The organism is Acidisoma silvae (assembly GCF_020618775.1).
GTDB classification, from domain to species: domain Bacteria; phylum Pseudomonadota; class Alphaproteobacteria; order Acetobacterales; family Acetobacteraceae; genus Acidisoma; species Acidisoma silvae.
The window spans coordinates 1-230,686 of sequence record NZ_JAESVB010000002.1 but is presented as its reverse complement, the minus strand read 5'-3'; the positions used below and the strand labels follow the sequence as shown (position 1 = coordinate 230,686).

Annotated in this window: 194 protein-coding genes, 1 other RNA gene and 3 pseudogenes (1 of these 198 cut by a window edge); 116 read left to right on the top strand and 82 right to left on the bottom strand. The window is 64.1% G+C overall.

Annotated elements, in window-relative coordinates; genetic code table 11:
• On the top strand, window positions 1–497 hold the 3' end of the coding sequence (gene metZ / locus ASILVAE211_RS05620; protein WP_227320319.1) for an O-succinylhomoserine sulfhydrylase. Its footprint begins 706 nt before the window's first position; only the last 497 of its 1,203 coding nucleotides appear in the window; its start codon lies beyond the left edge, outside the window; the stop codon is at window positions 495–497.
• Window positions 497–991 carry a GNAT family N-acetyltransferase gene (locus ASILVAE211_RS05615; protein ID WP_227320318.1) on the top strand — a complete coding sequence of 165 codons (495 nt, stop codon included), beginning with the start codon at window positions 497–499 and terminating at the stop codon, window positions 989–991. The genes metZ and ASILVAE211_RS05615 overlap by 1 nt, the downstream gene beginning before the upstream one ends.
• Here the strand turns inward: ASILVAE211_RS05615 and ASILVAE211_RS05610 are convergent.
• Entirely contained in the window at window positions 988–1,623 is a 636-nt protein-coding gene (locus ASILVAE211_RS05610) for an HD domain-containing protein (protein ID WP_227320317.1), read from the bottom strand. The two genes, ASILVAE211_RS05615 and ASILVAE211_RS05610, sit on opposite strands and share 4 nt — an antisense overlap.
• A 125-nt stretch (window positions 1,624–1,748) precedes the next feature.
• On the opposite strand from ASILVAE211_RS05610, the gene ASILVAE211_RS26300 reads away from it, so the two are divergent.
• On the top strand, window positions 1,749–2,552 hold the full coding sequence (locus ASILVAE211_RS26300; protein ID WP_227320316.1) for a Stf0 family sulfotransferase: 804 nt from the start codon (window positions 1,749–1,751) through the stop codon (window positions 2,550–2,552).
• A gap of 8 nt (window positions 2,553–2,560) precedes the next feature.
• On the opposite strand, the gene rodA is transcribed toward ASILVAE211_RS26300, so the two are convergent.
• From rodA to ASILVAE211_RS05580, 5 genes are all read right to left on the bottom strand, one after another.
• Entirely contained in the window at window positions 2,561–3,700 is a 1,140-nt protein-coding gene (gene rodA, locus ASILVAE211_RS05600; protein WP_227320315.1) for a rod shape-determining protein RodA, read from the bottom strand.
• 10 nt (window positions 3,701–3,710) lie between these two features.
• Window positions 3,711–5,579, bottom strand: a complete 1,869-nt coding sequence (gene mrdA, locus ASILVAE211_RS05595; protein WP_227320314.1) for a penicillin-binding protein 2 — start codon at window positions 5,577–5,579, stop codon at window positions 3,711–3,713.
• A 55-nt stretch (window positions 5,580–5,634) separates the two neighbouring features.
• A complete protein-coding gene (locus ASILVAE211_RS05590) occupies window positions 5,635–6,180 on the bottom strand; it encodes a hypothetical protein (protein ID WP_227320313.1) in 546 nt (181 codons plus the stop codon).
• 3 nt (window positions 6,181–6,183) lie between these two features.
• Window positions 6,184–7,086, bottom strand: a complete 903-nt coding sequence (mreC, locus tag ASILVAE211_RS05585; RefSeq protein ID WP_227320312.1) for a rod shape-determining protein MreC — start codon at window positions 7,084–7,086, stop codon at window positions 6,184–6,186.
• A gap of 156 nt (window positions 7,087–7,242) precedes the next feature.
• Complete coding sequence (locus tag ASILVAE211_RS05580) at window positions 7,243–8,286, bottom strand: rod shape-determining protein (RefSeq protein ID WP_227320311.1); 1,044 nt, start codon at window positions 8,284–8,286, stop codon at window positions 7,243–7,245.
• 200 nt (window positions 8,287–8,486) lie between these two features.
• Between ASILVAE211_RS05580 and scpB the strand changes: the two genes are divergently transcribed.
• The 8 genes and pseudogenes from scpB to ASILVAE211_RS05540 all read left to right on the top strand — a co-directional run.
• Window positions 8,487–9,158: an SMC-Scp complex subunit ScpB gene (gene scpB / locus ASILVAE211_RS05575; protein ID WP_227320310.1), complete on the top strand. Its 672-nt coding sequence runs from the start codon at window positions 8,487–8,489 to the stop codon at window positions 9,156–9,158.
• 61 nt (window positions 9,159–9,219) lie between these two features.
• Window positions 9,220–9,729: a Sec-independent protein translocase family protein gene (locus ASILVAE211_RS05570; protein WP_227320309.1), complete on the top strand. Its 510-nt coding sequence runs from the start codon at window positions 9,220–9,222 to the stop codon at window positions 9,727–9,729.
• A 72-nt stretch (window positions 9,730–9,801) separates the two neighbouring features.
• Window positions 9,802–10,551, top strand: coding sequence for a twin-arginine translocase subunit TatC (tatC, locus tag ASILVAE211_RS05565; RefSeq protein ID WP_227320753.1), 750 nt, complete (start codon window positions 9,802–9,804; stop codon window positions 10,549–10,551).
• A 46-nt stretch (window positions 10,552–10,597) separates the two neighbouring features.
• Window positions 10,598–11,875 carry a serine--tRNA ligase gene (gene serS / locus ASILVAE211_RS05560; protein ID WP_227320308.1) on the top strand — a complete coding sequence of 426 codons (1,278 nt, stop codon included), beginning with the start codon at window positions 10,598–10,600 and terminating at the stop codon, window positions 11,873–11,875.
• Between the two features lie 139 nt (window positions 11,876–12,014).
• Window positions 12,015–12,215, top strand: a pseudogene (locus ASILVAE211_RS05555) (DDE-type integrase/transposase/recombinase); the annotation flags it as partial.
• Between the two features lie 89 nt (window positions 12,216–12,304).
• Window positions 12,305–12,496, top strand: a complete 192-nt coding sequence (locus ASILVAE211_RS26295) for a type II toxin-antitoxin system RelE/ParE family toxin (protein ID WP_319799536.1) — start codon at window positions 12,305–12,307, stop codon at window positions 12,494–12,496.
• Between the two features lie 106 nt (window positions 12,497–12,602).
• Window positions 12,603–12,896: an addiction module antidote protein gene (locus tag ASILVAE211_RS05545; protein WP_227320307.1), complete on the top strand. Its 294-nt coding sequence runs from the start codon at window positions 12,603–12,605 to the stop codon at window positions 12,894–12,896.
• 134 nt (window positions 12,897–13,030) lie between these two features.
• Window positions 13,031–13,144 (top strand): annotated as a pseudogene (locus ASILVAE211_RS05540) (DDE-type integrase/transposase/recombinase); the annotation flags it as partial.
• 38 nt (window positions 13,145–13,182) lie between these two features.
• On the opposite strand, the gene ASILVAE211_RS05535 reads toward ASILVAE211_RS05540, so the two are convergent.
• From ASILVAE211_RS05535 to ASILVAE211_RS05525, 3 genes are all read right to left on the bottom strand, one after another.
• Window positions 13,183–14,490: an autotransporter strand-loop-strand O-heptosyltransferase gene (locus tag ASILVAE211_RS05535; RefSeq protein WP_227320306.1), complete on the bottom strand. Its 1,308-nt coding sequence runs from the start codon at window positions 14,488–14,490 to the stop codon at window positions 13,183–13,185.
• Window positions 14,491–14,561: 71 nt separating this feature from the next.
• Entirely contained in the window at window positions 14,562–15,359 is a 798-nt protein-coding gene (locus tag ASILVAE211_RS05530; protein ID WP_227320305.1) for a sulfite exporter TauE/SafE family protein, read from the bottom strand.
• A gap of 76 nt (window positions 15,360–15,435) precedes the next feature.
• Window positions 15,436–17,163, bottom strand: coding sequence for an HAD hydrolase family protein (locus tag ASILVAE211_RS05525; protein ID WP_227320304.1), 1,728 nt, complete (start codon window positions 17,161–17,163; stop codon window positions 15,436–15,438).
• 164 nt (window positions 17,164–17,327) lie between these two features.
• On the opposite strand from ASILVAE211_RS05525, the gene ASILVAE211_RS05520 reads away from it, so the two are divergent.
• Entirely contained in the window at window positions 17,328–17,744 is a 417-nt protein-coding gene (locus ASILVAE211_RS05520; RefSeq protein ID WP_227320303.1) for a hypothetical protein, read from the top strand.
• A gap of 3 nt (window positions 17,745–17,747) precedes the next feature.
• On the opposite strand, the gene glnT is transcribed toward ASILVAE211_RS05520, so the two are convergent.
• The 8 genes from glnT to ASILVAE211_RS05480 form a co-directional block, all read right to left on the bottom strand.
• On the bottom strand, window positions 17,748–19,109 hold the full coding sequence (glnT, locus tag ASILVAE211_RS05515; protein WP_227320302.1) for a type III glutamate--ammonia ligase: 1,362 nt from the start codon (window positions 19,107–19,109) through the stop codon (window positions 17,748–17,750).
• Window positions 19,110–19,146: 37 nt separating this feature from the next.
• On the bottom strand, window positions 19,147–19,914 hold the full coding sequence (locus tag ASILVAE211_RS05510) for a creatininase family protein (RefSeq protein ID WP_227320301.1): 768 nt from the start codon (window positions 19,912–19,914) through the stop codon (window positions 19,147–19,149).
• A gap of 8 nt (window positions 19,915–19,922) precedes the next feature.
• Complete coding sequence (locus ASILVAE211_RS05505) at window positions 19,923–20,906, bottom strand: aldo/keto reductase (protein WP_227320300.1); 984 nt, start codon at window positions 20,904–20,906, stop codon at window positions 19,923–19,925.
• A gap of 5 nt (window positions 20,907–20,911) precedes the next feature.
• Window positions 20,912–22,081: an aromatic ring-hydroxylating oxygenase subunit alpha gene (locus ASILVAE211_RS05500; RefSeq protein ID WP_227320299.1), complete on the bottom strand. Its 1,170-nt coding sequence runs from the start codon at window positions 22,079–22,081 to the stop codon at window positions 20,912–20,914.
• Window positions 22,082–22,105: 24 nt separating this feature from the next.
• Window positions 22,106–23,191 carry an LLM class flavin-dependent oxidoreductase gene (locus ASILVAE211_RS05495; RefSeq protein WP_227320298.1) on the bottom strand — a complete coding sequence of 362 codons (1,086 nt, stop codon included), beginning with the start codon at window positions 23,189–23,191 and terminating at the stop codon, window positions 22,106–22,108.
• Window positions 23,192–23,194: 3 nt separating this feature from the next.
• Window positions 23,195–24,097 carry an amino acid ABC transporter permease gene (locus ASILVAE211_RS05490; protein ID WP_227320297.1) on the bottom strand — a complete coding sequence of 301 codons (903 nt, stop codon included), beginning with the start codon at window positions 24,095–24,097 and terminating at the stop codon, window positions 23,195–23,197.
• Between the two features lie 39 nt (window positions 24,098–24,136).
• The gene (locus ASILVAE211_RS05485; RefSeq protein WP_227320296.1) at window positions 24,137–25,030 is read right to left on the bottom strand and encodes an ABC transporter substrate-binding protein; all 894 of its coding nucleotides are present in this window, start codon (window positions 25,028–25,030) and stop codon (window positions 24,137–24,139) included.
• Window positions 25,031–25,215: 185 nt separating this feature from the next.
• A complete protein-coding gene (locus ASILVAE211_RS05480) occupies window positions 25,216–25,986 on the bottom strand; it encodes an amino acid ABC transporter ATP-binding protein (protein WP_227320295.1) in 771 nt (256 codons plus the stop codon).
• A gap of 76 nt (window positions 25,987–26,062) precedes the next feature.
• Between ASILVAE211_RS05480 and ASILVAE211_RS05475 the strand changes: the two genes are divergently transcribed.
• Complete coding sequence (locus ASILVAE211_RS05475; RefSeq protein ID WP_227320294.1) at window positions 26,063–26,854, top strand: SDR family NAD(P)-dependent oxidoreductase; 792 nt, start codon at window positions 26,063–26,065, stop codon at window positions 26,852–26,854.
• Here ASILVAE211_RS05475 and ASILVAE211_RS05470 read toward each other — a convergent pair.
• Complete coding sequence (locus tag ASILVAE211_RS05470) at window positions 26,851–28,479, bottom strand: FAD-dependent oxidoreductase (protein ID WP_227320293.1); 1,629 nt, start codon at window positions 28,477–28,479, stop codon at window positions 26,851–26,853. The two genes, ASILVAE211_RS05475 and ASILVAE211_RS05470, sit on opposite strands and share 4 nt — an antisense overlap.
• 94 nt (window positions 28,480–28,573) lie before the next feature.
• Between ASILVAE211_RS05470 and ASILVAE211_RS05465 the strand changes: the two genes are divergently transcribed.
• Together ASILVAE211_RS05465 and ASILVAE211_RS05460 are read left to right on the top strand one after the other, a co-directional pair.
• The gene (locus ASILVAE211_RS05465) at window positions 28,574–29,275 is read left to right on the top strand and encodes a TetR/AcrR family transcriptional regulator (protein ID WP_227320292.1); all 702 of its coding nucleotides are present in this window, start codon (window positions 28,574–28,576) and stop codon (window positions 29,273–29,275) included.
• A 46-nt stretch (window positions 29,276–29,321) separates the two neighbouring features.
• Window positions 29,322–29,786 carry a VOC family protein gene (locus tag ASILVAE211_RS05460; protein WP_227320291.1) on the top strand — a complete coding sequence of 155 codons (465 nt, stop codon included), beginning with the start codon at window positions 29,322–29,324 and terminating at the stop codon, window positions 29,784–29,786.
• 21 nt (window positions 29,787–29,807) lie between these two features.
• Here the strand turns inward: ASILVAE211_RS05460 and ASILVAE211_RS05455 are convergent, their stop codons facing one another.
• Both ASILVAE211_RS05455 and ASILVAE211_RS05450 read right to left on the bottom strand, forming a co-directional pair.
• Window positions 29,808–30,611 (bottom strand): ABC transporter permease, encoded by an 804-nt coding sequence (locus tag ASILVAE211_RS05455; RefSeq protein WP_227320290.1) that lies wholly within the window; start codon window positions 30,609–30,611, stop codon window positions 29,808–29,810.
• Entirely contained in the window at window positions 30,611–31,207 is a 597-nt protein-coding gene (locus ASILVAE211_RS05450; protein WP_227320289.1) for an ABC transporter ATP-binding protein, read from the bottom strand. Before ASILVAE211_RS05450 ends, ASILVAE211_RS05455 begins: the two co-directional genes overlap by 1 nt.
• Window positions 31,208–31,363: 156 nt before the next feature.
• On the opposite strand from ASILVAE211_RS05450, the gene ASILVAE211_RS05445 reads away from it, so the two are divergent.
• Window positions 31,364–32,065: an SDR family NAD(P)-dependent oxidoreductase gene (locus ASILVAE211_RS05445; RefSeq protein WP_227320288.1), complete on the top strand. Its 702-nt coding sequence runs from the start codon at window positions 31,364–31,366 to the stop codon at window positions 32,063–32,065.
• A gap of 106 nt (window positions 32,066–32,171) precedes the next feature.
• Entirely contained in the window at window positions 32,172–32,834 is a 663-nt protein-coding gene (locus ASILVAE211_RS05440; protein ID WP_227320287.1) for a TetR/AcrR family transcriptional regulator, read from the top strand.
• A gap of 35 nt (window positions 32,835–32,869) precedes the next feature.
• Here ASILVAE211_RS05440 and ASILVAE211_RS05435 read toward each other — a convergent pair whose 3' ends face one another.
• Window positions 32,870–33,370, bottom strand: a complete 501-nt coding sequence (locus ASILVAE211_RS05435) for a DUF1003 domain-containing protein (protein WP_227320286.1) — start codon at window positions 33,368–33,370, stop codon at window positions 32,870–32,872.
• Between the two features lie 304 nt (window positions 33,371–33,674).
• Between ASILVAE211_RS05435 and ASILVAE211_RS05430 the strand changes: the two genes are divergently transcribed.
• The 3 genes from ASILVAE211_RS05430 to ASILVAE211_RS05420 all read left to right on the top strand — a co-directional run bounded on the left by ASILVAE211_RS05430 (window position 33,675) and on the right by ASILVAE211_RS05420 (window position 37,991).
• Complete coding sequence (locus ASILVAE211_RS05430) at window positions 33,675–36,023, top strand: Hint domain-containing protein (RefSeq protein ID WP_227320285.1); 2,349 nt, start codon at window positions 33,675–33,677, stop codon at window positions 36,021–36,023.
• 274 nt (window positions 36,024–36,297) lie between these two features.
• The gene (locus tag ASILVAE211_RS05425) at window positions 36,298–37,224 is read left to right on the top strand and encodes an ABC transporter ATP-binding protein (RefSeq protein WP_227320284.1); all 927 of its coding nucleotides are present in this window, start codon (window positions 36,298–36,300) and stop codon (window positions 37,222–37,224) included.
• Window positions 37,221–37,991, top strand: coding sequence for an ABC transporter permease (locus ASILVAE211_RS05420; RefSeq protein ID WP_227320283.1), 771 nt, complete (start codon window positions 37,221–37,223; stop codon window positions 37,989–37,991). The genes ASILVAE211_RS05425 and ASILVAE211_RS05420 overlap by 4 nt, the downstream gene beginning before the upstream one ends.
• On the opposite strand, the gene ASILVAE211_RS05415 is transcribed toward ASILVAE211_RS05420, so the two are convergent.
• The 4 genes from ASILVAE211_RS05415 to ASILVAE211_RS05400 form a co-directional block, all read right to left on the bottom strand.
• On the bottom strand, window positions 37,981–38,577 hold the full coding sequence (locus ASILVAE211_RS05415) for an SCO family protein (RefSeq protein ID WP_227320282.1): 597 nt from the start codon (window positions 38,575–38,577) through the stop codon (window positions 37,981–37,983). The two genes, ASILVAE211_RS05420 and ASILVAE211_RS05415, sit on opposite strands and share 11 nt — an antisense overlap.
• On the bottom strand, window positions 38,577–39,491 hold the full coding sequence (locus tag ASILVAE211_RS26290) for a CopD family protein (RefSeq protein ID WP_227320281.1): 915 nt from the start codon (window positions 39,489–39,491) through the stop codon (window positions 38,577–38,579). Before ASILVAE211_RS26290 ends, ASILVAE211_RS05415 begins: the two co-directional genes overlap by 1 nt.
• A gap of 19 nt (window positions 39,492–39,510) precedes the next feature.
• The gene (locus tag ASILVAE211_RS05405; protein WP_227320280.1) at window positions 39,511–39,873 is read right to left on the bottom strand and encodes a copper resistance CopC family protein; all 363 of its coding nucleotides are present in this window, start codon (window positions 39,871–39,873) and stop codon (window positions 39,511–39,513) included.
• Between the two features lie 81 nt (window positions 39,874–39,954).
• Complete coding sequence (locus ASILVAE211_RS05400) at window positions 39,955–40,362, bottom strand: hypothetical protein (RefSeq protein WP_227320279.1); 408 nt, start codon at window positions 40,360–40,362, stop codon at window positions 39,955–39,957.
• Between the two features lie 130 nt (window positions 40,363–40,492).
• Here ASILVAE211_RS05400 and ASILVAE211_RS05395 point away from each other — a divergent pair, with 130 nt between their 5' ends.
• Entirely contained in the window at window positions 40,493–41,539 is a 1,047-nt protein-coding gene (locus ASILVAE211_RS05395; RefSeq protein ID WP_227320278.1) for a HoxN/HupN/NixA family nickel/cobalt transporter, read from the top strand.
• Between the two features lie 9 nt (window positions 41,540–41,548).
• Here the strand turns inward: ASILVAE211_RS05395 and ASILVAE211_RS05390 are convergent, their stop codons facing one another.
• From ASILVAE211_RS05390 to ASILVAE211_RS05335, 12 genes are all read right to left on the bottom strand, one after another.
• A complete protein-coding gene (locus ASILVAE211_RS05390) occupies window positions 41,549–43,156 on the bottom strand; it encodes a PucR family transcriptional regulator (RefSeq protein ID WP_227320277.1) in 1,608 nt (535 codons plus the stop codon).
• A 9-nt stretch (window positions 43,157–43,165) separates the two neighbouring features.
• Window positions 43,166–44,557 carry an LLM class flavin-dependent oxidoreductase gene (locus ASILVAE211_RS05385; protein WP_227320276.1) on the bottom strand — a complete coding sequence of 464 codons (1,392 nt, stop codon included), beginning with the start codon at window positions 44,555–44,557 and terminating at the stop codon, window positions 43,166–43,168.
• A 40-nt stretch (window positions 44,558–44,597) separates the two neighbouring features.
• Window positions 44,598–45,407 (bottom strand): ABC transporter permease subunit, encoded by an 810-nt coding sequence (locus ASILVAE211_RS05380; protein WP_227320275.1) that lies wholly within the window; start codon window positions 45,405–45,407, stop codon window positions 44,598–44,600.
• Window positions 45,404–46,324, bottom strand: coding sequence for an ABC transporter permease (locus ASILVAE211_RS05375; protein WP_227320274.1), 921 nt, complete (start codon window positions 46,322–46,324; stop codon window positions 45,404–45,406). Before ASILVAE211_RS05375 ends, ASILVAE211_RS05380 begins: the two co-directional genes overlap by 4 nt.
• A 2-nt stretch (window positions 46,325–46,326) precedes the next feature.
• A complete protein-coding gene (locus ASILVAE211_RS05370; protein WP_227320273.1) occupies window positions 46,327–47,463 on the bottom strand; it encodes an ABC transporter ATP-binding protein in 1,137 nt (378 codons plus the stop codon).
• Window positions 47,464–47,472: 9 nt separating this feature from the next.
• A complete protein-coding gene (locus ASILVAE211_RS05365; protein ID WP_227320272.1) occupies window positions 47,473–48,585 on the bottom strand; it encodes an extracellular solute-binding protein in 1,113 nt (370 codons plus the stop codon).
• An 81-nt stretch (window positions 48,586–48,666) separates the two neighbouring features.
• Window positions 48,667–49,917 carry a saccharopine dehydrogenase family protein gene (locus tag ASILVAE211_RS05360; protein WP_227320271.1) on the bottom strand — a complete coding sequence of 417 codons (1,251 nt, stop codon included), beginning with the start codon at window positions 49,915–49,917 and terminating at the stop codon, window positions 48,667–48,669.
• A 13-nt stretch (window positions 49,918–49,930) separates the two neighbouring features.
• Window positions 49,931–51,010, bottom strand: coding sequence for a Zn-dependent alcohol dehydrogenase (locus tag ASILVAE211_RS05355; RefSeq protein ID WP_227320270.1), 1,080 nt, complete (start codon window positions 51,008–51,010; stop codon window positions 49,931–49,933).
• A 127-nt stretch (window positions 51,011–51,137) separates the two neighbouring features.
• Window positions 51,138–53,777, bottom strand: a complete 2,640-nt coding sequence (gene tssH, locus ASILVAE211_RS05350) for a type VI secretion system ATPase TssH (RefSeq protein ID WP_227320269.1) — start codon at window positions 53,775–53,777, stop codon at window positions 51,138–51,140.
• Between the two features lie 236 nt (window positions 53,778–54,013).
• On the bottom strand, window positions 54,014–55,735 hold the full coding sequence (locus ASILVAE211_RS05345; protein WP_227320268.1) for an IlvD/Edd family dehydratase: 1,722 nt from the start codon (window positions 55,733–55,735) through the stop codon (window positions 54,014–54,016).
• A 13-nt stretch (window positions 55,736–55,748) separates the two neighbouring features.
• Entirely contained in the window at window positions 55,749–56,546 is a 798-nt protein-coding gene (locus ASILVAE211_RS05340; RefSeq protein ID WP_227320267.1) for a carbohydrate ABC transporter permease, read from the bottom strand.
• A 27-nt stretch (window positions 56,547–56,573) separates the two neighbouring features.
• Window positions 56,574–57,344: an SDR family NAD(P)-dependent oxidoreductase gene (locus tag ASILVAE211_RS05335; protein ID WP_227320266.1), complete on the bottom strand. Its 771-nt coding sequence runs from the start codon at window positions 57,342–57,344 to the stop codon at window positions 56,574–56,576.
• Window positions 57,345–57,505: 161 nt separating this feature from the next.
• On the opposite strand from ASILVAE211_RS05335, the gene ASILVAE211_RS05330 reads away from it, so the two are divergent.
• Genes ASILVAE211_RS05330 through ASILVAE211_RS05315 form a run of 4 tightly spaced genes read left to right on the top strand, consistent with a single transcriptional unit; the run spans window position 57,506 to window position 61,199 of the window.
• Window positions 57,506–58,810 carry an ABC transporter substrate-binding protein gene (locus ASILVAE211_RS05330; protein WP_227320265.1) on the top strand — a complete coding sequence of 435 codons (1,305 nt, stop codon included), beginning with the start codon at window positions 57,506–57,508 and terminating at the stop codon, window positions 58,808–58,810.
• A gap of 40 nt (window positions 58,811–58,850) precedes the next feature.
• Entirely contained in the window at window positions 58,851–59,768 is a 918-nt protein-coding gene (locus tag ASILVAE211_RS05325) for a carbohydrate ABC transporter permease (RefSeq protein ID WP_227320264.1), read from the top strand.
• The gene (locus ASILVAE211_RS05320) at window positions 59,765–60,532 is read left to right on the top strand and encodes a FadR/GntR family transcriptional regulator (RefSeq protein WP_227320263.1); all 768 of its coding nucleotides are present in this window, start codon (window positions 59,765–59,767) and stop codon (window positions 60,530–60,532) included. Before ASILVAE211_RS05325 ends, ASILVAE211_RS05320 begins: the two co-directional genes overlap by 4 nt.
• A 4-nt stretch (window positions 60,533–60,536) precedes the next feature.
• A complete protein-coding gene (locus tag ASILVAE211_RS05315; RefSeq protein ID WP_227320262.1) occupies window positions 60,537–61,199 on the top strand; it encodes an RraA family protein in 663 nt (220 codons plus the stop codon).
• A gap of 10 nt (window positions 61,200–61,209) precedes the next feature.
• On the opposite strand, the gene ASILVAE211_RS05310 is transcribed toward ASILVAE211_RS05315, so the two are convergent.
• Window positions 61,210–62,157 carry an AraC family transcriptional regulator gene (locus ASILVAE211_RS05310; protein ID WP_227320261.1) on the bottom strand — a complete coding sequence of 316 codons (948 nt, stop codon included), beginning with the start codon at window positions 62,155–62,157 and terminating at the stop codon, window positions 61,210–61,212.
• Between the two features lie 138 nt (window positions 62,158–62,295).
• Between ASILVAE211_RS05310 and ASILVAE211_RS05305 the strand changes: the two genes are divergently transcribed.
• Together ASILVAE211_RS05305 and ASILVAE211_RS05300 are read left to right on the top strand one after the other, a co-directional pair.
• Entirely contained in the window at window positions 62,296–63,351 is a 1,056-nt protein-coding gene (locus ASILVAE211_RS05305) for a patatin-like phospholipase family protein (protein ID WP_227320260.1), read from the top strand.
• 21 nt (window positions 63,352–63,372) lie between these two features.
• Entirely contained in the window at window positions 63,373–69,570 is a 6,198-nt protein-coding gene (locus ASILVAE211_RS05300; protein ID WP_227320259.1) for an autotransporter outer membrane beta-barrel domain-containing protein, read from the top strand.
• A gap of 15 nt (window positions 69,571–69,585) precedes the next feature.
• On the opposite strand, the gene ASILVAE211_RS05295 is transcribed toward ASILVAE211_RS05300, so the two are convergent.
• The 7 genes from ASILVAE211_RS05295 to mutM form a co-directional block, all read right to left on the bottom strand.
• Window positions 69,586–70,242 carry a DsbA family oxidoreductase gene (locus ASILVAE211_RS05295; RefSeq protein ID WP_227320258.1) on the bottom strand — a complete coding sequence of 219 codons (657 nt, stop codon included), beginning with the start codon at window positions 70,240–70,242 and terminating at the stop codon, window positions 69,586–69,588.
• Window positions 70,243–70,408: 166 nt separating this feature from the next.
• On the bottom strand, window positions 70,409–72,862 hold the full coding sequence (gyrB, locus tag ASILVAE211_RS05290) for a DNA topoisomerase (ATP-hydrolyzing) subunit B (RefSeq protein WP_227320257.1): 2,454 nt from the start codon (window positions 72,860–72,862) through the stop codon (window positions 70,409–70,411).
• Window positions 72,863–72,899: 37 nt separating this feature from the next.
• Window positions 72,900–74,093 (bottom strand): DNA replication/repair protein RecF, encoded by a 1,194-nt coding sequence (gene recF / locus ASILVAE211_RS05285; protein WP_227320256.1) that lies wholly within the window; start codon window positions 74,091–74,093, stop codon window positions 72,900–72,902.
• Entirely contained in the window at window positions 74,086–75,213 is a 1,128-nt protein-coding gene (gene dnaN / locus ASILVAE211_RS05280) for a DNA polymerase III subunit beta (RefSeq protein ID WP_227320255.1), read from the bottom strand. The genes recF and dnaN overlap by 8 nt, the downstream gene beginning before the upstream one ends.
• Before the next feature lie 128 nt (window positions 75,214–75,341).
• Complete coding sequence (dnaA, locus tag ASILVAE211_RS05275) at window positions 75,342–76,829, bottom strand: chromosomal replication initiator protein DnaA (protein WP_227320254.1); 1,488 nt, start codon at window positions 76,827–76,829, stop codon at window positions 75,342–75,344.
• A 408-nt stretch (window positions 76,830–77,237) separates the two neighbouring features.
• Window positions 77,238–77,504, bottom strand: a complete 267-nt coding sequence (gene rpsT / locus ASILVAE211_RS05270; protein ID WP_227320253.1) for a 30S ribosomal protein S20 — start codon at window positions 77,502–77,504, stop codon at window positions 77,238–77,240.
• 192 nt (window positions 77,505–77,696) lie between these two features.
• Window positions 77,697–78,542 (bottom strand): bifunctional DNA-formamidopyrimidine glycosylase/DNA-(apurinic or apyrimidinic site) lyase, encoded by an 846-nt coding sequence (mutM, locus tag ASILVAE211_RS05265; RefSeq protein WP_227320252.1) that lies wholly within the window; start codon window positions 78,540–78,542, stop codon window positions 77,697–77,699.
• Window positions 78,543–78,571: 29 nt separating this feature from the next.
• Between mutM and ASILVAE211_RS05260 the strand changes: the two genes are divergently transcribed.
• From ASILVAE211_RS05260 to ASILVAE211_RS05095, 34 genes are all read left to right on the top strand, one after another.
• Window positions 78,572–79,339, top strand: coding sequence for a class I SAM-dependent methyltransferase (locus ASILVAE211_RS05260; RefSeq protein WP_227320251.1), 768 nt, complete (start codon window positions 78,572–78,574; stop codon window positions 79,337–79,339).
• Window positions 79,336–80,553: a bifunctional phosphopantothenoylcysteine decarboxylase/phosphopantothenate--cysteine ligase CoaBC gene (gene coaBC, locus ASILVAE211_RS05255; RefSeq protein WP_406566018.1), complete on the top strand. Its 1,218-nt coding sequence runs from the start codon at window positions 79,336–79,338 to the stop codon at window positions 80,551–80,553. Before ASILVAE211_RS05260 ends, coaBC begins: the two co-directional genes overlap by 4 nt.
• The gene (gene dut, locus ASILVAE211_RS05250; protein WP_227320249.1) at window positions 80,550–80,999 is read left to right on the top strand and encodes a dUTP diphosphatase; all 450 of its coding nucleotides are present in this window, start codon (window positions 80,550–80,552) and stop codon (window positions 80,997–80,999) included. Before coaBC ends, dut begins: the two co-directional genes overlap by 4 nt.
• Before the next feature lie 180 nt (window positions 81,000–81,179).
• On the top strand, window positions 81,180–82,898 hold the full coding sequence (locus ASILVAE211_RS05245) for an ABC transporter permease (protein ID WP_227320248.1): 1,719 nt from the start codon (window positions 81,180–81,182) through the stop codon (window positions 82,896–82,898).
• Between the two features lie 22 nt (window positions 82,899–82,920).
• Window positions 82,921–84,270: an ABC transporter ATP-binding protein gene (locus ASILVAE211_RS05240; protein ID WP_406566017.1), complete on the top strand. Its 1,350-nt coding sequence runs from the start codon at window positions 82,921–82,923 to the stop codon at window positions 84,268–84,270.
• A gap of 280 nt (window positions 84,271–84,550) precedes the next feature.
• On the top strand, window positions 84,551–85,720 hold the full coding sequence (locus ASILVAE211_RS05235) for a pyridoxal phosphate-dependent aminotransferase (protein ID WP_227320246.1): 1,170 nt from the start codon (window positions 84,551–84,553) through the stop codon (window positions 85,718–85,720).
• Window positions 85,721–85,730: 10 nt separating this feature from the next.
• Window positions 85,731–86,432 carry a hypothetical protein gene (locus ASILVAE211_RS05230; protein ID WP_227320245.1) on the top strand — a complete coding sequence of 234 codons (702 nt, stop codon included), beginning with the start codon at window positions 85,731–85,733 and terminating at the stop codon, window positions 86,430–86,432.
• On the top strand, window positions 86,432–87,145 hold the full coding sequence (locus ASILVAE211_RS05225; protein WP_227320244.1) for a ribonuclease HII: 714 nt from the start codon (window positions 86,432–86,434) through the stop codon (window positions 87,143–87,145). The genes ASILVAE211_RS05230 and ASILVAE211_RS05225 overlap by 1 nt, the downstream gene beginning before the upstream one ends.
• Before the next feature lie 67 nt (window positions 87,146–87,212).
• Entirely contained in the window at window positions 87,213–88,292 is a 1,080-nt protein-coding gene (locus ASILVAE211_RS05220) for a site-specific DNA-methyltransferase (protein ID WP_227320243.1), read from the top strand.
• Window positions 88,289–88,999 carry an N-acetylmuramoyl-L-alanine amidase gene (locus ASILVAE211_RS05215; RefSeq protein ID WP_227320242.1) on the top strand — a complete coding sequence of 237 codons (711 nt, stop codon included), beginning with the start codon at window positions 88,289–88,291 and terminating at the stop codon, window positions 88,997–88,999. The genes ASILVAE211_RS05220 and ASILVAE211_RS05215 overlap by 4 nt, the downstream gene beginning before the upstream one ends.
• 33 nt (window positions 89,000–89,032) lie before the next feature.
• An RNA gene (gene rnpB / locus ASILVAE211_RS05210) (RNase P RNA component class A) lies at window positions 89,033–89,448 on the top strand.
• A 357-nt stretch (window positions 89,449–89,805) separates the two neighbouring features.
• A complete protein-coding gene (mraZ, locus tag ASILVAE211_RS05205; RefSeq protein WP_227320241.1) occupies window positions 89,806–90,306 on the top strand; it encodes a division/cell wall cluster transcriptional repressor MraZ in 501 nt (166 codons plus the stop codon).
• On the top strand, window positions 90,303–91,262 hold the full coding sequence (gene rsmH / locus ASILVAE211_RS05200; RefSeq protein ID WP_406566016.1) for a 16S rRNA (cytosine(1402)-N(4))-methyltransferase RsmH: 960 nt from the start codon (window positions 90,303–90,305) through the stop codon (window positions 91,260–91,262). The genes mraZ and rsmH overlap by 4 nt, the downstream gene beginning before the upstream one ends.
• Window positions 91,259–92,185, top strand: coding sequence for a cell division protein FtsL (gene ftsL, locus ASILVAE211_RS05195; RefSeq protein ID WP_227320239.1), 927 nt, complete (start codon window positions 91,259–91,261; stop codon window positions 92,183–92,185). The genes rsmH and ftsL overlap by 4 nt, the downstream gene beginning before the upstream one ends.
• Window positions 92,186–92,196: 11 nt before the next feature.
• On the top strand, window positions 92,197–94,197 hold the full coding sequence (locus ASILVAE211_RS05190) for a peptidoglycan D,D-transpeptidase FtsI family protein (RefSeq protein ID WP_227320238.1): 2,001 nt from the start codon (window positions 92,197–92,199) through the stop codon (window positions 94,195–94,197).
• Window positions 94,184–95,683, top strand: a complete 1,500-nt coding sequence (locus ASILVAE211_RS05185; RefSeq protein ID WP_227320237.1) for a UDP-N-acetylmuramoyl-L-alanyl-D-glutamate--2,6-diaminopimelate ligase — start codon at window positions 94,184–94,186, stop codon at window positions 95,681–95,683. The genes ASILVAE211_RS05190 and ASILVAE211_RS05185 overlap by 14 nt, the downstream gene beginning before the upstream one ends.
• Window positions 95,680–97,068 (top strand): UDP-N-acetylmuramoyl-tripeptide--D-alanyl-D-alanine ligase, encoded by a 1,389-nt coding sequence (locus tag ASILVAE211_RS05180; RefSeq protein WP_227320236.1) that lies wholly within the window; start codon window positions 95,680–95,682, stop codon window positions 97,066–97,068. The genes ASILVAE211_RS05185 and ASILVAE211_RS05180 overlap by 4 nt, the downstream gene beginning before the upstream one ends.
• Window positions 97,068–98,156, top strand: coding sequence for a phospho-N-acetylmuramoyl-pentapeptide-transferase (mraY, locus tag ASILVAE211_RS05175; protein ID WP_227320235.1), 1,089 nt, complete (start codon window positions 97,068–97,070; stop codon window positions 98,154–98,156). Before ASILVAE211_RS05180 ends, mraY begins: the two co-directional genes overlap by 1 nt.
• Window positions 98,153–99,484 carry a UDP-N-acetylmuramoyl-L-alanine--D-glutamate ligase gene (murD, locus tag ASILVAE211_RS05170; RefSeq protein WP_227320234.1) on the top strand — a complete coding sequence of 444 codons (1,332 nt, stop codon included), beginning with the start codon at window positions 98,153–98,155 and terminating at the stop codon, window positions 99,482–99,484. Before mraY ends, murD begins: the two co-directional genes overlap by 4 nt.
• Window positions 99,484–100,605 carry an FtsW/RodA/SpoVE family cell cycle protein gene (locus tag ASILVAE211_RS05165; protein WP_227320233.1) on the top strand — a complete coding sequence of 374 codons (1,122 nt, stop codon included), beginning with the start codon at window positions 99,484–99,486 and terminating at the stop codon, window positions 100,603–100,605. The genes murD and ASILVAE211_RS05165 overlap by 1 nt, the downstream gene beginning before the upstream one ends.
• Window positions 100,602–101,723, top strand: a complete 1,122-nt coding sequence (gene murG, locus ASILVAE211_RS05160) for an undecaprenyldiphospho-muramoylpentapeptide beta-N-acetylglucosaminyltransferase (RefSeq protein WP_227320232.1) — start codon at window positions 100,602–100,604, stop codon at window positions 101,721–101,723. The genes ASILVAE211_RS05165 and murG overlap by 4 nt, the downstream gene beginning before the upstream one ends.
• On the top strand, window positions 101,720–103,171 hold the full coding sequence (gene murC, locus ASILVAE211_RS05155; RefSeq protein ID WP_227320231.1) for a UDP-N-acetylmuramate--L-alanine ligase: 1,452 nt from the start codon (window positions 101,720–101,722) through the stop codon (window positions 103,169–103,171). The genes murG and murC overlap by 4 nt, the downstream gene beginning before the upstream one ends.
• Window positions 103,172–103,179: 8 nt before the next feature.
• Window positions 103,180–104,109 carry a UDP-N-acetylmuramate dehydrogenase gene (gene murB / locus ASILVAE211_RS05150; RefSeq protein ID WP_227320230.1) on the top strand — a complete coding sequence of 310 codons (930 nt, stop codon included), beginning with the start codon at window positions 103,180–103,182 and terminating at the stop codon, window positions 104,107–104,109.
• Window positions 104,106–105,023: a D-alanine--D-alanine ligase gene (locus ASILVAE211_RS05145; protein WP_227320229.1), complete on the top strand. Its 918-nt coding sequence runs from the start codon at window positions 104,106–104,108 to the stop codon at window positions 105,021–105,023. The genes murB and ASILVAE211_RS05145 overlap by 4 nt, the downstream gene beginning before the upstream one ends.
• Window positions 105,011–105,958: a cell division protein FtsQ/DivIB gene (locus ASILVAE211_RS05140; protein ID WP_227320228.1), complete on the top strand. Its 948-nt coding sequence runs from the start codon at window positions 105,011–105,013 to the stop codon at window positions 105,956–105,958. Before ASILVAE211_RS05145 ends, ASILVAE211_RS05140 begins: the two co-directional genes overlap by 13 nt.
• Window positions 105,959–105,971: 13 nt before the next feature.
• Window positions 105,972–107,267 (top strand): cell division protein FtsA, encoded by a 1,296-nt coding sequence (gene ftsA / locus ASILVAE211_RS05135; RefSeq protein WP_406566015.1) that lies wholly within the window; start codon window positions 105,972–105,974, stop codon window positions 107,265–107,267.
• Between the two features lie 100 nt (window positions 107,268–107,367).
• Window positions 107,368–108,927 (top strand): cell division protein FtsZ, encoded by a 1,560-nt coding sequence (gene ftsZ, locus ASILVAE211_RS05130; RefSeq protein WP_227320227.1) that lies wholly within the window; start codon window positions 107,368–107,370, stop codon window positions 108,925–108,927.
• A gap of 96 nt (window positions 108,928–109,023) precedes the next feature.
• The gene (locus ASILVAE211_RS05125) at window positions 109,024–110,172 is read left to right on the top strand and encodes an MFS transporter (protein WP_227320751.1); all 1,149 of its coding nucleotides are present in this window, start codon (window positions 109,024–109,026) and stop codon (window positions 110,170–110,172) included.
• Between the two features lie 130 nt (window positions 110,173–110,302).
• Entirely contained in the window at window positions 110,303–112,441 is a 2,139-nt protein-coding gene (gene glgX / locus ASILVAE211_RS05120; protein ID WP_227320226.1) for a glycogen debranching protein GlgX, read from the top strand.
• Window positions 112,438–114,228 carry a malto-oligosyltrehalose trehalohydrolase gene (treZ, locus tag ASILVAE211_RS05115; protein WP_227320225.1) on the top strand — a complete coding sequence of 597 codons (1,791 nt, stop codon included), beginning with the start codon at window positions 112,438–112,440 and terminating at the stop codon, window positions 114,226–114,228. The genes glgX (ASILVAE211_RS05120) and treZ overlap by 4 nt, the downstream gene beginning before the upstream one ends.
• 118 nt (window positions 114,229–114,346) lie before the next feature.
• Complete coding sequence (locus tag ASILVAE211_RS05110) at window positions 114,347–114,718, top strand: response regulator (RefSeq protein ID WP_227320224.1); 372 nt, start codon at window positions 114,347–114,349, stop codon at window positions 114,716–114,718.
• 236 nt (window positions 114,719–114,954) lie between these two features.
• Complete coding sequence (locus ASILVAE211_RS05105; RefSeq protein ID WP_227320223.1) at window positions 114,955–116,121, top strand: efflux RND transporter periplasmic adaptor subunit; 1,167 nt, start codon at window positions 114,955–114,957, stop codon at window positions 116,119–116,121.
• Window positions 116,122–116,193: 72 nt separating this feature from the next.
• Complete coding sequence (locus ASILVAE211_RS05100; RefSeq protein WP_227320222.1) at window positions 116,194–119,331, top strand: efflux RND transporter permease subunit; 3,138 nt, start codon at window positions 116,194–116,196, stop codon at window positions 119,329–119,331.
• Between the two features lie 86 nt (window positions 119,332–119,417).
• Complete coding sequence (locus tag ASILVAE211_RS05095) at window positions 119,418–120,701, top strand: phthiocerol/phthiodiolone dimycocerosyl transferase family protein (protein WP_227320221.1); 1,284 nt, start codon at window positions 119,418–119,420, stop codon at window positions 120,699–120,701.
• A gap of 63 nt (window positions 120,702–120,764) precedes the next feature.
• Here the strand turns inward: ASILVAE211_RS05095 and ASILVAE211_RS05090 are convergent, their stop codons facing one another.
• The 3 genes from ASILVAE211_RS05090 to ASILVAE211_RS05080 all read right to left on the bottom strand — a co-directional run bounded on the left by ASILVAE211_RS05090 (window position 120,765) and on the right by ASILVAE211_RS05080 (window position 124,375).
• Window positions 120,765–121,187: a GlcG/HbpS family heme-binding protein gene (locus ASILVAE211_RS05090; RefSeq protein ID WP_227320220.1), complete on the bottom strand. Its 423-nt coding sequence runs from the start codon at window positions 121,185–121,187 to the stop codon at window positions 120,765–120,767.
• Between the two features lie 110 nt (window positions 121,188–121,297).
• Window positions 121,298–123,331 (bottom strand): transketolase, encoded by a 2,034-nt coding sequence (tkt, locus tag ASILVAE211_RS05085; RefSeq protein WP_227320219.1) that lies wholly within the window; start codon window positions 123,329–123,331, stop codon window positions 121,298–121,300.
• A gap of 369 nt (window positions 123,332–123,700) precedes the next feature.
• Complete coding sequence (locus ASILVAE211_RS05080) at window positions 123,701–124,375, bottom strand: septal ring lytic transglycosylase RlpA family protein (RefSeq protein ID WP_227320218.1); 675 nt, start codon at window positions 124,373–124,375, stop codon at window positions 123,701–123,703.
• 535 nt (window positions 124,376–124,910) lie between these two features.
• Between ASILVAE211_RS05080 and ASILVAE211_RS05075 the strand changes: the two genes are divergently transcribed.
• From ASILVAE211_RS05075 to phnF, 10 genes are all read left to right on the top strand, one after another.
• Window positions 124,911–126,173 (top strand): glutamate-5-semialdehyde dehydrogenase, encoded by a 1,263-nt coding sequence (locus ASILVAE211_RS05075; protein ID WP_227320217.1) that lies wholly within the window; start codon window positions 124,911–124,913, stop codon window positions 126,171–126,173.
• Window positions 126,174–126,184: 11 nt separating this feature from the next.
• Window positions 126,185–126,865, top strand: a complete 681-nt coding sequence (locus ASILVAE211_RS05070) for a nicotinate-nucleotide adenylyltransferase (RefSeq protein WP_227320216.1) — start codon at window positions 126,185–126,187, stop codon at window positions 126,863–126,865.
• A 116-nt stretch (window positions 126,866–126,981) separates the two neighbouring features.
• The gene (gene rsfS, locus ASILVAE211_RS05065) at window positions 126,982–127,371 is read left to right on the top strand and encodes a ribosome silencing factor (RefSeq protein WP_227320750.1); all 390 of its coding nucleotides are present in this window, start codon (window positions 126,982–126,984) and stop codon (window positions 127,369–127,371) included.
• Between the two features lie 19 nt (window positions 127,372–127,390).
• Window positions 127,391–127,846: a 23S rRNA (pseudouridine(1915)-N(3))-methyltransferase RlmH gene (locus tag ASILVAE211_RS05060; protein ID WP_227320749.1), complete on the top strand. Its 456-nt coding sequence runs from the start codon at window positions 127,391–127,393 to the stop codon at window positions 127,844–127,846.
• Between the two features lie 37 nt (window positions 127,847–127,883).
• A complete protein-coding gene (gpmI, locus tag ASILVAE211_RS05055) occupies window positions 127,884–129,434 on the top strand; it encodes a 2,3-bisphosphoglycerate-independent phosphoglycerate mutase (protein WP_227320215.1) in 1,551 nt (516 codons plus the stop codon).
• Window positions 129,412–130,674 carry a murein hydrolase activator EnvC family protein gene (locus tag ASILVAE211_RS05050; protein ID WP_227320214.1) on the top strand — a complete coding sequence of 421 codons (1,263 nt, stop codon included), beginning with the start codon at window positions 129,412–129,414 and terminating at the stop codon, window positions 130,672–130,674. The genes gpmI and ASILVAE211_RS05050 overlap by 23 nt, the downstream gene beginning before the upstream one ends.
• Window positions 130,675–130,800: 126 nt before the next feature.
• Complete coding sequence (locus ASILVAE211_RS05045) at window positions 130,801–132,186, top strand: S41 family peptidase (RefSeq protein ID WP_227320213.1); 1,386 nt, start codon at window positions 130,801–130,803, stop codon at window positions 132,184–132,186.
• A gap of 23 nt (window positions 132,187–132,209) precedes the next feature.
• Window positions 132,210–132,704: an RNA pyrophosphohydrolase gene (locus ASILVAE211_RS05040; protein WP_227320212.1), complete on the top strand. Its 495-nt coding sequence runs from the start codon at window positions 132,210–132,212 to the stop codon at window positions 132,702–132,704.
• A gap of 29 nt (window positions 132,705–132,733) precedes the next feature.
• Entirely contained in the window at window positions 132,734–133,399 is a 666-nt protein-coding gene (locus tag ASILVAE211_RS05035) for a dienelactone hydrolase family protein (protein ID WP_227320211.1), read from the top strand.
• Between the two features lie 105 nt (window positions 133,400–133,504).
• Entirely contained in the window at window positions 133,505–134,221 is a 717-nt protein-coding gene (phnF, locus tag ASILVAE211_RS05030; RefSeq protein ID WP_227320210.1) for a phosphonate metabolism transcriptional regulator PhnF, read from the top strand.
• A 122-nt stretch (window positions 134,222–134,343) separates the two neighbouring features.
• On the opposite strand, the gene ASILVAE211_RS05025 is transcribed toward phnF, so the two are convergent.
• On the bottom strand, window positions 134,344–138,111 hold the full coding sequence (locus ASILVAE211_RS05025; protein WP_227320209.1) for a hydantoinase B/oxoprolinase family protein: 3,768 nt from the start codon (window positions 138,109–138,111) through the stop codon (window positions 134,344–134,346).
• Between the two features lie 150 nt (window positions 138,112–138,261).
• Here ASILVAE211_RS05025 and cysD point away from each other — a divergent pair, with 150 nt between their 5' ends.
• The 13 genes from cysD (at window position 138,262) to ASILVAE211_RS04955 (ending at window position 156,717) form a co-directional block, all read left to right on the top strand.
• Window positions 138,262–139,392: a sulfate adenylyltransferase subunit CysD gene (gene cysD / locus ASILVAE211_RS05015; protein WP_456304486.1), complete on the top strand. Its 1,131-nt coding sequence runs from the start codon at window positions 138,262–138,264 to the stop codon at window positions 139,390–139,392.
• Entirely contained in the window at window positions 139,392–141,302 is a 1,911-nt protein-coding gene (gene cysN, locus ASILVAE211_RS05010; RefSeq protein ID WP_227320208.1) for a sulfate adenylyltransferase subunit CysN, read from the top strand. Before cysD ends, cysN begins: the two co-directional genes overlap by 1 nt.
• Window positions 141,299–142,105, top strand: a complete 807-nt coding sequence (gene cysQ / locus ASILVAE211_RS05005; RefSeq protein ID WP_227320207.1) for a 3'(2'),5'-bisphosphate nucleotidase CysQ — start codon at window positions 141,299–141,301, stop codon at window positions 142,103–142,105. Before cysN ends, cysQ begins: the two co-directional genes overlap by 4 nt.
• A 345-nt stretch (window positions 142,106–142,450) precedes the next feature.
• Entirely contained in the window at window positions 142,451–145,837 is a 3,387-nt protein-coding gene (locus tag ASILVAE211_RS05000) for a Hint domain-containing protein (protein WP_227320206.1), read from the top strand.
• Between the two features lie 166 nt (window positions 145,838–146,003).
• Window positions 146,004–146,474, top strand: a complete 471-nt coding sequence (locus tag ASILVAE211_RS04995) for a (2Fe-2S)-binding protein (RefSeq protein WP_227320205.1) — start codon at window positions 146,004–146,006, stop codon at window positions 146,472–146,474.
• Window positions 146,471–150,016, top strand: coding sequence for a molybdopterin cofactor-binding domain-containing protein (locus ASILVAE211_RS04990; protein ID WP_227320204.1), 3,546 nt, complete (start codon window positions 146,471–146,473; stop codon window positions 150,014–150,016). Before ASILVAE211_RS04995 ends, ASILVAE211_RS04990 begins: the two co-directional genes overlap by 4 nt.
• Before the next feature lie 14 nt (window positions 150,017–150,030).
• Complete coding sequence (locus tag ASILVAE211_RS04985; RefSeq protein ID WP_227320203.1) at window positions 150,031–151,488, top strand: 6-hydroxynicotinate reductase; 1,458 nt, start codon at window positions 150,031–150,033, stop codon at window positions 151,486–151,488.
• Window positions 151,488–152,366 carry a UPF0280 family protein gene (locus tag ASILVAE211_RS04980; RefSeq protein WP_227320202.1) on the top strand — a complete coding sequence of 293 codons (879 nt, stop codon included), beginning with the start codon at window positions 151,488–151,490 and terminating at the stop codon, window positions 152,364–152,366. The genes ASILVAE211_RS04985 and ASILVAE211_RS04980 overlap by 1 nt, the downstream gene beginning before the upstream one ends.
• Entirely contained in the window at window positions 152,359–152,943 is a 585-nt protein-coding gene (locus ASILVAE211_RS04975; RefSeq protein WP_227320201.1) for an amino acid synthesis family protein, read from the top strand. The genes ASILVAE211_RS04980 and ASILVAE211_RS04975 overlap by 8 nt, the downstream gene beginning before the upstream one ends.
• Window positions 152,940–153,524 (top strand): amino acid synthesis family protein, encoded by a 585-nt coding sequence (locus tag ASILVAE211_RS04970; protein ID WP_227320200.1) that lies wholly within the window; start codon window positions 152,940–152,942, stop codon window positions 153,522–153,524. The genes ASILVAE211_RS04975 and ASILVAE211_RS04970 overlap by 4 nt, the downstream gene beginning before the upstream one ends.
• Window position 153,525: 1 nt before the next feature.
• Window positions 153,526–153,957, top strand: a complete 432-nt coding sequence (locus ASILVAE211_RS04965; protein ID WP_227320199.1) for a MarR family winged helix-turn-helix transcriptional regulator — start codon at window positions 153,526–153,528, stop codon at window positions 153,955–153,957.
• A 137-nt stretch (window positions 153,958–154,094) separates the two neighbouring features.
• Window positions 154,095–155,549: a phospholipase D-like domain-containing protein gene (locus ASILVAE211_RS04960; RefSeq protein ID WP_227320198.1), complete on the top strand. Its 1,455-nt coding sequence runs from the start codon at window positions 154,095–154,097 to the stop codon at window positions 155,547–155,549.
• Between the two features lie 160 nt (window positions 155,550–155,709).
• Window positions 155,710–156,717, top strand: a complete 1,008-nt coding sequence (locus tag ASILVAE211_RS04955) for an IS30 family transposase (protein WP_227320197.1) — start codon at window positions 155,710–155,712, stop codon at window positions 156,715–156,717.
• Window positions 156,718–156,746: 29 nt separating this feature from the next.
• Here ASILVAE211_RS04955 and ASILVAE211_RS04950 read toward each other — a convergent pair whose 3' ends face one another.
• A complete protein-coding gene (locus ASILVAE211_RS04950; protein WP_227320196.1) occupies window positions 156,747–157,916 on the bottom strand; it encodes a fumarylacetoacetate hydrolase family protein in 1,170 nt (389 codons plus the stop codon).
• Between the two features lie 325 nt (window positions 157,917–158,241).
• On the opposite strand from ASILVAE211_RS04950, the gene ASILVAE211_RS04945 reads away from it, so the two are divergent.
• The 4 genes from ASILVAE211_RS04945 to ASILVAE211_RS04930 are packed head-to-tail and all read left to right on the top strand — an operon-like array spanning window position 158,242 to window position 162,836.
• Window positions 158,242–159,264: a substrate-binding domain-containing protein gene (locus ASILVAE211_RS04945; protein WP_227320195.1), complete on the top strand. Its 1,023-nt coding sequence runs from the start codon at window positions 158,242–158,244 to the stop codon at window positions 159,262–159,264.
• A gap of 59 nt (window positions 159,265–159,323) precedes the next feature.
• A complete protein-coding gene (locus ASILVAE211_RS04940; RefSeq protein WP_227320194.1) occupies window positions 159,324–160,808 on the top strand; it encodes a sugar ABC transporter ATP-binding protein in 1,485 nt (494 codons plus the stop codon).
• Complete coding sequence (locus ASILVAE211_RS04935; RefSeq protein WP_227320193.1) at window positions 160,801–161,799, top strand: ABC transporter permease; 999 nt, start codon at window positions 160,801–160,803, stop codon at window positions 161,797–161,799. The genes ASILVAE211_RS04940 and ASILVAE211_RS04935 overlap by 8 nt, the downstream gene beginning before the upstream one ends.
• A complete protein-coding gene (locus tag ASILVAE211_RS04930) occupies window positions 161,796–162,836 on the top strand; it encodes an ABC transporter permease (protein ID WP_227320192.1) in 1,041 nt (346 codons plus the stop codon). Before ASILVAE211_RS04935 ends, ASILVAE211_RS04930 begins: the two co-directional genes overlap by 4 nt.
• A gap of 139 nt (window positions 162,837–162,975) precedes the next feature.
• On the opposite strand, the gene glgA (ASILVAE211_RS04925) is transcribed toward ASILVAE211_RS04930, so the two are convergent.
• From glgA (ASILVAE211_RS04925) to treY, 6 genes are all read right to left on the bottom strand, one after another.
• Window positions 162,976–164,427 carry a glycogen synthase GlgA gene (gene glgA, locus ASILVAE211_RS04925; protein ID WP_227320191.1) on the bottom strand — a complete coding sequence of 484 codons (1,452 nt, stop codon included), beginning with the start codon at window positions 164,425–164,427 and terminating at the stop codon, window positions 162,976–162,978.
• Window positions 164,424–165,692: a glucose-1-phosphate adenylyltransferase gene (gene glgC / locus ASILVAE211_RS04920; RefSeq protein WP_227320190.1), complete on the bottom strand. Its 1,269-nt coding sequence runs from the start codon at window positions 165,690–165,692 to the stop codon at window positions 164,424–164,426. Before glgC ends, glgA (ASILVAE211_RS04925) begins: the two co-directional genes overlap by 4 nt.
• A gap of 92 nt (window positions 165,693–165,784) precedes the next feature.
• Window positions 165,785–166,378, bottom strand: a complete 594-nt coding sequence (locus ASILVAE211_RS04915; RefSeq protein WP_227320189.1) for a lipocalin family protein — start codon at window positions 166,376–166,378, stop codon at window positions 165,785–165,787.
• A complete protein-coding gene (locus ASILVAE211_RS04910) occupies window positions 166,378–167,409 on the bottom strand; it encodes a sugar-binding transcriptional regulator (protein ID WP_227320188.1) in 1,032 nt (343 codons plus the stop codon). Before ASILVAE211_RS04910 ends, ASILVAE211_RS04915 begins: the two co-directional genes overlap by 1 nt.
• 166 nt (window positions 167,410–167,575) lie before the next feature.
• On the bottom strand, window positions 167,576–169,057 hold the full coding sequence (locus tag ASILVAE211_RS04905) for an NAD(P)-binding domain-containing protein (protein ID WP_227320747.1): 1,482 nt from the start codon (window positions 169,055–169,057) through the stop codon (window positions 167,576–167,578).
• A gap of 95 nt (window positions 169,058–169,152) precedes the next feature.
• Entirely contained in the window at window positions 169,153–171,714 is a 2,562-nt protein-coding gene (gene treY, locus ASILVAE211_RS04900) for a malto-oligosyltrehalose synthase (RefSeq protein WP_227320187.1), read from the bottom strand.
• Window positions 171,715–172,075: 361 nt separating this feature from the next.
• On the opposite strand from treY, the gene ASILVAE211_RS04895 reads away from it, so the two are divergent.
• The 5 genes from ASILVAE211_RS04895 (at window position 172,076) to ASILVAE211_RS04875 (ending at window position 183,791) form a co-directional block, all read left to right on the top strand.
• A complete protein-coding gene (locus ASILVAE211_RS04895) occupies window positions 172,076–174,589 on the top strand; it encodes a glycogen/starch/alpha-glucan phosphorylase (protein ID WP_456304485.1) in 2,514 nt (837 codons plus the stop codon).
• Window positions 174,590–174,598: 9 nt separating this feature from the next.
• The gene (gene glgB, locus ASILVAE211_RS04890; RefSeq protein WP_456304484.1) at window positions 174,599–176,836 is read left to right on the top strand and encodes a 1,4-alpha-glucan branching protein GlgB; all 2,238 of its coding nucleotides are present in this window, start codon (window positions 174,599–174,601) and stop codon (window positions 176,834–176,836) included.
• A gap of 36 nt (window positions 176,837–176,872) precedes the next feature.
• The gene (gene glgA, locus ASILVAE211_RS04885) at window positions 176,873–178,360 is read left to right on the top strand and encodes a glycogen synthase GlgA (protein WP_227320186.1); all 1,488 of its coding nucleotides are present in this window, start codon (window positions 176,873–176,875) and stop codon (window positions 178,358–178,360) included.
• The gene (glgX, locus tag ASILVAE211_RS04880; RefSeq protein WP_227320185.1) at window positions 178,357–182,634 is read left to right on the top strand and encodes a glycogen debranching protein GlgX; all 4,278 of its coding nucleotides are present in this window, start codon (window positions 178,357–178,359) and stop codon (window positions 182,632–182,634) included. Before glgA (ASILVAE211_RS04885) ends, glgX (ASILVAE211_RS04880) begins: the two co-directional genes overlap by 4 nt.
• An 89-nt stretch (window positions 182,635–182,723) precedes the next feature.
• Window positions 182,724–183,791 (top strand): lipid A deacylase LpxR family protein, encoded by a 1,068-nt coding sequence (locus tag ASILVAE211_RS04875; protein ID WP_406566014.1) that lies wholly within the window; start codon window positions 182,724–182,726, stop codon window positions 183,789–183,791.
• 16 nt (window positions 183,792–183,807) lie between these two features.
• Here ASILVAE211_RS04875 and ASILVAE211_RS04870 read toward each other — a convergent pair whose 3' ends face one another.
• A complete protein-coding gene (locus ASILVAE211_RS04870; RefSeq protein WP_227320183.1) occupies window positions 183,808–184,461 on the bottom strand; it encodes a uracil-DNA glycosylase in 654 nt (217 codons plus the stop codon).
• Between the two features lie 145 nt (window positions 184,462–184,606).
• Between ASILVAE211_RS04870 and folK the strand changes: the two genes are divergently transcribed.
• The 4 genes from folK to acpS all read left to right on the top strand — a co-directional run bounded on the left by folK (window position 184,607) and on the right by acpS (window position 188,364).
• Window positions 184,607–185,155, top strand: coding sequence for a 2-amino-4-hydroxy-6-hydroxymethyldihydropteridine diphosphokinase (folK, locus tag ASILVAE211_RS04865; RefSeq protein WP_227320182.1), 549 nt, complete (start codon window positions 184,607–184,609; stop codon window positions 185,153–185,155).
• Between the two features lie 69 nt (window positions 185,156–185,224).
• Window positions 185,225–185,620 (top strand): DNA-directed RNA polymerase subunit omega, encoded by a 396-nt coding sequence (gene rpoZ, locus ASILVAE211_RS04860; RefSeq protein WP_227320181.1) that lies wholly within the window; start codon window positions 185,225–185,227, stop codon window positions 185,618–185,620.
• 6 nt (window positions 185,621–185,626) lie between these two features.
• Window positions 185,627–187,951, top strand: a complete 2,325-nt coding sequence (locus tag ASILVAE211_RS04855; protein WP_227320180.1) for a RelA/SpoT family protein — start codon at window positions 185,627–185,629, stop codon at window positions 187,949–187,951.
• Entirely contained in the window at window positions 187,951–188,364 is a 414-nt protein-coding gene (gene acpS, locus ASILVAE211_RS04850; RefSeq protein WP_227320179.1) for a holo-ACP synthase, read from the top strand. Before ASILVAE211_RS04855 ends, acpS begins: the two co-directional genes overlap by 1 nt.
• A gap of 88 nt (window positions 188,365–188,452) precedes the next feature.
• On the opposite strand, the gene ASILVAE211_RS04845 is transcribed toward acpS, so the two are convergent.
• On the bottom strand, window positions 188,453–189,376 hold the full coding sequence (locus ASILVAE211_RS04845) for a LysR family transcriptional regulator (RefSeq protein ID WP_227320178.1): 924 nt from the start codon (window positions 189,374–189,376) through the stop codon (window positions 188,453–188,455).
• Between the two features lie 91 nt (window positions 189,377–189,467).
• Between ASILVAE211_RS04845 and ASILVAE211_RS04840 the strand changes: the two genes are divergently transcribed.
• Both ASILVAE211_RS04840 and ASILVAE211_RS04835 read left to right on the top strand, forming a co-directional pair.
• Window positions 189,468–190,592, top strand: coding sequence for an alkene reductase (locus ASILVAE211_RS04840; RefSeq protein ID WP_227320177.1), 1,125 nt, complete (start codon window positions 189,468–189,470; stop codon window positions 190,590–190,592).
• Window positions 190,585–191,055 (top strand): nuclear transport factor 2 family protein, encoded by a 471-nt coding sequence (locus tag ASILVAE211_RS04835; RefSeq protein WP_227320176.1) that lies wholly within the window; start codon window positions 190,585–190,587, stop codon window positions 191,053–191,055. Before ASILVAE211_RS04840 ends, ASILVAE211_RS04835 begins: the two co-directional genes overlap by 8 nt.
• Before the next feature lie 132 nt (window positions 191,056–191,187).
• Here the strand turns inward: ASILVAE211_RS04835 and ASILVAE211_RS04830 are convergent, their stop codons facing one another.
• The gene (locus ASILVAE211_RS04830; protein ID WP_227320175.1) at window positions 191,188–191,676 is read right to left on the bottom strand and encodes a DUF1203 domain-containing protein; all 489 of its coding nucleotides are present in this window, start codon (window positions 191,674–191,676) and stop codon (window positions 191,188–191,190) included.
• A 134-nt stretch (window positions 191,677–191,810) separates the two neighbouring features.
• Here ASILVAE211_RS04830 and ASILVAE211_RS04825 point away from each other — a divergent pair, with 134 nt between their 5' ends.
• From ASILVAE211_RS04825 to ASILVAE211_RS04810, 4 genes are all read left to right on the top strand, one after another.
• Window positions 191,811–192,725 (top strand): helix-turn-helix domain-containing protein, encoded by a 915-nt coding sequence (locus ASILVAE211_RS04825; RefSeq protein ID WP_227320174.1) that lies wholly within the window; start codon window positions 191,811–191,813, stop codon window positions 192,723–192,725.
• 64 nt (window positions 192,726–192,789) lie between these two features.
• Window positions 192,790–193,977, top strand: a complete 1,188-nt coding sequence (locus tag ASILVAE211_RS04820; RefSeq protein ID WP_227320173.1) for an MFS transporter — start codon at window positions 192,790–192,792, stop codon at window positions 193,975–193,977.
• 33 nt (window positions 193,978–194,010) lie between these two features.
• A complete protein-coding gene (locus tag ASILVAE211_RS04815; protein ID WP_227320172.1) occupies window positions 194,011–194,976 on the top strand; it encodes an acetylxylan esterase in 966 nt (321 codons plus the stop codon).
• A gap of 44 nt (window positions 194,977–195,020) precedes the next feature.
• Complete coding sequence (locus tag ASILVAE211_RS04810; protein ID WP_227320171.1) at window positions 195,021–195,701, top strand: esterase family protein; 681 nt, start codon at window positions 195,021–195,023, stop codon at window positions 195,699–195,701.
• 6 nt (window positions 195,702–195,707) lie between these two features.
• Here ASILVAE211_RS04810 and ASILVAE211_RS04805 read toward each other — a convergent pair whose 3' ends face one another.
• Window positions 195,708–197,183, bottom strand: a complete 1,476-nt coding sequence (locus ASILVAE211_RS04805; RefSeq protein ID WP_227320170.1) for an FAD-dependent monooxygenase — start codon at window positions 197,181–197,183, stop codon at window positions 195,708–195,710.
• 278 nt (window positions 197,184–197,461) lie between these two features.
• Between ASILVAE211_RS04805 and ASILVAE211_RS04800 the strand changes: the two genes are divergently transcribed.
• Entirely contained in the window at window positions 197,462–199,159 is a 1,698-nt protein-coding gene (locus ASILVAE211_RS04800; RefSeq protein ID WP_227320169.1) for a thiamine pyrophosphate-binding protein, read from the top strand.
• Window positions 199,160–199,171: 12 nt separating this feature from the next.
• Here ASILVAE211_RS04800 and ASILVAE211_RS26445 read toward each other — a convergent pair whose 3' ends face one another.
• The 15 genes from ASILVAE211_RS26445 to purQ form a co-directional block, all read right to left on the bottom strand.
• Window positions 199,172–199,420, bottom strand: a complete 249-nt coding sequence (locus ASILVAE211_RS26445; protein ID WP_406566027.1) for a type II toxin-antitoxin system RelE/ParE family toxin — start codon at window positions 199,418–199,420, stop codon at window positions 199,172–199,174.
• Window positions 199,421–199,461: 41 nt separating this feature from the next.
• Window positions 199,462–199,749, bottom strand: coding sequence for a ribbon-helix-helix domain-containing protein (locus ASILVAE211_RS04790; protein ID WP_227320168.1), 288 nt, complete (start codon window positions 199,747–199,749; stop codon window positions 199,462–199,464).
• A 61-nt stretch (window positions 199,750–199,810) separates the two neighbouring features.
• On the bottom strand, window positions 199,811–200,497 hold the full coding sequence (locus ASILVAE211_RS04785; protein ID WP_227320167.1) for an SIMPL domain-containing protein: 687 nt from the start codon (window positions 200,495–200,497) through the stop codon (window positions 199,811–199,813).
• A 42-nt stretch (window positions 200,498–200,539) separates the two neighbouring features.
• Window positions 200,540–201,973, bottom strand: a complete 1,434-nt coding sequence (locus ASILVAE211_RS04780) for an amidase (RefSeq protein ID WP_227320166.1) — start codon at window positions 201,971–201,973, stop codon at window positions 200,540–200,542.
• Window positions 201,970–202,383: a VOC family protein gene (locus tag ASILVAE211_RS04775; protein ID WP_227320165.1), complete on the bottom strand. Its 414-nt coding sequence runs from the start codon at window positions 202,381–202,383 to the stop codon at window positions 201,970–201,972. The genes ASILVAE211_RS04780 and ASILVAE211_RS04775 overlap by 4 nt, the downstream gene beginning before the upstream one ends.
• A gap of 34 nt (window positions 202,384–202,417) precedes the next feature.
• The gene (gene kdsA, locus ASILVAE211_RS04770; protein WP_227320164.1) at window positions 202,418–203,245 is read right to left on the bottom strand and encodes a 3-deoxy-8-phosphooctulonate synthase; all 828 of its coding nucleotides are present in this window, start codon (window positions 203,243–203,245) and stop codon (window positions 202,418–202,420) included.
• On the bottom strand, window positions 203,245–204,876 hold the full coding sequence (locus ASILVAE211_RS04765; protein WP_227320163.1) for a CTP synthase: 1,632 nt from the start codon (window positions 204,874–204,876) through the stop codon (window positions 203,245–203,247). The genes kdsA and ASILVAE211_RS04765 overlap by 1 nt, the downstream gene beginning before the upstream one ends.
• Window positions 204,877–204,965: 89 nt before the next feature.
• Window positions 204,966–205,316: a preprotein translocase subunit SecG gene (gene secG, locus ASILVAE211_RS04760; protein ID WP_227320162.1), complete on the bottom strand. Its 351-nt coding sequence runs from the start codon at window positions 205,314–205,316 to the stop codon at window positions 204,966–204,968.
• A gap of 200 nt (window positions 205,317–205,516) precedes the next feature.
• Window positions 205,517–205,930, bottom strand: coding sequence for an RNA polymerase-binding protein DksA (gene dksA, locus ASILVAE211_RS04755; RefSeq protein ID WP_227320743.1), 414 nt, complete (start codon window positions 205,928–205,930; stop codon window positions 205,517–205,519).
• Window positions 205,931–206,090: 160 nt separating this feature from the next.
• Window positions 206,091–207,041 (bottom strand): carbohydrate kinase family protein, encoded by a 951-nt coding sequence (locus ASILVAE211_RS04750; protein WP_227320161.1) that lies wholly within the window; start codon window positions 207,039–207,041, stop codon window positions 206,091–206,093.
• 72 nt (window positions 207,042–207,113) lie between these two features.
• Window positions 207,114–208,034 (bottom strand): glycosyltransferase family 2 protein, encoded by a 921-nt coding sequence (locus ASILVAE211_RS04740; RefSeq protein WP_264478715.1) that lies wholly within the window; start codon window positions 208,032–208,034, stop codon window positions 207,114–207,116.
• A gap of 15 nt (window positions 208,035–208,049) precedes the next feature.
• Window positions 208,050–208,391 (bottom strand): Grx4 family monothiol glutaredoxin, encoded by a 342-nt coding sequence (gene grxD / locus ASILVAE211_RS04735; RefSeq protein ID WP_227320160.1) that lies wholly within the window; start codon window positions 208,389–208,391, stop codon window positions 208,050–208,052.
• Between the two features lie 10 nt (window positions 208,392–208,401).
• Window positions 208,402–208,635 (bottom strand): BolA family protein, encoded by a 234-nt coding sequence (locus ASILVAE211_RS04730; protein WP_227320159.1) that lies wholly within the window; start codon window positions 208,633–208,635, stop codon window positions 208,402–208,404.
• Between the two features lie 37 nt (window positions 208,636–208,672).
• Window positions 208,673–210,862 carry a phosphoribosylformylglycinamidine synthase subunit PurL gene (gene purL, locus ASILVAE211_RS04725; protein ID WP_227320158.1) on the bottom strand — a complete coding sequence of 730 codons (2,190 nt, stop codon included), beginning with the start codon at window positions 210,860–210,862 and terminating at the stop codon, window positions 208,673–208,675.
• Complete coding sequence (gene purQ, locus ASILVAE211_RS04720; RefSeq protein WP_227320742.1) at window positions 210,859–211,554, bottom strand: phosphoribosylformylglycinamidine synthase subunit PurQ; 696 nt, start codon at window positions 211,552–211,554, stop codon at window positions 210,859–210,861. Before purQ ends, purL begins: the two co-directional genes overlap by 4 nt.
• A gap of 174 nt (window positions 211,555–211,728) precedes the next feature.
• On the opposite strand from purQ, the gene ASILVAE211_RS04715 reads away from it, so the two are divergent.
• Both ASILVAE211_RS04715 and ASILVAE211_RS04710 read left to right on the top strand, forming a co-directional pair.
• On the top strand, window positions 211,729–212,037 hold the full coding sequence (locus tag ASILVAE211_RS04715; protein ID WP_227320157.1) for a hypothetical protein: 309 nt from the start codon (window positions 211,729–211,731) through the stop codon (window positions 212,035–212,037).
• A gap of 6 nt (window positions 212,038–212,043) precedes the next feature.
• Window positions 212,044–212,343 carry a hypothetical protein gene (locus tag ASILVAE211_RS04710; protein WP_227320156.1) on the top strand — a complete coding sequence of 100 codons (300 nt, stop codon included), beginning with the start codon at window positions 212,044–212,046 and terminating at the stop codon, window positions 212,341–212,343.
• Between the two features lie 33 nt (window positions 212,344–212,376).
• Here ASILVAE211_RS04710 and purS read toward each other — a convergent pair whose 3' ends face one another.
• From purS to tpiA, 3 genes are all read right to left on the bottom strand, one after another.
• A complete protein-coding gene (purS, locus tag ASILVAE211_RS04705; protein WP_227320155.1) occupies window positions 212,377–212,616 on the bottom strand; it encodes a phosphoribosylformylglycinamidine synthase subunit PurS in 240 nt (79 codons plus the stop codon).
• Window positions 212,613–213,377 (bottom strand): phosphoribosylaminoimidazolesuccinocarboxamide synthase, encoded by a 765-nt coding sequence (gene purC, locus ASILVAE211_RS04700; protein ID WP_227320154.1) that lies wholly within the window; start codon window positions 213,375–213,377, stop codon window positions 212,613–212,615. Before purC ends, purS begins: the two co-directional genes overlap by 4 nt.
• Before the next feature lie 160 nt (window positions 213,378–213,537).
• Entirely contained in the window at window positions 213,538–214,263 is a 726-nt protein-coding gene (gene tpiA, locus ASILVAE211_RS04695) for a triose-phosphate isomerase (RefSeq protein WP_227320153.1), read from the bottom strand.
• Window positions 214,264–214,343: 80 nt separating this feature from the next.
• On the opposite strand from tpiA, the gene ASILVAE211_RS04690 reads away from it, so the two are divergent.
• The 6 genes from ASILVAE211_RS04690 to ASILVAE211_RS04665 all read left to right on the top strand — a co-directional run bounded on the left by ASILVAE211_RS04690 (window position 214,344) and on the right by ASILVAE211_RS04665 (window position 222,606).
• Entirely contained in the window at window positions 214,344–216,290 is a 1,947-nt protein-coding gene (locus tag ASILVAE211_RS04690; RefSeq protein ID WP_227320152.1) for a SurA N-terminal domain-containing protein, read from the top strand.
• A gap of 31 nt (window positions 216,291–216,321) precedes the next feature.
• The gene (gene trpE / locus ASILVAE211_RS04685; RefSeq protein WP_227320151.1) at window positions 216,322–217,836 is read left to right on the top strand and encodes an anthranilate synthase component I; all 1,515 of its coding nucleotides are present in this window, start codon (window positions 216,322–216,324) and stop codon (window positions 217,834–217,836) included.
• Window positions 217,837–218,016: 180 nt separating this feature from the next.
• Window positions 218,017–218,844 (top strand): transglutaminase-like domain-containing protein, encoded by an 828-nt coding sequence (locus ASILVAE211_RS04680; protein WP_227320150.1) that lies wholly within the window; start codon window positions 218,017–218,019, stop codon window positions 218,842–218,844.
• A gap of 69 nt (window positions 218,845–218,913) precedes the next feature.
• Complete coding sequence (locus tag ASILVAE211_RS04675) at window positions 218,914–220,020, top strand: GlxA family transcriptional regulator (RefSeq protein WP_227320149.1); 1,107 nt, start codon at window positions 218,914–218,916, stop codon at window positions 220,018–220,020.
• Between the two features lie 169 nt (window positions 220,021–220,189).
• The gene (locus tag ASILVAE211_RS04670) at window positions 220,190–221,467 is read left to right on the top strand and encodes an aromatic ring-hydroxylating oxygenase subunit alpha (protein WP_227320148.1); all 1,278 of its coding nucleotides are present in this window, start codon (window positions 220,190–220,192) and stop codon (window positions 221,465–221,467) included.
• A complete protein-coding gene (locus ASILVAE211_RS04665; protein ID WP_227320147.1) occupies window positions 221,467–222,606 on the top strand; it encodes a hybrid-cluster NAD(P)-dependent oxidoreductase in 1,140 nt (379 codons plus the stop codon). Before ASILVAE211_RS04670 ends, ASILVAE211_RS04665 begins: the two co-directional genes overlap by 1 nt.
• Window positions 222,607–222,609: 3 nt before the next feature.
• On the opposite strand, the gene ASILVAE211_RS04660 is transcribed toward ASILVAE211_RS04665, so the two are convergent.
• On the bottom strand, window positions 222,610–223,737 hold the full coding sequence (locus tag ASILVAE211_RS04660; protein WP_227320146.1) for a citrate synthase: 1,128 nt from the start codon (window positions 223,735–223,737) through the stop codon (window positions 222,610–222,612).
• A 79-nt stretch (window positions 223,738–223,816) separates the two neighbouring features.
• On the opposite strand from ASILVAE211_RS04660, the gene ASILVAE211_RS04655 reads away from it, so the two are divergent.
• The 3 genes from ASILVAE211_RS04655 to ASILVAE211_RS04645 all read left to right on the top strand — a co-directional run bounded on the left by ASILVAE211_RS04655 (window position 223,817) and on the right by ASILVAE211_RS04645 (window position 226,371).
• Window positions 223,817–224,905 (top strand): citrate synthase/methylcitrate synthase, encoded by a 1,089-nt coding sequence (locus ASILVAE211_RS04655; RefSeq protein WP_227320145.1) that lies wholly within the window; start codon window positions 223,817–223,819, stop codon window positions 224,903–224,905.
• 88 nt (window positions 224,906–224,993) lie between these two features.
• Window positions 224,994–225,947 (top strand): AEC family transporter, encoded by a 954-nt coding sequence (locus tag ASILVAE211_RS04650; protein ID WP_227320144.1) that lies wholly within the window; start codon window positions 224,994–224,996, stop codon window positions 225,945–225,947.
• Window positions 225,948–226,062: 115 nt separating this feature from the next.
• Window positions 226,063–226,371 carry a hypothetical protein gene (locus ASILVAE211_RS04645; RefSeq protein ID WP_227320143.1) on the top strand — a complete coding sequence of 103 codons (309 nt, stop codon included), beginning with the start codon at window positions 226,063–226,065 and terminating at the stop codon, window positions 226,369–226,371.
• A gap of 236 nt (window positions 226,372–226,607) precedes the next feature.
• Here ASILVAE211_RS04645 and ASILVAE211_RS04640 read toward each other — a convergent pair whose 3' ends face one another.
• From ASILVAE211_RS04640 to ASILVAE211_RS04630, 3 genes and pseudogenes are all read right to left on the bottom strand, one after another.
• Window positions 226,608–226,805: a hypothetical protein gene (locus ASILVAE211_RS04640; protein ID WP_227320142.1), complete on the bottom strand. Its 198-nt coding sequence runs from the start codon at window positions 226,803–226,805 to the stop codon at window positions 226,608–226,610.
• Window positions 226,806–227,131: 326 nt separating this feature from the next.
• A pseudogene (locus ASILVAE211_RS04635) lies at window positions 227,132–228,295 on the bottom strand (autotransporter strand-loop-strand O-heptosyltransferase).
• A gap of 4 nt (window positions 228,296–228,299) precedes the next feature.
• Window positions 228,300–229,598, bottom strand: coding sequence for an autotransporter strand-loop-strand O-heptosyltransferase (locus tag ASILVAE211_RS04630; protein WP_227320141.1), 1,299 nt, complete (start codon window positions 229,596–229,598; stop codon window positions 228,300–228,302).
• Between the two features lie 436 nt (window positions 229,599–230,034).
• On the opposite strand from ASILVAE211_RS04630, the gene ASILVAE211_RS04625 reads away from it, so the two are divergent.
• The gene (locus ASILVAE211_RS04625; RefSeq protein WP_227320140.1) at window positions 230,035–230,562 is read left to right on the top strand and encodes a hypothetical protein; all 528 of its coding nucleotides are present in this window, start codon (window positions 230,035–230,037) and stop codon (window positions 230,560–230,562) included.
• The last annotated feature ends 124 nt before the right edge of the window (window positions 230,563–230,686 follow it).

The window sequence follows — 230,686 nt, the reverse complement described above, 5'->3', positions numbered from 1 at the left end:
CCTTTACCCGCAATACCGGCCCGGCCATCTCGCCGTTCAATGCCTGGCTGTTGCTGAAGGGGCTGGAAACGCTGACGCTCCGCGTCGATGCCTCCTGCCGCGCGGCCGAGCAGGTCGCCCGCTTCCTGGAAGCGCATCCCAAAGTCGCCCGCACCTGCTACCCGACGCTGGAAAGCCATCCCCAGCGGGAATTGGCGATGCGCCAGATGAGCGCGGGCGGCACGCTCGTCACCTTCGATCTCGGCTCGAAGGAAGCGGCCTTCGCCATGCTGAACCGGCTGGCGCTGATTTCGATCTCCAACAATCTGGGCGATTCGAAATCCCTCATCACCCATCCGGCTACGACGACGCATATGCGTGTCGATGCCGCCGAACGGGCGAAGCTCGGTATCACGGCCGGCGTCGTGCGCCTGTCGATCGGTCTGGAAGATCCGGCCGATCTGATCGACGACCTGACCCAGGCCCTAGAGGGGGCGCTGGGTGCGGTGGCAGCCTAATGGCCGAAGGCCTGATCATCCGGCCCGCTGCCGCATCCGACCAGGATGCGGTCTGGGCTATCATCGGGCCGATCATCGCGGCGGGGGAGACCTATGCGCTTCCCCGCGACTGGTCGCGTGAGCAGGCGCTCGCCTACTGGTTTCTGCCGGTACATGCGGTTTTCGTGGCAGAGCTAGCGGGCGAGGTCCTGGGCAGTTTCTACCTCCAGGCCAATCAGCAGGGTGGTGGGGCGCATGTCGCCAATGCCGGCTTCGCGACGGCTGGCCAAGCCACTGGCCGGGGCATCGCCCGCGCCATGGGGCATTTTGCTTTGGCGGAGGCCAAGGCACGAGGGTTCCGTGCCATGCAGTTCAATTTCGTCATCAGCACCAATGCGGCGGCGGTCCATCTCTGGACCAGTCTCGGCTTCGAGACGCTGTGCCGACTGCCGGGCGCTTTCGCCCATCCGGCGGTCGGCCATGTCGATGCCCTGCTGATGTTCCGGCGGCTTTAAGCCGCAGGTGTCGGTGCCGGTTTCAGCCAGCCATTGGCGACCGCGTCCGCAAAAACGGTCTCGGCGGCAGCCCATAGCGTGGGCGAGCCGAGGGCGATGCGCTGGGTCAGCGACTTTTCCATTTCGATATTGAAGTCGGGGCGCACGTTCCAGGTGCCGCCGCCGACGACATGATTGAGCAGGATCGGCTGCAGGCGGTCGCAGGCTTTGGCGAAACGCGCATCCGCGCTCTCGGCCGTCTCGAACTCATCCCACATGGCGCGAAAGGCTTGCCCCTGTTCGGACGGCAGCATGCCGAACAGAATATCGGCAGCTGCCTGTTCGCGCTCGGCCTGGCCGGTATCGGTCAGCGTCAGATGCAGCGGCGTATCCCCGGCTTCGATTTCGACCAGATCATGCAAAATCAGCATCTGAACGACCCGCCAGATATCCACGGGCTCGATCGCGTATTCCGACAGAACCATGGCGAACAACGCCAGGTGCCAGGAATGTTCGGCCGTGTTTTCCCGTCTTGATCCATCAGCGATGTGGTTCAGACGAATGACGCCCTTCAGCCGGTCGGCCTCAAGCAGAAAGCGCATTTGATCGGCCAAACGGCCGCCGATCTGATCCAGCCAGGCGGATGATTTCAAGCGATTGGTCCTTTCAGAAGATTGACCCCTAACGCCTAATGCTTTGGGTCAGGTTGCTTAGTAAATTTTCGTTAAGACCTGAGAGAGAAACTGGCCATGCATTGCGACACGAGGAAGTTTTGTAAGTGCAGCAGGGGACGTCATTGATGACTAAGCTTGCCCGCATGATCGTGCCGGAGTCCTTGCAAAATGTGCATCGCTATCATCGCGATGTCCTGCCAGCGCTTTTTGGTGAAAACCCGCCTGTCGAGCAAATCTATCCCGCGGTGCAATTCGTGTTCCTCTGCTTCACGAATCGCTGCGGGTCGAACTTCCTGGCTCAGCTTATGGCGGCAAACGGCAAGCTCAATCTGCCCGAAGAAGTCTATAACGCGGATACGATCGCCCCACATGTGCGGGAATGCGGGCTGCGCTCATTCCCAGCCTATATGAATTTTCTTTGCGATCGTCTGAAGCGGGGCGAGCGGTTCGCCTCCAAAATCGGACTCGAGCAATTGCTCATGCTTACAGAAACAGGGGTCTTGGATCAGATTGCCGATCGCAGCCATTTCCTGCTGCTGGAGCGGCAGGATCATCTGGCGCAGGCGATTTCGATGCTGGTGGCGATCCAGAACCAGCAATGGACCTCGTTGCAGACCGCGCGGATGCCGGACGAGGCGCTGGTCTATAGTCGTGCGATCATCGATGAGCAGATAGCGGAAATCCAGACGCAGAATTTCGGCTTCTATCGCTTTTTTGCGACCAACAACATCGTCCCCAAACACCTGACCTATGAGGCGCTGACCAAGGCGCCGCAGGCCCACCTGACGGATATCGGTGCCTGGCTGGGCATCAGGGGGATGCTCGCCGCAACGGCCTCACTCAGCATCCGCCGGCAGGAAACGCCCGTGAAGCTGGCTTGGCGCGAACGCTACGAAGCGGGGCTGTAACCCGGCCCTCAATGATCGCTTTCGGGAAATTCGACGTCCCGGTGGACGTGAACGGACATCAGGATGCCGAAGGCGATCATCGCCGTGATCAGCACCGAGCCACCATAGGAAATCAGCGGCAGCGGCACACCGCCCACGGGAATCGCCCCCATGACCATGGCAATATTGACGAAGACATACAGAAACAGATCGACGCTGATGCCAAGTGCCACCAGCCTCCCGAATTGATGGCGACATCGGAGCGCGATGAGCATGCTGCCGAGCACAATCAGCAGCAGCAGCCCCAAGACGCATAGACTGCCGACCAGGCCGAATTGTTCGGCGATCAGGTCAAAGATGAAGTCGGTCTGCTTTTCGGGCAGGAAATCCAGATTGCTCTGGCTGCCGTTCAGGAAGCCCCGGCCCCACATGCCGCCCGAACCCAGCGCGATCTTGGACTGTAGAATATTGTAGCCGGTGCCGAGCGGGTCGCGTTCGGGATGCATGAAGGTCAGGATGCGCTGGCGCTGATAGTCGTGCAGATGGTGATACGCGACCGGGAGAGCCGCGCCGAAGGCCGCGATGACGATGACGAATTTCCACCAGCGCACGCCGGCCGCCACCAGAATGGCGGTGCCGATTGTGCCGGTGATGACGGCGGTGCCGAGGTTCGGCTCTTTCAGGATCAGCCCCACCGGCAGAAGAATGGCCAGAACCGGCACCGCCAGAAAGGTGATGCGTCCCACCTGTTCATAGCTTGCCTTCTGAAACCAGCGCCCCAGGGCCAGCGCCAGGAAGATTTTCATCAGCTCGCTCGGCTGCAACTGAAAACCGCCGATCGCGATCCAGCGCTGCGCGCCCTTGCCGACATGGCCGAATTTGGCGACCACCAGCAGCAATACGATCCCCAGCGCATAAAGCCACCAGGAATAGCGGGAGATGATGCGGATATCCGTCATCGCGATCGCGACCATGATGACAAGGCCGATGCAGAAGCGAACGAGCTGCTTCTGGGCATAGGGTTCAGGCGACCCGCCGGCCGCTGAATACAGCGCCACATAGCCGACCGCCGCAAGGCACAGGATCAGCAGCACGAAAAACCAGTTCGTCTGCCAGACCTTGCCGGCAACGCCCAGCGAGCCTTCGCGCCACAGACGCCGTTCCATCATGACCGATGTCTCACGAGCTTTGCAGGGGCGGGGCGGGCGGCGGGTTCAGGGGCTTGTCGCGTCCCGCCGGGTCCAGCGTCAATGCATCCATCATGATGTCGCGCGCCACCGGCCCGGCAGCATCTGCGCCGGCATTGCCGTGCTCGACAACGACGGCGACCGCATAACGCGGTGCGTCGAAAGGCGCGAAGCCGATGAACAGAGCATGCGGGCGCAAGGCCCAGGGCAGGTTCATGGAGTTGAAGCCATGCTCGCGCTGGGCGCGGCTGACCCGGATCACCTGCGCACTCCCCGTTTTGCCGGCCATCTGAACGCCCGGCATGGGCAGTTTGGCGATCTTTCCCGTGCCGTCCGGCGCATTGATGACTTCGAACATGCCCTGACGGACCAGATTGAAGTAGTGGTTCGGCATGCTCATTTCCGGCCAGTCGTCGGCCGCTGCCCCGGTTTGCAGCACGCCGTCGCGGTGGCGCGCCACATGCGGCTGCACCGCCCGGCCGGTTGCGACGCGAGAACACAGGGTCGCGAGCGACAGGGGCGTCGCCAGAATATAGCCCTGGCCGATGCCGCTGACGACCGTATCGCCCAGCGGCCAGCCTTTATGCTGCCGGGCGCGCCATTCCTTGGTCGGCATGAAGCCGCTGGCGACATTGGTCAGGTCCATGCCGATATCGGTGCCGATACCGAAGCGGCGGGCATAGGCGGCGATGGTGTCGATGCCGGTGCGCAGCGCCACTTGGTAAAAGAAACAGTCGCAGCTGTTCTTCAGCGCCGTCGTCACGTTCTGCATGCCGTGGCCCCAACTGCGCCAGCAGTAGAAGCGCGCATTACCGAGGTCGAAATGGCCGGCGCAATTCAGCATCTCGTCCGGGCCGAGCGCGCCGGAACTCAGCCCCGCCATGGCGACCGCCGGCTTGAAGGTGGAGCCCGGCGGATAGACGCCGGCGGCGGCCTTGTTCACCAAAGGCTTGCGCGGGTCGTTCATCCAGCTCTGCCATTGCGTATTGCTGACGCCGCTATCGAACAGGCTGGGATCGAAGCTGGGCTGGCTGACCATGGCCAGCACTTCGCCGTTGCGCGGGTCCATGACGACGGCGCTGGCGCTGAGACCCGCCAGATGGTTCGCCGTCGCCTGCTGCAAGGCGGTGTCGATGGACAGGCCGATATCCGTGCCCGGCGTGCCTTCCTGCCGGTCAAGCTCGCGAATGACGCGGCCAACGGCATTGACCTCAAGCTGCTGCGCGCCGGCATGGCCGCGCAGGGCGATGTCATTGAAGCCTTCGACACCGGTGCGGCCGACGCGCATGCCGGGCATGGCCAAGGTCGGGTCGGATTTCAGATCGGCATCGTGCGGGGGCGCCACATAGCCCACGACATGGGACAGCAGTTCGGATTGCGGATAGATGCGGGTCGAGCCGACATCGATCAGCACGCCGGGCAGATTGGGTGCGTTCACCTCGATCAGCGCCATCTGATCCCAGGTCAGGAAGTCCTGCAGCATCACCGGCACGTAGCGCTGGTGGGTATGCAATTCGCGGGTGATGCGGCTGCGCTCGCTGTCCGACAGCGGCACCAGTTTGGAAAAAGCATCCAGGACCGAGCTGGTATCATTGGTCTGCTCGACCATCAGCAAAGCACGCCAGTTTTGGCGATTGTTAGCCAGCGCCGCCCCGAAGCGATCGAAAACGCGGCCGCGCGACGCCGGCAGAAGACGGACGCTGACGGAATTGCCGCGCGCCATGGCGGTGTATTTTTCACCGTCCACCACCTGCATCTTGTACAGCTTGGCGCCCAGAATACCGAAGACGGCGATCTGGCCGCCGGCGACGAGCAGCGCCCGGCGGGTGAAGATCCCGCTCCGCATGATTTCCTTCTTCATGCGCGCCTCATATCAGGACGCGGCCCGATGTGACGTGTCTCTTTCGTAAGGCACATCAGACCCGCTCCGGTGCGGCGATGGTGCGATGCGCCTGGCTGAAGCCCATGGCGAGCAGCGGGTAGAGGCCGGCCGTCAGCAGAAACTGCGCAAGCGTGGCGATGGGTGGGTAGATCACCCAGCTCATCAGGCAGGCGAGAGCCCATTGCATGAGCGCCGCGACAGCGGCGACCGCGACGAAAACCAGCCAGACGAACAAAAAACCCTTCTGCGGCAGATACCGGCGGCTGCGCACGACCAAAAGCTGCGTTAGCAGTAAAACCAGCACATTGGTACCCAGCGGCATCTCGCCCAACAGATCCGCCAGCACGCCCAGGATGAAGGTCAGAGGCGGCGGCAATGATGCTGGGCGGAACAGTGACCAGAAGAAAACAGCGGCGAGCGTGAAGGCAGACATCAGCTGCGCCTGGCCCGGCAGGCCGAAGGGGGCGGCCAGCAGGATGATGCCGACAATCGTCGTCGCCGCCGGAAAGCCATGCCGGGCGGCGCGATCCAGGCGCTGGCCCCAGCTCCGCCGTGGCCGGATACCTGGCGTTTTATCCACGAACTAGTGGGCCTTTACAGGCGCGCCCTTGGCGGCGGCGGGAGGCTGCTGCTGCATCAACTTCCGTCCCGGCGGCGCGTCCGGTGCTTCGACCCCGGTATCGTCGTAGTCGAACAGGCGAACGATGGAGAGATGGTCGAGATCCGCCACCGGATAGACCTGCGGCACATGATCGGCATTGTAATGCACGGTACCGAGCGGCAGGCCGGCGGGAAAGGCGCCGACGGCGGCACTCGTCATGACGCGCTCGCCCTCGACCGGCGCCGAGCCTTCCGGCCAGTAGCGCAGCACGGGTAGCGCACCATTGGTGCCTTCCATGATGGCATGGGCGCCACCGCTTTCCATCGTCACCGGCACGCGGCTGTTGATATCGGTGATGAGAAGGACGCGGGCACTGCGGCTGCCGACCTCGGTCACCCGCCCGACGACGCCACGATCATCCATCGCGATTTCGCCCAGAACCACCTTATGCGGCGGCGTCACGGCCAGCAGGACGGAGCGCGCATAGACGCCGCCGGTATCGGCGACCACCGGGGCCGTGGTGAAGGCCGGGGCGGCGGGCGGCATCCAGTTCAGCTGCGCCTTGAATTCCTGGTTCTGCGCTTCCAAAGCGAGGGCCGCCGCCTGCCAGCGGCGCAGCTTCTCGTTCTCGATGCGAAGCCGGGCGTTTTCGGCGCGAATGTCCCAGATCCCCACGATATCCGCGCTTGTCCCGCGCACCTCGGCCAAAGGTTCGGCCATAACCGCGTAGATCGGGGACAGCAGATCGGCCAGGGCAACCCGAACCTCCACCGCCAGCACGGCATCGGCCTTGCCGATCAGCATTAGGCCGAAAGCTGCCGCGATCAGAACCGGCAGAGACAGTTTTTCCAGCGCCTGGCGGACAGGAATAGACAGCCTTATCACCGCGTCTGGGTCTCCGAGACTGAGGATGCGAGCAAGACCGCGCCTATACGCGCCGCGGGTCCGAGAATCGACTCAAACCTTTGACACAAGATGACGGGTCTGTCCCGCCATGGACGGGGCCCGCCTCCGATACTGAGGAGGCAGGCCCCGCTTTGGTCAATACATCGAGGTGAGGACGTTCTGCAGGCGCTTCATTTCTTCAAGCGCGCGCCCGGTGCCGAGCGCCACGCATTGCAGCGGCTCTTCCGCCACCACGACCGGCAGGCCGGTCTCATCGCGCAGCACCTGATCCAAGCGGTGCAGCAAAGCGCCGCCACCGGTCAGCACAATGCCCTTGTCGACGATATCGGCGGCCAGTTCCGGCGGCGTGTTTTCCAGCGCGACCTTCACGGCTTCGACGATGGCGCTCACCGGTTCGGTCAGGCTTTCGGCGATCTGGCGCTGGCTCACCATCACTTCGCGCGGCACGCCATGCATCAGGTCGCGGCCCTTCACTTCACGCCAGGGGCCGTCGATGCCGGGCGCATCCGTCATGGCGGCGCCGATATCCATCTTGATGCGCTCGGCCGTGCTCTCGCCGATCAGCAGGTTATGGTGGCGGCGGATATAGCTGATGATCGCCTCATCCAGCTTGTCGCCGCCGGTGCGGACGCTGCGAGCATAGACGATGCCGCCCAAGGAGATGACGGCGACTTCCGTGGTGCCGCCGCCGATATCGACGACCATGCTGCCGGAAGGCTCGGTCACCGGCAGGCCGGCGCCGATGGCGGCCGCCATCGGCTCCTCGATCAGCAGAACCTTGCGGGCGCCGGCGCTCTCGGCGCTTTCCTGAATGGCGCGGCGCTCGACGGCGGTGGATCCGGAGGGCACGCAGACGATGATGAGCGGGCTCGCGAAGCCGCGGCGATGATGCACCTTGCGGATGAAATGCTTGATCATCTCTTCGGCCACTTCGAAATCGGCGATCACGCCGTCACGCATGGGGCGGATGGCAGAGATGTTGCCCGGGGTGCGCCCCAGCATGTTCTTGGCTTCCTCGCCGACCGCCAGAACCTGCTTCTTGCCGCGCACATCGGCGATGGCCACCACCGAGGGTTCGTTCAGCACGATTCCGCGCCCTTTGACATAGACCAGGGTATTGGCCGTCCCGAGGTCGATCGCCATGTCGGCGGACATCATTCCGAGGATGCGAGAAAACATATAGAGAGAACCTTCCACGCCGCAGCAACGCGCGCGGGCTTACCTGCGTGCCCAAGCCTTCACAAGGGGGTAGAAAAGCATCTCTTGCTCCCTCAAGGGATTTTAAGGTGGAGTGAGACTGGCGCGAGCGGGATCCATCGGCTAGCTAGCCGCCCCGCCTGGCCTTCCTCGCCAGTCCCGTGACCTTTGACCGGAAGACGATGACGGTATCCGACGACAGCCTCCGCCTGGCGGAAGCCCTGATTTTTGCATCGGCCACGCCGATCTCCCCTCAAATACTGAGGCCGCTTCTGCCTGAGGAAGAGGCGGTGGCGGATGTCGTCGCCGCCCTGAAGGAACGCTATGCCGGGCGCGGCGTGGAACTGGTCGACGTCGCGGGCGGCTTACAGTTCCGCACCGCGCCTGACCTGGCCCCCCGCTTGACGCGGGTCATCGAGGTGCCGCGCCGCCTGCCGCGTGTGGCGATGGAGACGCTGGCCATCATCGCCTATCGCCAGCCGGTGACGCGCGGCGAGATCGAGGAGGTGCGCGGCACCGCGCTGTCCCAGAACACGCTGGACGCCCTGCTGGAAGCCGAGCTGATCGCCCCGCGCGGCCGCAGGGAAAGCCCCGGCCGCCCGACACTGTGGGGGACGACGCCGAACTTCCTGACCAAATTCGGCCTGAAGGCGCTGTCGGACCTGCCGCGGCGGGAAGATCTCATCAATGATTCAGCCATCTTCGGCGGCTCGCCCACGCTGCCTTCTGCCGGACAACCGGCGATGAGCGGCGAGGATGAGGCCAGCGAAGCGGACGACCGGCAGGACGACGATGCGGAAACTGAGGGCGTGATCCCTCCGGCGACAGAGGAAGACGCGCCGGCGCAGGGCTGAGGCGGAGTTTCCCATTGGGAAACTTCCTGCTAGCAGTCGGGCGGGGGAGCATTCGCCAGCCATGTTCGATTTTCTGTCCTGGGCCCATATCGCCGTCATTGCCGCGGCCGCGCTGATTTTCATCGGCCCGAAAGACATGCCCGTCGCGATCCGCTCGATCACCGGCATGATCAAGAAGGCTCGCAAGATGGCGGGCGAATTCCAGGGCCAGATGGATGATCTGGTCAAGGAAGCGAACCTGCACGAAGTCCGAGACAGCATCGCGGAACTGCGGGGCGGGCTGGATGTCCGCAAGCAGATCGGCAAGATGATCGACCCCGATCGCACCATCCGCTCGGCTTTTGAAAACCCGATGACGGGGTCCGCCACGGGCAGCGTCATGACGGGGATGGATCGCACCGGTGTCGAGGCGGTCGAGGTCGGCGCCTTCCCGGAATATACCATCGAACGGCCCGAGGATCTGGAGCCGGCGGTGGCCGAAGCCGGGCCGATGCGGCCGTCCTTCGTGCCGCCCACCATTGGCCTCACGGGTCAGCGCCCGGCCTTCATACCGCCGGGCATCCGCCGCTAACGGCATCAACCTGTAGAGAGATTGAGGCAGCCTGACGTGGCGCGTGAAAACGACGTAATCGACGACAAGCCGATGCCGCTGCTGGAGCATCTGGCGGAACTGCGCCGCCGCCTGCTGTGGTCGGCTGCCGGCCTGCTGATCGCTTTCCTGGCCTGCTACCACTTCTCGTTCCAGATCTATTCCTTCATCGCCCATCCGCTGGTGGCGGTGATGAAGAGCCGGGGCGAAGAGCCGACGCTCATCTACACGCAACTCTACGAAGCCTTTTTCACCTATATCAAGGTCTCGCTCTACGCGGCCGTTTTCGTCGCCTTTCCGCTGATTTCGACCCAGGTCTGGCTGTTCATCGCCCCCGGCCTCTATCGCAGCGAGAAGAAGGCTCTATTGCCCTTCATCGTCGCAACTCCGGTTCTGTTCCTGGCCGGAGCCGCGCTCGCCTATTACGTGATCTTCCCGACGGCCTTCCGCTTCTTCCTCAGCTTCCAGACGCCGACCGCCCACCCGGCCGCTGACGGCATGCAGATTGAGCTGATGGCGCGCGTCTCGGATTATCTTGGACTTGTCATGAAGCTGGTCTTCGCCTTCGGCGTGGCCTTCGAGCTGCCGGTGGCGCTGACGCTGATGGGCAAGGTCGGCATCCTGCGCTCCAAGACGCTTAAGAAGTTCCGGCGCTATGCCTATGTCGGCTGTTTCGTCATCGCCGCCGTGCTGACGCCGCCGGATGTGCTGACGCAGACCGGCCTCGCGGTGCCGCTGATCATTCTCTACGAAATCTCCATCCTCTGCGTCCGGCTGGTCGAGCCGAAACTCGACGAGGAATAAGCGCGGGGCGTCCCGCGCACGACTTGCAAGACTGAAAGCCTGAGCCATGCATGACATCCGCGCCATCCGCGCCGAACCGCAAGCTTTCGACGCCGCCATGGCGCGCCGGGGATTTGCGCCGCAAAGCGAAGCGATCTTGGCTCTGGATGCCGGCCGTCGCGCGGCCCTGTCCGATCTGCAAGCGGCACAGGCGCGGCGCAACGAATTGTCGCGCGATATCGGCAAGGCCAAGCGCGAGAAGCTGGATACCGCCGCGCTTGAGCAGGAAGCGGTAGCGCTGCGCGGACAGATGGAGCAATTGCAAGCCCAGGCCGACGATGCCGATCTTCAGATCAAATCCGTGCTCGAAGCCCTGCCCAATATCCTGGACGCGGCAGTGCCGGACGGCCGGGACGAGAGCGCGAATGTCGTGCTCAAAACCTGGGGGCAGGTGCCGGCGTTTGACTTCACGCCGCGCCAGCATTTCGAGCTGGGCGAGGCCCTGGGGCTGATGGATTTCGCGGGTGCCGCCAAGCTGGCCGGGGCGCGTTTCACCGTGCTGCGCGGCGCTTTGGCGCGGCTGGAACGCGCGCTCGGCCAGTTCATGATCGATCTGCACACGCTCGAGCATGGCTATGAGGAAATGGCGGTGCCGACGCTGGTGAACGACGCCGCGGTCTACGGCACCGGGCAGCTGCCCAAATTCTCGGAAGACCTGTTCCGCACTACGGACGGCCGCTGGCTGATCCCGACCGCCGAAGTGCCGCTGACCAATATGGCGGCGGCCGAGATCACGCCGGAGGCGAAGCTGCCCTGGCGCATGACCTCCCTGACCGATTGCTTCCGCAGCGAGGCGGGCTCGGCCGGACGCGATACGCGCGGCATGCTGCGCCAGCATCAGTTCCGCAAGGTGGAGATGGTCTCCATCACCCACCCCGATCACAGCGATGCCGAGCATGAGCGCATGACGCGCTGTGCCGAGACGGTGCTGGAGCGGCTGGAACTGCCCCACCGCCGCCTGCTTCTCTGCACGGGCGATACCGGTTTCGGTTCGGCCCGCACGCATGACCTGGAAGTTTGGCTGCCCGGCCAGCAGGCCTGGCGGGAAATCAGCTCCTGTTCGAATATGCGGGACTTCCAGGCGCGGCGGATGAATGCGCGCTTCCGCGCGGCGGCGGACAATAAGACGCTGGCTTTCGCCCATACGCTCAACGGGTCCGGCCTCGCGGTTGGCCGCACGCTGATCGCGGTGATGGAGGCCTATCAGCAGGCGGATGGTTCCATCCGCGTGCCGGACGCGCTGCGTCCCTATCTGCCCGGTCTGGACGTCATCGCAGCGGGCTGACGGCTGCCCACCTTATCGTCGTGCGCGAGCTTTGTTGCAAACCTGGCCGCGGTGCGTCGAGATGGGTGGCGCGAGGGTAGAAGCGGCCGGGCCAAGTCGGACTTCAAAGGGCGTCACTTCGAGGGCGAGATCGTGCGGGCCGCGTTCGACGAGCTGGCGCGTCGATGAGACATACGTGAAGGTCCGAGGTCAGTGGGCCTAGCTCTACAGGGCCCTCGACAAGCACGGGGATACCATCGACTTCTACCGCTCGCCGACGCGCAACACGGCGGCGGCCAAGCGCTTCCTCGACAAGGCGCTGCGCGGCTTGAAGGACTGGGAAAAGCCCAGTGTCATCAACCCCCGCCTTCGTGCCCTCGACCAACCTTTGTAACAGAGCCGCCGAAAATGGCGCTGCGCGATCGTAGTTTTTAGACTACAGTCGCAGATATGATCGAGCTAAAGCAAACCGAGACCTTCGCCAAATGGGAAGGCCGCCTAAGCGACAAGCGGGCTAAGACCCTGATTGCGGCGCGGCTGGCCCGCCCGGCGCGCGGATTGCCGGGTGACGTGGAACCGGTAGGGGAGGGGGTCAGCGAACTGCGCATCCACTACGGCCCCGGTTTCCGGGTCTATTTCTAACAACGCGGTTCTGTCCTGATCGTGCTGCTCTGTGGCGGAGACAAGAAAACCCAGGCCCACGACATCGCAACCGCTAAGAAACTCGCCAAAGAATGGAGTGATACCGATGGCTGAAAAACTGACGACTTACGATCCAGCAGCGGCCTTGGTCGATGATGAGGAAATTGCCGCCTTCATGGCTGATGCCTTCGAGAGCGGAGATGCCAGCTACATTGCGCATGCACTTGGCATTGTCGCGCGGGCGAAGGGCATGACCCAGATTGCCAGTCAGACCGGCCTATCCCGCGAACAGCTCTATCGCTCGTTCAGCGAGGCAGGCAATCCAACGCTCAAGACCACGCTTTCAGTCATGAAAGCCCTGGGCCTTGACCTGACGGCCAAGGCCCATCCCGCGCAATGACCTAACGCTTGGCGCTTTCTACGGATCTGTTGCAAACCTGATCGCGGTGCGTCGAGATGGGTGGCGCGAGGGTAGAAGCGGCCGGGCCAAGTCGGACTTCAAAGGGCGTCACTTCGAGGGCGAGATCGTGCGGGCCGCGTTCGACGAGCTGGCGCGTCGATGAGACCTACGTGAAGGTCCGAGGTCAGTGGGCCTACCTCTACAGGGCCCTCGACAAGCACGGGGATACCATCGACTTCCAACAGAGCCGATCCGCGCAATAAATGCGCGGATGACTGGGACAGCGTTACGCCGCGGCCGCCAGCGCCGGCACCGATTTCAAGGCATTGATGACCTGGGTGCTGGTGATCAGCTTGGTGCATTCGAACTGCCGGTCCGTGCCCTTGTGGCGCGGGCAGAACAGGAAATCCGCGTGATCGAAGCGATGGCGGATATCGTTCCAGCAGCTGTTGCAGGTATGCCAGTTAATGATGCGATAGGGCGTGTCGAATTCGTTCGTCGGATGGGTGAAGCCGCTGATCATCACCACCGGGCAACCGGCGGCCCAGGCCAGCCATGACAGGCCCGAGGACAGGCCGATGAAGGCGGCGGCATGGCGCAGCCAGCGTGCGCGCTCGGCCAGCGGGCGGTCGCCCGTCTGATCCTCGGCGCCATGCGGGATATGGTTCCACATGATGCCCGCGCCCGCGACCGCCTTCTGGTCGATGCAGATGACGCGGTAGCCCTGCGATTTCAGGAAGGCGATGACCTCGTGCCAGCCGTGCGGGTTGTTCCACTGCTTGCACTGGGTCGAGGCCTGCACCGCGATGCAGACGTAGGGTTCCGGGATCGGGCGGCTTTCGTCCGGCAAAGTCAGGCGCGGGGCCTCTTCGGTCGGGTCCACGCCCAGAATGTAGCCGGCCGTGCGGTGCAGGCCGACATGGCGGAAATCGGTCGGCTGCCACTCGAATGTGGCGTCGTCGAAGAAGAGACCCAGGCAATAGGTGGCATAGGCCTGTTCCGCCAGTTTCTGCTCCTTCACCTCCTCATGTGTCACCAGACGCAGGCCCGGATAGGCTTTCTCGAACAGGGGAATGATCAGTTTGGACATCGCGCAGGTCACGCGCGCGCCCGTCACGGCGGCGAAGCGAGCCGCATAGGGAAACCAGCCCATGGTGTCGCCCAGCGTGCCGATCGGGAAATGGATAAGCACATCGCGGCCACGCACGTCATATTCATGCGTCAGGACCGGCGTTGCCTTGCCATCGGCGTCGATATCCCAGACGTCGATGCCGAAGCGCACATAGAAGCGCTTGGAGGAGCGGATCGACGCGCCCTTGTTGTCGCTCTGGAACAGGATATTGCCGGTATCGAGGTCGCGCAGCCGCACGCGCCAGTTGCCTTCCTCACGCGCTGGCAGAACCACGCGCGCGCCCTGGTTGATATCGAATCGGATGCCTTGCGGGCCGATCTGCGTTGGCAGTTCTGCCGGCGGCGGAAAGCTGCTTTTCGCGGGTTCCGTCGGCTTCGCAGCGGGCGCTGGCGCGCTGGGCTGCGCTTCCGGCGAGACCGGCTTTTCCGCCGATTCGTCGATGCTGTGCAGGCTGCCGTCCATCGCCATATCCTGACCTAGAGAGTGCGGCGTTCCTAAATCGGAAGGCACAGGGCATCAAGGGGCGGATGGCCTCAGCCCGTCAGCATCTTGATACCGACCAGGATGAGTACCACGCTGAGTGCCGGCTTGAGATAGGCCTCTTTCGCGTAGCGCGCGCAAAGGCTGCCGATGACGATGCCCGGAATCGAGCCGATCAGCAGGGATCCGAGCAAGGGAAAGTTCACGGCGCCCAGATACCAATGGCCCATGCCAGCTATCAGGGTCAGCGGCACGGCATGGGCGATGTCGGAGCCCACGATCCGGACAACGGGCAGGCGCGGATACAGGAACAGCAGGGCGATCGTCCCCAGCGCTCCGGCCCCGACCGAGGAGATGGACACCACGACGCCGACCACGAAGCCGACCAGAATGGTCAGGCTGACCGACTGGTGCATTCCGTAATCCGGATTGCGCCGTATCGCGAAACCCAGAACCCAGTCTTTCGCCAGCAGGGACAAGGCGCTCAGCAGCAGGGCGATGCCCAGAACCAGGGAAATGGCCGAGGTGACGGCGTGGCTGGTGGTGCCGAAATGGGCGATGGTCAGCAGCGTCAGCACGGTCGCCGGCATCGACCCGATGGCCAGCAGCCCAACGATCCGCCAATCGACCGACCGTCCGGCATTGTGGATCGAAGTGCCGACCGTCTTGGTTGCGGCAGCAAAGAGCAGGTCGGTGCCGACGGCGGTGGAAGGGTGGAAACCGAACAGCAGCACCAGCAGCGGCGTCATGAGGGAGCCGCCGCCCACGCCCGTCAGTCCGACCAGCACGCCCACCAGCAGTCCCGACACGATATAGGCCGGGGAAAACAGGCCGGCATGCGCAATCGTCATTCAGAAAAACCTCTACCACTCGCCTGCGGGCGTTAGCGGAATAGGCAGGTCGAGGGAATAGAGGAAGGGCCTGCCGCTAAGGGCGGGTCGCGACGACGCGCTCGCACGGGGCGGCATAGCGCCGCCAGATCGCCCGCTTGATCAGCCGGCGGCTGTCCTGGGCGGACAGGCGCTCATCCTGCGCGATCCGGCTTGCCTCGGCACTGAGCGTCTCGTCACGGATGACGTCGTGGAACCAGCGGGCATAATCGCCGGCATGCAGATGATGCAGCCAGATGGTGTCATCGACCTGTTCACCGAGTTCGATGAAGTCGTAAAGATTATGCGCCGGTCGATTTAGCCGCCCGGTGAGGTCACGAAAATAAAAGCTGTGCCAGGCACCGACATCGCCTGTCGCATATTTGCCGATATGGCGATGGTGCGGCTGATGCGGCGGGAAGGGCTGCACCACTATCGGCCTGTCCCCGCTTTTCGGCTGCCATAGCAGCAGCGTGCCGGGCGGGGGGTGCGGCAGATCAGGCGGCAGGGCATGGCCGGTGATCTCGGCGAAGCGCGCCAGGAATTGCGCTGGATTGCTGCCGAAGGCGAGCACCGTCTCGATCGTCCGCAGCACTGCCACATCGAGCGATTCCGGAACCATCGTGACGAAGATCGCGCCGGGCGCGCCGCGCGGCATATCCCCCCGGCCGGGCGTGCCGCCTGCCGGCACCATTTCATGCGCCTCGTCCAGAACCAGCCAGTGCGGCCGGCCGGTCGTCTCCCGCAGACCGGCCGTTTCGGTGATCAACTGGTCGAACAGCCGCCGCCTTTCGCTCAAGGTCAGTGCCTGTGAATTGACGACGAGATTGACCTGGGCCTCCTGCTGCAGCGTCAGGGCATCGTGAATATTGGGCGCGGTCGCGGCACTGCCGACACAGACCGCGTGCTGCAACTCGTAATAGTCGCCTTCCGGGTCCATGACGCAGAAGCTGAGCCCCTGTGCCAGCATCTGTTCGGTGAGCGTGGTCGCGAGCGTCGATTTGCCGGAGCCGGAGGGACCGACGAGCAGAACATGGCCCGCCGCCGGGCTGAGATAGGCCGCCTGTCCGGCGTCGTCGGTACCGATGGCGATGCCGTGTTTCCTAAGCGGAGCTAGGCGCGCGTCCTCCGCCTCGATCCGCGCCATCAGCTCCACGACGCCGGCCCCGTGATCCTGAGTGAGCTGGATATCCACAGTCTCTTTCAGCGGCGGCAGGGCATTGGAAACGGCGGCGGCGCAGCCGCACATGGCGAGGAAGGCGTGGTCATTCTCGGCATCGCCGACGCCCGCGACGTTTTTCGGCGACAGGCGCAGTTCGGCCAGTGCCTCCGTCAGTCCGGACGCCTTGGAGACGCCGGGCGGCAATACCATCACCGCGCCCTTGTTGAAGGCGATCCGCAACTCCAGCCCGTGGTCGCGGATGGCCGCCAATACCTTCGCTTCCTGCGGCTCCCAGGTAGCGACGACGCAGCGGCCGACGGACAGCGGTGTCACACCCAGTTGGCGCAGCCGTTCGACGAAACCGGCCGGCGGGGGCGGCGCCAGCAGGCGTTCCTGGCCCGTCGCCGGGTCGTAGAGCAGCGCCCCGTTCTCGGCGACGATATGGTCGAAGACCGACAGGTCCGGCAGGGCCGCTTTCAGGTCGGGAATTTGCCGGCCTGTGACCAGGATGACGCGCCGGCCGGATGCCTGGAAGCGACGCAGGCCAGCCAGTGTTTCCGCCGCGAGAACGCCGTCATGGGCCAGCGTTCCATCATAATCGGCGGCGAGGGCCAGGAAATACATGGAGCCTATCCTCTGCCTTGGCAGGTCTTTTCATCCATGTTCGATGATGTGTTCGCGGTCCGCATTGACCGGGATCAAAAGACAGCGTTGCGTTCCCGCCGTCAAAAGCGGGAGCCTTGGCGATGATAAGGCAGGCGATGAGAGTTTGGGCCGGATGTTTGACAGTGATCGGCCTGGCATCGGCGGCGCCCTTGGCCCAGGCCGGCGGCACAAAAACGGAAGTCTGGAGCGGGGCCTATCATTGTGCCCAGGGGGCGACGGGCCTGACGCTGACCCTGCTGGTGCAGCCGGACGGCGGCACCGTCGGCCTGTTCGAATTCTATCCCGTCTCGGCCAATCCGGCCGTGCCGACAGGGTGTTTCGACATGGCGGGGATGATGGACCGCAACCACCATCTGGTGCTGGCGCCCGGCGCGTGGCGGCGGCGACCCGACAATTATGTCACCGTCGGCCTGACCGGGGACGAGACCGCCGGCGATCATCTGGTCGGCACGATCCAGGGACCGGGCTGCACCACCTTCGCGCTAACACGGCAGACGACGCCGACGCAGCCCTCGGCCTGCGCCAGCGTCACCTCATAGGTATCAGAACATCGAGCTGTAGCGCTCGGTTTCCCAGGCGCTGACGGTCAGGTGGTATTCTTCCCATTCCGCCGTCTTGTATTTGATGAACTCATCGCGGAGTTCGCGGCCCAGCGCCTTTTCCACCAAGGGGTCTTCCGCGAAGGCGGCGACCGCTTCCTGCAAGGTCTGCGGCAGGAAGTCGATGCCACGCTCGCTCCGTTCGGCCTCGCTCATGGCATAGAGATTGTCTTCGTTCGGCGCGCCGGGGTCCAGCTTTTCGCGCACGCCTTCCAAACCTGCGGCCAGAACCAGGGCTGCCGCCAGATAGGGGTTCACCGCGCCATCGGCATTGCGGCTTTCGCAGCGCCCGCCACCGGCCGGCACGCGCACGGAATTGGTGCGGTTGTTCGATCCATAGGAATTGAAGACCGGTGCCCAGGAGTAGTAGCTCATGGCACCACGGCGAACGAGGCGCTTATAGCTGTTGACCGTCGGCGCGAAGGCGGCACACAGAGCGCGGCCATGCTTCAGAATGCCGGCAATGAAGTGATAGCCGATCTCGGTCAGGCCGAGGCCGCGCGGGTCATCCTTCGGATCGCATTTGAAGACATTGGCGCCGCTGACGAGATCGAACAGCGACATGTTGAAATGCGCGCCATTGCCGGTCTTGTCGGCGAAGGGCTTCGGCATCATCGTCGCCACCAGGCCTTCTTCCTTGGCATAGTGCTTGGCCATGAAACGGAAGAAGGTGAGGCGGTCGCAGGTCGTCAGCGCATCGGCGTAGTTGAAGTCGAATTCGAACTGGCCGTTGGCGTCTTCATGATCGAAGGAATAGAGATCCCAGCCGAGATCGTTGATGCTGGTCGCCATCTTGTCGAGCCAGGAGAAGTTATCCACGAAACCCTGCACGTCGTAGCACGGCTTTGTCAGCTTGTCGTTCGCATGGGGCACCGACAGGCTGCCGTCTTCATTCTGGCGCAGCAGGAAAATTTCGCATTCAACGCCGAGATTGAAACCGAAGCCCATCTCATTCGCCTGCGCGATCATGTTCTTCAGCGCCACGCGCGTGTTGAGCGGATAGGGCTTGCCTTGAAACTCGTTATCCGCCGGCATCCAGGCGATCTTGGGTTCCCAGGGCAGCTGGATGATATGGTTAAGGTCGGGGACGGATGTCAGCTCATCGTCGTTCGGCGCTTGGCCGAGACCATCCAGCGCATAGCCGGTATAGCGTTCAGAGCCATGGGCCATGTGTTCCAGATGGCTCAGCGGCACGACCTTGGCCTTCTGCACGCCGTGGATATCGACATAGGCGCCGATGCAGTATTTCACGCCGCGTTCGGCCAGATCGGCCTGTATCTTCGCGATGGTCTCAGAGGAGGTCATGCAGGAAAACCTTTATAGGGTCTATGGATTGCGGCGGTCAGACTGTGACCGCCGGGGTAGCGTAGGGTTGGTCAAGCGGCGGCATCTCGGTCATGCCGCGTGTCACGATGGCGGCCAGATCTTCGACCATCCAGGAGAAGAGTTCGGCACCCGCTGCCGCCGTCGCCGTGCTGGGGCGGCCTGTCACGCCATTGGCGCTGGTGCGGTTGACGGGATGGGAAAAGACAAGGCCCGCTGTGCGATCTTCGTCATCGGCTGCGGCCAGAAGATCAGGGCGAACAAGTTCTGGCGCGGCATGCAGCATGAGCGCTGTCTCAGCCTCATTCGCATGCCAGTCCTCGGCATCCTTGAAATGAGCGGTCCGCACGCGGTCACTCATCAAGGCGGAATTGATCAGCGCCACCATCAGATCATCGTATTCCGCGCGCAGCAGTTCCAAAGCGCAACGCAAGGGCGCGGCATTGGTGACATGGCAATTGACGATGAACAGGCGCCGCACGCCGCTGGCATAGGCCCATTGCCCGGTCTGCTGCACGACATCGATCAGCGTGCGCGGATCGAGCGCGATGGTGCCGGGCCAGCGCTTGCTATGGCCGAGCGAGCAGCCATAGGGCAGCGTCGGCAGCATCGGCGCGCCCGTCGACTTCGCCACCGCTGCGCAGAGCTTGTCGGCAAGCACGAAATCCATGCCGCAGCCCATATGGGGGCCGTGCTGCTCCACGGCGCCGATAGGCAGAATGGCTGTGCCATTCACGCCCTTCAGATCGCCGGGCAGCTCCGCCCAAGTCCGCTCGCTCCACAACATCGTCTGCGTCACATGCCAAGAATGGGATGCGGCACGTAGGGCGCTTCCAGCTGCGCCACTTCCTCGGCCGTCAGCGTGAGCGAGACGGCGGCTGCCGCATCGACCAGCTGTTCCGGCTTGGTCGCGCCCACAACCGGAGAAGCCACGGCAGGCTTTTGCAGCAGCCAGGCGAGCGCCACCTGCGCCATCGGCACGCCGCGCGCTTTGGCAACCGCCTCCACCGCGTCCACTACCAGGCGGTCGGCTTCCTCGGTCTTGGTATAGAGCATCTTACTGTAATTGTCCGACGCCCCTCGGCCTGTCTCGGCCTGCGCCGCCCAGGGCCGCGTCACGCGGCCGCGCGCCAGCGGGCTCCACGGCGTCATGCCGATGCCTTCTTCCACGCAGAGCGACATCATCTCGCGCTCTTCCTCACGATACATGAGGTTCATGTGGTTCTGCATGGAGATGAATTTGGTCCAGCCGATCTTCTCTGCCGTGTAAAGGCATTTCGCGAATTGCCAGGCCAGCATGGAGGAGGCGCCGATATACAGCGCCTTGCCTGCCTTCACCACGTCATGCATGGCTTCCAGCGTTTCTTCCATCGGCGTCTCAGGGTCCAGGCGATGGATCTGGTAGAGATCGACATAATCCATGCCCAGCCGCATCAGGCTGGCATCGATCTCGGCCATGATCGCCTTGCGCGAGGTGCCGCGCCCGTTCGCGTCCGGGCGCATGCGGTTGAAGACCTTGGTGCCGATCACGACCTCGTCGCGCTTGGCATAGCGCTTGATCGCGCGACCCAGAACTTCCTCGCTGGCACCATTGTTATAGGCATTGGCCGTATCGAAGAAATTGATGCCGAGCTCGATGGCCTGCCGGAAGAAAGGCTGGGACTGTTCTTCGTTCAAAATCCAGGCGTGAGACCCACGCGCCGGATCGGAATAGGTCATGCAGCCAAGCTGGATGCGTGAAACCTTGAGGCCGGAACGGCCGAGGCGGATATAGTCCATGATTGTCAGTCCCGCACGCGGTCGCGCACGAAATCGGCCAGCTGCCAAACCACCTTTTCCAGATGGCTGAGGCGGCCGGGGCGCGCGAGGTGAGAGGTCGCGCCGATCTGCTGCATGTCGTTCACGTCCAGGTCTTCCTGGGCGATACGGTCACCGATGGCGCGGGCCTTCTTCACGATCTCCTCGAATTCCGGCAGTTCCTTGGTCGCGCGCGGCACCAGCACATTGCGGCGCCACAGGGTCTTCTGCGGCCCGACCGGGATGAGGCCGGTGACGCTGATGCGGTTCGGCGTGATGCCATACAGCGTCATCGGATAGACGAGCGCCAGGCTGTCCAGGCGCAGTTCTTCATCCGTCAGGTTGCGGAAGGGCGGCAGGCCGTTAGCATAGGCTTCCTCGGTCTTCGCGTCCGGGCGCAGCGGCTCCCAGGCGATGGTCCAGCCGGGGCGGCTGTCATCGACATAGGTGAGGCGGCCAGGATGCATCGGCTCGACCGTGTCACGATGCGCACCGATATGGTGGTAGCATTCCATGAAGGTCTCGACGGCGATCTTCCAGTTGAAATCGCAGGCGTAATCCACCTGCCAGCCGACGACGAGATCATCCATCTCGTATTTCGCCATCAGCGCGGAGAAGTCGGACAGCTTGTCCTTGATCGAATAGGCCTTGTCATCGAAATTGATGTAGATGACGCCGTCGACGATTTCGCTGCGAATTTCGGGCAGCTTGCAGTTCTTGGTGTCGAAGCCGTTGACCTGATCCATCAGCGGTGCGCCCAGCAACTGGCCGTCCAGCGCATAGCCCCATTTGTGGAAGGGGCAGGAGAAGACGCGCGTATTGCCCGAGCCTTCGGCGATCGGCGCCCAGCGATGCAGGCAGATGCGCGACAGAACGCGAATGCGGTCCTGCGCGCGGACCACGACCAGCAATTCGCCCAGAATATCGACCGAGAAATAGTCGCCGACATTGGGAATCTGCGAGACATGGCCGACGCAGAGCCAATCCTTCTTGAAGATCTTTTCGACCTCGTAGTCGAAGAACGCCTGGCTGGTATAGGCTTCGCGCGGCAGGGTCTCGGAATCTTCCAGTTTCTGGTGCGAGCCGGCGAGCACGCCTTTAAGGACGGTTTCAAGATCCGGTTCAGGGGCTTTGAAGCCCCGCATGTCGAGCGCCATGATGATCGTCTCCGAATACGGTTCTTAGGAAAAAGCTGGCGCGAGCGATTTCGCTGCCAGTTGGTCCAGGGGGCCGAGCGCTGCTTCCACGAGCGGGATGACCTCGGCGCCGAAACGCTCCAGCGAGCGCGCGGCGCGCTGGATGGGCATATCGCCGAACTGGAAGAAGCAATTGTAGTGAACGGGGTTCAGGGCGCGGATTTCCGCGATCAGACGCTCGGCCACATAAGGGGCGTCGCCGATGATGAGATTGTCGCGGAAGACGTCGAGGCCAGGCTCGTTTTCCAGCGGCGGCGCGTCGAGATGCGCGCCGGCGAGGTCCAGATTAGGGTGACGCAGGGCCGCGACCATGCGAGCGACGAAGCGCGCGCGCTCGGCGGCTTCCAGCGCTTCCGATGCGCTGTCGGTGACATGGATATATTGCTGCACGCCGAAGGGCATTGGCCGGTCGCCGAAGCCTGCTTTCGCCCAATTGGCCTGCGCATGGGCGTGCATGGCGGGTAGCGCCGGGGAGCCGCGCCAGCCGGCGGTGACGAAGGGAACGGCGCCGAGCGGCACCAGCTTCGCCAGCACGCGTGGGTCGAGACTGGTAAGATACAGCGGCGGCAGTGGCGTCTGCTGCGGGCGCAGCGCAAAAACCGAAGGCGGGATAGTGATGAATTCGCCCTGAAATTCCGCGCGCCCAGTGGTCAGCGCCTGTTCCACGATATCCCAGTATTCCAGGAAGATATCGGTCTTGCGCGCGACATCGGCGCCGAGCCGGTCGAATTCATAGGCCTGGTAGCCGCTGCCGACACCTAGCACCAGACGGCCGCCGCTGAGCTGGTCGACCATGGCGATTTCCTGGGCGACGCGCATGGGATGGTACAGCGGCAGCACGACGACGGCGGCGCCGACCTTGATGCGATGGGTCAGGGCCGCGAAATGCGCCGCCATCATCAAGGGGGATGGGCTCACCGAATAATTCGTAAAATGATGTTCCGCGAACCAGGCGACGTCGAAGCCGATCTCTTCGGCCAAGCGGATCATGATGCGCGTATCGTCGATGACGCCAGCGACACCGTTCGGATTGTCGCGGATCGACATCAGGTTGAAGAGGCCGAACTTCATGGTCTAACGGCTCCGGCGGATATGGCCGCGGCTGAAGCGGTGCTCGATGCGGCTCTGCACCGTGCTCAACAAGCTCGTCACGCCCAGGTACCAGATACAGGCGACAAGCAGCAGCGGGATGGTTTGAAAGGTGCGCGAATAGATGGTCTGCGCGGAATAGAGCAGATCGGACAGCGCGATGACGCTGACGATCGACGTCGTCTTCAGCATGCCGATGGTCTCGTTGCCCGTGGGCGGCACGATGAAGCGCATGGCCTGCGGCAAGATGATGCGGCGCATGGCGGTGATTCGCTTCATGCCCAGCGCACGGGCGGCTTCGGCCTGCCCGCCGTCGACGGACATGATGCCGGCGCGCACGATCTCGGCCATATAGGCGGCTTCGTTGAGGCCGAGGCCGAGAATGGCGGCGGTATAGGGCGTGATGAGATCGTTGACCGATCCATGCAGAAGATGCGGCGCCAGGAAAGGAATGCCGATCGCATAATTCGGGTAAAGCGCGGCCAGATTGTACCAGAAGATCAGCTGCACCAGCACTGGCGTGCCGCGAAAGAACCACAGGAAAAACTGGGCGGCGGAACTGATGATGGGATTGTCGGAAATGCGCATCACGGCGACGATAACGCCGAGAACGACGCCCAGCAGCATGGCGATGGCGGTCAGCCATAGTGTCGTCAGCAGGCCCATCAGAATGATGTCGGCGAAGATATAGTGGCCGACGACAGTCCATTGAAAGTTGGGATTGATGATGACGGAGCGCAGAACCACAGCCGCGATCACGGCAATCACCGCGATGACAACCCAACGGCCGGGATGCCGTGCCGGCACCACCACGAAGTCCGGCGCCGGGGCGGGGACAGGGCGGATGGGCGTGGCGGTCTCGGCCGAGGGGGTGTCTGTATCGGTCACGGTTGCGGCTATGCTTTGCTTCGTCTCAGGCTTGGCGGATCAGGGAACGGGCGTCGGCAGCGGCTGCACGGTCGCCTGATTGATCATCGGGTTCGGCAGTTCCAGCAGCTTCAAGTCCCACTTCTCCATGATCTTGTCATAGGTGCCGTCGGCCTGGATGGCTTTCAGGCCGGCCAGCGTCGCTTCCGCCAGCTGCTTTTGATCCGGACGCACAACCATGCCTGTATACAGTTTCGGGATCAGGTCATTGGTGTAGATCTTGATCGGCTTCGGCGCGTGCTTCTGAATATCAGCAGCGGCGGCGGCATCGCTCATCACGAAATCGACGCGGCCGGAATAGAGCGCCAGCAGCACGGCATCGGCGGAGGGATAATTGTAGATGGTCAGGCCCGGCTTGCCGCTCTTCTTGCAGCGCGTGGTGATGGCGGTCAGCACGTCATTGAAATCGGTGCCGGCCTGAGCCGCGGTCTTCAACCCGCACAGCGTCGCCGTGTCGTCGCTGATGGTCGTATTGCTGGCCAGGGCGTAGATGGCCGAGGTGCCATAGGAATTGTCGATGAACGTGACCTGCTTCTCGCGCTCGGCGCTGTCGGAGATGCATTCCATCGCCATCGGGTAGCGGCCGCTCTGCACGCCGGGGATCAGCCCGTCGAAATCGGTGGAGACGGCGTGGATCTTGACGCCGAGCTTGGCGCCGATGGCGTTCCACATATCCGGCTCATAGCCGATCATGGTCTTGTTGTCGTCGGCGAAGGATTCGCAGGGCGGGTAATGGGCGTCGGTCGCAATGGTCAGCACGCCGGCCTTGCGGACGTCGTCCGGCAGCATGGCGTTCAGCTTGCTGTCCTGGGCGAAGGCGGCGTGCTGAGCGACGATCGCCGAGGCGGCGAGCGCCGCAGGCATAAGAATGAAACGAGCAAACTTCGATATCATCGGGGATGAAGGCCTTCTCTGATGCGCAGTCTGTGGAAGGGATCGCTTAGCTCGATTGGCAAGTTAGGGTTCACGTTCACGAAGGTCAAAAGTTTAAGTGAGCGATTAATTAAAAAAATTCATTCGTTGCGCACCCACTGCCCAAGATTCGTTCAGCCAGGCAGAAGATGCACCTTTCGTGATCATCACGCCTTCAGCACCTTCGACAGAAATGCTCTGGTGCGCGGGTGGCGCGGTGCCGTGAACAGCCGTTCCGGCGTGCCGTGTTCCACCACCACGCCTTCATCCATGAAGGCGATGGTCTTGCCCACTTCGCGGGCAAAGCCCATCTCGTGCGTCACCACGATCATGGTCATGCCGTCGCGGGCAAGATCCCTCATGACATCAAGCACTTCGCCGACCAGTTCGGGGTCCAGCGCGCTGGTCGGCTCATCGAACAGCATCAGTTCCGGCCGCATGGCCAGCGCGCGGGCAATGGCCACGCGCTGCTGCTGGCCGCCGGAAAGTTCGGCCGGATAGGCATCCACCCGATGCGACAGGCCGACGCGGGCCAGCAGGCTGCGCGCGTGTTCCATCGCCTCCTGCCGCTTCTCGCCCTTCACCACGATCGGCGCTTCGATGACATTCTCCAACGCCGTCTTATGCGCAAACAGATTGAAGCGCTGAAACACCATGCCGATCTTTTCGCGCTTGGCGGCAATCTCATTCTCGCGCAGCTCATGCAGCTTGTTGCCCTGCTGGCGGTAGCCGATGAAATCGCCGCCCACCGTCAGCGTGCCGCCGTCGATCTTCTCCAAATGATTGATACAGCGCAGGAAAGTCGATTTTCCGGAGCCGGAGGGGCCGATCAGACAGGCGACTTCGCCTTGCTGCACGGTGAAGTCGACGCCGCGCAGAACCTCCACATTGCCATATCGCTTGATGACTTGCCGTGCCTCGACGAGAGGATTGGACATCGGTTGGTCTCCTTCCTGCTTAGGCTTACGCGACCGGCGCCCTGTGGCGCCGTTCAGATGATGAGAGGATAAGGTTGTGGCGAATGATCAGATCATGGCCGGGCGTGTCGCCCTGATAACCGGCGGCGGCAAGGGCATCGGCCGCGCCATCACGCTGGAACTGGCGCGTGCCGGCTCGGATGTCGCGGTGCTGGCGGCGCGCGATCTGGCCCAGGCTGAAACGGTGGCGGCGGAGGCCCGTGCCTTGGGCGTGCGCGCAATGGCATTGGTGGCTGATATCGCCGATGACGATTCGATCACCGCTGCGGTCGCATCCGTCGCGGCGGAACTCGGCGGTCTGGATGTGGTCGTGAATAATGCCGGCGCCAGTGCGCGCGCCAGGCTGCTCGATCTGGCGGCCGAGGATTGGGACCGCGTCTTCGCCATCAATGCGCGCGGCGCCTTTCTGGTCGGCCGCGCGGCGGCGCGGCAGATGATCACCCAAAATCAACATAATGGGGGCAAAGGCTGCGCCATCATCAATATCGCCGGCGCGTCCGCCCATCGCTGCTATCCGGGGGCGGGTGGCTATGGCCCGTCCAAAGCGGCGGTGGTCAGTCTGACGCAGCAGATGGCGGTGGAATGGGCGCCGCATGGCATTCGCGTCAATGGCGTCAGCCCCGGTCCGATTCGGGAAGGTGGCACCGGCTGGGAAGCGCGGGAGCCAGCACTCGCCGCCGAGGTGCAGAAAATTCCGCTCAAGCGGGCGGGGGAACCGCGCGAGGTCGCCCGCGCGGTTCTGTATCTTGCCGCCGATGCCGATTACGTCACTGGCCAGATGCTGATCCTGGACGGCGGCAGCGTCACCACCTGGTACATCAGCGGCTAGCATGGCGCGGCCTCGTCGCTTGACCAGTCATGGTCCGTGGCGGTGAGGCCGCAGACATAGCCCCAGAGCATATTGGGGCCGATGGTGGTGCCGGCACCTACGGCGCGGGTGCCGATGGGGTTGGCCATGGCCACGCCCGCGCAGAACAGGCCGGGGATGGAGCTGCCATCCGGCCGCAGCACGCGGCCCGTGGCATCCGTGCGCGGCCCGCCTTTGGTGGACATGAAGGCGCGGGTGAAGGGCAGCGCCACGAAAGGACCGCGCGAAATCGGCGCCATGCCCACCGGCCCCGTCGCGGCCCGGCCAAAATCGGCATCCCGACCGGAGGCCGCGAAGCCATTATAGCGCGTGACCGTCGCTTCTAGGGGCGCTTCCGGCAGGCCGATGATCCGCGCCAAGGCAGGCAGCGTCGGCGCCTGCTTCAGCCAGTTCTTCCCATAACGCCGGGCGTAAAAGCGCAGCACCGGCGCGCGTTTCCACAACACGGCGTCGGAAATCAGCCAGACAGGGTCATGCACCAGCGCACCAGTCGCAGGGGCGCGTCGGTCCAGTTGCTCGCCGAGATTGAAGCATTGCTCATCGACGAAGCGCTGGCCGCTGCCGTCGACCAGAATGGCGTTCGGCTCCTGATGGAAATAGATGGAAAGTCCGTGCGCCTGATCCTCGTAGCGCGTCGGCACGGCGGGCGCGAAATTGGCCTGATCCATATGGGCCAAGGTCGCGCCGGCGGCCTCGGCCATGCGATGCGCGTCGCCGGTATTGCTTCTTGGACTGGCCGGGAGGGCAGTCGGGCCGGGGAAATGCCGGTCGCGCCGTGCCACATCCCATTCGAAGCCACCGCTGGCGAGGATAACGCCTTTTGTCGCGACAATGCGCAGCGGCTGGCCGTTATGGATCAGCATGGCCCCGGTCACGCGGCCTTGCGCCATCGTCAGGCTGTCCAGTGGCGCGTTCAGCAGCAATGTGCAGCCCTGGTCCAGGCAGCCGCGCAGCAGTCCCGTCACCAGCGCCGTGCCCTTGCCGCGCCGGCCTGTCGCCAGGCGGTAAAGCAACGGCCAGGCATGGCGGAAGGCGGCTTTGACGGGGTGATGATAGAGGTCGACCGCCATGGCCTCCTGAAAACTATAGGTATGGGGAAAGAGAGGCGGCCGCAGTTGCGCCGTGAAAGGGCGCGCCAGCCGGCGTGGCAGCGGCAGTGGAGAGACCATGCGGCCGCGTGGCTTGGCGCCGGGCAGGGCGGCCAGCGGATCGGCCTGATTCGTGAGCTGGAAGGTAAGCGGCGTATGGGCTTCCACGAAGCGCAGCATGGCGCCTGCGCTCTGCGCCATGCGCGCCCATAGCGCGTCCTCGGTTTCGGCCCAGCCGTCAGGGGCGGCGGCGCGCAGATAGGCCAAGGCCTCGGCCGGACTATCGGCAAGGCCGGCTGCCTCCGCGACGTGGTTCGCCGGCACCCAGATGGCAGCGCCCGACAATGCGGTGGTGCCGCCGATGACGCCGGCCTTTTCCGCGATGATGACGCGCGCCCCCTGTGCCGAGGCGGCCAGCGCCGCCGTCAGCCCGGCGGAGCCCGTGCCGGCCACCAGGATGTCGCAGGTCATATCTGAAAGCGGCGCGCGATCGATCATAAGTCTTGCGTTAATGCAAAACCTGTTCCAACCTTGATTAATCGGTTAGTTAAATTTTAATCTATGCCGGCCGGAATTGGGATGCGTTGAGACGATGACGAGGCTGGGCGTGGCGACGCAGAAAGGACGAGGGCAGGCTTTGGTCACCGTGCCTGAAACGCGAACCGCCAAACCGGCGGTCAAGCCGCGCGCCACGCGTCCGCGCAAAGCCCAGGCGCGCTCGTTGGATGTCGCGGATGCGCTACAGCGTGCGGCGCTTGATCTGTTTGCGCAGCAGAATTATTCCACCGTCACCATCAAGGACATTGCGGCGGCGACGGGCATCAATTCCGCGCTGATCTATTACTATTTCGGCAGTAAGGAGGATCTGTTCCTCAAGGCCGTCGAAAATACGGTCGAAGTCGCCTTCCGCAAATTCGACGATGTCAGCGCGGGCGTGCAGTCGCCGGAGGCGATCATCGTCTCCTGGATCGAAATTCACGTCATCCAGTTTCTGCTGCTCCGCAAGCTCGCCAAGATCAGCCTGGATTACGCCAGCACGCGCAGCCGCACGCCGAAGGTCGACCGTGCCATCCGCAGCTTCTATGACAAGGAATCGCTCGTGCTCGGAAAGGCCATTAAGGACGGAATCGAGCAGGGGCTGTTCCGCCCCGTGGACCCGGACAGCATGTCCGTCTTCATCTCCACCTTCCTCGACGGTTGCCTGTTCCGCTCCGTCATGTTTCCACGCTTCAACCATCGCCGTGCGATGGACGATATGCGGGATTTCGTGCTCGGCCATCTCAAGCTCGGCTAAACCCTTTCCCTCCCAGATTCGCCTTATTCATTGAAAGAAAAAACAGATGGACAGTTTTTCGGCCGTGCCTGATCCGGCAGTCGGCGTCACGCCCTTTCACCTCGCCTTTCCGGTGGACGATCTGGCGGCGGCGCGCATTTTCTACGGTACTGTGCTGGGCTGCCCGGAAGGCCGCAGTTCCGACACCTGGATCGACTTCAACCTCTTCGGCCATCAGATCGTGGCGCATCACAAGCCGCGCGACATCGCGGGTGACGCGATTGCCCACCATAATCCGGTCGACGGGCATGATGTGCCGGTGCCGCATTTCGGCGTCGTGCTCACCATGCCGCAATGGGAAGCCCTGGCCGGCCGGCTGAAGGCTGCCGGCACCAAATTCGTCATCGAGCCCTATATCCGTTTTCCGGGCCAGCCGGGCGAGCAGGCGACCATGTTCTTCCTGGATCCCGCCGGCAATGCGCTGGAATTCAAGGCTTTTGCCGATATGGAGAAGCTTTTCGCGACCACCTGAGCGCAGGCGCGGCGGGATCGGTCAGGCGCGCGCGCTATGCAGCCGATCCAGCCGCAACCTGTCACGCTTGTCCGTCAGCCGTTGCAGGACAAGAAAGACAGCGGCGAAGGCGCCGCAGCAATTGCCGCCGACCAGCAGGAACATCAGCAGGATCTGGTATTTCGCTGAACTCACCGGGTCCATGCCGGCCAGCAGCTGGCCGGTCATGATGCCGGGCAGCGTTATCAGCCCCGCCGCCATCATCTGATTGATGGTCGGGATCAGCGCCGTGCGGATGGATTGCGCCGCTAGATCGCGCAGCGCCGCATAGCGGCTGTCGCCCAGTGCCAGCCGCGCTTCGATCGCGGCGCGCTCCCGCACCGCGCCGTTGAACAGGCTGTTCAGCGACAGGCTGACGGAATTCATCACCCCGCCCAGAATAATGCCCGTCAGCGGCAGCGCGTGACGCGCATCGTACCAAGGGTGCGGCCGCAGCGCTGTCGTCAAAGCGAGTACCACGATGATGAGGGTGGAGATGACCGTCGCACCGCCGCCGACACCGTAATGCCATCCAGCCGTCAGTCGCCGGTCCTGCCGGGCGCCGACCTCATAGGTTGTCGCCCCCGCCATGACCAGCGCCACCAGCGCCGTCAGCCAGGGGGAACCCACGCTGAAGACGAAGCGCAACACGAAGCCGATCAGCAGCAATTGCACCACCATGCGCGCCGCCGCCCAGAGCAGGGTGCGATGGATGCCGAGCGACAGAAGCAGCGACAGCAGGGCGCAGAGGAAAATCAAAGAGGAACCGACGGCCAGATCGGTCGGGGACAGCGCGATAGGGTGCATTATCGGGCCTCGGACAATCCATCACGCGTCATGAACAGGCGGCGGGTCGCGATGCGCTCGGCCTGGTCCGCGTTATGCGTGACGACGATAAGGCCGGTGCCGGTCTGGCGCAGTCTGCTGAACTCGTCCTCCAGCAGCCCGGTGCTGGCCGGGTCCAGTGCCGATGTCGGCTCATCCAGCAGCATGACGGCGGGTTTGCGAATGGCCGCGCGGATGAAGGCCAAGCGCTGGCGTTCGCCGGTGGAGAGCTGGCTGACCGGGGCGTCCATCACATCGGCGCGCAGGCCAAGGCGAGGCAGAAAAGCGGCGGCATCCGGCAATGGCTGCATATGGGCGGAGACGGTCTCGGCCCACCATCCGGATTCGGCCGCCAGATACATGACCTGTCGGCGCCAGTGCGGTCCAGGCATCGCCATGCGGGATCTGCCATTCAGCCGGGCATCGCCCGTGTTTTCGTCCAGGTCGGCGATCATGCGCAGCAGCAGGCTTTTGCCGATGCCGGATGGGCCGGATATCACGAGGCATTCGCCAGCGGCGAGCGTCATCGAGACGGGACGGCCAAGCTTGCCGCCTAGGTTCCGCACGTCCAGTAGCATGGTCTCTCCTTGGCAGCCTCTATAGGGGATGGGGCTTTGCACCGAAAGACGGGGCGGCGGGTCGCGCCGCGGTCGAATTTGCGCAGCATCAAAGTCAGCCACTACAAAGCCTTTCGTCTTGACGATCAGTCTCTATCCGCCTCCGTTGAAAGTGCCATGACCATGCCCGCATCCACTCCCCGCGTCGCCATGATATCCGGCGCCAGTCGCGGCATCGGCGCCGCCATCCGTGACCGCCTGGCCGCTTCGGGCTGGCAGCTGTCGCTGGGCATGCGCAAGCCGGTCGACGCCGGCGATGCGCTAGTTCATGCCTATGATACGGCAGCGGAGGACGCTGAGGCGGCCTGGGTGGATGCCACCGTCGCGCGTTTTGGCCGGATTGACGCCATTATCTGCAATGCCGGCGTGCTGGTCGGCAAATCGGTGGTCGAGGTGAGGGATGCCGAAATGGAGGAGATGCTGGCGGTCAATCTGCGCGCGCCGCAGCGCTTGGCCCGCGCCGCCTGGCCGCATCTGGCCAAGACCGGTCAGGGGCGTGTCGTCATCATCTCCTCCCTGTCCGGCATTCGCGTTGCCAGTGCCGATTCCGGCGCCTATGCGATGACGAAACATGCGGTGACGGCGCTGGCGCATGGCCTGCGCCATGCCGGCTGGGACCAGGGCATTCGCGCGACCGCCATCTGTCCCGGCTATGTCGCAACCGACATGGGCAAATCGGCGGCGAGCGATACGGTTGACCCATCCATCATGACGCAGCCGGCGGATATCGCGCAGACAGTCCAGTTCGCGCTCGATCTGCCCAATACGGCGAGCGTCGCGGAAATCGCCGTCAACTGGCAAGCGGAAGGGAGGCTGTGACAGGGGGCGGCAGGGCGAAGGCCGGACTCTAGGTTCGCAATGTTTCAATCAATCGGTTAAGGATGGGCAGCCTCTCCGGTTGCGAGAGCCAGGGGAGGGTGTGTCGATGGCGGCGCCGGCAGCGAGCAGAAAGAAAGCGGTCAAGGCAAGCGATACGGCCGAGAAGCCTGCGCGCGGCCGCAAGCCTCGCGCGCAGTCCGACGTCGCCGAGGCTTTGCAGAGCGCGGCGCTCGATCTTTTTGCCGAGCAGAATTACTCCACCGTCACCATCAAGGATATCGCGGCGGCGACGGGCATCAATTCCGCGCTGATCTATTACTATTTCGGCAGCAAGGAAGACCTGTTCCTCAAAGTCGTCGAGAACACGGTCGAAACGGCGTTCCGGAAATTCGATGACGTCACGTCCGATGTGCAATCGCCGGAAGAAATCATTGCCTCCTGGATCGAAACGCATGTCCTGCATTTTACGCTGATGCAGAAGCTTGGCAAAGTCAGCCTTGACTATGCCAGCACGCGCAACCGCACGCCGCGCATAGACCGCGCCGTGCGCAGTTTTTACGAGAAGGAAGCGGTCGTCCTGCGCCGCGCGATTGAAATGGGCATCGAGCAGAAGCGGTTTCGCGCGGTTGACCCCGAGCGGATGTCGATCTTCATCTCAACCTTTCTGGATGGCTGCCTGTTCCGCTCCGTCCTGTTTCCACGCTTCAGCCATAAGCGCGCGATGGAAGACATGCGCAGCTTCGTCCTGGCGCATCTGAAAGGCAGCTAAGATGTTGCTGTTTGCAAAGAGTGACGGCTGCACCGTCAGGTTTTAGTGGTAGCGATTTCCGCGAGCTTGCTTGACAGGTCTTCCACCACGGTCAATAGGCGCGAAATCTGATCCTCGCGCATCTTGTCGATCTTTTCGTGCAGCAATTCTATCTCCAGCTCGGCTTTGATATTGACGTCATAATCGGTTTTGGCGTCGCGGCGGTCGATGGAAGCCTGACGGTTCTGGCTCATCATGATGAAGGGGGCTGCATAGGCGGCCTGGAAAGACAAAGCCAGGTTCAGCAGGATGAAGGGATAAGGGTCCCAATGCTGCATCCAGGCAGTGATATTCAGCACGATCCAGATCGCCAGGGTGATGCTTTGGATGATGATGAATTTCCATGACCCCATTGCCGCCGCCACCTTGTCGGCGACACGTTCGCCCACCGTATAGGCCTCGGCAGGGTCGCTCGGCGGCTGGCGGCGCAGATGCCGCAGGCGTGTCAGAAGAAGCCGCTCCTCGTCGTGCAGCCGGTGGAAGGTCGAATCGGTCATCGTCTTTACCCTTGTTGACAAGGTGAAACCGGGGTCTTCGCGAATCCTAATCCTCGGTGCCCTAAAAACCAATTCACCGGCAATGCGCCACGTATCCACCCAAAAAAGGCCGTTGCGTTATCCCATGGCACAGGTAAACAGAACCGTTTCTTTGCATCTTGTTACTTGGCCGCAATTCTGATGACGGCTCCTCTTCTGAACTAGCCTGAAGGATAGGGCTGCCTGAAAGATTCAAGCGATCGAGCCGAGGCATGAAGATGCCTTCGGTATTTATTTCATCGGACTTCTGGCTCGAGGTATTGTCATGACGACGCAGACCGTCTCTTCCGGCTCCACGCTCAGCAATGGCGTCGCGACCGCCGATAGTCCCATCGTCGTCCTGTCCGGCGGCACCACGGTCGGCACCACGGTCAGCAGCGGCGGTACGGAGACGGTCTCCTCCGGTGGCCAGTCCTATGACGTGACGGTCGAAAGCGGCGGGTCCGAATTCGTTTCCAGCGGATCGGTCACCAGCGCCATCATCGAAAGCGGCGGGACGGAGACGGTCGGCGTCGGCGGATTCGACTATGACGGCGTGCTGCTGGGCGGCTATCAGGTGGTGTCGCAAAGCGGCAATGCCGTCGATCTGACAATCTCCAGCGGCGGCACCGAGGTCGTCAGCACCGGCGGCGGCGCGCGGTCCACCACCATCGACAGCGGCGGCACCGAAATCATCCAGGGTGGTGTGGCCAGCAGCACCACCGTCAACGATGGCGGCCGGCTTGAGATTTCCTCGGGTGGTGTTGCCAGTGACAACGATATTGGCAGCGGCGGTATCGAATTCGTCTATTCCGGTGGCTATGCCAGCGGCACGACGGTCGAAAGCGGCGGTTTTCTCGTCGTTCTGCCAGGCGGCGTCTCGACTTCCGCGACAATCGAATCCGGTGGCTCCGTCGTCTCCACAGGCGTGCTGCTGGAAAAGGCCGGCGTCGATGTCGCGGTCTTCACCAGCACGACCGGCGCCGTTCTGGGGCGGGGCGATATTGAATATGTGCTGACGACCGGCGCGGCGCTCAATACCACGGCCAGCACCGGCTCTCTGATGCTGGTCCTGTCGGGCGGTGTGACATCCGATACGCTGGTCAGCGGGGGCACCGAGGCCGTGCATTCGGCGGGCACGGCGCTGGATACGACGATCATCAGCGGCGGTGAACTTCTCCTTCTCTTCGCAGGCAGTGCCACGGATACGGTCGTCAGTTCCGGTGGCACGGTGCTGCTGTCGGGCGGCACCACCACCGATACGACGGTCGGCGCGGGCGGCACGGAAATTCTGCGCGGCGCCGCCGCAAACACCAGCGGCATCGCCTATGGCACCACCGTCGAGAGTGGTGGCACGGTCCTGATGTCGGGAGGCGGCGATGCCTATGACACGGTGATCAATGGCGGTGGCGTCGTTACCGTCTCCGGTGGTGGCAATATCTTCAGCGCTGCCGTCAATGACGGCGGCGCGCTGCAATTGGTCGGCGGTGGCGGCGGCTGGTACACGGCTGTTTCCAGCGGCGGCACCATCGACATCATCGGCGGCGGTGTCGGCGTCAGCGCCACGGTCAGCAATGGCGGCACTGAAATCCTTAGCGCCGGCGGCGCAGAGCGCTACACGACGGTCGCGGCTGGCGGCACGCAGATCGTCTATTCTGCCTCCGTTGCCAGCAACACGACCGTCGAAACCGGTGGCCTTGAGACCGTCTCCAGCGGCGGCACGGTCAGCGCGACGGTGATCGACGGCGGCATGCTGATCCTCAGCGCCGGCGCCATCACGACGAACGGTCTCACCTTCTCGGGTACAGGCGGCACGCTGGACATCGCGGATAGTTCCGCTCTGCCCGCGACGACGATTTCCAGCTTCGTGTCCGGCGATACCATCGACCTCGATTTCCTGACTTATGCCACCAGCGACACCTATTCCGTTTCCGGCGATACGGTCATCATCTCTGCCGGCGGCTCGACCTATGACCTGACAATCGACGGTGCGCAGAGCAACGGATACGAACTCACCAAGGATCAGGACGGTAGTCTGGCGCTCGTCGTCTGCTATTATCCCGGCACGGGCATCCGCACGCCGACCGGCGATGTCGCGGTCGAAAGTCTGGCGCCCGGTGATCTGGTCATGACGGCCGACGGCCGTTGCCTGCCCATTCGCTGGATTGGGCGCAATACGGTCTCTCTCCGTTTTGCCGATCCGCTGCGGGTGCTCCCCATTCGCATTCGCGCGGGCGCGCTGGCCGATGGCCTGCCGGTGCGCGATTTGCTGGTCTCGCCCGATCATGCGCTGCTCGTCGGCGGTATCCTTGCTCATGCGGCGGCACTGGTGAATGGCATTTCGATCATGCGGGAGACGGCGGTTCCCGAAACTTTCACCTATTTTCACGTCGAATTGGCGGAACATGCGCTGATCCTGGCCGAAGGCGCGGCGGCCGAGACCTTCGTGGACAATGTCAGCCGCATGGCTTTCGACAATTGGGCGGAGCATGAGCCGTTGCACGGCCGCGCGCCGATTATGGAAATGGCTCTGCCGCGCGCGCAGTCTTCACGTCAGGTGCCGGGCGCGGTGCGGGCTGTGTTGGCCGAGCGGGCGCAGCGGCTGTTCCCGGCAGCGGCAACCCTTGTGGCCTGACCTGGGATTGATATCGGCCGCGCGGCACCGAAAGGCGCCGTGCGTCACTACCAAGACAATTCAGCAAAAGTGACGCTTGGCGACGGACGGGTCGCCAGGCGTCACTTGACAATCGGATCATTGTTCCGTTTAAGGGCGACGAAAACCGGCCGCTGCCTGTTTGGGGCGGCCCGGCAAGCGCAGGCCCATCCGCATAGCGGCCGCACCATGTCAGGCGGCGGCTCAGCGGAACCCGCCGCCAGCCTGCTGGCCCATAAGCAAAGCAAGAGAGCCTATGTCACCCGTCCTATCCATCTCTGCCGCGACAAAAACCTATAAAACCGGCCATACGGCCCTTCATGCCATCGACCTTGCCGTGGAAAAGGGCGAAATCTTCGCTCTGCTCGGCCCTAATGGTGCCGGCAAAACGACGCTGATCAGCATCATCTGCGGTCTGGTCTCTCTCACCTCCGGGCGCATTACCGTCGCCGGGCATGATATCGTCACGGGCTACCGCGCGGCGCGCGGGATGATCGGTCTGGTGCCGCAGGAGATTTCGCTCGATATCTTCGCGACGGTCGAAAACACCGTCCAATTCAGCCGTGGCCTTTTCGGTAAAACCCCAGCACCAGCCTATATCGAACAACTGCTGCGGGATCTGTCGCTGTGGGAAAAACGCGGCGCGCGGGTCAATGAATTGTCCGGCGGCATGAAGCGCCGCGTAATGATCGCCAAGGCGCTCAGCCATGAGCCCGACATCCTGTTCCTGGATGAGCCGACGGCGGGCGTTGACGTCAATCTGCGCCGCGACATGTGGGATCTCGTGCGCCGGCTGCGCCAGAAGGGTGTCACCGTCATCCTGACCACGCATTATCTGGAGGAAGCGGAGGAAATGGCCGACCGTGTCGGCGTCATCGACCGTGGGCGCCTTGTGCTGGTCGAGGAAACGGCTGCCCTGATGCGCAAGATGGGCAAGCGCCGGTTGAGCATCACGATGCAGCAGAAACTGACGGAAATTCCGCCCGCGCTGGCCGCCTGGCCTTTGCGGCTGGAAGCGGATGGCGAGCGCCTGGTCTACGAATTCGATGCCAATGCGCCGGAAACCGGGATGCCCCATCTGCTGCGGGAACTCGCCGCCGCCGGCATCGACTACAGGGATCTTGAGACCGGGCGGAGCAGCCTCGAAGACATTTTTGTCGGCCTGGTGGAGAACGGCGTATGAGCGCGATCAACCTGCCCGGTATCTGGGCGATCTACCGCGCCGAAATGGCGCGCACCCGGCGCACTGTGCTGCAAAGCGTGGCCACGCCTGTGCTGACGACCGTGCTATATTTCATCGTCTTCGGCACAGCCATCGGGTCGCGCATGCATCAGGTCGGCGGTGTCAATTACGGCGCCTTCATCGTGCCGGGGCTGATCATGCTGGCACTGCTGACGCAGGGCATTTCCAACGCCTCGATCGGTATCTACTTCCCCAAATTCACGCGCACGATCTTTGAAGTTCTCTCGGCGCCGATTTCCGGCATCGAAGTGGTGGTGGCCTATGTCGGCGCGGCGGCGACCAAGGCAGTCATGATCGGCCTGATCATCCTCGTCACCGCCACCTTCTTCGTGCCGGTGCGGATCATGCATCCCGGCTGGATGTTGGCCTTCCTGGTGCTGACGGCGCTGACCTTCAGCCTTTTCGGCTTTCTGATCGGAATCTGGGCCAATAGTTTTGAACAACTGGCTATCGTGCCGTCCTTGATTGTGACACCGCTCACCTTCCTCGGCGGGGCTTTTTATTCCATCGACATGCTGCCCCAGCCCTGGCGGACGGTCAGCCTGTTCAATCCGGTGGTCTATCTCGTCAGCGGTTTCCGCTGGAGCTTTTACGGCGTGGGCGATGTCAGCCTTGCTGTCAGCCTGATCTTCGTCCTCGGCTTCATGGCGCTGTGCCTGGCCGTGCTGTCATGGATGTTCCGCACGGGCTATCGTCTCAAGCCGTAAGATAGCGGGCGATATCGGCGGCCAGCGTCGCGGCGGTGCTGTTCGCAGGCAGTGGCGCGATGAAGGCGCCGTCCGGTCCCATCAGATACAGCACCGCGCTGTGATCGATGCTGCGCAGACCATCCGCTGAAATCGGGCCGGGTTTGACGATGACATGATAGGCGGCTTCGGCGGCGCTGATCTGCGCTTGCGATCCCGTCAGTCCGATCAGGCGCGGTGAAAAGGCGGCCGTATAGCGGCCGATCTGGTTTGGCTTGTCCCGTTTGGGATCGACGGTAATGAAGATCGGCTGAATGGCACTGCCGCGCTTGCCAAGGTCAGCGAGAGCCTGCGTCACGGTGGTCAGCGTCGTCGGGCAGATATCAGGGCAATAGGTGTAGCCGAAATAGACCAGCATATAGCGGCCGCGAAAATCGCGGTCGGTCACGACATGCTTCGTGGAATCGACCAGCGTGAAGGCGCCCCCGATGGTCGTCGCGGCGGCAGTCTGCCGCTCGCGGGCCGCCATCAGGGCATGAAGCCCGACCGCGACAATCAGAATGGCGACAAGCGCCAGACCGGCCGTCAGCTTTGCCTTATGCGCCATCACATCTTCATCCCGGGCGGCAGGCTGGCCAGCAGCCCGGCCGCCAGAAGGATGGCGATGCCAAGCCCGATTTCGAGCGCGACGGCATAGAACAAGGCAGGCCGGCCCGTCGTTTCGCGGGTCAGGCGCGGTGTGGCGAAAAACCGGTTGAATGCGGCGAGCGTCAGCAGCAGCGCGAAGAGCAGAAGCTTTAGCAGTGCCGTCCACCCATAGGCGCTGCCGGTCAAAAAGCCCCAACTGCCGATCAGCACCCAGGCCTGATAGAGGGCGGTCAGGGCCAGGACCGAGACGCAGACGATGCCGAGTGGGGAGAAGCGCCGCGCCAGCTTGGCGGCAACAGCGGGCGGCTGATGGCGCAGGCTGATGGCCAGCGCCGGCAGCGACCCCAGCCAGGCGCCGGCCGCCAGCAGATGCAGCATGAGACAGGCGAGAAGCAGTGGGTTGCCCATGCCGAAGCCATGGCCGTGACAGGCCTGCAAGCCGATCAGGATCGCCCCGAAGGCGAGGGACGCGCGATCCCAGGGCTTCGCTGCGGCCAGCGTCAGCAGAAGAGCCAGCAGCGTCACGCTTTGGGCAACCAGGATATGCCCGAAACTGGTGGCGCGGATGACTGTCCAGACGGCGCTGAGCGTGGGGCCGAAGGCCGTCACCTCTGCCAGGGACTGCGAGACCAGCACCAGCCAGACGGCGAGCGCCAGCAGTGCCAGACCAGCCAGGCAGCGGGCCTGCGCCGCCAACTGCCGGCGGAAGAAGCGGGCCTCTGCCGGTCCCAAAGCGGCGAAACCCGCCGGTGCGATCAGCGTGCGGAAGACGAGCGTGCCGAAGACAGCCAGCAGCACGGCATCGGTCACGCCTCGGGTGAAGACAAGACCGATGCCGCCGCTATCCGTCAGGTCGAAGCTGGGAACGACCACGGGATGGCGTCCGCTGTGCTTACTGAGTGATGGTGAAGGTGTAGCTGCCGTGCGTCTTGTGGGTATCCGTGTCGGTCGCGTGCCAGGTCACGGTGTATGTCCCGGCAGCAAGCGGTTTCAGTCCGATGCTGAGATGATGCGCGTCGGTGGATGAGACGGTCGCCTTGCCGCTATCCATGCGCATGCCCATCGAATCCGTTACCGTCATGCCGGTGAAAGCGGGTTCGAGCTCGTCATCGAATTCGATCCAGAGCGTGGTCGGAGCGGTGGCAATCGTGCTGCCTTTCGCGGGGGATTCGGTCTGCGGATAGGCATGGGCGAAAGCGCCGGTGGAAAAGGCGAGGGTCGCGGCAAAGGCTGCCGCCGCAATGCGAATGGTCATGAGGGTCTTGTCCTTGGCGCGAGACGCTGGATGGGCGTCGGATCGCGCTGCATAAGCGGGATGGAAATGGGGTAGGCTCTGTCAGAGCAGAGCAGGTGGCCCACGCGGCTGAGGGGCGGCCCGGTAAAGCAATGGCGTCTCAAGGACAGTCGCGGGCGACCGATCGGCGGCGATCCACCGGGTCGCGACCGGCGGCAGCGATGCCGCGACACCCGGCAGGGCCAGAGCATTGTCGCCCGCGTCCAGAACGATCAAATCATCGAAAGACGTTGCGTGGTCCGGCGATGGCGGGGGTACCTTGGGCGTCTGACCCGGATCGCACATGACCATGACGGCCTGGAGATGCGCGAGAGCGCTGGAGGCATCGGCCGGCATGCCTGTCGGCACGGTCGCCCCGAGCGCCAGCCGGCTCGCCAAAGCCAGCCCGAGCATCGCCGTCAGCAACAGGCGCTGCATGAAGCGAGCGGGCGGGGTGGCGGCGCGGGTCATCTCATGCAACGTCATAGCACCGAACGGCGCGGTGCCAATTGCCGCCGTCTTCAGGTCTGCGCGCCGGGGGGCGCTGGACGCCCTATTGTCTTTCTGAATAGAATTGCGTTCAGGCATCCGGGAGAGGGCATTGCGTCAGGTCGCCTCCCGTATTTTCAGTGATCGCGGCAGCAGACTGGGTCCGAAAGTCCTCGGCCTCTATGCCATTCTGATTGGCGCCAATCTCGGTGCCTGGGCCTGGGCTTTCGACGCCTTCCGCCATCATCCGGTGCTGCTGGGCACGGCCTTGCTGGCCTATACATTCGGTCTGCGCCACGCCGTCGACGCCGATCATATCGCCGCGATCGACAATGTGACGCGCAAGCTGATGCAGGAGGGCAAACGCCCGGTTTCCATCGGCTTCTTCTTTTCGCTCGGCCATTCCACCATCGTTGTTCTGGCCTCGATTGCCATTGCCGCGACGGCGACGGCTTTCAAAAGCCGCATCGACGGATTGCATTCGATCGGCGGGGTCATCGGCACGCTGGTCTCGGCTTTGTTCCTGCTCGCCATCGCGGCCATGAACACCGTCATTCTGCTGGGCGTCTATCGCACCTTCCGCCGCGTCAAGGCCGGTGCGCCTTACGTCGATGACGATCTCAATGCGCTGTTGGCGGGGCGCGGGTTCCTGTCCCGCCTGTTCCGCCCCATGTTCGGCCTCATCCGGCGCAGCTGGCATATGTATCCGCTGGGGCTTCTGTTCGGCCTCGGCTTTGATACGGCAACGGAAATCGGCCTGCTCGGCATATCGGCGGCCCAGGCGTCCCAAGGCCTCTCGGTCTGGTCGATCCTGGTCTTTCCGGCGCTGTTCACCGCAGGCATGTCGCTCATCGATACGACGGACGGCATTCTGATGCTGGGCGCCTATGGCTGGGCTTTCGTGAAACCCATCCGCAAGCTCTACTACAATATGACCATCACCCTGGTTTCGGTCATCGTCGCAGTGCTGGTGGGTGGCATCGAAGCCCTCGGGCTTGTGCAGGATCAGTTCAACCTGACAGGCTTCTTCTGGAATGGCATCGGATCGCTCAACAGCAATTTCGGCACCATCGGCTATCTTATCATCGGCGTCTTCGCGGCCAGCTGGGTCATCGCCGCCATCATCTATCGCGCCAAAGGCTATGACCGCCTGGCCTGACGGCCGCTCTCAGCCAGTCGGGCTGCCGGCCAGATGCCAGGCGATAAGTTGCAGCCGCAATTCCAGGCGCAGGATCGGCTCCAGCTCCAGGCCCAGAATTTCTTCCATCCGCTCCAGCCGATTGAGCAGGGTATGGCGATGCACGCCAAGCTGGCGGGCCGAGACGGAGACGTTCCAGTCATGATCGGCAAGGCAGGCGAGGGATTCCACCAAAGCGCTTTTCTGCCGCCGGTCGTTTTGCTGAAGCTTGAGGATGGCCGGAAAAAGCCCGTCACCGGCGGTCTTCTGGTCGCTGGCCTGCAAAAACCGTGTCAGCGCCGTCATCTCTTCCGCCCAGACGACATGGCGTGCCGGTTGCAGAAAGCGCGCCAGGCGCAGGGCCTCGCGCGCACGGGCATAGCCGGCCGGCACCTCGCTCACCTCGTCCAGAACCGGGCTCACGGCAATGCGGAGATGGAGTTTCGCGACTTTCAGGACATCGACGAGGGCCGTGAAAACCTCCCGCGTGATCCCGGGCTTGTTGCGTTGTAAAACACCCAGCACCATGCTGCCGCGCCGCGCCACCTGGCCGCCCAGATTCTGCCGCCGGATGAAGGTGCGGATCAGGCCCAGCGCGCTGTCGCCATTCGCCCCCTCCACATCGGCGGCGAAGGCAATAAAGGGAAGACCAGGGCGCAGGCCAAGCTCAGCCGCCGCATCCGTCGTGACACCCGCGCCGTGCAGAATATCGATGACGCGATCCTCGGCCTTGCGCTCTGCCAGTCTGGCCACGCCGGTCGCCTGGGACAGCAGCAGGGCCGCCGCCATGGCACCGGCCTCGGCCGCCAGACTGTCGAAGCGGCTGACCGTCTCGCGGTCGCTTTCCACAATCAGCCAGCCGCTGGATTGCGGCAGCGTCGGTATGGGCGTGGTGAAGCCCAGGCGCCGGCCGGAGGTGGCCAATATCTGCGTCGTGCCGCCCACCGGCCGCAATGCCGCCAATGCGGCCGCAGCCTCTGTCGTCAGACCCGTGCCGCGAAAGACATCGCTCGCGTCTTCCGTTGTCTGATGGCGGGCCAGAAGCTGGGCGCCGGTATCGACGATGCCGATGCTGCGCCCGAACAGCCTGCCCAATCTCGCGCAAAGCGCGGGCAGTCCGCCGCCGCGCATGACGATTTGCAGCAGATCCCTGTTCAGCCGTTCCGCGCTTTCCAGCGCCACATATTGCGACTGCACCAGATGGGTCAGCAGGCTATGCGTCACGTCGCGGAAGTTGATCGCCCAAGGCAGCACGATGATGGGAATGCCCAGCGCCTCGCTGCGCTCCAGCATCACGTCCGGCACGCGGTCCATATAGGTGCCGAGCGCGATCACCAGCCCCGCGATTTGCAGCTTTTCCATCACCACGAAGATATCGCGCTGCAATTGTTCATTGCCGCCGAGCACGACGCCCGCCGTCATGATCAGTTCCTGGCCGGTGAGCGAATCCTCGATATCCTCATGGTCGACGACATGCACCCAGCGCAGCCGCCGCCCTAAGCCTGCATGGCCGGACACGACCTTTGCCTGGTCAAGCGGCGCGATCTCCAGGCATTCGGAGACGGTCAGGCCGAAATCGGGGGCGGTTGCCGGGGCCAAGCCGCAAGCCTATTCCGCGCCCTGGGGCGCGCGGCGATAGGCGGCACCCGGATGGCTGTCGGGCAGTCGCTTATGCCCGGCACCGAACAGGTTTTCCCGCAAGGTTGTGCCTTCGTATTGCGTGCGGTAGCGGCCACGGCGCTGCAATTCCGGCACCACGAAATCGGCGAAGTCCCGTGCCGTGCCGGGGGCCAGAAAGCCCCGCATGAGAAAGCCGTCGAGGTCGAACGTGTCTGACCAGCGCTCGATCTCATCCGCGCATTTCTCAGGCCCGCCGCAGACGAACAGGCGCTTGCGGTCCAGCCGCGCCGCATCCTCGATGATGTCGCCGACTGTCCATCCTGCCGGAAAGGGGTAGCGCGCCATATGATCCGCGCCGGGGCCACCGGCGGCCACGATATCCTCGATCTTTTCGTGATGGCCGTAGCGGGACAGATCCATCCCCGACCCGAAGCGATGGGCCAGATAGCCGTCCGCGCTGGCCAGTTTCATATAGTCCGCCAGCTTGGCCTCGGCCTCGGCATCGGTCGCGGCACAGACGACATTGCCTTCTGCAAAGAGTCTCACCTCGTCATGGCCGCGCCCCGCCGCCGCGGCGATGCGCCGGATATCCTGCACATGGCTGAGCAGGATGTCTTCGGTATAGCCGCCGATGAAGATGCCCTCGGCATGTTTGGCCGCGAATTCGCGGCCACGGTCGGAACTGCCGGCCTGGAAGATGACAGGCGTGCGCTGCGGCGTCGGACACATCAGATGCGGCCCGGCGACCTTGAAATGCGTCCCTTCGTGGTTGATGGCATGGACCTTGGCCGGGTCGCTGACCATGGACGCTTCCTTGTCCAGGCGCACCGCGTCTTCGTCCCAGCTCTGTTCCCAAAGCTTGAAGGCGACCTCGGCATATTCCTGGGCGCGGTCATAGCGCGTCTCATGCGGCATGGGTTCGATGCCGAAATTGGCCGCCGCCCCCGGCAGGTAGGATGTGACGATATTCCACCCCACCCGGCCGCCGCTGAGCATATCGAGCGAGCTCATGCGCCGGGCGAAGGAGAAGGGATGTTCATAGGTCGTGGAGCTGGTGGCGGCGAAGCCCAGATGCTTCGTCACCGCCGCCATGGCGGGGATCAGGGTCAGCGGATCATGGATCGGCACATGCATGCCTTCGCGCAGCGCCACGTCCGGCGCGCCGCCGAAGCCCGCTGAAATGCCGAGCGTATCGGCAAAAAAGATGGCGTCGAACATGCCGCGTTCCAGTTGCCGGGCTTGTTCGATCCAGAAGGCGAGATCGCCGAAATTGCGGCGCTGATTGTCCGGGTGGCGCCACAGACCGTAATTGTTGTGACTGATGGCGCCCATTTCCAGCAGCATGAAATGGATCTGGCGGCCGTCTCTGCGTGCGCTCATGGCTCGGTTCCTGGGCAATCGCGGCGGTTCGGCATGGCGGTCATCCCTCCGCCCGCCGTTTCAGGCGGGCAAAGGTGAGAAGCGCCGTTGCCGTCAGCACGATCGCGATGATGATGGTGGCAAGCGCGTTGACCTCGGGGCTGACGCCCAGATGCACGCGCGAAAAGATGACCAGCGGCAGGGTGGTGGACCCCGGCCCGGAGGTGAATTCGCTGACGATGACGTCGTCGATGCTGAGCGAGAAAGCGAGCAGCCAGGCGGAGACGATGCCGGGCAGGATCAAGGGCAGGGTGACGAGGCCGAAGACGGTCATGGGCATCGCCCCCAGATCCAGCGCCGCTTCTTCCAGCGATGTGTCGAACCCCGCCAGACGGCTTTGAATGACGATCGCCACATAGGCGCTGCAAAAAGTGATATGGGCGGCGCAGATCGTCACGATGCCGCGCCCATGCGGCCAGCCGAAAAGCTGTTCGCTGCCCACGAACATCAGCAGCAGCGCGATGCCGGAGACGATTTCGGGCATCACCAGCGGCGCCATGACGAGGCCCATGAAGAAGGACCGGCCACGGAAGCGCCGGAACCGGCTGAGCGCATAGCCCGCGAGCGTGCCGATGATGGTGGAGCCCGTGGCCGAGATGAGCGCGATTTCGATGGAGACACGCGCGGCGCGCAGAATTTCCTGGTCATGCGCCAGAACGCCGTACCATTTCGCCGAAACCCCGGTCCAGATCGTGACCATGGGCGAGGCGTTGAAGGAATAGATCACCAGGATGATGATCGGGGCGTAAAGGAAGGCGAGCCCCGCGATGAGCATGGCCGTCAGCAGCCGCCAGGAGAGAACAGGGGTCATGACGATGCGATCAGCTTCGCGTCATTCCGCTGCCGCAGCCAGACCAAAGCCAGGATCGGAACCAGCAGCAGAAGAACGACGGCGGTGGCCACGGCGGATGCGGTCGGCCAGTCGCGATTGCTGAAAAACTCGTCGAAGACGACCGAGGCTATCATCTGATGGCCGGGACTGCCGACCAATGTCGGGATGATGAATTCACCCACAGCCGGGATGAAGACCAGCAGCGAACCCGCGACGATGCCGGGCAGGGACAGCGGCAGGGTGACGGTCAGGAAGCTGATGATGGGCCGTCCGCCAAGGTCGCTGGCTGCTTCCAGCAGGCTGAGGTCCAGCTTCTCCAAGGTTGTGTACAGCGGCAGCAGCATGAAGGGCAGATAGGCATAGGTCATCACCAGATGGACCGCGAATTGCGTGTTCATCATCTGCAACGGCTGATGAATGATACGGGTCCAGAGCAGGAAATTGTTGATCAGGCCATTGTCTTTCAGGATGCCGATCCAGGCGTAGACGCGGATCAGGAAGGACGTCCAGAAGGGCATGATGACCAATATCAGCAGCAGCGGCCGCATGCGGGGTGACGCGCGGGCGATGCGATAGGCCATGGGATAGCCGATGACCAGGCATAGCACGGTCGTAATCGCCGCGGTCAGCAGCGACCGGCCATAGGCGATGACATAGCTCGGATCCTGGAACAGATAGCTCCAGTTCTCGATATGCAGCGTGATGCGTAAGGCCCCGTCATCGGTCAGGCCCAGGATGGGGCCGATCGGCGGAATGCCGTTGATGCTGGGCGAGAAGGCAATCTTCAACGTCACCAGAAAGGGCAGCAGGAAAAACAGGGCCAGCCACAGAAAGGGCAGGCCGATGACGATCCGCCGGCCCCAGGCACCTGAGACGAGGGAGAGGAGCGGGCGCATCGTCAGGTCTCGATCACGGTCGTCGCCTGCGGCGACCAGGACAGCGTGACGGCATCGCCGATGGCAAGCGTGCTGCCGCTACCCTCCACCAGATTGGGGCGGGTCACCTGCAAAAGCGTGCCGGTCGGCAGCAGGACGCGAAAGACCGAGGCGCCGCCATGATAGGCAAGCGCCTGAATCTGTCCATGAACGTGATTGGCGCCGGATGCGGCCTGCCCGATCGTTATGCGCTCCGGCCTCAGGGCCAGCGCCACGGTCTCGCCCAGGGCCAGATTGCGGCCGGCCGCGAAGACAATCCGCCGGCCAAGGGCAGGACAGTCCATGGCGGCTTCCGCGCCTTGGGTCTCCACAACCTGGCCTTCCAGCATATTCACCGAACCGATGAAATCGGCCACGAAGAGGCTGCGCGGCGTTTCATAGATATCGCGGGGCGAGCCCACCTGCATGATGCGGCCGCCATCCATCACCGCGATGCGGGTTGCCATGGCCATCGCCTCCTCCTGGTCATGGGTGACCATGACGAAGGTGATGCCGAGCTGGCGCTGGATGGCCATGAGTTCGAATTGGGTATGTTCGCGCAGCTTCTTATCGAGAGCGGACATGGGCTCGTCCAGAAGCAGAACTTCCGGGCGTTTGACGACGGCGCGGGCCAGCGCCACGCGCTGCCGCTGGCCGCCGGAAAGCTGCGCGGGCTTGCGCCCACCCAGACCGTCCAGCTTGACCAGCGCCAGAGCTTCCTCGACGCGGCGCGCGATCTCTGGCTTGGGCAGGCCCTCGCGCTTGAGGCCAAAAGCGATGTTGGCGGCGACCGTCATATGCGGAAACAACGCATAGGACTGGAACATCATATTCACCGGCCGCTCATAGGGCGGCAGATGGGTCACATCCCGGTCGCCGATATGGATGCGGCCGGTGGATGGATCGGCGAAGCCCGCCAGCATGCGCAGCAGCGTGGTCTTGCCGCAGCCCGATCCGCCGAGCAGGGCGAAAAGCTCGCCCCGTCCGATGGTCAGGTCGATGTCGCGCACGGCCGTGAAGCCGCCGAAGCGCTTGCTGACGCCTTCGATGCGGATATGCGGCGGATGGAGCGCGTTTGCTCCATCCGTCGGCGTGAACTGCATTGTGCCGTCAGCGCTCATAGGGGGAGATCAGCTTTCGTTCTTGAAGTCTTCCCAGGTCCGCGTGCGGATGCGCTCGTAATGCGGCTGCACGGGGGACTGCATGAAGAGGCGGGAGACATCGCTTTTCGGCGGGAAGACCTGCGGATTGGTCACCAGATCCTGGCGCATCAGCTTCTCGCTGGCCGGCACGCCATTCGCGTAATTGGTGTAGTTGCTGTTATCGGCGGCACCTTCCGGGCTCAGCATGTAATTGATGAAGGCATAGCCATTGTCCTGGTTCGGCGCGTTTTTGGGCATCGCGTAGGTATCGAACCAGATGATGGAGCCTTCCTTCGGCAGCACGTAATTGACGGAGACGCCGGCATTGGCAGCCTTCGCACGCTTGGACGCCTGTAGCACGTCGCCGTTCCAGCCGACCGAGAGGCACAGATTGCCGGTTGCGAGGTCAGCCAGCCAGGTCGTTTGGCTGATCGTCTTCATATAGGGGCGGATGCCCTTGAGCACGACGGCGACCTTCTTGAGATCGGCGGGGTTCTGGCTGTCCGGGTCAAGGCCCAGATATTTCAGGATGATCGGCGTCATGATGGCGGCGCTGTCGATGATATTGATGCCGCATTTCTGCAAGGCGGCGGCATTCTTGGGGTCGAACAGCAGTGCCCAGGAATCGGTCGGCGCGTTGGGCAAGTATTTCGCCACCAGCGTCGGGTTATAGCCGAGGCCGACGGTGCCCCAGTCATAGATCACCGCGTATTTATTGCCCGGGTCGGCCTTGGCCAAGATCGCCATCAGGTCAGGATCGAGATTCTTCCAGTTCGGGATTTTGGAACGGTCAAGTTCCTGAAAAGCGCCGGCCTGAGCTTCGGTCGCCAGATAGGGCTCGGCATTGGCGACGACGACGTCGAAGCCCGTATTGCCGGCCATAATCTTGGCATCCATCATCTCCTCGCTGTCATAGACGGACAGATTGGCGGTGATGCCGGTCGCCTTCTGGAAATTGGCGAAGGCGTCGGGCGCGAAATAGTCGGCCCAGTTGAAGACGGTAACGGACTTGCCGGCGGCATGGGCCGGGACCGGCAGGGCTGCGGCGATGCTGGCAAGCATGGCGCAGCTGGCAGAGACGAGGGCGGTGCGTCGCAGCATCGAAAGCCTTCTCCTTGGGTGAAATCTTAAAGAAACGCTAGGCCAGGGCCACTCTGCTTCGCCATCGACAGGTTAGCAGGATCAGGCTGGTATTTCCTGGACAATCTGTCCAGTCCCTTGTCCAATCCGGGGCGCGTGGGCGCCACCCAGCGGCAGATCGTCCAGCACGGCAAAATGGCGGCGGCGCAGTTCGGCGAAGAAGGGCGCGGTCTCAAAACATTCTTCCGGCGCCCAGACGCCCGGGCGAATGCCGCCGCGCAGCATCAGTTGCACCCCGATCGCAAGCCCGATGGAGGTCGCCGGGTCGTTATAGCCGTCATAGGCCGGGTTCGGCTTGCCGATGACGGCGCAATTGATGCGGCTCGTCTGCCCGGCGATCTTGCCTTCGCCCACGGCCAGATGCAGCTCGTGGATTTCGCTCGCCGGAATCTGGTCGCCGCGCCGTTCGATATTGCGGCGGATCAGCGCGTCCAGCAGGTCGAGCGGCTTGACGGTCTGCCCCTTCACGTCGATCGGCTCGTCATAATCGTCGAAACCAGCGGAGCAGAGCGCCAGCCAGGCTTTGTGCTCGTGCTCAGGCAGATGCAGCTTCCACGTGAATTCGCGAATGCCCTTGTCGTGAATGCCTTCCGAGAATGGCACCGTCAGAGGCTCGGAATGCTGGGTGTACATGAATTCCGTCCGCCCCCAGGGCTCGGGCAGGATCAGCGTTTCATGGCCGCTGCGCGGTCCCACCTGCTGCAACCGCCCGTCCAGAAACTGCTGTGACGGATTGGCATATTCGGCCAGCAGGGTGGCCAGCGAATAGGGCGGCACCAGTACCGGGCTGGGGGCGCCGAAATTCTTGGCGACCCAAAAGAGATTGATGCGGTCGATCTCATCCAGCCGGTCGGCGACCGCGCGGCAGACCATGTTGGAAATGCCGGGATCGGCGCCCAGGCCCAGAACGGCTGTCACACCGGCGCGGGCCCAGGCAGCATGATGCTTCTTCTGTTCTACCGTCAGCACGCCCATGCCGCCGTAATCGACATACGGCTTGCCCGCCTGACGGCAGGCATCGAAAATCACCATCTGCTGGCCGGCGAAAGTCGGCACCGCATTGATGCAAAGGTCGCAATCGGCGAGCAGGGCGGCCAGCGCCAGACTATCCGCGACATCGACCTCGACGGCGGACAGGCGCGGATCGCCGAGCGTCTGAACCAAAGCCTGCGCCGGGCCAAGCAGCCGGTCGGCGACCACAACTTGCGTGATCTGGTCCTGAAGAGGAGAGATGAGGTCGCGGACGGTGCCGCTTGCCATGGCGCCGGCGCCGCCGAGCACAAGAATACGCATCGTTTTTATCCGTTCAGAAAAGGACGATCTGCCGCACGGCGGTGCCAGCCCGCATGCGCGCGAAGCCCGTATTGATCTCAGGCAGGGTCAGCCGGTCCGAGATCATGTGATCCAGATGCAGCCGGCCTTGGAGGTAGAAATCGACGAGTTGCGGAATATCGAGCCGGAAGCGGTTGGACCCCATGCGGCTGCCCTGAATGCGCCGATCCGCCAGCATGGCGATGGCGTCCAGTTCCAGCTTCGTACCCCAGGGCGGAATGCCGACGATGGTCGCCATGCCGCGCGGGGCCAGCATGGCGAAGGCGGCTTCTGCCGTGCGCTTTAAGCCGATGCATTCAATGGCATGGTCGACCCCGCCATGGGTCAGTTCCAGCACCTGCTCCGCGATATCGCCGGCTGAAGCGTCAATGACGTCGGTGGCGCCAAGGGTTTTGGCGAGGGTGAGTTTCGATGCCTGCGTGTCGATGGCGATGATGCGTCCGGCACCCGCCAGCGCCGCGCCATTGACGGCGGCGAGCCCGACACCGCCGCAGCCGATGACGGCGACGGTCTCGCCCGGCCTGACGCCCGCGCGGTGAAAGACAGCGCCGGTGCCGGTCAGCACCGCGCAGCCCAGCAGCGCCGCGCGATCCAGCGGCATATCGGGCCGCACCTTCACCAGCGCATGTTCATGCACCAGAACCTGCTCGGCGAAGGTCGATGTATTGTAGAACTGGTGCAGCACTTCGCCCTGCCAGGACAGGCGGCGGGACGTGCCGGGCGGCAGGTTCACTTCCGGCGTGTCGCACATGGCGGGATGCCCGGTCAGGCAGTGGCGGCAATGGCCGCAAAAGACGGACAGGCACAGCACGACCGGGTCGCCGGGGCGAACATAGGTGACGTCGCTGCCGACCGCTTCCACAATGCCGGCGGCCTCATGGCCCAGCACGAGCGGCAAAGGGTGAGGAAAGGCGCCGTCGATGAAATGCAGGTCGCTATGGCAAAGGCCGGTGACGGCCGTGCGGACCAGCACTTCGCGCGCGGCGGGCCGCGCGATTTCCACCTCCTCGATCGTCAGAGGCTGTCCCGGTTGATGGAGAACGGCAGCTTTCACGGTGTTCCCTTCCAAGACGCTGGTGCTTGGATCGGGAGTCTAGGCGATGGGGATTACCAGGGGCCATCGACAACTTGGCGGCCCGCTGTCACGGCATGATCGACGATCTGTCCAGGGCGATCCCTGGTTAGCGCAGCGTGTAGGTGAAAAGCCCGTCCTCGCCCAAACCAAGGGTCACGGCGGTGATGGCCTCGCCGGCCGCCAGACGTGCCAGAACCTCGGCGGAGAGTTCAGGCAATACGGTGCGGGAGAGGATCTTTTCGATATTGCGGGCGCCGGACGAGGCTTCCGTGCAGCGCGAAGCAATGACCTCCACCACGCCAGGCGCATAGTCGAAGCTTGCGCCATAGGCATCCGCCACACGCTTGCGGACGCGACCCAGTTGCAGCGCGATGATTTTGCCCAGATCGTCCTGCGACAGCGGGAAATAAGGTACCAGCGTCACGCGGCCGAGGAAGGCCGGCTTGAAATATTTCGTCAGATCCGGCTGCAGAGCTTCGGCCAGTGTCGCGGCGTCAGGCAATCGCTCCGGATCGGCGAAAGCGCGGGTGATTACGTCTGTCCCAGCATTGGATGTCATGATGATGACGGTATTCTTGAAGTCGATATCACGGCCTTCGCCGTCTTTCATGTTCCCTTTGTCGAAGACCTGGAAGAACACGTCCTGCACGCCGGGATGGGCCTTCTCCATCTCATCCAGCAGGATGACGGAATAGGGCCTGCGCCGCACGGCTTCCGTCAGGATTCCGCCCTCGCCGTAGCCGACATAGCCGGGCGGGCTGCCCATCAGCAGGCTGACCTTATGCTCTTCCTTGAACTCGGTCATATTGATGGTGGTGACGTTCTGGTCTCCGCCATACAGCAGGTCCGCCAAAGCCAGAGCCGTTTCCGTCTTGCCGACGCCCGAGGTGCCGACCATGAGGAAGACCCCGATGGGCTTGCGTGGATCGGTCAACTGCGCGCGGGACGTGCGGATTGCTTCCGACACTGCCGCAAGCGCATGGCTTTGGCCGATGATGCGCTTGCCCAGTGCCTCTTCCAGGCGGAGGATGGTTGCAATTTCATCCGAGCGCATGCGGCCCGCCGGAATGCCCGTCCAATTCTCGACGATGGCGGCGACAGCCTGCAAATCGACAATGGGGAAGACGAGCGGGTGTTCGCCCTGCAGCGCGGCCAGCGCGCGGGAGGTTTCCTGCAACTGGGTCCGCAGCGCCTCGGTCGACACGATCTCGGCTGCCCCGTCCTCGGCCGGTGCCTCGATGGCACTGCGGAGTTCGCCGAGCTTCGCCACGAGGGTCTTTTCGTCCTCCCACCGTGCCGAAAGGGCGCCGAGCGCAGTGTCTGTCTCCATGCGTTCGCTGTTCAGCCCGTCGATCCTGGTCTGGTGGTCGTCGCCCATGGAGGTCTCGCGCGCCAGCATCGCCAGTTCCGTGTCGATCAGGCCGATCCGCCGTTGCAGATCCTCGATCGACGGCGGAATGGTGGACTGGCTCATGGCCACGCGCGCGCAGCTTGTATCGAGCAGCGATACGGCTTTGTCTGGAAGCTGCCGGCTGGGGATATAGCGGGCGGAGAGACGTACCGCCGCTTCCACCGCTTCGTCGAAAATGCGCACCTTGTGATGCGCTTCAAGCACCGCCACCATGTTGCGGATCATCGAGATTGCGACGGGTTCGGTCGGCTCCTCGACCTTGATGACCTGAAAGCGCCTCGCCAGCGCTGGGTCTTTTTCGAAATACTTTTTATATTCCGCCCAGGTCGTGGCGGCGATGGTGCGCAACTCTCCACGCGCCAGCGCCGGTTTGATGAGGTTGGCGGCATCGCCCTGGCCGGCCGTGCCACCGGCGCCGATCAGCGTATGCGCTTCGTCGATGAACAGGATAATGGGTTTGGGGGAGGCATTGACCTCTTCGATCACCGATTTCAAACGGTTCTCGAATTCCCCTTTCACGCCGGCGCCGGCTTGCAGCAGGCCCAGATCGAGCGTCAGCAGTTCCACGCCGCGCAGCAGTGGCGGCACGTCGCCGGTCGCCAGCCGCACGGCGAAACCTTCCACCACGGCGGTTTTGCCGACACCGGCTTCACCCGTGAGAATAGGATTGTTCTGTCGCCGACGGGTCAGAATATCGATCATCTGGCGGATTTCGGGATCGCGGCCCAATATCGGATCGATCTTGCCGGCGCGTGCGCGTGCCGTCAGGTTGATGGTGAATTGACCAAGCGACCCGCTTGACGTGGGGGCTGCGGCGCTGGCGGGGCGGGACGCGTCGCTGCCCATGTCCACAGGATTTTCGGTGCTGAGAGCAAGCGCCGCCGCGAAGTCCCTGGTTACGGCCTCCGGCCCAATCTGTTCCAGCGCGGGCAGGTTCTCCCGCACGCGGCGTGACAGCACGGCGTCGCTCAGCAGGGCCCAGAAAAGATGACCCGAGCGAATCTGGCTCGCGCCCTTTTCGAGTGACGCGAAAAGCCAGCCTTGCTGCATCAGCGTGATGAGATCGGGAGAGAGTGCGGGCGCGCGCGCATTGCCGGTGCGCAGGCTGTCGAGCGATTTGAGCAACTGCGTCTCCAACCGTCCGGAATCCACTGCGAAATGCTTCATCAGCAATGGAATATCGGTATCGACGTCATCGATCAGCTTCAGCAGCCAATGCTCCACCTCCACATTATAATTGCTGCGTGACAGGGTGAGGCCCGCGGCTGCTTCGAGAGCGCGTCGGCCGTGAGGGGAAAGCTTGCCGATAAGGGACTTCAGATCGAAGGATGCCATGAGCGGACTGAAACCTCACACGCGATCGTGAGCTCGCCTCACATGCTGCACTAACCTATGACTTGGTGCAGGGCATGGAAAGTGTAAGAGGGTCTCGCGCACAACAGTTCAAAAACACGTCACGGACTTGTCTTGTCATGCGCAGAAATTGTTGCAGAATTATGAAGGTTGTCATGCTGGCAGCAAAGACTGACCGCCGGCCAATCCTTGCTGCTGATGAAAGCCTATTAGCGCTGTCAGTGCGACTGGGCCGGCACGTCCGCGCCACGGCAACCGACGAGAAAGTCGAAATCGGCCCCGCGATCGGCCTGCATCACATGCTGGATATAAAGGCTCTGATAGCCTGAAATCGGCGGCGCCATCGGCTGCCATTGCGCGCGCCGCTTCTCCAACTCGTCCTCGGCCACTTCCAGGACCAGGGACCGTGCCGCCACGTCGAGCGTGATCATATCGCCCTCCCGCACCAAGGCCAGCGGCCCGCCGGCGGCGGCCTCGGGCGCCACATGCAGCACCACGGTGCCATAAGCCGTGCCGGACATGCGGGCGTCGGAGATGCGAACCATATCGGTAATGCCACGCGCGAGGATCTTCGGCGGCAGGCCCATATTGCCGACCTCCGCCATGCCGGGATAGCCGCGCGGGCCGCAATTGCGCAGCACCATGATGCAGCTCTCGTCGATATCGAGGTCCGGGTCGTTGATGCGGCTGTGATAGTCGTCGATCGTGTCGAAAACCACCGCCCGGCCGCGATGCTGCATCAAGGCCGGGGTCGCAGCGGAAGGTTTGATCACCGCGCCATTGGGGGCCAGATTGCCGCGCAGCACGGCAATGCCGCCTTCCGGCGTCAAGGCGTTGTCGAAAGACCTGATCACCTCGGGATTGAAATTCTCGGCCTGCCGGACATTCTCCCAGACCGATTGACCGGTCACACTGGGCGCGCCCCCCTCCAGCTTGCCGATCTTGGCGAGTGCCTTCATCACCACGGGCAATCCGCCCGCGTAGCAGAACTCCTCCATCAAAAACCGGCCCGAGGGTTGCAGGTCGACGATCGTCGGAATATCGCGGCCGAGCGTATCCCAGTCATCCAAGCTCAGCGGCACGCCGATGCGCCCGGCAATGGCGATCAGATGCAGCACGGCATTGGTGGAGCCGCCAATGGCGCCATTGACGCGAATGGCATTGCGGAAGGCGGCGGGGATAAGGATGGAAGACAGGCGCTGGTCTTCATGCACCATATCCACGATGCGCCGGCCGGTGAGTTGCGCCAGCACCCCGCGCCGGGCATCGACGGCGGGCAAAGCCGCATTCTCGGGCAAAGCGACGCCCAGCGCTTCGACCATGCTGGCCATGGTGGACGCCGTGCCCATCGTCATACAGCTGCCGGCCGAGCGCGCCATGCCGGCTTCGGCATCCATGAAGTCCTTGAGCGTCATGCGGCCGGCCTTGACGTCCTCGCTGTAGCGCCAAACGGCGGTGCCGGAACCGACAGGTTCACCCCGCACGCGCCCGTTCAGCATCGGTCCGCCCGACAGCACGATGGTCGGCAGGTCGCAGGACGCTGCCCCCATCAGCAGCGATGGCGTTGTCTTGTCGCAGCCGACCAGCAGCACCACCCCGTCGATCGGGTTGCCGCGAATCGATTCCTCAACATCCATCGAGGCCAGATTGCGATACAGCATGGCGGTCGGGCGCAGATTGGATTCGCCGAGCGACATGACAGGAAATTCGACCGGAAAGCCGCCGGCCTCGTACACGCCACGCTTCACCCGCTCGGCGAGGTCGCGCAGATGGGCGTTGCAAGGGGTCAATTCCGACCAGGTATTGCAGATGCCGATGACAGGGCGGCCGTCGAAGGAATCCGGCGGCATGCCCTGATTCTTCATCCAGCTGCGATACATGATGGCATTCTTGCCGTCGCCGCCGAACCAGGCTTGGGAACGCAGGCGCTTGCCCGTCATGAATGGTCTCCGGTCACTTGCCGATACCTAGCGTCAGGCCGCCGATCAGCGCACGTTGAAACAACAGATAGGCAAGCATCGCGGGCAGGGCGCTCAGCAGCGATCCGGCAAGCAGCACGGGAATATCCAGCACGCGGCCTGATTGCAGCACGGCAAGGCCAACCGTGATGGTGCGCACGGCGGGTTCCTGCAAAAAGATCAGCGCCACCAGCAGATCGTCCCAGATCTGGATGAATTGCAGCACGCCGACGGCGAGCAGGGCGGGCGCGCTGAGTGGCAGGATGACATTGGCGAAAATCCGCCAATAGGGCATGCCGTCGATCTGCGCGGCCTCCACCAGTTCATCCGGCAGGTCGCGCATGAAGGAGGTCATCAGGAAGGTGCCGAAGGGGATGCCGAGGGCTGCATAGGTCGCGATGACGGCAAGATAATTGTCGGATGCGCCGATGGCCGCAAAATTGATGAATTCCGTCAGGATCATCGATTGCATGGGGATCATCATGCTGGCGCCGATCAGTCCCAGCAGCGCGCCGCCGCGCGGTATGCGGAGCTTCGTCAGCGCGAAGGCCGCCAGCGAACTGATGATGAGAATGCAGGCGACGGAGCCCACCGTCACGATGGTGGAATTGATCAGCTGCTGCACCACCGGCAGATTCTGGAACAGAACCTGCCAGTTCCGCCAGGACAGGTGTCCGGCGAATTCCATCGAGCCACGCCCGATCGTATAGAAGGGGAACAGCATCACGATCAGCACAAGGCCGAGGAAGGCGCTGGCGATGATACGGCCGCGCGGTCCCAGAAGCGTCTTCATGCCGTCAGCCCCAAGGGTGCCAAAGCGTCAGATCCAGCCGGCATCGACGACGAAATGCTGGGCGGTGCACATGCGGCTGTCCTCGGCCGCCAGCCACAGCACCATGCGGGCAAGGTCGGCGGGCATCAGCTTGTCCGGCAGGCATTGCCGTTCCTTGATCTGCCGCTCGCCGTCGGCGTCCAGCCACAAGTCGATTTGCCGTTGCGTCATCACCCATCCGGGAACGACCGCATTGACGCGAATGCGCTCCGGCCCCAATTCGCGCGCCAGACCCTTGGTCATGCCGCTGATCGCGGCTTTGGCGGTGACATAGGCGATGTAATTGGCTTCACCGGCGAACCAGCTGATGGAGCTGAAACAGATGATGGAGCCGCCGCCCGCCGTCTTCATGGCCGGACGCACCGCCTGGGCCGCGAAGAACTGGTGGCGCAGATTGGTTTCCATCCTGTTCTGCCAATAGTCGGGCGTCACGTCCTCCACCTTATGGCGGTCGTCATTGCCGGCATTGTTGATCAGCGCGAGCGGCGCGCCCTGGGTCGCGGCGGAGAGCGCGACGGCGGCTTTCAGCGCGTCCAGATCCTTCAAATCGCAGGGAATGAACAGCGGCCGGGGTAGCCCGCGTGCAGCGATGCGATCCGCCACAGCCTCGCCCCGATCCCGTTGCAGATCCAGAAAGGTGACCCGGGCATCCTGGGCGGCGAAGTGCTCGACAATGCTTTCGCCGATGCCCGATGCGCCGCCGGTAATGAAGACCGGGCGGCCTTTCAGGCTGGGATAGGACGCATCTTGGGCTTCCACGGCGCACTCCTCGCATAAATCGGACAACTTCGCCGCTGATTTCGGTTGACAGCGGCGACGCCAGATTAAAACATATCATATGATTTTTCCAAGGGCGATTTCGGCCGAATGTCGATTGCCCTGACTGGCGTGCCTGAAACCACTTTTTGGAGGGAGAGTTCATGTCGCGACATCAGAATGCCCCATGTGGATCACGCCGGAGTTTCCGGGCGCGATGTCTCGGGCTCGTCTTCGGTGGCCTGGCGCTCGGCGCGTTGATGGGGGCGGCGGTGCCTGCGGATGCCGGCACCATCACCATCTGGCATAATTACGGAACGGAAGTGAACGCGACGGCCTTGAACGCCGTCGTTGCGGCCTTCGAGAAAGCCGATCCGGACGTGCAGGTGAAGGTCATCAGCCAGCCGGCCGATAATTACTTCGCCTTGCTGACGGCTTCGGCCATTTCGCATTCTTCGCCCGATATCGCCGTCATGTGGACAGGCGTATGGGATTTGAAATACGCGCATCTCCTGGCGGACCTGAAGCCGCTGCTGCCAGCCGATACGCTGGGCCAGATGAAGGGCCTGCGCTGGGCGTCGCAGGATTACGATACGACCAAGGCGCTGTATGTTCTGCCCTTGGAAGACCAGTTCTATATCGGCTTCTATAACAAGGACATGCTGAAGAAGGCCGGTTTCGACACGCCGCCGCGCAGCTGGTCGGAACTGGCGACGGCTTGCCAGAAATTGAAGGCCGATGGCGTCACGCCCATGCTCTATGGCAGCGACAGCCAGGCCCTGAGCTCGGAATTCTATCCCTTCTACGACCTCAGCTATCTCATGGCGGGTGCCTATCCGGTGGGCCTGTGGAGCGGTCTGGTTGATGGAACAATAAAATGGACAGCCCAGCCCATCGTCGAGCAATTGCAAAAATGGGCTGATCTGCATAAGGACGGCTGCACCAATCCGGATGTTCTGACGACGACGAATATCCTGACGAAGTTCCAGGCTGGCCAAGCCGCCATGATTGTCGACGGCAACTGGAACCTGCAACAGCTTTACGACAAGATGGGCAGCAATCTCGGCGTCTTCCCGCTGCCCTTTTCGGACAAGCCGACGACGACCGTAGTGGAGCTGCCGGGCGATGGTCTCTCGGTTCTCAAATCCTCCAAGAACAAGAAGGACGCGGCCGCCTTCCTCACCTTCCTGATGGGCAGCGACGCGCAGAAGATCCTGGCGCAAAGCGGCCTGGTGCCGGCGCGCGACGGTGTTTCCGCCACCAATCCGCTTTATGCCGATCTTTTCGCCCTCACCGCCCAGGACGGCTATACCAAGGCGCCGATGATCGACAACGTCATCCAGCCGCCTTTAGTCGATGTCGGTCAGCGCGTGCTTAACGCCGCTTTCGCCCAACAGATGACGGTGCCGGATGCCTTGCAGAAGATGCAGGACGCCTGGGACAATCTGCCGGCTGACCAGAAGCATTGAGACAGCGGTAGAGACGGTAGGGGCGGAGTGTCGCGCGGCTATGAGTGATCTATCATCGATGACCGCGCGCGGTCTGCCCCGTCGCGCCCGCGGCTTTCATCGCCATAAGCAAAGGGCCGGTTTGACCTTCCTGCTGCCCCTGCTGCTCGTCTGGGGTCTGTTTCTGATCCTGCCGATTTGCGAGACGGCTTATTACAGCCTGATGCAGTGGGACGGCCTGTCGGCCAGTTGGAACGGCATCGGCAATTACCTGCATCTGTGGCGCAGCCCTGATTTTGGCGCCGTCTTCATCAACAATCTGCTGCTGCTTCTGTCCGTGCCCTTTGCCGTCTTCATCCCGTTCTGCATCGCTATCGTCATCGCGATGGAGCCGCCGGGCTGGCGCTGGGTGCGGGCGCTGATCTTTCTGCCGGCAACACTCTCCTGGGTCGTCATCGGCATCGTCTGGCTGCAGGTCTATTCCTCGGATGGCCTCATCAACCAGGCTTTGGACGCGCTCGGCCTGCATCGCTTCCATATCGATCCCCTGGGCAGCGTGCATACGGCCATCATCCCGATTGCGCTGACCTTCATCTGGTCGCAGGTCGGGCAGAATACCCTGATCTTTCTGATCGGCCTGTCCGGCATCGATGCCTCCGTCTTCGAAGCGGCGACCATCGATGGTGCAGGGCTGATCGCCACCATCCGCCAGATCGTGCTGCCTCTGATGACCCGTTTCCTGGTTTTCACAACCATCATCACGCTGATCGCCGCGTTCACGGCTTTGTTCAGCCTGATTTTTGTCATGACAGGCGGCGGACCCGGCTTTAGTACGACGACCATGGAATTCTATATCTATCGTCTGGCTTTCAATCAGACCGATTTCGGCATGGGCGCGACCGTCGGCATCGTGCTGCTTTGCGTCATCGCGATCGCAACCGCCCCGCTCATGATGCTCTACCGGAGGACCACGGCATGACCGGCGTCGTCCGCCGTCGCGGCCGGTCGCTGGTCGATCAGGTCGTCGACACCATCGGCCAGGATATCGTCGCCGGCCGTTTTCCGCCGGCCTCGCAACTGCCCAATGAGACGGAATGGATCGAACGGCTGGAGGTCAGCCGCAGCGTGCTGCGCGAGGCGCTGCGCGTGCTCGTCAGCAAAGGTCTCATCGATATTCGCGCCCGCACCGGCGGCCGCGTGCGTGACGACGCGGACTGGAACCTGCTCGACCCCGATATTCTGCACTGGCGTTCGCATAGCGGTGACCAGGGCAGTTTCGTGACCGAGCTGTTCGAGTTGCGGCGGGTGATCGAACCGGCGGCGGCAGGTCTGGCGGCCAGCCGCATCACCAAGCCGCAATTGGCCGACCTTGCCGCCGCGCTCGATGCCATGATGGCGGCGGGGGAGGATAGCGAACGCTTCCTGGAGCCCGACGCCCGCTTCCATCGCATCATTCTGGCCAGCGTCGGCAATTCCTTGTTCCGCGCTTTGGGTCAGACGGTGACGGTCGCGCTTGATATCACGCTGCGTCTGTCGCTGGCAGCGCCACAGGGCCAACAGCAGTCTCTGCCATTTCATAAGACCGTGCTGGATGCCATCGCATCGCGCGACAGCGCGGCAGCCTCTGCCGCCATGCTCGCGCTGGTCAATGCATCCGAGCGTGACGTGGCGGAGGCGCAAGCCGCGCCCGCCAAAAAACCCGGACCCGCCCGACGGGCCGTCAGCAAGACAGTGAGGACATAAACCGATGACTGCGACCCCGACCATGGCAGACCTGCGCCAGACCTTGTTTTCCGCCCTGCTGTCCGACTGTCTGGATCAGGTCGGGCTGCGGCGGCAGGCCATGCCGTCGCGCATCCGGCCCCTGGACGAAGCGAAGACCATGGTCGGCCGGGCGCGGACCGGCGCCTATATGGAGGTTTATCATGTCGAGGAGGGGGTTAACCCCTATGACCTCGAAATCGAGCTGATCGACACGCTGAAGCCGGATGAAATTCCGGTCTTTGCCTGTAGCAACCCGGCACGCGTGGCACCTTGGGGCGAATTGCTCTCCACGGCTGCTCAGGTGCGTGGCGCGGCCGGCGCGGTGATGGATGGCTGCGTGCGCGACATCAAGGCCATCCGCGAGATGGGCTTCCCGGTTTTCCACGGCGGCATCGCGCCGCTGGACAGCAAGGGCCGCGCGCGGGTGATGGCGATTGACGTGCCGGTGGAATGCGGCGGCGTGCTGGTATCGAGCGGCGATCTGGTCTTCGGTGATGCCGATGGGCTGGTCGTGGTGCCGCAGGATGCCGAGGCCGAGGTGCTGCGTCTGGCGGCCGAAAAGCTGCGCGGCGAGAAGGATACGCTGGCCGCTTTGCGCGCCGGCACGTCTCTGCGCGCGGTCTTCGAGAAATACGGTATCCTTTAAGCCGCAGCGCCTATCCCGCCGCCCGGGCCAGCGTTCGGCTCGGGCGTTCGCCGAAGGCTTGGGCATAGGCGGCGGCAAAACGGCCCAGATGCCAGAAGCCCAGGCGGTAGGCGACCTCCGTCACGGTCATGCCGTCATCGGGCCGCGACAGAATCTCCTTCGCCAGCCATAGCCGCCGCCAGCGGAGATAGGCGGCCGGCGACCTGCCCGTCCGCTCCAGCACGATGGCGGCCAAGGACCGGCGCGACGTTCCCGTCAGCCGGCAAAGGTCGGCCAGGCTGAGGGGCTCATCCACGGCCTCGCGCGCAATCTGCTCGAAACGCTGCATGATTCTGGTATGGCGGCCGGCGGTTGACCGGTCAGGCGCGAAATGCCCGGCGTCCCCCAGCGTCGCGATCATATCGAGCAGCGTGTTGTGCAATGCGGCGCGGGTTGATCCTTGCGCCATCAATGCCGGATGGCCGCCGACCTCCGCCATGATCGCCCGATGCCGGGCCAAAAACGCCGCAGAGAGGGTTTGCCCGGCCAAGTGCCAGCGGCCGGAGACCGGTGCCGTCATTAAGGCAGACGGCAGTTGCAGCGCTTCGGCCTGTGCGAGCACGCCGGGATGCAGAGCGAAGGACTGGATGAGGATGGGCGCCTCCGTGTGCAAGGTGGCGCCTTCCCCCGGCCGCACCAGAACCAGATCGTCCTCGCGTCCCTGGCGGCCATTGACGGTCCCCTTTGTCCCGATGGCATGCCAGATATTGAAGTTCACGACGCGCTCGCCCAGCGTCACGTAACTTGCCTGCTCCAGCCCAAGCTGCGTCAGCGCAATCCCATCCAGCAGCATGTGCTGAAAACTGGCCCTGAACGAGGTTCCGGCATCGGCAATCCAGTCGAAGCGCGCGCCCGGTATCGCGCGGTTCAGCGCCTCAGCGCTGTCGGCTTCCGTCGCGTGGTAGAACCGGGTCGTCATCGCGCGTTTCCTGCTCTGACCGTCGAAGAGATTGCATATTTGCACAAAACGGATAGCCGGAAACGAAACGTATTTCGTAACCATTCGAAATCGTAACACAATGGACGCGCTGCCGCCTGGCGCCGCGCGGGATAGAGCATGACGATTTCGCGCAGAGATATCGTGACGGCGGCGACGGCCCTGGCGGCCTTACCCGTTCTGGCCGGTGGCGTAGCAGCGCCCGCCACGGCGGCACAGCCAGACGAATCCGCCGATGCGGCGGACGGGCTGGCCATACCCATTCCCATGCGCAATCCGCCCGGCATGGGCAAGCAACGCGGCATCGCGCTGTGTGGCGGCGGAGAGTATCTGGTCGCTTGGTATATGGGCTATTTTCGGGCGCTGAACGAAGCGGGTGTCGATCTCAGCCTGGCCGATGTCATTATCGGTACTTCGGCGGGCTCGGTCGCCGGGGCTGCGATCCTGGCCGGTGCCTTGGGACGGCTGCATACCGCCATGGCATTCTTCGGCAAGATGCCGGGGCTTTTGCTGAAACTGGCCGATACGACGAAACTCTCGCCCAGCCAGAAGCGCGCGGTCGATCTGGCACTCTCCGTCGATAATTCCGATCCGGAAACCATACAGCAGATCGGCCGGGCGGCCATGGCTGCCCATAACCCCGCGAACGGTGCCAAATATGCCCGTACCATCCGCCTGCTGGTCGGGCAAAGCGCGTGGCCGTCGCCTAAGCTCTTCACGACCGCGAATGACTGTTACACGGGCGAAAGGCTGATCGTCTCCGCAGCCTCAGGAATTGATGTGACCGAAGCCTGCGCCGCATCCGCGTCCTGGCCGGGACGCGCGGGGCCGGCCTGGCTGAAGGATCGCTATGCGATGGATGGCGGCGTCTGCCAGACATCGACGCATTGCGACGTCATTGCGGGCGTGAAGAAGGCGATCGTCATTTCGCTGTCCGACGGTGGCCCGGCGGCGGCCGCGCAAGGGCTGCGCCTCGCCTCCATTCCCAATACGCTGATGGATGAAATCGCCAGCCTAAAGGCCGGTGGCAGTGAGGTGAAGCTGATCGTGGTCGGTCTGCCGCCAGGCTGGACGCATGTTGAATTGCTCAATCCCGTCAGCATCAAGCCTGCCCTCGACTACGGCTATGCCCGGGGCAAGGCGGAGGCGGCGGAGATCAAGCAGTTCTGGGCCTGAGCGATGGCCTGGCCCATCCGCTTGCGACGTCATGCCCTGATATGGGCCGCAGTCCCCGGTCTCTGCCTCGGCCATGCCGGGGCGGCATCGGCACAGACGGTGTCCTCCGTCACCTGTCTGGTGCAGGGGACCGCCGGCTCTAATGGCATCAATCCCGGCGGCTGGACCGCGAGCCTTGCCGGCATGGGGGCGAATGGCGGCAGCAATGCCACGTTTTTCGCGCTTTCGCTTGGCGCCAATGGCAATGGCAACAATAGTTCCCTGGGTGGTGCGGCTTCCGGCCCTGTGACCGTTACGGCCAGCGGTGCCATCGCAGCACCGGCCGTGCAGACACCCGGCGCGCAGGCTCTGGCCGGGCTGACCAATCCGCAAAGCGGCGCGATCTGGGCGGAATCCATCGGCGGCTGCGGCTATGCCGATGGCAACGGCGCCGGACATGGCGGCGATGCCGGTACGGTGGCGGTCACGATCCAGCCTGGCGCCGCCTTGTCACTCGGGACGAATGTCGCGGGTGTCGACGCGATCAGCGCCGGCGGGCAGGGCAGCGGCTATAGCCATGGCAGCACCCATAATGTGCGCGGTGGCGGGGATGGCGGTGACGTCACGGTCTCGCTCGCCGGCAGCATCAGCACGCCAGCACCCGCCGATAATGCCTATGGCATCTATGCCTTATCCGTCGGCGGTGCGTCCGGCGCGACCGACAACCAGTATTCCCTGCGCGGCGGCAATGCCGGCAATGTCGTCGTCAATCTTCTGCCGAACGCGTCCATCGCCTTGCAGGGTGACGGTTCGATCGGCGTCTATGCCGTCAGCGCAGGTGGCCTGTCCTGGTATGCCGATAACGGCGCCAGCAATGGCCATCAGAACGGCAATGGCGGGGATGTTGCCGTGGCCGTGCAGCAAGGGGCCAGTGTCGCGACCGCGGGCGAGCTCTCGGTCGGCATCCTGGCGGCCAGTACCGGCGGCAATGCCAATACGGATCAGGCACCGCCCAACAGTCTGGAAAATGGCGGCACCACCAATGCGGTGCCGAGCGATCTGGCGCCCCCTGGCAATGCCGGTGCCGTCGCGGTGCTCAACCAGGGGGCGATCGTCACGCAAGGCAATGTCGCGATCGGTATCGCGGCGGTCAGCAGCACCGGCGGGCGCGGCGTGGGGCTTTTGCAGCAATCCTCCGACGGCAGCTATGTCATCGACCCGGTCGGGCAGGTCGGCCCCGGCGTCGGCGCGCCCGGCACGGTCGCCGTCACCAATACCGGAAGCATCGCGACGAATGGCATCGGCGCCAGCGGCATCCTGGCCTTGAGCCTCGGCGGTTCGGGCGGCGTGATGGACAGCAAGCCGGGCCTGCTCAACCTTTTGGGCGGCCATACCGCAGGCACCGGCGCCAATGGCAATGCGGTGGCGGTGGTGGATGCCGGCAGCATCGCGACGCAGGGCGCGGCCAGCATGGGCATCCTGGCCGAAAGCATCGGCGGCGGCGGCGGCACCGCCACCGGCACCAGCGGCATTCTCGCCATCGGCAGCAATGGCGGTGTCGGCGGCAATGGCGGCGCGGTCATCGTCGTCAAGTCTGCCGGCAGCATCACGACCCAGGGCGACGGCAGTTTCGGCATTTTGTCCCATAGTATCGGCGGCGGGGGCGGCAACGGCGCCAATGCGACGGGCATCGTCGCGTCTGTCGGTGGTGGCGGTGGCGCATCGGGCGATGGTGGTGCAGTCGCGGTTTCGCTCGGCGGATTGGGTAACGTCGCCATCGCTACGGAAGGCGATTATGCGCCGGGCGTGGGCGCGCAATCCGTGGGTGGCGGCGGCGGCAATGGCGGCGCTTCGACCGCCATTTCCACCGTCCTCGTCAGTGCCGCTGTCGGCGGCAGTGGCAGCGCGGGCGGCGCCGGTGGCAGCGTGGCTGTTGCGGGTGACGGCGGCAGCGTCACGACCGCCGGAGCGCACGCGCCCGGGTTGCTGGCGCAATCCATCGGTGGCGGCGGCGGTAATGGCGGCTCGGCCAATGTCTACACGGCGGGCCTCGGTCTCGCCGTCAATACCGCCGTCGGCGGCGCTGGCGCCAAGGGCGGCAATGGCAGCACGGTGACCTTGGCCGGCACTACGGATTACGCGACGAGCGGCGATGATTCCGACGGTATCCTGGCGCAGTCCGTCGGCGGTGGCGGCGGCAATGGCGGCTCGGCGCTGGCGCGAACCGAGGCCATCGGCGTGCCGGACCTGCCGAGCCTTTCCATTTCGACGGCGGTTGGCGGCAATGGCGGGTCGGCGGGCAACGGCGCCAGTGTTGCGGTCACAAATGCAGGTCAGGTGGCGACGTCGGGAGACGATAGCGTCGGCATTCTGGCGCAATCCCTGGGCGGCGGTGGCGGCAATGGCGGGGATGGCAGCGCGCTGGCGCGCGCCATCGGTGCCAGTGCGGCCAATGTGAAAATCGGCGTCTCGGTCGGCGGCAATGGCGGCGGCGGCGGTGATGGTGGCGTCGTCACCGTCATGAATAATGACGGTGTGCAGACGGCAGGCGCCGAGGCAGCGGCGATCATGGCACAATCCATCGGCGGGGGCGGCGGCACGGCCGGTATCGGCAATGGCGGCGTGACCAGCCAGAATCTGGGTTCCGATATCGGCACGGCGGTTGACGTCACGCTCGGGCTGGGCGGCAAGGGCGGTATCGGTGGCGGCGGTGGCGCGGTCACCGTCACCAATGCGCTGGGCGGGCAGATCCTGACGACCGGCTCCGGCGCGCAGGGCATTCTGGCGCAGTCCATCGGCGGCGGTGGCGGTGCGGCCGGCGGCGGGGTGGCGTCCGGCAGTGGTGACGATGTCGTCTTCAACCTCGCGATCGGCGGGGCGGCCGGCAACGGCGTCAATGGCGGTGCGGTCGATGTGGTGAATGACGGGTCCATCAGCACCGGCGCTGTCGTCACGAATAATGCCGAGACCTATGTCAGCGGCGGTGATGCCGTCGGCATTCTGGCGCAGTCCATCGGCGGCGGCGGCGGTGTCGGCGGCAGTTCGGATGCGGCGGCGGCGCTCGGTCCGGTCTTTCAGCTCGAAGACCTCATCAACAACCCCGACAAGAGCTATGAGGCCGAACTCGCCATCGGCGGCAGCGGCGGTTCGGCCGGCAATGGCGGCAGCGTCGGTATTACCAATACCGGCAGCATCACGACGCTGGGTGAGCGGGCTTACGGTATCCTGGCGCAGTCGATCGGCGGTGGCGGCGGTGATGCCGGTGCGGCGACGACGCAGGCGAGCGCCGTCGCGGGTGGCCTGGGCCAGACCTATGCGGCCACCGTCTCGGTCGGCGGCACGGGCGGGCAGGGCGGCGCGGGCGGCGGTGTGACGGTGGATGCTTTCGGCACGATCCTGACGGCGGGTTATGGCGCGACGGGCGTATTGGCGCAGTCCATCGGCGGGGGCGGTGGTGTCGGCGCCGAAGGCACGGTGAACAATCGCACGACCATCGGCCTCGGCGGCGATTGGAACGGCGGCGGCGGTTCGGCCGGTGACGGTGGCGCGGTGACGGTTGCCACGGACAATCTGACCACGCTGGGCGATGACGCGCCGGGCGTGCTGGCGCAATCCATCGGTGGGGGCGGCGGTGCGGCCAGTGCCGGTTGCAGCAATTCGGCCGGTGCTGGCCTGGGCGGCTTTTCGGCGACGCTGTGCGTCGGCAATCAGGCCGGTATTTCAGGCAACCGTGCGCCCTGGAATGATGCTTCGGATTTCACGCTTGATGTCGGCGGTGGTGCCGGTACCAGCGGCGCGGCTGGCCTGGTGCAGCTCACTCTGGAAGGCGCGATACAAACGGCGGGTGCGCGCAGCATCGGCGCGGTTGCGCAATCCATCGGCGGCGGTGGCGGCTATGTTTCGGCGGCGGCCGCCAATATTGGTGCCACGGCACTGGCGGCTGATCCCGGCGCCAATGGCGGCCATAGCGCTGAGCAGGACGGTGTGACGGTGACGCTGACCAATGATGCCAGCATTACAACATCGGGTGCCGGTGCCTGGGGCATTCTGGCCCAGGCGGTTGCGGGCGGCGGCGGCTTTGCCGGCGATCCGTCTCAGCCTGTCGTGGGCTTCGTCTCCAATAGCCTGACCTCGTCGCAAAGCCCGAACGGTGCGGCGGGCAATGTCTCCGTCACCAGCTGGGGCAATATCCTGACGACGGGCGCCGAGGCGCATGGCATCGTCGCGCAATCGGTCGGTGGCAGTGGCGGCATTGTCAGCGCTCTTGGAACCGGCGGACTCGCCTTCGGCACCAGCGCACAGATTTACGACACGGCGATTGGCGGTCACGTGACGACCGCCGGGGCCGTGACCGTCGATCAGGTGCAGGGAACGATCGCCACGACGGGCGTCGGTTCCGTCGGCATTCTGGCGCAAAGCAGCGGCATCGTGTCGGGCACCAACAAGGACCAGACCCCCGTCATCACCATTACCATCGGCGGCACGGTGATCGGCGGCACGCTTACCGGCTATCCTGCGGGCCAAGGCCCGGCCGGCATCTTGCTGTCGGGCGGCGGCTATGTGGCGGATGGTGCGCCCGTCACCGCCAATACCGTCACCATCAATCCGGGCGGTTTCGTCGGCACGGTGGATGGCGCGGGCGGCATGGCCATCTTCACCCGGGACGGCTGGACCAATGTCATCAATGGCGGGACGCTGCTGGGTAACATCAACCTGGCGAATGGCGATGGCACGATTGCGAATAACGGCCGTCTGTACAGCGGTTCCGCGATTTTCGCGAAGACCCTGACCAATGCCGGCATCGTTAATGTCGGAGGGCCAGGGGCCATAGGCATTACTGCGGTTTATGGTGCTTACACGCAGACCGCAACGGGTGTTCTTGCCGCCGATATTGATGCCTTGGCATCGCAGAAAGCCGATCTTCTGACGGTGGGCGGCAGTGCCTCTGTCGCCGGCACGGTGCAGCCGCTGGCACTGAACCTGCTGCCCGGCACCTACACGGTATTCCTGTCCGATGCTCTGGCATCCTCGGCGACTGTTCCGTCATCACTGCTATTCAACTGGCAGCTTTCGGGCGCCAGCAGCACCGGCCTCGCCATCACGCCCTATGCCCATTTCACGCCGCCAGGCGTGGCGCTGGATGCGGCGGAAACCTCCCTCGCCCAATATCTGACGACGGGCTGGAACAATGCCGACCCGCATCTGGCCCCGATCTTCGGCTATCTGTCGCAGATTGGCGGCGGGGCAGGCGGCTATAAGGCGGTGCTGGACAGTCTCTCGCCCGAAGCTTCCCATGCGCTGTCCAGCGCGCTCATCGATAATGCGGGCAGCATCCTCGGTGCTTCGCTGAGCTGTCCCGTCTTTGCAGACAAAGCAACAGTGCTCGGTGAGGACCAATGTATCTGGTCCAAGGTCACCGGCAATTGGACCAATCTCGACCGCAGTTCCGGCCAGGGTAGCGACAGCATTTCCGCCGTCACCTACCGGCTCGGCGCGCAAAAGCAGCTGGCGCCAGGCTGGTATCTGGGCGGGTCACTCGGTCTCGGCGAAAACTGGCAATCCTCCGATGACGGATCAAGCGGAAATGGCGAGACCTTCGACGGCAGTGTCGCGCTGAAGCGGGTCATCGGCCCCTGGCTTTTCGCGGGTGCGATGGCGGCCGCCAATGGCAGTTTCCAGAATGACCGCTATCTGTCTTTGCCGGCCAGCGGCACGCAGCCGGCGGTGACGGCGGGGCTGACCAGCGACACGGATACGCTGCTGCTCGGCGGCCGTCTGCGCGCGGGCTATGAGGTGAGCTTCCCGCATTGGTATCTGCGGCCTTATCTGGATGGCGATGTAGTCTATGCCCATACGCCCGCCTATCAGGAAAGCGGCAACGCCACCTATGCGCTGCGGGTTTCGGCGAACCAGCAGACAACCTTCATCGCGACCCCCAGCATCGAAATCGGCAACCGGCTCGATATCGACCCTGAAACCGTTCTGCGCGGCTATCTGACGCTGGGTGCCAGCATCCGCTCCAACGACCAGCGCACCATTTCCGCAAGCTTTGTGGGCGCATCGGCATCCGACGGCAGTTTCGATACCGTCATCGACAGTCCGCGCGTCACGGGCAATCTGGCGCTGGGCGTCGCCCTATACCGGCGCGGCGGGTTCGAGGCGCGGGCGGAGTATGACATGGCCGACGGCACGGATTTTCTGTCTCTGGGCGGCAGTATCCGGCTTGCCTATCACTTTTAAAAACCCTCCCGCCCGTCAGGGTTTTTGATTGTCTTCAGCGATGCGCCGCAGCGCTTGCTCAAAAGCGTCCGGCGGCTGCCCGCCGGAAATGAGATAACGCCCGTCGATCACGACCGCCGGAACCGAGTTGATGCCGCGTGACCGCCACAGGTCTTCCGCGTCGCGAACCTCGTCGGCATAGCGGTTCGATGCCAGAAGCGCGCGGGCGGATGCACCGTCCAGCCCTACTGCCTCGGCGGCCGCGACAAGCACATCAGGATCGGACGGGTTTTTGCCGTCCGTGAAATAGGCCGCGAATAGCGCATGTTTCAGCGCCGCCTGCCGCCCTTCCTGCTCGGCCCAATGCAGCAGCCGGTGCGCGTCAAAGGTATTGTAGATGCGGCTTTCGTCAGACATCGCCGTCGTAAAACCGACACTCGCGGCGCGCGTGCGGATCATGTCGCGCGTGGCGGCCGATTGCTCGGGCGTCGAACCATATTTGGCCGTGATATGATCGACGATGTTCTCGCCTTCGGGGGGCATGTCGGGATTCAGCTCGAAGGGCTGAAAGCGAATCTCAGCCTCGACCGTGTCTCGCGTGCGCTCCAAGGCTTCTTCCAGGCCGCGAAGCCCGATGATGCACCAGGGGCAGGATATATCCGACACGAAGTCGATCGTTACCGGTCGCACCATCGAGACAGTCCTTCATTCGGCAGAATGCTATTATGGGGCAACAGGCGCCGTCACATCAATCTGCCGGATCAACCAGGCCATGCCCCTGCACGCCGCGAAAGGCCGGGCGTTGCAGGGGGCATGGCGAAGGGGTGACGGTCTGCCGCCCTGCGGCAGCAGAAGAATCTCAGATATCGAGATTCGCGACCTTCAAGGCATTGCCGACGATGAAGTCGCGGCGGGGTTCCACCACATCGCCCATCAGCGTCGAAAAGACCTGGGCTGCTTCCTCGGCGTCGCCGATTTTCACCTGCAACAGCGTGCGTATCTTCGGGTCCAGCGTCGTCTTCCAAAGCTGGTCCGGGTTCATTTCGCCCAGGCCCTTGAAGCGTTGAATGGTCAAGCCACGGCGGCCGTGGGCCAGAATCGCCTCGAAGGCGGCGGCGGGGCCGGCCACCTTCTCCTCGCGGCTATCGAGCTTCAGCGTCGCCGCACGGCCGAATTCGCCGGCAATGCGCTCGCGCCGTTCCGCCAGCCAGCGCGCATCGGCGCTGCGCAGCGCCGCCGCATCCAGCGTATAGCGCTCGCCCACGCCGCGCACGCGGCGGGTGATGGTGATGCCGCTCATGAGGTCGCCGGTGCCAAGCCAGCCGGCCTCGCCGTCCAGCATCATCGTGTTCAGCCGCTCGGCCAGTGCCTGGGCATGGCTGAGTGCGTCGCCGTCATTGGTCGGCATGGACAGCGCGCCGGCAATCGCGGCCTGTTCGATGATCGTCGTCGGCGCGGCTGTCGCCAGGCGGCGCACGCGGTTCCAGGCTTCGCGCAGAAAGCCCACGGCCTCCTGCAACTCATTCGCTTCGATGACGATGCCATCGGCATAGGTCAGCCGCGCCTCCGCCAGAGCCTTGCTGAGCAGGAAGTCTTCCAGCGCGCGGTCGTCCTTCAGGTAGCGTTCGTCATTGCCGCGCTTGGCGCGATACAGCGGCGGCTGCGCGATATAGAGATAGCCGCGCGTGATCAGCTCCGGCATCTGGCGGAAGAAGAAGGTCAGCAGCAGCGTGCGGATATGTGAGCCGTCGACATCGGCGTCCGTCATGATGACGATGCGATGATAGCGCAGCTTTTCGACATTGAAGCCGCCCTGGTCGATTTCGCCGCTGCCGATGCCGGTGCCGAGCGCTGTGATCAGCGTGCCGATTTCGGCGCTGCCCAGCATGCGGTCGAAGCGCGCGCGCTCGACGTTCAAAATCTTGCCCTTCAGCGGCAGGATCGCCTGGAACTTGCGGTCGCGACCCTGCTTGGCCGAGCCGCCGGCCGAATCACCTTCCACGATGAAGATTTCGCATTTGGATGCATCGCGTTCCTGGCAGTCGGCCAGCTTGCCGGGCAGCGTTGACACATCCAGCACGCCCTTACGGCGCGTCAATTCGCGGGCCTTGCGGGCGGCCTCGCGGGCGCTGGCCGCGTCCATCACCTTCTGGATGATGCTGCGCGCTTCCTTGGGATGCGTCTCCAGCCAATGGCTGATCGAGTCGGCGACAACCGCCTGCACGGCCGGCGTCACTTCCGAACTGACCAGCTTTTCCTTGGTCTGGGACGAGAATTTCGGGTCCGGCACCTTCACCGACAGCACGGCGGTCAGGCCTTCGCGCATGTCGTCGCCGGTGAGCTGCAGGCTGTCCTTCTTGCCCATGCCTTCGGAATATTTCGTCACCATGCGCGTCAGTGCCTGGCGGAAGCCGGACAGATGCGTGCCGCCATCCCGCTGCGGAATGTTGTTCGTGAAGCACAGCATGGTTTCGTGATAGGAATCGTTCCAGGACATCGCGAATTCTACGCGAATGCCGCTGGCCTTGTCTTCCAGATTGCCGGTCAGCGCGGGCGTGAAGATCGGCGCGCGGGCGCGGTCCAGCCATTCTACGAAGGCGACAAGTCCACCTTCGTAGAAGAAGCGGGTTTCGACCGCCGGGGCGTGGCGTTCGTCGCGCAGGCTGATATCGAGGCCGGAATTCAGGAAGGCCAGCTCCCGCAGGCGGCGTTCCAGAATGGCATAGTCGAATTCGATATGCGTGAAGGTGCCGGCGCTGGGCTTGAAGCTGATTTCGGTGCCGTGTTCGACATCGCTGGGGCCGATCTCCACCAGGGGCGCGTCGCGCTCGCCGTGCTGGAAGCGCATATAATGCTCGGTGTTTTCGCGCCAGACACGCACATCCATCCATTCCGACAATGCGTTGACAACGGCGGCGCCGACGCCGTGCAAGCCGCCGGAGACTTTATAGGAGTTCTGGTTGAACTTGCCGCCGGCATGCAGCCGCGTCAGCACCAGTTCAGCGGCCGAAATGCCTTCCTCCGGGTGGATATCCGTGGGGATCCCGCGTCCGTTGTCGCGCACGGTGACGGACCCGTCACCATTCAGGGCGACCGTGACTTTCGTGGCGAATCCGGCCTGGGCCTCGTCCACCGCATTGTCGATGATCTCGAAGGCCATGTGATGCAGGCCGGACCCGTCATCGGTATCGCCGATATACATGCCGGGCCGTTTGCGAACGGCATCGAGACCCTTCAGGACCGAAATGGAGGCGGCGTCGTAGGCGTGGATCTCGGGGGTCTCAACGGGCGTAGGCGCGGCGGGTTCGGACATGCCGAGAATCACTCCAGAATGCGGGGAATAGAAGGCACTATAACGATTCTTGGGTCTGCGGCCTAGCGAAACCGGGCGCTGCGAGCAGGCCGGCCGCCATGCATTGCAGGTAGTCGGCATGCTCGCCCAAAGGATGAAACGCAGTGGCATCGGTTCCGGTCAGAAAACACTGCGCCGGCAGCCGAATAAGGGCGTCGAGCAGCGCCCTGCGGTGCTGATCGTCCAGATGCACCAGTGGCTCGTCCAACAGCAGCCAGGGCGCGAAACCGCGCGCTTCGGCAATGACCAGCGCATGACCCAGAATGGTGCCGAGCAGCAGCATCTTCTGCTGGCCGGTGGAGGCGAGCGCGGCCGGGCGCCCGGTGGCGAGGTCGCTCATGCCGAAATCGGCGCGATGGGCGCCGAGGGAGGAACTGCCGGCGGCGGCATCGCGCGCGCGGGACGCGGCCAGCGCGCCGCGCAGCCAGTCCTCCACCGCCAACGCGGGTTCAGCCGCCAACCGGTCGTTGATCGGGCAGATGAGAGACAGACGGGCGGCGGGGAAGGGGGCGACCGCGCCTTCCGCCAGCATCGCATTCAGCCGCGTCACCAGCGCGCGGCGCGCAGCGGTGGCGGCGACCGCATGGCGGGCCATGCCGTCCTCGATTCCGGCAAGCCAGGCTGGGTCGCCATGGCCTTCGGCCAGAAGGCGGTTGCGCCGGGACATGGCCGCGTCATGGGCCGCCACTTCCCGTGCGTGGGCAGGGTCCAAAGCCCAGACCAGCCGGTCCAGGAACCGGCGGCGGCCGCTGGTGCTTTCGCCGAACAGCCGCTCCATCTGCGGGGTGATCCAGGTCACGGCGATATGGGAGGCGAGTTCGGCCTGGCTGGCGGCCGCGCCGTCCAGCCGCACCACGCGCCTTTCGCTGGCATCCGGGCCGCTGCCGGTGCCGATCTGTAGCGGTTCGGCCAGATCCGGCGTCTGCACGCGCGCCGCCACGGCCCAGCCGCTGCCGCCTTCCGGCCGCAGGCGCGGAAATTCCGCGACCTTGGCTTGGCGCAAGCCACGGCCCGGCCCCAGCAAAGATAAAGCCTCCAGCAGATTGGTCTTGCCGCTGCCATTGGGGCCGCTGATCACGGTGATCCGGGATTGCGGCCGCCATTGCAGGGAGGGATAGCTGCGGAAGTCCGTGAGATCGAGGCGGAGCAGATGAAACGGCGCCGCCGCAAGGGGGCTGGAAAACTCAGACACGCATCGGCATCAGGACGTAGAGCGCCGTCACGTCGCCGGCGTCGCGCACGATCGTCGGCGCCGAGCCGTCGGAGAAGAGAAATTCCACCTCGCCGCCGATCTGGTCGGTGATGTCGTTGAGGTAGCGGGCCTGAAAGCCGATTTCGAGCGGCGTCGATGAATAGGCAACGCGGCCGCCGTCCAGTTCCTCGGTCGCCGATCCCTGGTCGGGGCTGGCGGCCGACAGCGTCAGCCGGTCGAGGTCCAGCGCCAGCTTCACCGGGCGGGACCGCTCGGTCGAAATGGCGGAGACGCGGGCCACCGCCTCGGCGAAGTCCTTTTTGTCGACGCGCAGGATCTTGTCGTTATTGCGCGGAATGACGCGGTCATATTCGGGAAAGGTGCCGTCGATCAGCTTGCTGGTCAGGCGCACGGTGCCGAAGCTGAACTGAATGCGCGTGTCGGACAGCGCAACTTCCACATCCTCCTGCGCCTCGTCCAGCAGCTTGCGGGCTTCGAGCACGGTCTTGCGCGGGATGATGACGCCGGGAATGTCGTCCGCGCCTTCGGGCAGCGCTTCCTCGACGCGGGCCAGACGATGCCCGTCGGTCGCGACCGCGCGCAGCACCTTGGGGCCTTCGGGGCTGGCCACGGCATGCACATAGATGCCGTTCAGGTAGTAGCGCGTCTCCTCGGTGCTGATCGCGAAGCGTGTGCGGTCAATCATGCCGCGCAACAACTGCGCCGGCAGCTTGAAGGCATGGGGCAGGGTACCCGCCGTCATCGAAGGGAAGTCATCAACCGGCAGAACCATCAGGCTGGTGGTATAGCGGCCGGCGCGCAGGCTCAGCGGCGCGTCGCCGCCCGTGTGCTCCAGCTCTACTTCGGCGCTGTCGGGCAGCTTGCGGACGATTTCATACAGCGTCGCGGCCGGCGCCGTCGCCGCGCCGTCCTGCAATGTGGTCGCCGCCACCTGCTCCACGATCGCGATTTCCATGTCGGTCGCGGTCAGGCTGAGCGTGCCGTCCTTCACCACCATCATGAGATTCGCGAGGATGGGGATGGTGTTGCGCTTCTCGACCACGCTCTGCACATGGGCGAGAGCCTTCAACAGCACCGCGCGCTCGGCCTTGAATTTCATGGTCTAACCTCGGAAAGCCAAAAAGGGCTGGCAGATTAGCAGCAACCGCCATCCCGGCAAGCGGGGGAAACTTTGCTGGACGGAACTTAACCTAAACCGCCGCGCCTGTCGCGCGGGGCATCCGGTGATCAGGATTCGAGCATCCGGCGCAGCAATTCCACGTCCTCGGCGAAGGCCGAGTCGCCCTCCATCAGCCCGGCCACGCGGGAGACCGCATGCATGACGGTCGTATGGTCGCGATTGCCGAATTTCCGGCCGATTTCCGGCAAGCTGCGGCTGGTCAGCTGCTTGGCCAGGAACATCGCGACCTGACGCGGACGGGCGACATTGCGGGCACGCCGGGCGGAGGCCATGTCGGTCAGGCGGATATTGTAATGTTCCGCCACTTTCCGTTGAATTTCCTCGATCGTCACCCGGCGGTCGTGGGCGCGCAGGATATCGTGCAGCACTTCCTGCGTCGTCTCCAGCGTGATCGGGCGCTGGAACAGGGCGGAATGGGCGACGAGGCGGTTCAAGGCCCCTTCCAGCTCACGGATATTGCTGGTGATCTTATGGGCCAGAAATTCCAGCACGCGCGGCGGCACGGAAACGCTGGCCTTGGCCGCCTTGGCTTCCAGGATGGAGATGCGCAGCTCGAAGGTCGTGGCATGCAGGTCGGCGACCATGCCGCAGCCCAGGCGCGTGCGCAGGCGGTCTTCCAGGCCCGACAGGTCTGACGGCGACTTGTCGGCCGAAACCACGATCTGCTTGCCGGCATCGACCAGGGCATTGAAGGTATGGAAGAATTCTTCCTGCGTATTGTCTTTGCCGATCAGGAACTGCAGGTCGTCGATCATCAGCACGTCGACGCTGCGCAGATTGTCCTTGAACTCGATCGTGGACTGATTGCGGATCGCGGCGATGAATTTGTACATGAATTTTTCGGCCGACATATAGGCGACCGTCACCGGCGGCACGCCTGTGCGGCGGCTCGTCTGCAGCTTCCAGGCGATGGCGTGCATCAGATGGGTTTTGCCCAGCCCGACGCCGCCATACAGGAATAAGGGGTTGAAGCCGGGGGAGGAGGGTTGGTCCGCCACGCGGCTTGCGCAGGCAAAGGCAAATTCGTTCGGCTTGCCGACGACGAATGTATCGAAGGTATAGCGCGGGTCGAGCAGGATGCCGTCGCCGCGGCCTTCGTTTTTGTCGTCAAGCGCGTCGGCGCCGGCCGCGATGGCGCCATTGGCAATATCGGTGATCGCAGCCGTCTCGGTGGCTGTCCCGGCCGCGCTCTGCGGCGGCGCGACGGACGGAGCCAAAGGCTGCGCGCCCTGGCCCACGCGGATATCGACCCGGCGGACACGGTTATTCTCGGCCTGCCACAAGGCGCTGAGACGGTCGCCGTAATGGCTGCGCACCCAGTCCCGCAGGAAACGGGTCGGCAGCAGCACCGTCACCTCATCGCCGTCGGCGCCGCCCAGGCTCAGCTGGCGCAGCCAGGTACGATATTCGACCTCTCCGACCTCGGTCTGAAGGCGCGTACGCACACGAGACCACTCGGCAGCCAGCTCAGCCGGCGCGGCGATTTCGCTTCCTTCCAACCTAACGTCGGATGCGGCTCTCAAATGAAGCTCCATGACGCGTTGAACAAGCTGACACCCGCCCCGCTTTTGTGAAAAAGCAAGCCCACAACAAACATTTTCCCGATTTCGGGGTTTTGCGCCGCAAGCCCCGTACCGCCTTCATGACAACCAAGTTAGGTCACGCTGAGGTGCGAGGCAACCGGAATCAAATCGAGCCAAAGTAAAACTGCGCGACAAAAATAGACAGCCACGCTCAAATATTTATATAATATTTGGATTTATGCTGAACAGCCATCCGTCTAACACGCCTGTGGCGATGTTGACTGGATTTATAGCCAGGCTCTGCGCGCCGATAGTGTGCCTGTTCTTTCAGGTAAACTATCTAACCCCTAGGGGGAGCGGGCAACGCAGAACGAAATGGGAGCCTGGCTCGCGCCTGCTCCCATTTAATAAGATGCCGAGTTAGGCCGCAAGAGCCTTGATGCGGCCGGACATGCGGGACATTTTCCGGGCCAGCGTATTCTTGTGGGCAACGCCCTTGTTCGCGGCCTTCTGCAGCAGCGGCTGAGCCGCCTGGATCGCGGCCTGGGCAGCGGCCTTATCGCCGCTCGCGATTGCGGTCTCGACGGACTTGATCACGTGACGCATGCGGGTACGGCGGGCGACGTTACGCTCGGTGCGCTTTGCCGTCTGACGGATACGCTTACGGGCGGAGGCAGTGTTGGCCATGATTAATCGACATCCAAACAGTGACTATGGAGCAGCCGCATCGCCACCCCGGAATGAGGGGGCTTCTCTAAATTCGACCGGGGGGTGAGTCAAGCGAAAGGGCGGGCGGTAAAGGCGCCTCTGCCTTGCGTGATGGCCACAAAACGTTACGCATGCCATCATCACTTTTTTGTTCCACGCCCGTGGTCTGCGTCACTTTTGTGTCCTTGGGCATAGGAATGTGCTGCGCCCCGCCTGCACGATGCGGCGAATGCCCGGGCAGCCCGGTTGATCGTCGCAGCGCTCGCAAAGTTTGCCCTCACGGCCATAGACTTTCCAGGCGTGCTGGAAATAGCCCAACTCTCCGTCCGGCTGCACATAGTCCCGCAGGCTGGATCCGCCGGCTGCAATCGCTTCGGTCAGCGTTTCCTTGATAGCGGGCACCAGTCGCCTGGCCCGCGCGCCGGCCACCGTGCCGGCCAGCCGCTCGGGGCTGATGCCGGAACGGAACAGCGCTTCCGAGACGTAGATATTGCCCAGGCCGGTGACGATCCGCTGGTCCAGCAAGGCCGTCTTGATCGGCGTCTTGCGGCCGGCCAGCGCTGCCGACAGCACCGCCGGGGTAAAGGCCGCGTCCAGGGGCTCCGGCCCCATGCCAGCCAACAGAGAATGTCCGTCCTCGGCGTCCGTCGGCATCAGGTCCAGCAGGCCGAAGCGGCGGGGGTCGATAAAGCCGACCCGCCAGCCGTCCTCGGTCTCCATCACCAGATGCTCGTGCTTGGCGGGCGGGGGCGGCGGATCATCCGGCCCGTGGATGGCCATGCGGCCGGACATGCCGAGATGGATCAGCACGCTGTCGCCGCCCGACAGGCGCATGAGAATATATTTGCCACGGCGGCGGAAGCTGGTGACGCGCGCGCCCGTCAGCCGTGCGGCGAAGCCCGGCGGGATCAGGCGGCGCAGATCGCCGCGCGCAAGCGCGGCCCGGCGGAGGGTCTTGCCTTCCAGCCGCGCGGCCAGCCCGCGCATAACGGTTTCAACTTCAGGGAGTTCCGGCATCTCTCTGGCCAGCGTATAGGGGATGCACGATGACCGACAAAGCCATGCCAGACCAGATATCTTCCGACCAGATCGATTTCGGCTTCCGGGATGTACCCCGGGCCGACAAAAAGAACCTTGTCCGCGAGGTTTTTGAGAGCGTGGCCCCACGCTACGATCTGATGAACGATCTCATGTCCCTCGGTATTCACCGGGCCTGGAAGCAGATCTTTACCACGCTGCTGGACCCGCGCCCGGGCCGCAAGCTGCTGGACCTCGCCGGGGGTACCGGCGATATCAGCTTCGGCTGGCTGAAAAAGGGCGGCGGCCCGGCTATTCTCTCCGATATCAATCCGGCCATGCTGGAAGTCGGGCGGGACCGCGCGGTGGAGCGTGGGCTGATCGGTGACCTCACCTTCCTGGTGGCGGACGCCGAAGCCCTGCCGATCCCGGCCAATAGCGTGGACGTGGTCTCCATGGCCTTCGGCCTGCGCAATTGCACGGATAAGGATGCCGTGCTGCGGGAAGCACGGCGCGTTCTGCGGCCGGGCGGGCGTTTCCACTGCCTGGAATTCTCCCGGCTGGAAATCGCGGCTTTAATCCCGCTCTACGAAGCCTGGTCCTTCAAGGTGCTGCCGCGCTTGGGGCAGTTTTTCGCCAATGACGCCGACAGCTACCAGTATCTGGCCGAGAGCATCCGCATGTTTCCGGATCAGGAGACGCTGGTCGAGATGATGCGCACCGCAGGCTTCGGCCGCGTCACCCATCGCAACCTCTCGGGTGGCATCGCCGCCATCCATTCGGGTTGGAAGCTGTGACCCTCGCCGGCCGGCGCATCCTGCTCATCGTTTCGGGTGGGATCGCGGCCTATAAGGCGCTGGAACTGGTGCGCCTGCTGAAAAAGTCGGGCGCCGCCGTCACTGCCGTTCTGACAAAGGCGGGGGCGGAATTCGTGACCCCGCTGTCGCTTCAGGCGCTGACGGAAGAGAAGGTCTATCACGATCTTTTCTCGCTCACGGATGAGAGCGAGATGGGCCATATCCAGCTGTCCCGCGCCGCCGATCTTGTCGTCGTCGCACCGGCCTCGGCCGATATCCTGGCGAAGATGGCGGCGGGTCTTGCCGGCGATCTGGCGACGACACTGCTGCTGGCGACCGACAAGCCGGTGCTGGTCGCGCCGGCCATGAATGTCCGCATGTGGACCCATGCGGCCACGGCTGGGAATATCCAGACCCTCAAAAGCCGAGGCGTCACGGTGGTCGAGCCCGAGGAAGGGCCGATGGCCTGCGGCGAATTCGGCCCCGGCCGTCTGGCCGAGCCGCCGGTGATCCTCGATCATATCTTGTCCATGCTAACGCCGAAGGCGCGGCCTCTGGCCGGGCATCATGCCCTTGTCACCAGCGGGCCGACGCATGAGCCGATCGACCCGGTGCGCTATATCGCCAATCGCAGTTCTGGCCGGCAGGGCCATGCCATCGCCCAGGCGCTGGCGGCGCTGGGGGCAAGGGTGACGCTGATTGCGGGTCCGGTGACGATCGCCGATCCGCCCGGCGTGACGGTCCTGCATGTGGAAACCGCGGCAGAGATGCTGGCCGCCGTGCGGGCGGCGCTGCCGGCCGATATCGCGGTGCTTGCCGCCGCCGTCGCCGATTGGCGGGTGGCGGAGCCTGCCACGGGCAAGATCAAAAAGCAGCCGGGCGCGGAAATGCCCGCGCTGACCTTCGTCACGAATCCCGATATTCTGGCGACGATTTCGGAGCCTGGCCCGCTACGGCCCCGCCTTGTCGTCGGTTTCGCCGCCGAGACCGATGACGTCATAGCCCATGCGACGGCGAAGCGTCTGCGCAAGGGCTGCGACTGGCTCGTCGCCAATGACGTCTCCCCGGCCAGCGGCGTCATGGGCGGCACAGAGAATGAAATTCACCTCATCAGCGCGGCCGGGATCGAAGACTGGCCACGCTTGCCGAAAGACGCGGTAGCCGCGCGGCTCGCGGCCCGCATCGCGCAGGAATTGACTGGAGAGACGCCGTGACTGAAGCCCCCGTTGCCGTGACCCGTCTGCCCCATGGCGCGGACCTGCCTTTGCCCGTCTATGCCAGCGCCGGCGCGGCGGCCGTCGATTTCCTGGCCGCCATCGCGGCGCCGGTCGAGATCGCGCCCGGCGGCCGCGCGGCCATCCCGACCGGCCTGGCGGTGGCCTTGCCGGCGGGGCATGAATTGCAGGTGCGTCCGCGCTCGGGCCTTGCTCTCAAGAACGGCATCCTGGTCGCCAATTCGCCCGGCACGGTGGACGAGGATTACCGGGGTGAGATCAAGATCATCCTGCTCAATGCCGGGACCGAGGTTTTTCGCGTCGAGCGCGGCATGCGCATCGCCCAGGGCGTGCTGGCACCGGTCACGCGCATCCGCTGGCATGAGGTGGAAAGCCTGGACGAGACGGCACGCGGCGCGGGCGGTTTCGGCTCCACTGGCGTCTGATCCGTCGGGAAGGCTCCGCGGCCGGCATTTTTCGGCCCTTTGCCGCCTCGCGGGCGGCTGTCACCCGTTCATCATCGGAAGGGTGGTGACAGGCCCCTTGTCCCTGGTCTAGAGCGCAGGATGACGGCCGCGTTTCGCGGCTTCCCCATTCATTTGTCTTCAGGCCAGAGGCGCAGTCCCATGACGACATCGGCCCTGCCCGCCTTTGTGAGCGGTCGTCGCGTTCCCAATCTCTGGGATGCCGCCGCTATCCTCTGCGTGCTGGCCGGTCTGGTCTTGGTCGCCCATGCCGCGAGCGGCACCCTGGCGCCACTGCCCGCCGCCAATACCATTCATCTCGGCCTCAGCTATCTGCCGTATTACGCGCTGAGAACGACGCTGCGCATGTTCGTGGCGCTGATCTTTTCGATCATCTTCACGCTGATCGTGGCGCCGCTGGCGGCTAAAAGCCGCCGCCTCGGCGTCATCCTCATCCCGGCGCTCGATATCCTGCAATCGGTGCCGATTCTGGGCTTTTTGTCTTTTACCGTTCTTTTCTTCCTCAACCTGTTTCCGGGACGTGTGCTGGGGGCGGAGCTTGCCGCCGTCTTCGCGATCTTCACCAGCCAGGCCTGGAACATGACCTTCAGCTTCTACCAGTCGCTGACGACGGTGCCGCGCGATCTGGACGAGGCGTCGCGCAGTTTCGGCCTCTCGATCTGGCAGCGCTTCTGGCGGCTGGAAGTGCCCTTCGCCATGCCGGGCCTGGTCTTCAACACCATGCTGTCCATGTCGGGCGGATGGTTCTTCGTCGTCGCCTCCGAAGCGGTGACGGTCGGCAATACCACCTTCCTGCTGCCGGGCATCGGCTCCTATGTCTCCGTCGCGCTCTCGCATAGCGATCTGCCCGCCGTGCTCTACGCCATCATCGCCATGCTCGTGGTCATTCTGATCTACGATCAGCTTCTCTTTCGGCCGCTGGTTGCCTGGTCAGCGAAGTTTCGCTTCGAGATGACGAGCGGGGGCGAGGCACCGGACCCCTGGGTGCTGAGCGTCCTGCGCCGCACGCGCCTGCTGCAATTGCTGGGGGAACTGATCGGCGATATCGCGAACCGCATCGGCGGGCTGCGCATGAAACTGCCTATGCCGGTGGTGACTGCGAAATCACAGAAGCCGTCGCGCGTGGTCGACGGCGTCTGGTTCACCCTCGTCGGCATCGTCGTCGCTTTCGCCTTCTGGCATGTCGCCGAATTCGTGGCGGAATCCGTCACGCTCGGCAGCCTCGCCCATGTCGTGCTCCTCGGCTTCTACACGTTGCTGCGCGTTGCCGCCGCCATGATCATTGTCACGGCGGTATGGGTGCCGATCGGGGTCTGGATCGGCCTGCGGCCACGCTGGGCGCGGCTCATCCAGCCCGTCACCCAGTTCCTGGCAGCCTTTCCGGCCAATCTGCTGTTCCCGATCGTCGTCATCGTGCTGGTGCGTTTCGCGCTCAATCCCAATATCTGGCTGATGCCGCTGATGATCGTCGGCACGCAATGGTATGTGCTGTTCAATGTCGTGGCCGGGGCCTCGGCCTTTCCGGGCGATCTCAAGGAGGCTTCGGCCAATCTTGGCATCAAGGGGCTGCTATGGTGGCGCCGGGTCATCATCCCCGGCATTTTCCCCTATTACGTCACAGGGGCGCTGACCGCCTCAGGGGCTGCCTGGAACAGCTCCATCGTCGCCGAGGTCGCCTCCTGGGGGCATACCACGCTGACGGCGAGCGGCCTTGGCTCCTACATCGCCCAGGCGACCAATGAGGGGAATTCCGCGCATATCGTGCTCGGTGTCTTCGTCATGACGGCCTTCGTGCTGACCATCAACCGTATTCTCTGGCGGCCTTTGCACGCCTTTGCCGTCCGCCGCCTGACCTTCTAAGCCTCTCCCTTATCGGCCGGAGATGACCATGGACCATACGCTACCGACGGCGACGCCGATGCTGGTGAGCATTGCCAATTGCCGGCAATCCTACCCGAAGGAAGCGGCGTCTGACGTCATCATCCTCGATGACGTCAATCTGGAATTGCGGGAAGGCGAAATCGTCGGCCTGCTCGGCCGCTCGGGTTCCGGTAAATCGACGCTGCTGCGCATTGTCGCCGGGCTGCTGAAGCCGACGGCGGGTGACGTGCGCTGGCGCGACAAGCCCATTACCGGCCCGGTCCGTGGCGTTTCCATGGTTTTCCAAAGCTTCGCGCTCTTCCCCTGGCTGACGGTCGAGGAAAATGTGGCGCTGGGCCTGGAAGCCCAAGGCGTGGCCAAGACCGAGCGCGAGGCGCGGGCCGAGGATGCGATCGACCTGATCGGTCTCGGTGGCTACGAAAACGCTTACCCCAAGGAAATGTCGGGCGGCATGCGCCAGCGTGTCGGCCTCGCCCGCGCGCTGGTCGTGCATCCCGACCTGCTGCTGATGGACGAGCCTTTCAGCGCGCTGGACGTGCTGACCGCCGAGACGCTGCGCACTGACCTCATCGACCTCTGGTCGGAGGGCAAGCTGCCGGTGAAATCCATCCTCATGGTAACGCATAACATCGAGGAAGCGGTGCTGATGTGCGACCGCATCCTGGTCTTCTCCTCCAATCCCGGCCGGGTCGCGAGCGAGCTGAAAGTGCCGTTTCCGCATCCGCGTGAGCGTCTGGACCCGGAATTCCGGCAATTGGTGGACGATATCTACGCGCTGATGACCCGCCGCCCGGTGGAGCACCGTACGCCGCAGCAGGTGACCGGTCCCGCCGCGCCGCCGCCGCCGCCGACCTTCCAGGCGCTGCCGGTCGTCTCCACCAACCTCATGGCCGGTCTGATGGAGACCATCGAGGGCGAACCCTATAACGGACGCGCCGATCTGCCGGCGCTGGCCAGCGCCTTCCAGATGGAGGCGGATGAATTGCTGCCCATCGGCGAAGCCTTGCAGATGCTGGGTTTCGCCGAGTTCGAGGAAGGCGACATCAAGCTGACGGATGCCGGCCGCCGCTTCGTGGAAGCCGATACGGATGACCGCAAGGCGGAATTCGGGGCGGCGCTGCGGGCGCATGTGCCGATGATCAGCCAGATTCGTCAGGTGCTGGACGAGCGCTGGAACCACCGCGCCCCGGCGCTGCGGTTTCGTGACGAGCTGGAGGACTATATGTCCCCGGATTATGCGGACGATACCATGCGCACCATCGTCGCCTGGGGCCGCTATGCCGAGCTGTTCAGCTACGACCGCGAGGCCGATCAGTTCGCCCTCGAAGAGGACGAAGACGAGGACGGCTGAGTCTCAGGCTGCTCTGTCTCTCTTTTCCGTCACGCCGGCCTGAGTAACGTCATGCCCGTGCTTGTCACGGGCATCTACCCGCTCAGGTGCCGGGACGGCGTTTGGGCGCCGCAATGGGTAGACCCCCGGGCATGAAGCCTCGGGCGACAATTGAATGGCGACGTGCAGTCGCTGTGCCATCAAGACGATTCACGTGAAATCCTCGGCGAATCCCAGTCCCGCGCGGCTAGTGCTTTTTGCCTCTCGCCTCGGCTCGACAGGCTGTGATAGCCCGATTCGCATGTCTGGCACTCAATTTGATCTCGCCCGTTTGCAGGGTTCGCGAATCGTCTCGGTCGCGCGGCTGGCCTCCGGCCGCCCGGATACCGAATTCCTATGTTTCGGTGAGTCGGACCAGAAAAGTCCCGCCGCCGCCATCGGTGCGCTGAATGCTGCCCTTGCGCGCGGCGATACGCTCTATCCCGATGTGCGTGGCCTGCCGCCGCTGCGTCACGCGCTGGCGGACTATCTGACGGCGCTCCACAAGCAGCCGGTCGCGGAAAGCCGGGTTATGGTCACGGCCTCCGGTATGGCGGCGCTGTCGGTCGCGCTGTCGGCCATCGTGCGGGCCGGTGACCGCGTCGTGCTGCATGAGCCCGCCTGGCCCAATGCCGGCAACGCGTCCCGTCTGCGCGGCGCCCAGGTGGAGCCCATCGCGCTCTCCGCCCGTCAGGACGGCAGCCTGCATCTCGATCTGGAGGCTTTGGACAAGGCCCTGGCCGGTGCGCGCGTCTTCATTCTCAATTCCCCCAATAATCCCACGGGCTGGACGGCAACCGAGGACGAGTTGCGGCAGATCCTCGCGCTCTGCCGCCGCCACGGCTGCTGGCTGGTGTCAGACGAGGTCTATTCCCGTCTGGTCTATGACGGGCGCGATGCCGCGCCCTCCGTGCTGGACGTGGCCGCGCCGGATGACCGTGTCATCGTCGCCAATAGCTTCAGCAAGACCTGGGTCATGACCGGCTGGCGTCTGGGCTGGCTGATCGTGCCGGAAGGCGTGCGGGACGAGCTTTCGGAACTGATCGAGGTGACGCATTCCGGCGTCGCGCCCTTCATCCAGCATGCGGGTCTGGCGGCCATCGCCGATCACGTCACCCCGCCGGCCTTTCGCGCCCATTGCGCCGAGGGGCGGCGCATCGCGGCCGAGATTCTGGGGCAGGTGCCCGGCATCCGCTATGCCTCGCCGGAAGGGGCCTTCTATGCCTTTCTGCAAGTGGATGGCCTGACCGACAGTCTGGCTTTGGCCGAGCGTCTGGTGACCGACCATGGTGTTGCCATCGCGCCCGGCATCGCTTTCGGCGAAAGCGGGGAAGGGTGGCTGCGCGTCTGTTTCGCGGTCGCGCCGGCCCGGCTGGCCCGTGCGCTCGACCGGCTCTCCGCCGGTCTCCGCGCTTTCCGCGAAACCGCGTGAGGCGCGCCCGATGAGCAGTCTTTGCGCGGTATGCGGCGCGGTCGTGCGGCCGGAATTCAAGGCGCCGGCGGCGGAACTCTCCCCCGATCTGGATTTCCGCCCCGGCGAGCCGGCGCGCTCCACGCTGCGCCATTGGGTGGCGGTGTGCTCGGGCTGCGGCGCTGCCGCGCCGGACCTGACGATGCTGACCGAGGCGGATATCGAGGTCGTGCGCAACGATCCGGAATATGCGGCGCTGCGCGATCAGGCGCCCGCCTTCGCCCGCCATTTCCTGCTCTGGGCGCTGTTGTCCCAGCGCCGTGGCGACGCCTGGCCGGCGGCGGAAGCCCTGTTGCAGGCAGCCTGGGCCGCCGATGACGCGGAAGACGCGGAATGGGCGCAGGCCTGGCGCCTTCAGGCGGCCGAATTCTGGCCCGGCTCGCGGGAAGTGCAGCCGCGCCTTTGCCTGATCGACATGGCCCGCCGTGCGGGTGATTTCGCGCGCGCGGCTGTGGTGGCCGAAGCGCTGCTGGAAGAGCCGCTCGACGAAAGCTCCATGGCCATCGTCGATTTTCAGCGCCGCCTGATCGCGGATCGTGAAATCGGCCGCCAGCTTCTCAGCAGCGCCTTGCGGCCGCCGGCGGCGCGTCCGCATGTGTCCTACAATCAGGCGAATGCGGATGCCGGCGGCGGTCTGGGCGGCCTGTTCCGCCGGCTGTTCGGGCGGGGCTGATGGCACCGCATTTCAAGCTGGAAAAGGCAGCCGGTGGCCGCGTCGCCGGGGTGGATGAGGTGGGCCGTGGCCCGCTCGCCGGGCCGGTCGTGGCTGCGGCGGTGGTCTTCCCCAAGGGCGTGCCGAAGGCGCTTGCCAGCCTGCTGGATGATTCGAAAAAATTGACGGCCTTGCGCCGGGACGCTGCCTTCGCGGCGCTGCGTGCGGCCAAGGGCGTGGAAATCGGTGTCGGCGCCGCCTCGGTCGCTGAGATCGAGGATATCAACATTCTCCGGGCCAGCCACCTGGCCATGCAGCGGGCCATGCGGCGGCTGCCGCAGCGGCCCGACAGCGTGCTGGTCGACGGCAATATGGCGCCTGTCTTCGGTTGTCCCGCGCAATGCGTGGTGGGCGGCGACGCCACCAGTCTGTCCATCGCGGCGGCCTCGATCATCGCCAAGGTCATCCGTGACCGGCTGATGGCGCGGCTAGCCGCGCGCTACCCGCATTACGGCTGGGAGCGGAACGCCGGTTACGGCACGCCGCTCCATTGTCAGGGCATGGCGTCCGTCGGCATCACGCCGCATCATCGCCGCGCCTTCGCACCCGTGCGGGCGCTGCTTCAGGAAACCCTTTTGCTCGACGTGCCAACCCTCCCGGCGGAGACCGCCGCGCCCTGGACGAAAATTCAGGGCAAAGCCGCGCCGTCCCGTCACAACGCTCTGGCACTCTGAGTCCGATCATGTTGAAACGTCTTACGTGCCTCCGCCCGCTCGTCCGCCTGCCATCGGATTCAACGCCATGAGGAGGAATGTGGAACTCACGCGCGAACTGCCGCTGAACCAGCTTCTGCTTGGCGATTGCATTCAGATGATGCGAATGCTGCCGCCGGCGTCGGTTCACTGCATCTTTGCCGACCCGCCCTATAACCTGCAATTGCAGGGGCAGTTGCGTCGTCCGGATGAGAGCGTGGTCGATGGCGTCGACGAGGATTGGGACCGTTTCACGGATTTCGCGGAATATGACCGTTTCACCCATGAATGGCTGACGGAATGCCGCCGCGTGCTGCGCAAGGACGGCACGCTGTGGGTCATTGGATCCTATCACAATATCTTCCGCATCGGCGCTGCGTTGCAGGATCTGGGATTCTGGATGCTGAACGACATTATCTGGCGCAAATCCAATCCGATGCCGAATTTTCGCGGCCGGCGCTTCACCAATGCCCATGAAACGCTGATCTGGGCGGCGCGCGGCCGGGATTCCCGCTATCGCTTCAACTATCAGGCGATGAAGACCTCCAATGACGATTTGCAGATGCGCAGCGACTGGTTTCTGCCGATCTGCAACGGGCCGGAGCGGTTGCGCAATCAGCATGGTCTGAAGCTGCATCCGACGCAGAAGCCGGAAGCGATGCTGCATCGCATTCTGCTGTCCTCCACCGCACCCGAAGACGTCGTGCTCGATCCCTTTTCGGGCACCGGCACCACGGCGGTCGTCGCCAAGCGCCTGAACCGCCATTTCATCGGCATCGAGCGGCATCCGGCCTATGTCGAGGCCGCCTGGGCGCGTCTGGCTCAGACCAAGCCGCTGGAAAGCGAGGCGATGGTCATCACCCCGTCGCGCCGGGAAACGCCGCGCGTCGCCTTCGGGTCTCTGGTCGAGGCTGGTGCGCTGGCGGCCGGCACGGTGCTGTATGACAAGCAGCGCCGCGTCTCGGTCATCGTCGGGCCGGACGGCAGCGTCAGCGCGGGTGACCTGCGCGGGTCCATCCATAAGGTGGGTGCGGAATTGCAGAATGCGCCCTCCTGCAACGGCTGGACCTTCTGGCATTTCGAGCGTGACGGCGCGCTGGTGCCGATCGACGTGCTGCGGAAGTCGTGAAGATACGGCTTTCGCCGAACCATGACGCGCGGCCGGCGGATGAGCCGGTCGATATTCTCGTGCTCCACTACACGGGCATGCAGACGGGGCAGGCGGCAATCGACCGGCTCTGCGACCCCGAGGCGCGGGTCTCCGCCCATTACGTCGTCGAGGAAGACGGTACGGTCTGGAACCTGGTGACGGAAGATCGCCGTGCCTGGCATGCCGGCATTTCCTTCTGGCGCGGGCATGAGACTTTAAATGGCCGCTGCATCGGGATTGAGATCGTCAATCCCGGTCACGAATGGGGCTACCGGCCCTTTCCGGCGGTGCAGATGGCGGCCGTTGCCACGCTCTGTCAGGGTATTCTGTCGCGCCACCCCATTCCGGCGCGCAATGTCGTGGCGCATTCCGACATCGCGCCAGACCGCAAGGAAGATCCAGGCGAGCTGTTCGACTGGCCCTGGCTGGCGGCACAGGGCATCGGCCTATGGCCGGACTTTCCCGCGAATGTTGCGGCATCATCAGTTGACGAGGAAAAGCTGCGCGCGGATCTGGCGGCGATCGGCTACCCCGTGCCTGCGGTCGGGCAAGGTGCGGCGGCCTTCGCCACGCTGCTGCGCGCCTTTCAGCGCCGCTGGCGCCCCGCCCGGATCGACGGCGTGGCGGACGCGGAAACCGCGCTGCGTGCGGAGATGGTGATGAGATCTGTGCAGAACACTGGTTGACCGCAAGGCCAGGGGGGCGCAATCAGCCCGCCGCCAGACGGTTGGACGGCCGCTGTTCTGCCTTTCGGGGCAGGATGGAGGAAAGTCCGGGCTCCACGGAAATACGGTGCCGGCTAACGGCCGGCGGGGGCGACCCCAGGGACAGTGCCACAGAAAGCAAACCGCCTGTGCAAGGCGCAAGCCTTCCACGGGCAAGGGTGAAAGGGTGCGGTAAGAGCGCACCGCCGCTCCGGTAACGGCGCGGGCAGGGTAAACCCCACCGGGAGCAAGACCGAATAGGGGTGGCCGGCGGCGTATCATGGCAACATGATGCGTGACGCGAGGGCATTTCCGCCCCGTCGCCCGGGTTGGTCGCGTGAGGCGCTCTGCGAAGGGCGTCCCAGAGGAATGGCCGTCCAAGGCCGCGCAAGCGGCCCGGACAGAACCCGGCTTACAGACCGTCTGGCAATTTTCCGGTCTCCCATGGGCTTTCGTGGGCATCACGTCACGCCAGTCATGGGAAATTATGGGCCAGGACGCCCTTGCCGCTCGAAACCGGCGTCTCGTGCTGATATCGTTCTGAAACGACGCTGGAATATCACACGCGTTCGTGTACAGGCCCGCGCGTGGGCGCACGGCGGATTTCCAGGGTTTTTGGCGGAGGGCTGAGGTCTTTTGTCAAGCTGTGGCCGTAAAATTCTTTGACGCCCACATACACCCATGATAACCCACGACATCCCATGAGGTGATTGGTGTGAGCGCGTCGCGCTTCACCAAAAGTGTCAATGGAGGCGCTGCGGCCAGCGCACAGGTGAAGGGAGGGCCCGATGACACATTTTCTCGGGAGCCACCTTAACCGGCTGGACGCAAAGGGCCGCGTATCGGTTCCGGCGGCTTTCCGCACGGCGCTGCGGTCTTTCGGCACTGCCACTGAAGGCAGCGTCTGCATGATCCTGCGCCCGTCCCATAAATACCCATGCGTCGAGGCCTGGCCGCAGGCGGTCTTCGACAAGCTGGCCCAGCAATTGGATCGCTACGAGCTGTTCAGCCCCGAATACGACAACCTGGCGGCGGCGATTTATGCCGATGCCTATCCGATTGAATCCGACAAGGAAGGCCGCATCCTCCTGAACGAGATGCTGGCGGGCCATGCCGGGATCTCGGAGAATGTCACCTTCATGGGCACCGGTCCCATCTTCCAGATATGGGAACCGGAAGCCGCCAAACAGCGTGCGGCCGAAGCCCGGCAGATCGTCAATAGCAGCGGCCTGACGCTTGGCGGCGGTCCCCGTCCTGTGCCGGCGCTCGCGTCGGCGGGGGCAGCGTGATGAACGCGCAGGCGCCCGGCCATATCCCTGTTCTGTTGCACGAAGTGCTGGACGTTTTGGCGCCGCGCGCGGGCGAGGTCTATCTCGACGGCACGTTCGGCGGCGGCGGCTATACCCGCGCCATTCTCGATCAGGCCGATTGCACTATCTGGGCCATCGACCGCGACCCGCAGGCCATCGCGCGGGGCGCGGCGCTTGCCGCGCATTATCCGGGCTGTCTGCATCTGGTCGAAGGTCGTTTCGGTGACCTGATGGCATTGCTGGAAGCGCATGGCGTCGCCAGCCTGGACGGGGTCGTGCTCGACCTCGGCGTGTCCTCCTTCCAGATCGACGACGCGGCCCGCGGCTTCAGCTTCCGCAACGACGGTCCGCTCGACATGCGCATGGGCGCGGATGGGCCAAGTGCCGCCGATCTCGTCGCTAAGCTGCCGGCCGAGGAATTGGCCGATATTCTCTATCAGTTCGGGGAAGAGCGGCAGTCGCGCCGCATTGCGCGCGCCATCGTCGCGGCCCGCACCGAGCAGCCGATCACGACTACCGGGCGGCTGGCGGAAATTATCCGCAGTGTCATGCCGCCGGACCGGTCCGGCATTCATCCGGCAACGCGCAGTTTTCAGGCGCTGCGGATAAAAGTGAATGACGAACTGGGTGAAATTGAGCGTGCTTTAGAGCAAGCCATTCGCATACTGCGTCCTGGGGGGCGACTCGTCGTTGTGTCCTTCCATTCCCTCGAAGATCGGATTGTTAAGCGTTTCATGAGTGAAGCTGCGGGCCAGGCGCCCGGTCCGTCTCGATATGACCCGCGCGGCTTAATTCCCGCCACGGTCAGCAGCTTTTCTTTGGTGACACGCAAGGCCGTGCGGCCGGGCGATGCCGAAACGTCTGCCAATCCGCGGGCGCGTAGCGCGCGGCTGCGGGCTTTGCGCAGGCTTGATGCGCCGGAGATTGCGGCATGATCAAACCTTTCACCTGCATCTGCCTCGTGCTGGCGGCCGGCTCCGGCCTTTACCTGTATCAGGTCAAGCAGCGCGCCTTCGCGCTCGATGCCGATCTGCGCGGCACCTATCATGATATCGACATGGCCCGGGAAAAGACCCGCATGCTGCGGGCCGACTGGGCTTTGATGAATGACCCGGAACGTCTTCAGGGACTGTCCGATCAGTATCTGGCGCTCAAGCCCATGGGCCCGTCGCAGCTGATGACGCTGGACCAGTTGGCGGCGGCCCTGCCGCCGCCGCTTCCGCCCGGCACCAAAGTCGCGCCGGCGACGCCTGACCTTGCCGCGCCGACCACCGACCCAACCCATGGCGTGCCGATGGCCGCCAATACGGCGCCCACCGGCGCTGCGACCGACGGCACGGCCGTGGCGATGCTGCAACCCGTAGTGCCGGCGCCCTCAGCGACGGCCTCTGACATGACGGATGACACGGCCGACAATAGCCTGCCGACGCCCCCGCCTGCGCCAGCCGCTGCTGCGACCGTCGCCGTGCCGCATGTGACGGCCGTGCAGCCCCATACCCTGGCCGCCGCGATCGTGCCGCATGTGACGCATCATGCCACGAAACATCTGCAGCCGGCCGTCACGCGCCAGGATATCGCGCCGGACGGCTCGGTCACGTCTCTGGCCGATGCCGGCAGCCCGGCGCCGTCCGCGCTCAAGCCGCATCATAATGCGCATCATGCCAAGCCGACCGCGCCCAGCGCCGGCACGCAGTATTTCGCGGCCAATGACGCGACCCGCCCGGCTTACGGCGGCGACCGCATCACGCCGCGCCCGGCGACGGTCATGTATACGCCGGCCGCTGTCGGTTCTTCCCTCGGCATGGCCTCGGCCGCCAATCTCGCGCCGCCGCGCCCGCTCTATTCCTCCACCCAATAGGCGCACCCCGTATGAGTGACGCGCCCCCGCCCCATACGACGCCGAACAACCCCTGGGGCCCGCGGTCGCGCCAGGGTAACGGTGGTTTGCAGGGCGAGACGGTGCGCGTGACTTCGCCTGATCTCCGCCAGCGGGCGGCACTTGAGAAAAGCCGCACGCGCCTCGTCGCGGTATCGGCCGTCTTCCTGCTGCTGTTCTTCGCGGTCGCCGCACGCCTGTCCTTCGCGACCATCATCTCGCCGATGAAGCCGGCGCCGCGCGTCGTGCAGCAGTTCACGCCCGAGCCCGCTTCCGCCGCCACGGCGCCCCCGCCGGGCCGCGCTTCCATCGTCGATGCCAATGGCCAGATCCTGGCCGTCTCTCTGCCGGTCGCCAGCCTTTACGCCGATCCGCGCCAGATGATCGACACCAACGCGGTGGCAACCGCGCTGAAGAACATCCTGCCCGACCTCAATGAGGCCGATATCGCGCGCCGCCTCGCTTCCGCCAAAGCGTTTGTCTATATCGAGCGCCGCGTCACGCCGGCTCAGGAAATCGCCATTAATAATCTTGGCATTCCGGGCCTGTCCTTTCAGCTGTCGTCCGAGCGGCGCTATCCGCTGGGTGATACGGCGGCGCAGATTTTGGGTGGCGTCGATATCGACGGGGACGGCATCGCCGGCGTCGAGAAATATTTCAACAAGCGGCTGAACACGGATACGACGCCGCTGCGCCTGTCCATCGATGTGCGCGTGCAGGCCATCGTCCGCGACGAAGTCGCCAATGCGGTCAAGACCTTCGATGCGGTCGGCGGCTGCGGGATTGTTGAGAATGCAAATACCGGCCAGATACTCGGCATGGTCAGCATTCCTGACTTTGACGCGAACGATCTGGCCCATGCGACGGATGCGGAACGCTTCAATCGCTGCGCCACCGGCACCTACGAGCCCGGTTCGGTGTTCAAGCTGCAGACCGCCAGCATGTCGCTGGACGACAACGTCATTCATATGTGGGACTATTTCAACACGACCCATCCGCTGCCGATCGGTCGTTTCCACATCACCGATTTCGAGCCCCAGCATGTCTGGATGCAGCTCGGCGACATCATGAAACTGTCGTCCAATATCGGTGCCTCGCGCATTTCGCTTCTGATCGGCAAGGACCGTCAGCGCGCCTGGCTGCAGAAGCTGGGCCTGATGTCGCGTGAGCCGATCGAACTGCCGGAAGCCGCCATGCCGCAGGTGCAGCCGGCCAGCACCTGGGGCAAGGCAACGCTGATGACCGTCTCCTTCGGCAACGGCATCGCGGAAACCCCGCTGCATATCGCCAATACGGCGGTCGCCATCGTCAATGGCGGCACGCTCTACAAGCCGACGCTGCTGGCCCAGAATGTCGGTGACCCGCCGATCCAGGGTACGACGGTCATGCAGCAATCGACCTCGGACATGATGCGCAAGATCATGCGCTATATTGTCACCAGCGGCACGGGTGAGTTCGGTGACGTGCCGGGCTATTTCGTCGGCGCCAAAACCGGCACCGCTCAGAAGGTGTCGGAGCACGGCGGCTACAAGCTGCACACCAATTACAGCTCCTTCGTCGCGGGCTTCCCGATCTACGCGCCGCGCTATGTCGTCTATGTCGCGATCGATTCCGGTCACGCCACGGCCGCGACCCATGGCTATACCACGGGCGGCTGGATGGCGGGTCCGGCGGTCAGCCATATCATCGCGCGCATCGGGCCGATGCTGAACGTGATGCCGCGCTTCGACAATGTCGCCGAAATCAATCAGCAACTGGATTTCCCGCATCCTTATCCGGCGCCGCCCGGCTCCAACCCCTATGGGCCGAACAATCCCGGCGAGCCTGATGACCCGAATGCGATGGACAAGCCCGTGCATCCGGCCAAGCGCGGTGGCGTTGCCCGCGTAGCGCAGGATACGAAATGGGCGGCCCCTGCCAGTACGGTGACGACCCTGCGGCATGACGCGATGTATCGCGTTCCGGCACCGGCAGCAGCCGATGCGACTCATTGATCTCATGCAGGGCGCCTACGCGCAGGCCGCCCTTCGTCAGACACGCGCAACACCCTTAGACGCGCCACGCGGTTCCTGCGACGTGGAGGTGACGGGCATCACGGCCAATAGCCAGGATGTCGGCGCGGGCTTCATCTTCGCCGCCCTTCCGGGCCAGACCCGCGACGGCCGGGACTACATCGCCGATGCCGTGTCCCAGGGTGCGGCCGCCATTCTGGCGCCGCCCGGCACCCATTGGCCGGCCGGCGTGCCGCCGCGCCCGGTCATTTTCGACGCCCAGCCGCGCCGCCGTCTGGCCATCATGGCGGCAAGCCTGGCTGGCGCTCAACCGTCGCGCATCGCGGCGGTCACGGGTACCAATGGCAAGACCAGCACAGCGGATTTTCTGCGCCAGCTCTGGAGTTTCGGCGGTCATCCGGCCGCCTCGCTCGGCACGCTGGGCCTGATCGCGCCCGGCTTTCCGCAAGGCGCGGGGCTGACGACGCCGGACCCGGTCTCCATCGCGCAGACCATGGCGGCCCTGGCGCGCGCCGGCATCCAGCATGCCGCCGTCGAAGCGTCGTCTCACGGTCTGGATCAGTTCCGGCTTGACGGGCTGCGCCTGTCGGCGGCGGCCATCACCAATCTGACGCGCGATCATCTCGACTATCACGGCAGCATGGAGGCCTATCGCGCTGCCAAGCTGCGGCTCTTCACCGAGCTTCTGCCGGCCGGCGCGCCGGCCGTCGCCGCCATGGCGCTGGACGAGGAGACCCGCAACCAGCTCGCCTATGTGGCCCTTCAGCGCGGCCTGAACTACGGCACGGTGGGAGAGGGTGGCAATCTGATCCAGCTCCATCGTGCCGCGCCCCTGCCGGACGGCCAGATGCTGGATCTGTCCGTTGCTGGCCGCCGGTTCGAGGTGAAACTGGCGCTGCCCGGCCGTTTCCAGGCCGATAATGCCCTGCTCGCCGCCGCCATCCTGCTCTTGCAGGGCGATAGTGCCGTCTTCGACCGGCTGCCCCTTCTGGTCGGCGTGCGCGGCCGCATGGAACTGGCGGCGACCTTGCCCAATGGCGCGGCTGTCTATGTCGACTACGCCCATACGCCGGACGCCATCAGCCGCGTCCTCTCGGCGCTGCGCCCGCATACGGCTGGAAAACTCGCCATCGTCTTCGGCGCAGGCGGTGACCGTGATCGCGGCAAGCGACCGCTGATGGCCGAGGCCGCGCGCCTGGGCGCCGACCATGTCATCGTGACGGACGATAACCCGCGCACCGAGGCTGCGGCTGCCATCCGCGCCGAGGTCATGACGGGCGCGCCTGACGCGGTCGAAGTCGGCGGCCGTGAGGCCGCCATCGCCGTCGGGCTCGCTCTGCTGGGTCCGGGCGACGTGATGGTCGTCGCTGGCAAGGGGCATGAGCAAGGTCAGATCGTCGGCCGCGAGGTGCTGCCCTTCGATGACGCCGATGTCGTCCGCCGTCTGGTCGGGTGGCTGCCCGCATGACCGACCTCTGGACCCCGGAGGAACTGCTCGTCGCCACCGCTGGCAGCATGACGCATCCCTTTGCGGTCAATGGCCTGTCCATCGACACGCGCACCGTCGCCCCAGGTGATCTTTTCGTCGCGCTACATGGCGAGAACAGGGATGGCCATGCCTTCGTGGCCCAGGCGCTGGCCGCCGGCGCCGGCGGCGCCCTGGTCGATCATGATGTGCCGGATGCGCTGCCCTCCGCCCCGCTGCTGCGGGTCACGGATACGCTGGCCGGGCTGACCGCCCTCGGCCGTTTCGCCCGCGCCCGTTTCACAGGCAAGCTGGTGGCTGTCACCGGCAGTGTCGGCAAGACCACGACCAAGGAGATGCTGCGGCGGATTCTGGAGGCCGCAGGTCAGACCCATGCCGCCGTCGCCTCCTACAACAACCATTGGGGCGTACCGCTGACGCTGGCGCGGATGCCACGCGGCGCAAAGTTCTGCGTGTCGGAAATTGGCATGAACCATCCGGGGGAGATCGCGCCGCTGGCAGCGCTCGCCCGGCCGCATGTCGCCGTCATCACCAATGTCGCCCCGGTTCATATCGGCCATATGGGCAGCCTGCACGCGATTGCGGTGGAGAAGGCCGCCATCCTGTCAGGCCTCGAGCCAGGCGGTGTCGCCGTGCTGCCGGCCGATAGTTCGGAATTCGCGACGCTGGCTGGTGCCGCCGGCGCGCATCGCGTCATCCGCTTCGGGCGGTCGGAGACGGCCAAGGCGAGGCTGCTGGACGTCACCTCGGACGCCGACGGCGCCAATGTCTCCATGACGCTCGACGGTATGCCGCTTCGCTTCCGTCTATCCGCGCCGGGCGAGCATATGGCGCTGAACGCCGTCGCGGCCATCGCCGCCGCCGTCGCCATGGGGGTGGAGGCACATCACGCCTCGGCCGCCTTGGATGGGTTCTCGGCTGTCAGCGGGCGCGGCGCGCGCCGCCTGCTCGATTTGCCGGATGGCGCAGCGCTGCTGCTCGACGAAAGCTATAACGCTTCCGGCCCTTCGATACGGGCCGCACTCGCCGTGCTGGCCCTGCAACCGGCTGGCCGCCGCATCGCCGTGCTGGGCGATATGCGCGAACTGGGTGAGGCCAGTGCGGCGGAGCATCTGGCGCTTGCGCCGGACGTCATCGCCCATGCCGATCTGCTCTTCGCCTGCGGGCCTGAGATGAAGCGGCTCTATGATGCCGTGCCGGAACCGCAACGGGCCGCCCATACCGTCACTTCCGCCGAACTTGCGCCTTTGGTCGTGGCAGCCCTGCGCGCTGGGGACGCTGTTCTGGTCAAAGGCAGTCTTGGCAGCCGTATGGCGGCGGTTATCAACGCGCTCCCCGTCAGAGCCGAGACCGAGGAGCCTGGCTGATGCTCTACAACCTGCTGCTGCCCTATGCGGATCATCTGCATATCCTGAACCTGATCCGCTACCTGACCTTCCGGTCTGGCGGCGCCTGCCTTACGTCGCTGGTCCTTAGCTTCGTCATGGGGCCGCGTGTCATCCGCATGCTGCGCCGCTTGCAGAAGCAGGGCCAGCCCATCCGCCTCGACGGGCCGGAGCGCCACCTGGTGGAAAAGAAGGGCACGCCGACCATGGGCGGCGTCCTTATCCTCAGCGCGCTGACCATTTCCACGCTGCTCTGGACGGACCTGGCCAATCCTTACGTCTGGGCGACGCTCTTCGTGACGCTCGGCTACGGGGCGCTGGGCTTCGCGGACGACTATCTCAAGGTCTCCAAGCGCAATACCAAGGGCCTGTCGGGCCGCATGAAGCTGGTCGGCCAGGCCGGTATCGGCCTGCTCGCCTCCATCTGGATCATGGTCCATATCGGCGGCCCGCTGGGCAGCGGCATTTCCATTCCGGATTTCAAAAGCGTGCTGATTCCGCTCGGCATCTTTTTCCCGCTCTTCGGGATGCTGGTGATGATGGGCGCGTCCAATGCCGTGAACCTGACGGACGGCCTGGACGGTCTCGCCATGGTGCCGACGATCATCGTCGCCGGCGTCTTCGCGCTGATCGCCTATCTGGTCGGCAACCGCATCTTCGCGGGCTATCTGGAACTGCCCTTCGTCGCGGGGTCCGGCGAATTGGCCGTCTTCTGCTCGGCGCTGATCGGCGCAGGTCTCGGCTTCCTGTGGTTCAACGCGCCGCCGGCCGCCGTCTTCATGGGCGATACCGGCAGCCTCGCCATGGGCGGCGCGCTGGCCTCCATCGCGGTCGCGACCAAGCATGAAATCGTGCTGGCCATCGTCGGCGGCCTGTTCGTGGTCGAGACGCTGTCCGTCATCATCCAAGTCTTCTGGTTCAAGCGCACCGGCCGCCGCGTCTTTCTCATGGCGCCGCTGCACCATCATTTCGAAAAGAAGGGCTGGGCCGAACCCACCATCGTCATCCGCTTCTGGATCGTCTCCATGATCCTGGCGCTGGTCGGTCTCGCGACCTTGAAGATCCGATGACCGGCTTTCCGGCACATCTTTTCGCGGGCAAGCGCTACGCGATTCTGGGCTTGGGCAAAAACGGTCTGCCGGCGGCGCGCGCCATGCGCGCCATGGGTGCTGATACCGTGCTGTGGGATGACGGGGAGGCCGCGCGTGCCGCCGCCATCGCCGAGGGTTTCACGGTCTCCGATCTCATGGCAGGCGACTTCGCGTTTGACGCGCTGATCCTGTCGCCCGGCATTCCGCATATCCTGCCGAAGCCGCATCCCGTCGCGGCCCGCGCGATTGCGGAAACCGTGCCTGTTCTGAGCGATGCGGAGCTTCTTTATCAGGCCGTGCGAAAAGCCGGCTCCCGCGCACGCTTCGTCGGCGTCACCGGCACCAATGGCAAGTCAACGACGACGGCGCTTCTCGCGCATATTCTGACCAAGGCTGGTGTGCCGACCGCGGCCGGCGGCAATCTTGGCCCGGCCTCCCTCGCGCTGCCGTTGCTGCCCGATAGTGGTATCTATGTGCTCGAAATGTCGTCTTACATGTTGGAGCGAATCGCGACTCTCGGGTTCTCTACAGCGGTAATGCTGAATCTAAGCCCCGATCATTTCGAGCGCCATGGGAACATGAGCGGCTACGCCACTGTAAAGCGTGCAATTTTTGCCCGCATGACGGCGCATGACGTCGCCGTGGTCGGCGTTGATGACTCGCATTCGGTGGCGATGGCGGAGTCTCTCGAGTCCCAGGGACCGATGCGCGTCGTCCGAATCAGCGGTATCGCGCAGGCGACGGGCGTATTGACGCTGCCCGGTGAGCACAATGCGCAGAACGCGGCAGCGGCCACGGCCATGGCACGCGCGCTCGGCGTTTCGGATGACGCGATCGCCAATGGCATCGCGACCTATCCCGGCCTGCCGCATCGCCAGGCGCGTGTCGGCACGGTCGAGGGCGTCACCTTCGTCAATGACAGCAAGGCGACCAATGCCGATGCGGCAGCCCGTGCGCTCGGCTGCTACGACCGCATCGTCTGGATCGCTGGCGGCATGGCCAAGCCCGGCGGTATCGCGCCCCTGGCAGAATTTTTCCCGCGCATCGCCCATGTCGAGCTGATCGGGCGCGACGCACCCGACTTCGCCGAGACGCTGGCCGCTCATGGCGTGTCATTCCATATGGCCGAAACGCTGGACGCGGCTGTGCCGGCAGCCTTCGCCAAGGCAAAGGCGCTCGGCGTGCCCGTGGTGCTGCTGTCGCCCGCCACCGCAAGCTGGGACCAGTTCACGAGCTTCGAAGCGCGCGGTGACCGTTTCGCCGAACTGGTAGCCGGGCTTCCGGTTGTGAACGGGGAGGCCGCCTGATGCCCTCTCTGTCGCGTACCGATACCTCGCTGTTTGGCCGCTGGTGGTGGACGGTCGACCGCTGGACGCTGGTCTGCATCGGCACGCTGATCGGTTTCGGCTATGTCCTGGTTCTGGCCTCCAGCCCGGCGGTGGCGCATCGCATCGGCGACCCGCGTGACATGCTGATCCTGAAGCAGGTTGCGTTTCTGGCGATTGCCGGCGGCATGATTATCGGCATTTCCATGATGCCGCCCAAGGGCATCCGCTGGCTGGCGCTGATCGGCACGCTCATCGCCGTTTTGCTCACGGCTTTCACGCTGGTGCACGGGACCGAAATCAAGGGCGCACGGCGCTGGATCAATATTCCATTCCTGTCGCTACAGCCGAGCGAATTTCTGAAACCCTTCTTCGCGGTCATGACGGCGGGCCTGCTGGTCGAAGCCCGCAAGACGGAGAAATTTCCCGGCCGTCTTCTGGCGGTCGGGCTTTATGCGGTCATCGCGCTGCTGCTGAAGTCCCAGCCCGATATCGGCATGCTGGCCGTGGTCAGCATCGTTTTCCTGGCACAGCTCTTCCTGGACGGGCTCAATGTCGGGCTTGTCCTCGCGGCTGCTGCGATGCTGGTGGTCAGCTTCATCGCCGCCTTCTTCCTGATGCCGCATGTGCATATTCGCGTGGAGCGTTTCCTGCATCCGACGCAGCAGACCGCCTATCAGGCGCTGACGGCGCTGGAGGCTTTCGGCAATGGCGGCCTGCTCGGCCGTGGCCCGGGCGAGGGCATGGTCAAGGACATCCTGCCGGATGCCCATGCCGACTTCGTCTTTGCTGTCGCGGGCGAGGAGTTCGGCCTCGTCGTCTGCCTGCTGATCCTGTTCATTTTCGCGGCCATCGTGCTGCGCGGCCTGCTGCGTCTGGTCGCGGAGAATGACCAATTCGTGCTGCTGGCCGCTGCCGGCATTCTCATGAGCTTCGGCCTCCAGGCTTTCATCAATATGGCTTCCTCGCTGGAACTGATCCCGACCAAGGGCATGACGCTGCCCTTCATCTCCTACGGCGGTTCTTCCGCGCTGTCCGTCGCGCTCGAAATGGGCATGCTGCTGGCGCTGACGCGCCGCCGTGTCACGGGAGAGCGGGTATGAGAGGTCCGCGCGTGATCCCTGTGGTGATCGCCGCCGGCGGTACCGGCGGCCATTTCTTCCCGGCCGAAGCCCTGGCCCATGCGCTGGCCGGGCGCGGCTATCGCCCGGTTCTGATGACGGACGGCCGCTCGGCCGGTCGCGGGTCTGAGGCTTTCGCGAGCGGTGACCGTCATGTTCTGCCCGGTGCCGGCATTGCCGGTCGCGGCATCGTCAAAGGCGTCAAGGCGACCGCGGCGCTTGCCGCCGGTTCGCTTGTCGCCGCCAAACTCCTCCGCGCGCTGCGGCCCGGGGCCATCGTCGGTTTCGGTGGCTATCCCTGTGTCCCGCCGATCGTCGCGGCCAAGCTCAGCGGTCAGAAGACGCCGATCATCCTGCACGAGCAGAATGCCGTCCTGGGCCGCGCCAATCGCAGCCTTGCGAAACGCGTTTCCGTTCTGGCGCTGAGTGCGACCGGCACCACGCGCGTGCCGGCCGGTGTGCGCACGGTCGTCACCGGCAATCCGGTGCGTCCCGCGATCATGGCTTTGGCCGACATGCCGTATGAGGCGCCGGTCGCCGATGGACCGATCAACCTTCTCGTCACCGGCGGATCGCTGGGCGCGAAGGTCTTGAGCGATATCGTGCCGCAGGCGGTCATCGCTTTGCCGGCGGATCTGCGGTCGCGTCTGCGCGTCGTGCAGCAGGCGCGGCAGGAAGACGGCGCGCGCGTGCGGGCGGCCTATGACGCCGCCGGCATCACGGCCGAGGTCGCGCCCTTCTTTGCGGATATGGCGCAGCGGCTGGCTTCAGCACATCTGGTGATCGCCCGTGCAGGCGCTTCCACCACCGCCGAGCTCACGGTCGCCGGCCGCCCCAGCCTGCTGGTGCCGCTGCCCTCGGCCATCGACGATCATCAGTCGGCCAATGCGGCCATTCTGGAGACGGCGGGTGCCGCTTGGGTTCTGCCGCAGTCGCGTTTCACGGTGGAAGCCGTCGCTGCGCGGTTGACGGCGCTTTTGAGTGATCCGGCGGCGCTGGCCGCCGCGTCATCGGCCGCGCGCAGCATCGCGCGGGCGGATGCCGTGGCGCTGCTCGCGGATCTGGTTGAACAGTCTATGGTGCGGGAGACGCAGTCATGAGGGCGCTTCCGCTTACGATCGGAACCATCCATTTCGTCGGCATCGGTGGTATCGGCATGTCCGGCATCGCCGAGGTGCTGCATAATCTCGGCTATTCCGTGCAGGGCAGCGACATTGCGGAATCCGCCAATGTAAAGCGGCTGCGCGGCGAGGGGATCGAGGTCTCCATCGGCCATGACGAAAAGAACCTACGCAAGGCGCAGGTTGTTGTCGTGTCAACTGCCGTTAAGGCGGACAATCCGGAAGTGCAGGCGGCGCGCGCCAAGCTCATTCCCGTCGTACGCCGCGCCGAAATGCTGGCCGAGCTGATGCGGCTCCGCTGGTCCGTTGCCATCGGCGGCACCCACGGCAAGACGACGACAACGAGCCTGATCGCGGCCGTGCTGGAAGGCGCGGGGCTGGACCCCACTGTCATTAACGGCGGCATCATCAATGCCTATGGCACCAATACCCGCTTGGGCTCCGGCGACTGGATGGTGGTCGAGGCCGATGAAAGCGACGGTAGCTTCCTGCGTCTGCCCGCCGTCATCTCGGTCGTCACCAATATGGACCCCGAGCATCTCGATCACTGGGGCAATCAGGAAGCGATGGAGGCGGGCTACCGCCAGTTCGTCGGCAATATTCCCTTCTATGGTTTCGCGATTCTCTGCGTCGATCATCCGGCCGTGCAGCAGATGATCCCGCGCCTGTCGGACCATCGCATCATCACCTACGGCTTCAGCCCGCAGGCCGATGTGCGCGCGGAACGCCTGGTCATGGATAAGGGCGGCGCCAATTTCGAGGTCGTCATCACCGATCGTCTGCGCAACCGCCAGCGCCGCATGGGGCCGTTCCGCCTGCCCATGCTGGGTCAGCACAATGTCTCCAACGCGCTGGCCGCCATCGCGGTGGGTGTGGAGATGGAAATCGGTGAAACCGCTCTTCGCCAGTCGCTGGCCGCTTTCCGGGGCGTGAAGCGCCGCTTCACCAAAACCGGTGAGACGGGCGGCATCACCATCATCGACGATTACGGCCATCACCCGGTCGAAATCGCGGCGGTGCTGAAGGCGGCGCGCCAGGCCGGTGGGCGCAATGTCATCGCCGTCGTGCAGCCGCATCGCTTCACGCGCCTGCAATCCCTGTTCGAGGAATTCTGTGCCTGCATGAACGACGCCGGCACGGTCATCGTCGCCGATGTCTATGCGGCCGGCGAGGCGCCGATTGCCGGTATCGACCGTGACGCGCTGGTGGATGGGCTGCGCGCCCGTGGCCATCGCAGCGTGGTGCCGCTGCCCTCGCCCGATCATCTGGCCGAGATGGTTCATGCCATGGCGCAGTCCGGCGATATCGTCGTCTGCCTCGGCGCGGGCAATATCACCGCCTGGGCCAATGCCTTGCCGGCGCAGTTGCAGGCCTTGCAGAACCAGCAAGCGCAGCCCGGCCGCCGTGCCGGGGCGGCGGCTGTATGACAGCCGCCATGAACGCCATCGCAACCGGGGCCTTCGTCCTGCCGCCGCTGAAGGGCCGCGTCGAAGCGCAGGCCGATCTCGGCGCGCTGACCTGGTTCCGCGTCGGCGGTCCGGCCGAATATCTGGTGAAGCCGGCAGATGCGCGCGATCTGGCGCAATTCCTGGCGGCTCTGCCGGAAGATGTGGCTCTGACGGTTGTCGGTGCCGCCTCCAATCTCATCATCCGTGACGGCGGCATTGCCGGCGTCGTCATCCGCCTCGCGCGCGGCTTCTCCGCCGTGACGGTCGAGGCGGACGGCATCGTCTGTGGTGCGGCCGCGCTGGACGCGACGGTTGCCGAACATGCGGCGGCGGCCGGTCTTGCGGGTCTCGAATTCCTGTCCGGCATTCCGGGCAGCATCGGCGGCGCGGTCGCCATGAATGCCGGCGCCTATGGCAGCGACATCAAGGCCTGCCTGGACTGGGTGGAGATCGTCACGCGCCAGGGCGAGGAACTGCGTCTGTCCGCCGAAGATCTGCATCTGTCCTACCGGCATTCACAATTGCCGCCGGGTGGGGTGGTGACGCGCGCGCGTCTGCGCGCGATGCCGGGCGACCAGACCCTGATCGCCGCCCGCATGGCCGAAATCCGGGACAGCCGCACCAAGACCCAGCCGGTGCGGGCGCGCACCGGCGGCTCGACCTTCGCCAATCCGCCCGGCCAAAAGGCCTGGGAGCTGATCGACGCCGCCGGCTGCCGGGGGCTCGTCCGTGGTGGCGCGCAGGTCAGTGAATTGCACTGCAATTTCCTGCTCAATACCGGCGGCGCTACGGCGGCCGATCTGGAAGGCCTGGGCGAAGAAGTGCGCCGCCGCGTGATGGAAGCGACCGGCGTCAGCCTGGCCTGGGAGATCAAGCGCATCGGACAAAATCTCCCGCGTGTGGCGGTGGTGGCATGAAGCGCGTTGCGGTTCTGTATGGCGGCATTTCCACCGAGCGCGAGGTCAGCCTCGCCTCCGGCAAGCAGGTCATCGTCGCTCTGCGCGAAGCGGGCTATGATGTCGTGCCGGTGGAAGTCGGCGCCGATCTGCGCCAGGTGCTGGCCGCGTTGGACCCGAAGCCCGATGCCGTCTTCAATGCGCTGCATGGCCGGTTCGGCGAGGACGGCGCCATCCAGGGCGTGCTCGACTGGCTGGGCATTCCCTATACCCATTCCGGCGTGCGGCCTTCCGCCATCGCCATGGACAAGATCGCGGCCAAGGCGCTGTTCGCCGCCGCCGGTCTGCCGGTTGCCCATCACAAGGTCGTCGATATCGCCGATCTAGCGGAAGCCGATCCGATGCCGCGCCCCTATGTGGTGAAGCCGCAGCGCGAAGGCTCGTCCGTCGGCGTCTATATTTTGCAGCAGGGCGACAACCGGCGCGCGGAAATCGCACGCGGCTGGAACTTCGGCACCACCGCCATGGTTGAGGAATTCATCCCCGGCCGCGAGCTGACGGTGGCCGTCATGGGCGACCGCGCGCTGGCCGTGACGGAAATCAAGGCCAGCCACGCCTTCTACGACTATGAATCGAAATATGCCGAAGGCGGCTCCTTCCATGTCATTCCGGCTCAGGTGCCGGAGACGATCACCGAACAGGCGATGGACGTCGCTTTGCGCGCGCATCAGGCGCTGGGCTGCGCCGGCGCCTCCCGCTCGGACTTCCGCTATGACGATACGGCGGGTGCGCCCGGCCGCCTCGTGCTGCTGGAAGTGAATACGCAGCCGGGCCTGACGCCGACCTCGCTGCTGCCGGAACAGGCGGCGCATATCGGCATCAGCTTCCCCGCACTCTGCGCCTGGATGGTGGAGGCCGCGCAATGCCGCGCTTAGCCAAACGCCCCCCCATCGTCGAAGACCAGGGCCGTCTGGCCCATGCGCGCATGATGGCCAGCGCCAGCGTCGTCGATCGTCCCAGCCAGCGCGACATGCTGATGCGCCGCCTGCGCCGCATGACGCGGCCGGCCATCGGCGCCGGTGGCATCATCGTCGTCATCTTTGTGGCCAGTCTCATGCTGCGCAGTGCGGATAGCGGTGGATCGCTGAGCGGCGTGCGTTCGGTTCTGGGCGGCATCGGCTCCGTCATGGGCCTCAATGTCCGCAACATCGTCATCGACGGGCGGGAGAATACGCCCGAGCCGCTGCTGCGCCATGCGCTGGGCGTGATGATAGGCCAGCCCATTCTCGGCTTCTCGCTCAATGACGCGCGCAGCCGGCTGCTGTCGCTCGGCTGGGTGGCCGATGCGGTGGTGGAACGCCGTCTGCCCGACACCCTGGTCGTGCGATTGATCGAGCGCGCGCCTTATGCCGTCTGGCAGGACCACGGGACTTTCCGCCTGATCGACCGCAACGGCGAGACGATGGGCGAGCAGGATGTCGGCCGCGCCTCGCAGGAACTCGACCTGCCGTTGGTCGTGGGGCCAGGCGCGCCCGAGGCCACCACCGAATTGTTCGACGAGATGAAGCCATATCCCGACATCCGTTCGCGTCTCGTCGGCGCCGTGCGCGTCGGTCAGGAACGCTGGAATCTCGTTCTCAAATCCGGCGCCACCGTCATGCTGCCGGGCGAGGACCAGGATGCCGCACTCGGCCGCCTGCAAGCGCTACAGACGCGCATGCAACTGCTCGACCGACCGGTGAAGGTCGTCGACCTGCGCTTGCCTGACCGCGTCACCGTCCGCCCCGAACCCGCGCCGGATACCAGCGCGTCGGGCAAGGACAAGTCCAAGTCCGGCAATGATGCCGGCAACACCAACAAGCATTCTTGAGGGAGTGAGGTCCGTGAACGACATGGCACGCCGCTCTCTGCCGCCGGTATCCAGCGAACTGCCGCCCCGCGCGCGCATGCTGCGCACGGGCGTGTTCGGCGCGCTCGATATCGGCTCCACCAAGATCACCTGCATGATCGGCAAGGCGGAGCCGGACGGCACTCGCCGCATCCTGGGCTTTGGCTGGCAAAAGGGCCGCGGCATCCGCCACGGCGCCATTACCGATCTGGACGAGGCCGAGCGCGCCATCCGGGCCGCTGTGGGCCAGGCCGAGGATATGGCCGATACGCGGCTGCGCTCCGTCACCGTCAATCTCGGCTGCGGCCAGCCGGAAAGCCGGCTGTTCAATGTGCAGTGGCCCGTGGGCGGCCGTGTCATCGGCGAGGACGAGATTCGCAGCGTGGTGCTGGAAGGCCGGCATCGCGCCGAATCCGAAGGGCGCGACACGATCCATATTCTGCCGCTGTCCTTTTCCGTTGATGAGACCATGCGCGTCGAAGACCCGCGCGGCCTGCATTGCGAAACGCTGACGGCGCGGCTGCATGTGATCGACGCCGTCTCTTCGGCGCTGCGCAACCTCCATACCTGCCTCAACCGCTGCGATCTGGAGATTGCGGAAATCGTCTCCGCGCCCTTCGCCGCCGGTCTCGCGACGCTGGTGGAGGATGAGCGCGAACTAGGCACGACGGTCATCGATATGGGCGGCGGTTCCACCAGCTTCGCCGTCTTCGCGGAAGGGCAGTTGCTGCACACGGCCAGCACGCTGGTCGGCGGCAGTCATGTCACCAATGACATCGCGCGCCTGCTCTCCACCCCGGTCGCCCATGCCGAGCGGCTGAAGACGCTCTACGGATCCTGCCAGGCGAGCCCGGATGACGAGCGCGAGATGCTGCCCGTGCCCCTGGTGGGCGAGGAAGAACATCAGATCGCCAAGGTGCCGCGCAGCATGGTGGTCAGCATCATCCGCCCGCGCCTGGAAGAGATTTTTGAGATCGTGAAGGATCGGCTGGAGAATTCCGGCCTGTCCCGCGTCGCCGGAGCACGCGTCGTGCTGACCGGCGGGGCTTGCCAGCTTGCGGGTGCCCGTGAGCTGGCGGCCCATATCCTGGGCAAGCAGGTGCGTCTTGGCCGTCCCGTCGGATTGCGGGGCCTGCCCGATGCCGCCTCCGGTCCCGCTTTCGCCACCGGCGCGGGTCTGCTCGCCTGGGCCTCGGGCGAAGGTCGTTCGATGCAGGACATCGACCTCGAGACGAAGCGTGTGGGCGGTCCGCTCAAACGCCTGATCTCTTTCCTTAAGGAGCGCGTCTGATGCCGCAGCACGGCCGCGTTGCTTTCACCGCGTTCCTTTCCATTCCTGTCGCGCCGGACGGACAACCTCTGCCGGGCAAGTTTTTCCAAGGAGACCGCCCATGACGCTGAACCTCACCGTTCCGCAGCAGACCCACTCCGATTTCACGCCGAAGATCTGCGTCATCGGCGTGGGCGGCGGCGGCACCAATGCCGTCGACAACATGATCGCGCTCAATCTTCCGGGCGTTGAATTCATCGTCGCCAATACCGATGCGCAGCAGCTCATGCGCAGCCGCGCCGACCGCCGCATTCAGCTCGGGCCGACCATCACCCAGGGCAATGGCGCCGGCGGCAAGCCGGAAGTCGGCCGTCTGTCGGCTGAGGAAGCGGAAGCGGACCTCGAGCGCCATCTGGAAGGCGTTCACATGGTCTTCATCACCGCCGGCATGGGCGGTGGCACCGGTACGGGTGCGGCGCCGGTCATCGCCCGTCTTGCCCGCAAGCATGACATCCTGACCGTCGGCGTCGTGACCAAGCCCTTCTCCTTCGAAGGCATCAAGCGCGCGCGTTCGGCCGAGGCCGGCATCGCCGAGCTACAGCAATATGTCGATACGCTCATCATCATCCCGAACCAGAACCTGTTCCGGATCGCCAATGAGCACACCAGCTGGAAGGAAGCCTTCCAGATGGCCGACAACGTCCTCTACATGGGCGTGCGCGGCGTCACCGACCTTATGGTCGTTCCGGGCCTCGTGAACCTCGATTTCGCCGATATCCGCACCGTCATGTCCGAAATGGGCAAGGCGATGATGGGAACGGGCGAAGCCGAAGGCGAGGGCCGTTCGGTCCGCGCGGCGGAAGCCGCCATCAGCAACCCGCTGCTGGAAGACACCAATATGGCCGGCGCGCGCGGCCTGCTGATCAACATCACCGGCGGCGACGACATGACGCTGTTCGAGGTCGATCAGGCGGCCAACCGCATCCGTGAGGAAGTGGACGAGGAAGCCAACATCATCTTCGGTTCGGCGATCGACAGCACGCTCAACGGCCGCATCCGCGTCAGCGTCGTCGCGACGGGCATCGATTCCGCTGCCATCGAATACCGCCCGAAGCTGGAACTCGCCGCCAGCAACGACCGCATCACCCAGCCGGCCCAGGTCTCGGCCCCGGCCGAGATGCCGTTGCAGGCGACCGGCACCACCGGCATGCCGCCGGCCGTCGGCTTCACGCCGTCCTTCACGCCCTCGACCCCGCAATGGAGCCCGGCGCAGAACGTGACCCCGGCGGCTCAGCCGCAGGGTGGGATGATGCCGAACCTGACGCCTGCCGCGCCGCTGCCCTCCGCCGCCCCGGCTCTGCGCTCCCCGGCCGGCCTGCCGCAGCGCCCGGCCAGCACCCGCAGCCTCTTCGCCGAGCCGGTCTCCCGGCAGAGCGAAGCCCCGGCTCCGTCGCCGTCCGTCGGCACCAGCCTGTTCAACCGCGTGACCGGCGCCATCGGCAAGCGGACGCAGTCCGCCCCGGCGGCCTCCGCCGCGCCGGCCCAGGTCGAGCGTATGGAACCGGCTGCCGCCGCCGAGCCGCGCCCGGATGCCCCGGCCGCGCGCCCGAGCCGCCCGGCCGCCGCTGATGAGATGGGTGGGCTGGAAATCCCGGCCTTCCTGCGCCGCCAGCAGTCCTGACCATGCAGACGCCGTCGCCTCGCAAGAGGCGGCGGCTCTTTTTGACGATGCCGTCGCCTTGAGCGGGACCGGCCGAAGGAAACCCGCTTGGACAAGGTGACGGAACCGAAGCTTGCAGCCGCGCGGATATCCACGCGGCTGTTCTTTTTTCTGGCCGGCCTCGCCAATGCCGCCTGGGCGCCGATGGTGCCCTATGCCAAGGCGCGGACAGGCCTGAACACGGCGACCTTCGGCCTGGTCCTGCTCGGGCTCGGCGTCGGTGCCGTTGCCGTCATGCCCGTCATATCCTGGGGATTGGGACGCCACGGCTCGCGCCGCGTGCTGCTGGTCGGTGCGCTGCTGTTGACGGTCGCGATGCCGCTGCTCGGCTGGCTGTCCGACCCGCCGCTGCTGGCCGCGGCCCTGATCGTCTTCGGCTTCGGTATCGGCGCCGTCGATGCCGCCATGAACACCCAGGCCGTGGAGGTGGAGCGGCTCAGCGCCAGGCCGATGATGTCCGGTTTTCACGGCATGTTCAGCCTTGGCGGTCTGGCTGGCTCGCTGGGCCTGACGCTACTGCTCGGCGCCGGTCTGGCGGTCAGCATCGGCGCGCTGCTGACCGCAGTCCTGGTGCTGTGCGTGGCGCTGTGGCGCTTGCCGAGCCTGCTGCCGGGCCAGGAAGCGCCAGCGGCGGAGCCGGTTCCGGGCGCGTCCCGCGCCGGCCGGGCGCTGCATCCTCTGGTGATTCTGATCGGCGCGCTGTGTTTCGCGGGCTTTCTGGGTGAAGGCGCTGCGCTCGACTGGAGCGCGTTGTTCCTGCACGGCAAGGGCTTGCCGGCGGCCTATGGCGGGCTCGGCTATGCGTCCTTTTCCGTCACCATGGCTGGCGGCAGGTTGTCCGGCGACTGGCTCACGCGGCATTTCGGCACCGTGCGCCTGCTGCGCATCAGCGCCTTGATCGCGGCGGCGGGATGGGGCGCTGCCGTTTGGCTGCCGGGACCGGCGGCTCTTCTGGGCTTTGCCCTGGTCGGCATTGGTGCCGCCAATATCGTGCCGCTGCTGTTCAGCGCAGCGGCGCGCGTGCCTGGCGTGCCGGCCAGCATCTCCATCCCCGTCATCAGCGCGGTCGGCTATGCCGGCATGCTGTGCGGCCCCGCCATCATCGGCTTCGTCGCGGGCGCGACGTCGCTCAGCACCGCCTTGCTGGTCGTGGGCGTGCTGGCGCTGTCGATCTTCGGCGCGGCACGCCGGGCTGTGGCGGCCTGACGGTCGATGACGCAAGAGTGCGAGACGAGGGCTCAGGAACTTTTAGTTTAAGCCTTCCGCTGATCCTTGGTTTCGACCGCTTGCATCCCATCTACGGCCTGTCATTGCACCCGCCGGATGGAGCGCCCCCTTGGCCGAGAGTCTGAACCTGCGCCTTCGTGAAGGATTGCCGCATCCCCGTGGCGCGACCTGGGACGGGGAGGGCGTCAATTTCGCGCTCTTCTCGGCTCATGCCACCAAAGTGGAAGTCTGCCTGTTCACCGCCGACGGCAGCGAGGAGATCGAGCGGATCGAACTCCCGGAATATACAGACCAGATCTTCCACGGCTGGATCGGCGGCATCGGGCCGGGCCAGGTCTACGGCTATCGCGTGCATGGGCCTTACGCGCCGGAAGAAGGCCATCGCTTCAATCCGAACAAGCTGCTGCTGGACCCGTACGCCCGCGCCCATACCGGTGACCTGACCTGGAATCCGGCGATCTTCGGCTATCAGATGGAAAGCGGAGACGACACAACCTTCGACGAGCGCGACAGCGCGCCCTTCATGCCGAAATGTGTGGTTGTGGACCCAGGCTTCGACTGGAAGGGAGAGCCCAATCGCCATCCCGTGGCCTGGGATCACACGATTCTGTATGAGACTCACGTCAAGGGCTTCACCAAGCTGCATCCGGACGTGCCGGAAAAGCAGCGTGGTACCTATGCCGGTCTCGGCCATAAATCCGTGACCGACTATATCCGCAGCCTGGGCGTGACATCGGTGGAACTGCTGCCCATTCATAGCTTCATCAACGACAGTCAGTTGCTGGAAAAGGGCCTCACCAATTATTGGGGCTACAACACCATCGGCTTCTTCGCGCCCGATCCGCGCTATGCCTCCGAGCGCGAACAGTCTCTGCGTGAGTTCAAAGAAATGGTGGCGAGCCTGCATGATGCCGGGCTCGAAGTCATTCTCGACGTCGTCTACAACCATACCGCCGAGGGCAATGAACTCGGGCCGACCTTGTCCTTCAAGGGCATCGACAATGCCAGCTATTACCGGCTGCTGCCCGACCAGAAGCGTTACTATATCAACGACACCGGCACCGGTAATACCGTCAATCTCAGCCATCCGCGTGTTATCCAGCTGGTGACGGACAGCCTGCGCTACTGGGCGGGAGAGACGCATGTCGATGGATTCCGCTTCGACCTCGGCACCATCCTGGCGCGTGAACCGCATGGTTTCGATGAGCAGTCGGGCTTCCTGAAAGCCTGCGGGCAAGACCCGCTGCTGCAAAGCGTGAAACTGATCGCGGAGCCCTGGGATTGCGGTCCCGGCGGCTATCAGGTCGGCGGCTTTCCGCCCGGCTGGGCCGAGTGGAACGACAAGTTCCGCGATATTTCGCGCGACTTCTGGAAAGGGGAGGCATCGGCCGCCGCCATCGTGCCGCGCCTTTGCGCTTCCGGCGATATCTATGACCGTGACGGCCGCCGTCCCTTCGCGTCGGTGAATTTCATCACCGCCCATGACGGTTTCACGCTCAACGATATCGTCACCTATAATGAGAAACATAACGAGGCGAATGGCGAGGACGGTCGCGACGGCAGTTCCGACAACCGGTCCTGGAATTGCGGCGCCGAAGGCCCCACGGATGACGCGGAAATCAACGCGCTGCGCGAGCGCCAGATCCGCAATATGCTGACGACGCTGCTGCTGTCGCAAGGCACGCCGATGCTGCTGGCGGGTGACGAATTCGGCCGCACGCAGCAGGGCAATAACAACGCCTATTGCCAGGATAGCGAGATCAGCTGGCTGAACTGGCAGATCGAGGAGAAGGGCCAGTCGCTTATCGCCTTCGTGCGCAAGCTGACGACGCTCAGGCACAATTACGCCATCCTGCGCCGCAACCGCTTCCTCAGAGGCGTGTTCAACGAGGAACTGGGCGTCAAGGACGTCACCTGGATCAATGCCTCAGGCGCGGAGATGGAAGACGGCCAATGGGGTGACGAAGGCATGCGCTGCTTCGGCATGCTGATCGACGGGCGCGCGCAGCCCAGCGGCATTCGCAAGCGCGGCGGCGACGCCACCATTCTGCTCGTCTTCAACGCGGCGGCTGATGGCGTCAACTTCACCCTGCCGGAATGCGCGGGCGGCGATGAGTGGACGCTGATTGTTGATACCAATCGCCCGGATATCGAAGACGTGGTCTCGAAGACCGGCGACGTCTATACCGTCACCGGCCGCTCCGTGCTTGCCTTCGGCCATCCCAATAGCGAGGTCGATGCCGCATGACGAGCCGGGTCCATGACTTGCCCTTCGGGGCAAGCTTGCAGGGCGATGCTGTCCTGTTCCGTCTCTGGGCGCCCGGTGAAGCACAGGTCGCGATTGCTCTGGATGGACGGGATCCGGTGCCGATGGTGGCGGGCGAGGGCGGTTGGCATGAGAAGCGGATGCCCGAGGCCCATGCCGGTTCGCTTTATCAGTATGTCGTGAAAGACGGGCTGCGCGTGCCGGATCCGGCCTCCCGCTTCCAGCCGCAGGATGTCCATGGCCCGAGCGAAGTCGTCGACCCCAAGGCCTATGACTGGCAGGATCATGGCTGGCGCGGGCGGGCCTGGGCCGAGGCTGTCATCTACGAGCTGCATATCGGCACCTTCACGCCGGAAGGCAGCTTCCGCGCGGCCATCGCCAAGCTCGATCATCTGGCCGATCTTGGCGTCACGGTCATCGAAATCATGCCGGTCGCGGATTTTCCGGGACAGCGCAACTGGGGCTATGACGGCGTACTGCCCTTCGCACCCGACAGCAGCTATGGCCGGCCGGAAGACTTCAAGGCGCTGGTGGATGCCGCGCATGCGCGGGGCATCGGCGTCATGCTGGATGTCGTCTACAATCACTTCGGCCCGGACGGGAATTACCTGCCCGTCTACGCGCCGCAATTCTTCACGGATCGCCATAAAAGCCCCTGGGGCGCGGGCGTGAATGTCGATGGCGCGGACAGCCGCCCGGTCAGGGACTTCTTCATCCATAACGCGCTTTACTGGATCGAGGAGTTCCATCTCGACGGGCTGCGCTTCGATGCCGTCCATGCCATTCAGGATGACGGTCCCAAGCATCTGCTGCTGGAACTGGCCGAGACGCTGCGTGCGCGGGTGACGGACCGGCCGCTGCATCTGGTGCTGGAGAATGAGGATAACCGCGCCAGCTATCTGATGCGGGACGCCGGCGGCACGCCCAAGGACTACTCGGCCCAGTGGAATGACGACGTCCACCATGTCCTGCATGTGGCCGCCACGGGCGAGGATGTCGCCTATTACGCGCCATACGCGCATCAGCCGGACCTGCTCGGCCGGGCGCTGGCGGAAGGCTTCGCCTTTCAGGGCGAAGCGATGGACTATAGCGGCAAGGCCAGGGGCGAGCCCTGTGCCCATCTGCCGCCCTCCGCTTTCGTGGCCTTCGCGCAGAATCACGACCAGATCGGCAATCGCGCCATGGGCGAGCGCCTGACGCAGATTGCAGCGCCCGAAGCCGTGCGCGCGGTCTCGGCCGTCTATCTGCTGCTGCCGCAGGTGCCGATGCTCTTTATGGGCGAGGAACTGGGTGCCACATCGCCATTCCTGTTCTTCGCCGATTTCGAGGGCGAACTGGCCGAGAAGGTGCGGGACGGCCGGCGGGAGGAATTCGCCCGCTTCCCGGCTTTCAGTGACCCTGAGACGCGAGAGAAAATCCCTGACCCTCTGGCCGAGACCACCTTCATCGCCTCCAAGCTGCGCTGGGATGCGATCGATCCGGCGGTGCAGGACTGGTATCGGCGCATTCTGACTATCCGGCGGGAAAAGCTGGTCCCGCTTCTCGCCGGGATTCGCCATGGCGGAAAAGCACGGATGCTGGGCAAAGGGGCGGTGGAGGTGACTTGGCCGGTGACCCCGGCTGGCCGTCTGACGCTGCTCGCCAATCTGTCATCGGCGGATGTCGCGGGCGATTTTACCGTCGATTCTCAGCCGTTATGGCAAGAAGGGGCGTTGCCACAGAAGGAAAATCTCCCGGCATGGTCAGTGTGCTGGATATTTTCTCCCTGACGATGCTGCATCGCAACGACACGCGCAGCGGCCACGCGATCTTGTGTGGCCAGGAGACCATGTAAAGGCGCAGCACCGGGCAAATATACGGAATGTAACTGCCTGTTGGGGATATAGGGTGGCTATCCTGCTGGTCGAAGACGAACCGCTGATCCGCGAAATCATGGCTGAAAGCCTGGCTGATGGCGGATTCGAGGTGATTCAGGTGGCGAGCGGTGATGAGGCCGTCGCGCTGATGGATCAGCAGCCCCAGCCGATCGAGGCTTTGGTCACTGACTTTCACATGCCCGGCCAGGCCGATGGGGCGGAAGTGGCGGCGCAAGCGCGTATCCACTATCCGCAGTTGCCCGTCATCATCGCGTCCGGCCGCCCTGACGTCATAGCCCGGGTCTGGGATCCGGAACTCGGATATCGTTTCTTGGGCAAGCCCTATCTGCCGCGCCATCTGCTCGCGATGCTGCGCGAGGCCTTGAGCGCCAGCCACGCCTGACAGCGGCCATACAGCTCGGCGCCTGAGTGCGTTGAGACGAAAATTCCCGTTACCTGCCAGATAAACTTCGCAATCAAAGCGGAGACAGGACGCGAACGCCGCACTGCGGAAGGTTTCGTTCTGTGACGGATTGCAACAGCCTCTCACGAAGCTGAGATACCAAGCGTCAAGCCCTCGCGAAGCCTCTAGATATGGCTGTAACAGCGCAGCCAAGCGCATGACGAGGTGGAGACGATATGAACGGGCAGGCCCGCTTTACCAGTAAACATTGGATCGTCTTCGCCGCGTCTTTGGCTTTGGTCGACGGAATGGTTTTTGCCCCGGCCCATGCGGCAACGCCCGCACCCGTTCCCGTGACGGTGACCAAGGCCTTGGCCAAGGATGTGCCTGTCTATTTCGACGGTCTCGGCAACGTGCAGGCCTATAATACGGTTTCGATCAAGGCGCAGGTCAACGGTGTTCTGATCGATCTGCCGGCCAAGGAAGGCGCGGAGGTCAAGAAAGGCGATATCATCGCCCGCATCGATCCTTCGCCCTATCAGGCGTCACTCGATCAGGCGCTCGCGCAGCGGGCGGAAGATCTTGCTTCCCTGCAAAGCGCGCAGCTTGACCTGGACCGCTATACCAAACTGGCGAAAAGCAGCTACGCCCCGGTTCAGCAGGTGGATGACCAGCGCGCGGTCGTCGGCAAGGATCAGGCGGTGATCCAGGCGGATAACGCCATGATCGAAACCGCCAAGATCAATCTCGGCTATGCCACCATCCGCGCGCCCTTCGACGGTCGCGTCGGCCTCTATCAGATCGATGTCGGCAATCTCGTGCAGGCCAATGGCACCAGCCCGATTTTGACCGTGACCCAGGACAAGCCCATCGCGGTCGTGTTTACCCTGCCGGAGGATCAACTGCCGCAGGTGCAGGACGCGCGGGCCAAAGGCCCGCTGGCGGTGCTGGTGACGGATAAGGATTCCGGGGCGCCCATCGCCACCGGCACGCTGCTGACGCCCGACAATACCATCGCCATGGCCACCGGTACGATCGCCCTCAAGGCACGCTTCGCGAATGACGACGACCATCTCTGGCCCGGTCAGTTCGTCAATACGCGTTTGCAGGTCAAGACTTTGCCGAATGCGGTGACGGTCCCGTCTATCGCCGTGCAGCACGGGCCAGACGGGCTTTTCGTCTTTCTGGTCAAGCCGGACAATTCCGTCGCCCAGACGCCCGTCACCGTCTCCTACCAGGACAGCGGCACCAGCGTGATTTCCAAAGGCGTGTCGGCGGGGGATGACGTGGTGGTTTCCGGCCAGTCGCGCCTGTCCCCGGGTACCAAAGTCCAAGGCAAGACTGTCGATGCCGCCAAGGTGGAAGCCTCCGGCGCCACCGATGACGACGGCTCCTCCGGCTAGCGGGTGCCTCGCATCCCCGTTCGCGCGGCCTTTGTGCTGCCCCGCATCTCCGCTGGAGGCTCCCGACCTTAGATGAGTATTTCGACCCCCTTCATCCGCCGCCCGATCGCGACCTCGCTTGTGGCGGCCGCCATCTTTCTGGTCGGTCTGGCCGCCTATCCGCTGCTGCCGGTGGCTCCCCTGCCGAACGTGACCTTCCCGACGCTGACGGTCAGCGCCACCTATCCGGGCGCGAGTGCCGCCACCATGGCGTCCACGGTCGCGACGCCGCTGGAGACGGAGTTCGGGCAGATGCTGCCCGGCCTGTCGCAGATGACCTCCACCAGCACCTATGGCAGCACGCAGATCACGCTACAGTTCGATCTCAGCACCAACCTGGGCAATGCCGAGACGCTGCTGCTGGAAGCGATGAATGCCGCGCAGGGGTCTCTGCCGGCGGATATGCCGAGTCCGCCGACCTTCCGCGCTATCAATCCCTCCGACAGCCCGATCATGATCCTGGGCATGCATTCCGATCAGGCGCCGATCACGGAAGTCGATAACTACGCCGAGAATATCGTCGAACAGCAGCTGTCCCAGTTGCCCGGTGTCGGTCAGGTTCTCGTCGGCGGCCAGCAGACGCCCGCGATCCGCGTGCAGGTGGACCCGGCGCGTCTGGCCGCCATGGGCATGACGATGGAGGACGTGCGCACCGTTCTGACGGATGCGACGGTGGATGACCCCAAGGGCAGTGTCGACGGTCCCAACCGGTCCTTCACCATCTACAATAACGACCAGATGACGACGGCCGCGCCGTATAACGACCTCATCATCGGCTATAAGAACGGCGCGGCCATCCGCATCAAGGATATCGGGCAGGCCGTGGCCGGGCCGCAAAATCGCGAGCTTGCTGCCTGGGTCAATAAAAAGCGCGCGGTCACGCTGCTCATCTTCAAGCTGCCGAGTGCGAATGTCATCTCCACGGCCGATGGCATCAAGGCGAAGCTGCCGGCGCTTGAAGCCTATTTCCCGCCCAATGTGCATCTGGATGTGGTGGCCGATCGCACGCTGACCATTCGTGCCTCGGTCAGTGACGTCGAATTCACGCTCATGCTGTCCATCTGCCTTGTGGTCGCCGTCATCTTCCTGTTCCTGCGCAGCATCTGGGCGACCATCATCCCCAGCATCACCATTCCGGTCGCCCTCGTCGGCACGCTGGCTGTGATGTATGCGGCGGGTTTCAGCCTCGACAATCTTTCGCTCATGGCGCTGACCATTGCGGTCGGCTTCGTCGTCGATGACGCCATCGTCATGCTGGAAAATATCGTCCGGCATATGGAAGAGGGCATGGGGCCTTTCGAGGCGGCGCTGAAGGGCGCGGGCGAGATCGGCTTCACCATCCTCTCCATCAGCCTGTCGCTGATCGCGGTCTTCATTCCGCTGCTGCTGATGGGTGGCATCGTCGGCCGGCTGTTCCGCGAATTCGCCATCACCGTTTCCATCACCATTGTCATCTCTGCCATCGTCTCGCTGACGCTGACGCCGATGATGGCATCAAGGTTCTTGCGCCCGGAGACCAAGAAACACGGCAAGCTCTATAATTTCGTGGAGCGCCTGTTCGACGGCATGGTCAGCTTCTACGCCCGCACGCTGGATGTCGCGCTGCGCTTCCGCTTCATCACCCTGATGGTCTGGATCGCGACCGTCTCGCTGACGGTCTTTCTGTATATCGTGATCCCGAAAGGCTTCTTTCCGGTTCAGGATACCGGCACCATCATCGGTATTTCGGAAGTGGCGCAGGATGCGTCCTTTGGCCAGATTTCCCGGCTACAGCAGCAGCTGAACGCGACCGTGCTGAAAAACGCCTCGGTGCAGTCGATCACGGCGACTGTGGGCTCGGGCGTCGGCGGCCAGGCGGCCAATGACGGCCGCATGTATATTTCGCTGAAACCCTGGGATAAGCGCAAATACACTGTCACGCAGGTCATCAACCAGATCAACCACGCGACGGCGAGCCTGACGGGCATCCGCCTCTTCATGCAGCCGGCGCAGGATGTCAGCGTCGGCGCCCGCCTGTCGAAGACGCAGTATCAATATACGCTTCAGGATTCGAGTTCGACGGAGCTCAACCACTGGGCGCCGAAGGTGCTGGCGGCGATGCAGAAGCTGCCGGAGCTGCAGGACGTGACCTCGGATCAGGAGAATGGCGGCACCACGGTTTCGATGGTGATCGACCGCGAGCAGGCGGCGCGCTTTGGCATTCAGCCGGCGGCGATCGACGCCATTCTGTATGACGCTTTCGGCCAGCGCGAAGTGGCGCAGTATTTTACCGGCAACAAGGCCTATTACATCATCCTGGAGGCCAGGCCGAACGAGTTCGGCAAGATCAGCACGCTCGGCAAGCTCTACGTGAAGTCCAGCACTGGCGCTGTGGTTCCCTTGTCAACCTTCGTGTCCGAGACGACGGCGCCGGTGCAGCCGCTGGCCGTCAACCATCAAAGCCAGTTCCCGTCCGTCACCATCTCCTTCAACCTGAAAGGCAATGCCTCGCTCGGCAGCGTCGTCAGTCAGGTTGCCAGGATGAAAAGCCAGATCGGCGTGCCGGATACGGTGCAGGGCAATTTCCAGGGCACGGCCCAGGCCTTCCAGGCATCCTTGAGTTCGGAACCGATCCTGGTCGCCGCAGCCCTCATCGCCGTCTATATCATCCTCGGCATTCTGTATGAGAGCTACATCCTGCCGCTGACCATTCTCTCGACGCTGCCGTCCGCCGGCGTCGGCGCGCTGCTGATGCTGATGCTGTTCGGCTATCAGCTGACCGTCATCGCGCTCATCGGCATCATCCTGCTCATCGGCATCGTCAAGAAGAACGGCATCATGATGGTGGATTTCGCCATCCATGCCGAAAGGCGTGAAGGTCTGGAGCCGCTGGAGGCCATTCGGCAAGCCTGCCTTCTCCGCTTCCGGCCCATTCTGATGACGACGATGGCGGCCATGCTCAGCGGCCTGCCGCTGATGCTGGAAAGCGGAGCGGGGTCGGAACTCCGCAAGCCGCTGGGCTTCGCCATGGTCGGCGGCCTGCTGCTCAGCCAGGTGCTGACGCTCTACACCACGCCGGTGATCTATCTCTATCTGGATGGCCTGTCGCATTGGCTCGCCCCCAAAAAGCAGCGAAAGCTGCCGCGTCTGGCCGAGAAGATGCAGCCGGTCAGTTCGGAGGTGGCGGATTGAACAAGGGGTGACCGCCTGATGCGTCTTGACACCCAGGCGGGCTGACCCGTTCAGATAGGGCTTTCGTTTCGGTGCGGAGGCCTGTCTTGTCTCAATCCCTGGTCGAGCCTCGGCTGGAGGCGCCCCTACCGGCGCGGCATTTCCGCGAGCCCTCGCCGACCGAGGCAATCTATCTCCGCACCGGCACGCAGGTGGTGAGCCATAGCGGCGTGATGGGCGCCATCATGCAGTCTGAGTTCGAAAGGGCGCTGGCGGCGCTGGAGGCGCATTATCCCATTTTGCGGGCGGCCGTCGCGGCGGGGCATTTCGTCGAACGGCTGGCGGATGAGCCGACCGGCGTGACCTGGATCGACCGCGCATCACAAAGCCCGAGCGATCTTTACGATGCACTGATCAACCGTCCGCTCGATCTGTCAGCCAGCGTCTATGCCGCCTATGTCCTGGCGGATGCGGCGGGATTCGATATCCTGCTCGTCACCTCCCATGCCGTGACGGATGCCACCTCGCTTGTCGCCATCCATTCGTCGCTCATCCATTTCTGCGATTGTGTGCGGCGTGGCGAGGTTCCGCCTGTCGAGGAGCAAGCCTTTCCTCAGACAATCGACGCGGCGGTGGAGCATTGCCTCGCGGCGCTCAATCTGGCGGCGGTGCCAAAGACAGCGGCGCAGGTTGTGGACGCAGATTTCCTGCGTCTGCCGCAGCCGGTAAAGGCGCCGGCAATGTCGCGCTATCGGATGGAATCCCTGACGATCGAGCCGGAGTTGACCCAGGCCATGCTGGCGGCAGCCCGCAATCATGGCGTCTCCTTGCATTGCCTGCTGGCAGCGGCCTTCGGCCTCGCCATTCGCGATCTGTCAGGCCGCCCGGCGCGGCAGATGCTGATGCGCGCCTCCATCGACATGCGCCGCAGGCTGGAGCCGCATATTTCGGTCGATCTCGTCTTCTCCGCCATTACCGGCCACGTCACCCGGATCGCGGATATGGATCAGACGATTTTCGATATCGCCCGGTCTATCCAGGAGGATATTCGCAGCGGCACGCAGGACGGCCGCATCTTCCAGGATTATCATGACTATCCGCGCAATTTCGGCACGCCACAGACGGCGCCCGTGGCCCTCAATATTTCAGATATGGGCGCCGTCGCCTTTCATGACGACATCGCGGTGCTGAAGCCGATGGGGTTTGATTATGCAACCGGTCTGCCCCAGCGCTACCCGAATTGCTCGATCACCATTTTTGACGGACGTCTGACCGCCAATAGCGTTTACCGCGCGCAGGACGTCGACCCTGCTGCCATGCGTGATCTCTCGGCCGGTGTGGTCGCGGCGCTGAAGGGGGCCTGTCTGGCGGCAGCGCAGACGCCTGAATGAACCAGGGCCGCGAGACTGGTGTGCATTCCGGCCGGGCTGAAGCCCGACCGGGGCCGTCTTCGCTTATCGGTTGCGCATCCAATGATCGATACCGGCCTGCGCGCATTCGCTATCCTGTGCCGGCGTGCCGGAGCTGAGGCCGATCGCACCGACGACATCGCCGTCGACAATCACGGGCAGGCCGCCGGCCACGACCATCAGCCGGCCGCCGATGGCCGAGTTGATGCCATAGGCCGGGCTGCCGGGCTGGCTGGCGGTGCCGTAGCTTTCCGTCGTGCGCTTGGCGCCGGCCGCCGTATAGGCCTTGTCCTGGGCGATGATGCTGCTGGTCAGCTTGCCGCCGTCCATGCGGTCAAAGGCAATCAGCTGGCCGGATTCATCCGTCACGGCCATGCACATCGGCACGCCGATTTCCTGGGCCTTCGCGGTGGCGCCCGCGATCAGCAGGTGCGCGTCCGTCAGGCTTAGTCTCTTAATCGTCAGCATAGGCTTAATCCTTTTAATCGCGTCAGGCAGATTGAACTGCACGGCTTCCAAGAGAAAGGGCCGGTGGATTGCTCCACCGGCCCTTTCTCCAGTCTCGAAAGCGACGTGGCTTAGCCGGCCTTGACGTCGGCAAGGCTGGCCTTCGCGGCGGCGATCACCGCGTCCGTCGTGATGCCGAACTTCTTGTAGACGTCGCCGATCTTGCCGGAGGCGCCGAAGCTGTGCATGCCGACGAAGCGGCCGTAGTCACCCGTGTATTTGCTCCAGCCGAGTTCGACCGCGGCTTCCACGGCGACACGCGCCTTGTTGGTGCCGATGACAGACCGCTTGTAGGCCGCGTCCTGCTTCTCGAAATGGAGCCAGCTCGGCATGGAGACGACGGCGGTCGGAATGCCGTCCGCCTGCAGCGCTGTGCGGGCTTCGACCGCCATATGCAGTTCGGAGCCGGTGGCAAACAGCGTCACTTCACGCGCGCCGCCTTCGGCTTCGATGAGCACGTAGCCACCCTTCGCCGACTTGTTCTCGGTGCCGGCCTCTTTACGGAGCAGCGGCATCGGCTGGCGGGAGAGCGCCAAGAAAGCCGGGGTATGCGGCTGGTCAAGCACCAGTTCCCAGCACTCGGCGGTCTCGACCGGGTCGCCCGGACGATAGACGCCAAGATTCGGCATGGCGCGCATGGCGGCCATATGCTCGACCGGCTGATGGGTCGGGCCGTCTTCGCCGAGGCCGATGCTGTCATGCGTCATGACGAAGATCGAGCGGATCTCCATCAGCGCTGAGAGGCGGATCGAGGGGCGGCAATAGTCGGAGAAGCACATAAAGGTGCCGCCGTAGGGAATCAGGCCGCCATGCAGCGTGATGCCGTTCAGCGCCGCCGCCATGCCGTGTTCACGAATGCCGTAATGGACATAGGAGCCGATGAACTCACCCGGATGGATTTCGGTCTGGTTCTTCGCCTTGGTGTTGTTGGACGGCGTGAGGTCAGCCGAGCCGCCGAGCATTTCGGGGATGGCGTCGAACAGATGGTTCAGCACGGCGCCGCTTGCCGAACGGGTCGCCATTTCCTTGCCACTCGCGATGAATTCGGCGCGGGCAGCGGCGATGGCATTGCGCCAGTCGGCCGGCAGTTCGTTGTTCACGCGGCGCTGGAAGTCAGCCGGCGCGGACTTGAAACGCTCGTTCCAGGCGGCATGCTCTTTGGCACCCTTGGAGCCGATCTCACGCCACTGGCTGAGCAGGTTCTCGGGGATGACGAAGGGCGGGGCGTCCCAGTCCAGCAGCTTGCGGGCGCCGGCGATTTCTTCCTCGCCCGGCGCGTCGGAATGCGCCTTGTGCGTGCCGGCCTTGGTCGGGAAGCCGAAACCGATGATCGTCTTGCAGGCGATCAGGGTCGGCTTGTCGGTCACGGCCTGCGCGGCCTTGATGGCGTCGCGGATGGCGTCTGTGTCATGACCGTCGATTTCCAGCGTGTGCCATTCTTCGGCCTGGAAGCGCTTGATGACGTCTTCCGAGGTCGAGAGGCTGGTATCGCCGTCGATGGTGATGGAGTTGTGATCCCAGAAGCAGATCAGGTTGCCGAGCTTGTAATGGCCGGCGAGCGAAATCGCTTCCTGGCTGACGCCTTCCTGAAGGCAGCCGTCACCGAGGAACACATAGGTGTGGTGGTTGACGAGATCCTTGCCGTACTGGGCGGAGAGAATCGCTTCGGCCAGCGAGAAGCCGACGGAATTGGCGATGCCCTGGCCGAGCGGGCCGGTCGTCGTCTCGATGCCGGCGGCGTGGCCGTATTCCGGATGGCCGGCGGTCTTGGTGCCAACCTGACGGAACGTCTTGAGGTCCTCGATCGTCATGTCCTCGTAGCCCAGCAGATAAAGCAGGCTGTAGAGGAGCATGGAGCCGTGGCCGTTCGACAGGATGAAGCGGTCGCGGTCGAACCACTTCGGGGCCTTCGCGTCGAACTTCATGAAATCCTTGAACAGGACGACCGCGATATCGGCCATGCCCATGGGGGCGCCGGGATGGCCGCTTTTCGCCAGCTGCACGGCGTCCATGGAAAGGAAGCGAATGCAGTCTGCGAGGTCACGCAGGTTCTTGTCCTTAGGAGCGGGCACGGTCTTGATCGTGCCGGGAGAGACGTCTGCCACGGTTCTGATATCCTTCTTCACGAGGTCATCGACGCATGGGTATGGCATGGCTCGTGCCGCGCTGAAACGGGGGGACGGGCTTTTGCGCAATCTTCACGGATGGTTCTGCGGCCGATTGGGGCGACGGATGCCTTGCCGCCAAAGCGGGCCATGCCGAACAACCGTCACTACATAAGCACGAATGCCGTCATGCCGTCTCGCCTGACCGCACGGCTCATGCGGAAAGCGGGAACGACATTTGCGCTGATCACATATTTTTGTGCCGGGCCCCGAGGGGCGATACAGCCTTTCGGCGAGGCCGAAGGCTGCGATCTGCGGAAACCGGCCGGGTCAGTCGTCATCGCGCCGAGGCGACAACGACCGCCGCGATCAGTCTTCCGGGGTCAGCGTCACCATGGCCAGACCCTGGCGCATGATGCCCAGGCGTTCGGCGGCACCTTCGGATAGGTCGATGATGCGGTGGCTGGAATAAAGGCGGTCGGTAATCGTCACGACGACCGAGCGGTCGCTGCCCGGAACCTTGACCAGCACCTTGGTGCCGAAAGGCAGGGTGGCGTGGGCCGCCGTCATCTCATGCTCGTTGAAAATTCGGCCGCTGGAGGTGCGGCGGCCATTATGCCGGCCACCGTAGTAGGAGGCGACGCCGGTCTGGATCGAGGCGGTTTCGATGCCCGAAGCCGTGGCGGTGCTGGCATCCTGCGGCTCGGTGAAGCTCGTCAGATGCACGGAGGCGCCGATCGGCTTGCTGCCGGACGGATAGGAGATATTGGCGACTTCCGGATTCCAGCCGTCGCTGTCGGTCACGGCATGGGCAACCTGGACGTGGCGGCCATGGACATGGCGCATCGCCAGGTGGTGGACATGAACATGCCGGCTGTGGCGCAGGCTGGCCATCGCCACCCGCGACTTGCCGTGGCGATGCGTCACCGCAGCGGTGCGGGCATGATGAACGGTTTTTTCGGGCGTCGTCGCCGCATTGGCGGCTTGGTGCGCGAAGGTGATCATCAAGATCGGGGCGATAGAGAGCGCAATGCGCGACTTCATCCCAGGTCTCTCCTTTTTGGGGGAAGCAGCAGAACGCACTTCCCCTTGAGACCCGGCGGCATCGCGAAGCGGCGCTGCTTTCCGGATCAATCCTGTGCGACATTTTAACGTCGCTGCGAAGGAGACCCCGCTAAGGTCTTGTGAATAAAACAAATCACGGGGCCGAGTGTCAGAAGAATTATCGGTCACAATCGCGATAATGCGGAATTTTCCGTTCAATGCAAGCAAAACTGGATGAATCAAACCCGATATTTTGGACAATAAAGCCGGTGTGCCAGCTAAGTTGTTCTTGTCGCAGGGCAAGTTCATCTCGCCACATTTCTGCCTTGATTGGCTCAGATTTGGTCATAGTTTTATTTGATAAATCAACAGTTCATCACATTTGTGTTGGATCTCGATCTTTGCCTTCCGAATAAGGCGCGGTGCTGCCGCGCGCAGGCCGGCATTGCCAGGACTGGGGTGGAAAGGCAGAAAGTCTCGGGTTTTATTATGCTATTCTGACTTTTGACCCTCGCTTTGTTCTGCAGGCCCACTGATGAATATCGACGTCGATACCGCCGCAGCCGATCTTCGCGCAGCCGCCCTTGCGGCGCGGGAAGCCTCGCGCGCTCTTGCCCGCTCCAGCCATGCCGAGCGTCAGCACGCGCTGCGGGCAGCCGCCCGCGCCCTGCGCGCCCATATGCCGGCGATTCTGGACGCGAATGCCATCGATGTCGCGGGCTATGAGGGCACGCCGGCGTTGCGCGACCGTCTGCGCTTGGACGAAAAGCGGGTCGAGGGCATGGCCGTCGGGCTGGAGGAAATCGCCGATCTCGCCGATCCACTGGGGCGCGTCCAGTCGGAATGGGTGCGGCCGAATGGGCTGCAATTCCAGCGCATTTCCACGCCGATCGGCGTCATCGGCATGATCTATGAAAGCCGGCCCAATGTCGGGGCCGATGCGGCGGGGCTTTGTCTGGCCTCGGGCAATGCCGTCATTCTGCGCGGCGGGTCGGATAGTTTTAACAGCGCTCAGGCGATCCACGCGGCCATCGCCGAAGGTCTGCGCGAGGCCGGCCTGCCGGAAGCCGCCGTGCAGATCGCGCCCAGCCGGGACCGGGCTTTCGTCGCCGCCATGCTGCGCGCGGCCGGGCTGATCGACCTCATCATTCCGCGCGGCGGCAAAGGGCTGGTGACGCGCGTCCAGCAGGAATCCCGCGTGCCGGTGCTGTCCCATGCCGACGGGCTTTGCCACACCTATATCCACGCGGCGGCCGATCCCGCCATGGCGCGGACCATCCTGAAAAACGCGAAAATGCGCCGCACCGATGTCTGTGGCGCCACCGAAACGCTGCTGATCGACGCGGCCGTAGCACCTGGCCTGCTGCCGGAGATTGTCGCGGACCTCGCCGCCCTCGGCTGCGATTTTCGCGCCGATGACCGTGCGCGCGCCATTCTGCCAGACCTGACGCCGGCGGCCGAGGGCGATTTCAGCACCGAATGGCTGGACAAGATCCTCAATGTCGCGGTCGTCGATGGCGTCGATGCGGCCATGGCCCATATCGCGCGCCACGGCAGCGAGCATACGGAAGCGATCATCACCGAGGACGCGGCGGTGGCCGAGCAGTTCCTCAACGGCACTTCCAGCGCGGTCGTGCTGTGGAATGCCTCCACCCAGTTCTGCGATGGCGGTGAATTCGGCTTCGGCGCCGAAATCGGCATCGCCACGGGGCGCATCCATGCGCGCGGCCCGGTCGGCGTCGAGCAATTGACCACCTTCCGCTATCAGGTGCGCGGATCGGGCCAGGTGCGGCCCTGACGCCTTTCCCCATGCGGGGCCAGCGGGATGGCGTGCCGAAGCATGGCGACAAGCGGCGCATGCGCATCGGCCTCTTGGGCGGGTCTTTCAACCCGGCCCATGACGGGCATCTGCATGTCGCCAAGCTCGCCCGCCGGCGTTTCGCGCTCGATCAGGTCTGGCTTATGGTCTCCCCCGGCAATCCGCTGAAACCGGCGCACGGCATGGCGCCCTTCGCCGAACGTCTGGCCTCGGCCCAGGCGATGGCCGACGGCCGCCGCATCGTCGCAACCGCGATCGAGGCGAAGCTCGGCTCCCGCTATACCTGGGCGACGCTCACGAAACTGCACCGGCTTTTCCCGGGCGTGGATTTCGTCTGGCTGATGGGCGCGGATAATCTGGAAGACCTCGCGCGCTGGCAGCGCTGGCGCAGCATTGCCGCGCATACGGCGCTGGGCGTTCTGCCGCGCCCGGAACATAATATGGGGGCCATGGCGGGCCGTGCGGCGCATCGCCTGCGTCATGCGCGCCGCCCGGCGCGCGCCGCCTCCCGCCTTGCCGCAGCCCAGACCCCTGCCTGGATTTTCTTGCCTGCCGCTCAAAATGCGCTATCCGCAACAGCGCTACGTGCGGCGAAATCGGCAGCCTCTGCCAATGAGGCCGCCACAATCGATGCTGCGACGCGCAGCGCCATAAATGGAGAAGGCCAATAGCCCGCAACCCGACCACCGACCCGGCTGCACCGCGCCGCCGCGTCGCGTCCCCCAAGGCCGCTGCTGCGGCGGGGACAACAGCCGCACCCGCGACGACGCTCCGCAAGAAGGCCGTCATTTCCGGCCCGCGCGCGAAAAGCCGCAAGGTCGCTGCCACGCCGTCCGACCTCGACCGTCTGCAGGCCCTCATCGTCACCAGCCTGGAAGACGATAAGGGTGAGAATATCGTGACGCTCGATCTGGCCGGAAAGGCGAGTTTCGCCGACCGTATGATCATCGCGAGCGGCCTGGCCGATCGTCAGATCAGCGCCATGGCCACCCATTTGCAGGAAAAGCTGCGCGACAACGGCTTCGGGCGTGTGCGCCTGGAAGGTGCCGGCGGCTCCGACTGGGTGCTGATCGATGCCGGCGATATCGTCGTCCATCTCTTCAAGCCCGACAGCCGTGAGCTGTATGGCCTGGAAAAGATGTGGGGCGCTGACCTGGACGAGCCGAGCGAGGGCTGATCGCCCTGGTCACCCGATGATGCGCGTCATCGCCATCGGAAAGCAGTCGCGCGGGCCGGAGGCGGAGCTTTTCGCCCGCTATGCCGGCCGGCTGCGGCCGGCGCTGGCGCTGACCGAACTGCCGGACGGGCGCGGCGCGCCCGTCGAGATCAAGCGGCGGGAAGGGCAGGCCCTGCTCGCTGCGCTGCCGCCGCAGGCCTTTGTCGTGGCCCTCGATCAGGATGGTGCCACGCCTGACAGTCCGGGTTTTGCCCGCATGGTCGAGGGCTGGCAGGGCCTCGGGCGCCCGATCTGCTTCCTGATCGGCGGCGCGGAAGGCCTGGACGCCAGCGTGATCGCCCGCGCGGATGCCAAGATGTCACTCGGCCGCTTCACCTGGCCGCATATGCTGGTCCGCGTCATGCTGGCCGAGCAGCTATTCCGCGCCCATAGCATCCTGACAGGTCACCCCTACCACCGGGAGGGACGGCCGTGATACCAGCGGCTGACGCCTAAGAACGGAGAGCCGCGCCATGACCGACCAACTGCAACGCCCGGTAATGCTGGTCATTCTGGACGGTTGGGGTTGGCGCGACTCGAATACCGACAATGCCGTCCGTTTGGCCCATACGCCGAGCTTCGACCGGCTCTGGGGTAATTGCCCCCATACCTTTCTCAGCACCTCGGGCGAGGATGTTGGCCTACCGGAAGGCCAGTTCGGCAATTCCGAAGTCGGCCATATGAATATCGGCGCCGGCCGCGTCGTCATGCAGGATCTGCCGCGCATCACCCGCGCCGCGCGCGACGGCTCGCTCGGCCAGAACGCGGTTCTGCTTGACCTGATCGCCAAAGCCCGCGCCGGGTCCGGCATCATCCATCTGCTCGGTCTGATCTCTCCCGGCGGCGTCCATGCCCATCAGGATCATGCGGTCGCCCTTGCCCGCATCCTGACGGATGCCGGCCTCACTGTTCTGATCCATGCCATTACCGACGGGCGCGATACGCCGCCGCGTTCCGGTGCCGGCTTTGTCGCCGCCTTCGAGGCGGCGCTGCCGCCGGGCGCGCGCATCGCGACGCTGAGCGGCCGCTACTACGCCATGGACCGGGACAATCGCTGGGAGCGCGTGAAGCGCGCCTATGACGTTGTCATCGTCGGCCAAGGCCCCCATTTCGGTTCGGCGGCGGAAGCCATCGCAGCCGGCTATGGTGAAGACCTTGGCGACGAATTCCTGCTGCCGGCGGTGATCGGCGACTATGACGGCGTCAAGCCGGGCGACACGCTGCTGACCTTCAACTTCCGCGCCGACCGCACGCGCCAGATTCTGATGGCTTTCCTGGACCCGGCCTTTGACGGCTTCGACCGTGGCCCGCTGCCACCCTTCGCGGCGGCTGCCGGCATGACCCAATACAGCACCGCGCTCGACGCCTTTCAGACCACGCTTTTCGCCCCGATCGGCATGAGCGACCTGTTGGGCGAGGTTGTGGCCCGCGCCGGCCGCCGCCAGCTGCGCATGGCGGAGACCGAGAAATACCCGCATGTCACCTACTTCCTGAACGGCGGCAACGAGGTTCCGAATGAGGGCGAGGAGCGTATCCTGGTCCCGTCGCCCAAAGTCGCGACTTATGATTTGCAGCCGGAAATGTCGGCGCCTGAACTGACCGCCAAGGCGGTGGCGGCCATCGACAGCGGGCGTTTCGATCTTGTCATTCTCAATTTCGCCAATCCGGACATGGTCGGTCATACCGGCATTCTGGACGCCGCGATCAAGGCCGTGGAAACGGTCGACACGGGTCTGGGCGAAATCGCGGCGGCGGTCGCCCGCCAGGGCGGCGCGCTTTTCGTGACGGCTGATCACGGCAATTGCGAGCTGATGCGCGATCAGGTGACGCATGTGCCGCATACGGCTCATACGCTGAACCCGGTGCCTGCCATTTTGATGGGCGCGCCGGCCGGCGCCACCATCGCCAGCGGGCGGTTGGGCGATATTGCGCCGACCCTGCTGGCCCTGATGGGGATCGCCCAGCCGGCGGCCATGACCGGCGTCAGCCTGCTGCGGAGCGGTGACGCTGCCACGAGCGCCTAGCATTTCGCGCGGCCTGCGCTTTGGTCTGGTTCTGTCGGCGGCCAGCCTGATCAGCGGCTCCGCGATGGCGGCCAATGCGCCGTCCCAGGCCGATGTGAAGCAGGCGCAGGCACAGCGCGCTCTGCATCAAAGCCAGGCCGTCGCCGCCCGCGCGCGTGCAGCGGCACTGGCCGCCATGCAGACCAGTCTCTCCCAGCAGCGGGTGGACGCCGCCACGCGCCTGCGTGCGGCGGAAGACGCCACGGCGGCGGCGGCAGACCGCATGGCCGATCTGGCGGCCCAGAAAAAGAAGGTCACGGCTGATCTGGTGGCGCGCGCCACGGCTTTCGCGCCCATGCTGCCACTGATCGAGCGGCTGGCGCTCTATCCGTCGGAAACCCTGCTGGCCGTGCCGGCGCAGCCGCAGAACACCTTGCGTGGCCTGCTGGTGCTGCAGGGCCTGTCGCGAGAAATCGGACGGCAGGCGGCGGCGCTCAAGGCCGAGCGCGACAAGCTGGACGCGCTGACCGCCGATATGCAGGCGGCGGCACCCGCCTTGGCGCAGGCGACGGCCGTGCAGGCGGCGCAGGAAGCGGCGCTGGACGCGCAGATCGCCAGTGCCGCCGCCAGCCGCCAAAGCGCGGAAAGTGCCGCCGACGCGGCCGATCAGGCGGCGGCACAGGACGCCACGCGGGCGCAGAGCCTTCAGGATGCCATCCGGCGTATCGCCGCTGCCCGTGCGGCGGCGGCAGCCAAGGCCGCCCGCCTGGCCCGCCAGGCTGCGCGGGCGGGCAGGGCGGCGGCCGCTGCACGCGCCCAGGCCCAGGCGACGGCGCTGGCGGCCCCCGCCGGCAATGGCCTCGGCAGCCCGTCCGGACAGATCATGTCTCCTGTTGCCGGCAAATTGATCCGTGGCTGGGGCGACCAGACTCTGGCGGGACCGGCGACCGGCCTGTCCTACGCCACGCCGCCGGGTGCGCGCGTCGTCTCCCCCTGCACCGGCAATGTGCTGTTTGGCCAACCGTTCCGCAGCTATGGCCTGCTTGTCATCGTCGATTGCGGCAAAGGTTATGACTTTGTCATGGCTGGCCTTGACCGGCTCGACGTCAGCGTCGGACAAAGGGTGCAGGCAGGGGAGCCTGTCGGGGTCATGGGCGGATGGAATCCGAGCCAGCCGGCGGCCCGGCCAAAGCTCTATCTTGAGTTACGGCAGGATGGGAATCCGGTGAATCCTACGCCATGGCTGCGTGCCCAGGGTTGATTATTGGCTGGTTTCCTTCCCACAATGCAGGCCATGTACGGTGACGGACAGTGATCAGGATGCGCTGGTCCGTCATTTCTCCGCCCCACGACCGCGCCCCAGGGTGGCGGATTTAGGAAAGTTCGGATGAAGTTTCGCTCTGGCTTGCTGATCGGTTCGGCGTTTGTGGCGGGTCTCGCCGTCATGCCCGCGTCCGACGTTCTTCTCCACCGATTCGGCGGAGTTCTCGGCATCGCGTCGGCCCATGCCGATGACAATGCCACCGGCACCTATCAGCTGCTCAGCCTGTTCGGAGATGTCTTCGAGCGCGTGAAGGCGGATTATGTGACCCCGGTCAATGACCAGTCGCTGATCGAGAATGCCATCAACGGCATGCTGGCCGGGCTTGATCCGCACAGCGCCTATATGAACGCCCAGCAATATCGCGACATGCAGGCGCAGACCGACGGCGCTTTCGGCGGACTCGGCCTTGAGGTGAGCCAGGAGGGCGGCTGGATCAAGGTCATCAGCCCCATCGACGGCACCCCGGCGGCCAAGGCCAATATCAAGCCGAATGACCTCATCATCGCGATCGACGGCAAGTCCGTGCAGGGTCTGTCTTTGGACACGGCGGTGGACGAGATGCGCGGCGCGCCGGGATCCAGCATTTCGCTGACCATCAAGCCGGCCGATAAGCCGAAGCCGGTCGTGCTGAAGCTGACCCGTGAAGTCATCAACGTGCCGGCGGTGCATTCCGAGGTTTATGGCGATATCGGCTATATCCGCCTCTCGGTCTTCTCCGAAAATGCCGATCAGGGCATCCGCGACGCGATCAAGAAGATCAACGCCCAGACCAAGGGCAAGCTGCACGGCTATGTTCTGGATCTGCGCAACAATCCGGGCGGCCTGCTGGATCAGGGCGTGGCCGTCGCCAATGACTTCCTGAATACCGGCGAGATCGTCTCCACCCGCGCCCGTCACCCCGAGGATAGCGAAGTCTGGAGCGCCAAGCCGGACGGCGACGTCGCGGGCGATCTGCCGATTGTCGTGCTGATCAATCCGGGCACCGCCTCGGCCGCCGAAATCGTTTCCGGCGCGCTGCAGGACAACCGTCGCGCCATCATCATGGGCGAGCGCAGCTTCGGTAAGGGGTCGGTGCAGACCGTCATCCCGCTGCCCGATAACAGCGCCATGCGCCTGACCACGGCGCGCTACTTCACCCCGTCTGGCCGGTCCATCCAGGATCTGGGCATCACGCCGGATATCCCCGTGGCCGAGTCGATCGAAGCGGCGAACGCCATGCAGCCGCTGCGCGAAAGTGACCTTCAGCACGCCATGCTGAACCCCAACAGCAAGCAGCTGCCGCCGCTGGCCGCGCGCACCGATCTGCCGGCGATTGCCAAGTCGATCCCGAAGGCGCCGCCGGCGGATTGGCCGAAATTCGACCCCGCCAAGCCCGCGACCGACTTCCAGCTTCAGGAAGCGCTCAAGGTCGTGGCGGCGATGGCTCCCGTCAAAAGCGCGTCCAACTAAGCCTGTCGATCCAGGAGCCGCCCATGCGCCGTGAAGACATGCCCTACCGCCCCAATGTCGGGGCGGTGCTGTTCAATCGCGAGGGGCGTATCTTCGTCGCGCGTCGGGCCGACTTTCCGAACGCGGAAGGGGCGGCCGGCGGCTGGCAGCTGCCGCAGGGCGGCATCGACGCGGACGAAGACCCGGCCGTCGCGATCTTCCGCGAGCTGGGTGAGGAGATCGGCACCGAAAAGGCCGAGATCCTGGGCGAGCATCCCGAATGGGTGCAGTACGATCTGCCGGATGAGCTGATCGGCAAGGCATTGGGTGGCAAGTATCGCGGCCAGCGCCAGCGCTGGTTCGCGCTGCGCTTTACAGGCGAAGACAGCGATATCCGCCTCGACCTCGATCCGCATCCGGAATTCGATGCCTGGCGCTGGGAGGATCTCGCGAATCTTCCGGGCCTCGCCACGAGTTTCAAGCGCGATATCTATGCGGTTCTGGCGGAGTCCTTCGCGCGCTTCGCTGTGCCGGCCTGACCTCATCCGGCGCACAGGATAGACCGCTCATGAGCACCATCGCGCTGATCGCCGGCGACGGCCACGAACTCTCCGCCTACAAGGCGGGGCCCGCCGACGCCACCATGGGTCTTGTCGTTGTGCAGGAAATTTTCGGCGTCAACGGCCATATGCGTTTCGCGAGCGACGCGCTGGCCGAAGCCGGTTTCGCTGTCATCTGCCCGGCGCTGTTCGACCGGGCCGAGCGCGGTGTCGAACTCGGCTATGGCGCGGAGGACCGCGACCATGGCCTCGCGCTGCGCGCCAAGATCACCGAGGACCAGGTGATGCTGGATATCGAGGCCGCCGCCGCTTCGCTCGGCACCAAGACCATCGGCATCATCGGCTATTGCTGGGGCGGTACCATCGCCTGGTGGGGGGCGACGCGCAGCCAGAGCTTCAAGGCTGCCATCGGCTGGTATGGCGGCGGCATCGCCGCTACCCGCACAGAGACCCCGCATTGTCCCGTGCAACTCCATTTCGGTGCCGAGGATCACGGTATTCCGCTGACGGATGTGGACGCCATTCGCGCAGCCCAGCCGGGTGCTGAGGTTTTCGTCTATGAAAGGGCGGCGCATGGTTTCGGTTGCGAAGCCCGCGCCAGCTTCAACGAAGGCGCTTTCAGCCTGGCCCAGACCCGCAGCCTGGACTTTTTTCGGCGGCATCTCGCGGTCTGAATCCCGTAACATCCTGCTTTCATAACAGTCAGGCGTTGTTTTTATTGCCTGATTGGCTTAGCCCCTGATTGTGAGCGGCGGTCGAGCCCGCAAGCAGGAGAGTTTATGCGACTACCCCGCGTTGTCATGTGGCAGCGGATCGCCGAGATCCTGACGGCGGAAATCAGCGCCGGTGCCTTCGCCCCGGGCTCCCGGCTGCCGACCGAGACGGTGCTGGCCGAACGCTTCGCCGTCAATCGCCACACCCTGCGGCAAGCCATCGGTGCGCTGTCGGATGCCGGATTGGTCAGCGTTCAGCATGGTCGCGGCACCTTCGTGCGTCCTGCGCCCGTCATCGAATATCCGCTCGGCACGCGCACCCGCTTCAGCGAAATCCTGTCTCAGCAAAGCCGTCTGGCGGACGGCGAACTGCTTTCGGCGCGCGAACAGGCGGCCGGCGTCGAGGTCGCGGCTGGCCTGGGGCTGGATCCCGATGATCTGGTCATCGTTCTTGAAATCGTCCGTCGCGCGGATGGCCAGCCGGTCAGCCTCAAGACTGCGCATCTGCCGGCCGAGCGGTTTCGCGGCATCGATGCAGCCTTCCGGGAGACCAACTCACTGACGGTGGCGCTGCGCCGCTTCGGGGTCGCCGACTACACCCGGCGCAGCACGCGCATCTGGACGCGCCTGCCAAGCCCGGAGGAAGCCGTGCTGCTGCATCAGAAAAGCAGCGAGCCCGTACTGATCATGGAAACGGTCGATCAGGACGAAGCGGGACAGGCGATCGAATATGGCATCGCCCGTGCCGCCAGTCAGCGCGTGCAGATTCTCGTCACGACGTAGAGGCTGTCAGGTTTTCACTGAAACGACGTCATTCCCGCGGAAGCGGGTATCTTTTGGGTCAGGCACCGTAATGAGGAAAAGATGCCCGCTTTCGCGGGCATGACGGTTGGCGGTGATTCCAATTAACTCTGACGGACTCCAGCCTTAGGCCAAAGCGCCTTCGCCTCGTCTTCCGTGTAATAGCCGCGCGCGATATCCCGCCGCACCAGATCGGGTGACCGCTTGGTGGCATCGCCATAGCCACCGCCGCCGGGTGTCATCACTTCCACGCGGTCGCCGGCCTGCACGCGGATATTCTGATCCTTGGAGAGATGTTCAGGGATATAGACTTCGCCGTTGCGGTGGACGCGCACGATATTGGGCGCGCCGTCCTGGCCACCTTGCGCACCCGGCGGACCGAAACGCCCGTGATCCATGACGAAACTGGCCGTCGCCTCGCCGCGCAGAATCTCGATCTCGTAATGCACGCCGAAGCCGCCGCGATGCTGGCCGGCCCCGCCCGATCCTTCGCGCAGACCGAAGCGGCGGAACAGGATGGGGAATTTCTGCTCCATCACTTCCACCGGCGCGGTTTTGGAAATGCCGATGGTCGAACAGCCGTTCGTCAGCCCGTCATGCAGGATATTGCCGCCGTAACCGCCGCCCGAGATCTGATACATGACATAGCCGGCGCCTGTCTTGGGGTCGAAACCGCCCAGCGCGAAATTGCCGGAGGAGCCGGCGGGGGCTGCTGTCACCTTCTCCGGGATTGCCTGCACAAGCGCCAGGAACACCGCTTCCGCGATGCGCTGGGACACTTCCGCCGCACAGCCGGAGACCGGGCGCGGATAGCGCGCGTCCAGGAAGGTGCCTTCCGGGCGCGGCACGATCAAGGGTGCGAAGGCACCGGCATTCAGCGGCACATCCGGGAAGATATGCCGCACGGCGAGATAGACGGAGGACAGCGTCGTCGCGAAGACCGAATTCATCGGCCCCCGGCAGGGCGCGCTCGACTTTGAAAAGTCAAAATTGAGAGCGCCCTCAGCCTTTGTCATGGTCAGCGCGATGCGCAGGGGCGCGTTGACGATGCCGTCCGAATCGACGAAGGCCTCGCTCTCGTAAACGCCGTCCGGGATCGTGGCGATCTTGGCGCGCATCAGGTTCGCCGCGCGGCCCTTCATCTCCGTGATGACGCCCGAAACCGTGCCCAGCCCGTAGCGGGCGATCAATTCGCCCAGCCGCCGCTCACCGATCTTCAAGGCCGAGACCTGCGCCTTGATGTCGCCGATGCGCTGGTCCGCGACCCGGATATTGGCATTGATGATGGAGAGGATTTCCTGGTCCATCTCGCCGCGCTTGAACAGTTTCACGGGTGGCAGGCGCAGCCCTTCCTGCTCCACCTCGGTCGCATGCGCCGAAAAGCCGCCCGGCGTCATGCCGCCGGTATCCGGCCAGTGGCCGGTATTCTGTAGCCAGCAGAGTAGTTTGCCGTCGTGGAAATAGGGCATCGCGAAGCGCACATCCATCAGATGCGTGCCGCCCAGATAAGGGTCGTTGACGATATAGATATCGCCGGGCTCTGGTGCCGCGATCCGGCCTTCGCGGATCAGCCGGGTGATCTCACCGGTCGAATACTGCATGACGCCGACGAAGACCGGCAGCCCCAACTCGCCTTGCGCGATCAAGGCGCCGGTCTCGGCATCGTAAATCCCGTCGGACCGGTCATCGGCTTCGGCGATGACAGGTGAAAAAGCCGAGCGCGAGAAGGCAAGGTCCATTTCGTTGCAGACCTGCTGCAAGCCGGCTTCGATGACGGCGAGCGCCAGCGGGTCGATACTCTCGGACCCAGCTGCCGCGTCGGTCAGACTGGCAGGCGCGATGCGCAGATTGCCGATGGCGTCTACCCGCAGCGTTGCGCCGGCATCGACGAAAATGGTGCTGTCGGCCTGTTCCAGCACTGCGGGGCCGGTCAGTGTGCCGCCAATCGGCAAGGCATCCCGTGCGTAGAGCGGACAATCGACCCAGACGCCGCCCGCGAATACCGGCCGGCTGCCGGTCTGTGCTTCTGCAACGGTCGCCACGCGCAGCGAGGCATCCTGTAGTGCTGCCACTGGAAAGGGCTTCCGCCGCCCGGTGACGGAAGTATTGAGGTTGACCAGCGTCGCGCGGATTTCCGGCATGCGGATCTGAAAGCGCTCGAAATAGGCATCCTCGAACAGCGCTTGCAGCGCTTCGCGGGAGATATGGGCATCGGGGATGGCGACGCGGATCAGATGCGTCTGGCCGCGGAACTGCATATCGGCGGAGTGCCGGATGTCCGTCTGCTCGATCTCGCCCTGCTGGGCGGCGTTGACGGCGATGCCGCGCGCCACCTGATCGGCCAGCAGGCGATGGACCTCGGCCATATCAAGGCTGTCGAGCGGCTGGTTGAGCGTATTGACGAAATCCTGCCGCAGATCGGCGACAAGGCAACCCAGTGCATTGGTCAGGCCCGGCCGCGCCGGAATCAGCACATCCGGAATGCCAAGATCGGCGGCGAGCGCCACGGCATGCAGCGGCCCCGCGCCGCCGAAGGCAAACAGGCTCAGCTTGCGCGGGTCGCGTCCGCGCGAAAGAGAGACCATGCGGATGGCACCCGCCATATGGACATTGCCGAGCGCGATGACGGCGGCGGCGGCTTCGTCCACCGTCATGCCCAGCGGCGTCGCCAGCTTTTCGGCGAAGATGGCGCGTACTTCGTCCAGCGTCACGCGGTTGCCGCAGAGGCTGATACGCGCGGCGTCCAGCCGGCCGAGGATGAGATTGGCGTCCGTTATGGTGGGTTGCTGCCCACCGCGTCCATAGCAGATGGGGCCGGGCGTCGAGCCCGCGCTATGCGGCCCCACGCGCAGCATGCCGGCAGCGTCCAGCCAGGCGATGGAGCCGCCGCCCGCGCCGATGGTGCGGACATCGACCATGGGTACATGGATCGGCAGGCCGTAATCGATGGTCAGTTCGGCCGAGACTTCCGGCAGCCCGCCGCTGATCAGCGCGACATCGCTGGAGGTGCCGCCCATGTCATAGGTCACCGCATCGCCGACGCCGGATTGCAGCAAGGTGGTGGCGGCGGCGATGACGCCGGAGGCCGGGCCGGACATGACGGTTTTGGCGGCCTCGCGCGCGGCGAGGGGGGCGGCGATGGTGCCGCCATTGCCGTTCATGACCAGCAGATCGTGACGGAAGCCCTGGGCGCGCAGCCCTTCGGTCAGCCGGTCCAGATAGCGGTCCAGCACCGGCTGAACGGCGGCATTCACCGATGCCGTCGTGCCGCGCTCATATTCCCGGTATTCCGACAGCAGGGCATGGCCAAGGGTGATGTACGCATTGGGCCAGAGTTCTGCGGCAATGCGGCCGGCGGCCAGTTCATGCGCCGGATTGGCATAGGCGTGCAGGAAATGGATGACGAGCGCTTCGCAGCCGGCGTCGCGCAGCGCGATGACCGCCGTGCGGACGCCTTCCTCATCCAGCGGCGTCAGAACGGTGCCGCTGGCATCCAGCCGTTCCGGCACTTCCAGCCGTAATTCGCGCGGCACCAGCGGCTCGAAGACGCCGAACAGGCCGTAGGGGTGGGGTCGGGTGCGGCGGCCCACTTCCAGCGTGTCGCGAAAGCCTTGCGTGGTGATCAGCCCGACGCGGGCGACTTTCCGTTCCAGCACGGCGTTGGTGGTGACGGTGGTGCCATGGATCAGCAGGTCGAGTTCGGCCGGCGTCGTCCCCGCCGCCGTGATGCCTTGCAGCACGCCTTCGGCCTGATTGGCGGTGGTGGAGGGGACTTTCGCAAATTGCACGCGACCGCCGCTGGCACCCTCCTCGAACAGGAGTACGTCGGTAAAGGTACCGCCGACATCGATTCCAGCAACCCGCCGCGCCATAGGCCACCCCAGATCGTTTGTATGCGAACGATTAAACGGGACAGGGGGCAGCGGGTAAAGCGGTAAGTGGTGCCGCCCCGAAAAAGGGCGAAGCAGCACTGTCGATTAGGACATTGTTGAGAGACTTTAGTTTAGCTAAAGCCGCGCCCCATGGCCGATCTCAGAACTCTCTTCCGCAGCAGCGGCAAACGTCAGCGCGAGATCGCGGAAGCGGTCGGGCGAAGCGAGGGCGCGGTCAGCCAATGGGTCAGCGGCGACCGTGAAATTCCGGCCGACATGGTGCTGAAGGTGGAGGAATTCACCGGCATCCCGCGCCACCATCTGCGACCCGATCTATGGGAGACCACCGTGCCGAACGCCGCTCATGACGCTGCCCTGACGGCGCCGGACCTGACCCATCTTCAGCGCTTGGAAGCCGAGAGCATCCATATCATGCGCGAAGTGGCGGCCGAGGCCGAGAAGCCCGTCATGCTCTACTCGGTCGGCAAGGACAGCGCGGTGATGCTGCATCTGGCCATGAAGGCCTTCGCCCCCGGCAAGCCGCCTTTTCCGCTGCTGCACGTCAATACAACCTGGAAGTTCCAGGAAATGATCGCCTTCCGCGACCAGCGGGTGAAGGAACTCGGCCTGGACCTGCATGAATGGATCAACCAGGACGGTGTCGCGCGCGGCATCAATCCCTTCGACCATGGCGGCGCCTATACCGATATCATGAAGACCGAGGCGCTGAAGGCGGCGCTGGACCATTTCGGCTTCGATGTCGCTTTCGGTGGCGCGCGGCGCGACGAGGAGAAAAGCCGCGCCAAGGAGCGCATATTTTCCTTCCGCGCCCCCGGCCATCGCTGGGACCCCAAAAGCCAGCGGCCTGAACTCTGGAATCTCTACAATACCCGCAAGAACAAGGGGGAGACGATCCGCGTCTTTCCGCTGTCCAATTGGACGGAACTTGATATCTGGCAATATATCTACAAGGAAAGCATCCCCATCGTGCCGCTCTATTACGCCGCGCCGCGTCCGGTGGTGGAGTACAATGGCATGACCGTCATGGTCGACGACGCGCGGATGCGTATTCCTGAAGGCCAGACGCCGGTGACGAAAAGTATCCGCTTCCGCACCCTCGGCTGCTATCCGCTGACCGGGGCGGTGGAAAGTGCGGCCGATACCCTGCCCGAGATCATCCAGGAAATGCTGCTGACCACGACCAGCGAGCGCCAGGGCCGTGCCATCGACAAAGACAGCGCCGGCAGCATGGAAAAGAAGAAGCAGGAGGGGTATTTCTGATGGATATCCAGAACGACCTGCTCTCGACCGATATCGAGGCCTATCTGCGCCAGCATGAGCATAAAAGCCTGCTGCGTTTCATCACCTGCGGTTCGGTCGACGACGGTAAATCCACCCTGATCGGCCGCCTGCTCTACGACAGCCGCATGATCTTCGAGGATCAGCTGGCGGCGCTGGAAGCCGATTCCATAAAGATGGGCACGCAGGGCAAAGGGATCGACTTCGCGCTGCTGGTGGATGGGTTGGCCGCCGAGCGCGAGCAGGGCATCACCATCGACGTCGCCTATCGGTTCTTCGCGACGGAAAAGCGGAAATTCATCGTCGCCGATACGCCGGGCCATGAGCAATATACCCGCAACATGGTGACGGGCGCTTCAACCGCCGACCTCGCCGTCATCCTCATCGACGCCCGGCGCGGCGTGCTGACGCAGACGCGGCGCCATTCCTACCTCGCCTCGCTGGTCGGCATCCGCAATATCGTGCTGGCCATCAACAAGATGGATCTGGTCAATTACAGCCAGGATGTCTTCAACCGCATCGTCGGCGACTACATGAATTTCGCGAGCGGCCTGTCGCTCGACAATATTGTGCCGATTCCGCTCTCCGCGCTGGCCGGTGACAATATCACCGAAAAAAGCGGCAATATGCCCTGGTATATGGGCCAGCCCCTGCTGGCGCACCTGGAAACGGTTGAGACCAAGACGGCCGATCGCGCTGCCGCTTTCCGGATGCCGGTGCAATGGGTCAACCGCCCCAGCCCGGATTTCCGGGGCTTTTCCGGTCTCATCGCCTCGGGCTCGGTCAAGCCGGGCGATATCGTGCGCGTCATGCCCTCAGGCCGGGAAAGCCGCGTCTCCCGCGTGTTTCTGGATGGCGATCTGCCCTTCGCGGTTGCCGGCCAGTCCGTCACCATTTCGCTGGCCGATGAGATCGACTGCAGCCGTGGCGATATCCTGACGGGCATGGATGACCCGGTCGAAGTCTCCGACCAGTTCGAAGTGACGCTGGTCTGGATGAATGAGGCGGCGATGCTGCCCGGCCGCAGTTACCTGCTCAAGCTCGGCGCGAAGACCGTCGTCGCCTCCGTCACCGCGCTGAAGCACAAGGTCAATGTCAATACGCTGGAACAGATCGCGTCCAAGCAATTGGCGATGAATGAAATCGGCCTCTGCAATCTCAGCCTCAGCCAGCCGATTGCCTTCGACCCGTACGAGAAGAACCGGCATACCGGCGGCTTCATTCTCATCGACCGCTTCACGAATGAAACGGTCGCCGCCGGCACCATTCATTTCGCTTTGCGCCGCGCCCAGAATATCCATTGGCAGGCGATCGAGATCGACCGCGCGGCGCGCGCCGCGCAGAAGGATCAGCGCGCCTTCGTGCTGTGGTTCACCGGCCTGTCCGGCGCCGGCAAATCGACCATCGCCAATATCGTCGAGCGTCGCCTGTATGAAATGGCCAAGCATTCCACCCTGCTGGACGGCGACAATGTGCGCCATCGCCTGAACCGCGACCTGGGCTTCACTGACGGCGACCGCGTCGAGAATATCCGCCGCGTGGGCGAGGTCGCCCGGTTGATGACGGATGCCGGGCTTATCGTGCTGACCTCCTTCATCTCGCCCTTCCGCTCTGAACGGCAGATGGTGCGGGAATTGCTGCCCGACGGGGAGTTCCTGGAAGTCTTCATCGACACGCCCTTGGCATTGGCGGAGGAGCGCGACCCGAAGGGCCTGTATAAGAAGGCCCGCCGGGGTGAGATCAAGAATTTCACCGGCATTTCCAGCCCCTATGAAGCGCCGGAGACGCCGGAGATTCATATCGATACGACGGCGCTGACCTCGGAACAGGCGGCTGACCAGATCATCGCGGTGCTGGAACAGCGCGGCCTCCTGCGCGGCGCGGCGATATGAGTGTGTTGTCCGATCTGCTTGCGGCCGTGCGGCCTTTGGCTGAGGAAGCCGGCCGCACCACGCTCGGCTTCTACGGCGATACGTCCGGCATGAAGGCGAAAGCTGACGGCAGCCCGGTGACGCTGGCGGATGAAGCGGCGGAAGCCGTCATCCTGCCTGCACTCCGCGCGCTGACGCCCGATATCCCGGTGGTCTCGGAGGAGGAAGTGGCGCAGGGCATCGGCCCCGCCCGTGTCGGCGCCCGCTTCTGGCTGGTTGACCCGCTGGACGGCACCCGCGAATTCCTCAACGGCAATGGCGAGTTCACCGTCAATATCGCCCTGATCGAGGACGGACGCCCGGTGCTCGGCGTCGTCGTCGCGCCGGCGCTGGGGCAGACCTATGCCGGCACGGAGGGTGCGGCGACGCTGACGGATCAGGCGGGCGAGCGTGCCATCGCCGTGCGCGCCGTGCCGCCGGAAGGGCTGACGGTTGTAGGCTCGCGGTCCCACGGTGACGCCACGGCCATGAATGCCTTCCTGGACGGCCGGACGGTCGCGGCCTTCCGCGCCGCCGGCAGTTCGCTGAAACTGTGTCTTGTCGCGGCCGGCGAGGCCGATCTCTATCCGCGCCTGGGCACGACCATGGAATGGGACATTGCGGCCGGCCATGCCGTGCTCGCGGCGGCCGGCGGTGGCGTCACCACCGTCAAGGGCGGTGCCTTCGCCTATGGCAAGCCGGACTTCCGCAATCCGCATTTTGTCGCGCATGGCAAGGCGGCGCTTCAGACGGCGTTGTTGCCGTCCGAAGAGACAATTTCTTAAAGAAACGCTAAAATAGACCGAAATATTCTTTTGACATTAATGTTTTGATATCCGTATGAAGCGCGGTTGCGCGCCAGATGATTGCATCGCATTGTAAATATGATGCCGATTCAAAACTTATTGATGGAAAATCAAAAACCCTTCCGTTAAATGGGCCTTCCTGAAGGGTCTCATAATGAATAGTGCGGTGGCGCCGCCTGCGATTCTATTATGAACGCGCGGCGGTTGGGCAGCGGTGCATGGCGGCGCATGCTTGTGGACCGCGGGGCTTGTCTGACGTGCGGGGCCATCTGAACGTTCAAATCACCTAATAACCTTGTCGCCAAAGCCTGCGGAGAACGTGGCATGACGATCATCACCATCAGTAGCGGCACCACCGCTGTGACCCCTGCGACGATACGTGCGGGTGACGTGCTGGTGGTGGACTCGGGTGGTACAGCCCTTTCGGCGCTTATCAGCGGCGGCAGTGAACAGCTTTTCGGTGTCGATCTCGACGCCACCGTCACAGGCGGCGGCTTTCAAGCGATTTCATCGGGCGGTATCGCGAGCGGCACGGTCGTGAGCAGTGGCGGTTTCGAACTGGTCTCAGCCGGCGGCACAGCAATCAGCACCACCGTCTTGGCCGGTCTCCTTATCGCACAGAGTGGCAGCACGGTCTCTGCCCTTTCGGTCGCGAGCGGTGGCTATGCCATTATCGAACCCGGCGGCGCGGCGACCGTTACGGCCGGTTCGGCGATCAGTACCGGTGCCGTCGTCATTGACGCCGACGGCAGCGTGGGCAGCCTGGCCGTGGGCCAGACCGTCGCAAGTGGCGCGCAGGTTCTGGTGCTCACCGATGGCGTCGCCAGCGGCGGCACGCTGCTGCCGGGCGCGAGCGAGGAGATTTTCACGGGCGGCCAGGCTCAGGATGTGACGGTCGACAGCAGCATCCAGGTCGTCAATGCGGGCGCGGTGGCAATCGGCTCTGTTTTGGAAAATGGCGGCGTCCAATACGTCTTCAGTTCCGGCACCGCGATATCCACGACGGTGCTGAACGGCTATTCGATTGTCGATTCGGCTGGCATCGCGCGCGATACCAAGGTCGGAAGCGGCGGCATTCAGGCCGTTTATGGTGTCGTGTCGAACACCGAGGTGGAGAATGGCGGTGCCCTTTACATCGTCAATGTCGGGACGGCCTATGTCGGCAGTGCCTTCGACACGGTGATCGACGCGGGCGGCGCCGCCTATGTTTACGGCACAATCCGTGGCGGCAGCGTCAGCGGCTTCGCCATTCTGTCGGGGGCGACGGCGGAGGATGTGACGATTGCCGCAGGGGGCGAGATCATCGCCTTCGGTGGCACGGAGAGCGACCTTATTATCGAGTCCGGCGCTGTCCTGGTGGCAGACGGCGGCACCATCATCGACCCGACAATCGAGGCCGGCGGCACGGTCATCGCATTGCCGGGAACATTGCTTGTTACATCAACCACGGACGGCATCGGCGCGGGCCAGCTTATCACGGGTGGTCATGTGGTGATCAACGGTGGCACGAGTGCCTTTCTCTACACCGCCTCGGCTGGCTTGACGCTGCAAAGCGGCGCCACGGGCTTCGTCTATGGCGGCGGCACCGAGAGCGGAACCGTCATTGGCCTGAACGCGGTCGACCGTGTGGCCAGCGGCGGCGTTGCCTATGATGACATCATCGGCGCGGGCGGCGCGCTCATCATCGCGGCGGGCGGCGCGGCCAGCGGCAGCATCACCTTCAGCGGCACTGATGGCACTTTGACGCTTTATGACGGCCTGTCCGCAAGCACCGTCGTAAACGGCTTTGCCGCCGGCGACACCATTGACATTGAAACCATCCAGCCGAGCGGTACTGGGACGCTCAGTGCGACGATCGACCCGAGCGGCCTGCTCACCGTCACCAGCGTTACCAGCAGCACCAACGGCAGCAGCAGCAGCACCAGCACCGCGATCAATCTCGGTTCGGCCTATGCCGGGGACACGTTTTCGGCGACTGCCTCGCCCGCAGGCGGCATCGCCGTAACGCTCGTGCAGGCAACCAGCGGCACGGTCACGCCGACAACGCAGGCCCCGGTCGATATCCCGATCTATGTGCTGCCCTACAACGATTCCTATAAGCTTGGCATCGAGGTCAGCTTCGACGGTGGCCAGACCTATAAGATGGTCGAACTCGATACCGGCGCGTCCGGCTTCTTCGCCGCTTATACGCCGGACTGGTGGTCGTCCTACACGGCGGTCGGCACGGCGCCCGATGCGATGACCTATGTCAGCGGCAATGACTACGTGGCGCAGGTCGTCAATACCGCCGTCACGCTGCAGACCACTGGCGGAACACCGCTCACCGTCAGCAACGTCAATGTCGGATTGATCACCAACGCGGCAGACCAAGGCAACTTCTCGACGCAGAATTGGAACACGTCGCTGACCAGCGACCCGACGACGGCGCCTCTCGAAGATTACTTCTATGGCGATTTCGGTCTCGGGCTGAATGACAATAACGGCATAGAGGCCGTGCTCGGCCAGCTCGGCAATGGGCTTTCCAACGGTTTCGTCATCACCATCGGCAATAACCCGGATGGTGCGCTCGGTCAGGTCGGCACGCTACAGGTGGGGCTGACGGAAGCCGATATCGAATCCTATGACACGATCATCGCCCTGAACGGGCGGAACCTTGCCGATACTTTCGCGAATTCCGGCTATGCCACCTATGGGAAATCGCAAGCCACCGGCACAATCTCAGTGAACGGCACCTCTGTCCCGACGAGCTTCATCTTCGATACGGGTGCCACCCATACGACGATCTTCACCGGCACAACGCTGACCGTAGACGGCAGCCTGGAAACCGCAACAAAAACCGGAGAAAGGCTTAGCGATGGGATTAATGTTGTATTGTCATCAACCGGCGTCGGTTCGGACATCGGCTGGACTTTGTCGATCCAGGGCGCGGGCACGATCGCCGGCGTCAACGAGGTTGGCGTGGCCACTGCTGCCGACGCGACCAATCCCGGCGCCGTCAATACCGGCATCGGCGCCTATTACGGCGAGAGCATCATGTTCGACCTCGCCGACGGTATCATGGGTATCAAGGCCATTGCCTGCTTCGCTGAGGGCACGCGCATCCGCACGCCCGCGGGCGATCGCGCGGTGGAGACAATGGCTGCGGGCGACAGCGTCACAGTGGTCGGCGGCCGGCAGGAGACAGTGCGTTGGATCGGCCATCGCAGCCTGGATTGCAGCCGCCATCCGGACCCCGCAAGCGTCCTGCCGGTGCGCATCCTGGCCCATGCCTTCGGGCCGCAGCAGCCGGCCCGCGACCTGCTCCTGTCGCCTGACCACGCGCTGTTTATGGAGGGCGTGCTGATCCCGGTGAAATACCTGATCAACGGCGACAGCGTCGCGCAGTTGAACCAGCCGCGCGTGACCTATTACCACATAGAATTGGCCACCCATGACGTCATCTTCGCGGAAGGGCTGCCGACGGAAACCTATCTCGAAACCGGCCAGCGGGCTGCCTTTGTCAATGGTGGCGGCGTGATAGAGGCGCATCCGCGCTTCTCCCCGCCCGAGCTCGATGCGCAATTGCGCTGGGCGGCTCTTGGCTATGCGCCACTCGTCATCGCTGGCCCGCAGGTCGAGCGGCTGCGGGCCAGGCTTGCCGCCAACCAAGGGGCAGGCCATGCGACGGCGGCGCCATCGGGGCGCCGCGAGCGGGGGCTCGGGTCACCATAGGCCAGACCGGATCGCGCCAAGCGTCTTGCCTTCGAACTGACCCAAAACTGATTGACAGCGGCAGAAGAGCCGACCCATGATCCTTTGCATACAAACGATCATGGGTAAGCGAGGCCATGCGGCGGAGCAGCGGGACAGGATCGCGGCCTAGCGGAGATCATCGCCCATGCGGCCGGTGACGCTCTGCGTCAATGGTAGCGAGCAGGTGCTGGTGCTGGCCGATGACACGCCGCTGCTCTTCATCCTGCGCAATGATTTCGGCCTCAACGGTCCCAAATACGGCTGCGGCCTGGGCGAATGCGGCGCCTGCACCGTGCTGGTCGATGGCGTCGCGGCCCGCGCCTGCTGCCTGCCCGTGGGGCTGGTGGAGGGGCGAGAGATCACCACGCTGGAAGGTCTCGGCACCGCAGAGAACCCGCATCCCGTGCAGGCGGCCTTCATTGCCGAGGAAGGCGCCCAATGCGGCTATTGCCTCAATGGCATGATCATGACGGTGGCAGCTCTATTGGCGCGCGACAGCCAGCCGAGCGACAATGCGATTACCGAGGCCCTGCGCTATAATCTCTGTCGCTGCGGCGCCCATGTCGAAATCCTCCGTGCGGCAAAACGCGCCGTGCAGATGACCGCGCAGCGATGACCGAGAAGCGCAGCACGGCGGACTATCTGGCGGCGGGCAGCCAGCTTGTGGTGGTGCGCGACAAGGCGAATGCGACTGGCGCGGATGATGTGGAAATCTTTGTCATCGTCAGTGCCGATGGCCGCGTCACGGCCTTTAACGGCCATGTCGATCTCGGCACCGGCATCGGCACCGCGTTGGGCCAGATCGTGGCCGAGGAATTGGACGTCGCCTTTCCGCGCGTGACGGTGGTGCTGGGCGATACCGAGCGCACGCCCAATCAAGGGCCGACCATCGCCTCTGAAACCATCCAGGTCAGCGCCAAGCCTTTGGCGCGGGCAGCGGCGACCGCACGCGCCGTGCTGCTGGCCCGCGCGGCCGAGCGGCTGGATATCGCGGCAGGCGATCTCACCGTCACCGATGGCGTCGTCACCGCAGGCGCGCGCACCGTGACCTATGGCGAACTGATCGGGCAGGAACGGATTGTCCTGCGCATCGATATGGCGGCGCCCCTCAAGCCCGTTTCCGAATACCGCGTCGTCGGCCAGAAGGCCGCGCGGGTCGATCTGCCGGCCAAGGCGACCGGCGGGCTGGTCTATGTTCATGACGTCCGCGTGCCGGATATGCTGCATGGCCGCGTGGTGCGCCCGCCCTATGCCGGTGTCGATGTGGGGGATTTCGTCGGCACAAGCCTCATCGATGTCGACCAGTCATCCATCGCCGATCTGCCCGGTATCGTCGCCGTCGTCGTCATCGGCGATTTCATCGGCATCGTGGCGGAGCGGGAGGAGCAGGCGGCCCGTGCGGCCGAGCGCCTGCGCGTGACCTGGAAGCCCATTCCGCATCTGCGCGACCTGACAGATATCCCGACCGCCTTGCGGGAAAACCCCAGCACCCCGCGCGAACTGGTTCATCGCGGCGATGTCGAGGTCACGCGCGCGGGCGTGGCCCAGCCGATGGACCGCACCTATGTCTGGCCCTATCACCTGCACGGGTCCATCGGGCCGTCCTGTTCGGTCGCGGATTGTCAGCCGGACAGGCTGACGCTGTGGTCTGGCACCCAGAACCCCCATATGCTGCGCGCCGATCTGGCCAAGCTGATGGCCATGCCGGAAGCCCGGATCGAAATCATCCGCCTTCAGGCCGCCGGCTGCTATGGCCGCAACTGTGCGGATGATGTCGGCGGCGATGCGGCCCTGCTGTCCCGCGCGGTCGGCCGCCCGGTGCGCGTGCAATTGACGCGCGAACAGGAGACGGCCTGGGAGCCGAAAGGCACCGCGCAATTGATGGAGGTGCGCGGCGGGCTGGATGCAACAGGTGACGTTGCATCCTACGACTTTTCTGTCCGCTACCCGTCCAATGGTGCGCCGCTTCTGGCCTCCCTGCTGACCGGCGTGGTGCCGCCCGTGCCCATGGTTTTCACCATGGGCGACCGCACGGCCATTCCGCCCTATAGCTATGGCGCTCTGCGCGCGACGGCGCATGACATGGCGCCCATCGTTCGCGCCTCCTGGCTGCGCGGCGTCTCCTCCATGCCGAATTCCTTCGCGCATGAAAGCTGGATCGACGAAGCGGCGGCGGCGGCCGGCGTGGACCCCATCGCCTACCGCCTGCGCTATCTTGAGGATCCGCGCGCCGTCGATCTCGTGCGCGCCATGGCCGATCGTGTCGATTGGGTGCCGCATACCGCGCCCGGAACGCTGGGCGGCGAGGGCGACATTCTGCGCGGGCGGGGCTTTGCCTATGCCGTCTATGTCCATGGCCAGTTTCCCGGCGTGCCGGCGGCGTGGTCCGCCTGGGTCGCCGATGTTGAGGTCAACACGGCGACCGGCGATGTTGCCCTGACAAAGATCACGGTCGGGCAGGATTCGGGGCTGATGATCAACCCGGCCGGGGTGCAGCATCAGATCCACGGCAATGTCATCCAGTCCATCAGCCGCGTGCTGAAGGAGGAAGTGACCTTCAACCAGATTGCGGTGGAGACGAAGGAATGGGGCGGCTACCCCATGATCACCTTCCCCGAAATTCCGCCTATCGACGTGCTGATGATGGACAAGCCCGAAGAGCCGCCGCTGGGCGTGGGGGAATCGGCCTCTGTCCCCAGTGCCGCCGCCATCGCCAATGCCATTTATGACGCGACCGGCGTGCGCTTTCGCGAATTGCCCTTCACGCCGGAACGCGTGCTGGCGGGGCTGCAAGCGGCCGGTGTTGCGCAGGCAAAGCCGCCTGCGGCACTCGCCGCACCAGCAAAGCCCGCGAAGCCGCGCGGCTTCTGGGCCGGGCTCGGCATCGGCCTCGCCGGTTTGGTCGGTATCGGCACGCTGGCGCTGCCTATCCGCTCGGCCATCGCGCCGATCAGCGGGATTGACCCGACACTCTATTCGGCTTCGACCATCGCGAAGGGCAAAACCCTGGCGGCTTTGGGCGATTGCGCCGTCTGCCATACGGCCGAAGGCGGGCAGCCCATGGCCGGCGGTCTCGGCCTGGAAACGCCCTTCGGCACGGTCTTCAGCACCAATCTGACACCGGACGTGAAGACCGGCATCGGCGCCTGGTCTTTCGATGCCTTCCGTCGTGCCATGCGCGAAGGCATCGGGCGGGACGGGCGGCATCTCTATCCCGTCTTTCCCTATGACCATTTCACCAAGACGACCGATGCCGATCTTGAAGCGATATACGCCTATCTGATGGCGCAGACGCCGGTTGGTTCTGCCACGTCCGCGAACAAGCTCGCTTTCCCGATGAATATGCGGCCGCTGATGGCAGGCTGGAACGCGCTCTATCTCAAGACCGGCGCCTTTCAGCCTGACACAGCGCGGTCGGAGATCTGGAATCGCGGCGCCTATCTGGTGGAGGGTCTGGGCCATTGCAGCAGTTGCCATACGCCGCGCAACGCCCTGGGGGCCGAGCTCGCCAGCCAGCGCTATGCTGGCGGTGTGGCGGAAGGGTGGGAAGCGCCGGCGCTCTCCACCTTGTCGCGCGCGCCGATCCCCTGGAGCGAGGGGGAGCTTTTCACCTATCTCCGCACCGGCTTTTCGCCTTTGCATGGGCCGGCGGCAGGGCCGATGGCGCCGGTCATTCATGAATTGCAGGCCCTGCCGGACGAAGACCTGCGCGCCATGGCGCATTATCTGGCGAGCGACCTGCCGCCCGTCACCCCTGAAGCGGAAAAAGCCGCGATAGCAACAGCGGATGCGCGGAATGCAACGGCGCTATTGCCCTCGGCCGGGCCGGGCGGCCGCATCTTTCAGGGGGCCTGCGCCGTCTGCCACGCACCGACCGCGCCGCCGCTCTTCGGCGTGAAGCCCAATCTCGCCTTCAACAGCAATCTGCATAGCGACAGACCGGATAATCTCATCCGCACCATTCTGCGCGGTGTGCCGAAACCGGCTATCGCCGATCTGGGATCGATGCCGGCCTTCGGGCCGGTTCTGTCAGACAGCCAGATTGCCGATCTGGTGCGCTTCCTGCGCCGCCAATATGCGCCGGGCCGGCCGGAATGGGCTGATCTCGACAAGACAATTTCCCGACTGCGCGAAACCTCAACCCATATCAGCCAATAGCGGGAGCAAGAAAAATGACAGATCCTGCCGCCACCATTCGCTGCGACGCCTGCCCCGTCATGTGCAATATCCGCCCGGGTCTTGCCGGCGCCTGTGACCGCTACGCCAATGCGGATGGGCTTCTGGTGCGCGTCGATCCGCTGGTGCTGCTGGAAATGGCGGCGGCCCAAGGCAGGCCCATGGTCACGCATCAATCGGCCGAGGATTGGGACGGCCGTCTGGTGCGCGGGGCGGATACCTTCGTCACCGCCATCGGCGCCGGCACAACCTATCCCGATTACAAGCCCGCGCCCTTCATCGTCTCCACGCCTGTCGATGGCGTCGATATGGTGACGGTGGTAACGGAAGGCGTGTTCAGCTATTGCGGCGTCAAGATCAAAGTCGATACCGACCGGCATCTGGGCAATGAGCGGGCCATCGTCCGCGCTAAGGGTGAGCCTGTCGGCCATGTCACGACCGGCGAATACGGGTCGCAGATGCTGTCGCTGGGCGGTGTCGGCCATCTGACGGGCGGCGGCAAGAAGGAAGGCCGCATCACCTGCGATACGCTGCTGGCGTTGTCCAATAAGCAGGCCGTGGAACTCACCATTGATGATGGCGCCACCGTCATCGTGCAGGCCGGCAAGGCACCGATCGTCAATGACGTGATGGAGACGCGCATGCGCGTCGGCTGCGGCTCTGCCACCATCGGTATTTTCGCGCCGCAATGGCTGGGTAAGGTGGATGAGGTCGTCGTGGTTGACGATCATATCACCGGTGTCTTGTCCGAGCATCAGGGCGGCAAGCTTTTGGGTGTTGCGCCCACCGGCATTCGCATGCGCGGCCGCCGCTCCACCCCTGGCCGCTATTTCCAGGTGGCGCATCCCGGCACAGGCTGGGGCGGGACGGATATTTCCGATCCGCTCTCCATTCTCGATCCTTTCGATGCCAAGCATGCGCGGCCGGGCATTCGCATGCTGATGGTCAGCACAACGGGTGAGCATTACGGCTATTACGTGCTGGACGATGACCTGCGGCCGGTGCAGCATGACATGCCGCCTGACTTGCAGGAGTCTGTCGAGCGTATCGCCGAGAATTGCGAACCCGCTTTGTGCAGCGTGCTGTTCATCGGCGGTGCCGGCGGGTCTCTGCGCGCCGGTGTGACGGACAATCCCGTGCGCCTTACGCAATCGGTCGGGCGCAGCATAACCCGGCTCACCTGCGGCGGCGCGCCGGTCTATCTCTGGCCCGGCGGCGGCATCACTTTCATGGTCGATGTGCTGAAGCTGCCGGACAATGCCTTCGGCTATGTGCCGACACCCGCCTTGGTCGCGCCCATCGAATTCACCATGCCGCTGGCCGATTACCAGGCCATGGGCGGCTATATGGATCACGTGAAGCGGGCGACTGAGCTTGATGCGGCAACACCGCATGTGCTCGTGGAGCAATTGCCGGACAATCCCTGGCCTTTGCTGCCGATGACGAAGCATTGATGATCGCTGGGCGCGCGGTCGCCCGTCTCTTGCCGCCGACGGCGGCCGATGGCCTGCCGCGCCTGCATCTGCAGGACGGGCCGATCGACCTCGTCATCATGGCCGAAGGCAGTGCCACCGCCGTGGAACAGGCCTATCGGGCGGCAGAGGCGCGGTTCGCGACGGTGCTGGATGAGCTCTGCGCCGAATTGCCTTTGCTGCGGCAGGGCGTGACGGCCGAGACGCCCTGGCCAGACGGCGCCGTCGCGACGCTGATGCGCGCGGCGGTGCGGCCGCTGGCCAGCTGGGGCTTCATCACGCCCATGGTGGCCGTCGCCGGGGCAGTGGCTGAGACGATGCTGGCGGCCATGCTGGAAGCAGCCGCGCTTGACCGTGCGGCCGTCAATAACGGTGGCGATATCGCGATCCACCTTGGCTCCGGTCAGTCCATCGCCATCGGCATGGTGGCGAAGCCGGAACTGGGCGGCATCGACCTTTTCGGCCGTTTCACGCTGACGAGTGATAACCCTGCGCGCGGCTTGGCCACCAGCGGCTGGCGCGGCCGCAGCTTTTCGCGCGGCATCGCGGATGCCGTGACAGTGCTGGCGAAGACGGCAGCACAGGCCGATGCGGCGGCGACCGTCATCGCCAATGCCGTCGATCTGCCGGACCACCCGGCCGTGCAGCGTGTGGCAGCGAACAGAATTCAGCCTGACAGTGACCTTGGCGATTTCCTTGTCACTCGCGATGTCGGCGCGCTGGCACCCGCTGAAAAAGCCCGCGCGCTGTCGCAGGGCCTGGCGTTGGCGGATAGGTTGGTTGTGGAAGGCCTCATCGAAAGGGCCGCGCTACATTTGCAGGGTGAAACCTGCGTCACGGGGGAGAGACACCATGGCTGATATCGAACTGCGCAAGCGCCTGCTGACGGTCGAGGAGATTTTTCACGAAGGCGGCCCGGTGGCGTCAGTGCCTTTGCGCCGGGCGGCGGCCATCAGCGTCATCGCCAATCCCTTTGCGGGCCGCTATGTCGAAGAGATATCCTATTTCATGAAAGTGCTGGAACCGCTGGGCGTGGATATGGCGGAACGCTTGGTCACAGCGCTGGGCGGTGACCCGTCCGTCGTGCAGGGCTACGGCAAGGGTGCCATCGTCGGTGCGGCCGGTGAGCTGGAACATGGCGCGCTGTGGCATGTGCCGGGCGGCTATGCCATGCGGGCCGTGCTGGGCGACGCGAAGGCCATCGTGCCTTCCGCCAAGAAGGTCGGCGGTCCCGGCACGCGGCTGGATATTCCTGTCACCCATATCAACGCGGCCTATGTCCGCAGCCATTTCGACGCCATGGAAGTGGGCGTGCCGGATGGCCCTCGGGCGGATGAACTTGCGCTGGTTCTTGTCATGACAACGGGGGCGCGCATCCATGCGCGCGTCGGCGGCCTGGCGGCCGATGCCATCAAGGGCGAGGACGGTCTGCGATGACCGCCGCCATCCGCAAGCTCGTCACCATGACCGACGAGGTGCTGGTGGAAATGGGCGAGACGGTCAATCCGCCGACCCGCCGCGCGGCGGCCATCGCCGTCATCGCCAACCCCTTCGCCGGCAGCTTCACGGCCGATCTGTCTCCGCTGATCGACATCGGTGCCGAATTAGGCGCGCTGCTGACGGCGCGTGCCGTCGCGGCCCTCGGCATCGCGCCGGATGCGGCGGAAAGCTACGGCAAGGCGGCCGTGGTGGGGGAGGCGGGTGAGATCGAACACGCGGCTGCCATCCTGCACCCCAAACTGGGTGCGCCGATGCGCGGCGTGCTGGGCGGCGGCACCGCGCTGGTACCCTCCGCCAAGAAACGCGGCACGATGGGCACGGCGATCGACGTGCCGCTCGGCCATCGCAACGCGGCCTATGTGCGCAGCCATTTCGACGCCATGGAGGTCAGCATCGCCGACGCGCCGCGGGCCAATGAAATTCTGGTCGCGGTGGTGGTGACGGATAGTGGCCGGCCGCTGGCGCGCGTCGGTGGTCTTGCCGCCGCCGATATCATCGGCCAGGACGGGTTGCGGTAATATGCCGATGGAAACGGTCGAGAAAGCCTATGTCCTGGACAAGCAGATCGGCTTTGTGCTGCGGCGGGTGACGCAGCGCCATACCAATATCTTCGCGCAGATGATCGGCGACGGGCTGACGCCGATGCAATGGGCGGTGCTGGCAAAGCTGCATGAAATCGGCCAGACTTCGCAATCCGCCCTCGGCCGTGCGGTCTGCATGGATGCCGCGACCGTCAAAGGCACGGTGGACAGGCTGGAGGCGCGGGCCCTGGTCGCGCGCCTGCCGGATGCCGATGATCGGCGCAAGCTGTTGGTTGACCTGACACCGGAAGGCCGCGCGATGACGGAGCGAAATCTCGCCGCCGCCGCCGGCATCACGCAGGAAACCCTGGCCCCGCTGACGGAAGACGAGGGACGCCTGCTCTTCGCGCTGTTGCAGAAAATAATCTGACCATTCCAGGGCTGGCCGATGATGCCGAGCCGGGCCAGCCGGGCCCGAATTGGGTAGCCCGCCTTGGATGACGTGCCTCACCGCCTGATTTATGGTCCGGTCATTAACAGCGACGGGTGCCTGTAGTGAGCGATGGAATGGCCGGACAAGGCATATTCGATGAAGGGCGGAATTGCTGGCAGGTTGCGCGGGCCGATACGCTATCCGTGATCATCGATGCGGAAGCGTATTTCGCGATACTCCGCAAGGCGCTTCTGGCTGCGACAAAGCGCGTCATGCTGGTGGGCTGGGATTTCGACGCGCGGATCGGCTTCCACACGGATGACCGGGTCGCGGGCGAGCCGGATAGGATCGGCGAGTTTCTGCTTTGGCTGGTCGAGCGCAGCCCGGACCTGGAAGTCTATCTTCTGCGCTGGGATACCGGTGCGCTCAAAAGCCTGTTTCAGCCGACGACCGCCATTACGGCGGTCAAATGGGCCGTTCATCCCCGTATTCATGTCAAGCTGGACGGTCATCATCCCACCGCATCGTCCCATCATCAGAAGATGGTCTCCATCGACGATTGCCTCGCTTTCTGCGGCGGTATCGACATGACGGCTGACCGCTGGGACACCCGCGCGCATATCCACCAGGACCCCCGGCGCGTGCAGCCCGGTGGCAAGCCCTATAAGCCCTGGCACGATGCCAGCACGGCTTTGTCCGGTCCGGTCGCGGCCGTCATCTCCCAGGAATGCCGGGACCGTTGGGAGCGAGCGACGGCTGAAAAACTGCCTGCGATCGACAGCGCCGATCCACTTTGGCCGGAGGGTCTGGCGCCCCTGCTTCACGGCGTCGATGTCGCGGTGGCGCGGTCGCATCCTGAAATGAGCGACCAGACGCCCGTTCTGGAAATCGAGCAGCTGTTCATTGACCAGATCGCGGCGGCGCGACGGGTCATCTATCTTGAAAGCCAGTATTTCGCCTCACGGCGGATTGCCGAAGCCATCGGCCAGCGGCTTCAGGAGGCCGATGGGCCTGAGATCGTCGTCATCAACCCCGAGACCGCCGAAGGCTGGTTGCAGCCCCTTGCCATGGACAGCGCGCGTGCACGGCTTATCGCAGCGTTGCGCAAGCATGATGCGGGCGGGCGCCTGGCCGTTTATCATCCCTATACATCCGGCGGTGACCCCATCTATGTCCATGCCAAGATCACCATCATCGATGATCGGATGATCCGCATCGGCTCGGCCAATATCAATAACCGCTCGATGCGTCTGGATACCGAATGCGATGTCTGTATCGATGCGGAACGGAATCCGGATGCCGGGGTCGCGGCGGCGGCCGCCTCCATCAGAAACGGGCTTCTGGCCGAGCATCTCGGGATATCGCCCCAGGAATTCAGCGAAGTCTATGAGGCGCGCGGATCGCTGATCGCCGCGATCGAGCAGCTGCGCGGACCGGGCCGCTCACTTCGGCCCTACGAGATTCCGGATTTGGATGCCGTCGAGACCTGGCTTGCGGATAACGAGGTTCTGGACCCCGAAGGCCCGGCGGAATTGTTCGAGCCTTTGTCCAAGAACGGGCTGTTCCAATGGCTCAGCCCGCCGGGATGACCGCCGTCCTTCGAGCGTTTCCGTTTTGGATTGAAGCGCCTCGCCAACCGTCATGCCCGCGAATGCGGGCATCTTCTAAGCTTTGTCGCGGTGCCGAAGGGAGAGGATTCCCTGAGTTCTCACACGAAGTGCAACACCCTGCATTGGCGGAGGTGTTGGTATGGGACGGCACTACGATCAGCTTGGCGTCGAAGAGCGGTGTGAGATTGCCCGCTTACGCGCCTCGGGCGCGTCGATCCGGCAAGTTGCTGCAGCTTTGGATCGCGCGCCATCCAGCATCTGTCGCGAACTGAAGCGCAACACCGGTTCGGGGCTGAAAGCCCAGATCTACAAGCCCGGCCATGCTCAGGACCAGACCTCGGCCCGGCGCTGGTCGGGCAGCCGCTTGGAGCGTGATACGGCCCTGCGCGAGCAGGTGCTGGCGGCCCTCGCCAAAGGGTGGTCGCCCGAGCAGGTGTCAGGCCGGCTGAAACAAGAGCAAGGTCAGGCGGTCATCGGCCATGAGAGCATCTATCGCTTCATCTACGCCCAGTTGAAGCGCACCAACGACCGCGCCTGGCGCCATTACCTGCCCCAAGCCCGCGCCAAGCGCGGCCGTCGCGGGCGCCGCGGCGGATCACCGGCAAGCTTTATCCAACACCGCGTGGCACTGTCGCAGCGCCCCGCCGACGCCTTGCCCCGGCTCCAGCCCGGACACTGGGAAGCCGACTTCATGCTGTTCTCGACCTATGGTCAGTCGGTCCTCGTCCTGCATGAGCGAACCTCCCGCCTGACCGCCCTGGTCAAAACGAAAACCCGCAAAGCCTCGCCTACCGCCAAGACCCTTAAAGGCCTGCTCAGCCCGCTGCCGCCAAGCCTCAAGCAATCCCTGACCTTCGACAACGGCACTGAATTCGCCGAGCATTATCGCATCGGCCTCGATACCTACTTCTGCGATCCCCACGCCCCCTGGCAGAAGGGCGGCGTTGAGAACGCCATCGGTCGCATCCGCCGCTTCCTACCCAGAAAAACAGACCTCCTCGGCCTCACTCAGGAACAGATCTGCGCCATCGCACGCACCTATAACCATACACCCAGACAATGCCTGGACTTCCTAACCCCAGCTGAGGTCTTCTCCAGGGTGTTGCACTTCAAACGAGAATCCACATTCCCGCCTTCGCGGGAATGACGTCATTTCAGTGAAAACCTGAAAAGCCCCTAAGTCCCGCCGAGCAGGCCGCGCGCGCCCAGATTGCGCATCAGGGCGCCGATGCCGAAAGTCCAAGGGGCGGCCTCCTCGGCATAGGTGACGGTGTTGACCAGTCTCCCCAATTGCGGGGTCGCGATTGCCACCTGATCGCCGGTCTTATGGGTGAAACCCTGGCCCGGCGTGTCGCGATCCTGGATCGGCGCGAAGAGCGTGCCCAGAAACAGCATGAACCCGTCCGGATATTGGTGATGCGGCCCCGTCGCATGGGCCACCAATTCCTCCGGATCGCGGCTGATCTCGCTCATGGAACTCGCCCCGTCCAGCACATAGCCGTCTTCGGCACCGGTCACCCGTAGGGCAATCTCCCACTTCCGCACGTCATCGAGCGAGAAATGCTCGTCGAAGAGGCGGATGAAGGGGCCGATGGCGGAAGAGGCGTTATTGTCCTTCGCCTTGCCCAGCAGCAGCGCGCTGCGCCCTTCGATGTCGCGCAGATTGACGTCATTGCCCAAAGTCGCGCCCAGAATAAGGCCACGGCTGTTGACCGCCAGCACAGCTTCCGGCTCCGGGTTGTTCCAGCTCGATTTTTTGAGAATGCCGATCTGGGCGCCCAGCCCGACGGACGCCAGAACCGGGGCCTTGGTGAAGACCTCCGCATCCGGCCCGATGCCGACTTCCAGATATTGCGACCAGTAGCCGGCTTCCATCAGCATGGCTTTCGCCTGTGCGGCTGCTTCGGACCCGGGCTTGAGATCGCGCAATTGTCCGCCGATGGCATTGCCGATCTGGGCGCGAATGGTGGCGGCGGCCCGAAAATCCCCCCGCGCGCGCTCCTCGATCACGCGTTCCAGCATGGAGCGGGCGAAGGTGACGCCGCAGGCCTTCACGGCCTGAAGGTCGCAGGGCGCGAGCAGGTGGGGGGCGTCCTGCTGTCCGGACAGGCTATTCTCGATGACCTCGGCCAGCGCAAAGCTGCGGGCGGCGGGCACGTCGCGCACCGCGCTCAGCAGGTCGTCGCGTTCCAGCAGGGCTGAGACAGTGGGGCCGGCGGCCGTGATATCGGCCAAATGATCGCCGCGCAGATGCACGATGCAGGGGCCGCCCACAGCGGGATCGAAGACCCGGCCGATCAGGGTCGCCTGGTCGAGGTCCTGGGGCAGATAATCATGGGCCGTCATGCGTCGTCCTCTCCGGTTGGGGGCTTAAGCCACCCATCTTTCGGCGGAGCTTGGAAGCCTCGGGCGCCGCTGGCAAGCCTCTCCGCATGGGGCAGAGCTTGCGCAAACGCGCATCCGTCCGTCGTCCCATGCACAATAAATCAGGCAGAGGGTCCGTGAAGGCTCTGTCGCTTCAGAAATCTTTATGGTTTGCTGCCGAGCAGACGCAAGCAATGCGCGTGAACAGAGGGGACTAAGCCGGCCGCCGCACACGAGCGGCCAGAGAGACTAAAACGAGAGCGCCTAAAACAAGAGTGATCGCAAAGATCCAAAAAGGACGCCAAGAATGACAAAGATTATCAATCCCATCGTAAGTCGCCGCCAGATGGGCGGCTTGGTTCTGGGTGGCGTTGCCGCCGCCGCGCTGCCCCGCGCCAGTTTCGCCGACACCGAGAAGGTGATGGCGACGGTCGTCAAAATCCAGGGCGTGCCTTGGTTCAACTTCCTGCAGAAGGGGCTGATCGAAGGCGGCGAAAAGTTCCATCTCAATACCTCCATGGTCGGGCCGGTGACGGTCGACCCCGCGCAGCAGGTGCGCCTGGTGGAAGACCAGATCGCCAAAAAGGTCGATGTGCTCGGCCTCGTGCCGCTGGACGTGAAGGTGCTGGCACCGGTTCTGGCCCGCGCCCAGGCGGCCGGCATCATCGTCATCACGCAGGAAGGCCCCAATCAGGACGGCCGCACCTGGGACGTGGAACTGCTCGATTCGGTGGTCTTCGGAGAGATGCAGATGAAGGCGCTGGCGAAGGACATGGGAGAGACGGGCGAATACGTCATCTATGTCGGCACGCTGACAACACCGCTGCATAATAAATGGGCCGATGCGGCAATCGCCTACCAGCAAAAGAACTATCCGAACATGAAGCTCGCGACGTCGCGCTTCCCCGGCGCGGACGAAATCGATACCTCAGAACAAGTCACGCGCGAAGTGTTGCAGGGCTATCCGAATGTGCGCGGCATTCTGGGCTTCGGCTCCAACGGCCCGATCGGCTCCGGCAATGTCGTCAAGCAGCGGCATTTGCAGAAGAAGATTTCGATCGTCGGCACGATCATCCCCAGCCAGGGCAAGCCGTTGATCGATGCCGGCGTCATCCGCCAGGGCTTCCTGTGGAGCCCCAAGGATGCCGGCTACGCCATGGTGGCCGTCGCAAGCCTCCAGTTGCAGGGAACCAAGTTCGAAACCGGCATGGATATTCCCGGCATGGGCAAGGCGACGGTCGATGCCGCCAATAAGCTCATCAGCGTCGATCGGATTTTGTCTTTCGACAAAAGCAATATCGACGCGACGATCGCCGCCACCGGTCTCTGAGACAAGGCGAAGGGCTGGGCGGGCGCCCAGCCCTTTGTCTGCACAATAAGGGGCCGCCAATGCCCGACTTCATTAGCCTGACTGGAATTTCCAAGCATTTTGGCGGCGTCACGGCGCTTGCCGATGTCGATATGACGATCGGCGCGGGTGAGGTGCATTGCCTGGCCGGTGAGAACGGCTCCGGCAAATCGACCCTGATCAAGATCATCTCCGGCGTGCAGCCGCCGGATGCGGGCGGGGAGATCGTGATCGACGGCCGCCTCTATACGCATCTGACACCTGCGGAAAGCACGCGCATCGGCATTCAGGTCATCTATCAGGATCTGTCGCTGTTCCCGGATCTGACGGTCGCCGAAAATATCGCCTTCGCGCAGCATCTGCGGGGCTTTCGCGGGGCGGGGCAGCGGCGCTTGCGGTCGCGCGCCGAAGCCGTGGTCGCGCGGCTTGGCGTGGCGCTGGACCTGGATGCGCTGGTCGGCGAACTCTCCATCGCGCAGCGCCAGCTTGTTGCCATCTGCCGCGCGTTGGCGGCGGAAGCGCGGCTGGTCATCATGGATGAGCCGACCGCCTCGCTGACCCGCACCGAAGTCGATACGCTGCTGGACATCACGCGGGAATTGAAGCGGCGGGGCATCGCCGTCGTCTTCGTCAGCCATCGGCTGGATGAGGTGATGGAGATTGCCGAGCGCGTCACGGTTTTGCGCGACGGCCGCAAGCTCGGCACCTGGGACGCGCAGGACATGACGCCCCGCCGGCTGGGCTCGCTGATGACCGGTCATGAATTCGACTACAAGGTTGTCGTGCCGGACCTGTCGCAGGCGCCTGTCGTGCTGTCCGTCAAGGCGCTGTCGCGGCGGGGGGATTTCCAGGATGTCAGCCTCGATATCCGCCAGGGGGAAATCCTCGGCGTCATCGGCCTGCTCGGCTCAGGGCGGACGGAACTGGCTTTGTCGCTGTTCGGCATGCGGCCTGCCGATCAGGGCGAAATCCGCATGGACGGCGCGCCGGTTCATCTCACCTCCAATCGTGCTGCCATCGACCATGGCATTGCCTATGTCTCGGAAGACAGGCTGTCGCTGGGCCTGGTTCTGGAACAGCCGATCGCATCCAATATCGTGCTGTCGACTCTCGATAAGCTGAAGGGCGCCGGCGGCCTTTTGAGCGCCGATCGCAGGCGCCAGGCCGTGCGCCAGGGGATCGAGCAACTGGGCATCAAGGTCTCGGACCCGGAAAATCCGGTGCGCACCCTTTCGGGCGGCAATCAGCAGCGCGTCGTCATCGCCAAGTGGCTGGCGACACAGCCGCGCGTTCTCATTCTCGACAGCCCGACCGTCGGCGTCGATATTAATGCCAAGGACGGTATCTATGCCATCGTCAAGCGTCTGGCCGCCGAAGGCATGGCGGTGATGATGATCTCCGACGAAATCCCGGAAGTTCTCTATCACGCGCATCGCATCCTGGTGATGCAGGGCGGCCGCGTGAAAGGCGAGTTCCATCCGGCCGATATAACCGAAACCGCTCTGCGGGAGGCGATTGATGCCTGACTTCACCAAGCGCCTTCTGCATAGCCATGAAGGCAAGCTGCTGCTTGTCGTGGTCGTGCTCTTCGTCTTTCTGTCGCTGGCGACACGATCCTTCTTCAGCCTGCAGAATATGATCGACCTGCTGACCTCCTATTCTTTCTCGGGCATGCTGGCCGCCGGGCTATTGGTGGTGCTGATTTCGGGCGGCATCGACATCTCCTTCACCGCCTCGGCCTCGGTCGCGCAATATGTCGCCATGACCGTCGCCAATCATTTCAATGTCGGCTGGGTGGAGGTTATCCTGATCGTCGCCGCCGTCGGCATTGCCTGTGGCCTTATCAACGCCGTTCTCATCGGGACGCTGGGCCTGTCCAGCATCATCGTCACCATCGCGACGCTGAATGTCTTCTTCGGCCTGCTGATGTTCGTGACCCATGGGAATGAGATTTTCCAGCTGCCGGACTGGTTTACCAATGGTGCCAGCTGGGTTGTTTATACCGACAAGCAGGGCAATCCTTACATTTTCAATCTCCAGATGATCGGGCTGATCGGCGCTTTCGTGGTGACGGCGCTGCTGCTGACGCGCACCAATATCGGGCGGCAGATCTATGCGCTGGGCAGTAACAAGGATGCCGCGCAGCGCGTCGGCATCAAGGTCTTTCGCCTCAATCTTCTCGTCTACGGTTATATGGGCTTCGTTGCCGGCATGGCCTCGCTGATCCAGGCGCAGGATGCGCAGTCGGTCTCCCCCAATGCGCTGGTCGGGCGCGAGTTGGATGTGCTCGCGGCCGTCGTGCTGGGCGGCGCCAGCCTGATGGGCGGTGTCGGCACCGTGTTCGGCACCATCCTTGGCGTCATGCTGCTGGCCTTTCTGCAGAACGGCCTGCTTCTGCTCGGCGTGCAGTCCTACTGGTCCGAATGCTTCACCGGTGCCGTCATCCTGATCGCTGTCAGTGCGCTGGCATTGGAACGGCAGCGCCAGCGCGCCGGCATACGACGGGTGATGGCATGAGCGAGGGTTCGGTGACGACCCGCCCGCCGCCGCCGGCACCGGTGGCCAGCGCCGCAGGCTGGAAGCCAAGTCCGGTCCTGTTCCGGCTGGTGGTCCTGTTCCTGGCCCTGGTGGCGCTGTTCGCGGTGCTGCTCGGCCATCGGCTGTTCAACGGCGCGGCCATCCGCTCCATGGCTTTTCAGCTGCCGGAGCTTGGCATCTTCGCGCTGGCCATGATGGTGCCGCTGCTGTCCGGCGGGCTGGACCTGTCGATCATCGCCACCGCCAATCTCTCCGCGCTCGCCGCTGCCTATGTCTTTACGCATTTCGGGCTGGGCGGATCGGGCGCCAGCATGGTGCTGTGGCATATTGCGGCCCTCGCGGCGGCCTTCGGCGTCGCGGGGCTGGTCGGCCTGCTCAACGGCACCGTCATCGCCTATCTGGGCGTCTCGCCCATTCTGGCCACGCTCGGCACCATGACCATGGTGAAGGGCATCGCGGTGGGGTTGACCCATGGCGGCGTCATCGCGGGCTTTCCGCCCTTCATGGTCTTCATCGGCAATGGCTTGGTTTTTGGCGTGCCGGTGGTGCTGATCGTTTTCGCGGTCATCGCCATTCCCATGGGCGTGCTGCTGACCCGCACGTCCTTCGGTCAGCGGGTGACGATGCTCGGCTCCAATCTTCAGGCCGTGCGCTACTCGGGCATCGACACGCGGCGCGTGCTGGTGCGCGTCTATCTGATTTCGGCGCTGCTTTCGGCGCTGGCTGGGCTGCTGATGATGGCGCGCTTCAACTCGGCCAATGCCGCCTATGGCGAGAGCTATCTGCTCATCACCATTCTGGCCGCCGTGCTGGGCGGCATCGACCCGGCAGGCGGTTTCGGCAAGGTGAGTGGCCTCGTCATGTCGCTGATCGTGCTGCAACTGGTCTCCACCGCCGCCAATCTGCTCAATATCAGCCAGTTCCTCAGCCTTGCTTTGTGGGGCGCGGTGCTGCTGGGGGTTGCCGGCGTCGGCCGCGTCTGGGCCTGGGCAAGGCATTTTCTGCCGAAGCGCTAAACGTCGTCGGGCTTGGTTGCCACCGTCTTCAACCGTCATGCCCGCGCAAGCGGGCATCTTCTGTGCCTCGTCGGCATGCCAAAGGGAGAGGATTCCCGCTTCCGCGGGAATGACGTCGTTTCAGTGAAAACCTGAAAACCTACACAACCAAACCGCGATAGAGGTCCGCGTAGCGGGCGGCGGAGCGGGTCCAGCCAACCTCGGCCGCCAGTGCATTGCGCTGCATCGCGTCCCAGGCCGGTCTGTCGCCCCAGACGGCGGCGACGCGGCGGAGCGCAAGGTCCAGGCTGCGACTATCCGCGTGCTCCATCTGAAAGCCCGTCGCGACACCGGCGCTGAGTGCCGCCTCATTCGCGTCGATCACGGTATCGGCCAGACCGCCGACGCGGGTGACGACAGGCAGGCAGCCGTAGCGCATGGCGCAAAGCTGAGTCAGGCCGCAGGGCTCGAAGCGGGACGGGATCAGCAGCGCATCCGCGCCGGCATAGATCAGATGCGCCAGCGCTTCGTCATAGCCGATGAACAGGCCCATTTCGCCGGGCCGCGCGGCTTGGGCATAGGCGCGTTCCAATTCGGGCGCGCCCGCGCCCAGGATGACGATGGCCGCGCCCAGGGCCCGCAGTGTGGGCAGGCTTTCGGGCAGCAGGTCCAGTCCCTTTTGCGCGGTCAACCGGCTGACCACGCCGAACAGCAGCCGGTCAGGCTCCAGGCCGAAACGCGCGCACAGGGCGGCCTTGTTGCTCGCGCGCTGGCTGAGCGTCGCCTGCGCGAAGCGCTGCGGCAAAGCGGCATCCGTCGCCGGATTCCAGACGTCGGTGTCGATGCCGTTCAGAATGCCGGACAGCGCCGTGCCGCGACTGCGCAGCAATCCGTCCAGCCCCATGCCGTCCTCGGGCGTGCAGATTTCCCGCGCATAGGTGGGGGAGACGGTGGTGATGTTATTGGCAAGGCGCAAGCCGGCTTTGAGAAAGCTGATGCGGCCGAAATATTCCACGCCATGGATCGAATAGGCCTGGGTAGGCAGGCGCAAGGCGCCCAGCAGGCCGGCATCGCACAGGCCCTGAAAGGCGAGGTTATGAACCGTCATCACGCTCGGCGGCCGCGTTGTGCCAGCATCCGCCGCGTCACCGCTGAAATGCAGATAGGCCGGCATCAGGCCGGCCTGCCAGTCATGCCCGTGCAGGATATCGGGCTGGTATCCCGGCATCAGTCCACGCCCGATGGCGGCCGCCGTATGGGCGAGGGCGGCGAAGCGCTGCGGATTGTCGGGCCAGTCGCGGCCGCTGCTGTCGAGATAAGGATTGCCCGGCCGGTCGAACAAATGCGCAGCCTCAATGACGATCAGCTTTGCCTGGCCGCATCGCCCGCGCCACAGGCGGGCTGTGCCGCCGAACAGATCGGCGATGTCATGCGCGGGTTCGGCGTCTTGCAAACCCTTCATCACCGCCGGATAGCCGGGCAGCAGCGTCGTCACGGTGACGCCTTCGGCGGCCAGGGCCGCCGGCAAGGCACCGGCCACATCCGCCAGTCCGCCGGTTTTGATCAGCGGAAAGAATTCGGATGTGACCGACAGAACCTCAAGATTTTTCATAGATTAAGCGCATCGATCATCGGTTGGGTGATAAGACAAATGCCGCCTTCGCTGCGGCGGAAACGCTGCGCGTCATGCTCGGGATCCTGTCCGACGATCAGGCCTTCCGGGATGATGACGCCGGCATCGACGATGACATTGGTCAGCTGCGCATAGCGGGAGATTTTGGCATAGGGAAGAATGACGCCGCCGTCGATGGTGGAGTAGGAATGCGCGTGCACCCCGGTGGAGAGAAGCGACCGCCGCACCCTTGCGCCGGAGACGATGCAACCGCCGGAGACGAGGGACGCCACGGCCTCGCCCCGCCGCTCGCCCACGTCATGCACGAATTTCGCCGGCGGCGTCAGCTGGGCGTAGGACCAGATCGGCCAGGTTTCGTCATACAGGTCCAGCGGCGGCACGACATCGGTCAGATCGACATTCGCCTGCCAATAGGCGTCCAGCGTGCCGACGTCGCGCCAGTAGGTTTCGGCATGATCGACCGAGCGGACGCAGGATTGCGTGAAGCGATGCGCGAAGGCGCGGCCCTGCTCGACAAGAAACGGAATGATGTCCTTGCCGAAATCGCGGCTGGAATTGGGGTCTTCCGCGTCTCGCTTCAACTGGTCGAACAGGAATTTGGTGCGAAAGACATAGATGCCCATGCTGGCGAAGCACATTTCGGAATTGCCCGGCATGGTCGGCGGGTCTTTGGGTTTTTCCAGAAACGAAATGATGCGGTCGTTGTCATCCACCGCGACAACGCCGAACGCCGTCGCTTCCGCCTTCGTCACTTCCAGGCAGGCAACGGTGACATCGGCGTTATTGTCCTCATGCTGTAGCAGCATGAGCTCGTAATCCATCTTGTAGATATGGTCGCCGGCCAGGATGACGATATGTTCGGGATGATAGTCCTGGATGATGTCGATATTCTGGAAGACGGCGTCCGCCGTGCCGGCATACCACTGGGTTTCGCTGACGCGCTGGCTGGCGGGCAGGATGTCGAAGCTTTCGTTGCGCTCGGGGCGCAGAAAGTTCCAGCCGCGCTGCATATGCCGGATCAGGCTATGGGCTTTATATTGCGTTGCAACAGCAATGCGGCGGATGCCGGAATTCAGAGCATTGGAGAGGGCAAAATCGATAATGCGGGATTTGCCGCCGAAATAGACGGCGGGCTTCGCGCGTCGGTCGGTCATCTCCATCAATCGGCTGCCGCGTCCACCCGCCAGGACATAGGCCATGGCGGTACGGGATAGAGGCGAAACGGCTTTGGATTTTTCGATCATTTTTATTCCTCCCTTATCATCAAGCTTAGCCAAGGCCGGGGAGGAACAGAAGGGGCGGCCGTCGCGGACGGCGCCCGCAAACGCCATGGTGATCAGGCGGAAGCGTGGACCGTCATATGCAGGCGCGACAGGTCATAGCCAAAAGACTGAACGCGCGACAAAAGCAGAGTTTGCGTCTCAGCCGAAGGGAAGGGGTCTCGCGTCAAAATCCATAGATAGCGGCGGGAGCCTTCGCCGACGATAGACCAGGCGTAGTCATCCGCATGGTCCAGAACCCAATAGTCGCCGAGAAAGACTGGTCCGAAGAAAGCGACTTTGAGCTTGGCATTGTTGCTGCCCGCCACGGGCCGCGCCTTCGCCTCGGCCCAGCGTAGCGGGCCAGCCGGGCCACCCTGATGCGAGATATTGACGACGCGGATCAGCCCGTCAGGCCTCAGCGAGTATTCCGCCGTGACGGCTTCCGCACCGCGCTCGAACCAGGCCGTGTAACGGGCGAATTCGTACCAACGCCCCAGATACTGCTCCAGATCGACGGCCTTGCGCGGGCGAGGTGGCGGCGGCCGGTTTTGCCGGCGCGGCCGGGCGGAGACGACGCCCAGGCCGGCGATCAGCAGGGCGAGCCCTGCCAAAGCCAGCTTGGAGACGCCACCGCGCCTCTGCCGATCCGGCTGGCGGCCCCCGGTCATCAGACCGGGTGGCAGCGCTGTGCCAGCAGCCGCGCCGTATCGCCGTCGATGATCAGGCCACGGATCAGGCCGCTGCGCAAAACCGCTTCCAGCGCGTCGATCTTGTCGATGCCGCCGCAGAGCAGCACGACGTCCCGGCCGCGCAGCGCCTCGATATTCACGGCAATGGTGCGGTTGTTGATGTCATGCTCCAGCGGCCGTCCGTCCAGCGCGAAGAGCTTGCCCATGGTGTCGCAGACGGCGCCGGCCGCCACGGCTTCCTGCAACTCCTCGGGCGACAGCATGTTCTGCCGGCGCAGCGATGACCGTTCCGACAGCGCGCCCAGGCTGACGATGTAGAGATCGGCATTCTCGGCCAATGCGATCGCTTCCACGACGCTGCGCTGGGAGGCCAGAACGTCCCGGTCGGCCTTGGAATCGGCGATGAAGGGCACCGGTATGAAATGGCCTTCGCCGCCCGTGCGCGCCGCCAGCGCCTGCACCACTTCGAAGGGGTTGGAGGCTGAATTGCGGGTCAGCGAGCCCATCAGCGAGACGAAGCGCGCTTCCGGGTTGCGGACGCCGGATAGATGCAGCGCCACCTGTTCCAGCGTGCGGCCCCAGCTGATGCCCACGGTAATCGGCCCCTGGGCCAGCTTGCCGCGCAGAAAATTGGCGCCGGCGCTGCCCACGGCCCGGCGGGCGATCAGCCCCTGGGCCTCCAGCAGAGCCGGATTGCCGGCGACATCCTCGAAGCCGATCAGCGGTGTCGCAAGGCAGAAATCCAGCCCATAGAACTGGGCGATTTCCTGCTCGGTCGCCAGTTCCTGCGCGCTTTCATGCTGAATGGTGATCGTCACCAGACCCCGTTCGCGCGCCTCGGCCAGAAGCCGGTTCACGCGGGTGCGGTGCAGGCCCAGCTTCGTCGCCGTCTCTTCCTGGTTCAGCCCGGCCATATAATAGAGCCAAGCCGTTCGGACGATCAGCGCATCGTCCGATTCATGCGCGATATTGATGGATAGCGGGGCTGCTTTCCTGGTGTCGCTCTTCATTCCACATTCTTTACTAATGGCTTAGTCATTCGCCGGAGAGTTGATCCCCCGGTCCTAGCTCTTGGACCCTGATGCCCGGCAGGCCGCTTCAGTCACTGGGCCTAGCTCTTGCGATATTGCCGCATCTAAGGTCAAGCCATCGAAGGCCGCGCACAATTGTGGCAGCTCAAAGCGTTTTGTTCAATCTGTCGTTCTGATGAGGGTTGGTCCGGTCATTGGGCAGAGGCATCGGCAACAGGGCTTCCCCAATCCCGCCGTCCGGCCAGGACAGGGCTGTTAGTTCCGGCTCCTGATAGTCGAGCAGGCTGCGATAGCTGGCTTCCGCGTCTTCCAGATAGAAATCCCGGCAGATGGCATTCACCAGCCGGCGGACGCCGAATTTCAGCCCGCTGATGGAGGCACCCGACAGGCCCATGCTGGGCATGGCGCCGAAGGTGAAGTTGTGAAGATTGGCCAAGGCCGGCGCCTGGCCGGTCAGCCGTTCGGTGAAGGCGAAGCTGCGGCTGAGATAGGGGTAGCTGGCCAGAACCGGGTCTTCCTCGCCCTCGGGTGGGGTGAAGTGATCGGCCCAGGTAGCGATGGCCGGGGCGAAATGGGCCAGTTCAGGACGGCGGGACGCGTCGATGATGAAGCCCGCGCCGATGATGACGAAGTCGAAGGCAAGCTCGCCCCCCGGCACCCGGATACGGATGTCCTCACCCTCCATCCGCGCGTCCAGCCAGGGCGTGCCGGGATGGGCCGAGAATTGCGGAAAGGCCGCGCAGCGCGCCACGGTATCGGGCGGCGGCGGCTGGTTCATGGTGAAGATATGCCGCATGAAGCGCCAGCGCAGCAGGTCCGGCAGTTCCGCGAATTGGCTGAGGAAGCCAGCCTGTTCCATCCAGCGATAGGGGTTCACGCGCGGCAGCAGCCGGCGGCGGACGCACAACTGCACACGGCTGGCGCCCGCTTCCAGTGCGGTCGCGGCATTGTCGAAGGCGGATGCGCCGGCCCCCAGCACGCCGACACGCTTGCCGGCAAGGGCGGCGAAGTCGATCGGCTCCGACGTATGACCGTAGCGTGCGCGCGGCAGGTTCTTTTCAATGAAATCCGGGATCAGCCAGGCGCCGCTGCCGGCAATGCCGGTCGCCAGCACGATCTTGCGGGCCAGCAGAACCTCGCCCTTGTCGGTCGTGGCGGCCAGCAAACTGCCTTGTTCCGTAATGCCGGTGATGCCGGTGTCGTTGCGCACCGGCAGGTGCAGGATATCGCGATACCAGTCCAGATAGGCCTGCCACACGTCGCGGGGGATTTTGCCTAAACCCTCCCAGCGGGCAAGGCCGAAGCTGGCTTCGTACCAGGCGCGCGGCGTCAGGCTGCCGATGCCGAGATCGGGACCGGAGACGTGCTTGGGCGTGCGCAGCGTCACCATGCGCGCGAAACTGGTCCAGACGCCTTCGCCGCCGCGCGGCGCCTGATCCACGATCAGGATATTGCCGATCTTTTCCCGCATCAGACCGAAGGCCGTCGCCAGTCCGCCTTGGCCCGCGCCGATGATCAGCACATCCAGCACCGCTTGGCCGTTCTGGCTTTGCGGCGCCAGCCAGGGCTTCGCGGGATAGTCCAGGCAGGCAAGATCGGCCCGGACCCGGGCTTCCAGTTCGGTCAAAGTCATCGGCGGTCTCCGGCGATCGCAACCTGCAATGACAGCGATGTTGCCTATGCTGCAATGCCGAAGGCAACTCCTTCCACCATTGCGGCTGTTTAGGCGCTGACCAAGACGATGAGGGGCAAGGCCGGGTCCAGCCCGGCCGCGCCGTCTATCGCGCCCAGTACCGGCTGCCAGCTTTGGCCGTTCGGCGGCGGCGGTAGGTCGCCCGGCCGCTCCGCTGTCACGGCGCCTTGCGGCACTATCACCAGCAGGCTTCCGTCCGCATGGTCGCGGCGGAAACCGAACCAGGGTTGCGGCAGATCCAGGCCGGTATAATCGCCGTGCGCGAAAAGCGTCGGCCGCGCCTGACGCAAGGCGAGCAGCCGATGCGTGACAAACAGCTTGGTGGCGCCCTGCTTGTCGGCCGGCAGGCGCGGCAGGCTGGCGGACTCCAGCGCCCCAGCTCGCGCCGCGTAATCCACCGGCCGGCGATTGTCCGGGTCAACAAGGCTGAAATCCCAGAACTCGGTGCCCTGATACAGGTCAGGCGTGCCGGGCAAGGTCAGTTGCAGCACCGTCATGGCCAGCCCGGTCAGGCGCGCGCGGCCTTCGATCTCACCCACAAGCTGCGTCAGGCCGGTGCGAAATCCGGCGGCCCTGTCGTCTTTCAGCAAGGCAGCAGCGAAGGATTGCACCGCGCTCTCATAGGCCTCGTTGGGATTGTCCCAGAAGGTATGCCGTTTCGCTTCCCGCATCGCCTTGGTCAGATATTCGGCCAGACGGTCCTCGGAAATCGGCCAGGTGCCAACCAGCGTCTGATAGATCAGCCATTCGTCGATCAAATCCGGCGCCTCGCGGCCATTCACGTCCGAACGCAGCACCTTGTTCAAGGCGTGCCAGGCTTCGAACCGCGTGATCCAGCCGGCGGCGTCCTCGGACAAGGCCGCGATACGGGCGCGCGTCTCAGGCCCCCGCTTGGTGTCATGGGTCGCGAGCGGAATCAGATCCCGCGCGCTGGCTTTGGCCCGCGCCGCATAGATCGCATGGACATCGGCCGCATTCCGCCAAGGCTGGGCGATATCGCCGCCGACCTCGTTCACCGCCGTCAATGCGACGCTGCGATAGAACTCGGTATCCTCCAGACCCTTAGCCATGGCCGGTCCGCTGAGCTGCTGAAAGCGCCGCATGAATGCCTCGCCGGGCGAACCCGGCTCCGTCCCGCTCAGCAACCGGACCAGCGCGCCAGCCGCGTCGAAGGTCCAGGGATTGTCATGCGCCTCGACCCCGGCCAGCGTGGTCTGCCATAGGGTCGCGTCCGCCGGGTCGGATGCCGTATCGGCGCCATAGCCGCGATAGACCGGAAAGCGCACCAGAAGCGCGATCACCGCTTCGCGCAGCGTGCCGAGCCCAAATTCGGCGCTATGCGGCGTGCTGCGGGTGATGCCATGGGCCAGTTGCGTCAGCGTTTCCACCTCGCCCAGAAAACTCGTCCGCAGCATGAAGGATTTGGCGGAAGCCAGCCGCTCCTCACGGTCAGCGGCCAGCAGCCTCTGGCGCACGAGATAGCCGTCCAGCGTCTGAAAACCTTCCGGATTGACGAAGAGGCCCTGGATATCGTTCAGCCGCTCATAGCCCGTCGTGCCGGTGATGGGCCAATCGCGCAGCGCCTCATGCTCGCCCAGTATCTTTTCGACGAAAAGAATGGCGTCCGGCCCGGCTTCCTGGCGCAGCCTGATGCAATAGCCGGTGGGGTCAGCCAGTCCATCGACATGATCGACGCGCAGGCCGTCCACCTGACCGGCCCGCAGCAGGCGCAGCGGCAGGGCATGGATAAGGTCGAAAACCGCCGGGTCTTCCACGCGCACGCCGATCAGCCCGGTAATGTTGAAAAATCGCCGATAGGTCAGGCTGTCGCTTTCCGTCCGCCAATGCGTCAGCCGCCAATGCTGGCGATGCAGCACCGCCGCGATATCCATGCGCGCCAGCGCCGCCTCCACCAGCGCACGATGCGCGGGCGTCAGGGTCGACAGTTCATGACGTGCCTCGGCCACGGCGTCGGTATCGCGCTTGCGCTCGTTCTCAAGCCGCAGGAAGCGCGAGGAAAGACCGGCCAGCGTGCCTTCGTCCAGCGCTGCCGCAATCTGCAAGGCAGCCGCCACCGTTTCAGGCCGCAGCGGCCAGCTATTGTCGAAATAGCGCGCCAGCAGACGGCCTGAGTCCCAATCCGCTGCCAGCGCAATCTCGCCATCCGCGATCGCCGCCGCCTGGGTCTTGCCCAAAGCCGGAATGATGACCTGTCCCCGATCCCAGGCGATGTCGAAAAGATGTCCGGCCGGGCCTTCCGCGCCGAATTCCAGCGCGTCCATCCAGAGCGGGTTGAGGCTGTCGACCGCCAGATGATTGGGCACGATATCGAGGATGATGCCCAGACCGGCCGCTTTTGCGGCGTCGGCCAGCGCCGCAAAGCCGTCCTCGCCGCCCAGTTCGGGGTCGATCCGGCTGGGGTCGATGCCGTCATAGCCGTGGGTCGAACCGGGGCGGGACATCAGAATGGGGGAGGCGTAAATATGGCTTACGCCCAAGGCCTTCAGATAGGGGAGTTGCACCACGGCATCGGCAAAGGTGAAATCCTTGTGGAATTGCAGCCGGTAAGTTGCCGCCAGGGAAACAGCCATGGGTCGCGTCTCGTGCTATTGCGGGTCACAGGGGAAATCGATGCGGAACGGTTTGGGCAGGCGCGTGGCGAGGCGCGATGCTCCCCATCGATTGGCTAGATAGGGACGGTCCCGGGTTCGGCCAGACACAATTTCGCCAAACTTCCTGTTCCGTGAACGAGGGGGCTCGAATAGTCTCTGCCCGGCGTCGGGACCGACGCCAGTTCGTCATGCTGCAACCGCGGAATGCCCCTTTCCTTCGTCCGCGATCCTGCGCAAGTTGTGGCAGGAAGCCCCGTCCATCCTGACTACCCTGGGCCGACGGCAGGCCAGTAACTGACCTGAAACGGCCCCAAGGCCGCAGAATTGAGGAGAGACCCTGGTGACGTTAGACCATGACGCCGCGACCGCCGCTCCCGTGACCGAAGCGCATTACAGCGATGAGAGCCCGGCCGAGATTCAGGCCCGTGAGATCGCGGCCATGCGCGACAGTATCGAGCAGAAGCTCTACTATCAGGTCGGCAAGATCCGCATCGCCGCCAATAATCGGGATTGGTATGTTGCGACCGCCCTGGCGGTGCGTGATCGCGTGGTCGACGGCTGGCACCGCAGCACCGATTCGACCTACACGCACGGTGCCAAGCGCGTCTATTACATGTCGCTGGAATTCCTCATCGGCCGCCTGCTGCGCGACAATCTCGCCAATCTCGGCCTGAATGACGTGGTCAAGGGCGCGCTGGATCAGCTCGGCGTCGATTTCGACGCCATCCGCCAGATCGAGCCTGACGCGGCGCTGGGCAATGGTGGCCTCGGCCGTCTGGCCGCCTGCTATCTGGAAAGCATGTCCAGCCTGGCCATTCCCGCCATCGGCTATGGCATCCGTTACGAGCGCGGCCTGTTTCGCCAGATCGTCAAGAACGGCTTTCAGCAGGAATACCCGGAAGACTGGCTGGAACTGGGCAATCCCTGGCAGTTCGAACGCCCGGAAATCTCCTACAATATCGGCTTCGGCGGCGAAGTCGCCATGGTGTCTGACAGCGATTCCGAAACCCAGCATGTCTGGCATCCGGCCGAACGCGTGGAAGCGGTCGCCTATGACATCCCGATCGTCGGATGGCGCGGGCGGCATGTGAATGCGCTGCGCCTGTGGTCGGCCCGCGCGGTAGACCCTATCCGTCTCGATGCCTTCAACCAGGGTGACCATGTCGGCGCGCTCAGCGAGCGGGCGCGGGCGGAATCGATCTCCCAGGTTCTCTATCCCAGCGACGAGACGCCGGCCGGGCAGGAACTGCGTCTGCGGCAGGAATATTTTTTCGCCGCCGCCAGCCTGCAGGATCTGCTGCGCCGTCATCTGAAATCCTTCAAGACGGTCGAGACGCTGCACGAAAAGGCGGCCATCCAGCTTAACGACACGCATCCTTCCATCGCGGTCATCGAGCTCATGCGCATTCTGGTCGATGATCATAACGTGCCTTGGCAACAGGCTTGGGACATTACGCGCGAGACCTTCTGCTACACCAACCACACGCTGCTGCCGGAAGCGCTGGAAACCTGGCCGGTTCCGCTGATGGAGCGGCTGCTGCCGCGCCATATGCAGATCATCTATCTGCTCAACCTCATGTTCCTGGATGAGGTGAAGCAGCGCTTCCCGGGTGATGTCGCGATGATGACAAGCCTGTCTCTGGTCGATGAAACCCATGGCCGCCGCGTGCGCATGGGCAATGTCGCCTTCCTTGGCTCACACAAGGTCAATGGCGTCTCCGCGCTGCATACCGACCTGATGCGCAAGACGGTGTTTCACGACTTCAATGCGATGTATCCAGACCGCATCAACAACAAGACCAACGGCATCACCTTCCGCCGCTGGCTGTACCAGTCCAACCCGGGCCTGACGCAGCTTGTCGTCGATGCCGTGGGGCCGGAGATCCTGGACGACGAGACGCTCTTCGCCAAGCTGGCGCCCTTCGCCGATGACGCGAGCTTCCAGGAGAAGTTCGCCGCCGTGAAGCAGGACAATAAGGCGGCGCTGGCCAAGCTGGTGCGGGAGCGCGTCGGCGTTCGCCTCAACCCCCATGCGCTGTTCGATGTGCAGATCAAGCGCATCCACGAATATAAGCGCCAGCTGCTCAATATCCTGGAGACGATCGCCCTTTACAACGCGATCCGCGCCCAGCCGATGCGGGATTGGGCGCCGCGCGTGAAGATCTTCGCCGGCAAGGCCGCGCCCAGCTATCACCGCGCCAAGCTCATCATCAAGCTGGCGCATGACGTGGCCCGCGTCATCAACAGCGACCCGACGCTGCGTGACGCGCTGAAGGTCGTCTTCCTGCCGAATTACAATGTCAGCCTGGCGGAAGTCGTCATCCCTGCGGCCGATCTGTCCGAGCAGATTTCGACGGCCGGCATGGAGGCGTCGGGCACCGGCAATATGAAATTCGCCCTCAATGGCGCTTTAACCATCGGCACGCTCGACGGCGCGAATGTCGAGATGCTTGAAAGAGTTGGCAGCGATAATATCTTTATCTTCGGCCTGACGGCAGAAGAGGTGGAAGCCCGCCGCCGCCAGACCATCGATTCTTCTGATTTCATCGCAAAATCGGACGTGTTGCAGGAAGTTCTGACGGCGGTCGAGAACGGCAATTTCAGCCCGGACGACCCCGGCCGCTATCGTGGGCTGATTGAGGCCATTCGCTATCATGACTATTTCATGGTGGCCGCCGATTTCGACGCCTATTACCGGCGCCAGCGTGATGTCGCCGCAACCTGGCGTCGGCCGAGCGATTGGCGTCGCTCGGCCGTGCTGAATACCGCCGGCATGGGCTTCTTCTCGTCCGACCGGTCGATCCGGGAATATGCGTCCGATCTGTGGAACGTGCCGACTTGGCCAAAAAAGTAGAGGGATAAAGTGGCGTCCATAGAACGCGAGAGGGGCGGGTTACGTCGCGTGCGGGATTGGCGGGTCTCCCAGGGGGATTTGTCCGCCATTCTCGGCGCGCGGCATGGCGATCCCTTTGGCGTTCTTGGGCCGCATATGACGGATGCGGGGCTCGCGGTGCGGGCCTTCGTGCCCCATGCCGACAGTCTGGCGGTGATCGGGCTCGACGATCGTCTCTTCGTCAATCTGACCCGCAAACATGCGCATGGCTTTTTCGAGGGGCTGGTGCCGGATCTGATGCCCGGCACGCTTTACAAGCTACGGGCGCAGAATGCCGGCGGCGTGTGGGAATTGTATGATCCCTACGCCTTTCCGCCTGTGCTGGGCGCGCTCGATGACTATCTTTTCGCCGAAGGCACGCATCAGCGCATTTTCGAACGTCTCGGCGCGCATGTTGTGGCGCATGAGGGCGTGCCGGGCGTGCATTTCGCGGTCTGGGCGCCCAATGCGCGGCGTGTCGCCGTGGTGGGAGACTTCAATAGCTGGGACGGTCGCCGCCACCAGATGCGCCTGCGGCGCGGCAGCGGCGTATGGGAAATCTTCGCGCCCGAGATCGGCGAGGGTGCGGCCTATAAATACGAAATCGTCGGGCCGCAGGGAGAATTGCTGCCGCTGAAGGCCGACCCGGTCGGCTTCTCGGCGGAAATGCGGCCCTCCACCGCTTCCGTCATCGCGCGGATCGACAATTTTACCTGGGATGACGCGGCCCATCGGGCGGCGCGCGGTACGGGCGACGCCCGGCGCAAGCCGATGTCGGTCTACGAGGTTCATCTCGGTTCCTGGGCGCGGGGGGAAGGCAATCGCTTCCTCACTTATGACGAACTGGCGGACCGCCTGATCCCCTATGTCCATGACATGGGCTTCACGCATCTGGAACTGATGCCGATCACCGAGCATCCGCTCGACGCCTCCTGGGGCTATCAGCCGGTGGGGATGTTCGCGCCGACCCGCCGCTTCGGTGACCCGGCGGGTTTCGCGCGCTTCGTCAATCGCGCCCATCAATATGGGCTGGGCGTCATTCTGGACTGGGTGCCGGCGCATTTTCCGGTGGACGCGCATGGCCTGGCCAAGTTCGACGGGACGCATCTTTACGATCATGCCGATCCGCGCCGTGGCTTCCACCCGGATTGGAATACCGCGATTTTCAATTTCAGCCGGAACGAGGTGTCGGCGACCCTCGTCTCCAACGCAATCTATTGGCTGGACGTGTTTCATCTCGACGGGCTGCGTGTCGATGCCGTCGCCTCCATGCTCTATCTCGATTATTCGCGCAAAGCCGGCGAGTGGATCGCGAATGAGGACGGATCGAACGACAACCGCGAAGCGGTCGCCTTCCTGCGCCGGGTCAATGAACTTGCCTATGCCAATTTCCCCGGCACGGCGATGATCGCTGAGGAGTCAACGGCCTGGGCCGGTGTTTCCGCGCCGACCTTCGCCGGCGGCCTGGGCTTCGGCTTCAAATGGAACATGGGCTGGATGCACGACACCCTGGACTATATGTCGCAGGAGCCGGTGCATCGGAAATGGCATCATGACCGCATGACTTTCGGCATGGTCTATGCCTATAGCGAGAATTTCATGCTGCCGCTGTCGCATGATGAAGTGGTGCACGGCAAGAAATCCATCCTCGGTCGTATGCCGGGGGATGAATGGCAGCGCTTCGCGAATCTGCGCGCCTATTACGGTTTCATGTGGGCGCAGCCCGGCAAGAAGCTGCTCTTCATGGGGCAGGAATTCGGGCAGAGTGGTGAATGGAATTTCAACCAGTCGCTGGATTGGGGACTGACCGAGTTTCAGACCCATGCCGGGGTGCAGCGCCTGGTGCGCGACCTCAACACCCTCTACCGCAACACGCTGGCACTGCATCGGCGGGACTGCGAGCCTGAGGGCTTCCGCTGGATCGTCTCCGACGACGCTGAACAATCGGTCTTCGCCTGGCTGCGCGACGGAGGCGAGGCGGAGATTCCGCCTGTCGCGGTGGTGGCGCATTTCACGCCGGTGCTGCGGCAAGGCTATCGTATCGGCTTGCCCCATGCCGGGCGCTGGCGCGAAATCCTCAATACCGATGCCGGACTTTACGGTGGCGGCAATAATGGCAATGGCGGCGCGGTGCAGGCCGAACCCATCCCGAGCCATGGCTTCCCGTTTTCGGCCCTCATTACCATTCCTCCTCTGGCGACGGTCTATTTCGAATATGATCCAGAATAACAGGCGCTGTGGCGGCTTCAGCCGGAGGCAGATGCCGTGAGGACGCCTGTTTCTGTTCTATCCGTCGTCTCGGAACTCTATCCGCTCATTAAAACCGGCGGTCTCGCTGACGTTGCGGGGTCATTGCCGCTGTTCCTCAAGCCCGAGGGGATCAAGATCACCTCGCTCATTCCGGGCTATAGGCCCGTGCTGGCCAAACTGCCGGATGCCGAGACCATCCATCATTTCGACGATCTCTTCGGCGGTCCGGCGCGGCTGCGGCGCGCCGAGGTCGGCGGCCTCGATATCCTCTTCATCGACGCGCCCCATCTCTATGACCGTCCCGGCACGCCTTACACGAATGAGGAGAAGGAGGATTGGCCGGACAATCCCATCCGCTTCGCCGCCCTCAGCGCTGTCGGGGCCGCCATCGGTCTTGGCGAAGTGGCCGCCTTCAAACCCGAAATCGTCCACGCTCATGACTGGCAGGCTGGGCTGACGCCGGCCTATCTGCATTACCGTGCGGCGGGGCGTGTGCGCCCGCCCGCCATCATGACCGTGCATAACCTCGCCTTCCAGGGCCAGTATGCGCCGGAACTTCTCAGCACGCTCGGGCTGCCGCCGGAAGCCATGGGTGTCGACGGGATCGAGTATTACGGCGGCATCGGCTTTCTGAAGGCCGGGCTGCAATTCGCCGACCGCATCACCACCGTTTCCCCCAAATATGCCGAGGAAATTTCGACCCTTCAGGGTGGCATGGGACTTGGCGGGCTGGTGCGCGACCGCATCGGCGATGTGCTGGGCATTCTCAACGGCATCGATGAGAATGTCTGGGATCCGTCCACCGATAATCTGATCGCCGCCAAATTCGATCGGCTGCATATCAAGCCGCGACGGATCAATAAGGTGGCGCTGCAACGCCGGGTCGGGTTGCGCGAAGACGCCGATGTTCTGCTCTTCGGCCTTGTCAGCCGGCTGACCTGGCAGAAGGGCATCGACATGGTGCTGGACGCGCTGCCGCTGATCCTTGGCACGGGCGCGCAGGTCGCCATCATCGGCCAGGGCGACCGTGCCATGGAACGCGCCGTGCGCGATGCCGTCACCGCCTATCCCGGCCGCATCGGTTGCGTCATCGGCTATGACGAGGAACTCGGTCATCTCATGCAGGCCGGCGCGGATGCTCTGCTGCTGCCTTCGCGCTTCGAGCCTTGCGGCCTCACCCAGCTTTACGCCCTGCGCTACGGCAGCATTCCGGTCGTCGCCCGCGTCGGCGGCCTGTCGGATACCGTCATCGACGCGAATGAGATGGCGCGAGCCGAGGGCATCGGCACCGGTGTGCAGTTTCATCCGCCGACGGTGGAGATGCTGGAAAGTGCCGCGCTGCGGGTCGCGTCTCTTTGGCGCAAGCCGGCACTTTGGCGGCGCATTCAGCGCAACGGTATGCGCACCGATGTCTCCTGGCGGCGCTCGGCGCGGCTCTATGCCGAACTCTATCGGGAATTGGCCGAGGACGGTCCGAATGCGGTTGAGGCGCTGCGCGCATGACGATGCGTCGTGTCACCGCAGGTCTGCCCGAGCCGCTGGGCGTGACGCTGACGGAGAGCGGCATCAATATCGCCGTTTTCTCGGCCCATGCGACGGCCATCGAATTCTGCCTGTTCGATGAGACGGGCGAGACAGAGATCGAGCGGATCCTGCTGCCCGCACGCACATTCAATAGTTTCCACGGCGAAATCGCGGGAATCGGTGCCGGCGCCCGCTACGGCTTGCGCGCCTATGGCCCCTGGGCGCCGCAGGACGGACACCGCTTCAACCCGACGAAGCTGCTGATCGACCCTTACGCGACGCGGCTTGATCGCGCCTTCAAACTGCATCCCGCCATGTTCGACTGGCCGCCGGGCACCGAAATGGGGGCGCCGCCGAACCAGGATGACAGCGCGCCTTTCATGCCGAAGGCGATTATCGAAGCGCCGGAAACCGACGTCGCATTGCCGCCGCTCTCCTGGCAGCGGCAGGTCATCTATGAGATGCATGTGCGCGGTTTTTCCAAGCTGCGTCAGGATATTCCCGAAGTGCTGCGCGGCACTTATGCGGCGCTGGCGGAAGCGCCGCTACTATCCTACCTGACCGATCTCACTATCGGCGCGGTCGAATTTCTGCCCAGTTCCGCCTGGCTAGAGGAGCGGCATCTGCCGCCGCTGGGCCTGACCAATTACTGGGGCTATAATCCCGTCACCTATATGGCGCCGGATCCGCGTCTCGCCCCCGGCGGTTTTCCGGAAATCCGTGCGACCACGGATGCGCTGCGCGCGCGGGGCATCGCCAGCCTGCTGGATGTCGTCTTCAACCATACGGGCGAAGGCGATGTGATGGGCCCCACGGTCTCCTTCCGAGGGCTCGATCATCGCAGCTATTACCGCTTCGTCCCCGGCCAGTCCGGCGTGCTGGTGAATGATACGGGCTGCGGCAATACGCTGGCCGTCGACCATCCCATGGTTCTGCGCATGGTCATGGACAGCCTGCGGCTCTGGGTGCGGCGCGCCGGCCTGTCCGGCTATCGCTTTGACCTGGCATCGACGCTGGCCCGCAATCCGGCGGGTTATGACCCCCGCGCGCCCTTTTTGCAGGCAGTAGCGCAAGACCCGGCCTTGCGCGGCATCGCCATGATCGCGGAACCCTGGGACATCGGCTATGGCGGCTATCAGGTCGGCCAGTTCCCTGCCCCCTGGGGGGAGTGGAACGACAAATATCGCGACACCATGCGCCGCTTCTGGCGCGGTGACAGCTGGATGCTGGGCGAAGCTGTGACGCGCTTCGCCGGCTCGTCGGACCTTTATGGCCAGACCACCCATGCGCCGTCGCGCAGCATCAATTTCATCACCGCACATGACGGTTTTACCCTCGCCGATCTCGTCTCCTATGCGGGCAAGCATAATGATGCCAATGGCGAGCAGAACCGCGACGGGACGAGCGAAAACCAGTCCTGGAACCATGGCGTTGAAGGACCAACCGAGGATGAGGGCGTGCGCCTCGCGCGCCGCGCCGATATCCGCGCGCTACTGGCGACGCTGCTGCTGTCGCGCGGCACGCCCATGCTGGCGGCCGGTGACGAACTCGGCCGCACGCAGCAGGGCAATAATAATGCCTATGCGCAGGACACAACCATTTCCTGGGTCGAATGGCAGGACGCCGACCCCGCACTCGCCCGTTTCACGGCGAAGCTGATCGCCGCGCGGCGGTCCTGTCCGGCGCTGACCCATCTCGCCCATCTGACCGGCGAGCCGGCGGATGACACGCTGCGTCCCGATGTCGTCTGGCGGCGCGCGGACGGGCAGGGGATGCAGGGTGAGGATTGGCAGAATGGCGAAACCCGCACGCTGATCGCTGATCTGTATCGGCCGGAGGTCGCGGGCGGCGGCAAGGGCGGCAGCCGCGCGCTGGTGCTGCTTCATGCCGGCTGGTCCGGCTTTGCATTGACCCTGCCGGAGAACCGGCCCGGCTACGCTTGGCGCCGCGTCATCGATTCCGCGCAGCCGGAGGCCGAGGCGGTCCTTGCGGAAACAAGCCTGCCGGTCGAGGCGCGGACAGCGCTGCTGCTGATCGAGGAGCCGTCGCTGACAGTGGCCCATATCGTGCCGGCGGAAAGCCTCATGCTGGCCGAGCGCGATCCCGCCGGACGCCTCGCGACACTGGCTACCGCCGCTGGCCTCGCGCCCGATTGGTGGGATATCGCGGGCAATCTTCATCATGTGCCGGATGACAGCCGCCGCGCGCTGCTGCGGGCCATGAAACTGCCGGCGGACAGCGTGGCCGATATCGCCGAAAGCCTCTATCGCCTCTCGAATCTAAAGGATTTCGCGGCCCTGCCGCCGAGCCTGGTGGTGCGGGAAGGGCAGAGCATCGCGCTGACGCTGGGTCCGGCTTTGGCTGGCCTGCCGCGCGCCATCGCCCTGGTGCTGATCCGCGAGGATGGCAGCCAGGCGCGGTTCGTGGTGCCGCCGGATGATGCCGGCCGCGCGCAGGTCACGGCGGCGGATGGTCGCGTCGGGCATGTGCGTCACATCACTCTGCCGCCACAGCCCATCGGCCGTCACCGGCTGGTCTGTGCCGATAGGGCCGAACACGGCGAGACGAAGCTGATCGTGGCGCCGCAGCGCTGCTATCTGCCGCCCGACCTGTCAAACGGTGGCCGGCGTTTCGGCCTCGCCACGCATCTCTACAGCCTGCGCCGTGACGGCGATCAGGGCATGGGTGACTTTTCAACCCTGGCCGAGATCGGCCGGCAGACGGCCGCAGTGGGTGGCGCCATCATCGGCCTCAACCCCTTGCATGCGCTGTTCCCGGAACATCGCGGCCTCGTCAGCCCCTATTCGCCATCCGACCGGCGCTTTCTGGAGCCGCTTTATATCGACGTGGCGCAACTGCCCTTCATCACCGAACTGCCGGCGGTGCAGGCGGCTTTGGCTGCGGAGGCTGGCGCTTTCGCGGCGCTGCGCGAAACCCGTGCGGTAGACTACGCCGGCGTTTGGGCCGCGAAGGATCGCGTGTTGCGCGTGGCTTTTGCGGCTTTGAGCAAGCTGCCAAAAACCCACCCGGCCGTCGAAGCTTTCGCGGCCTTCCGCGCAAAGGGCAGCCGCAGCCTCGATCGTTTCGCGACCTTCCAGGCGATCAGCGCGGCCTATCCCACCCTGTCGTGGAAAGACTGGCCGGCAGCCTTGCACGATCCCGCCGGTGCCGCCGTCTTGGCCTTCGCGGCGGACCACGCAGACAGCATCGGCTTTTTCGCTTTCCTGCAATGGCTGGCCGATCACCAGCTTGCGGCTGCCGATGTCAGCGGTCGCGCGGCCGGTCTCTCGCTTGGCTTTTACCGTGACCTTGCCGTCGGCACCGCGCCGGTCGGCGCGGAAGCCTGGTCCGAGCAGGATTTCCTCATGACCGGCGTCTCGGTCGGCGCGCCGCCTGATCCCTTTTCCATCGAGGGCCAGAACTGGAACCTGCCACCGCCCAACCCCTGGGCGATGCGCGCTCAGGGTTACGAGGGGTTCGGCGAATTGCTGCGGGCGAATATGCGCCACGCTGGTGCGCTGCGCATCGACCATGTGCTGGGCCTCAACCGGCTGTTTCTCATCCCCGAAGGCGGCCGCGCGGCCGATGGCGCCTATCTGGCCTATCCCCGACAGGACATGCTGGGCATTACGGCGCTGGAAAGCCAGGCCGCACGCTGCTTGGTGGTGGGCGAGGATCTGGGCACCGTGCCGGACGGCGTGCGCGAAGCGATGGCGGATTCCGGTCTGCTCGCCTATCGCGTCTTCTGGTTCGAGCGCGAGGGCGCGGGCTTCAAGCCGCCTTCCGCCTATCCGCCGATGGCGGCGGCCTGCGTTTCCACCCATGACCTGCCGACGCTCGCCGGCTGGTGGGAGGGCGCGGATATCATCGAGCGGCAGCGCTTGCATCTGTCGGATGACGCGGCAACCGCGCAGGCGCTGTCCCAGCGCGATGCCGAGAAGCACACCGCCCTAGCGGCGCTCGCCGGGCAGGGCCTGCTGGACGACGTGGAAGCGATTGATCGTGTCGCGCCCATGTCCGATGCGGTGGCGGCGGCCTTCCACGCCTATATCGGCCGCACCGCTTCCGTGCTCGATCTTGTGCAGGCCGATGACCTGGGTCGGGAGACCGAGGCTTTGAATTTGCCGGGTACCGATCAGGAACGTCCCAATTGGCGACGGAAAGTCATGCTGCCGGCGGCAGAGCTTTGGGATAATGCGCTCGGGGTAATGATCAAGACCAGCATCGAAGGCCGGTCAGGCACATTCGCGTGACGGAACTTCTGTAAGCTTGTTGTTGCTATCACGCCAAGGAAAGACGAGGGTGGAAAACTTCATAGTTTTCCTCTTTGGCAAAGTGGACGATGACGCAATCAAAAAGCGGGATAACCCGTGGTCAGGCGAGGCGCCTGTTCAGCGCTATCCGCGTCGCAGGCCTGGTCGCACTAGGCTTGACCAGCCTTGATGCAGGTGCTGCGAGGGCGGCATCCTTGCCGCCCGCCGACAATGGCAGCATCTATACCATCCGCGTCGAAAACGACGCGACGGGCGCGACCGACGAGAATTACACCAGCGGTCTGCAAATCGGCTGGACGGGGCCGACCGGCGACCTGCCGGGCTTTCTGGCCAATGGTGGTCACGCTATTCTGGGCGCGGGCAATCAGCGCGTCAGCATCGATCTCAGCCAGCAGATGTACACGCCCTCCGATACCCAGCTTAATCCGCCGGACCCGAATGATCGTCCCTATGCGGCGACGCTGCTGCTGACCGGGCAGCTTATCCAGGATACCGCGACCAGCCGCACGCGTATTGGCGTGCAGGCGGGCGTGCTGGGGCCGGATGCCGGTGGCGAGATTGTGCAGAACGGCTTTCACACCATCATCGGCGACGACAAGAATCAAGGCTGGGACTATCAGCTCGACAATCGGCCCGAACTGAACTTTTTTGCCGACCGCACCTGGCGGGTGCCGCTTTTCGCCCTTGCCGCCTTGCCTGCCCTGAACGCCGCGCCAATCGGTGTCGATATTCTGCCGGATGTCACGGGTTTCATCGGCACCGAGCAGATCTATGCCCAGGCCGGCGGCATCCTGCGTATCGGCCAAGGGCTGGAGGATGATTTCGGTGCCGGCCGTATCATGCCGGGTATCGACGGTAGTGACGCCTATCTGCCGGATTCCGGTCTCGCCTGGTATCTGTTCGGTGGGGTGGACGGGCAGGCGGTCGCCTATAACACGCTGCTGGAAGGCAATGCCTTTGCCGATGGCCCCAGCGTCACCAAAAAGCCCTTCGTGGCGGAATTCGAAGTCGGCGTCGCCATGATCTGGCATGGCGTGCGTCTCAGCCTCAGCCAGACCTGGCAGACGCATGAATTCACCAGCCAGCAGGGCGGCCTGTTCGATTTCGGGTCGGTCGCGGTCTCGGCGCGGTTCTGACGGGATTCTGGCCGGATCAGGCGGCTGCCGCGCGTGCGATGGCGGCCCGCACCACGTCATGGAACATCGGCTCCGTCAGCCGGCCGGTATTCGTGTTGTAGCGGGACACATGATAGCTGTTCGCGAGAATCAGCCCGTCCGGCAGTTCATGCAGCGCGCCATGGCGGAAGCGGACATGGCTTTGCCGGATGCCACAGGCCTTCAGCACCGCCGTATGGGCCAGCACGCCAAGCGCAATCGCCACCCGCAGCTGCGGCATGCGCTGTAATTCGTAGGTCAGAAAGCGGTTGCAGGTCGTGGTCTCGGCCGGTGTCGGCAGATTGGCCGGCGGCACGCAGCGCACGGCATTGACGACGCGGCAGCCGGTGAGCCGCAGTCCGTCATCCGGTCGCGCATCGAAAACCCCCTCCGCCAGACCGAATTTCGTCAGCGTGGTGTAAAGGAGGATGCCGGCATGGTCGCCGGTGAAGGGGCGGCCGGTGCGATTGGCGCCGCGCACGCCGGGCGCCATGCCGATGACGGCGATGGGCGCGTCGATCGGCCCCCAGCTCGGCACCGGACCGTTGAACCAGTCGGGATGGGCGGCGCGGTTGGCCTCGCGATACTCCACCAGCCTTGGGCAGAGCGGGCAGTCATGCGGCGGTTCGGTCCATTCGGTGGCTTGCTGCATCCGGCCTCTCCCAGCTCACGCCACAACCTGGACGTGTATCTTCTTATCTCTTGTGGCATAGCGCGGCCCGGCCGCAAACGCATCATCGGGTCTATTGCTTGATATCGTCTTGCATGCGGCAGCCCCGTGCGGCAGGAGCACGCCCATGATCCTGATCGCATTCGGCGCCAACCTGCCCGGACCGGACGGCTGTGCCGCGCATGAAACCTGCCGGCGGGCCATCATGGCCGCGGGCGACCTACCGGGTCTGCGGCTGGAGGCTGTGTCCCGCTTCTACGCGACGGCGCCCATTCCGGTCTCCGATCAGCCGCCCTATATCAACGGCGTCATGCGCCTGTCTGGCGCGGCCGATCCGGCCCGGTTGCTGGCCGATGTCCTGGCGGTCGAGTCGCGCTTCGGCCGCACTCGCAGCGTGCCCAACGCGCCCCGCAGCCTGGACCTGGACCTGATCGCGATGGGCGATCTGGTCCGCCAGCCGCCAGTGCCGGACCCCATTCTGCCGCATCCCCGCATGCAAGACCGCGCCTTTGTGCTTGTCCCGCTGATCGATGTCGCCCCCGCTTGGCGCCATCCGGTGCTGGGCCGGACAGCGGCGGACCTGCTGGCGGATCTGCCCGATCAGGCCATTGAATTGGCCGAAATCCAGCCCTTTCGAGCAGGGCTGGATGCCAGCCATGCCACGGGTCGGACCTAGAATCCTTGCGCCTGCCGGGCTGACGGGTTACTGAGCGGGTTCACTCATCTTTCCACGGAGATTGAGCGGATGGCGCGTGTCACCGTTGAAGATTGCATTGTGCAGGTTCCGAACCGCTTTGAGCTGGTTCTGCTGGCCTCGCAGCGGGCGCGGAATATCGCGCGCGGCGAGGAGCTGACTCTGGACCGCGACAATGACAAAAACCCTGTCGTCGCGCTGCGCGAAATCGCGGACGAGAATGTCGATCTGGACCGCCTGGAAGGCGATCTGGTCCGCACCTTGTCCCGCGCGCCGGAGCCTGAGCCCGCCGATGAGGAGGTCATGGATCTTATCCCGACCGACCAGAATATTTTCGGCTTGCAGGACGTGTCCGCCGAGGAAGAGAGTGCCAGCATGGCAAATGATTCTTCTCTCGACCTGGAAGCGGCGATCGAGGCTGAACTCGGCGGTCGCGGTCGGCGATAAGAAGCGATGGGCGTTGGACGACGGTTTCACGCCGTCCATGGTCTGATCGGTCCTCTGCGCGCGCCTGACGGCGTGGCATCGGGCCGGCCAGACGCTCAAGGGAGTGCAGGGCAGGGTGCCGAAACCCTGCCTTTCGCGGCGCTTGAAAAGGCGCTGACCACCAAAATCCAAACCTATGACGCGAAGGTCGATACCGGTCAGATCGACCGCGCCTTCGTTCTCGCCTCTTCCGCGCATGCCGAGCAGAAGCGCGACAACGGCGACCCCTATATCACCCATCCTCTCGCGGTCGCCGATATCCTGGCGGGCTACCGGCTTGACCCGGGCAGCATCATCACCGGTCTGCTGCACGATACGATCGAGGATACGGGCGTCACCCAGGCGCAGATCGAGCAGCAGTTCGGCCCGGACGTGGCGCTGCTCGTCGATGGCGTCACCAAGCTCACCCGGCTTGAGCTGCAATCCGACCGCACCAAACAGGCTGAGAATTTCCGCAAGCTGGTGCTGGCGCTGAGCAAGGACATCCGTGTCCTGCTCGTCAAACTCGCCGACCGTCTGCATAATATGCGGACGCTGCATTTCATGGATCGCGAAAGCCGCCGCCAGCGCATCGCCCGTGAAACGATGGAAATCTACGCGCCGCTTGCCGGCCGCATCGGCATGGATGCGATCAAGAGCGAGCTACAAAATCTCTCTTTCGCGCAGCTGGAGCCTGAGGCTTTCGACAGCATCCAGGCGCGGCTCAACTTCCTGCGCGGCCAGGGTGCCGATGTCATCGAGGAAGTGCGGCGCCAGCTCATCCGCGTCTGCCGAGATGCCGGGCTGACCAATATCGAAGTCACAGGCCGCGAGAAATCGCCCTTCTCCATCTGGGAGAAGATGCAGAAGCGCAATGTGGCCTACGAGCAGCTGTCCGACATCATGGCCTTCCGTCTTCTCGTGAAGACGCGGGACGAATGCTATATCGCGCTGGGCGCTATCCATTCGGCTTTCCCTGTCATCGCCGGGCGGTTCAAGGACTACATATCAACGCCAAAGGCCAACGGCTATAAAAGCATCCATACGGGTGTGACGCTGCGCGAGCCGCGCAATCAGAAGATCGAAGTCCAGATCAGGACATTCGAGATGCACAATATCGCGGAAAACGGCGTTGCCGCGCATTGGCTGTACAAGGACCGCGACCCGCAGGCGGCGGCTGACCTGCAACGCTTCCGCTGGGTGCAGGATCTTCTCGAAATCCTGGAGAACAGCCAGGCAGCGGACGAGTTCCTGGAAAACACCAAGCTCGAACTCTATCACGACCAGGTCTTCTGCTTTACGCCCAAGGGCGAGCTGATCCAGCTGCCGCGTGGCGCGACGCCGGTCGATTTCGCCTATGCCGTCCACAGTCAGGTGGGCGATACTTGCGTCGGCGCCAAGATCAACGGTCGCCTGATGCCGCTGCGCTACGAGCTGCAGAACGGCGATCAGGTTGAGATCATGACCGCCCGTGGCGGCACGCCTTCCCCGCAGTGGGAGCGTTTCGTCGTTACCGGCAAGGCGCGGGCGCGCATCCGCCGCTTCGTGGCGCAACAGCAGCGCACCATCAATCGCGAGCAGGGTAGGGCAGTGCTGGCCAAGGCCTTCCGTCAGGAAGGGCTGGACGGGTCCGAGCGCGCGCTGGAACCTGCGCTGAAGACGCTGAAACTGCTGACGGTCGATGACCTTTATGTCGCGGTCGCCAGCGGCCATGTCGGGCCAAAGGATGTTGTCCATGCCGCCTATCCGGAAATGCGGGAGACGGCGCGGGCGCCGCGCCTGCTGCCGGGCATGGGCCTGCCGCCGCGCCCGGCCGGCCGCGCGGGTTCCAAATCCGATGACAGTGCTGCCGGCCCACCCATTCGCGGCCTTATCTCCGGCATGGTCGTCAGCTACGCCGGCTGCTGCCATCCGCTGCCGGGTGACCCGATCGTCGGCATCGTCGCCACCGGGCGGGGTGTGACCATCCACACGCGGGACTGCCCGCAGTTGCAGAGTTTCGCCGCGACGCCCGAGCGTTTTCTCGATGTCGAATGGGATGACACGCTGCCGCCGTCCGCACGGGGCGGGCAGGCCTATTCCGGCCGCGTCAGCATCATCGCGACCAATGACCGCGACCTGCTGCCCAATATCTCCAACGCCGTCACCAAGCATGACGGTTCGGTGCTCAATCTTCGTGTCGTCAGCCGGCAGCAGGATTTTTGTGAAATCCTGCTGGATGTGGAGGTGCGCAACCTGCGCCATCTCTCCACCGTCATCGCCGGCCTGCGCGCGACCAGCGGTATCACGCAAGTCGAACGGGCCAAGGGCTGATGATCATCGGTATCGGGTCTGATCTTTGCGACATCCGCAGGGTTGAAAAGGCAATTTCTCGCTTTGGCGATCGCTTTCTGGAGCGTGTGTTTACAGAGACCGAGCGGAGAAAAGCGCTGCGACGCACGGAAAAATTGCAGGCGCCGACCTTCGCCAAGCGTTTCGCCGCCAAGGAAGCCTGCGCCAAGGCGCTGGGCACAGGCTTCAATGCCGGCGTCTTCATGTCGGACCTGGGCGTCGTCAACCTGCCCTCCGGCGCGCCGACGCTGAAACTGACGGGTGGTGCCGCCCGGCGTCTGGCGGAACTCACCCCGCCGGGGATGGAGGCGCAGGTCGCGCTGACCATGACGGATGAATATCCTTACGCCTTCGCGCAGGTCATCATCTCTGCCGTGCCGTGCGTTTCTGAGTAAAGCCGGATATCAGACAAGCGAGGTCAGGTTTTGACCCGCGTGAGATGTTAAGGCGCTATCGCTGCCTTCCCCAAAAGCGGGGCAAAATTCACATATCGAAGCCCGAGTTGGCTGCGAGCGCCGCCTTCGTAACGGCGTCGATCACAACCCTTAATTTCGGCTGCATATAGCGTGAGCGTGGCCAAAGCGCATGTATGGGCATCTCGGCACCAGAAAAGGATTCTAGAACCGAGACCAGAGAACCAGACCTGAGATGGTCTCCAATCAGCCAGGTCGGAAGCTGGCAAAGGCCACATCCCGCAAGTGCCGCACTGACCATGGCTTCGCCATCACTGAATTCGTGGCGAACGCGAATTTCTTCGAATGCAGTATTGCCGGCGGCATCCTTGATGAGCCATCCAGGACGTTGATTGCGACGCCAGCCGCCAAAGCAATCACGCCGACTGAGTTCGGCCAGTTCAGTCGGCTGGCCATGGCGAGACAGATAGGATGGCGCCGCGCAGATCATGAGCCGCTGCGTCCCAAGCCGCTTCGCGACAAGGTCCGCATGATCGCCCAAGGCTCCGATCCTGATGGCTAGATCGATGCCTTCCGCGATGATGTCCGCTGTCCGTTCAGAGAAATTGACCGAGAAATCCAGCCGCGCGTATTGCAGGGACAAAGCATTCAGTATGGGCAGGATGTGGCGCCGCCCGAAAGCAGCGGGCAGATCCAGCCGGACCCTGCCCAGTGGCGTCGCCCGGCCTGTTGCCAGGCTTGTTTCAACACTTTCCAGCTGATCCATAATTCCGAGGCAGCTCTCAAAATAGGCTTCGCCTTCATTCGTCAGCGTCAATTTGCGCGTGGTGCGGTGAAGCAGCTTCGTTCCCAGCCGCGCCTCAAGACGGGTAACACTTTTGCCAATGGCTGAGTTCGTGACACCCAGCAGATTGCCAGCGGCCGTGAAACTGCCCAAACGGGCGGCCTCAACAAACTCGATAATTCCGTCGAAACGCCCGGTTTGCTCTGCCATTCTGGAACCATGGGACGAAGTGATCATCCATGCAAGGCGATTATCTCGCCCTGGAGAGGCATTACATCGGAGTAAAGATAGGGATGATTACATGAGCCTTTTATTCGAACCTTTTGACCTCGCGGGACTGCCCTTGGCCAATCGTGTCGTGATGGCCCCGATGACACGGGCGCGGGCGACAACGACGATCCCCGACGATTTGACGGTGCTCTATTACAGCCAGCGGGCAAGCGCCGGCCTCATCATCAGCGAGGGGGCGCCAATCTCTCAGGAAGGATGCGGCTACCTTTTTAACCCCGGCCTCTATACGCTTGAACAGGCAGCGGGCTGGCGCCGGGTCACCGACGCGGTGCATGCGAAAGGCGGCCGAATTTTCGCGCAGCTTTGGCATGTCGGGCGCATGTCGCACACCTCCTTGCAGCCTGCCGGTCAGCCGCCCGTGTCATCCACAGCTGTCGCTGCCGAAAACTGCAAAGCTTACGGTCTGACGGATAGTGGCGACCCCGGCATGGTGCCGGCAACCCTGCCACGGGCGCTTGAGACGGCAGATGTGGGGCGGGTGACACAGGATTTTGTGAAGGCAGCACGCTTGGCGATCGATGCCGGATTCGATGGTGTGGAGTTGCATGGCGCGAATGGCTATCTCTTCGAGCAATTCATCAACGGTGACCTCAATAACCGTACGGATCGTTACGGCGGCTCGATTGCAAATCGCCTGCGGTTTATGCTCGAAACTCTTGATGCCATAGCCGCCGAGCTTGGCTCAAACCGCGTTGCGGTCAGGATATCACCCTTCGGTCGACTTTATGACATGCGGCCCTACGACGACGAGACCGCAACATGGGTTACCCTTGCCGCCGAGCTTGATCGGCGCAACCTTGCCTATGTGCATCTCAGCGACCAGTTGACCATTGGCGCTGAAAAGATGCCTGAGGATTTTCCCGCCTCGTTCCGCCGGTCTTATCGCGGCACGCTGATTGCAGCCGGCGGCTTCAGCCGTGATACCGCCGAAACCGCGCTGGATACCGGAGACCTCACCCTTATCGCATTTGGCCGGCCATTTATTGCAAACCCGGATCTCGTGGACCGTCTCCGAAACGGCTGGCCTCTGGCTACACCCGATCGGGCGACCTTCTATGGAAATGCCGGAGAGGCGGGCTACACCGATTATCCTACATTCAAAGAATTTCAGGCTAGGGAGAAGTCCGTTGTCTGATTTGGCAGGTGCCGATTCGGGTCTTTTGCGTAAATTGCAAAATCTCCTCGATATTGAGGATATTCGAAATCTTCGCTTTCAATACAGCGACTATCTCGACGGCAACGACATTGATCTGCTCGATCGGGTGTTCGCTGCCGATGCCGTTGTGGAAGTCACAATCGGCGCCATGCGCGGCTTGAGCGAAATCAAAGCCGGCCTGGCGCAGGCCTACAAAGATTTCGATCGGGACGGTCGCAACTCATATCCTTTTCTTCACGCGGTCACGAACCATTCAATAAAGTTTCTTGGCCCGGACCTTGCCGAAGGTCACTGCTATCTCATCGACTTTGAAACAGCGTCAAAGCCCGACCCCAATCCGTTGCTGCTTCTCGGGCTCTATCGGGATAAGTACCAACGTCTCGACGGAGAGTGGCGCATCACGCATTCTCATTTGGCTGTTGTTTGGCCGTCGAAGGGCTAGAGAATCAGAAGCCCAATATTGTAAGTTAAAGTGTTGTCAGATCAAAAAATAGTGTGCGCCTTATCCGGTTTTGGTTGGTAGACATTAAAACCGAATAGACCGCTTTCCCCCGTCTCAGCCGACCGGCTTTGTTCAAGCCGGCTCCGGCACCCGCTCCACCAGCGACAGCAGGCAGCCCGGCCGGGCGGTGTGGATATTGACGAAGGCGGTTCTGCAATCACTTAGCGCGCGGTCCAGCGGCGCATCGACGTCATGTCCCGCGCAGACTGTCCCCAGGTCATAGAGGCACTGGCCGGCGGCGTCATAAGCACGGACCGATACAAGGTCATTGCCCCGCACGATCGGTGCGACAGCGTTCACCGCTTCCGCGCGCGGGCAGGCGATGTCGTGAATGAAGATCGGGCTCGGCGTCCAATAGATGCCTTGCGGCTTGGGCAGGTTGTAGGACCCGAGCAGCATGGTCTCGCCCACGCTCCCGTTCCGCAGGCAATGGCGGCAGGGGAAGCCGCCGGCTTCCGTTACCGTTACGCGGCGCAGCGCATTGCCGTTGTCATCGCGGCCGGTCCGGCGAAAGCGGTCGGCGATCTCAGTCTTGATGGCGATGCAGCGAAATGCGGGCATGGGCTTCTGCCTCCTGACGGGAGACCGCAAGGAAGCAGAAAGCAGGCAAGCCGTCTGGCCGAAACCGGACCACGTCTTCCCGCAGAATGTGATACGATCCTGGCGTGAAACCATGGTTCGCATGAGACAGCATCATGAAGCCGATCTTCGAAAAGGTGACGCCGGATGAAGGCGCGTCCTGGGCTCTCCTCGACAGGCGGATGCCGGAGCGCATTCCCTTCGAATGGCATCACCATCCCGAATACGAACTCACGCTGACGCTGAATAGCCGGGGCCATCGCTATATCGGCAGCGATGTCGATGCCTATGATGACGGTGACCTCGTCTTCATCGGTCCCGGCATTCCGCACAGCTGGTGTTCGGAGGCGGCGGTCGACCCGGCCCGCCCGCATATCGCGCTCGTCATCTGGTTCAGCCATGCCTGGGCCGACAGCCTGCTGGCGCTGTTCCCCGAAATGGCGCGGCTGCGGCCGCTGCTGGCGGCATCGGCCCAAGGCGTGTGCTTCAGCCATGCGACCCGTGCCGCTGTCCGCCCTCGGATCGAAGCCATGTCGGCGCTGGACCCGGCGGCCCGCCTGGTGTCGCTGCTGGAGGTTCTGCTGGCGGTCTCCGCCGACAGGGACGCGACGACGTTCACCAATGCGCCGGGTGCGGCGGGCCTGACGGTCGAGACGGACCCGCGCATCATGCGCGTGCTCGATCATCTGCACCGGCATTTCGCGGAACCCGTCACCATCCCGATGCTGGCGGATATCGCTCATGTCAGCGTTTCCGCGTTCCATCGCATGTTCAGGCGCCATACGCGGATGACGGCGGTTGATTACATCACCCGCCTGCGCATCGGCCGCGCCTGCTCCTTCCTGATCGCCGGCGACATGGCGGTGGCGCGCATCGCGGATGACGTCGGCTTCCAGAATCTGTCGCTGTTCAATCGCCAGTTCGCCGCCCTGAAGGGGCAGACGCCGACGGCCTTCCGGCACCGCCAGCGCGCGACCATCTATCCGGCGCAGAGTGGTTCGCGCCAGAATAGTATCAGACGCCGCGCCTAGCTGGGGCTGTGGGCGACCCGTTGCCGCCTTAGGATGGCGGTGACGTCTTTCCATAGGCCTGTCCGTGACCGATACCGCCGCCCTGTCCCGCGCCGATGATGCGCGCCCTGTCCTGCGAGCCGCAGCCCCAGGGCCTGAAGCCGCTCAGCGCCGCGCGACGCGAATCGTTTTCTTCATGCTCGGCTTCGCGACGGCCGCCTGGGCGCCGCTTGTGCCCTATGCGAAGGCGCGGCTGGACCTCGACAATCACGCGCTTGGGCTGCTGCTGCTGTGCCTTGGCACTGGGGCTCTCGTTTCCATGCCGGTCGCGGGTGCCATGGTGCATCGCCTTGGCTGCCGGATCGTCATCATCGCGTGCAGCCTGATCATGGCCGCGGCGCTCCCCGTCCTGGCCACTGCCGACAGCCCGCCCTTGATGGCCTTGACCCTGTTCTTGTTCGGCGTGGCGGCCGGTGCTTTCGGCGTGGCCGTCAATATCCAGGCGGTTATCGTCGAGCGTGCGAGCGGCCGGCCGGTGATGTCGGGCTTCCATGGGCTGTACAGTGTCGGGGGCATTCTGGGCGCGGCCGGCATGGTGGGCCTGATGGGCCTTGGCATCCCGGTCTATTGGGCGGCTCCCTGCGCCAGCCTCGTGGTGCTGATCGCCCTGCCGGTCGCTGCACCGCAACTGCTGGCGCATGGGGGGGAGGGCGGTGGCAGCATTCTCGCCATTCCCAAAGGCATCGTCATTCTGATCAGCGGGCTCTGCTTCGTGATGTTCCTGGCCGAAGGCGCGATGCTGGATTGGGGCGCGGTTTTCCTGACAGCCAGCGACGGCATGAAGGCGTCCATTGCCGGGCTCGGCTACACCGTTTTCGCGACGACCATGTCGGCCGGCCGTTTGAGCGGAGATTGGCTCGTCGCCCGGCTCGGGCGGATTCCGCTTGCCATCGGGGGGGCGGCCTGCGCCGGCCTTGGTTTCGTCATCACCACCGTCGCACCGGTTTGGCCGCTGGCGCTGCTGGGCTTTGCCATTATCGGTGCCGGCTGCGCCAATGTCGCGCCCTCCTTGTTCTCCTCGGCCGGCCGGCAGACCCGCATGCCTGAGAGTGCGGCCATCTCGGCCGCCTCAACCTTCGGCTATGGCGGCATTCTGGTGGGGCCGGCGCTGATCGGCTTCGTCGCCGCTGCCAGTAGCCTGCATATCGCCTTTCTGGGCCTGGCCGGCCTGCTCGGATTGGTCGCCATCGGCGCGCGCTATCTGCCGCGATAGACGCATGGACCGGGCCGCTGTTAAGGCCTGGGCATGAGTATTCCGACGCAGCACCCCTATGCCTTCGATCCGACCCAGGGCTTCGATCTCAATCAGCTCCGTGCGATCAGGCCGCCCACGGCCGCGCCCGGCTTCGATGCCTTCTGGCGGCCCCGTTATGAGCGGGCGCTGGGCTTGAACCCGCAGCCACGCGTCAATGCCAGCCGTGCCAGCCATCCGGACTGGCTGGTGCAGGACATTACCTATACCTCGACCGATAAATTCCCCATCGGCGGCTGGCTGCTGCTGCCGCGCGAAGGTGGTGTCACGCGCGGTCTCGTCGTCGGCCACGGCTATGGCGGGCGCGAGGCGCCGGATTTCGATCTTCCGGTGACGGAGACGGCTTTGCTGTTTCCCTGTTTCCGGGGCCTGTCCCGCAGCCGTCGGGCGCCGATTTCCACCGACCCCGCCTGGCATGTGCTGCATGATATCGACAAGCCGGATCGCTATATCCTGGGCGGCTGCGTGGAAGACCTGTGGCTTGCCGTCTCGGCTTTGACCGCTCTGTTTCCGGCAGTCGCGGGGAGAATTGGCTATAGCGGCATCAGTTTCGGCGGCGGCATCGGTGCGCTGGCCATGGCTTTCGATACGCGCATTGCGCGCGGCTCTCTGGAAGTGCCGACCTTCGGCAATATGCCGCTCTGGCTGACCTTGCCGACCGTCGGCAGCGGCCACGCCGTGCAGGCCTATGCGCGGGTGCATCCCGAAACCGTCACAATGCTGGGACTTTTCGATTCGGCAACAGCTTCGGCACGCATCACGGCCCCCATGCTGACCGCCGTCGCCCGGTTTGACCCGGCTGTCGCGCCGCCCTGTCAGTTTTCGGTGGCCAATGCGCTGCCCGCGTCCAGCCACCATGAAACATTCATCCTGGATGCCGGGCATTACGATTATCCTGGAATGATGGAGCAGCACGCGCTTCTCTTAGATAAGGTCAGGCGATTCTTCGGGGTGCTATGAGGCGAGATTACCGGCGCTGGTACAGTCCGCGACTTCACCGGGATATGGAGCTGCTGATCTTCGGCCATGCCGGGGCCAAGGTTCTGATGTTCCCGACGCGGGACGGCCGCTTCTGGGAATACGAACATCTCAACCTCGTCGGGCGCCTCGCCGACAAGGTCAATGCCGGCCAATTGCAGCTTTACTGCATCGAAGGTCTGGCGGCCGAAACCTTCTATGACACGGGCCGGCATCCGGCCGACCGCATCCGCCGCCACGCCGCCTTCGAGGATTATATCCTCAACGAGGTGCTGCCGCTGATGGCTGCGACCAATGGGCATGACTGCACAATCGCGTTAGGGTGCAGCCTGGGCGCTTTCCAGGCCACCAGCCTGGCGCTGCGGCATCCGCATCTGTTCCGCAAGCTCGTCGCCTTTTCCGGCCGCTATGACCTGACCATGAAGGTCGAATGCTTCGACGATCTTTTCGGCGGCTATTACGACCAGGACATCTATTTCCATACGCCGACGCATTTTCTGCCCGGTCTCGACGGCGGCTGGCAGCTGGAGCAGCTGCGCCGCATGGAGATCGTCATGGCCATCGGCAAGGCCGACCCGTTTCTCGATAACAACCTGCATCTGAGCCATCTGCTGGGGCAGAAGGGCGTGCAGCATCAGCTGCATTTCTGGGACGGTCGCGCCCATCGGGCCGGCGCCTGGCGAGAGATGGCGGCGCTTTACGTTTGAAGGGGATCAGCGGGACAATAGCCCCGCCATATAGGCCTGCGCGCCGACCCAATCATCGGCCTTGCCGGCGAAGCCGACATAGCCGTCCGGCCGGACAATCAGCAGCGCCGCCTCATTGGGCGGCTGGCGTGGCTCACCCGCCAATAAGTGCGGGAAGCCGGCGACGAGGCGCGCGCCCCTGGCCTTGTCGGCGGCATAAAGGATGAAGCGCGGCGTCTGATCGCCGCCCGGCGGCGAGCCGTCATAGAGGGGCGGGGGCAGGCGTTCGCCGCCCTTGAACCCCTGCGCGCGTCCGACGGAGATCGGGCTATGGGCATAGCCGATTTCGACTTCGCTCATCTGCCGGGCCATGAAGGCCTGGACCGTATGCAGGCCAAGGGCGAAATGCATCACGGTATTGCGCAAGGCTTGCGCTGCCGGATTCGTAAGCGTTGCCATGTCCGTCATCCGCCCGGCATTGCGCAGCACGATATCGCCGACGGCGCTGCGCTCGACGCTGTAGCTGTCCAGCAGATGCGTGCCGGCCGCGCCTTGCACGACCAAAGCGAGCTTCCAGGCGAGATTGATGGCGTCCTGCATGCCGGTATTCATGCCCTGGCCGCCGGCAGGGCTGTGGATATGGGCGGCGTCGCCCGCGACGAAGACGCGCCCCTGGCGATAGTCCCGCACTTTGCGTTCATGCACCCGGAAATTGGCCAGCCATTGCGGATCGATAGCGGTGAAGCCGCCGCCGGCGCGCTGGTCGATCAGCGCCTGCACGCTGGCCAGGGTCGGGTCCGGCGGGGTCTGATCCGGCTTCGCCCGGCCGATGGTCGCAACGACGCGGAAGCGCGGCCCGGGCATCGGGAAAAGGATAAAGAACCCGTCGCGGTGAAGGTAGAGGCTGATTTCGTCGCTGGGCGGCGCATGCGGGCCTTCCAGCGCGACATCGGCCAGCACCCAGTCATCCGGCTCGGGTGCGCCATCGAAGGGGAGGCCGAGGCCATGGCGCACGGTGCTATGCGCGCCGTCGCAGCCCACCAGCCAGCGAGACGTGACGGTTTCCACCTGCCCGTCGGCATGGTGCAGCTCGGCCAGGACGCCGCCATCCTGCTCAGTGAAACTAACGAGTTCGGTTTCGCGCGCGACGGTGATGCCGAACCGGCCGAGCTGCGCCGTCATCAGACGTTCCGTGTCGCGCTGCGGGATCATCAGCGCGAAATTATATTCGCTCGGGATCGAATCCAGGCGTGTGTGCCCCAGCAACTCGCTGCCGCCGCGAATGGAAGCGCCGTGGCAAGGCAGGCCGGCATCGAGGAAGGCCTGGGTGCAGCCCATGCGGTCCATCAGTTCCAGCGTGCGGCTCCAGATCACCAGCGCCTTGGAGGTCGCGGTCGGCTGCGCGGCCTTGTCGATGATCCGCGTGCTGAGGCCGAACCGGGCGAGTTCCGCCGCCAAGGTCAGTCCGACCGGCCCGGCACCAATGACGAGGACGTCCAGCATAGGAAGCTCCGTCTTCTTTTGCGGCGACTATAGAGAAGCTGGCCGCCCTGTCTTGGCTATAAGGCCGGGGCGCATCAACACATCACGGAGAGCGGAGCGGGTTCCCGCACCACGCCCGGGCAATAAAAAGCGCAGTGACGGTGGCGCCTGCGCAGCATTCCGTCATCGCCGCAACAGCGGCGGCGATCATTCTTGCGAAATCGTGCAAGCTCGCTTTCGCTGCTGGCTAGGCGATAAAAATTGGTCAATAATACTGCCATTCTTCAGGAGCGAAGCCGATGACCTCTGGCCCGATCACAGCCGTCGATGACGCCCGCTATCGTCGTGGCGCCGCGGTTCTGCTGGAAGTGCTGCGCAGCGAAGGTGTCGAGTATATCTTCGGCAATCCCGGCACGACCGAATTGCCATTGATGGATGCACTGCAAGGCACGCCGGATATCGACTATATCTGGGCTTTGCAGGAAGCGAGTGCCGTCGCCATGGCAGACGGCTATGCCCAGGCCGCACGGCGGCCGGGTTTTCTTAATCTGCATACGGCCGGTGGCCTTGGTCATGGCATGGGCAATCTGCTCAACGCCCAGGTTTCGCAGACGCCGCTGGTGGTCACCGCCGGACAGCAGGATTCCCGCCATACTATTACTGACCCGCTTCTCTTCGGCGACCTGACGCAGATCGCGCGTCCGGCGGTGAAATGGGCGCAGGAAGTGGCCCATGCCGATCAGCTCCCTATCCTCATCCGCCGCGCTTTTCATGATGCCAATGCGGCGCCCGCCGGCCCGGTTTTTCTGTCTTTGCCGATGGATGTGATGGAGGAGATGAGCGCGGTCGGCATTGCCGAACCCTCCACGATCGATCGTCGCACGGTCGCGGGCTCGCTCGATGCGCTGGCAAGCAAGCTGGCCGGTATCGCGCCCGGCCGTTTGCTCATCATCGCGGGCGACGAAGTCTATTCCAGTGACGCCGCCGCCGAAGTCGCCAAACTGGCCGAGACGCTGGGTGCCGAGGTCTACGGCTCCTCCTGGCCGTCGCGCCTGCCGTTCCCGACCGCGCACCCGCTCTGGGCCGGCAATATGCCGAACAAGGGCCGCGACATTTACGAAAAGCTGTCCAATTACGACGCCATCTTCGCGCTCGGCGGCAAGTCGCTCATCACCATTCTTTATTCCGCCGGGCCGATCATTCCGGCCGGTTGCGCGGTCTACCAGATGTCGACGGATGTGCGCGATCTGGGGCGGACCTATCAGACCGAGCTGTCGGTGGTGGGGGATATTCGCGCCTCGCTTCGCGCGATGCAGCCGTTGCTGGAAGCCGCAACTGCGCCGCGGGCCGATGCCTATGCGGGTCATTGCGGTGATATAGCAACAAGGCGTGCCGAGCAGCGCCGCGCGCTTGCCGTGCGGGCGGCTTCGGAATGGGATGCGCCGAAGATCACGCCGCTGGTCGCCGCACAGGAGGCCGCGCGCGCCATCGGGCCCGATATTCCCATCGTGGACGAAGCCATCGCCACGTCGATGCATTTGCGTGGATTCCTCAACAGCCAGTCTTCCGCGCAATATTCCTTCCTGCGCGGTGGCGCGCTGGGCTGGGGCATGCCGGCGGCGGTCGGCTGCTCGCTGGGCCTCGGACGTCAACCCGTGGTGTCACTGGTGGGCGACGGCGCCGCGCTCTACTCCCCGCAGGCGATCTGGACGGCGGCGCATGAGAAGCTGCCGGTGACCTTCGTCGTCATGAACAATCAGGAATACAATATCCTGAAAAACTTCATGAAGGGCCAGAAGGATTATCTCTCGACCCGCAGCAACCGCTTCATCGCCATGGATATTCTGGAGCCTGCGGTTGACTACCTGGCCCTGGCCGCATCCTACGGCCTGCCCGCGCGACGGGTGGAACGGCCGCAGGATATCGCCCCCGCCATCGAGGCCGGCATCGCGTCCGGCACGGCCAACCTCATCGAAATCATGATCGGGGTTGAATAGGCGCGAAAGTCGTCACGCAAAACCGCCGCGTTCCGCGAGGGCTGCGGCGTCTCGCGCGCCGTGAAGGACACGGATGATGACGACGGTATCGGCGAGCGGCCGGTAGTAGAAAGCGTAGGAGGCGTAAAAACCGACGCGAAGGCTTGCGGCGAGTTGCGGTCGCTCGGGACCGGCAAGAGGAAAATACCGCAGCCGCTCAAAGGCCTTTCCGATCTCGCGAACAAAGTCAGTGGCAATGACTTCCGATGCTTCCGACGCCAGCCGGGCCCAGATTTCAGTGAGGTCGGCTTCGGCCGTTTCGGTCAGTCGGAGCGCGAGCGGCTGGCTGACAGCACCCTCCCGCGATCCGCGATGCGTTTGGCATCGAATGCCTTCACGCGACCTTCCGCGAGGTCCAGCAGGCCAAGGGCAATGTCGGTCTTCAAGCCTGCCAAGTCCTGGCCATTCGACACGCGCTTCGCCGTCCAGTCTTGCAGCGCTTCTTGCACGACGTCGCTGCTCGATGCGTAGTCGCCGCCTTCGACAGCTTCCCGCACGACAGACGCCATCTCGGACGGCAAGGTAATCGTTAACCGCTCACTCTCTGCCATGGCTTGCTTTCTCCATGCGTAGGGTCATGAAACCTAGCACATATCAGGCTGGAGAGCAGTCCTACTCCTCCAGCCTCGCCTCGCCTGCGACGGTCGCGGAAACCGTTACCGCATCGGCCTGCGCGCTGGGCGGCGGCGCGGCCGCCGGGGCGGCTGTTGCCATCATGCGCATCATCGGGCGCGGACCGGGCTGGCTGTCGTCACCCACCGTCACGCTGCTGAAGCCATGCGTCCGCAGATGCATCAGCTTGGCGACGACATCGGCCTGCGCCGTCAGCTTGCCGATGGCTTTGGCCATCGCCTGCTCATAGGTCTTTTCGGATAGCGCAGGGGACAGCTGCCAGGTCAGGTCGCCCACCGCCAGCCCGTCCTGCTGCAACTTGCCAATCAGCCCCAGCAGCGCCCCGCCATCATGGGAGCGGAGTGCGATCCCCTGGCTCGCATGCCAGACGTCCTTGGGGTCGGTCTCATGCCAGACGGAATAATTGGTGGTGCTGGCAGTGACGGCGTCGAGCGGTTTCGCTTCGCCCAAAGCCTTGGCGACGAGCGCATTGACCTGCTGCTGCGCCGCGCCGGCGGTCGTCGCGTCGGCCTGCGCCGTCAGTTGCGCCACCAACTCGTCCGGCATCGCCGTGACGGAGGCGGTGACCGACAGATGCAGCATCGTATCGGCATAAGCCGGCAGCGCGGCACCCAGACCGGCTGCGGCAAAAGCGATCCCGAGCAAGCCTGAAAAGGGCTTCGTCATACTCGCCTCCGTTTCCGCCATGCCGCCTTGGGCGGCGCAGGCCTATAGGGCAGGGGGATGTCGCGCCGGCCAGTGCGTGGCCAGGTCATAGGCATGGCCCAATTGCAGGCAAGACAACTCGCCCTGATGCCGGCCGATGATCTGCATGCCCATGGGCAGGCCAGAGTCATTGAATCCGACCGGCACGCTGAGCGAGGGCAATTGCGCATTGGTCGCCAGGATCACGACCTCCATCCAGCGATGATAGGTATCCATCGCGCGGCCGGCGATTTCCTTCGGCCAGTCCAGTTCGGCGGCGAAGGGGAAGACCTGCGCGGTTGGCAGAACCAGATGATCGTAACGCTCGAACAGCGACGCCATATGCAGAAACCAGCGAGAGCGGACGGCCAGCGCCCGGCTGATGGCAGTGCCGGAAATATTGAGGCCGCGTGCCACTTCCCATTGCGCGGCCGTCTTCAGCAGGGTGCGGCGCTTCGGATCCTGATAGACGTCGCCCAGACTGGCCGCGACCTTCCAGGACCGCAGCAAAGTCCAGGCTTCCCATAGCTCTTCCATAGGGAAGCCGATCGAGACCGGCTCCACCGCGCAGCCAAGGCCAGACAGAACCGACAGGCCCTGTTCGCACAAAGGCAGAATGCCGTCTTCCATGGGCAGATAGCCGCCCAGATCGCCCAGCCAGCCGACGCGGCGCCCCTTTAGGGCAGCCTCCAAAGGCTGGGTCACGCTCTGGCCGCTCTCCTGGATTGAAAGCGGCATGCGCGGGTCCGGCCCGGCCTGAACGGAAAAGAGGAGGGCAAGGTCTTCGACGCTGCGGGCCATGGGCCCGGTGACGCCCAGGCTGGCGGCGAACAGATCGGCGGCGTCATCCGGTATACGGCCGAAGCTCGGGCGGAAGCCGTAGATATTATTGAAGCCGGCCGGATTGCGCAGAGAGCCGGCGTGATCGGACCCATCGGCCAGCGGTACCATATGCGTGGCCAGCGCGACGGCGGCGCCACCGCTGCTGCCGCCGGCCGTGCGGCTATGGTCATAGGCGTTCAGCGTGGTGCCGAAGACCGGATTATAGGTATGCGAGCCAAGGCCGAATTCCGGCACATTGGTCTTGCCGATGAAAATGGCCCCGGCCTGGCGCAGGCGCGCGACCATGGGCGAATCCGACGTCGCGACGGTGTCGCGGAACAGCGGTGAGCCCTGGGTCGTCGGCAGGCCGACGACATCCTCCAGATCCTTCACCGCCATCGGCAGGCCATGCAGCGGGCCGATGGGACCGTGCTGCTTCAGAATCTCGTCCTGTTCGCGCGCTTCGGCCAGCAGGGTCGGCCGGTCGACGCGGGAGACGATGGCATTCACGCGCGGGTTGACGGCGTCGATCCGCTCCAGAAAGGCTTCCATGACCGAAACGGCGGAGCGCTGGCCCGTGGCGATGTCCCGTGCCAGGGCAGTCGCGGACAGGGCGGTCGGATCGGTCCCGCTCATAATGCGGCGCCCTTCGGCTTATGCTTATGGAAGGCGCAGGCAAGCTTGTTGCCGTCCGGGTCGCGGACATAGGCGACGTAGAATCCTGGGGAATAGGCTTCGCGCGTGCCGGGCGCCCCTTCATCGGTGCCGCCGCGCAGCAACGCCGTCTTGTAGAAGGCCTGCACCTGCGCCTCGCTGCGGCCACGCAGCGCGATCATGGCGCCATTGCCGACCGAATGCGCCTGGCCGTCGAAGGGCTTGCAGATCCAGAAACCGACGCCGTTATCATAGCCCGGACCCCAGCCGATAAACTCGTCGGAGGATTCGGGGCTGCGGCTATAGCCGAGGGTCGCAAAGACCGCGTCGTAGAAGGCGGCACTCCGTGCCAAGTCACTTACCCCGACAGTCGTGTAGAGAATAAGCGACATCGGCAGAGTTCCTTGGCTATGGGCGACGGGCTGTTTAGGCGGCGACCTGTTTGGCGAGAGTGTCGAAAGCCTTGAGCTTCGCGAGCACGGCCGACATCTGGGCGAGCGGGATCATATTCGGGCCGTCGGACGGAGCGTTATCCGGATCGGGATGAGTTTCCATGAAGATCGCGCTACAGCCGACAGCAAGCGCGGCCCGTGCCAGGATCGGCGCATATTGGCGCTGCCCGCCCGAAGACGTTCCCTGGCCGCCCGGCTGCTGAACGGAATGGGTGGCGTCGAAGACCACAGGATAGCCGGTGCGCGCCATTTCCGGCAGCGCTCGGAAATCCGTTACCAGCGTATTATAGCCGAAGCTGGCGCCGCGTTCGGTGAGCAGAATACGCTCGTTGCCGGTGCTCGCGATCTTGGCGGCGACGTTCTTCATGTCCCAGGGGGCCAAGAATTGGCCCTTTTTGACATTGATGGCGGCACCGGTTTCGCCGGCAGCCAGCAGCAGATCGGTCTGGCGGCAGAGGAAGGCCGGAATCTGCAAAATATCGACGGCCTCGGCGGCAGGCGCGCATTGGCTGGCGTCATGCACATCCGTCAGCACCGGCACGCCGAACTTTTCCCGCACTTCAGCCAGGATGGCGAGACCGCCGGCCAGGCCGATGCCGCGGGCGGCGCCGCCCGAGGTGCGGTTCGCCTTGTCGAAGCTCGACTTATAGATCAGCGGAATATCCAGCGCCCGGCAGATGCCAACCAGTTCTTCCGCCACGTCCAAAGCATGGTCGCGGCTCTCGATCTGGCAGGGACCGCCGATCAGAACGAAAGGCAGGTCGTTGCCGAAGGTGACCGAGCCAACCGCGACATGCGCCATCAGACGAGCCTCGCTTGTTGCACACAGGCGCCGATAAAGCCTTTGAACAGCGGATGCGGATCGAAGGGCTTGGACTTCAGCTCGGGGTGATACTGCACGCCAATAAACCAGGGGTGATCCGGATATTCGATGATCTCCGGCAGCACGCCATCCGGCGACAGGCCGGAGAAGCGCAGGCCGGCCGCTTCCAGCTTTTCGCGGAAATGGATGTTCACTTCGTAACGGTGGCGGTGACGCTCCTCGATCACGGCAGCGCCATCATAGACGTCCCGCACCAGAGAGCCTTCCGACAATGCGGCCGGATAGGCGCCGAGGCGCATGGTGCCGCCCAGATCGCCGCTCGCCTCGCGCCGCACCAGTTCATTGCCCTGCGCCCATTCGGTCATCAGGCCGACGACCGGCGTCTCGCTGGGGCCGAATTCGGTGGAGGAGGCGTCCGGCATGCCGGCCAGATTACGCGCGGCCTCGATACAGGCCATCTGCATGCCGAAGCAGATGCCCAGGAAGGGCACCTTATGCTCGCGCGCGAAGCGCACGGCTTCGATCTTGCCTTCCGACCCGCGCTCGCCGAAACCGCCCGGCACCAGAATGCCGTGGACGCCTTCCAGACGGGCGACCGAATCCGGCTCCTCGAAAATCTGGCTATCCACCCATTCCAGCTTCACGCGCATCCGATGGGCGATGCCGCCATGCAGCAGCGCCTCGGCCAGTGACTTATAGCTGTCGAGCAGCGAGGTATATTTACCGACGACCGCGATGCGGACCTCGCCCTCGGGCGAGCGGACGGCGTCCATGATGGCGTCCCAGCGGCTCATATCCGGCTCGACATCGGTCGGCAGGCCGAAATGCCGCAGCACCTCGCGGTCCATGCCTTCGTCGTGATAGCGGGCCGGCACGGCATAGATGCTGTCGGCGTCCAGCGCCGGAATGACGGCTTCCGGGCGGACATTGCAGAACAGCGCGATTTTGCGACGCTCGTTCTCAGGGATCGGACGGTCGCAGCGGCACAGCAGCATCTGCGGCTGAATGCCGACATTGAGCAGTTCCTTGACGGAATGCTGCGTCGGCTTGGTCTTCAGCTCACCGGCCGAGGGGATATAGGGAACCAGGGTCAGATGCACGAACATCGACTGCTGCGGCCCGAGCTCGTTGCCAAGCTGGCGGATGGCTTCCAGGAAGGGCAGGCTTTCGATATCGCCCACCGTGCCGCCGATTTCGACGATCAGGAAGTCGATGCCGTCGGTCTTGTTAAGGACCGTTTCCTTGATGGCGTCGGTAATATGCGGAATGACCTGCACGGTCCCGCCCAGATAGTCGCCGCGACGCTCGCGGGCGATCACCTCGGAATAGATGCGCCCGGTGGTGGCATTGTCGGACTTGCTGGCATGGACGCCGGTGAAGCGCTCGTAATGGCCAAGGTCGAGATCCGTTTCGGCACCGTCATCGGTGACGAAGACCTCGCCGTGCTGATACGGGCTCATCGTACCCGGATCGACGTTCAGATATGGGTCCAGCTTGCGAAGACGAACCGAATACCCTCGCGCTTGCAAAAGGGCACCCAAAGCGGCCGCGGCGATGCCCTTACCCAAGGAAGAAACAACGCCGCCCGTCACGAAGATAAATCGCGTCATGGGCGTTCCTCATACAGGTTCAGACCCGGCCAGGGGAACCCCGGCCGAGCGGTTAGGCACGGATGCGAAAAGCTCAAGGCGCGGCCCGCTTAGGGCGTCGCGGGAGCGGAAGGCTGAGCCGGCTTGGCAGGCGCCGCGGGCACGGGCGTCATCGGCGCCATGGTCGAGACGGGTGCCTTCGGGCCGTTGAAGATCGAGCTGACCCCATTGGTGCTGCTGCGCGTCATCAGCGCCAGTATCAGCGACAGGGCCAGGAAAATGGTGGCCAGAATGGCCGTCGAACGGGTGAGCAGGTTCGCCGTGCCGCGGCCGGTCATGAAATTGCCCATGCCCTGGCCGCCACCGATGCCAAGGCCACCGCCTTCGCTGCGCTGAACCAGCACGACGGCGATCAGCGCCAGGGTCACGAAGACATGGATGACAAGCAGGACGGTAAACATGCGAGGCCTTTCGGGGGGATCACCCGCGCGCCTTCTAGCGAAGCTTCGCCGGGATGCAAAGCGCGGCTGCCTTGCGTTTGAAACGACTGAAGGATTTCCACCCCGGCCCGATGCCGGCCGCGGTGGATGACCATCCTCCGAAACGGTCTGCGGCGCCGCCCTTCCGGTCAGGAAAAGCGGCGCCGCAGATTAAGTCAGGATCAATCGTCCCGGTGGACGCGTTCCATACGCTCGTGGCGTTCCTGCGCCTCGATCGACAGGGTCGCGATCGGCCGGGCTTCCAGGCGCTTCAGGCCGATCGGCTCGCCGGTATCCTCGCAATAGCCGTAGGACCCGTTTTCGATTCGCTGCAGGGCCTGTTCGATCTTGGAAATCAGCTTGCGGGCGCGGTCACGCGTGCGCAATTCCAAGGCCCGATCAGTCTCGACGCTGGCTCTGTCAGTAATATCGGCTTCGACGATGCCACCTTCGGAAAGGCTGGCAAGCGTCCCGTTGGCCTCTTTAAGAAGATCTTCCTGCCAGCGAAGCAATTTCCTTCGAAAATACTCGACTTGCATTGGATTCATGAACTCTTCGTCCTCACGCGGACGATAGTCTTCGGGTAGCGTAATCATCATGCGGCAAAGTCTCCGCTGTCGCTGTAAACTGAACGACACCGAAACACGTTCGGCCGTTTGGGCCGGCTTATAGCGGGGCTATCCCCAGACGCCAAGCAGATTGCAACAACTTCAAACTTCTGCAACGTCGGCACCGGTCGACTCCGCGCCCAACAGCCTAAAGTCCGCGTTCGGCCATAAAAATTTGCAGCTCGGCCCGCGTCGCCATGGCGTCCATTCCACCCGGGGCGGTGGCCACGATCGCGCCGGCCGCACAGGCAAAACGGCCGATCCGCACCAGGTTTTCCGCTGAAAGGTCGAAATCCGAGTCGAGCAGGCCGGCCAGGAAGGCTGCCATAAAGCTGTCGCCGCAGCCCGTGGTATCGACGACCTTCACGGGAATGCCGGCGATGGTCACCTTTTCGCCCGGCGTCACGATCGTGGCCCCTGCGGCGCCGGCGGTGATGGCCGCAACCCGCAATCCGTCATGCCAGAGCGACTCGAGTGCTGCGATCGGATCGTCGATGCCGGTGATGATGGCCAGTTCATCGGCCCCCACCTTCAGGATATTGGCGACGGCGATGACCTCGCGCGCTGCGGCGACCATAGCCTCGGTGCTGTCCCACAGCAGCGGGCGCAGATTGGGGTCGACCGAGATCATGATCCCGGCGTCCTGCGCGACGGCGATGGCATGGCGCTGGGCGCGGGCGGCGGTGGGCGCGGACATGATCAGGCTGTTCACATGCAGCATGCGCGCCTGGCGGATGACATCCTCGGCGACTTCCTCGGGCGCGTAATTCGCATCGGCGCAATCCTGCCGATAAAACAGGAAATCGCGGTCGCCTTGCGCATCCAGGGTCACGACGGCAAGGCCGGTGCGGTGATCCTGCGACACGACGACATGCTCGACGGAGGCGCCGGAGGCCGCGATGGTATCGGTCAGCAGTCGGCCGAAGGCATCGTCGCCGACCTTGCTCAGCATGCAGGCCGACCGCCCGAGCTTGCCCAGGCCGACGGCGGCGTTGCCCGGCGCGCCGCCCGGCTTGGCCGCGAAATTAAGCCCGCCCGTGCTGGGCAGCGGCACCATGTCGATCAGCAGTTCCCCGAAAGACGCAACCTCGTAACCCATTTCTTGCCCCGTTCCGTATTGTTGCGCGGCTTATTGTCCAATTGTCATGAGATGTCATCTGCCACCTTCGCTTCAGGGCAAGGTGTTTCTGGCAGCCCAGGCAGCGTGAATGAGAATGGCGGCGCGCTGCGGCCGAAACTGGCCGAAAAATCCACGCGTCAGCAAGGGCAGGGCCGGCCGGGCCGCGCCCCGGCGCAGCATTTCCCGCCCGATGGTCCAGGTCAGTTCGCGCTGTGTCCGGCGAACCAGCCGTCGAAACCGCTGGGGGCCGATGGCTTCGGCAAGGCCAGCATTGGCGGCAATCGCCGCCAAGGCAGGTGCATAGGCAGCCGGGTCGGTAGCAGCGCCGTGCATCACGCTGCCGGCCCGCCGGCGCACCAGCAAGGTGGGTGGCCCAGGAACAGCGGCAAACGGCCCCAGCAGCCGCAGGCGCGGCCAGAACTCCCAATCCTCGGCAAAGCGCAGCGCTTCGTGAAAGCCCCCCGTAGCCTCCCAGGCGCTGCGGCGGATCAGGACATGGCCGCCATTGGCGAAGCGGTTGCCCAGGGTGACCCGCGCAAGGGTAAGGCCAGAAGGCGCTGTGCGGATGTCCTGCGGTGCTGCGGTCTCAGGCCTGGCCGTCCCCGGCACATAGGCGAAGGCACCGTAGGCGGCCACGGCCTGCGGATGCGCGGTCAGCGCTGCGGCGAGACGGGACAGCGCATCGGCGGATAGCCAGTCATCGCCGTCCAGAAACAGCAGCGCGTCAGCGGCCATCGCGGCAGCGTGACGCGCGCCCAGATTGCGGGCGGCTGCGACGCCCAGGCCGGGGGTGCGCAGGCTGCGCAGGAGAGGGGCTTCATGGCAGGCGATCACGCCCGGCGTAGCGTCTCTGGACCCGTCATCGACGACGATGACTGCACAGGCATCAAGGCTCTGGGACAGAGCCGAGTTGATGGCATCACCCAGAAACCGGGCGATGTCACGGGCCGCGATGACAACCGCGACCCGCATCGATCTCAGTTCGGCTTAGGCGGCGACGGAATGCGCGATGCCGTTCTCGGCCATCAGGCTGGTCAGTTCGCCGGTCTGATACATCTCGGTGATGATGTCGCAGCCGCCGACGAATTCGCCCTTCACATAAAGCTGGGGGATGGTCGGCCACTGGGAGAACTGCTTGATGCCGTCGCGCAGTTCCGGGTCTTCCAGAACATTCGCGGTGGCGAAGGGCACGTTCATGTGGCTGAGGATCTGTACCACGCGGGCGGAGAAGCCGCATTGCGGGAACATCGCGGTTCCCTTCATGTAAAGCATCACCGGATTTTCGGCGATTTCCTTGGCGATACGGTCTGCCACGACGTCCTGAGACATGAATAGCTCCTTATTCGGGCGCTGAAGTCTGCAAAGCCAGGGCGTGAAGTTCACCGCCCATTCGTCCCTGCAGAGCCGCATAGATCATCTGATGTTGTTTCAGGCGCGTGAGGCCACGAAACTGCTCACTGACCACTGTAGCAGCATAGTGGTCTCCGTCACCGGCCAAATCTTCGACCGTCACCCGCGCATCAGGTATGGCGGCGCGGATCAGGTTCTCGATCGCATTGGCGGTCATGGCCATGCCGTCTCTCCTTAACTGGACGGCAGGGCCACTGCCGTCAGCTCATCCAGGTCTTGAAGAAGCGCTCATGCGCTTCCTTCAGGTCGACCAAGGATACGGACGAACCGCCCGGGAATGTCAATTCATTCCCGCCGGTGCGGCCCAGCAGGCGGGCCGGCACATTGGCCGCGCGCGCCGCTTCCAGCAGGCCGCTGGCGTCGGCACTGGCGATGACATAGCGGCCCTGATCCTCACCGAAGAGGAAGGCATGGGTCGCATGGGCCTTGTCCAGCTCATCCAGCGCGAAGCCGCAATTCCCGGCCAGCGCCATTTCTGCCAGCGCCACCAGAAGGCCGCCGTCGGAGACGTCGTGACAGGCTGCGACGACACCCTTGGCGATCTGCTGCCGCACGAAATCGCCGTTGCGGCGTTCGGCGACCAGATTGACCGGCGGCGGCGCGCCTTCTTCACGGCCCAGGATTTCGCGCAGGAACAGCGACTGGCCGAGCCAGCCGGCGGTTTCGCCGATCAGCACCAGGTCTTGATGCGCGGCGATGGCGATGCCGCGTGCCGCGTGGGCGTCTTCGATGACGCCCAGACCGCCGATCGCCGGGGTCGGCAGAATGCCTTTGCCCTCGGTCTCGTTGTAAAGGCTGACATTACCCGAGACGACCGGATAGTCGAGCGCGATACAGGCTTCCGCCATGCCCTGAATGGCGGCGGCGAACTGGCCCATGATCTCGGGCTTTTCCGGATTGCCGAAATTCATGTTGTCGGTGATGGCCAGCGGCCGGGCGCCGGTCGCGGTAATATTGCGCCAGGATTCCACGACCGCCTGCATGCCGCCCATCTTCGGGTCGGCCTGGCAATAACGCGGCGTGCAATCGGTGGTGATGGCCAGCGCGCGATTGGACCCCTCGATCTTGACGATCGCGGCATCCGCCTGGCCCGGCTTCTTTACCGTCTGGCCGCCGACTGCCGGGTCATACTGGCTGGCGATCCAGGCGCGGGAGCAGAGGTCGGGGCAGGCCACCAGTTGCAGCAGTGCCTCGTCGTTCGGCATATTGCACTGGACGGTCGCGCTATCCAGCACGGGCAGCGGCACCGGCCACTGGATCGGGCGGCGATATAGCGGCGCCTGATCGGCCAGCGGGTCGAGCGGAATATCGGCTTCCACCACGCCCTTGTGGCGGACGACGATGCGGCCGGTATCGGTGATATGGCCGATGACCGCGAAATCCAGATCCCATTTGCGGAAGATTTCTTCCGCGATGTATTCGCGGCCGGGCTCCAGCACCATGAGCATGCGCTCCTGGCTTTCCGACAGCATCATCTCATAGGCCGACATGCCGGTTTCGCGCTGCGGCACATGATCGAGATCGAGATCGATGCCTACGCCGCCCTTGCCCGCCATTTCGACGGAGGAGGAGGTCAGGCCGGCGGCGCCCATGTCCTGAATGGCGACGATGACATCCGTCTTCATCAGTTCCAGACAGGCTTCGATCAGCAGCTTTTCGGTGAAGGGGTCACCCACCTGCACGGTCGGGCGCTTTTCCTCGGAATTGGCGTCGAACTCGGCCGAGGCCATGGTCGCGCCGTGGATGCCGTCGCGTCCGGTCTTGGACCCGACATAGACGACGGGGTTGCCGATGCCGGCGGCGGCCGAGAGGAAAATACGGTCCTTGGGCGCGATGCCCACCGTCATGGCATTGACCAGCGGATTGCCGTCATAGGCGGCGTGGAAGTTCACCTCGCCGCCCACCGTCGGCACGCCGACGCAATTGCCGTAGCCGCCGATGCCGCGCACGACGCCGTCGACCACGCGCTTGGTGCGCGGATTTTCCGGCCGGCCGAAGCGCAGCGCGTTGAGATTGGCGATGGGCCGCGCGCCCATGGTGAAGACATCGCGCAGAATGCCGCCGACTCCGGTCGCCGCACCCTGATAGGGCTCGATGAAGCTCGGGTGGTTATGGCTTTCCATCTTAAAGATGGCAGTCAGCCCGTCGCCAATATCGACCACGCCCGCGTTTTCGCCGGGGCCATGCACGACCCATTCGGCCTTGGTCGGAAGCTCTTTCAGCCAGACCCGCGACGACTTGTAGGAACAGTGCTCCGACCACATCACCGAAAAGATGCCGAGTTCGGTAAAGCTGGGCTGGCGGCCCATGATGGTCTGGACGCGGCCCCATTCCTCGGCATTGAGGCCGAATTCGCGGGCGAGTTTTTCGTCAACCGGACGGGTGCTCATGCGGCCAGCCCTTCCACGATGCTGGTGAACATGGGCAATCCGTCCGTTCCGCCCATCAGCGGATCAACATAGTCTTCGGGATGGGGCATCAGCCCCAGAACGCGGCGATTGTCGGAAAAGATGCCGGCGATATTGCGCTGGCTGCCGTTCGGGTTGGTGGCTTCCGTCACCGCACCGTCCGCGCCGGCATAGCGGAAGGCGACGCGGCCTTCACCCTCAAGCCGGTCCAGCGTCGTGCTGTCGGCGAAGTAATTGCCGTCGCCATGGGCCAGCACCACGCGGATCACCTGATCCTGGGTATAGTGCTTCGTGTAGAGGCTGTCGGTCTGCGCGACCGTCAGGTGATGGTCCTGACCGAGGAAGCGCAGGCCGGCGTTATTCAGCAGCGCGCCGGGCAGCAGGCCCGCTTCCGTCAGAATCTGGAAGCCGTTGCAGACGCCCAGCACATGGCCGCCGCCTTCCGCGAAATCCTTCACCGCCCGCATGACCGGGGACTGTGCGGCCATGGCGCCGCAGCGCAGATAGTCGCCATGGCTGAAACCGCCCGGCAGGACCACGAGATCGAGCGGCGGGAGGCTGGTCTCCTTATGCCAGATCATGACGGGCTCCCGCCCGCCTGAAACCTTCGCCAGGGCGATCGCCATGTCGCGCTCGCGATTGGTACCCGGAAAGAGAACGATGCCGGCCCGCAAACTCATTTTGCTACACTCACAGGTCAGTATACCTACAGATTCAAGACAGCGAGATCAGCAGCGGCTGATAGCACCAGTTTTCGTGCAAGGCACCCCTTGAGACGGGTTGGTGCGATACGCATTTGCCGCGTAGCACCGGGATGCTACACAGTCTCGCATTGGGAGGCGCGCATCATGACAGCGGCGACCGAGATGACCGAGACGATGGACATTGTCCTTATCGACAAGGACGTGAAGGCGCGGGCGGCAGCGGTAGCGGCCGAGGCGGGCGTGAGCCTGGACACGTTTATTCGCGATGCCATTCTCGACAAGTTGGACGAGGCCGAGGAAGACGCGGCTTTCGCCCAATTGGCTGAGGAGCGCTGGCAGGAGGTTCAAGACACCGGCCTGACGGTTGCTTGGGATGAGGCGAGAGGCTGGCTTGAAGCGCGCGCACGTGGTGAGAATCCGCCCCGGCCTACGGGCCGACGCCTCGCCCGTTAAGCTTATTTGGCGCGCATTGAACTCGCGCTCAGTGTTTTTGATGATTTTGACCGCTTTCTTGTTCACATGGAACGGTTCGCGGTCGCGGATCCGGTCAGCAGAATCCACGATATAAATCAGGCATTACAAATATTAGGCGGGAGCCCGCTGATCGGGCGGCGTGCCAGCCGCGGCAGGCGCGAGCTGGTGATCAAAGTCGGCTTGCAGCACTATAAGGTGCGTTATCGCTTTGACCCGAGTGTCGATGAGGTCACGATTCTTGCCGTCCGCAATGTCCGCGAACACAGCTACAGGCGGAAGCGCTGAGGGCACCTGTTTCCAGGCGCCCTCAAAACGAAATCAGACCACCTCGACCCGATAGCTTTCGATCACGGTATTGGCGAGCAGCTTGGCTGCCATCGCTTCGGCGGAAGCCTTCGCTTTGGCCGCGTCGGTCTCGGCCAGTTCCAGCTCGATGATCTTGCCGGCGCGCACATCGCCGACGCCCTCGAAACCAAGCGTTTCCAGCGCATGCCCGATGGCGCGACCCTGGGGGTCGAGCACGCCGGGCTTCAGCATGACGGTGACGATCGCTTTCACTGCATGGTCTCCGGGCCCTTCATGTCGCGCGTACCGGCTTCGGGCAGAATGCCGAGGCGCTTGGCCACTTCCTGATAGGCTTCCTCGACTTTGCCGAGGTCGCGGCGGAAGCGGTCCTTGTCCATCTTCTCGTTGGTCTTGCTGTCCCAGAGACGGCAATTGTCCGGGCTGATTTCATCGGCCAGCACGATGCGCATCTCGTCGTTTTCCCACAGCCGGCCGAATTCGAGCTTGAAGTCGACCAGGGTGATGCCGACGCCCAGGAACAGGCCGGTCAGGAAATCGTTCACGCGCAGCGTGAGGGAGACGATATCGTCCATATCCGGGGGCGTCGCCCAGCCGAAGGCGGTGATATGCTCTTCCGCGACCATCGGGTCGTTCAGGCCGTCGTTCTTATAATAGTATTCGACGATCGAGCGCGGCAGGCGGGTGCCTTCCGGAATGCCCAGGCGGGTCGACAGGCTGCCGGCCGCGACATTGCGCACCACGACTTCGAGCGGGATGATTTCCACTTCGCGGATCAGCTGCTCACGCATATTGAGGCGGCGAACGAAATGCGTCGGCACGCCGATTTCGGCCAGACGCAGCATCAGAAACTCGCTGATGCGATTGTTCAGCACGCCCTTGCCGGTGATGACGCCCTTTTTCTGGGCGTTGAACGCGGTCGCGTCATCCTTGAAATATTGCACGAGGGTGCCGGGTTCCGGACCTTCGAACAGGATTTTCGCTTTTCCCTCATAAAGCTGTCTGCGGCGGGCCATGACGGATCCTCGGAAACGATGATGAGGCAGCGCCGACGAGCGGCGCCACCTGGAACAGGGAACGACGTTGCGCTGCGCTATAGCAGCGTGAAACTTCCAAAGGTAGGGCAATGGCGCGGGGCATCTGCCCTGTTTGTGACGGTCTGGCTTGCTCCGCCGCTTACACCGCCCGGATGATGGCCAGAAAATCCTCGGCGATCAGGCTGGCGCCGCCCACCAAAGCGCCGCCGACGTCGGGCAGGCCCAAAATTTCGGCAGCATTGCCGGGCTTCACCGAGCCGCCATACAGAATGCGAAAGCCCACGCCCTCCGCCTGGTCGCGGATCAGCTCGCCGCGAATGAAGGCATGCATGGCGGCGATATCCGCCGAAGTCGGAACCTTGCCTGTGCCGATGGCCCAGATCGGCTCATAGGCGATAATGCCGGTAAAATCGCTGGGCAGGCTTTCGGTGATCTGGCTGCCGACAACCGTTTCCTGCTCGCCCGCGCTCCGGTCGGACTCGGTTTCACCCACGCAGACGATCGGAATCAGCCCGGCCTTCATGGCGGCGCTAACCTTGGCTGCGACGATGGCGCTGGTCTCGCCATGGTCCTGTCGCCGCTCGGAATGGCCAAGGATCACATAGCGCGCGCCGGCATCGGCCAGCATGACGGGGGAGATATCGCCGGTATGGGCGCCCGAGTCGCGGGTGTGGCAATCCTGCCCGCCGGTCGCGATACCGCTGCCCTCGACAAGCGCGGAGACGGCGGCGAGTTGCGTGGCCGGCGGGCAAAGCAGCACTTCCGCCCCCGCATCCGCCAGCCCGTGCCGGATGGCCAGGGCCAGCGCGGCCGAGGGCTCGGTCAGCCCGTTCATCTTCCAATTACCGGCAATTAATGGGCGCATTTTTTTCTCCCCGTGGGCCGTAAGGCAGCAACGCTGATAAAGGCACGGCCGGGAACTGGCAAAGTGCGGGCGCTCTGCCTATGGTGCGCCCCCTCTCTCCATCAGGCTCCAAGGTCGCGATGCTCGGTATTTTCAGAAGCTCACTCAACACATGGCCGGTCAGGATATTGTTTATCCTGCTGATCGCTGCCTTCGGCGTCTGGGGCATCGGCGACGTGATCCGTAATTTGGGTGGCGATGACGGTGCGGCAGCGCATATCGACGGTGTCTCCATCAGCCCGCAGGACGTGAACACCGCCTATCGTCAACAATTGCAGCAGACCGCGCAACAGCTTGGCAGCCCCGATCAGGTCACGTCCCAGATGCGGATGATGATCGCGGAACAGGCGGCGGCGCGTCTGGTGGCGCAGACGGCAATCGACAAGATGGCCGGGCGCATGGGCATCACGGCCCCCACGGCGGATGTGCAGAAGCAGGTCTTCGCCATGGATGCCTTCCAGGGGCCGACGCATCAGTTCAGCCATGCCCAGTTCGATCAGGTGCTACAGGCGAATGGCTTGAGCGAGGTGGAGTTCCTGCATCTGATGCAGGCCCAGATCATCCGCAACCAGCTGCTCAATTCCATCCGCGCCGCCGTAACTGCGCCGGGCGTGATGGTGAAGACGGCCTATGCTTTCCAGAACCAGACGCGCGTGGCGCAGCTGGTGCAGCTGCCCTTCGCCGCCGCCCCGGCACCGGCCGCGCCGACGGATGCCGATCTGCAACGCTGGTACAAGAATCACCCGACCGATTTTTCGGCACCAGAATACCGCCGCCTGACGCTGGTGGTGCTGAGCCCGGATGTGTTGGCTCGTGACATTCCGGTGCCGGATGCCCAGATTCACGCGGCCTATGACCGCATGATGGCCGCACAGCCGCCCAAGCCTGAGACCCGCACCGTCGATGTCGTGCTGGCGCAGAGCCAGGCCGCCGCCGCCGCGATCGCGAAGCAGTGGCAGGCAGGCGCCGATTGGGCTGCCGTGCAGAAGGCGGCCTCGGCCGCCGGTGCCACGGCGCTCGCTTTGCCGAATATCACGCCTGACCAGGTGCCCAATGCCGCTCTGGCCGATGCGGCCTTCAAAGCCGCCGCGAACAGCGTCACCGGGCCGATCCCGACCGGCGGGACAAGCTATGCCGTCTTCGAGGTGGCCGCGATCACCCCGGGCGGCCCGTCCCAGACCTATGATCAGGCGGCGCCGGCCATCAAGCTGCAACTGGCCCGCCAGCAGGCGCAGGGCCTCGTCAATCAGCGCGTTAATGCTTTGCAGGACGCATTGGCCGGCCGCACGCCGCTGGAAAAGCTGCCGGGCGATATCGGGCTTGCCGCTTTGCAGGGGTCGGTCGACAGCAACGGCCTGACGGAACAGGGCACGCCGGCACCCATCCCCGGCAATGACGCGCTGCGCCAGGCGGTGGTGGCCCAGGCCTTCAAGCAGAAGGTCGGCCAGGCGGCGTCGCTGATCACCGGGCCGGATGACAGCTATTTCGCGCTGACGGTCGATGGCATCACGCCGGCCACCATGAAGGCCTTCGCCGAGGTGAAAGCCCAGGTGCAGTCCGCCTGGACGCAGGATCAGATGCAGCGTGAGCAGAACAAGGCCGCGACCGATATGCTGCAGGCCATGAAGGGCGGCCGCACCTTGCAAGGTGTCGCCTCTGCGCAGGGGCTGACCGTTACCACCACCCCGCCGCTGACCCGCCAGGGTCAGGCGCCGCAAGGCGTGCCGCAGAACCTGATCGGGCCGCTGTTTTCGCTCAACCAGGGCGACAGCACCATGGTGCCGTCGCCGGACGGTTTCGTGGTGGCGCAGCTGACGGCCATCAATACGCCGGACCCGAAGGCGGATCCGGTCGGCTATGACCAGCTGAAGGCTTCTCTTTCCAGCGCTTTGGCGGACGATATGCAGGCGATCTTCGCGGGCGTGGTGACGGCAAAGGGCAATCCGCGCATCAACCAGACCGTGATCCAGCAAATCGCCCAGCCCTGATTTTTTCCCACCAACTGAAAGACAACGGACGATGACGACCGACGGACCCAGCACCGCTTTCCGCGCCGCCTATGAGGCAGGAAAGGGCGCGCTGGTCTGGCGGGAGAGCCCGGCGGATCTGGAGACGCCGGTCGGCGCCTTCCTGAAAATCGCGCATGGCCAGCCCTATTCCTTCCTGCTGGAAAGCGTGGAGGGCGGGGCGTCGCGCGGCCGCTATTCCGTCATCGGCCTGGCGCCCGATCTGATCTGGCGTTGCGAGAAGGGCGCCGCCGCCATCAACCGCTCGGCGCTGACAGCGCCGGACGCCTTCGCGCCGGAAGCCGCGCCGGCACTCGATAGTCTGGCCGCTCTGCTGGCGGAATCGCGCCTGGACCAGCCGGCCAATCTGCCGCCCATGGCCGGCGGCCTGTTCGGCTATCTGGGTTATGACATGGTCCGTTTGATGGAGCGTTTGCCGGAAAAGAACGAGGATGTCCTCGGTCTGCCGGAAGCGATCCTCATCCGCCCCACCGTCTTCGTCATTTTCGACAATGTGCGGGACGTGCTCACGCTGGCCGCACCCGCCTATCCGCATGCCGGACTGTCGGTCGAAGCGGCACACGCGGAAGCCAATGCCCGGCTGAACGCGATCGAGGCCGGGTTGCTGCGGCCTTTGCCGGTCGCGGCCGCGCCGGTCGCGCCCTTCACTCTGGGCGAGCCGCGCTCCAATATGACCAAGGCCTATTTCGAGGACATGGTCGTGAAGATGAAGGAATACATCACCGCCGGTGATGCCTTCCAGGTCGTGCCCAGTCAGCGTTTTTCGGTCGATTTTCCGCTGCCGCCCTTCGCGCTGTATCGCGCGCTGCGGCGGATCAACCCGGCACCCTTCCTGTTCTTCCTCGATTTCGGCACCTTTTCGGTCGCCGGCAGCAGCCCGGAAATCCTGGTCCGTCTGCGTGACGGCATGGTGACCATCCGCCCGCTGGCCGGCACCCGTCCGCGCAACGCCGATCCGATCGAGGACAAGCGGCTGGAAGAGGAACTGCTGGCCGATCCCAAGGAGCGGGCCGAGCATCTGATGCTGCTCGACCTGGGCCGCAACGATGTCGGCCGCGTCGCCGAACTCGGCTCGGTCAAGGTCGTGGAAAGCTTCGTCATCGAGCGTTTCAGCCATGTCATGCATATTTCCTCGATGGTGCAGGGCAAGCTGAAGAAGGGGCTGTCGGCGCTGGACGCGCTCAAGGGCGGTTTCCCGGCCGGCACGCTCAGCGGCGCGCCGAAGGTGCGGGCGATGGAGATTATCGAGGAGCTGGAGCCGGTGCGGCGTGGCATCTATGGCGGCTGCATCGGCTATTTCGCGCCGGACGGCACCATGGATACCTGCATCGGCCTGCGCACCGCCGTGGTGAAGGATGGCGTCATGTATGTGCAGGCGGGCGGCGGTGTCGTCGCCGACAGCGTGCCGGAACTGGAATATGAGGAAAGCCGCCACAAGGCGCGGGCCTTGTTTCGCGCGGCGGAGGAAGCGGTACGCTTCGCGACGGCACCGAAGTCAGGTGCCTAAATTTTCAGCATGACCTGACCGTCCAGTTGTGGACGCGGCAAAAGGGCGCCCGTTGTGGCGCCCTTTTTTTGTTTTTGCCGAATTTGTCATCGTTCCAGGGCCGCGCCTCGCTTTAATATGAGGGTGTCAGGGCCATCTCAGTTCATAGTCACATCTAACATTTTTTGGATTGGGGTACGGATGCTCATCCGCATCGGCTACGAGATCACCTTCGAGGTGCCGCAACCGACGCCCATGGTGTTGATGCTCAACGTGCGGCCCGAGCGCGCCGCCGATCTGACGGCGCCGGACATCATCCGCACCAATCCGTCCCTGCCGATCTCGCGCTACTATGACATGTACGGAAACCTGTGCAGCCGCGTGATGGCGCCGGCCGGTCTTGTGACCTTCCATACCGATACGGTCATCAATGACCCCGGTGTGCTGGACCCGTACGCGCCGGATGCGGCGCAATTGCCGATTGAAAGCCTGCCGCCGGAAACGCTCGTCTATCTTCTGGGCAGCCGGTATTGCGAGACCGAGAAGCTGCTGGCTTTCGCCTGGGCGCAGTTCGGGCATCTGCCTGACGGCTGGTCCAAGGTCGAGGCGATCGTCCAATACACGCATAACCACATCACCTTCGGCTATCAGAATGCGCGCGCCACCCGCACGGCCTTCGAGGGCTGGCAGGAAGGCGTCGGCGTCTGCCGCGACTATGCCCATCTGGCGCTGACGCTGTGCCGCTGCATGAATATTCCGGCGCGCTACTGCACTGGCTATCTGGGGGATATCGGCGTGCCGCCGGACCGGTCGCCGATGGATTTCAGCGGCTGGTTCCAGGTCTATCTCGGCGGCAATTGGTACACCTTCGATGCCCGCCACGGCCATCCGCGCATCGGGCGCATTCTGATCGGGGTCGGGCGTGACGCCGCCGATGTCGCCATTTCGACGGTTTTCGGGCCCAACCTGCTGAAGACATTCCACGTCATCACCGAGGAAGTGGCATCGCCCGTCGCCGCTGTGGCCTAGATATCGCATGCGGCTGTGCTGACGGCGAAGGCGCTTCGCCTTTTGCCCGCAGGATTGTAATATCGCCCCATGGTCGCAAATCTTTATCGAGGCAGGCTGGCGGATGACGGCAAGATGGCCGGGCTGCGCACCCGCCCGCCGCTATCCGTCGGTTTCATTCTGGCTGAGAATTTCACCCTCTCGGCCTTTTCCCTCTTCGTGGACTTTTTGCGGCTTGCCTCCGATGAGGGGGACCGCAGCCGGCCCATCCAGTGCCGCTGGACCATCATGTCCAGCCGCCAGACGGCGGTAAAGGCCAGTTGCGGTGTGCAAATCAACCGCGACAGCGGTTTTCTGGACCCCAAGAATTTCGACTATATCGTCGTGGTCGGCGGCCTGCTGCATACCGGCCCGCAGATTGACGACGAGACCAATGCCTATCTGGCCGCCGCCGCGCGCGACGGCGTGACCCTTATCGGCCTTTGCACAGGCGGTTTCATTTTGTGCCGCGCGGGGCTGATGAAGGGCCGGCGCGTCTGTGTCAGCTGGTATTGCTATCAGGATTTTCTGTCCGAATTCCCGGATCATCGCGTCATCGCGGACCGTATGTTCTTCGTCGACGGCAATCGCATCACCTGTTCCGGCGGGGCAGGCACGGCGGACTTGGCCAGTTTCCTGATCGAGCGGCATCTGGGCCGGGCCATCGCCCAGAAGGCGCGCCATATCCTGCTGCTGGACCGCGTGCGCGCGGGCAGCGAGGCACAGCCGCATCCCCCGGCTAATGATGAGATTGTCGGTGACGAGCGCGTGCGCCGGGCCCTGCTGCTGATGGAGCAGCATGTGGCAGACCCGCTGCCGATCGCGGAACTGGCCTCCCGCCTGTCGATCTCGCCCCGTCAGCTCGAGCGCTTGTTCCAAAGCGTCATGGGCGTGAAGCCGGCGCAGCATTACCGGCTGTTGCGGCTGCGCTATGCCCGCTGGCTGCTGGACCATACGGACCTCTCGATCACCGAAATCGCGCTCGATTCGGGCTTCGCCGACTGCGCCCATTTCTCGCGCAAATTCAAGGCTTTGCACGGTTTCACGCCGACGGACGCGCGCACGCGTGAAAAGCCGCCCGCAGTCGACCACGAGCCCGCCATGCCGACGATGCCGCCGCCCAATGCCCATCTGGCAGCGATGCGGATTTTCGAATAGCCGAGGGGCGCATCGCGCTATTTAGATAAGGCATGGGCTCGCGCGGATTTGGGCAAGGCGCTTGTCGCATCGGCGCAAACAGAGCAGCCCCCGGCCAGACAGGATAGGCCATTCTTGGACTTGGCCATTCGTGCATGGTCGATCGTCTTCAAATCGGAGGATCGGGGCGATGACCCTGAAGCAGACAGGCCTGAACGCTGAAACCGTTGCTGCCCTGCGGTCGCTGATCGCCCGGCGCCAGCCCGGCTACAGCCTGGAAGCGCCCTTCTATACCAGCCCTGAAATTTTCGAGGCGGATATGGAGCTGATCTTCGGCCGCACCTGGATCTATGTCGCGGTGGAACCGGAAGTGCCGGAGCCGGGCGACTATGTCACCGTCAATCTGGGCCGCAACTCCATCGTCATCCTGCGCGACGACGATATGGGCCTGCGCGCCTTTCACAATGTCTGCCGTCATCGTGGCGCCAGACTGGTGCAGGGCGAAAGCGGCGCGGTCGGCAATCTTGTCTGCCCCTATCACCAATGGACCTACGATCTTGAAGGCAAGCTCATCTATGCCGAGCATATGGGCGAGGATTTCGACAAATCCTGTTTCGGCCTGAAAAAGGTTCATGTCCGCTCCATCGCCGGCCTGATTTTCATCTGTCTGGCGGCCGAAGCGCCGACTGATATTGATGAGCTGGACCGGGTCATGACGCCCTATCTGGCGCCGCATGATCTGCCCAATACCAAGATCGCCGCCTCCATCGACCTGATCGAGAAGGGCAACTGGAAGCTGACGCTGGAAAACAACCGCGAATGCTACCATTGCTCGGGCAATCATCCTGAACTGACGATTCCGCTTTTCGCCTATGGCTTCGGTTTCGCGCCCGGCCAGATGGATGAGACGGAACTGGCCCAGGCCGCGCGCTATGATGAGTTGGTGACGACATCGCATGCGCGGTGGGAAAGCTGCGGCATTCCCTCGGCCGAGGTCGACCACCTGGACGACTGCATCACCGGTTTCCGCACGCAGCGCCTGCCGATCGACCAGAGCGGCGAAAGCCAGACGCTGGACACCAAGGTCGCGTCCAAGAAGCTGCTGGGCAATCTGACCGATACGGCGCTGGGCGGCCTGTCCTTCTGGACGCAGCCCAATTCCTGGCACCATTTCATGAGCGACCATATCGTGACCTTCACGACCATTCCGCTCGATGCCGAGACGACGCTGGTCCGCACCAAATGGCTGGTCCACAAGGACGCCCGCGAAGGCATCGACTATGACGTCGAGAATCTGACCAGTGTCTGGAACGCGACCAATGTGCAGGACGCGACCTTGGTGGAATATGCTCAGGCCGGTGCCCGCACCCCAGCCTATGAGCCCGGCCCGTACTCGCCCTTCACTGAAATGCTGGTCGAGAAATTCTGCAAATGGTACCTGGATCGCCTGAAGGACGGAATCGCCTAATGTCGGCTGTGACGGAAGCGGCCCAGACAGACCTGCTGGCGGCGAAGCGTCTGACGGTCGCGCCCGAAACGGGGGCGCTGCCGCAGTGGGATTCTGAGGAGGATGACGTGCTCGTCTGCCGGGAGATCCGGCAGGAGACGCATGACGTGAAGACCTTCGTCTTTTCCGGCCGGTCGCCGCGCCTGCACAGCTACAAGCCCGGGCAATTCCTGACGCTGGACCTGACGATCAACGGCCAGCAGGTCAATCGCTGCTATACCATCTCCTCCGCGCCGACGCGGCCGCATACGGTTGCCATCACCACCAAGCGCTTCGCCGGCGGTGTCGTCAGTCCCTGGATGCATGATCACCTGAAGCCCGGCATGGAAATCCGTGCCATGGGGCCGATGGGCGAGTTCAATTGCGTCGATCACGCCTCGGCCAATGGCAAATATCTGCTGCTTTCGGCCGGCAGCGGCATTACGCCGTCCATGTCCATGGCACGCAGCTTTCATGATCTGGCGCTGGCGACGGACACGGTGTTTCTGCACAGCGCCCGCAGTCCGGCCGATATCATCTTCCGCGACGAACTGGCGCTGATGGCGCGCGAGCCGAATTTCCGCGCCGTCTCGGTCTGCGAGCATGACAGTCCGCATGAGGGCTGGGGCGGCTATCGCGGCCGGCTCAGCCTGCCGCTGCTGCAAGTCGCCGTGCCGGATTTTCTGGATCGTGAAGTCTTTGCCTGCGGTCCCGCGCCCTATATGGCCGGCGCGCGCGCCATCCTGGAGCAGGCCGGTTTCGACATGGCCCGCTACCATGAGGAAAGCTTCAAGTTCGAGGATCTGGCGCCGGAAGACGCGGGCGTTTCTCCGCCCGCTAATACCGATGATGCGGTCAAGACCTTCAAGGTCGAATTCACCAAAAGCCGCCGCACAGTGGAAGTGCCGGCCGACACCAATGTTCTGGCCGCCGCGCGGGCCGCCGGCATGCGCCTGCCGTCCTCCTGCACGCGCGGTCTCTGCGGCACCTGCAAAAGCAAGCTGGTGTCAGGTGAAGTCTCGATGCAGCATCAAGGCGGCATCCGCCAGCGTGAGATCGATCAGGGCATGGTGCTGATCTGCTGCTCCAAGCCGCTCAGCGATCTGGTCATCGAGCGCTAGCCGTCAGTCCGCCGGCAACCTGCCTCTATAGATCCCGCGCGGGCGGATAAGGCTGCCGGCCGTCACCTGTTCCACGGCATGGGCGACCCAGCCCAGGCTGCGGCCGAGGGCAAAAAGCCGAAAGGGCGCGTCGGGCGGAAAGGCGCCCGTGCTCGCCAGCGCCGCCAGCGCGAAATCGATATTGGGCTTCACGCCGGTCTGTTCAGCGGCGTCCTGCCACAATTGCCGGGTCAGCGCGTCCGGCGGCAAAGCGGCCAGCAGCGCTGCGGCACGCGGGTCGCCCATCGGATAAAGCGGATGGCCGAATCCCGGCAGCTTCTGGCCGGTGGCCAGATGCCGGGTGAGGGCACGGGTCACACCGCTTTCGCGAGCATCGTGCAGCAGGACCATCGCCGCATTGGCGGCGCCGCCGTGGCGTGGACCGGAGAGCGTCGCAAGTCCCGCCAAAAGGCAGGCAGGGATCGACGCCCCGGTCGAGGCGGCCACCCGCACGGCGAAGGTCGAGGCATTGAGGTCATGATCCGCGATCAGGACCAGCGCCATGCGGATCGGTTCGTCATACGATGAATCCAGGCCCCAGCCCCTTGCCAGCCTATGGTGCAGAAGGGAGAGATCCGACGCCGCTCCAAGAGCCTGTGCCAGATAGCCGATCGCTTCTGCGCCATCGGCTTGCAGCTTGTCGATGCCACGGCCGAGCGCCGGATAACTGGCCGGGATCAGCATCGCGAGTGCCGAGAAAGGATCATTGGCCCCCTGCATCGGGCCTGGGAAACCGACCGGTCCGGTGTCATCCCATAGCAAGGCCGCGACGGTCTCGCAGGTCGCCTGCCCGGCAAGGGTAATGGCATCCTGCCCGCGATACAGCAGACGCGCATGGTGCACGGTAGAGATCGCAGTCTCAAGGGAGGGCTCACCCCAGGCCATCGTGCTGGCCGCGACGGCCGAGACCCGCCGGCTGCGGCCGCGCCGGGTCCGCAATCCTTCGATATCCTCAGTGCGATACAGGCTGCGCCGTGGGTCGGCCGGGTCCGGCTGCATGTCGACCTGCCCACGGCTGACATAGGCGTAGAGCGTCTGCGCCCTAACCCCAAGCCGAGCCAGAGCCGCGTCGCGGCCGATCCATTCAGGCATATTGATTCAATTGATCAAGATTGATGACATCTGCTGACGGCAGCATCTTCATGCTTGTCAGTCAAGGAGCAGCATCACGATGGTCAGCGGTCTGGACGATGTCGTCGCGGCGGAGACCACGCTTTCGGATGTGGATGGGGTTGCAGGAAAGCTGGTCATCCGTGGACGCCCGCTGGCCGGGATCGCCGGGCATCTCGATTTTGAATCCGTCGTCACTCTGCTGCTGGAAGACCTTGTGCCTGGTCTGCCGCAGGGGGAAGCGCTGCGCGCGGCACTGGGGAAGGCTCGGCTGGATGTCTTCAGCCGCATCGCGCCTATGATGGATCAATTGGCAAGGCTCGATATCTATGACGCGGTCCGCGCCGGCATCGCCGTCCTGCCGGACGGCATCGCGCCGGATGACACCCTGCGGCTCATCGCGGCACCCGCCGTGCTGACGCCGCTGATGCTTCGTCTGGCGGCAGGACAGCGACCGATTGAGCCGGACGCGGCGCGCCGTCATGCGGCGGATTGTCTGGCGATGCTGGGGCGACACGGCGAGGATGAAAGGCTGGCTTGCGCGCTTGATACCTATCTCGGCACCGTCTGCGATCATGGCCTGAATGCTTCGACCTTCGCCGCCCGTGTTGTCGCTTCAACCCGGGCAGGATTGACGTCCTCTGTGTTGGCGGGGCTCGGCGCCTTGAAGGGACCGCTGCATGGCGGTGCGCCCGGCCCGGTCATCGCCATGCTGGACGCGATTGCGGCGGAGGGCGATGCGCGGGTCTGGCTGGAGCGTGAGGTGGCGCAGGGCGGCCGGCTGATGGGCTTCGGCCATCGCATCTACCGCACGCGTGACCCGCGGGCCGATGCGCTGAAAGCCGCGGTGCGGCAACTCGGGGTGTCGCCGCAGGCGGCCGAGCGGCTCGCCTTCGCGGAGAAGATCGAGCAGACAGCCTTATCCGTCTTGCGGGCGGCTAAGCCAAATCGTGTGCTGGAAACGAATGTGGAATTCTATACGGCGCTTCTGCTGGAAGCGGTCGGCTTTCCGCCGGAGGCTTTCACCTGCGTCTTCGCCATGGGGCGCATCGTCGGTTGGATTGCCCATGCGCTGGAACAGCAGCGAACGGGCCGGCTGATTCGCCCGCAATCGCGCTATATCGGACCGATTTGCGCAGAGGCGGGTTAATGCGCAAAGTTTCTGCTGCATTGCAAAAGTGAGGGTTGGAGTGGGCCGGGGCGGGCGTTAAGCCGGAGGTGATCTGGCAAAGTCCCATATGCTCACGACATTCTTCATCGTTCTGCCCATCTTCGCGCTCATCTTCGTCGGCTTTCTTTGCCGCCGAACTGACATATTGGGGCCGAATTCGACGCGGGAGCTGAATCGCTTCGTGGTCTATCTGGCGCTGCCGGCGCTGCTGTTCGACATCATGGCCCATACTACCTGGGTCGCGCTCTACCAGCCACGCTTCATCGCGGCCTTCACGCTCGGCTGTTTCATCATCTTTGCCCTGACAATCGCACTGCGTCTGCGCGGCGGCCGGCATCTGGCCGATGTCAGCATCGACGGGCTGAACGCGTCCTATGCCAATACCGGCTTTATCGGCCTGCCGCTCAGCATCATCATCTTCGGGCGCGGCAGCCTGACGCTGACGACGATCTCGGCCATCATCACCGTCTGCGTGCTCTTCGCGGTTGCGATTGTATTGATTGAGATCGGGTTGCAGACAGAGGCGCATCCGGTGCGCCTGGCGCGCAAGGTCGGGCTGTCGCTGGTCAAAAATCCTCTGCTCGTCTCGCCGGTGCTCGGCGCGCTGTGGACAGCCAGTGGCGTGCATCTTCCGGGCAGTGCGGAAACCTTCTTCAAGCTGCTGGGGGACGCGGCCTCGCCCTGCGCGCTGGTCGCCCTCGGCCTGTTCCTGGGCGAGAAGCGCCGGACGGAGACAGTGGAGCCGCCGGTGCGCGGTGATCTGTCGGGTGGGTTGATGCTGGTCGGCCTTAAACTGATCGTGCAGCCGGTCCTGGCCTGGATTCTGGCAACGCAGGTGTTTCACCTGACGCCGGCGGTAACCCATCTGACCGTCGTGCTCTCGGCCCTGCCGACCGGCACCGGCCCTTTCATGCTGGCCGAATTCTATCGGCGCGAGGCGCGGGTGACAGCGAATGCCATCCTCATTTCCACAATTCTGTCGCTCGTTACCGTGTCCGGCTATCTGGCCTGGGTCAGCTAAGACGCGGTTTCGGCATCCGATCGCGGTTTTTTCAAGCATAGTTCGATACGAAGGGCGTATGATCCTTTCTCAAGACCCCGGATAGACGGGGCGCAGCAGAGAGGGGAGGCGGCCTATGGCACGCAGCATCCTGATCATTCTCGGCTTTCTGACAGGTTTTTGCACCTCGGCCGGCATCGCGCCCGCCTGGGCGCAGGCCAGTCCCATGGCGCCGGCGCCGATGGGCACGCCCATGACGCCGCAGCAGATCGGATCCTGGATCACCATGCCTGGGATCAGCGAACCGGAAGCGGCCTATGACGCGCGCAATCAGGGCTATGTCCAGGTCATGCGGATGCATGAAGATAGCTACGGCGACTGGATCGGCCAAAGCGGCTCGCGCCGCTTCATCGTCTTCCCGGATGGCCGCGCTTATCCGTTCTGATTTCGAATCGTGTGCGTCGGCGATGGCTGGGTTGGTGGGCGGCGAGGCTAGCCAATAGTCTTGCTTTTGGTCCGTGCGCGCGGTCCGCGATGACACACCAAAATACGCAAGGCAGGCCTTTAAAACGCGCAGGCAGGCTGGGACGCTGCCCTATTTGGGGCTCAGGCGAGAGTCATGCCGGTCCTATGATCGCGTGATCGTTTCGTGCGGTTTCCGCGAGGCTTCTTATGCGTCTCTTATTTTCGTCTCACCGATTGACCATCGTCAGAGGCATGCCAGCCTATGCCGATCGCTGGCGCGATGGCGGGAAACTGCCGATTTTCGCTGTTCGCCGGGCACCAAGAGGCGGCGTGCATATTTTTCTGCTCGGCGCCTGCCTTGGGATCAAATTCAACTGACACTGCTGTTGGGCGCATGTCGATTTGAATGCGCAATTATAACGCCGCCATGATCTTGGGATTGTGTAAAAAACCGCCCGTTTTAGGCTCAAATGGGTCTAGTTTTTTTTAAGAAAGATCTGCTAAAATGGCGCCGACGCCGTTGCATTATCTGCTCGGCAGTTGCCGCGTCGTTAGACTTGATGCGGGGAGGGCCGCAAACCTCCCCGCATCGCTCCACTGGCAGAGCCGCAAACTCATCCAGTTGCCGCGTCGTCTGCGAACCAGAAGACAGACCAGGGTCTTCTACACGGGCTGGCGCCTGAGTGCCATATCAGTTCCGGCGCAATTTCAATCTGCGAATAAATTTGATCGCGGACGGTTTACGCTGCGGGGACAAGGCCCGGCACGCGCCCCAGCGTGGCGATAACCTGTCTGGCGGTGATCGCACGGCTGCACTCGAACATGCGCGGCGTGTTCTTCTGGCGCGGACACCACAGATAATCGGCGCGGTCCTGGCCATCGAAGCTGGTTTGATCGTCGTTCCAGCAGGAATTGCACACATGCCAGTTGATGACCCGGTACGGCGTATGGAACTCGTTGGTGGGATGGGTGAAGCCGGAAATCATCACCACGGGACAGCCAGCTGCCCAGGCCAGCCATGACAGGCCGGAGGACAGGCCAATAAAGACCGAGGCATGGCGCAGCCAGCGGGCGCGTTCCACCAGCGGGCGATCGCCGGTCTGGTCCTCGGCGTCGGGTGGCATGGAGGTCTGATTATAACCGCGTAACTCCGTCCGGTTGCGGTCGATGCAGATGACCCGCAATCCGATGGATTTCAAATAGGCGATGGTCTCGGACCAGCCGTTGGGATTGTTCCAGTATTTCGCCTGTCCTGTCGCCTGGGTCGCGATGACGGCATAGGGTTCGGCGATGGGCCGGCTGTCATCCGGCAGCGCCAGCACGGGCCGGATTTCGCGTTACTCGATCCCCAAAAGATGCGCGGCATTGCCTTGCAGGCTCAGCCAGCGGCCGTCGCAGGTATTCCAGTCCCGGTTCACGTCGCCGAAATACATCATCATCTTATAGGTCGCATAATAGATGCGATCGTCCGGGTCGTCCGGGGTCGTGAAGCGGATATGCGGATAGGCGTCTCGGAACAGGGGAATAAGATGCGGGGACATGCAGCAGGTCAGCTTACAGCCATGCCGTGCCGCAAATTCGGCTGCAAAAGGGAACCAGGCCAGGATATCGCCCAGCGTGCCGATATGAAAGCGGATGAGAACGTCCTGGCCCGCCGCATCATAGCTATGGTCCAGGATTGACCGGTCGCCATCAAAAACTTCGATCCGGCCGCGGAAGAACCATTTCTTGGCGCTGCTCACCTGGCCTGCGCCGATCGACGTTTCATAGAGAATATTGCCGGTATCGGCGTCGGAAAGGCGCACGCGCCATTGCCCTGACGGCCGTTCCGGCAGGGCCACGCGGATACCCTCGTTGAAGTCAAAGCGAATGCCGCTGGCGGCCTCGATTGTCGGCGCTTCCATCGTTTCAGTCGGCCGCCTGATCGTATTGTGTCGTGGCGGCGACCGCGGGTACGCGCTCAAGCGCGCGGATCACCTGGGCGGGCGTAATGAGGCGCGTGCACTCAAACTGCCGGTCCGTGCCCTTGTGCCTCGGGCAGTATAAATAGTCATGGTGATCGAAGCGATGGCGCGGGTCATTCCAGCAGCTGTTGCAGGTGTGCCAGTTGATGACGCGATAGGGTGTATCGAATTCGTTGCTGGGATGCGTGAAGCCCGAGATCATCACGATGGGGCAGCCCGCTGCCCATGCCAGCCAGGTCAGCCCAGATGACAATCCTATAAAAGCTGCGGCATGGCGCAGCCAGCGTGCGCGCTCCGCCAGCGGTCTGTTGCCGGTCTCGTCTTCCGCACCGTGGGGAATGTGATTCCAGACGATGCCGCCGCCATGGACGGGCTTCTGGTCGATGCAGATAACCCTGAAGCCGCGTGCCTTCAGGAAGCTGATAACCTCGCGCCAGCCGTTCGGGTTGTTCCACATCTTGGCCTGCGTCGATGCCTGCACGGCAATACAGACGTAAGGTTCGGCGATCGGTCGGCTGTCGTCCGGAATGACAATTCGAGGCGCCTCCTCAGTCGGGTCTACGCCCAGAATATAGCCGGCGGTGCGATGCAGTCCGACATATCGAAAATCGGTCGGCTGCCATTCAAAGACGGCGTCATCGAAGAAAAGGCCGAGGCAGTAAGTCGCATAGGCCTGTTCCGACAGCTTCTGCTCGACGACCTCTTCGGGCGTGACAAGGCGCAGATTCGGGTAGGCGTCCTTCAAGAGAGGGATGATGAGTTTTGACAGAGAGCAGGTGACGCGGGCGCCCGTCGTTTCAGCCAGGCGCGCGGCATAGGCAAACCATCCCATGGTGTCGCCCAATGTGCCGATCGGAAAATGGACAAGCACCTCCCGGTCACGCAGATCCAGCTTGTGGCTCAGGACGGATGTTTCAACGCCCGCTTCGTTCACATCCCAGACGTCGATACCGAATCGCACGAAGAATCGTTTGGATGACCTAACAAATGCGCCCTTGCTGTCATTCTGGAACAGGATATTGCCGCTATCGAGATCGGTCAGGCGGATACGCCAATGGCCTTCGCTGCGTTCCGGCAGCGAGATGCGTGCGCCATGATTGATGTCGTAGCGAATGCCGCGCGGTCCGATCTGGGTCGGTTGATCGGCCGGCGGGGGAAAGCTGGAATTGACGGTCTTAGGGCTCACGGCGTTTGCCGCCGGTGCTTTCTCCGGCGGCTCTGCCTGGGGGGCTTCGTTCGGCATGAGATGAGACTTCGCTATTCTGTTCTGCGACGGTAGGACTGCGATCCGCGCATGGGCGCCGTGGATCTGCGGACTCTCTAGTTCAGGTCGCGAGGATTTGGCTAGAGGAACTTGTGTGTTCAAATGAATAGCACGAGTCCGGCGGAATCCGATTTAAGCTGGATCTGGGTATGATACAGCCATAAAGCAGACCCGTTATATGCGAAAATTTAGCTGATCGTCGTTCATGATGGCAAAAAGATCGCAGTTTGGAACACAAATTAACGAAACTTTCTGATAAATATCCTGGGTCATGAGGTCGGGTTTATGTCATCTGGGGATATTACAACGATCCGGATCAAGTTTGAGCTCTAATGGTAAGAAATGTGGGGTCGGTTGTGTTACCGGCATGTGAGACAATACAAGCTGATCTTTCTTTATTCGTTGGGAACTATCAATGATCGTCGTTCCATATAAGCTTTTTCAGGAAAAACTCTTCGTTGATAGTGAGAAAGCCTCTGTGCCGGAGCCGCTGCTGCGCTTTCTGCTGTCGCGGTTGATCGAGCTTTCGGATTTTGACGAAGAAGATTACCTCGAGCGCAATCCGGACGTCGCGACGTCCATCAGGCGTGGCGAATGCGAATCAGGAAAATATCACTACGCCAATTTCGGATATTTTGAGGGGCGTGCGACCTCGCTTCTTGCATTCTCCGAGGAGTTTTATACGGCTGCCAATCCGGATGTCGCGCGGGCGGTGGCTGCCGGCGATTGGCCGAACGGGCAGGCGCATTTCAATCGGGAAGGGCTCGGCGAATGGCGCAGCCCCAATAGCGGCCTGGTCGCGTCGTTTGAGCTGTGGCGCTCGTTGTTTGAAAGCGATGCTGGCGAGGGTGAAGCGGCTGCGGGCTTTGGCGAAGAGCCTGTTGATTTGAACGATGATGTGATTGAGGTCATGCCGATCCGCCACGTCGCAGCGCATTACTGAAGCACTAAAGCCGGCACCCGGCGCGGCCTATGTCGGAATTGGCCGCGCTACTGCCGATTATGAAGTGGCGCTCTTGATGTCTTCGCTTTTCCCACGAATTCACTATACGTCAGGGCCGCAGGCG

Coding starts and splice junctions, on each gene's coding strand:
- ASILVAE211_RS04750 (WP_227320161.1), bottom strand. CDS start 207,041: ATGGGTTACGAGGTTGCGTCTTTCGGGGAACTGCTGATCGACATGGTG.
- ASILVAE211_RS05315 (WP_227320262.1), top strand. CDS start 60,537: ATGACTGCGACCCCGACCATGGCAGACCTGCGCCAGACCTTGTTTTCC.
- ASILVAE211_RS05305 (WP_227320260.1), top strand. CDS start 62,296: ATGACGATTTCGCGCAGAGATATCGTGACGGCGGCGACGGCCCTGGCG.
- ASILVAE211_RS05185 (WP_227320237.1), top strand. CDS start 94,184: ATGCGACTCATTGATCTCATGCAGGGCGCCTACGCGCAGGCCGCCCTT.
- ASILVAE211_RS05360 (WP_227320271.1), bottom strand. CDS start 49,917: ATGCGTATTCTTGTGCTCGGCGGCGCCGGCGCCATGGCAAGCGGCACC.
- ASILVAE211_RS05385 (WP_227320276.1), bottom strand. CDS start 44,557: ATGAGCGCACGCAGAGACGGCCGCCAGATCCATTTCATGCTGCTGGAA.
- ASILVAE211_RS05180 (WP_227320236.1), top strand. CDS start 95,680: ATGACCGACCTCTGGACCCCGGAGGAACTGCTCGTCGCCACCGCTGGC.
- trpE (WP_227320151.1), top strand. CDS start 216,322: ATGACGACCGACGGACCCAGCACCGCTTTCCGCGCCGCCTATGAGGCA.
- rpsT (WP_227320253.1), bottom strand. CDS start 77,504: ATGGCCAACACTGCCTCCGCCCGTAAGCGTATCCGTCAGACGGCAAAG.
- ASILVAE211_RS05260 (WP_227320251.1), top strand. CDS start 78,572: ATGACCGACAAAGCCATGCCAGACCAGATATCTTCCGACCAGATCGAT.
- ASILVAE211_RS04680 (WP_227320150.1), top strand. CDS start 218,017: ATGCTCATCCGCATCGGCTACGAGATCACCTTCGAGGTGCCGCAACCG.
- ASILVAE211_RS04645 (WP_227320143.1), top strand. CDS start 226,063: ATGGCACGCAGCATCCTGATCATTCTCGGCTTTCTGACAGGTTTTTGC.
- ASILVAE211_RS04670 (WP_227320148.1), top strand. CDS start 220,190: ATGACCCTGAAGCAGACAGGCCTGAACGCTGAAACCGTTGCTGCCCTG.
- murG (WP_227320232.1), top strand. CDS start 100,602: ATGAGAGGTCCGCGCGTGATCCCTGTGGTGATCGCCGCCGGCGGTACC.
- ASILVAE211_RS04935 (WP_227320193.1), top strand. CDS start 160,801: ATGCCTGACTTCACCAAGCGCCTTCTGCATAGCCATGAAGGCAAGCTG.
- ASILVAE211_RS05080 (WP_227320218.1), bottom strand. CDS start 124,375: ATGAAGTCGCGCATTGCGCTCTCTATCGCCCCGATCTTGATGATCACC.
- ASILVAE211_RS04775 (WP_227320165.1), bottom strand. CDS start 202,383: ATGTCGCTTATTCTCTACACGACTGTCGGGGTAAGTGACTTGGCACGG.
- kdsA (WP_227320164.1), bottom strand. CDS start 203,245: ATGGCGCATGTCGCGGTTGGCTCGGTCACCTTCGGCAACGACCTGCCT.
- murD (WP_227320234.1), top strand. CDS start 98,153: ATGACCGGCTTTCCGGCACATCTTTTCGCGGGCAAGCGCTACGCGATT.
- ASILVAE211_RS05075 (WP_227320217.1), top strand. CDS start 124,911: ATGAATATCGACGTCGATACCGCCGCAGCCGATCTTCGCGCAGCCGCC.
- ASILVAE211_RS26295 (WP_319799536.1), top strand. CDS start 12,305: ATGATCGAGCTAAAGCAAACCGAGACCTTCGCCAAATGGGAAGGCCGC.
- ASILVAE211_RS04855 (WP_227320180.1), top strand. CDS start 185,627: ATGGGCGTTGGACGACGGTTTCACGCCGTCCATGGTCTGATCGGTCCT.
- ASILVAE211_RS04915 (WP_227320189.1), bottom strand. CDS start 166,378: ATGACCGGGGGCCGCCAGCCGGATCGGCAGAGGCGCGGTGGCGTCTCC.
- ASILVAE211_RS05445 (WP_227320288.1), top strand. CDS start 31,364: ATGACCATGCCCGCATCCACTCCCCGCGTCGCCATGATATCCGGCGCC.
- ASILVAE211_RS04715 (WP_227320157.1), top strand. CDS start 211,729: ATGACAGCGGCGACCGAGATGACCGAGACGATGGACATTGTCCTTATC.
- cysD (WP_456304486.1), top strand. CDS start 138,262: ATGGCCGATCTCAGAACTCTCTTCCGCAGCAGCGGCAAACGTCAGCGC.
- ASILVAE211_RS05535 (WP_227320306.1), bottom strand. CDS start 14,490: ATGGACGGCAGCCTGCACAGCATCGACGAATCGGCGGAAAAGCCGGTC.
- glnT (WP_227320302.1), bottom strand. CDS start 19,109: ATGACCTCCTCTGAGACCATCGCGAAGATACAGGCCGATCTGGCCGAA.
- ASILVAE211_RS05480 (WP_227320295.1), bottom strand. CDS start 25,986: ATGTCCAATCCTCTCGTCGAGGCACGGCAAGTCATCAAGCGATATGGC.
- treY (WP_227320187.1), bottom strand. CDS start 171,714: ATGGCTGTTTCCCTGGCGGCAACTTACCGGCTGCAATTCCACAAGGAT.
- ASILVAE211_RS05405 (WP_227320280.1), bottom strand. CDS start 39,873: ATGACCATTCGCATTGCGGCGGCAGCCTTTGCCGCGACCCTCGCCTTT.
- ASILVAE211_RS04830 (WP_227320175.1), bottom strand. CDS start 191,676: ATGCCCGCATTTCGCTGCATCGCCATCAAGACTGAGATCGCCGACCGC.
- mutM (WP_227320252.1), bottom strand. CDS start 78,542: ATGCCGGAACTCCCTGAAGTTGAAACCGTTATGCGCGGGCTGGCCGCG.
- ASILVAE211_RS04995 (WP_227320205.1), top strand. CDS start 146,004: ATGCGGCCGGTGACGCTCTGCGTCAATGGTAGCGAGCAGGTGCTGGTG.
- ASILVAE211_RS05190 (WP_227320238.1), top strand. CDS start 92,197: ATGAGTGACGCGCCCCCGCCCCATACGACGCCGAACAACCCCTGGGGC.
- ASILVAE211_RS05570 (WP_227320309.1), top strand. CDS start 9,220: ATGTTCGATTTTCTGTCCTGGGCCCATATCGCCGTCATTGCCGCGGCC.
- ASILVAE211_RS05470 (WP_227320293.1), bottom strand. CDS start 28,479: ATGATCGATCGCGCGCCGCTTTCAGATATGACCTGCGACATCCTGGTG.
- murC (WP_227320231.1), top strand. CDS start 101,720: ATGAGGGCGCTTCCGCTTACGATCGGAACCATCCATTTCGTCGGCATC.
- ASILVAE211_RS05230 (WP_227320245.1), top strand. CDS start 85,731: ATGAGCAGTCTTTGCGCGGTATGCGGCGCGGTCGTGCGGCCGGAATTC.
- ASILVAE211_RS05455 (WP_227320290.1), bottom strand. CDS start 30,611: ATGCACCCTATCGCGCTGTCCCCGACCGATCTGGCCGTCGGTTCCTCT.
- serS (WP_227320308.1), top strand. CDS start 10,598: ATGCATGACATCCGCGCCATCCGCGCCGAACCGCAAGCTTTCGACGCC.
- ASILVAE211_RS05105 (WP_227320223.1), top strand. CDS start 114,955: ATGAACGGGCAGGCCCGCTTTACCAGTAAACATTGGATCGTCTTCGCC.
- ASILVAE211_RS04815 (WP_227320172.1), top strand. CDS start 194,011: ATGAGTATTCCGACGCAGCACCCCTATGCCTTCGATCCGACCCAGGGC.
- dksA (WP_227320743.1), bottom strand. CDS start 205,930: ATGATTACGCTACCCGAAGACTATCGTCCGCGTGAGGACGAAGAGTTC.
- ASILVAE211_RS05465 (WP_227320292.1), top strand. CDS start 28,574: ATGACGAGGCTGGGCGTGGCGACGCAGAAAGGACGAGGGCAGGCTTTG.
- ASILVAE211_RS04970 (WP_227320200.1), top strand. CDS start 152,940: ATGACCGCCGCCATCCGCAAGCTCGTCACCATGACCGACGAGGTGCTG.
- ASILVAE211_RS04785 (WP_227320167.1), bottom strand. CDS start 200,497: ATGACGAAGCCCTTTTCAGGCTTGCTCGGGATCGCTTTTGCCGCAGCC.
- mraZ (WP_227320241.1), top strand. CDS start 89,806: ATGACACATTTTCTCGGGAGCCACCTTAACCGGCTGGACGCAAAGGGC.
- ASILVAE211_RS05580 (WP_227320311.1), bottom strand. CDS start 8,286: ATGTTTTCTCGCATCCTCGGAATGATGTCCGCCGACATGGCGATCGAC.
- purC (WP_227320154.1), bottom strand. CDS start 213,377: ATGGCCCGCCGCAGACAGCTTTATGAGGGAAAAGCGAAAATCCTGTTC.
- ASILVAE211_RS05380 (WP_227320275.1), bottom strand. CDS start 45,407: ATGACCCCTGTTCTCTCCTGGCGGCTGCTGACGGCCATGCTCATCGCG.
- ASILVAE211_RS04965 (WP_227320199.1), top strand. CDS start 153,526: ATGCCGATGGAAACGGTCGAGAAAGCCTATGTCCTGGACAAGCAGATC.
- glgX (WP_227320185.1), top strand. CDS start 178,357: ATGACGATGCGTCGTGTCACCGCAGGTCTGCCCGAGCCGCTGGGCGTG.
- ASILVAE211_RS04875 (WP_406566014.1), top strand. CDS start 182,724: ATGACGCAATCAAAAAGCGGGATAACCCGTGGTCAGGCGAGGCGCCTG.
- ASILVAE211_RS05370 (WP_227320273.1), bottom strand. CDS start 47,463: ATGAGCGCTGACGGCACAATGCAGTTCACGCCGACGGATGGAGCAAAC.
- ASILVAE211_RS05060 (WP_227320749.1), top strand. CDS start 127,391: ATGCGCGTCATCGCCATCGGAAAGCAGTCGCGCGGGCCGGAGGCGGAG.
- ASILVAE211_RS05425 (WP_227320284.1), top strand. CDS start 36,298: ATGTCACCCGTCCTATCCATCTCTGCCGCGACAAAAACCTATAAAACC.
- gyrB (WP_227320257.1), bottom strand. CDS start 72,862: ATGTCCGAACCCGCCGCGCCTACGCCCGTTGAGACCCCCGAGATCCAC.
- grxD (WP_227320160.1), bottom strand. CDS start 208,391: ATGTCTCAGGACGTCGTGGCAGACCGTATCGCCAAGGAAATCGCCGAA.
- ASILVAE211_RS05145 (WP_227320229.1), top strand. CDS start 104,106: ATGAAGCGCGTTGCGGTTCTGTATGGCGGCATTTCCACCGAGCGCGAG.
- ASILVAE211_RS04800 (WP_227320169.1), top strand. CDS start 197,462: ATGACCTCTGGCCCGATCACAGCCGTCGATGACGCCCGCTATCGTCGT.
- ASILVAE211_RS05525 (WP_227320304.1), bottom strand. CDS start 17,163: ATGTATTTCCTGGCCCTCGCCGCCGATTATGATGGAACGCTGGCCCAT.
- ASILVAE211_RS04825 (WP_227320174.1), top strand. CDS start 191,811: ATGAAGCCGATCTTCGAAAAGGTGACGCCGGATGAAGGCGCGTCCTGG.
- ftsL (WP_227320239.1), top strand. CDS start 91,259: ATGATCAAACCTTTCACCTGCATCTGCCTCGTGCTGGCGGCCGGCTCC.
- ASILVAE211_RS04665 (WP_227320147.1), top strand. CDS start 221,467: ATGTCGGCTGTGACGGAAGCGGCCCAGACAGACCTGCTGGCGGCGAAG.
- ASILVAE211_RS04790 (WP_227320168.1), bottom strand. CDS start 199,749: ATGGCAGAGAGTGAGCGGTTAACGATTACCTTGCCGTCCGAGATGGCG.
- ASILVAE211_RS04675 (WP_227320149.1), top strand. CDS start 218,914: ATGGTCGCAAATCTTTATCGAGGCAGGCTGGCGGATGACGGCAAGATG.
- ASILVAE211_RS04985 (WP_227320203.1), top strand. CDS start 150,031: ATGACAGATCCTGCCGCCACCATTCGCTGCGACGCCTGCCCCGTCATG.
- ASILVAE211_RS04740 (WP_264478715.1), bottom strand. CDS start 208,034: ATGCGGGTCGCGGTTGTCATCGCGGCCCGTGACATCGCCCGGTTTCTG.
- ASILVAE211_RS05375 (WP_227320274.1), bottom strand. CDS start 46,324: ATGCGCCCGCTCCTCTCCCTCGTCTCAGGTGCCTGGGGCCGGCGGATC.
- ASILVAE211_RS05485 (WP_227320296.1), bottom strand. CDS start 25,030: ATGATATCGAAGTTTGCTCGTTTCATTCTTATGCCTGCGGCGCTCGCC.
- ASILVAE211_RS05225 (WP_227320244.1), top strand. CDS start 86,432: ATGGCACCGCATTTCAAGCTGGAAAAGGCAGCCGGTGGCCGCGTCGCC.
- tssH (WP_227320269.1), bottom strand. CDS start 53,777: ATGGCATCCTTCGATCTGAAGTCCCTTATCGGCAAGCTTTCCCCTCAC.
- ASILVAE211_RS05100 (WP_227320222.1), top strand. CDS start 116,194: ATGAGTATTTCGACCCCCTTCATCCGCCGCCCGATCGCGACCTCGCTT.
- ASILVAE211_RS04765 (WP_227320163.1), bottom strand. CDS start 204,876: ATGACGCGATTTATCTTCGTGACGGGCGGCGTTGTTTCTTCCTTGGGT.
- ASILVAE211_RS05435 (WP_227320286.1), bottom strand. CDS start 33,370: ATGACCGATTCGACCTTCCACCGGCTGCACGACGAGGAGCGGCTTCTT.
- ASILVAE211_RS04940 (WP_227320194.1), top strand. CDS start 159,324: ATGCCCGACTTCATTAGCCTGACTGGAATTTCCAAGCATTTTGGCGGC.
- tpiA (WP_227320153.1), bottom strand. CDS start 214,263: ATGCGCCCATTAATTGCCGGTAATTGGAAGATGAACGGGCTGACCGAG.
- glgA (WP_227320191.1), bottom strand. CDS start 164,427: ATGAAAAATCTTGAGGTTCTGTCGGTCACATCCGAATTCTTTCCGCTG.
- ASILVAE211_RS05510 (WP_227320301.1), bottom strand. CDS start 19,914: ATGTTGTGGAGCGAGCGGACTTGGGCGGAGCTGCCCGGCGATCTGAAG.
- acpS (WP_227320179.1), top strand. CDS start 187,951: ATGATCATCGGTATCGGGTCTGATCTTTGCGACATCCGCAGGGTTGAA.
- glgC (WP_227320190.1), bottom strand. CDS start 165,692: ATGATCGAAAAATCCAAAGCCGTTTCGCCTCTATCCCGTACCGCCATG.
- ASILVAE211_RS05530 (WP_227320305.1), bottom strand. CDS start 15,359: ATGACGATTGCGCATGCCGGCCTGTTTTCCCCGGCCTATATCGTGTCG.
- scpB (WP_227320310.1), top strand. CDS start 8,487: ATGACGGTATCCGACGACAGCCTCCGCCTGGCGGAAGCCCTGATTTTT.
- ASILVAE211_RS05235 (WP_227320246.1), top strand. CDS start 84,551: ATGTCTGGCACTCAATTTGATCTCGCCCGTTTGCAGGGTTCGCGAATC.
- ASILVAE211_RS05040 (WP_227320212.1), top strand. CDS start 132,210: ATGCGCCGTGAAGACATGCCCTACCGCCCCAATGTCGGGGCGGTGCTG.
- ASILVAE211_RS04960 (WP_227320198.1), top strand. CDS start 154,095: ATGGCCGGACAAGGCATATTCGATGAAGGGCGGAATTGCTGGCAGGTT.
- ASILVAE211_RS05140 (WP_227320228.1), top strand. CDS start 105,011: ATGCCGCGCTTAGCCAAACGCCCCCCCATCGTCGAAGACCAGGGCCGT.
- ASILVAE211_RS05440 (WP_227320287.1), top strand. CDS start 32,172: ATGGCGGCGCCGGCAGCGAGCAGAAAGAAAGCGGTCAAGGCAAGCGAT.
- ASILVAE211_RS05495 (WP_227320298.1), bottom strand. CDS start 23,191: ATGAAGTTCGGCCTCTTCAACCTGATGTCGATCCGCGACAATCCGAAC.
- ASILVAE211_RS05345 (WP_227320268.1), bottom strand. CDS start 55,735: ATGACGGGCAAGCGCCTGCGTTCCCAAGCCTGGTTCGGCGGCGACGGC.
- ASILVAE211_RS05505 (WP_227320300.1), bottom strand. CDS start 20,906: ATGGACTATATCCGCCTCGGCCGTTCCGGCCTCAAGGTTTCACGCATC.
- ASILVAE211_RS05035 (WP_227320211.1), top strand. CDS start 132,734: ATGAGCACCATCGCGCTGATCGCCGGCGACGGCCACGAACTCTCCGCC.
- ASILVAE211_RS05400 (WP_227320279.1), bottom strand. CDS start 40,362: ATGACCCGCGCCGCCACCCCGCCCGCTCGCTTCATGCAGCGCCTGTTG.
- ASILVAE211_RS04655 (WP_227320145.1), top strand. CDS start 223,817: ATGGTCAGCGGTCTGGACGATGTCGTCGCGGCGGAGACCACGCTTTCG.
- tatC (WP_227320753.1), top strand. CDS start 9,802: ATGCCGCTGCTGGAGCATCTGGCGGAACTGCGCCGCCGCCTGCTGTGG.
- ASILVAE211_RS04930 (WP_227320192.1), top strand. CDS start 161,796: ATGAGCGAGGGTTCGGTGACGACCCGCCCGCCGCCGCCGGCACCGGTG.
- purL (WP_227320158.1), bottom strand. CDS start 210,862: ATGAGCACCCGTCCGGTTGACGAAAAACTCGCCCGCGAATTCGGCCTC.
- ASILVAE211_RS04780 (WP_227320166.1), bottom strand. CDS start 201,973: ATGAGCGGGACCGATCCGACCGCCCTGTCCGCGACTGCCCTGGCACGG.
- ASILVAE211_RS04730 (WP_227320159.1), bottom strand. CDS start 208,635: ATGGCCATGACCGCCAATGCGATCGAGAACCTGATCCGCGCCGCCATA.
- ASILVAE211_RS05340 (WP_227320267.1), bottom strand. CDS start 56,546: ATGAAGACGCTTCTGGGACCGCGCGGCCGTATCATCGCCAGCGCCTTC.
- ASILVAE211_RS05500 (WP_227320299.1), bottom strand. CDS start 22,081: ATGGCGCTCGACATGCGGGGCTTCAAAGCCCCTGAACCGGATCTTGAA.
- ASILVAE211_RS04870 (WP_227320183.1), bottom strand. CDS start 184,461: ATGCAGCAAGCCACCGAATGGACCGAACCGCCGCATGACTGCCCGCTC.
- rodA (WP_227320315.1), bottom strand. CDS start 3,700: ATGATGGAACGGCGTCTGTGGCGCGAAGGCTCGCTGGGCGTTGCCGGC.
- ASILVAE211_RS04660 (WP_227320146.1), bottom strand. CDS start 223,737: ATGCCTGAATGGATCGGCCGCGACGCGGCTCTGGCTCGGCTTGGGGTT.
- ASILVAE211_RS05000 (WP_227320206.1), top strand. CDS start 142,451: ATGACGATCATCACCATCAGTAGCGGCACCACCGCTGTGACCCCTGCG.
- ASILVAE211_RS04650 (WP_227320144.1), top strand. CDS start 224,994: ATGCTCACGACATTCTTCATCGTTCTGCCCATCTTCGCGCTCATCTTC.
- ASILVAE211_RS05430 (WP_227320285.1), top strand. CDS start 33,675: ATGACGACGCAGACCGTCTCTTCCGGCTCCACGCTCAGCAATGGCGTC.
- ASILVAE211_RS05615 (WP_227320318.1), top strand. CDS start 497: ATGGCCGAAGGCCTGATCATCCGGCCCGCTGCCGCATCCGACCAGGAT.
- dnaN (WP_227320255.1), bottom strand. CDS start 75,213: ATGAAATTCAAGGCCGAGCGCGCGGTGCTGTTGAAGGCTCTCGCCCAT.
- ASILVAE211_RS04805 (WP_227320170.1), bottom strand. CDS start 197,183: ATGCTGGACGTCCTCGTCATTGGTGCCGGGCCGGTCGGACTGACCTTG.
- ASILVAE211_RS04955 (WP_227320197.1), top strand. CDS start 155,710: ATGGGACGGCACTACGATCAGCTTGGCGTCGAAGAGCGGTGTGAGATT.
- cysN (WP_227320208.1), top strand. CDS start 139,392: ATGGATATCCAGAACGACCTGCTCTCGACCGATATCGAGGCCTATCTG.
- ASILVAE211_RS05025 (WP_227320209.1), bottom strand. CDS start 138,111: ATGGCGCGGCGGGTTGCTGGAATCGATGTCGGCGGTACCTTTACCGAC.
- ASILVAE211_RS04990 (WP_227320204.1), top strand. CDS start 146,471: ATGACCGAGAAGCGCAGCACGGCGGACTATCTGGCGGCGGGCAGCCAG.
- ASILVAE211_RS05415 (WP_227320282.1), bottom strand. CDS start 38,577: ATGGCGCATAAGGCAAAGCTGACGGCCGGTCTGGCGCTTGTCGCCATT.
- gpmI (WP_227320215.1), top strand. CDS start 127,884: ATGACCGACCAACTGCAACGCCCGGTAATGCTGGTCATTCTGGACGGT.
- rpoZ (WP_227320181.1), top strand. CDS start 185,225: ATGGCGCGTGTCACCGTTGAAGATTGCATTGTGCAGGTTCCGAACCGC.
- treZ (WP_227320225.1), top strand. CDS start 112,438: ATGACGAGCCGGGTCCATGACTTGCCCTTCGGGGCAAGCTTGCAGGGC.
- mraY (WP_227320235.1), top strand. CDS start 97,068: ATGCTCTACAACCTGCTGCTGCCCTATGCGGATCATCTGCATATCCTG.
- ASILVAE211_RS04945 (WP_227320195.1), top strand. CDS start 158,242: ATGACAAAGATTATCAATCCCATCGTAAGTCGCCGCCAGATGGGCGGC.
- ASILVAE211_RS05045 (WP_227320213.1), top strand. CDS start 130,801: ATGAAGTTTCGCTCTGGCTTGCTGATCGGTTCGGCGTTTGTGGCGGGT.
- ASILVAE211_RS04975 (WP_227320201.1), top strand. CDS start 152,359: ATGGCTGATATCGAACTGCGCAAGCGCCTGCTGACGGTCGAGGAGATT.
- ASILVAE211_RS04910 (WP_227320188.1), bottom strand. CDS start 167,409: ATGAAGAGCGACACCAGGAAAGCAGCCCCGCTATCCATCAATATCGCG.
- ASILVAE211_RS04810 (WP_227320171.1), top strand. CDS start 195,021: ATGGAGCTGCTGATCTTCGGCCATGCCGGGGCCAAGGTTCTGATGTTC.
- ASILVAE211_RS04950 (WP_227320196.1), bottom strand. CDS start 157,916: ATGACGGCCCATGATTATCTGCCCCAGGACCTCGACCAGGCGACCCTG.
- ASILVAE211_RS04630 (WP_227320141.1), bottom strand. CDS start 229,598: ATGCCGAACGAAGCCCCCCAGGCAGAGCCGCCGGAGAAAGCACCGGCG.
- secG (WP_227320162.1), bottom strand. CDS start 205,316: ATGTTTACCGTCCTGCTTGTCATCCATGTCTTCGTGACCCTGGCGCTG.
- dnaA (WP_227320254.1), bottom strand. CDS start 76,829: ATGGAGCTTCATTTGAGAGCCGCATCCGACGTTAGGTTGGAAGGAAGC.
- mrdA (WP_227320314.1), bottom strand. CDS start 5,579: ATGAAGAAGGAAATCATGCGGAGCGGGATCTTCACCCGCCGGGCGCTG.
- ASILVAE211_RS05240 (WP_406566017.1), top strand. CDS start 82,921: ATGACCATGGACCATACGCTACCGACGGCGACGCCGATGCTGGTGAGC.
- ASILVAE211_RS04690 (WP_227320152.1), top strand. CDS start 214,344: ATGGTGCGCCCCCTCTCTCCATCAGGCTCCAAGGTCGCGATGCTCGGT.
- ASILVAE211_RS05320 (WP_227320263.1), top strand. CDS start 59,765: ATGACCGGCGTCGTCCGCCGTCGCGGCCGGTCGCTGGTCGATCAGGTC.
- ASILVAE211_RS05220 (WP_227320243.1), top strand. CDS start 87,213: ATGAGGAGGAATGTGGAACTCACGCGCGAACTGCCGCTGAACCAGCTT.
- ASILVAE211_RS04625 (WP_227320140.1), top strand. CDS start 230,035: ATGATCGTCGTTCCATATAAGCTTTTTCAGGAAAAACTCTTCGTTGAT.
- ASILVAE211_RS05295 (WP_227320258.1), bottom strand. CDS start 70,242: ATGGTGCGACCGGTAACGATCGACTTCGTGTCGGATATATCCTGCCCC.
- ASILVAE211_RS05460 (WP_227320291.1), top strand. CDS start 29,322: ATGGACAGTTTTTCGGCCGTGCCTGATCCGGCAGTCGGCGTCACGCCC.
- ASILVAE211_RS05325 (WP_227320264.1), top strand. CDS start 58,851: ATGAGTGATCTATCATCGATGACCGCGCGCGGTCTGCCCCGTCGCGCC.
- cysQ (WP_227320207.1), top strand. CDS start 141,299: ATGAGTGTGTTGTCCGATCTGCTTGCGGCCGTGCGGCCTTTGGCTGAG.
- ASILVAE211_RS05165 (WP_227320233.1), top strand. CDS start 99,484: ATGCCCTCTCTGTCGCGTACCGATACCTCGCTGTTTGGCCGCTGGTGG.
- ASILVAE211_RS05450 (WP_227320289.1), bottom strand. CDS start 31,207: ATGCTACTGGACGTGCGGAACCTAGGCGGCAAGCTTGGCCGTCCCGTC.
- murB (WP_227320230.1), top strand. CDS start 103,180: ATGAACGCCATCGCAACCGGGGCCTTCGTCCTGCCGCCGCTGAAGGGC.
- ASILVAE211_RS05330 (WP_227320265.1), top strand. CDS start 57,506: ATGTCGCGACATCAGAATGCCCCATGTGGATCACGCCGGAGTTTCCGG.
- ASILVAE211_RS05545 (WP_227320307.1), top strand. CDS start 12,603: ATGGCTGAAAAACTGACGACTTACGATCCAGCAGCGGCCTTGGTCGAT.
- ftsZ (WP_227320227.1), top strand. CDS start 107,368: ATGACGCTGAACCTCACCGTTCCGCAGCAGACCCACTCCGATTTCACG.
- folK (WP_227320182.1), top strand. CDS start 184,607: ATGATCCTGATCGCATTCGGCGCCAACCTGCCCGGACCGGACGGCTGT.
- ASILVAE211_RS04840 (WP_227320177.1), top strand. CDS start 189,468: ATGAGCCTTTTATTCGAACCTTTTGACCTCGCGGGACTGCCCTTGGCC.
- ASILVAE211_RS05365 (WP_227320272.1), bottom strand. CDS start 48,585: ATGCTGCGACGCACCGCCCTCGTCTCTGCCAGCTGCGCCATGCTTGCC.
- phnF (WP_227320210.1), top strand. CDS start 133,505: ATGCGACTACCCCGCGTTGTCATGTGGCAGCGGATCGCCGAGATCCTG.
- ASILVAE211_RS05310 (WP_227320261.1), bottom strand. CDS start 62,157: ATGACGACCCGGTTCTACCACGCGACGGAAGCCGACAGCGCTGAGGCG.
- ASILVAE211_RS05245 (WP_227320248.1), top strand. CDS start 81,180: ATGACGACATCGGCCCTGCCCGCCTTTGTGAGCGGTCGTCGCGTTCCC.
- ASILVAE211_RS05420 (WP_227320283.1), top strand. CDS start 37,221: ATGAGCGCGATCAACCTGCCCGGTATCTGGGCGATCTACCGCGCCGAA.
- ASILVAE211_RS04980 (WP_227320202.1), top strand. CDS start 151,488: ATGATCGCTGGGCGCGCGGTCGCCCGTCTCTTGCCGCCGACGGCGGCC.
- ASILVAE211_RS05090 (WP_227320220.1), bottom strand. CDS start 121,187: ATGCTGACGATTAAGAGACTAAGCCTGACGGACGCGCACCTGCTGATC.
- ASILVAE211_RS04845 (WP_227320178.1), bottom strand. CDS start 189,376: ATGGCAGAGCAAACCGGGCGTTTCGACGGAATTATCGAGTTTGTTGAG.
- ASILVAE211_RS05070 (WP_227320216.1), top strand. CDS start 126,185: ATGCGGGGCCAGCGGGATGGCGTGCCGAAGCATGGCGACAAGCGGCGC.